This is a genomic window from Pseudomonas oryzae, assembly GCF_900104805.1.
Classification (GTDB): domain Bacteria; phylum Pseudomonadota; class Gammaproteobacteria; order Pseudomonadales; family Pseudomonadaceae; genus Geopseudomonas; species Geopseudomonas oryzae.
Window position 1 is genome coordinate 1,601,295 of the sequence record NZ_LT629751.1, and the last position, 230,686, is coordinate 1,831,980.

Consider the following 230,686-nt stretch of genomic DNA (forward strand, 5'->3'; position numbering starts at 1 on the left):
CAACTGGCCGGCCAGGGCAACACCATCGGGCAGGGCATCGCCCAGACGGGCCAGGGCGAAGTCGCGTAGCCTCAGGCGCAGCTGCGGCTCGGGCTGCAGGCGCTGGGCCTCGGCGCACAGGCGGGCCTGCTCGGATTGCCAGCAGTGCGCGCCGAGGGTCAGGCGGCCGGCGGCGCTGCGCTCGATGCTGGCCGGCTGCTGCAGCCGCCAGGCCATGCCGGCCACGGCCAGATCGCCGCGCGCCAGGCTGCCGCGCCAGTCCGCGCCGCGCAGCCCGCCGGCCAGCGCCAGCTCGACGCGCAGGGGCTCGCCGCTCAACCCGAGAGCGAGCTGATGGCGTGCCAGGGTGCCGCTGCCGTTGACCTCGAGCTGGCCGTAGGCGGTATTCCCGCTGCGCAGACCGCTGGCGGAGATGCGCAACTCGCCGCGCTGGCCGGCATCCACGCCGGCCTCGACGCGCAGGGCGGCCAGCGCCTGCTCGCCATAGCCGATGCGCTGACCGCTGAGCGCCAGGCTGCCCTGCGGCGCCTGCACGCTGCCGGCCAGCCGGAGGTTGCCCTCCAGCTGGCCGCGCAGATCGGGCCAGAGCTGGTCGAGCCGCGTCAGGGCCAGCTGCGCGCGCGCGGCCAGTCGTCCATTCCATTCGCCTTCGCCGTCGATACGGTTGTCGCCCAGACGCAGCGCCAGCTCCGGCAGTTGCCAGTGCGCACCGTCCGCGAGCACGCGCCCCTTGAGCGTCAGCGGCTGGCGCCGCAGCTGTCCGCCGAGGTTCCAGTCGGCATTCAGGTGCAGACCATCCGCCTTCACCTCGCCCTGGCTGGCCAGCTCGCCACCGATGCGCCCGGGCAGGTCCTTGTGCCAGTAGCCCGGATCGAGTTCGCTCAGGCGCAGTTGCGCCTGCCAGGCCAGCGCCTCGGCGAACTGCAGCGCCAGCGCGCCTTCGCCGCGGCCCTGGCCGGCGTCGAGACGCAGCTCGGACAGGCGCAGGCTGCCGTGATCGCCCTGCAGCGGCGTGCGCAGGCGCAGCGGGCCGGCCGGCCCCTGCAGGCGCAGATCGATATCGCCCCGGTAGCGCCCGTCGGCGTACTGCAGCGCGGCCTGCAACTGCTGCAGCCCCAGCGTCACGTCGGGCTGCGGATACAGCTGCTGCCAGTCGAAGGCGCTGCCCTGCAGCGCGAGGTCGGCGGCGAAGGCTTCGTCCCAGGCGAGGTCGCCGGCAAGCGTCAGCTGCTCGCCGCGAACATCGGTCAGGCGCAGCGTCTCGACCCGCGCGCGGGTGGTCTCGACCCGTCCCCGCAGCTCGACGGCCACCGGCTGCCCGGCACCGGCCAGCTGCGCCCGAGCGCTGATCGCGCTGCCCGCGCGCAGGCTGCCGCTGGCCTCGAGGGTCAGACTGCGGAACACCAGGCTGGCCGGCAGACTGGCGAGCGCCTGGAAGTCATCGGCCTGCAGCGTCAGCTGCAGCGGCAGCTCCTCGGCCAGCGGACTCAGCCAGCCGCTCAGACGCCCCGGCAGATAGCCCTGGCTGAGCACCTCGACCCCGAGACGCCCCAGCAGCGGACCGTCCAGGGTCAGCTCGAGCTGCCAGGGGCGGCCATCCACCTCCGGCAGCTGCAGACCGGCACGCGCCTGCAGGGGCCAGTCGCCATGCGGCTGCAGGCGCAGCTCGCTGACGCTCAGACGCACGCCGGGGCGTTGCAGGTCGACGGCGCCGAGCTGCAGGCCCTGGCGGTCGAGGCTGGCCGACAGCGCCAGCTCGTGCAGCTGCTCGACACCGTTGACCACCAGGCTGCCCAGTTGCAGACGGGCGACGCGCACGGCCAGCGGCAGACGGATGTCCGGCAGCGCCAGCGGGGTGGCAGCGGCCGGCGGCTCGCCGGGCGGCAGGTCGAGCTGCAGACGCGCGGCGCCCAGCTCGTCCAGACACAGCGCCCCCTCGCGCAGGCAGGCCAGGCGGTTGACCACCCGCACCTGCTCGACCTGCACGCGGTTGGCGCCGGACTGCCAACGCAGGCTGGCGGCCGTCCAGTCGCCGAACAGCCGCCCGCGGAAGTCCTCGACCGTCAGCCCGGGTACGCGGGCGAGCAGCCAGCGGCTGCCTGGCTCGCTGGCCGGCAGAGCGAGCACGGCGAGCACGGCGAGCAGCGCCAGAAGCAGCGCCAGCAGGCCGTAACGCAGCCCGCGCCTCACAGCTCGGGCCCCATGGAGAAGTGGATGCGAAAGCCCGAGCCTTCGTCCTGGTCGAGGGCGTGGGCGAGATCGAGGCGGATCGGGCCGACCGGGGACACCCAGCGCACGCCGATGCCGACGCCGGTCTTGAGCGGGTCGCTGAAGCCGTCGATGGCGTTGCCGTGGTCGACGAAGGTGGCCAGGCGCCAGCGCTCGAGCAGCGGGTACTGGTACTCCAGGCTGCCGATCACCAGGTAGCGGCCACCGACCCGATCGCCCTCGCTGTCGCGCGGCGACAGGGTCTGGTAGTCGTAGCCGCGCACGCTCTGGTCGCCACCGGCGAAGAAACGCAGCGACGGCGGAATCAGCTCGAAGGCGTTGGTGGCGATGCCGCCGAGCTGCACCCGGCTGAGCACGCGGTGGCCGGCGCCCAGGGTGATCAGGCCCTTGGCCTGCAGGTTGAGGTGCAACAGGTCGGCGTCCGACAGCAGGGTCCGATGGGCACCGGTGAGGTCCAGCTGCAGGCGGTAGCCGCGACTGGGATCGACCTTGTTGTCGCTGTGCAGGCGGCTGAAGGCGATGCCCGGCAGCAGCAGGTTACTCTGCCCCTCGTCGTCGCCGGTGCGGAAGTTCTCCTGCTCCCAGCGCAGCGACAGGGTGCGCTGCCATTCGTTCTCCGGCTGGTGCTGCCACTGGGTGCCGAGGGTGAAGCGCTCGCTCTCGGTGTCCACCAGGTCTTCCATCTGGTAGCCGGTGGTGAAGCGCAGGCTCTCGGTGAGCGGCGGATCGAGGGGAATCTCGTACCAGGTGCCGAGGTTCTGCCGCGGGCTGGAGAACTCGAAGTCGGCCCCCAGGCGATGCCCCTGGTCGCCGCGCCAGTGGCGGGTCCAGGTTCCGCGCAGGCGCGGCCCGACGTCGGTGGAATAGCCCAGGCCCGCGGCCAGGGTGCGCGGCTGGCGCGCCTGCAGCTGGACCTGCACCGGGATGACCTGGCCCTGCGCATGCTCAGGCGCGGCGTCGATGCGCACGTCGCTGAAGTAGTTGGTGGAGACCAGCGCGCGGTTGAGCTCGCCGAGACGGTCGGAGTCGTAACCCTCGCCGGCCTGGAACGGCACCAGACGCTGTAGCAACCGGTCGTCGAACGGCGTGTCGCCGCTGAAGCTGATGGCGCCGAAGCGATAGCGCGGCCCGCTGCGATAGACCAGGCGGATATCGGCGACGCCGGCCTGGGGGTCGACCGACAGGCTCTGCTCGACGAACTGGCCCTCGAAGAAGCCATAGCGCAGCGCCTGGTTGCGGATCAGCCGCTTGGCGTCCTCGTAGGCGCCGTGGTTGAGCACTGCACCGGGACGCAGCAGCGGGCTGTCGGGCTGGCGGAAATTCTTCAGCCGGGTCACCTCGCCCTCCACGCGGACCTCCACGTTGCGCAGGCGTACCGGCTCGCCCTGCTCGATGTGCAGGCGCAGCACGGCCGTGTCGCCCTCCTCGACCACTTCGCTGCGGATCCGCCCGTGGTAGTAGCCCAGCGCCTGCAGTGCCTGGACCGCCGAACGCTCGGCGGAACGCGCGAAGCGCCGCAGCGCGGCGGCATCCCGACCGTTCAGCGTGCCGATGTGGGCCTCGACGTTCTCGCGCAGGGCCTTCTGCCTGGGGCTGAGCAGCACCTCTAGCTCCGCCTCGGCCGCCGCGGCAGTGCCGGCGACCAAGGCCAGCAGCAGGGCTGACGCGGGTATGAACATCCTCTTCATGCGACCGATCGTAGCACGGCCTGCGCGGCGTGCCCGAGTCGCGTCACAGGCGGCGGATTCCCGCCATGCCCGCGAGCGGCGATGGCGAGAATCCGCCACCCGCTTGTGATCCCCATCACCTTTCCCCCCTCGCCCGGGCCTCGGCAGGCCGTCTGGCACAGCTATTGCGATCACGGCGGCCGCCCCGAAGGGCACCAACCAGAACAACAGGGAAACCACCATGCTCAAGACAATCCTAGCCGCGTGCCTCTCCATGGGACTACTCCTGCCAGCCAGCGCCTCCCGGGCGGCCGATCAGGAACCCATCCTCATCCGCTTCTCCCACGTGGTCGCCGACGAAACCCCCAAGGGCCACGGCGCCCTGCTGTTCAAGCAGCTCGCCGAACAACGCCTGCCCGGCCGGGTGAAAGTGGAGGTGCACGGCAACTCCTCGCTGTTGGGCGACGCCGAGGAGCTGGCCGCCCTGCAGCGCGGCGAGGTGCAGCTGCTCGCGCCGTCGCTGGCCAAGTTCCAGCAGTACACACCCAAGCTGCAGGTGTTCGACCTGCCGTTCCTGTTCGACGACCATGATGCGGTGGCGCGCTTCCAGCAGAAGCCCACCGGCCGCGACCTGCTGATGTCGATGCACGAGCACAACATCGTCGGCCTCGCCTACTGGCACAACGGCATGAAGCAGCTGTCGGCCACCCGGCCGCTGCGGCTGCCGCAGGACGCCAGGGGCCTCGGCTTCCGCATCCAGCCGTCGCAGGTGCTGGAAGCGCAGTTCGCCGCGCTGCAGGCGCGCAGCGTCAAGCTGCCGTTCGCCGAGGTCGCCGGCGCGCTGAAGAACGGCCAGGTGCAGGGGGCGGAGAACCCCTGGTCGAACATCTACAGCCAGCAGCTGCACAGCGTGCAGCCCTACATCAGCGAGACCAACCACGGCGTGCTGGACTACATGCTGGTCAGCAACGCGCGCTTCTGGTACGGCATTCCCCACGAGATCCGCAGCGAACTGGAAGCCATCATCGACGAAGTGACCCTTGCGGTGAACCGCGAGGCGGCGCGCCTGAACGCCGAGCACCGCCAGCGCATCGCCGCCGCCGGCACCAGCCAGATCATCGCCCTCAGCGACGCCGAGCGCAGCGCCTGGCGCGCCGCCATGCAGCCGGTGTGGCAGCGCTACGAGGACGAGATCGGCCCGGTGGTGATGCGCGCCGCCAAGGCGGCCAACCGCTCGCTGTGACCGCGGCGCCCCGGCCAGACCGGGGCGCCCCGCACGTTCGCAATCCCCCGCTGGCTGCTACAGCCGGCTCACCGACTCGCCGAGCCGGTCGATCAGCTCCTGCACGCCGCCGAGCGCGGCGCGCTCCTCTTCGAGGACGATCTCGAACGCGCGTTTCTTCAGCGCGGTGACGTCGAAGCCCGCGCGCAGCGCGACCGGAACCGTGCTGATCAGGATGTCGAACAGGCGGTCCACCGCGTGCAGCCGCCCCCACAGGTAGTCGTTCTCGCGGATCGAGCGGCCGAGAAAACCGCCGAAGCTGGCGAAGGAACTGCCCAGTAGCACCTCCTTGCGCTCGTCGAAGGCGATGCTGCGGGCATCTTCCGGGCTGATGCGGTCGACCAGGATCTCCTCGATGGTCTCGGCCTCCCGCGACAGGACGGTGGCGGTCGGACGCAGGATCATGTCCCAGAAGAAGTAGCCGAGATACGCGGTGAGGATCGCGATGCGGCTGGCCTGCCTCAGCTTCATGAACTGCGGCGAGGCCAGCACGGCGTCGGAACTGTCGATATGCCGGGCGAGGTCGTACTCCTCGGCCAGACGCTCGATCAGCCGGGACAGCTCGGCGCAGGCCAGCGGATCGCCCTGGATCAGCTCGGGCGAGTACTGCCGCCGGGCCTCGTCCTGGCGGAAGATCGCCCGGCAGGCGCTCACCGCCTGGTGGCTGAGGAAGTCCGGATCGTCGCAGAAGGCCAGGTCGCTCAAGCACTTGTGGATCTTCATCTTCAGCAGATCCAGGGTTTCCGACTCGGCCTCCGCGTTGGCGTCCTCGGCTACCCGGGCGTACAGGTCGTTGATTTCGTGCAGCACGAAGTTCAGCCGCCGGCGCTTGTAGATCACCCCGAAATCGGTGACCACCCGGGAGAACAGCGGCAGATCCTCGTTCCTGTAGGCGTTCTCGGGGATCCGGTAGGTGGCGCTGATGACGCCCATCTGCCGCGCCCAGGCCTCGATCATCTCCTGCACGCGCCGCGCTTCGGGTGAATCGGGAGTGTACTGGCAGGCCCAGCAGATGACCTGCACGATGAAGTCCAGCGCCTCGAAGGCAAGCGAGCGCATCCAGGTGTCATAGGCGATGAACAGCCCGGGGACCGGGCGGAAGCCGATCATCCGCCAGTGCTGCAGGTCATCCCGGGTGAAGCTGCCACTCAGACGCCCCTGGGTCTGCTCCTCGAGGTGCTCGACGACCTGCGGGCGCGCGCTGAGGATCGCCTCTTTCAGCCGGCGGGCCTGTACGTTGTGCCGGCTGAGCATGGCCAGCTCGTTGTACACCGGATCCTGCCGGGGCAGGTCGGTCAGCGCCCCGCGCAGGGTGGCGAAGAAGCCGGGCACCCCGGAGCCGGCCGCTCTGCGCCGGCCCTTCGGCCGCGGATCGACGTACACCAGGCGGCGATCCACCTCGCGGAAGGCCGCATGCACCCGGATCGCCTCGACGCAGGCCATGATCGGCTTGTTGTCGAGGATGCTGCCGTCCACCAGCACCGCGTCCTCGGGATTCTCGCCACGCTCGCGGTAGTGGCGGAAATTCTTCTCGAGGAACTGCGAGCGCGCCGGCCAGGGCAGGTGCCGGGCGGCGAGCAGATCGTCCATCTCGCGGATCCGCGCCGGCGGGAACGCCCCCGGATAGGAGGCCGAGGCCCTGGCGGCGAAGGCCAGCGAGGGGAAGTTGTCGGCAGTGAACTCGCTGAGCAGATGCCCGGTCCGTCGATGCTCGAGGCCGAAGCGCAGCAGATGGCGGTGCTCGCGCTCGTGGGCCACCGGCGGGTCATGGATGAAGATGGGCCGCTCCAGGCCGTGGAAGTCGGTCGCCGTCAGCAGCAGATCGAGCCTGCCGCCCTTGGGCAGCAGCGACTCCCACTTCGCGGTGGAGACGTCCATCGCCCGCAGACCGTCGAGGATCAGGCCAGCCAGGCGGGCGCCGTCGAGTGGCGGCTTGAACCAGCGCGAGCGCAGGAACACCGAGATGCGCTTGGCGATGTCGGGGTTGCTGGCGCCGGGCAGCAGCCCCTCGCGGCCGAGCCGGCGCATCAGCGGACGCATCAGCGGCCAGACGTACCACTTGCTCCACAACCGCGCCCGGGCTTCCGGCGCCAGCAGGCCGAGCATGTCGGCCTGTTCCAGCCACAGGTCGGTGATCGGCTTGAGCGAGCGGTCGTGCGCCAGTGCCGCGGCCAGGCTCACGCCGTTGATCGCCCCGGCCGATGAGCCGGCGATCACGTCGACGATGACCCGCAGCGCCACGTCCTTGCCGAGGATCTGCAGGAACTGGAGATACACATCGCCGGTCGAGCGCTCCGGCTCGTCGGGATAGCGCTGGTGAAAACCGGCAGCATCGCCGCCGGCGGGCGCATGATGCAGCTTGGAGGCGCGCACCAGGTTGAGGATCTCGCGGTTGATGCCATGCTGGTACACCGCCAGCGAGACGCCACCGAACAGCACGAGGGCCAGCCGCAGTTCTTTCTCTTTCATGCTCGAGCACCGGGTGAAGCGTGCGCCGCAGGGCGCCGGAAACCAGCACTGCCAATCGAACCCACCCACAACCAGCGCACCCGGAACCCGGCCCCGGCGCGCAGCGGCGCCACGGGCTACAGCCGCCCGACCACCTCGCCGATGCGGTCGACCAGGCCCCGCACCAGCCCCAGGCGTTGCCGCTCCTCCTCCAGCACCCGCTCGAAGGCACGCTTCTTCAGCGCATCGACCGCCAGGTTGGCGCGCAGGTTGGCCGGCACCGTGCTCAGCAGGATGTCGAACAGGCGGTCCACCGCGTGCAGGCGCCCCCACAGGTAGTCGTTCTCGCGCACCGCGCGGCCGAGGAAGCCGCCGAAGCCGGCGAAGGAGCTGCCGAGCAGCACCGGCTTGCCGTCGTCGAGCACGATGCTGCTGGCGTCCTCCGGACTGATGCGGTCGACCAGGATCTCCTCGATCGGCCCGGCCTCCAGCGCCAGCGCGCTGGCCGTCGGGCGCAGGATGATGTCCCAGAAGAAATAGCCCAGGTAGCCGGTGAGGATGGCGATGCGGCTCGCCTCCGGCAGGTTCTGCACCAGCGGCGAAGCCAGCACCGCGTCGACGTTGTCGACCGTGCGCGCCATGTCGCACTCCTGGGCCAGACGCTCGACCAGGCGGGAGACCTCGGCGCAGGCCTCGGGATCGGTCGCCATGGTCTCTGCCGTGAGCGCCGCCCCCTCGCCCTCCTCGGCCATGAACAGCTCGCGGCAGGCGCTCACCGCGTGGCGACTGAGGAAGTCGAGGTCATCGTAGACCGCCAGCTCGCCGACGCACTTGTGGATCTTGATCTTCAGCAGGTCGAGCGCCTCGGAGGCGGCCTCGGCGCCCTTGCCGCTGCTCAGGTCGGGATACAGGTCGTTGATCTCGTGGAGGACGAAGTTCAGCCGGCGCCTTTTGTAGATCAGCCCGAAGTCGAGGATCATCCGCGCGAACAGCGGCAGGTCGAGGTTGCTGTAGAGCTTTTCGGGCATCTTGTAGGACTCGGCGATGATGCCCTGCTGGCCGGCCCAGGCCTCGATCACCTCCTGCACCCGACGCGCCTGCGGCGAATCGGCGGTGTACTGGCAGGCCGTGGCGATCAGGCGGCCGACGAAATCCAGCGCCTCGAAGATCAGCGCACGCATCCAGGCGTCGTAGACGATCGCCGTGCCCGACAGCAGGGTGATCGAGAGCAGCCGCCAGTGGCGCAGATCGTCGACGCTGAAGCCGCTGGTGAGCTTGCCGGCGGTTTCCTGCTCGATCAGCCGGGCGATCTGCGGCCGGGCATGCAGGATCGCTGCCTTGAGCCGGCGGGCCTGCACGTTGTAGCGGCTGATCGTCGCCAGTTCGTTGTACACCGGGTCCTGGCGCGGCAGGTCGCTGAGGGCGCCGCGCAGGGTGGCGAAGAAACCGGGCACCCCCGCCCCCGGCAGCCGCCGGGTGCCTTTCGGATGCGGGTCGATGTACACCAGGCGACGGTCCACCTCGCGCAGCGCGCCGTGGGTGTGGATCGCCTCGACGCAGGCCATGATCGGCTTGTTGTCGAGCACGCTGCCGTCGACCAGCACCGCGTCCTCGGGGTTCTCGCCGCGTTCCTGATAGTCGCGGAAGTTGTTCGCCACGAAGCGCGAGCGCGCCGGCCAGGGCATGTGCCGCTCGGCCAGTAGGTCGTCCAGCTCGCGCAGCTGGGCGGGCGGAAACGCCCCGGGATAGGACGCCGAGGCCCGTCCGGCGAAGGCCAGCGAGGGAAAGCTGTCGGCGTCGAAGTCGCTGAGCAGGTGGCCGGTCTTGCGGTGCTCGAGGGCGAAGCGCAGCAGGTGGCGGTGTTCGCGCTCGTAGGCCACCGGCGGGTCGTGGATGAAGATCGGCCGCTCCAGGCCGCGGAAGTCGGTTACCGTGACCAGCAGGTCGAGCCGCTCGCCCTTGGGCAGCAGCGACTCCCAGGTGGTGGTCGCGCTGTTCATCGCCGTCAGGCCGTCGAGCATCACCGTGCTCAGCCGGCGCCCGTCGAGCGGCGGCTTGAACCAGCGCGAGCGCAGGAACACCGAGATACGCTTGGCCATCTCTGCGTCGGCCTGCCCCGGCAGCAGGCCCTCGCGGCCGAGGCGGGCCAGCAGCGGGCGCAGCAGCGGCCAGAAATACCACTTGCTCCACATCCGCGCCCTGGCCTCCGGGGCCAGCAGGCCGAGCATGTCGGCCTGCTCCAGCCACATGCTGGTGATCGGCATCAGCGAGCGGTCATGGGCCAGGGCGGCGGACAGGGTGATGCCGTTGATGCCGCCGGCCGAGGAGCCGGCGATGACGTCGACGATCACCCGCAGGGCGATGTCCTTGCCGAGGATCTCGAGGAATTCGCGGTAGATGTCGCCGGTGGAGCGCTCCGGCTCGTCGGGGTAATGGTCGTGGAAACTGCGCGCGGCGGCGTCCGCCTCCTCGCCGTCGCGCGCACCGTGATAGAGCTTGGAGGCGCGCACCAGGTTGAGGATTTCCCGGTTGATGCCGTGCTGGTACACCGCGAGGGACACCCCGCCGAAGAACACCAGCGCCAGGCGGAGTTCTTTCTCTTTCATGGTCGCTCCGTTGCGGACGCGGCGCCCTTGCAAGTCATCGCCGGGGCGGCAGCCAGACACCACCTCCGCCATCAAAGCTAGCGCAGAAAGCACGCGACTGCCGAAGCGTCTTCAGTTCGACATGACCCGCTCCTGAACAGGCCCGGCGCGGCCGGGAGCAGCTGAGCCTCCTTCCGCACGCACCAACCGGCAGTTCAAGGCATCGATGACTGCCCTGTTTTCAAGGCTGGTCCAGCACTTCCCGCCAGGCAGATTCCAGGGCATCGAAGACCGCTTCGGGCACCTGGTACTGGTATTGCTTGCGGCGGTTCAGCGAGAGCTTGCCGTTCTGGTCAAGGCAGAACATCACCAGCCGCGACAGGACGCTGTTGGGAATGTCGAACTGCTGATCGATACGCCGGTATATGGCGTCGTAGCGGTTGAGAAACAGGGTTTCTTCCTTGAGGTGGCGTTCGAGTGCCTGCTCGGTGGCGCGCAGCATGAATTCGGCGCAGGCAGTGCCATCCCAGTAGCGGTACAACGCGGGGTGGCCGGTGAAATCGAAGGCGAACTGGCCCTCGTCGATGAAGGTCACCTCCCAGAAACGCCGTGCCGGTTCGGAAAAGCCCTGCAGGGTAGCCAGGTAATCGGCCTCGTTCTGGCGCAGCACCACGGATACCGGCAGCAGCAGGCCGTGCTTGAGCGCACCGCGCTGGCAGAGCACCTGATGGAACAGGAAGCGTGACAGGCGGCCGTTGCCATCCATGAAGGGATGGATGAAGACGAAACCGAAGGACACAACGCTGGCCAGCAGCAGTGGATCGAGATCCTCTGGCGGTTGATTGGCCAGTTGCATCAGTTGCACCATCAGTTCGCGCCCCAGTTCAGGCGCTGGCGGCACATAGGTGACGCCGAGCGCACCGCGCAGGCCGTTGCTCAGGTAATTCTGTTCGTGGCGGAAGGCCGCCGCGAGGGCATAGACGTTGCTGATCACCGCATTCTGCAGCTCGACCAGGTACTCCTCGTCCAGCGAACGGGGCTGGTGAGCCTGCTTCAGCAGGTTGACGAAGCGGCTGGCCTTGTCCTCGCTGGGGCTTTCTTTTTCGATGGCGTAGGAGTCACGGGTTTCGTGCAGGTACGCCCAGGCCAAGGCACGGCTCAGGATGTCGCGAGGCAGCGATTCGCTGAATTCGGTTGCCTGCTGCAGCAGGTTGCGGTCGAGCAGTGCCTGCAACTCGTCGGTGCGGCGCAGGGTGATGCAGTAGTCGAGGTTGCCGATGCCGTTGAACAGCACCCGCCAGCGGCTGTTCTTTTCTCCAGCGGCGGTGATGTACTGGGCGGGGTCGAACAGTGGCACATAGGCGGTACGCAGGCTGTCGCTGTGGCGCTGGATGCATTGGCCGGTGAAGTGCTCCCACAGGTAGCAGGCCTTGCGCAGGTACTGGCTTGAGGGACTGGCGTCGATGGCCGCGCGGATCACCGGCTCGGCAATCAGCGGCAGGGCCTGGGCCAGGATCGCCAGGTCGATGCCCTCGTGCTTGAGGGCGAACAGCAGGTGCCCGAGAAGGTCGTCGGCCGCAGGTGCCATGCTGGCCGGAATGGCCATGGTCTGGCCGATCACTTCCTTGCGGGTGACCGTGCGGATCTCGGCCAGGCGCACGGGCGCAAGCGCCCTGACTGTCGGCTCCTGAAGCAAGCGGCTGTAACCGACGGGTTGCATGGTTCAGTTCCCTCTTGAATGCCGGCCAGCACAGCGGATTTTTTGTGCCTCGCCAGGATTTTTTGTGCTGAACGGCAGTTTTATCATTTTTTTTGCGCGGAAGTCGCCGTTCAGCGGGGCCGGATGCATTTCCCCTGCTAGTCAGTCACGCCCTGCTCCGCCGCGACGCCCTGCCAGCCACCACCCAGCGCGGCGATCAGCTGCACGCTGGCGGTCAGCCGGCTGCCGAGCAGGGTCAGGTGGCTGCGCTCGTTGGACAGCGCCGCGGTCTGCACGCTGACCACGCTGTTGTAGTCGATGGTGCCGGCCTTGTACTGGTTCTCTATCAGACGCAGCGACTCGCGGGCGGCGTCCAGCGCCTCCTGCTGCACGCCGCTCTCCTCCTCCAGCACGCGCAGCTGCACCAGGTAGTCCTCCACCTCGCGGAAGCTGTCCAACACGGTCTGCCGGTAGGCGGCGACGGTCTGGTCGTAGCGCGCCTCGGCCTGGTCGACCTGCGAGCGGATCAGTCCGGCGTCGAACAGGGTCATGGCGAACTCCGGGCCGATCGACCAGAAGCGGTTGGGCGTGTTGATCCACTGGCCGAAGGTGTCGCCGCGATAACCGCCGGCGGCGCTCAGATTCAGGCTGGGGAACCAGGCGGCCCGAGCCACGCCGATCTCGGCGTTGGCGCTCATCACCGCGCGCTCGGCGCTGGCCACGTCCGGACGCCGCTCGAGCAGCACCGAGGGCACGCTGACCGGCACCTCGGGCAGCGACGGCACACCGTCCACCGCGGCCAGCTCGAACTCGGCGGGCGGCACGCCGACCAGCACGGCGATGGCGTGCTCGAGCTGGGCGCGCTGGTACCTGAGGTCGATGGCCTGCGCCTCGGTGCTCTTGAGCTGGGTGCGCGCCTGGGTGACGTCGGACTTGGGCACGATGCCGGCCTGGTACTGGTTCTCGGTGAGTTTGAGCGAGCGGGCGTAGGCAGCCACCGTGGCGTCCAGCAGGCGCTGCTGCTCGTCGAGCACGCGCAATTGCAGGTAGTTCTGCGCCAGCTCGGACTGCAGGCTCAGGCGTACCGCGGCGAGATCGGCGGCGCTGGCCGACAGGCTGGCGTTGTCCGCTTCCAGCTGGCGGCGCAGCTTGCCCCACAGGTCGAGCTCCCAGTTGACGCCGAAGGTCAGGTCGTAGCTCTTGGAAATCCCGCCACCGCTGACGCCGCTGGTCACCGTCGAGCCGTCGGCCAGGCGCACCGTGCTCTGCCCGGTGCCCTGTCCGGAGCGGGTCTTGCTGGCGTTGCCGCTCAGCGACGGGAAGAACGAGGCGCGGGTGCCGCGCACCAGCGCCTGGGCCTCGCGGTACTGCGCCAGCGACTGCGCCAGGCTCTGGTTGGACTGCTGCAGACGCTGCTGCAGCGCGTTGAGGGTGGCGTCGCCGTACAGCTCCCACCAGGCGCCGCGCGCCAGGGCGTCGGCCGGCTCGGCGGCCTTCCAGCCTGCGGCCTGCTTGAACGCCGCCGGGGTGTTCAGCTCGGGACGCTGGTAGTCCGGGCCGATGGCGCAACCGCTCATGGCGAGCGCCAGCAGCAACGTAGGGGCGAATTTGTTCGCCTTGATCCGGCGGGCGAATGAATTCGCCCCAACAGGGGTGGCAAATCTGTAGACGGGGACGGTCATAACGGAGCTTCCAATGCGGCATCGCTGCGCACGCCGCGCCAGCGGTTGACGCGGTGGCGCAGGCGGTCGAGGTACAGGTAGACCACCGGGGTGGTGTAGAGGGTGAGCAGTTGGCTGAGGATCAGCCCGCCGACGATGGTCAGGCCCAGCGGCTGGCGCATCTCCGCGCCCTCGGCGGCGCCGAGCAGCAGCGGCAGCGCGCCGAGGATGGCCGCCAGGGTGGTCATCACGATCGGCCGGAAGCGCAGCAGGCAGGCGCGGCGGATCGACTCCTGCGGGCTGAGCCGCTCGCTGCGCTCCAGCTGCAGGGCCTGGTCGATCATCAGGATGGCGTTCTTCTTCACCACGCCGATCAGCAGGAACAGGCCGAGCAGCGAGATCAGGCTGAACTGCCCGCCGGTGAGCTGGATCGCCAGCAGCGCGCCGACCCCGGCCGACGGCAGGGTGGAGAGAATGGTCAGCGGGTGGATGTAGCTCTCGTAGAGGATGCCGAGGACGATGTACACCAGCAGCAGCGCGCCGAGGATCATCAAGGGCTGCGACTGCTGGCTCTGCTGGAAGGCGCCGCCGGTGCCGCCCATCTTGCCCTGCACCTCGGTGGGCAGGCCGATGCGCGCCACCGCCTGGTCGATGGCGGTGCTGGCCTGCTCGAGGCTCACGCCCTCGGCCAGGGAAAAGTTGATGCTCTCGGCGGCGAAGGCACCGTCGTGCTGCACGCGGTCCTCCTCCAGGCTGCGCTCCCAGCGGGCGAAGCTCGACAGCGGCACCAGCTGGCCATCGCTTCCGACCAGGCGCACCTGGTCGAGCACCTCGGGGTGCTGGGCGTACTGCGGGTCGATCTCCATCACCACGCTGTACTGGTTGAGGCTCTCGTAGATGGTCGACACCTGGCGCTGGCTGAAGGCGTTGTTGAGCAGCGCGGTGACCATGCTCATGTCCACGCCGAGGCGCTTGGCGGCGTCGCGGTCGACCACCAGGGTGATCTGCTGGGCGCCCTCGCCTTCGTTGGCGTCGATGTCGGTCAGCTCCGGCAGGGTCTTCAGCGCGTCGCGCACCTTCGGCATCCAGGTGCGCAGGTCGTCCAGCTCGCTGGCCAGCAGCACGTACTCGTTCTCCGAGCTGCCGCCCTCGCGGGCGCCGAAGCGCAGGTCCTGGTCGGGCATCAGGAACAGCTGGGCGCCGGGCACCCTGGGCAGGCTGCGGCGCAGGCGCTCGGCCACCTGCTGGGCGCTGACGCCGCGCTCGGCCATGGGCTTGAGGCGCACGATCATGAAGGCGTTGTTGATCCCGCCGTCGCCGCCGATGAAGCCGGCCACGCTCTCCACCGCCGGGTCCCTGAGCACCGCGCGGCGGAAGACCTCCATCTTCGGCTGCATGACCTGGAACGACAGGCCGTCGTCGCCGCGCACCATGCCGATCAGTTGGCCGGTGTCCTGCTGCGGCATGAAGGTCTTCGGCACGCTGACGAACAGCCAGACGTTGAGGGCGATGGTCGCCAGCAGGCTGAGCAGGGTCAGCAGCGAATGGCGCAGCGCCCACTCCAGGCTGGTGCGGTAGAACGCCAGCACCCCTTCCTGCACCCGGTGGCCCAGGCGCTGCAGGCGGTTGGGCGCGCGCTCGCGATTCTCGGCGCGCAGCCAGCGCGCGCAGAGCATCGGCGTCAGGGTCAGCGACACCAACAGGGAGATGACGATGGCCACCGTCAGGGTGATGGAGAACTCGCGGAACAGCCGCTCGACGATGCCGCCCATGAACAGGATGGAGAGGAAAACCGCCACCAGCGACACGTTCATCGACAGCAGGGTGAAGCCGACCTCGCGCGAGCCCTTGAGCGCGGCGGCCAGCGGCTTCTCGCCGGCCTCGATGTGACGGGAGATGTTCTCCAGCACCACGATGGCGTCGTCGACCACCAGGCCGGTGGCGATGATCAGCGCCATCAGCGACAGGTTGTTCAGCGAGAAGCCCAAGAGGTGCATGGCGGCGAAGCTGCCGACCAGCGACACCGGCACCGCCAGCGCCGGGATCAGCGCGGCGCGCCAGTGGCCGAGGAAGGCCAGCACCACCAGGATCACCAGGCCGACGGCGATCAGCAGGGTGCGCTCGGCCTCGTGCAGGGTGGCGCGGATGGTCGGCGAGCGATCCATCGCCACCGCCAGTTCGGCGCTGCCCGGCAGCACCGCGCGCAGCGCCGGCAGTTCGGCGCGGATGCCCTCGATGGTCTCGATGATGTTGGCGCCGGCCTGGCGGTTGACCACCAGCAGCACCGCCTGCTCGTCGTTGTAGAAGCCGCTGTTGTAGCGGTTCTCCACGCTGTCGCGCACCGTGGCCACGTCGCCCAGGCGGATCGCCGCGCCGTCCTGGTGGCGGATGATCAGCGGCAGGTAATCGGCGGCCTTGTCCAGCTGGTCGTTGCTGGCCAGCTGCCAGTGGCGCGCGCCGGCTTCCAGCGCGCCCTTGGGACCGCGCACGTTGGCGTCGCTGATGGTCTGGCGCACGTCGTCGAGGGCCAGGCCGTACTGTTCGAGCAGGCGCGGCTGCAGTTCAACGCGCACCGCCGGCAGCGAGCTGCCGCCGATCTGCACCTCGCCGACGCCCGGCACCTGGGACAGCTTCTGGGCGATGATGGTCGAGGCGAAGTCGTACAGCGCGCCCTTCTCCAACACGTCGGAGGTCAGCGACAGCAGCATGATCGGCGCCTGCGACGGGTTGACCTTGCGGTAGGTGGGCATGCTGCGCATGGCGCTGGGCAGCAGGTTGCGCGCCGCATTGATCGCCGCCTGCACCTCGCGGGCGGCGGCGTTGATGTCGCGGCCCAGCTCGAACTGCAGGATGATCCGCGTCGAGCCCTGGCTGCTGCGGCTGGTCATCTGGCTGATGCCGGCGATGGTGCCGAGCGAGCGTTCCAGCGGCGTGGCCACGCTGGAGGCCATCACCTGCGGGCTGGCGCCGGGCAGGCTGGCCTGCACGGTGATCACCGGGAAGTCCATCTGCGGCAGCGGCGACACCGGCAGCAGGCCGAAGCTCAGCGCCCCGGCCAGCAGGATCGCCAGACTCAGCAGCAGGGTGGCGACCGGGCGGAGGATGAAGGGGGCCGACAAATTCATGCCTGACTCCCGCAGGGTGCGCCGTGCGCACCATCAAGATCACCCCGTTGCGCCGCTCCGGCTGCGGCCGCCATGCGCAGCGCTGCGCTGCCGCGGGTGCGCATGGCGCACCCTACGATCAGGCGTTCCGCCCCCAGGTCGCCATGATGCGCACGGCGCACCCTGCAGGCGTGCAATAGCGTAGGGTGCGCCATGCGCACCAGCATTCCCCCCTTCATACCGCCACCCCCGCCGCACTACGCCCGGCAAAGCGCCGGCTCAGGCGGTCGAACCACAGGTAGATCACCGGGGTGGTGAACAGGGTCAGCACCTGGCTGACCAGCAGGCCACCGACCATCACCAGGCCCAGCGGCTGGCGCAGCTCGGCGCCGGAGCCCGAGGCCAGCATCAGCGGGATGGCGCCGAACAGCGCGGCCAGGGTGGTCATCAGGATCGGCCGGAAGCGCAGCAGCGCCGCCTGGTGGATCGCCGCCTGCGGGTCCATGCCCTGGTGGCGCTCGGCCTCGAGGGCGAAGTCGATCATCATGATCGCGTTCTTCTTGACGATGCCGATCAACAGGATGATGCCGATCACCGCGATCAGCCCCAGGTCGTTGCCGGAGACGAGCAGCGCCAGCAGCGCTCCGACGCCGGCCGAGGGCAGCGTGGAGAGGATGGTGATCGGGTGGATGTAGCTCTCGTAGAGCACGCCGAGCACGATGTACATGGTGACGATGGCGGCGAGGATCAGCCACAGGGTGCTGGACAGCGAGGCGCGGAACGCCTCGGCGGCGCCCTGGAAGCGGCTCTGCACGCCTTGCGGCAGACCGATCTCGGCCTTGACCTGCTCGATGCGCGCCACCGCCTCGCCCAGCGCCACCCCCGGCGCCAGGTTGAATGACACGGTCACTGCCGGGAACTGACCGATGCGGTTGACCTGCAGCGCGGTGGCGCGCTCCTCGACGCGCACCAGGCTGGCCAGCGGCACCTGCACGCCATCGGTGCCGGCCACGTGGATCTCGCGCAGCGCATCCAGCCCGCGGTCGCGGGCGCCCTGGCTTTCCAGCACCACACGGTACTGGCTGGTCTGGGTGAAGATGGTGGAGATCTGCCGCTGGCCGAAGGCGTCGTACAGCGCGCTGTCGATGGCGCTCATGGTCACGCCGAGGCGCCCGGCCAGGTCGCGGTCGACCTGCAGATAGGCCTGCAGGCCGCGGGTCTGCAGGTCGCTGGTCACGTCGGCAAGCTCGGCCAGCGGTTCCAGCGCCTCGACCAGGCGTGGCGTCCACTCCTCGAGCAGCGCGGCGTCCGGCGACTCCAGGCTGAACTGGTACTGGGTGCGGCTGACGCGGTCCTCGATGGTCAGCTCCTGCAACGGCTGCAGGAACAGCTCGATGCCCGGCACCTGCGCCAGCGCGGGGCGCAAGCGCTCGATCACCTCGGCGGCGGTGAGGTCGCGCTCACCGTGCGGCACCAGGTTGATCTGCATGCGTCCGCTGTTGAGGGTGGCGTTGTCGCCGTCGACGCCGATGTAGGAGGACAGGCTGGCCACCGCCGGATCGCGCAGGATCACCTCGGCCAGGCGCTGCTGGCGCTCGCTCATGGCCTTGAAGGAAATGCTCTGCGGCGCCTGGCTGATGCCCTGGATGGCACCGACGTCCTGCACCGGGAAAAAGCCTTTGGGAACAGCCTGATACAAGACAATGGTGAGACCCAGAGTGAGCACGGCGACCAGCAGGGTGGCGCCCTGGTGGCGCAGCACCCAGGTCAGGCCGGCGTCGTAGCGGGCGATCAGCCAGTCGATCCAGGCGCCGCTGGCCCGGTAGAAGCGGCCCTGCTCGCCCTCGGGCTGATGCCTGAGCAGGCGCGCGCACATCATCGGCGTCAGGGTCAGCGACACCACCAGCGAGATGAGGATGGCCACCGCCAGGGTGATGGCGAACTCGCGGAACAGTCGGCCGACCACATCGGCCATGAACAGCAGCGGGATCAGCACGGCGATCAGCGAGAAGGTCAGCGACACCAGGGTGAAGCCGATCTGCTTCGCCCCCTTGAGCGCGGCGTTGAGCGGCGTCTCGCCCTCTTCCAGGTGACGGGCGATGTTCTCCAGCATGACGATGGCGTCGTCGACCACGAAGCCGGTGGCGATGGTCAGCGCCATCAGGGTCAGGTTGTTGATCGAGAAGCCGGCCAAGTACATCACCGCGAAGGTGCCGATCAAGGACAGCGGCACGGCGATCGACGGGATCACCGTGGCGGCCAGGCGCCGCAGGAACAGGAAGGTCACCAGCACCACCAGGCACACGGCGAGCAGCAGCTCGAACTGCACGTCGCGCACCGCGGCGCGGATGGTCTGGGTGCGGTCGCTGAGCACCGCCACCTCGACCCCGGCCGGCAGGCTGGCGCTGATCTGCGGCAGCAGCGCCTGGATGCGGTCGACCACCTCGATGACGTTGGCGCCCGGCTGGCGCTGCACGTTGACCAGCACCGCGGCGTTCTGGTCGGCCCACGCGGCCAGGCGCTCGTTCTCGGCGCCGTCGACCACCTCGGCGATGTCGCCCAGGCGCAGGGTGGCGCCGGCGCTGTAGGTCAGCACCAGGTCGCGGTACTCGGCGGCGGACTTCAGCTGGTCGTTGGCGTCCAGCTGGGAAACGCGGGTCGGGCCGTCGAAGTTGCCCTTGGGCTGGTTGACGTTGGCGGCGTTGATCAGGCTGCGCACGTCGGACAGGTTGAGGCCGTAGGCGGCCAGCGCCTGCGGGTTGACGCGGATGCGCACCGCCGGTCGCTGGCCGCCGGCGAGGCTGACCAGGCCGACGCCGCTGATCTGCGCCAGTTTCTGCGCCATGCGGGTGTCGACCAGGTCGTTGACCTCGGGCAGCGGCAGGCTCCGGGAGGTGATCGCCAGGGTCAGCACCGGGGTGTCGGCCGGATTGACCTTGTTGTACACGGGCGGTGCCGGCAGGTCATTGGGCAGCAGGTTGTTGGCCGCGTTGATCGCCGCCTGCACCTCCTGCTCGGCGACGTCCAGCTCGACGTCGAGGCCGAAGCGCAGGGTGATCACCGAGGCGCCGCCCGAGCTGGTCGAGGACATCTGCTTGAGCCCCGGCATCTGGCCGAACTGGCGCTCCAGCGGCGCGGTCACCGCGCTGCCCATCACCTCAGGGCTGGCGCCGGGGTACAGGGTCAGCACGCGGATGGTCGGATAGTCGACCTGCGGCAGCGCCGCCACCGGCAGCAGGCGGTAGGCGATCAGCCCGGCGAGGAAGATCGCCACCATCAGCAGGGTGGTGGCCACCGGGCGCAGGATGAACGGGCGCGACAGGCTCATGCGGTAGGCTTCCGTGCCGGCGCGCCGTCGGCCGGCAGCGGCCGCTCGCCCTGCGGGTTGCTGCCCGGCTCGGCCTTGCCCGGCGCCACCGGCGGCGTGGCCTCCTTGGAAGCGCCCTCCACCACCTCGACCGTGCTGCCCTCGCGCAGGCGGTCGGTGCCTTCCAGCACCACCTTCTCGCCGGCGGCCAGGCCCGCGCCGATCAGGCTCTGCTCGCCATTGCTGGCGGCGACCGTGACCGGGCGCATCTTCACCTTGTTCTCGGCATCCACCACGTAGACGAAGGTGCCCGCCGAGCCGAACTGCACCGCCGCCGCCGGCAGCAGCAGCGCGTCGCGGCGGGTCTCCAGCAGCAGGCGCACGTTGACGAACTGGTTGGGGAACAGGCGCTCGTCGCCGTTCTCGAAGCGCGCCTTGAGCTTGACGGTGCCGGTGGCGGTGTCGATCTGGTTGTCCAGGCTGGCCAGCACGCCCTCGGCCAGACGCTGGCGCTCGCCGCGGTCCCAGGCATCGACCTTGAGCGGCTCGCCGGCGCGGTGGCGGGCCAGCAGCGCCGGCAGCTCGGCCTCGGGCAAAGTGAAGCTGACGGTGATCGGCGCAGTCTGGGTGATGGTCACCAGCGGCGTGGCATTGCCGGAGGTGACCAGGTTGCCGACGTCCACCTGGCGCAGGCCGAGGCGGCCGGCGATCGGCGCCCTGACCTCGGTGAATTCGAGGTTCAGGCGCGCCTCGGCGACCGCCGCCTGCAGGCTCTGCAGGCTGCCGCGCAGCTGCTCGACCGTGGCCTGCTGGCTGTCCAGCGTTTGCCTGGCGATGGAGTCCTCGGCGTACAGGCCCTGGTAGCGCGCCAGATCCAGCTCGGCGTTCTTCAGCTCGGCGCGGCGCTCGGCGAGGTCGCCCTCGGCCTTGTCCAGCGCCGCGCGGTACGGACGTGGGTCGATCTGCACCAGCACCTGGCCGGCCTTGACCTGCTGGCCTTCCTCGAACAGCACCTTGACCAGCTGGCCGTCGACGCGCGGCAGCACGTTGACCGTGTTGTAGGCGGTGACGGTGCCGAGGGCCTTGAGTTCCACCGGGAATGCGCCGAGTTGCGCCTCGGCCAGGCGCACCGGCACCGTGCCGCCGGCCATGTCGCGGAAGCGCGGCCGTCCCGGCGGCGCGCTCAGGCTGCCGCCGCCCCCGGGTCCGCGGGCACCTCCCGGTTGCGCCCCCTGCTCGTCAGCCGGCCACAGCCACCAGGCCAGCGCGGCGGCCAGCAGCACTACTGTCCCGCCGGCCAGCCAGCGGTTACGGGAAGAACGGGTTGGGAGATTGATTTCGGACATGGTGCAGGTCACTTTCCTTGGGAGCCTGAACGATAAGGCTTCTCAGTTGTAGCGCAAAGGTTCTTTACCAGCACTTTACCTGTCGGCGCTAAATGGCTGACAGATTTGCACTTGATGGTGCGCGCGGCGTGCGCCGCACGGCGGCAGCTCGGCCCCATGCGTCCGCTCGGGCAACACAGTCTATTGCCAAGCCCCGGCCCGCTCCCCACACTGGAAGCATGCCTCGCTCTCCTGCTCCACCGTCCGAGGCCGCCCGGTTGTTGGCGCTGGTCGATCAGTTGATCCAGGAAGTACAGCCCGGCACACCGCTGCGCGCCACGCTAGACAGCGTGCTCGATCGCGATCTGGGCCTCGACAGTCTGGCCCGGGTCGAGTTGCTGGCCCGCGTCGAGGCCGAGTACGGCCTGCGTCTGCCCAGCGCCACCCTGACCACGGCGCTCACCCCGCGCCAACTGCTCGCCGCCCTGGCCAGCGCCGGGCTGCCCCCCGCCCCCGCCGCGACGCCGCAGCGCCGAGAATCCGCCCCGCAGCGCTCGGCAGGCCAGCCCGACACCCAGGCGACGCTGCTCGAGGTGCTGCACTGGCATGTCGCCCGCCACCCCGAGCGTCCGCAGGTGATCTTCTACCGCGACGAGCAGCACAGCGAGACCCTGACCTACGCCCAACTCGCCGAGGCCGCCGGGCGCATCGCCGCCGCGCTGCTGGCCGGCGGCCTGCAGCCGGGGCAGTGCGTGGCGCTGATGCTGCCGTCCGGCCTGGACTTCTTCCGCTGCTTCTTCGGCATCCTCTACGCCGGCGGCGTCCCGGTGCCGATGTACCCGCCGGCGCGCCCGGCGCAGCTCGAGGACCACCTGCGCCGCCAGGCCGGCATCCTGCGCAACTGCCAGGCGCCGCTGCTGATCACCTCCGAGCTGGTGCGTCCGCTGGCCCGCCTGCTCACCGGCCTGGCCCCGGAGCTCAGGCACGTGCTGCTGCCGGAGCAGCTGCAGCACGCCACGCCGCAGGCGCCGCATGCGGCCGGAAGCGACGACCTGGCGCTGATCCAGTACACCTCGGGTTCGACCGGCGACCCCAAGGGCGTCGCCCTCAGCCACCACAACGTGCTCGCCAACATCCGCGCCTGGGGTGGCGCGGTGGCGCTGTCCTCGACCGACGTCTGCGTCAGCTGGCTGCCGCTGTATCACGACATGGGCCTGATCGTCGCCTGGCTGGGCAGCCTGTATCACGCCTGCCCGCTGGTGCTGCTCTCGCCGCTGGACTTCCTGGCCCGCCCGGAGAGCTGGCTGTGGGCGATCCACCGCCATCGCGGCACGGTCGCGGCGGCGCCCAACTTCGCCTACGACCTCTGCGTGCGCCGCCTCGCAGACCGCGAGCTGAGCGGCCTGGACCTGTCGTCCTGGCGGCTGGCGGCCAACGGCGCCGAACCGATCAGCCCGGACACCTTCGAGCGCTTCGCCGCCTGCTTCGCCCGCTACGGCCTGCGCCGCGAGATCCTCACCCCGGCCTACGGCCTGGCCGAAGCCACCGTGGGCCTGGCCGTGCCGCCGCCGGGGCGCGGGGTGCAGGTCGACCGGGTGGCCCGCGAGCCGTTCATGACCCGTGGTCTGGCCGAGCCGGCGGCCGACGATGGCCAGGCGCTGCGCTTCGTCTCCTGCGGGCCGCCGCTGCCCGGTCACGCGCTGCGTGTGGTCGACGACGCCGGCCAGCCGCTGGCCGAGCGCCGGGTCGGCCATCTGGAATTTCGCGGCCCCTCGGCCACGCGCGGCTACTACCACAACCCGGCGGCCACCGCCGAGCTGATGCACGGCGACTGGCTGAAGACCGGCGACTATGCCTACCTGGCCAACGGCGAGGTACACATCACCGGGCGCAGCAAGGACCTGATCATCCGTGGCGGGCGCAACTTCTATCCCTACGACCTGGAACAGGCGGTGGGCGAGCTGCCCGGGGTGCGCCGCGGCTGCGTGGCGGTGTTCGGCATCGCCGCCACGGCGAGCGCGGGCGAACGGCTGGTGGTGGTCGCCGAGACCCGCGAGCGCGAGGCCGGTGCCCGCGCGGCGCTGGAGCGGCGCATCGTCGCCCTGGCCGCCGACCAGCTCGGACTGCCGCCGGACGAGGTGGTGCTGGCGCCGCCGCACAGCGTGCTGAAGACCTCCAGCGGCAAGATCCGCCGCGCGGCGATCCGCGAGGTGTTCGAGCGCGGCGAACTCGGCGCCTCGGCGCAGGCGCCCTGGCTGCAACTGCTGCACCTGGCCGGCGCCAGCCTGCGCGGGCGCCTGGGCAACGCCGGCGCGGCACTGCGCGCCTGGCTCTACGGCGCCTGGGCCTGGAGCTGCTTCGCCGCGCTGGCGCCGCTGGCGGTGCTGGCCGTGCTCCTGCTGCCGAACCTGCGCCAGCGCTGGGCGGCCAACCGCCTGTTGCTGCGCCTGCTGGCGACGCTCTGCGCCTGCCCGCTGCGGGTCGCCGGGCTGGAGCACCTGCCCCGGCAACCCTGCGTGCTGGTGGCCAACCACGCCAGCTATGTCGACGCCCTGCTGCTGACCGCCGCCCTGCCGCAGCCGGTCGGTTTCGTCGCCAAGGCCGAACTGGCGCAGCGACCACTGCTGCGCCGGCTGCTCCTGCGCATGGGCGCCCACTTCGTCGAGCGCAACGACGCGCGGCAGGGCGTCGAGGACGTGCAGACCCTGGCCACCCGGGCCAGCGACGAGTCGGCGCTGCTGTTCTTCGCCGAAGGCACCTTCGGCGCGCAGCCGGGGCTGCGGCCGTTCCGCCTCGGCGCCTTCCTGATCGCCGTGCAGCAGGGCCTGCCGCTGGTGCCGGTGGCGCTGGCCGGCAGTCGCCGGGTGTTGCCGGACGGCTCCTGGCGGCCCCGTCGTGGCCCGCTGGCGGTGACCGTCTGCCCGCCGCTCGCCCCCGAGGGCGCGGACTGGCATGCCGCACTCGCCCTGCGCGAGCGGGCCAGACGCGCAATACTCGCCCACTGCGGCGAGGCGGACCTGGCCGGCGACACGCACGGCTGAGCGGCGCGCTTCGCCCGACTCAGCCGTCGCTCTGGCTCCTGCCTGCCGATCGGCACGGCTCACACAGCATGAAGCCCGCGACTGCGGGCCTCATGCACACACACCGACGGCACGGCTCAGGCCGGCCGTTCCCTCCTACGGCAGCGCATAGACGGGCACCAGCAGCCTGACCATGTCACCGGGGGCGCCGAAGTACTTGGTGTACAGCCGCTCGTATTCGGGCGAGCGGTACATCTCGCTGATCACAGTATCCACCAGCAGGCGGAAGTCCTCGTCGCCACGAACGAGCGCCATGGAAACCGGCGCGATGTCGAAGATGCGTTCCAGCACCCGCATGTCGCCGGCGGCATGGTGCGCCTCCAGGTAGTTCTGCAGCAGCATGCGTTCGGAGAAGAAGGCGCTCGCCTTGCCCTCGGCGACCATCTGCACGCCCTCCTCGTGGCTGTCGACGGTGACCAGCGTGGCGATCACTCCGAGCTTGCGCATCTTGTCGTGCAGCCAGTCCTTGGTGATCCCCCCCTTCATGGCGGCGAAGGTGTGGCTGGCCAGCCCCTGGTTGATGGTGGCGCGCCAGGTCGGCCCGCTATGGACGGCCTCGCCGTTGAGCACGTTGATCAGCGACGGCGCGGCATCCTTGCGCACCAGCACCGAGAGGCCGGCGGTGTAGACCGGCCGCGAGAAGCTCACCGACTTGCGCCGCTCCAGGGTTTCCGGCATCGGGCTGCAGAACAGGTCGATCTCGCCGCCGTTGATGGCCTCGATCACCTTGCCGATGCCCAGGGCCTTGTAGTTGGCCTGCATGTCGGTGAGCCCCAGGCCGGTCTTCACCCGCTCGGCGATCATCTGGCAGATCTCGATGGCGTAGCCGCTGGGCTTTCCCGCCTCTTCGCTGCTGAATGGCGCCAGATCGGGCAGGTAGCCCATGTTCAAGGTGTTGCTGGCGCGCACGCGCTCGAGCGTGTCGGCACCGGCGAGCAGCGGCAGCAGCGCGAACAGACCGGCGAGCAGCAGACTGACGGGTTTGTTTGGCTTCATGTTCATATCCTGGTCCCTACATTCGGAGGTCATGGCAATCCCGGAATCGACGCTCAGGTCCTGGTGGCCATGGCGGCCGGGCGCACTTCGACGAAGTTCTTGGCGATGAAGCCGTAGAGCAGGTAACCGATGGCCAGCACGATGGTGGCGCCGAACACCGCGTCCTTGCCGGAGGCGTAGATCGCATAGTACGAGTAGGCCATCGCGATCAGCAGGGCGAACACGTTGCGGCTGTACACGGCGCCACTGACGTTGGACTTGTGCATGATCACCAGCAGGCCGGTGAGCGCGGTCACGTAGGGAATCAGGTTGGTCACCGCCGCCAGGCTGACCAGCTTGCCGAACTGCTCGCTGGCGTTGGGCGAGATGGTCGACAGCGCCATCAGGGTCTGGATCACGCCGCAGACAATCATGCCGACGATCGGCGCATCGGCCGCGGTGACCCGGGAGAACAGCTTGGGGAACATGCCCTGGTCGGCGGTCATCTTGGCGGTCTGCGCCAGGGTGAACTGCCAGCCGAGCAGCGAGCCGACGCAGGCCATCACCGCCAGCACCATGATGATGTTGCCGACCAGCGGGTTGAACATCTGCGCATAGACGTAAGCGAACGGCGCCGAGGAGTTGGCCAGCTCGGCGTTGGGCACGATGCCCTGGATCACCGTGGTCGACAGTACATAGACCACCGCGGCGCCCAGGGTGCCGAACAGGCAGGCCAGCGGCACGTTGCGCTTGGGATTCTCCACCGCATCGGAGCTCTGCGCCGCCGATTCCATGCCGAGGAAGGCCCACAGGGTCAGCGGAATGCTCTGGGTGATGGCGTCGCCGACGGCGATGCCGTTGGGGTTCCAGGCGGCGGCGAATACCTCCGGCTTGAACCAGAACCAGCCGATCACGCTGAGCCCGGCCACCGGGATGATCACCCCCCACACGGTGATGGTGCCGATCTTGCCGGTGATGCTCGGCCCGCCGAAGTTGGCGAAGGTGGTGATCCACAGCAGGGCGATGGTGCCGATGCACAGCGGGATGGCGCCGCTGCCCAGCCAGGGGATGAACGAGGTCAGGTAGCCGACCGCGGAAATGCCGATGGCCACGTTGCCGATCGCCAGCGACAGGAAATAGAGGAACGAGCAGAGGAAGAACTCCGACTTGCCGTGCGCCTCCTCGCTGTAGGCCGACATGCCGCCCGACTTGTTGCAGTAGATGCCGCACTGTGCGAAGCAGAAGGCGATGGCCATCGAGCCGACCGCGGTGATGATCCACGACAGCAGCGAAACGGCACCCAGCTGCGCCATGTTCGCCGGCAGCATGATGATGCCCGAGCCCATCATGTTGACCGCCACCAGGGTGGTGAGGCCGACCAGGCCCATTTTCTTGCTTGACTCAGCCATACAAGACTCCTTGCGCTGTAGTGCGACGCCACCCGTTGCCCGGCGACCTCAACCGCGCCGCCGGCCGGGTCTGCTCAGGTGTTACTGCTTGACCACATAGATCATGTAGACCGGATGCCCCTGGGCGTCGCGATGGATCTCGACGCCGTGGTTGTCGTGCTCGAAACCGGGGAAATGCCCGTCGAAGGCTTCCATCGCCAGCAGGTAGTCGATGATCGCGCGCTTGTCGGCGCCGGCCTTTTCGCCCGGCATCATCAGCGGGATGCCCGGCGGGTACGGCACCAGCTGCACGGCGACGGTACGGTCCTGCATGTCGCGCACCGGGATCTGCTCGACCTCGCCACGCACCAGGCGCGCATAGGTTTCGCGCGGCGATGACACCGGATCGGGCAGCAGGGTGAAGGCGGCATCCATGTTGTGCAGCATCCCGGTGGCGAGCATGTCCTGATGCATGGCCTCGGCCAGGTCGCGCAGGCCCATGCCGGCGTAGCGCGCGGGATGGTCGCTCGCCAGGTCGGGAAGTACCTGATCCAGCGGGGTGTTGGCGTCGTAGTGGCGCTTGAACTCCAGCAGACCGGCGACCAGCGAACCCCACTTGCCGCGGGTCACGCCGACGCTGAACAGCAGCAGGAGCGAGTACGGCTCGGTCTTCTCCACCACGATGCCGCGACTGGACAGGAAGCACGACACCAGCGGCCCGGGAATGCCGCTGCCCTCCATCTGCCCCTCGAGGGTCATCCCCGGGGTCAGCACGGTCACCTTGATCGGATCGAGCATGCAGTAGTCGGCGCCGAGGTCGCCGAAGCCGTGCCAGGTGGCGCCGGGCCTGAGCACCCAGGCATCGCCATGACGCAGGCGCTGCGGGTCGATGTCGCCGAACGGCACACCGTCCACCACGTCGGGCTGCCACACGCCGAACCACCAGTCCTGCGCCTCGCGCATGCGTATCTCGTTGCCCAGGCGCACCATCGCCTGGCGGAAGGCGATGGCTTCGCCGATCGAGTCTTCGGTGAGGTACTCGCCGGCATCGTCCATCATCTTCGCCGAAACGTCGATGGAGGCGATGATGCTGTACTGCGGCGAGGTCGAGGTGTGCATCATGAACGCCTCGTTGAACAGCGCCGGCCTGACCGGCACCTTGCCCGAGCGGATGTGGATCATCGACGCCTGCGACAGCGCGGCGAGCAGCTTGTGGGTCGAGTGGGTCACGGTCACCGTGGCGTCGTCGGCGTGCCGCTCGCCGCGGTGCATGCCGTAGCGGCCCTCGTACAGCGAGTTGAAACGCGCATAGGCGTACCAGGCCTCGTCGTAGTGGATGCGGTCGACACTGCGGCTCAGCTCGCGGGTGGTGGTCTGCACGTTGTAGCAGAGGCCGTCGTAGGTCGAGTTGGTCAGCACCGCCAGCACCGGGCGGGCCTTTTTGTCGCGCGCCAGCGGACTCTCGGCGAGCTTCTGCGCCACCGCCTCGGGGGTCAGCTCGCCCTGCGGCACCGGGCCGATCAGCCCGCGCGCGTTGCGCCGCGGGCGCAGGTACAGCGGCACCGCGCCGGACTGGTTCAGCGCGTAGTTCAGCGACTTGTGGCAGTTGCGGTCGACCAGCACGGCGTCGCCATCGGTGACCGCCGAGTGCAGGATGATCTGGTTGCTGGCCGAGCTGCCGCCGACCGAGAAGAAGGTGTAGTCGGCGCCGAACACCCGCGCGGCATTGCGCTCGGCCGCCGCCACCGGCCCGGAGTGGTCGTTCAGCGAGCCCAGCTCGCCGACCGACACGCTGAGGTCGGAGCGCAACATCTGCTCGCCGTAGAAGTCGAGGAAGCTGCGCCCTACCGCGGTCTTCATGAAGGCTGTGCCACCGGTGTGGCCCGGGGTGTGCCAGGAGTATTCGCAGGTGTCGGCGAAGTTGACCAGCGCGCCGAAGAATGGCGGCAGGATGGTGTCGAGGTAGCGCCTGGCGGCTGCGGCGATGCGTCCGGCGATGAACTCGGGGCTGTCTTCCGGCAGCCAGATGAAACCGTCGATCTCCTCGATGAACGCCAGCGGCACCTGGCCATGGTGCGCCTTGCTCATGCCGAGCATGATCGGCAACTGCGCGGTGCGCCGACGCATCAGGCGGATCACCTGCTGCGCCTTGTCGAGGTTCTGCTCGCACGACGCCCAGCCGAGGATCACGCAGCTGTAGGCCGGCTGGGCGCTGAAGGCGACTTCCGCGTCCTCCAGCGACCCCACCAGTTCGACACCGAGATCGTGGGCCCGCAGGGCCTGGCCGACCGCCCGGGCGCTTCGCGCCAGGAGGCCGTCGGCTTCCTGGCCATGGTTGCCGACTACGACCAGCACCGGGAAGCGCTGAGCCAGCGACGGGGGCAGCGGCGTTTGCGAATGACTCATTGCAGAGCTCCTTGTTGAAGACTGGCGGCAACTTTCCTTTCGGGGCACTACCGTCGCGAGGGCAGCACTCGGCTCGCCTCGGGCCTGTCTGCAGCTCCCCACGTCCGTTCCCCGTGCGCAAATACGGGCGTGACCCTGGAGTGGCGACAGACAGGCAAGGACGGGGGAGACGACAAGAAGCAACTGATGACAGCGCTCAACTTCCGAGCCCGGCAATTCCAGCGTAGTAGCCGCCGGAACGCCGGCAAGAGGCGCGATTACGTCAATCTAACATCATTGATTTTTGTCAATTGACGACATCCGATTAGCAACGACGATTATCTGGCGCAGGCTTCGCCCGGATAACGCTGGCCAACCGGGCATGCCCGCCAGTCCGGACCTACTCTTGGTGTTGGCTTTCAACAAGCGATCCCGTCGAGCAGTCCCCAGTCATCAGCAAGGACGACCCACCATGCCCGTGCCACCAGTGCCCGAGAGCCCTGCAAGCCCGACCAGAACCTCCGCCTGGCTGCGCTGGCTGCCGGGGCTGCTGATGCTCAGGCAATACCAGCGCGAGTGGTTGCCCAAGGATCTGGCGGCCGGCCTGGTGCTGACCTCGATGCTGGTGCCGGTCGGCATCGCCTACGCCGAAGCCTCGGGGGTGCCGGGCATCTACGGCCTGTACGCCACCATCGTGCCGCTGCTGGCCTATGCGCTGTTCGGCCCCAGCCGCATCCTGGTGCTCGGCCCGGACTCCTCGCTGGCCGCGCCGATCCTCGCCGTGGTGCTGCCGCTCTCCGGCGGCGATCCGCTGCGCGCCATCACCCTGGCGAGCATGATGGCGGTGGTGTCCGGCGTGGTGTGCATCGTCGTCGGCCTGCTGCGCCTGGGCTTCATCACCGAGCTGCTGTCCAAGCCGATCCGCTACGGCTACATGAACGGCATCGCCCTGGTCGTGCTGATCGCCCAGACGCCCAAGCTGTTCGGCATCTCCATCGACGGCGAAGGCCCCCTGCTCGACCTCTGGCACCTGGTCGAGGCCATCGCCGCCGGCCAGGCCAACTGGTACAGCTTCGCCGTCGGCGGCGGCAGCCTGGCGCTGATCCTGCTGCTCAAGCCGTTCAAGCAGTTGCCGGGCATTCTCATCGTGGTGATCCTCGCCACCGTACTGGTCGGCCTGCTCGACCTCGACGCCCACGGCGTCAAGGTGCTGGGCGACCTGCCCCAAGGCCTGCCCGGCTTCGTCCTGCCCTGGCTCAGCGGCGTGGACATCGCCACCGTGGTGCTCGGCGGCTGCGCCGTGGCCATCGTCTCCTTCGCCGACACCAGCGTGCTGTCGCGCACCTACGCCGCGCGCACCCGCACCCAGGTCGACCCCAACCAGGAGATGGTCGGCCTCGGCGCCGCCAACCTGGCGGCCGGGCTGTTCCAGGGCTTCCCGATCAGCAGCAGCTCCTCGCGCACGCCGGTCGCCGAAGCCGCCGGCTCGCAGACCCAGCTGACCGGGGTGGTCGGCGCCCTGGCGGTAGCGGCGCTGCTGCTGGTCGCCCCGCAGCTGATGCGCTACCTGCCGAGCAGCGCACTGGCTGCCGTGGTGATCGCCGCGGTACTCGGCCTGTTCGAGTTCGCCGACCTCAAGCGCATCTTCCGCATCCAGCGCTGGGAGTTCTGGCTGTCGATGGCCTGCTTCGCCGGAGTCGCCGTGTTCGGGGCCATCCCCGGCATCTGCCTGGCCGTGGCCATCGCCGTGCTGGAGTACCTGTGGGACGGCTGGCGCCCGCACTTCGCCATTCTCGGCCGGGTCACCGGCATACGCGGCTATCACGACGTCAAGCGCTATCCGCATGCCCGCCGGGTACCGGGCCTGGTGCTGTTCCGCTGGGACGCACCGCTGTTCTTCGCCAATGCCGAGCTGTTCCGCGAATGCCTGATGGAGGCCATCGCGGAGTCGCCCACCGCGGTGCGCCGGGTGGTGGTGACCGCCGAGCCGGTCACCAGTATCGACGTCACCTCCGCCGACATGCTCGCCGAGCTGTGCCAGACCCTGCGCGAGCGCGGCGTCGAGCTGCATTTCGCGGAGATGAAGGACCCGGTCAAGGACAAGTTCAAGCGCTTCGGGCTGCTGGAAGTGTTCGGCGACAACGTCTTCCAGCCCACCGTGGGCGCCGGCGTGGACGACTACCTGGCCGATCACGGAGTGGACTGGACGCCATGAGCACGACCATTGCCCCGGCGGCTGCCCGCAGACCGCTCCGGCTCACCGGCGGCCGCCTGCAAGGCCGCCGGCAATTTCTACACTGAGTCAACAGCATTCACGCAAGGAGTTCCCGATGGCCAAGATCAAACTCGGCGTTCATTCCGAAGCCGGCAAGCTGCACAAGGTGATGGTCTGCTCGCCGGGCCTGGCGCACCTGCGCCTGACCCCGGGCAACTGCGACGAACTGCTGTTCGACGACGTGATCTGGGTGTCCCAGGCCAAGCGCGATCACTTCGACTTCGTCGCCAAGATGCAGGACCGCGGCGTCGAGGTGGTGGAGATGCACAAGCTGCTGGCCGAAACCCTGCACAATCCGGAGGCCATGAGCTGGATCCTCGACCGCAAGCTGTCGGCCAACCAGGTCGGCGTCGGTTTCGGCGACGAGATGCGCAGCTGGCTGGAGGGCCTGGAAGCGCGCCAGCTGGCCGACTTCCTGATCGGCGGGGTGGCGGCCGCCGACCTGCAGAAGGGCCTCGGCGACAGCAGCGCGGTGAAGATGCTCTGCGACTTCCTCGGCCACGCCAGCTTCATCCTGCCACCGCTGCCCAACACCCAGTTCACTCGCGACACCACCTGCTGGATCTACGGCGGGGTGACCCTCAACCCGATGTACTGGCCGGCGCGTCGCCAGGAAACCCTGTTGACCACGGCGATCTACAAGTTCCACCCGGACTTCGCCAATGCCGAGTTCGAGATCTGGTGGGGCAACCCGGACGAGGACCACGGCGCCGCCACGCTGGAAGGCGGCGACGTGATGCCGGTGGGAAATGGCGTGGTGCTGATCGGCATGGGCGAGCGCACCTCGCGCCAGGCCATCGGCCAGGTGGCCAGGGCGCTGTTCGCCAAGGGTGCCGCCCAGCGCGTGGTGGTCGCCGGCATGCCCAGGTCGCGCGCGGCCATGCACCTGGACACCGTGTTCACCTTCTGCGATCGCGACCTGGTCACCGTGTTCCCGGAAGTGGTCAACCAGATCGTGCCGTTCAGCATCCGTCCCGACGAGCGCAAGCCGGGCGGACTGGACGTGCGTCGCGAGGACAGGCACTTCATCCCGGTGGTCGCCGAGGCCCTCGGCCTCAAGCAGCTGCGCGTGGTCGAGACCGGCGGCGATGCCTACGAGGCCGAGCGCGAGCAGTGGGACGACGGCAACAACGTGGTCTGCCTGGCTCCCGGCGTGGTGGTCGGCTATGACCGCAACACCTACACCAACACCCTGCTGCGCAAGGCCGGGGTCGAGGTGGTGACCATCAGCGCCAGCGAGCTGGGCCGCGGCCGCGGCGGCGGGCACTGCATGACCTGCCCGATCATCCGCGACGCGGTGGACTACTGATGCGTGACTGCGGCGGCCCCGCCCGGCCGCCGCAGCCGTCCCTACCTGGCCCAGCTCCAGATCTCTCCAGAGGTGATCCGTCATGGCGTTCAACATGCACAACCGCAACCTGCTCAGCCTGATGCACCACAGCAGCCGCGAGCTGCGCTATCTGCTCGACCTGTCGCGCGACCTCAAGCGCGCCAAGTACACCGGCACCGAACAGCAGCACCTCAGGCGCAAGAACATCGCGCTGATCTTCGAGAAGACCTCCACCCGCACGCGCTGCGCCTTCGAGGTGGCCGCCTACGACCAGGGCGCCAACGTCACCTACATCGACCCGACTTCCTCGCAGATCGGCCACAAGGAGAGCATGAAGGACACCGCCCGCGTGCTCGGCCGCATGTACGACGCCATCGAGTATCGCGGCTTCAGGCAGGAGATCGTCGAGGAACTGGCGCAGTACGCCGGGGTGCCGGTGTTCAATGGCCTGACCGACGAATACCACCCGACGCAGATGCTCGCCGACGTGCTGACCATGCGCGAGCACAGCGACAAGCCGTTGCACGACATCAGCTACGCCTACCTGGGGGACGCACGCAACAACATGGGCAACTCGCTGTTGCTGATCGGCGCCAAGCTGGGCATGGACGTGCGCATCGCCGCGCCCAAGGCGCTGTGGCCGAGCGACGAGCACGTCGCCGCCTGCCGCCGGTTCGCCGAGGAAAGCGGCGCGCGCCTGTTGCTCACCGAGGATGCCCGGGAGGCGGTCAAGGGCGTCGATTTCGTGCACACCGACGTCTGGGTGTCGATGGGCGAGCCGGTGGAAGCCTGGGGCGAGCGCATCCAGCTGCTGCTGCCCTACCAGGTCAACATGGAGCTGATGAAGGCCAGCGGCAATCCGCGGGTCAAGTTCATGCACTGCCTGCCGGCCTTCCACAACAGCGAGACCAAGGTCGGCAAGCAGATCGCCGCCCAGTATCCGCACCTGGCCAATGGTATCGAGGTGACCGACGACGTCTTCGAGTCGCCGTACTGCATCGCCTTCGAGCAGGCGGAGAACCGCATGCACACCATCAAGGCGATCCTGGTCTCGACCCTGGCGGACGTCTGAAGGGAGAACGAGCATGCGACTAGTCATCGCCCTGGGCGGCAACGCCCTGCTGCGCCGTGGCGAGGCCATGACCGCGGAGAACCAGCGCGAGAACGTGCGCACCGCCTGCGAGCAGATCGCCAGGGTGGCCGCCGGCAACCAGCTGGTGATCGCCCACGGCAACGGCCCGCAGGTCGGCCTGCTGGCCCTGCAAGGCGCGGCCTACGATGCCGCCAATCCCTATCCGCTGGACGTGCTCGGCGCCGAGACCGAAGGCATGATCGGCTACATGATCGAGCAGGAGCTGGGCAACCTGCTGCCGGTCGAGGTGCCCTTCGCCACCCTCCTCACCCAGGTGGTGGTGGATGGCGCCGACCCGGCCTTCCAGAAGCCGACCAAGCCGATCGGCCCGGTCTACGCCAAGGACGAGGCCGAGCGCCTGGCCCGTGACAAGGGCTGGAGCATCGCTCCCGATGGCGACAGGTTCCGCCGCGTGGTGCCCAGCCCGCGCCCGCAACGGATCATCGAGATCCGCCCGATCCAGTGGCTGCTGGACAAGGGCTCGGTGGTGATCTGCGCCGGCGGCGGCGGCATCCCGACCATGTACCGGGACGGCAAGCTGCACGGCGTGGAGGCGGTGATCGACAAGGACCTCTGCTCGGCCCTGCTGGCCCGGCAGCTGGACTGCGACCTGCTGGTGATCGCCACCGACGTCGACGCGGCCTATCTCGACTGGGGCCAGCCGACGCAGAAGGCCATCGCAGCGGCCCACCCGGACGAGCTGGAACGCCTCGGCTTCGCCGCCGGCTCGATGGGGCCGAAGGTCCAGGCCGCCTGCGAGTTCGCCCGCCTCACCGGCCGGGTGGCGGTGATCGGCTCGCTGCCGGAGATCGAGGCGATCGTCCAGGGCACTGCGGGGACCCGCGTCAGCACGGAGCGGGCGGGCCTGACCTTGCGCTGAGCGTCAGAGCACGACAAGGGCCCGCGAGATCATCGCGGGCCCTTGTCTCGCCTACCGGCAGTGTCCGTGCCGCGGCTTCAGAAGCGCTCCTCGACCATCCTGAACGGGTAGGCCGCGCCCTGATGGGCGACCTTGCGCCTGGGCAGCTTGACCTTGTCTTCCTGGGTGATGTCCTTGTAGGGGACGTGCTGGAGCAGGTGGCTGATGATGTTCAGGCGCACCCGCCGCTTCTCCTCGGAACGGGCCACGTACCAGGGCGCCCAGGGTGTATCGGTGGCGGCGAACATCTCGTCGCGGGCGCGGGTGTAGTCGTCCCAGCGGGTGAACGACTTGAGGTCCATGGGCGACAGCTTCCAGATCTTGCGCCCGTCGTTGATGCGGTCGGCGAGCCGGCGCTCCTGCTCCTCGGCGCTCACCTCCAGCCAGTACTTGATGAGGATGATCCCGGACTCGATCATCATCTTCTCGAACAGCGGCACGATGTTGAGGAAGCGCTCGGCCTGCTCCTCGCTGCAGAAGCCCATCACCCGCTCGACGCCGGCGCGGTTGTACCAGCTGCGATCGAAGATCACCACTTCGCCCGCCGCCGGCATGTGGGCCAGGTAACGCTGCCCGTACATCTGGGTCTTCTCCCGGTCGCTGGGCGCCGGCAACGCCACCACGCGGAACACCCGCGGGCTGACCCGCTCGGTGATCGCCTTGATCGTCCCGCCCTTGCCTGCGCCATCGCGCCCCTCGAACACCACGCAGACCTTGAGGCCCTTGGCCACCACCCACTGCTGCAGCTTGACCAGCTCGACGTGCAGCTTGCGCAGCTCTTCCTCGTACTCTTTGCGCCCCAGTTTTTCCTTGTCGACCGCAACTGCAGCCGCATCCTTCTTCTTGCCTTTGGCCATGCTCTATGCCCCCGAAACCAGACCTCACCTCATAAACGCTAGCCGATGTGGCGACGGCTGCACGCGCAAAGCAGGCCATTGCGCGGACAGCTGCGACGAGGCGCCGATCACGCATCGGTCGGCGGCGGGAGCCGATGGGCCGGGGCAACCCATCGGGAGCGGGGCAGATCGAGACTCGGCGCGCGCCGGGGCATCCTCCGGCGCGGCGGCGAGCCCGATCAGGTCACAGGTTGCTGGTTTCCGGCGCGCGGCCGCCCAGCGCGGCGATCGCCGCCTCGTAATCCGGCTCGTCGGCGACTTCGGCGACCAGTTCGGCGTGCAGGACCTTGTCGTGCTCGTCGAGCACCACCACGGCACGGGCGGCCAGGCCGACCAGCGGGCCTTCGGCGATGGCCACGCCGTAATCCTCGAGGAATTCGCGGCCGCGCAGCATGGACAGGTTGATCACGTTGTCCAGACCTTCGGTGGCGCAGAAGCGCTTCTGGGCGAACGGCAGGTCGGCGGAGATGCACAGCACCACGGTGTTGTCCAGGTTGCCCGCCTCGTAGTTGAACTTGCGGACCGAGGTGGCGCAGGTGGGCGTGTCGACGCTCGGGAAGATGTTCAGCACCTTACGCTTGCCGACGAAGTCGGCCAGGGTGTGGTCGGACAGATCGCTGCCCACCAGGCGGAAGGCCGGAGCCTGGCTGCCAACCTGCGGCAGGTTGCCATCGACACGCACGGGGTTGCCCTTCAGGGTAACTTGACTCATCAAATATCTCCTTTTTTATCAAACGCTTGGGCGCAATATCTGCAGCATTGCGCGAGCTCATGATGCCGCGCGACTGCCGCCACAGACCTCCGCTTGAAGCCTAGCATGGGCTGCCGCCGGCAAATCCACGTACTTTGCGCTGTTACTCCGCGCGCCGTGATCGGCTAGCATCTTCGGCCTACGCTCCAGTCACGGAACCCCCGCCTCATGAAACTTGTTTCCTTCAATATCAATGGATTGCGCGCACGACCTCATCAACTGGCTGAGCTTATCGAGCGCCACCAGCCGGACGTGATCGGCCTGCAGGAAACCAAGGTGGCCGACGAGCAGTTCCCCCGCGCCGAAGTCGAGGCGCTCGGCTACCACGTCGAATTTCACGGCCAGAAGGGTCACTACGGTGTCGCCCTGCTGTCGCGCCAGGTGCCGCAGAACCTGGTCAAGGGCTTCCCCTGGGACGGCGAGGATTCGCAGCGCCGCTTCATCGGCGCCACCTTCAGCGATGCACAGGGCCAGCCGGTGCACGTGTTCAACGGCTACTTCCCGCAGGGCGAGAGCCGCAGCCACGCGGTCAAGTTCCCCGCCAAGACGCAGTTCTACGCCGATCTGCAACGCCTGCTCGAGGAGCAGTTCAGCCCCGAACAGGCCCTGGTGGTGATGGGCGACTTCAACATCTCGCCGCAAGACATTGATATCGGTATCGGTGCGGAGAACGCGAAGCGCTGGCTGCGCAGCGGCAAGTGCAGCTTCCTGCCCGAGGAGCGCGAGTGGATGGCGCGCCTGCATGCCTGGGGCCTGGTCGACAGCTACCGCGAACTGCATCCGCAGGTCTGCGATCGTTTCAGCTGGTTCGACTACCGCAGTCGCGGCTTCGAGGACGCCCCCAAGCGGGGGCTGCGCATCGACCTGATCCTCGCCTCCACGGGACTCAGGCCGCGCCTGCTGGCCGCCGGCATCGACTACGACGTGCGCGCCATGGACAAGCCTTCGGACCACGCACCGGTGTGGGTGGAGCTGGCGTGAACCAGCTCACACTCATCGGCCGGCCATGTAACAGGATCGTCATCGTACTGACTTAATCTGCGCGGCATCCCAAACCTGACGAACAAGGTTCCCTGCCGCCATGCTGCGCCTCTCCCAGCCCTTCTCCGCCCGCCTGCTGCTCGGCGGGCTTCTGGCCCTGAGCACTCCCATCACCGGCTTCGCCGCCCTGCCGCTGCCGTCCAGCGGCCTGCCGGCCCTGCACATCCAGGGCTCCAACACCATCGGCGCCAAGCTGGGCCCGGCGCTGGTCAGCGGCCTGCTGGAGAAGGAAGGCTTCAGCAACGTGCGCGTGCAGGAAAGCGGTATCAACGAGCAGCGCGTCATCGGCCAGGATGCCCAGGGCCGCCTGGTCAACATCGAAGTGGCCGCCCATGGCTCCGGTACCGGCTTCACCGCGCTCGGCCAGAACGCTGCCGAACTGGCCGCCTCGTCCCGCCCGATCAAGGACAGCGAGGCTGCCAGCCTCGCCACCCTGGGCGACCTGAAGAGCCCCGAGAGCGAGCAGGTGATCGCCATCGACGGCCTGGCGGTGATCCTCCACCCCTCCAACCCCGTGCAGTCCCTGTCGGTCGAGCAGCTGGCCAGGGTGTTCGCCGGCGAGGTGAAGACCTGGGAAGAGCTCGGCGGTCGCGGCGGCGCCATTCGCCTGTACGCCCGTGACGACAACTCCGGCACCTTCGACACCTTCAAGGAACTGGTGCTGAGCAGCCACGGCAAGACGCTCGCCACCGGCGCCCAGCGCTTCGAGTCGAGCAACCAGCTGTCCGACTCGGTGAGCCAGGACCCGCAGGGCATCGGCTTCATCGGCCTGCCCTACATCCGCAAGGCCAAACCCCTGGCGATCAGCGCCGGCGACTCGCAGCCGATGCTGCCGAGCACCGAGCTGGTGGCCACCGAGGACTACCCGCTGTCGCGGCGCCTGTTCTTCTACATGAAGCCCGCCGAGAGCAATCCCTGGGCCCAGGCCCTGGTGCGCTTCGTCCACAGCCCGAGCGGCCAGGAAATCGTCGCCAGGAGCGGCTTCATCTCCCAGACCGTCAAGGCCATGCAGGTCGCGGCGAACGGTGACATGCCGCCGGCCTACCACGAACTGGCCAGCCATGCGCAGCGCCTGGCGGTCAACTTCCGCTTCGCCGAGGGTAGTGCCGAACTGGACAGCAAGGCCCTGCGCGACGTGCGCCGGGTGGTCAGCTACCTGAAGGACAACAACAAGATGATGAGCCAGGTGGTGCTGGTCGGCTTCGGCGACCCGCGCAACAACGACCGCGACCGCACCGAGCTGCTGTCCAAGCTGCGCGCCATGGCGGTGCAGCGCGAACTGGTCAAGTCGGGCGTGCTGCTGCGCAGCATCACCGGCCTGGGCGACGCCATGCCGGTCGCCTCGAACGACAGCGAGGCCGGGCGCAAGAAGAACCGCCGCGTCGAGGTGTGGGTCTACTGATCCCGCCGTATCCCCCGCCCCTTGCCTGGCGCTCGGCCGGGCAAGGGGCTTCACGCCTTCGGCCCCGCCCCGACTCACCGCCCCGCCCGCCTGACGCAGCCACGCGCCGCCCCCGTCGTCCGCCGGCGCAGGCAAAGCCCGACGCTTCGGTTACACTGCGCGCCCCGCAATCACCCGAGGAGTCTGCCGATGGCCATCGCCATGGCTCGTCACATTCTGGTCAAGACGATCGGCGAAGCCGAACAGCTCAAGCAGCGCCTGGCCAAGGGCGAGGACTTCGCCACCCTGGCCCGTCGCCACTCGCTCTGCCCCTCGCGCAAGCGCGGTGGCGATCTGGGCGAGATCCGCCCGGGACAGGTGGTCAAGCCGTTCGAGAACGTGGTTTTCCGCAAGCCGCTGCACCAGGTACAGGGCCCGCTGCGCACTCAGTTCGGCTGGCATCTGGTGCTGGTGTACTTCCGCAGCTGACATGAAAATGCCAGCCGACCCGCGTCGGCTCCGGCATCCGTCCTGCCTGGCGCCGCAGCGTGGCGGCGCCGGGAGCGTCAGACCAGCGGCTGCTCCTCTTCCTCTTCCATGGTCGGCTCGAGACTCCAGGTCGAGGTGTCGTCCGGCTTGGCCTGGCTGCCCTCGCCATCGCGATGCAGCTTGAGCTTGAGGCGCACGTTGTTCGCCGAGTCGGCGTTCTTCACCGCCTCTTCCTCGCTGATCGCGCCTTCATGCACCAGGTCGATCAGCGCCTGGTCGAAGGTCTGCATGCCCAGCGGCCGCGACTTCTCCATGACCTCCTTGATCAGGTTGAAATCGCCGCGCTTGACCAGGTCGCGGATGGTCGCGGTGCCCAGCAGGATCTCCACCGCGGCGCGGCGCTTGCCGTCGACGGTCTTGATCAGGCGCTGGGAGACGAACGCCTTGATGTTGTTGCCCAGGTCGTTGAGCAGCTGCGGCCGGCGCTCTTCCGGGAAGAAGTTGATGATGCGGTCCAGCGCCTGGTTGGCGTTGTTGGCGTGCAGGGTGGAGATCGCCAGGTGGCCGGTCTCGGAGAAGGCCAGGGCGTGCTCCATGGTCTCGCGGTCGCGGATCTCGCCGATCAGGATCACGTCCGGCGCCTGACGCAGGGTGTTCTTCAGCGCGGCCTGGAAGCTGCGGGTGTCCACCCCCACCTCGCGCTGGTTGATGATCGACTTCTTGTGCTTGTGCACGTACTCCACCGGGTCTTCGATGGTGATGATGTGCCCGCTGTGGTTGCGGTTGCGGTGGTCGATCAGCGCGGCCAGCGAGGTGGACTTGCCCGATCCGGTACCACCGACAAACAGCACCAGGCCGCGCTTTTCCAGAATCACGTCGAGCAGCACCGGCGGCAGCTTGAGGTCCTCGAAGCGCGGGATGTCCAGCTTGATGTTGCGCGCGACGATCGACACCTCGTTGCGCTGCTTGAAGATGTTGACGCGGAAGCGACCGATGTTGGGCAGCGAGATGGCCAGGTTCATCTCCAGCTCGCGCTCGAAGTCGGCCCGCTGCTCGGGGTCCATCAGCTCGGCGGCGATCTTCGCCACGTCGCCGGGGGCCAGCACGTCCTTGTTCAGGGCGCGCAGCACGCCATTGAATTTCGCACAGGGCGGCGCACCGGTGGAAAGGTAGAGGTCCGATCCATCCTGGCTGGCCAGGATGCGCAGCATTGCTGTGATGTCCATGAGATAACCGCCGTAACCGATTGATCTGAAAACGCCATCATGATGCACCATTCATGCCTGCTGGCCCACAGCCCGCGTCAGGACTGAGAAATCGCCCATGCTTTGCCCCTCGCGGAGTGACGCAAAACGCCACATTTCTCCCTTTTTGGTACCAATCGGGCATTCCAGTCGCCCCTGCGCGAGGCCCACGCGCGCCACGCCGTGCTGCCACGTAGCCGATCGATGCAGGGCGCTGACCCAGGTCAATACCCACACAGGCTGTGTGCCTGTATGAGTCTCTTCGCGCCGCGAGGGCGTACCACAACTAGAAACCGATCAGCTGAAGGGACTGAATATGCAATCACTCAGGCACGCCACTGCCATCGAAATTGCCAAAGAGCTGGATCAGACCAAGCGAAAATGGAACCGCATCACCCAGATCTTCCAGGAGAACGTCGAGCGCTGGCAGCAGATGGCGCCCCAGCATTTCGCCGGCATCCTGGCTCTCGCCCCAGGCAAGCCCGGCGAAACCCGCCTGTGTGCCACCAGCCTGGGCAAGGATTTCGTCATCGAACTCGCTCCGACCATCCGCAACGACGAGCTGTTCGGCAAGGTGACCGCAAGGGTCAGCGAATACCCGGGCAAGCGCGCCGTCCAGGCCTGCGAGCTGCTGATCAACACCGACGGCCAGATACTCAGCCCCCAGGGGGAAAAGCTGATCGACATGTACGAGAGCGACTCTCCCGGCTACCGGCTGCTCGCCGAGATTCTCTATAAGGTGATCGCCGTCTGAAGCCAGACGCCCCGTCGGCCTCGCCGTGCAGGCCGGCGGTAGCGTTCTCTCCTGCCGCTCCTCCCGGCGAGGCGCCGGTCGGCCCATGGCCACGCCTCGCCGTTTTCCCGCACCGACCGACAAGTCCTCGAAACAGCCCGCCGCCGGCCCGTACATCTCCTGCTGCCATCGCGCCTAAGCTCCGCGCTGCATATCGGCCCGCGTACAACTGCGCAGGCAGCTGTGCGACAATACGCGGCCCAGTCAGGCCATGCCCCTTGCCGACACCATCCCGACCGACGATCGCCGGCAGATGCTGTTGTCGACCCAGGCGAGACGGATCGGCTCGAGCAGCGATTGGCTCGAGCGGTACAAGCTGGAAACGTCGCCTGACAACTCACCCGAAACAGGCCGAAGTGGTACCAAGTTGGTATGCCTCCATACCACCAAGCCCTGAAACCCGCGAGATAGAGCCTCTTGATTTCCACCGCCAACATCACCATGCAGTTCGGCGCCAAGCCGCTGTTCGAGAACGTTTCCGTCAAGTTCGGCAACGGCAACCGCTACGGCCTGATCGGCGCCAACGGCTGCGGCAAGTCGACCTTCATGAAGATCCTCGGTGGCGACCTCGAGCCCTCCGCCGGCCAGGTGATGCTCGAACCCAACGTGCGCCTCGGCAAGCTGCGCCAGGACCAGTTCGCCTACGAAGACTGCTCGGTGATCGACACGGTGATCATGGGCCACGAGGAGCTGTGGCAGGTGAAGGCCGAGCGCGACCGCATCTACAGCCTGCCGGAGATGACCGAAGACGACGGCATGAAGGTCGCCGACCTCGAGGTGCAGTTCGCCGAGATGGACGGCTACACCGCCGAGTCGCGCGCCGGCGAGCTGCTGCTCGGCGTGGGCATCCCGCTGGACCAGCACTTCGGCCCGATGAGCGCGGTGGCGCCCGGCTGGAAGCTGCGCGTGCTGCTGGCCCAGGCGCTGTTCTCCAACCCGGACGTGCTGCTGCTCGACGAACCGACCAACCACCTGGACATCAACACCATCCGCTGGCTGGAGTCGGTGCTCACGGCGCGCAACAGCACCATGATCATCATTTCCCACGACCGTCACTTCCTCAACAGCGTGTGCACGCACATGGCTGACCTGGACTACGGCGAGCTGCGCCTGTTCCCGGGCAACTACGACGAGTACATGACCGCGGCGACCCAGGCCCGCGAGCGCCTGCTGGCCGACAACGCCAAGAAGAAGGCGCAGATCGCCGAGCTGCAGACCTTCGTCAGCCGCTTCTCGGCCAACGCCTCCAAGGCCAAGCAGGCCACCAGCCGCGCCAAGCAGATCGACAAGATCCAGCTGGAAGAGGTCAAGCCGTCCAGCCGCGTCAGCCCGTTCATCCGCTTCGAGCAGACCAAGAAGCTGCACCGCCAGGCGGTGACCCTGGAGAACGTCAGCCAGGGCTTCGACGGCGCGGCGCTGTTCAAGAACCTGTCCATGCAGATCGAGGCCGGCGAGCGCGTGGCCATCATCGGCCCCAACGGCATCGGCAAGACCACCCTGCTGCGCACCCTGGTCGGCGAGATGGCGCCGATGAGCGGCGAGGTGAAGTGGACCGAGAGTGCCGACGTCGGCTATTTCGCCCAGGACCACGCCGACGACTTCGCCGACGATGTCACCCTGTTCGACTGGATGGCCCAGTGGACCCAGGGCGGTGAGCAGCTGGTGCGCGGCACCCTCGGCCGCATGCTGTTTTCCAACGACGAGATCAAGAAGTCGGTGAAGGTGATTTCCGGTGGCGAGCAGGGCCGCATGCTGTTCGGCAAGCTGATCCTGAAGAAGCCCAACGTGCTGGTGATGGACGAACCGACCAACCACCTGGACATGGAGTCGATCGAGGCGCTCAACCTGGCGCTGGAGAACTACCCGGGCACGCTGATCTTCGTCAGCCACGACCGCGAGTTCGTCTCCTCGCTGGCCACCCGCATCATCGAACTGTCCGAGAACGGCGTGACCGACTTCAGCGGCACCTACGACGACTACCTGCGCAGCCAGGGCGTCGCCGCTTAAGGGGCCGAACGCCTGGTGCGCGTGGCGCACCCTACGCGGCGAGCCTGAGCTCCTCGTAGGGTGCGCCCATGCGCACCAGCAGCTCCTAGAAGGTCGCCAAGGCCTCCGGCAGCAATCGCCGGATGACAAACCCACCCAGCAGCAGCCAGTCGCCCCAGAACGCCTGGTGCAGCCCGACGATCCCCCAGAACACCGCCTGATACGAGACCTTGCGCGTCTTGTGCCTGAACACCTGCTGCGCCAGCAACGCGCCAGGCCAGCCGCCGAACAGCTCGGCGCCATGCAGGATCCTTTCCGGAACGCGCCAGCGCCCTTTGCGGGCACTGCGCTTGTCATGCCAGTAGAGAGCGATGGCCAGCAGACTGGCCGCGGCATAGGCCAGCAGCGCCCAGGGCATGCCCTGCTGGAGCAGCCGCAGTGCACCGACCAGCGGCAAAGCGAGCGGCACACCGCACAACAGCGCAGTCGGCCATCCGCTACGCCCTGATGTCGGAGCGGCAGCCATCAGCCCTGCGCCGTGCTCCAGTCGATCATGCCCATCTGCCAGGTGGCGAGAATCAGCAGACCGAAACCGATGCGGTACCAGGCGAACACCGCATAGCTGTGGGTGGCGATGAACTTGAGCAGCGCGCGCACGGCGAGCATCGCGAAGATGAACGAGGTGACGAAGCCCAGGGCGAACACCGGCACGTCGGCGCCATTCTCGAACAACGCGCGATGCTTGTAGCCGGAGTAGACCGCCGCGCCGACCATGGTCGGCATGGCGAGGAAGAAGGAGAACTCGGTGGCCGCCTTGCGCGACAGGCCGAAGATCAGGCCGCCGATGATGGTCGACGCAGAGCGCGAGGTGCCGGGAATCATCGCCAGGCACTGCGCGCAGCCGATCTTCAGCGCATGCTTCCAGCTCATGTCGTCCACCGCCTGTACCTCGATGGTGTGCTGGCGCTGCTCGGCCCACAGCATGACCAGACCACCGATCACCAGGGCGCTGGCCACGGTGATCGGGTTGAACAGCCAGTGCTCGATCAGGTCGGCGAAGGCCACGCCGAGAATCACCGCCGGAAAGAAGGCGACCAGCAGATTGACGGTGAAGCGCTGCGCCTGGCGCTCGCGCGGCAGACCGAGGATCACCCCGAACACCCGTTGGCGAAACTCCCAGACCACGGCGAGGATGGCACCGAGCTGGATGATGATGTTGAACGCCTTGGCGCGATCGCCACCGAAGCCGATCAGGTCGGCGACGATGATCTGGTGGCCGGTGCTGGAAATCGGCAGGAACTCGGTCAGCCCCTCGACGATGCCCAGAATCAGCGCCTGAATGGCGGTCCAGAACTCCATGCAATAACTCCCGTCACGCGCCTCTTGCGCGTCTTTTTCCGTTTGAACAAGTGTCTCCGCGCACCAGAGACCTGTGCGCCAGACAGCCGGGCGGCATCCTACCAGAGCCGGCCAGTCCGCTGCAGGTCCCGCCCGGGCGCGTCTTGATCAGAGTCAGCGACGGACACTCTCGTTCCCCTGGCTGCGCAAAGGAACGACTTTGATCGCAAATCTGGCGTCAATGACTGGTGGAGTGTCATTTTGATTGCGCATACTGCACCCCGTCGTCGCGCCGAGCCGATATGCACCGCAACAGACGACGCCCTCCCCATCGCCCAGCTGTAACGAGTGCACGCATGAGCTTCCAGGAAGTCGACCTGACCCCCAAAGCGAACCCCGACCTGATCTGGGATCTGGATCAACTGGAAAAGCGGGATCTGGCGGAGCGTTTCATCCGCCTGTTCGAAAATCGCCTGTGCGTCTACTCGGAATCGGTGAGCCAGCTGTACACCAACTACGGCCTGCACTTCCCCAGCGAGATCGGCCGCAAGATGGTGGTGCTGCCCAACCCCTACGCCTTCCACGACACCCTCAACCACATCTCGCCCCTGTCGGTGCGCAAGACCGGCCTGTGCGTCCTGCCGGGACAGTTCCAGAACCACAAGGGGCTGCTGCTGGCGCGCCTGGGAGCCAAGGGCGAGATGCTCCAGGCGCGTCCGTTCAAGAGCGCCCTGGCGCAGATCATCAGCAAGCTGAAGGAAAGCGGCGACGTGTTCCTGCCGGTGCTGGTCAAGGGCGACCTGCGCGAGTTCGACCAGCGCATGCCCTACCTGCACCTGCACCGCCTGCAGCTGAGCCAGCTGCCGCACCTGTCCGCCTTCGAGCGCAACGACCTGCAGCAGACGGTCACCCGCAAGCTGCTGATGCTGTACCGCCAGGCCGACCAGCTGACCTGCTGACCTGCTGAGCACCTGCTCGCGTGATCGCGAGCAGGCTTCGGGCCAACTCAGCCGGCCAGCACCCCGGCCCAGGCGACCAGCAGGCTGACCACCACCACTGCGGTCAGCGGCTTGCGCAGGGGCCGATACCAGATCGGCGCCAGACCCAGACGCACCGCGCGCAGATCGGCCAAGTACAGGCCGATGAAGGCCAGCACGAATACCGGGATGGACAACGCCGCCGGCAGACCGAAGGACACGGCCGCCCAGCCGAGCAGCGGCGGAATCACCGACAGACCCAGCTGCATCTGCGCGCGCAGGTCATCCTGCTCGCCGCGCATCGCCAGGCCCCAGTGGATCGCGCCCATGAACGCCAGAATCACCGCCGCATAGTCGAGCAGCGCATCGAGCACCAGCGGCCGCCAGCCGATGGGCGTGATCCAGATGCCCAGCGCGCCACTGATGAACGGAATCAGACCGGCCAGGCCGAGCAGCCAGGCCAGGTGCGGCGGGTTGGTGGCCGTGAACGGGTGCATGGAGTCGCTCCTTGATGCCAGATAGAAAAATGGCGAACCCGGGGGTTCGCCATCGGTACCGCTACTGAACCAGAAGCCTGCGGCAAAGGCCAGCGCCAGAGCGGCCGACCTGCCGTCGCGGCTCAGTAGTAGGCGTTTTCCTTGTTGCTGTGGTCGGTCACGTCACGCACGCCCTTCAGCTCGGGGATACGCTCCATCAGGGTCTTCTCGACGCCGTCCTTGAGGGTCATGTCGACCATGCCGCAGCCCTGGCAGCCGCCGCCGAAACGCAGGATGGCGACACCCTCGTCGTCGATGTCGACCAGCGAAACCATGCCGCCGTGACTGGCCAGCCCCGGGTTGATCTCGGTCTGCAGGTAGTAGTTGATGCGCTCGGGCAGCGGGCTGTCCTCGTTGACCATCGGCACCTTGGCGTTCGGCGCCTTGATGGTCAGCTGACCGCCCATGCGGTCGGTGGCGTAGTCGACCACGGCGTCCTCGAGGAACGGTACGCTGACCGCATCCAGCCAGGCGGTGAAATCCTTGAGCGCCAGAGCGGTGTCCTCGGGCTTCTGCTCGTGCGGCTTGCAGTAGGCGATGCAGGTCTCGGCGTACTGGGTGCCCGGCTGGGTGATGAACACGCGGATGCCGATGCCCGGGGTATTCTGCTTCTCCAGCAGCTCGGCCAGGTAGGCCTGGGCGGATTCGGTGAAGGTGATGGCGCTCATGGGAACTCCTTGCAGGTATGCGCGCAGTGTACGCGATGCGGCGGCCGGGATAAAGTCCTAGCGTTTTGGTAGGAATAGATCATTGATCGCATGATCTATCGCCGCCCGGCGCTCAGAGGTTCATGTAGCGGTTCATGTCCAGCACCCCCGCCTCCACCGGCTCGTGCTCGCGGATATGCTCGCTCAGGTCATGGAACAGGTCCCAGAAACGCGGATCGCTGCGCCGCACGCCCCAGCGCCGCACGAGCAGCTCGAAGTCCGCTGCGCCGCGCGCCTGCTGCATGGAAGCGACGAAGGCGTTCACCTCGCCCTCGCGCAGGCTGAACAGGAAGTTCGGATAGCTGCTCAGCACTTCCGGATACAGGGTCAGGGTGTCCTTCTCCGCCTGGTAGCGCAGCGACTCGCCAATCATGAATGCCACGTTGCTGTGCGCGCGATTACGCAGCAGGCTGTAGACCTCGCGCCCGCCGCCATCCAGTTCGACGCGCAGCAGGGTCGCCTCGGGCAGGAAGGCAATGGCCGGCAGCTGCGCCAGCGGTCGGGCCGCCAGTCGGCTCAGGCTCCGGTCGATCCGCTGCACGGCAGGGCTTGCCTTGGCTCGATAGCAGCGCCCGTCGCTGCAGCGATTGAGCGGATCGGGGCGCGCATTGAGGGTGCCGTAACGCTCCAGCAGGCGCATGGCGAATACGCCCTTCGGATCGCCAGGCGGCAGGACCAGACCACTGGGCGTCTGAGCGTCGATGCGCTCGTAGTTCAGCCACAGCTTGAGCAGACCGCTGTTCTGGTACCAGTCGTGGAGGATCGCCTGGCGCGCATCGGCGGGCATCAGGCGCAGGAAGTTCTGCTCGGCGCCGTTGCGGATCAGGTCGAAGTACAGGCGGGTCTGCGCCTGATGGGAGACGTTGCCGAACACGTCGAAGTTGACCACCAGCTGGTAATAGGTGCGCTCGAGCAGCGGGAAGTCCAGCCACCAGAGGGTCTGCGGCACCGCGCCGACCAGCCCCTTGCGTACCGAGGCGCTGTCGTGCTGACGGAACACGGTCAGCAGCGCATTGTCGTTGCCGGCCCAGATATGCGACCAGCTCGGGTAGGGCGCATGCGAATAGGCCTCGCGGCGTGCCGCCTCGTAGTCGCCCAGCTTGCTGCGATAGCGGTGCCAGACCAGCGGCAGGCGGGCCAGGTCATCCTCCTGACCGGGCAGCGCCAGCAGCGGGGTGACCCGTGCGCGGTACTCGTCATCCAGCAGGTAGAGATCGTGGGACGGGTCCTGGAACAGCGTCCAGAACTGGTCGCGGATCACGTCGGTGGCGATCTGCCCGCGGCACACCGGACCGCGGATGAAGGTGCGCACGAAGTATTCGGCGTCGTCCAGCATGAACTGGTAACGGGCGCGGGCCGGGATGGCGGCGAAGGTCTCGAACGGATTGGCGCGGCGCTGCGGGCCGTAACCGGGCACCGCCCGCACCACCCAGTCGCCAGTGAAGAACAGCTCCTCGATGCGCTTGAGCTTGCGCGCGCCCAGAGCATAGGTGATGTGCGTCTTGTGCACGATCACGCCCTGGATCGGCCGTAGCCGGTAATGAAAGGAGGTGCCGGGGTCGTCGTTGGGTCGGCGGGTGGCGATCACGTCCACCGGCTGGCCACTGGGCGTGCGCGAGCGCACCAGCTCGAAGAAGTGCCCGCTCGTCCCCTTGTCGAAATACAGGTGGGCGAGGAACAGGTGCTCGTACAGCCAGCGCGCCACCAGCTGCTCGCGGGCGCCGGGGCGGTTGAGCAGCGCCTCCCATTCCTCGATCTGCGCCGCCTCGGAAGCATTGGCGGTCAGCGGCTCGCCATCCAGGGCCGCGCCCTCGGCCAGCCACTGGCGCAGGGTGACGTACTCGGTATCAGTGAGTCCGCTGACCGCGAAGGGCATGCCCAGCGCGGGATTCTTGCGGGCGAACTCGTCGAACTGGTCGGGGCGCGGGCACTGGTTCTCGCGGCGGATGCTGATGTCCAGATCGTCGGGCAGCCTGGCGCCGGGCAAGGGCGAATGGCTACGCCCCAGCTCCAGCATGCGCGCCACCAGCGCCGCATCGCCTCCGCCGAGCACCGAATGGAAGCCGCGCGCGCGCCAGCCCGCCTCGCTCTGCGCATCGACAAACAGCCGGGTAGTGGCCTGCGCCTCGGTGCGCGTGCCGTTGTAGACGGCAATCGACGAAGCACCACGCTGGATGCCGGCAGCGCTGCCGAGGTTGAGCTGGCAGGGCGCGTCGTAGCAGGCATGGCAGGCCACGCACTTCTGGGTGAGGATCGGCTGCACGTCGCGGGAGAAGGACACCGGCGCGGCTGACAGCGGCAGACTGCACAGCAGGCCGGCCAGCAGCAGGAAAAGGATGGGCATGGAGCTGTCCGTGGCGGGTATCGGGGGATTCTAGCCGTTTGCCTGCCCTACCGGTGTGCACGCTCGGTAGAAGATCGCTGCGCGAGTCTTCTACCCTACCCGGCTGGCGCTCACGAGCCGTAGGGTCGGCAACTCGCGCAGCGATTGCCTACCAGTCCAGCAGCACCAGGTAACATGAACGAAATTCATGCCCATCCCCTCCCCGCTCCAGAACCATGCAGCTTTGCTATCATGCCCGCCTTCATGATCCACCCTCTCCAGGTAGTCCCCATGTCCGACCGCGCCGCCCGCCTCCAGGCCCTCCAGCAAGCCCTCAAGGAACGCATCCTGATCCTCGACGGCGGCATGGGCACCATGATCCAGAGCTACAAGCTGGAGGAGTCCGACTACCGTGGCGAGCGCTTCGCCGACTGGCCGCAGGACGTCAAGGGCAACAACGACCTGCTGCTGTTGACCAAGCCCAACGTCATCGCCGAGATCGAGCGCGCCTACCTGGACGCCGGCGCCGACATCCTCGAGACCAACACCTTCAACGCCACGCGCATCTCCATGGCCGACTACGGCATGGAGGAGCTGGTCTACGAGCTGAACGTCGCCGGCGCGCGCCTGGCCCGCCAGGTATGCGATGCCAAGACCGCCGAGACCCCGGACAAGCCGCGCTTCGTCGCCGGCGTGATCGGCCCGACCAGCCGCACCTGCTCGATCTCCCCGGACGTCAACAACCCCGGCTACCGCAACGTCACCTTCGACGAACTGGTGGAGAACTACACCGAGGCCACTCGCGGCCTGATCGAGGGCGGCGCCGACCTGATCCTGATCGAGACCATCTTCGACACCCTCAACGCCAAGGCGGCGATCTTCGCCGTGCAGCAGGTGTTCGAGGAGGACGGCATCGAATTGCCGATCATGATCTCCGGCACCATCACCGACGCCTCCGGCCGCACCCTGTCCGGGCAGACCACCGAGGCGTTCTGGAACTCGGTGCGCCACGCCCAGCCGATCTCCGTGGGCCTCAACTGCGCCCTCGGCGCCAAGGACCTGCGCCCGTACCTGGAAGAGCTGGCCACCAAGGCCGAGACCCACGTCTCCGCCCACCCCAACGCCGGCCTGCCCAACGCCTTCGGCGAGTACGACGAGACCCCGGCGGAGATGGCCGCGGTGGTCGAGGAATTCGCCGCCTCGGGCTTCCTCAACATCGTCGGCGGCTGCTGCGGCACCACCCCGCCGCACATCCGGGCCATCGCCGAGGCGGTCGCCAAGTACCCGCCGCGCGCCATCCCGGAGATTCCCAAGGCCTGCCGCCTGTCCGGCCTCGAGCCGTTCACCATCGACCGCAACTCGCTGTTCGTCAACGTCGGTGAGCGCACCAACATCACCGGTTCGGCCAAGTTCGCCCGCCTGATCCGCGAGGAGAACTACGCCGAGGCGCTGGACGTCGCCCGCCAGCAGGTGGAAGCCGGCGCCCAGGTGATCGACATCAACATGGACGAGGGCATGCTGGATTCGAAGGCGGCCATGGTCACCTTCCTCAACCTGATCGCCTCCGAGCCGGACATCTCCCGCGTGCCGATCATGATCGACTCCTCCAAGTGGGAGGTGATCGAGGCGGGCCTCAAGTGCATCCAGGGCAAGGGCATCGTCAACTCGATCTCCATGAAGGAAGGCGTCGAGCAGTTCAAGCACCACGCCCACCTGTGCAAGCGCTACGGCGCCGCGGTGGTGGTGATGGCCTTCGACGAGGTCGGCCAGGCCGACACCGCCGCACGCAAGAAGGAAATCTGCCAGCGCAGCTACGACATCCTGGTCAACGAGGTCGGCTTCCCCCCGGAAGACATCATCTTCGACCCGAACATCTTCGCCGTGGCCACCGGCATCGAGGAGCACAACAACTACGCGGTCGACTTCATCGAGGCCTGCGCCTACATCCGCGACCAGCTGCCCTACGCATTGTCCTCCGGCGGCGTGTCCAACGTGTCCTTCTCGTTCCGCGGCAACAACCCGGTGCGCGAGGCGATCCACTCGGTATTCCTCTACCACGCGATCAAGAACGGCCTGACCATGGGCATCGTCAACGCCGGCCAGCTGGAGATCTACGACGAGATCCCCGCCGAGCTGCGCGACAAGGTCGAGGACGTGGTGCTCAACCGCCACGAAGGCAGCACCGAGGCACTCCTGGCCATCGCCGACCAGTACAAGGGCGACGGCTCGGTCAAGGAAGCCGAGACCGAGGAATGGCGCAGCTACGACGTCAACAAGCGTCTGGAGCACGCGCTGGTCAAGGGCATCACCACCTTCATCGTCGAGGACACCGAGGAAGCCCGCCAGCAGTGCGCCCGCCCCATCGAGGTCATCGAAGGCCCGCTGATGGCCGGCATGAACGTGGTCGGCGACCTGTTCGGCGCCGGCAAGATGTTCCTGCCCCAGGTGGTCAAGTCCGCGCGGGTGATGAAGCAGGCGGTGGCCCACCTGATCCCCTTCATCGAGGCCGAGAAGGGCGACAAGCCGGAGGCCAAGGGCAAGATCCTGATGGCCACGGTCAAGGGCGACGTCCACGACATCGGCAAGAACATCGTCGGCGTGGTGCTCGGCTGCAACGGCTACGACATCGTCGACCTGGGCGTCATGGTGCCGGCGGAGAAGATCCTGCAGACCGCCATCGCCGAGAAGTGCGACATCATCGGCCTGTCCGGGCTGATCACCCCGTCGCTGGACGAGATGGTCCACGTCGCCAAGGAGATGCAGCGCCAGGGCTTCAGCCTGCCGCTGATGATCGGCGGCGCCACCACTTCCAAGGCGCACACCGCGGTGAAGATCGAGCCGCAGTACCGCAACGATGCGGTGGTCTACGTCACCGACGCCTCGCGCGCGGTCGGCGTGGCCACCACCCTGCTGTCGAAGGAACTGAAGAGCGACTACGTCGCCAAACTGCGCGAGGAATACGCCGAGGTCCGCGAGCGCACCGCCAACCGCAGTGCGCGCATCGAGCGCCTGAGCTACGAGGCCGCGCTGGCCAACCGCCCGCAGTTCGACTGGGCCGGCTACCAGCCGCCGGTGCCCTCCTTCACCGGCGTCAAGGTGCTGGAGGACATCGACCTCGAGGTGCTCAGCCAGTACATCGACTGGACGCCGTTCTTCATCTCCTGGGACCTGGCCGGCAAGTTCCCGCGCATCCTGACCGACGAGGTGGTCGGCCAGGCCGCCACCAGCCTGTACAACGACGCCCAGGCCATGCTCAGGAAGCTGATCGACGAGAAGCTGATCAAGGCCCGCGCCGTGCTGGGCTTCTGGCCGGCCAACCAGGTCGCCGGCGACGACCTGGTGGTCTACGGCGACCACGGCGAGAAACTGGCCACCCTGCACCACCTGCGCCAGCAGACCATCAAGCCGGACGGCAAGCCCAACCTGTCGCTGGCCGACTTCGTCGCGCCGAAGGACTCCGGAGTCACCGACTACGTGGGCGGCTTCATCGTCACCGCCGGCATCGGCGCCGAAGAGCTGGCCAAGGCATACGAGGCCAAGGGCGACGACTACAACAGCATCATGGTCAAGGCGCTGGCCGACCGCCTCGCCGAAGCCTGCGCCGAGTGGCTGCACGAGCAGGTGCGCAAGGACTACTGGGGCTACGCCCGGGACGAGGCCCTCGACAACGAGGCGCTGATCAAGGAGAAGTACCAGGGCATCCGCCCGGCCCCCGGCTACCCGGCCTGCCCGGACCACACCGAGAAGGGCACCCTGTTCGCCCTGCTCGACCCGCAGGCCGAGACCGGCAAGCCGGGCCAGAGCGGCGTGTTCCTCACCGAGCACTTCGCCATGTTCCCCGCCGCCGCCGTCTCCGGCTGGTACTTCGCCCACCCGCAGGCGCAGTACTTCGCGGTCGGCAAGGTCGACAAGGACCAGGTGGAGAGCTACACCCAGCGCAAGGGCCAGGAGCTGGCCGTGACCGAACGCTGGCTGGCGCCGAATCTGGGTTACGACGCCTGAGCCAGCGCCAGGCCCCTGTCCGCCTCTGACAGGGGCGTGGCCCGATGGCGATCGACCGGGCAATACCCCTCTTCAAGGATCCGCCATGGCCCGCAGCATCTTCGTTTCCTACAACTTCCACGACCGGGAGCTGGCTCGCGCGCTGCCCAGCGAACAGAAGAATTTTCTGCGCCTGGTCTGCGGCAAGTTCGTGTTCGTCACCGAGGAGCTCGCCCAGCTCGGCGACACGGCCATCGACGAGCAGTTGGGACGCATGATGGAAAGCTGCGATGCGGCAATCATCCTGATCGGCGACAACAGTCCGCTGATCGAGCGCGAGGTCGAACTGGCCGTCGCCAGGGGCCTGCCGATCCTGGGCGTGCGCCTCAAGGACAGCCTCGCCACGGTCCCGGCCCGCCTGCGCTACTGGAAGCGCTACCGGGAGACCGACCTGCGCCCCGGCCCGCTCGATGAAGAGCTCAACGTACTGGCCAAAAGGCTGTGATGCTTGCGCCCGGTTTGCAAATGATCCGGCTCGGCTACCGCTCCCGGCGCGACCGCTGAGCTGGAACCGCTTTGAACCGGACGGGCTGGAGACACCGGGATCAGTCGCCCCGGCAGCCGATCACTGCGTTTTCTTGACCCGCCGGATCCTGATCGAATAATCCAGCTTCGGCTTGCGCGTCACGCTGATCGGCCGGCGGGTCACGGTGTCGAGGGTGATGTTCCAGAAGCCGCTGCTCGGCACGCGGATCTTCGCCGGGAAACGGTCGAAGTGACCGCCGATGTAGTTGTGCCGGGCGCCATTCTTGAAGGCACGGAAGTTGGCGTCGTTCATCAGGCGGATGTTGCAGGGCTGCGAGCTTTCGATGATGACCAGATCGTCCTCGTTGAGCTGCTCGCGTTGGTGAATGAATTTCATCGGTGATTCCAGAGCACGTTGCAAGGCGCGGAACATAGCACGAAGCCGCAGCGCACGTGGTGCCGGCACGGCTAAACTCGCTGCCCTATTCCCCGGACTCTCAGCGCGATGAACCTCAAGCACCTGTTCAAGCTGACCGTATGGCTGGCCGCCCTGTGGCTGGCGTGGATCGTGCTGTCTCCGTCGCCCCAGACTCCCCGGGTGAGCGGCGATCTGACCGGTGGCGGTCTGCGGATCGGCAATCACCGCCTGCAGGCCCTGCAACCCTTCCAGCTGGAAGAGGCCGTGGTGCTAGGGCGTGAAGACTATCGCTTCGACCGCGGCGCGCAGCTTTCGCCCACCGATCTGGCCCTGGGCTGGGGGCCGATGGCCGACCCGGCCATCTCCAGCCGGATCGATATCCGCCAGAGCAACAGATGGTATTACTGGCGGACCGACGACTTCCCCATTCCACGCCGGGAAATCGAAACACATAGCGCCAACATGCACATGATTCCGGGCAACGCCGAAGTGGCATCGGTCCTCGGCAGTCTGCAAGCGGGGGCGCGCATCCGCCTCTCTGGCCAACTAATCCGCGTCGAGGGCGATGACGGCTTCCGCTGGGTCAGCTCGCTGAGCCGGGAAGACACCGGCAACGGTGCCTGCGAGCTGGTCTGGGTCGAGGAGTTGGCCGTGCTGCCGTGAGATGACCGACAAAAAAACGGCCATTACCAGCCAGGGGCAGCCTGGTAATGACCTGCAAGTCTCTCAGCAAGGCCTCGCTGGCCTTGGCACACACGTTACCGGGAAGGCGCAGGACGAAAAATGCCGGCTCAGGAGATGGTTTTTTCCGTACCGGGTAACAATCGGCCCGCTACACCGGCCGGAGAAACAAAAAGCCCCGCACGGGGCGGGGCCAAAGGGGAAACTCTCAGTGCAGTCAGGTTATGCGAACGACTGTGAAGAATTCGTCAGATCCGTGTCGTCGAAATGCAAAAATTCGACTGCTCGGCCAACGGCGACGGCGCCGGATACCCGTATCGACCGGCGGAACGGCATAACCCGCTTGCCCTTGCCCGCCTCGCCGGCGTTAAGCTGCCAACCCCGGCGATAACCGCCAGCCAGCCCAGAGGAGAGCGCCATGCTCAAAGGCAGTTGCCTGTGCAATTCGGTCCAGTACGAAATCCGCGGCGAACTCGGTCCCATCGTCATGTGCCACTGCTCGCGCTGCCGCAAGGCCAACGGCTCGGCGTTCGCCACCAACGCCTCGGTGAACACCAGCGAGTTCCATATCCTCAAGGGGCAGGAGGCGCTGGCCGAACACCAGTCCTCGCCGGGCGTGTTCCGCGTGTTCTGCGGCCAGTGCGGCTCGCCACTGTACAGCCGCCGTCCGGGGCAGCCTGAGCTGCTGCGCCTGCGCATAGGCACCCTGGACACGCCCATCGACGGCAAGCCGACCGCCCATATCTTCGTCGGCTCCAAGGCCGAATGGTGCGAGATCCACGACGACCTGCCGCAGTACGCCGAGCGCCCCTGAAGCGGACCAGCCGCCACCGAGGTCGTAGCCGACCGGCACCATGGTACAGGCGACAGTCGCGCGCGCAGGCCACAGGATCGCGGCATCCATCCGTCGAAGGTGCCCGATCATGCTCCGCCAACCCGGCCGCTCCGTCCTGTGCCGTGCCCTCCCGCTGCTGCTGGTCTGTACCGGCGCCCTCGCGGTCGACGACCAGCAGCGCGTCGCCCGCGAAATGATCCAGGCGCTGGACGCCTACGCGGTGTACAAGATGGGACAGTTCGACGAGGCCTACACCCGCTTCCGCAGCCTGGCCGAGGCCGGCAATCGCCAGGGCATGCTCAACCTGGCCAACATGCTGGCCGCCGGCCAGGGTGTCGAGCGCAACCCCGGCGAGGCGCTGGCCTGGTATCGACGCGCGGCCGAAGCCGGCGACCCCATCGGCATGTACGAAGTCGGCAAGGCCTACGACCTCGGCCTGGGCGTGCCCGCCAGCCGCGACCAGGCTCTGGAGTGGTATCGCCGGGCGGCCGAGAACGACAGCGCCGACGCCCAGTGGGCGCTGGGCAAACACCTCCATGACAGCGGCGAGACCATGGCCGGCCTGCAGTGGATCCGCACGGCCGCGAGCGAGGGCGAGCATCCCGGCGCCCGCCAGTTCCTCGCCAGCCTGGCAGGCGAGCAGAGGATCACCAGCCAGCCGGAGCCGGCCGACCGCCAGGCTGTCCTGGCGACGCTGGCCGCCGCGGACGCCGCCGTCCAGCGTCGCGACGGCCAGGCCGTGGTCGCGGCCATCGACGCGCAGGCGCGCATCAGCGTGCGCCTGCCGGACAGCCCGGTCTGGACCGGCATGAGCCGTGACCAGCTGGCTGCCTTGTGGCAGGCCACCTTCGATCGGGTCGACGGCTACCGTTACGCGCGCGCCAGCACCGAACTGCTGGCTGCCGAGGGCGGCGTGCTGGCCTTCTCGCTGATCCACGAAACGCTGGAGAAGGACGGCGAGAGCGAGGCGCTGGAACTCCACGAAACCGCGCAGTTGCAGGTCGCCGACGGCCAGGCGGTGATCCGCTCGTTGCGCCTGGACATCCGCCGCAGCGAGGAATGAAGGAGTAAACTCTGCAGCCTGAACCGCCAAGGAGGCTGCATGAAGCTCTATCTGTACGATCACTGCCCGTTCTGCGTGCGTGCCGAGATGGTCGCCCACTACAAGCAGGTAGCGGTCGAGCAGGTCTACCTGCTCAACGACGACGAGGCGAGCTGCTTCGCGCTGATCGGCGCCAAGCAGGTGCCGATCCTGCAGTTCGACGACGGCCGCGCCATGGGCGAGAGCCTGGATATCGCCCGCAAGCTGGACGAGCTGGGCGATCCGGCGCGGCTGATCCGCCCGCACGGCGACTATCTGCCGCTCCAGGAGCACATGAACCAGGTGCGCCTGGCGATCTGGTGCCTGCTGTTCCCGCGCGACATCGCCATCGGCGCCCCCGAGTTCGCCACCCAGGCGGCCCGCGACTACTTCCAGGCCAAGAAGGAGCAGATCATCCAGCGCCCGTTCGCCCAGGCCCTGGCGGAAACCGCCGAGCACAAGGCGACCGTCGAGGCGATGCTCGCCACGCTGCCGCCGCTCGATCCGCCGAGCGCCCACGGCGACACCCTGGGCTGGGACGACGTGCTGCTCTACCCCGGCCTGCGCAACCTCAGCATGGTCAAGGACCTCGCCTTCCCGCCGGCGGTGCGCGCCTACGTCAAGGAGGTTGCCCGCCTGACCGCGACCGCCACCTACTTCGAGCGGGCAGTGTGAACGTGCCGATCTTCCTCGCCCGCGCCAAGCTGGCCGCCGCTATCCTGCTGCCCGCCTGGCTGCTGATCACCCTGCTGCTCAAGCTGTGGCATCCGGTGATCGCCGGCCGGCCGGAATGGCAGGTGGCGGCGATCATCGTGCCGCAGATGATCGTCGGCATGGTGTTCGTCATCATCCCGATCACCCAGGGCATCCTGATCCGTCTGGCCGCGCGCAGGCAGGGCCTCGGGACACACGACGCCGATTGACCCACCGCGCCTTGCGACGACCGATACATGCACACCCTCGAACGACTGCGCCGCGGTGAGCTGGCCGGCGCCAGCCGCCTGGATCTCGCCGCCGGCCTGAGCGAACTCCCCAGCGAGATCTTCGCCCTCGCCGACAGCCTGGAGGTGCTCAACCTCACCGGCAACCGCCTGCGCGAGCTGCCGGCCGAACTGCCGCGCCTGCGCAAGCTGCGCATCCTGTTCTGCTCGGATAACGACTTCACCGCCCTGCCGGAGATGCTCGGCGAATGTCCGCAGCTGGAGATGATCGGCTTCAAGTCCTGCCGGATCCGCCATCTGCCGGCCAGCGCCCTGCCGCCACGACTGCGCTGGCTGATCCTCACCGACAACCAGCTCGACAGCCTGCCCACCGAACTGGGGAGCTGCAGCCGGATGCAGAAGCTCGCGCTGGCCGGCAACCGCCTGCGCACACTGCCGGCCAGCATGGCCGACCTGCATCGCCTGGAGCTGCTGCGCATCGCCGCCAACCGCCTGGACACCCTGCCCGACTGGCTGACCGAGCTGCCGCGCCTGGCCTGGCTGGCCTTCGCCGGCAACCCGTGCAGCGACGCCGGCGAGGCGCAGGCGCTTGACCGCCACGCGCTGCCGGCGATTGCCCGCGAGCAGATCCGCCTCGGTCCGGTGCTCGGCCAGGGCGCCTCCGGCATCATCCACCGCGCCGAATGGCAGCGGCCGGGACAGCCTGCCCAGGCGATGGCCGCCAAGCTGTTCAAGGGCGAAGTGACCAGCGACGGCCTGCCGCGCAGCGAGATGGCCACCTGTCTCGCCGCCGGCCGCCATCCCAACCTGATCGGCGTCGCCGGCCCATTGGACACGGCGGCGAATGCCACGCCCGGCCTGCTCATGGAGCTGATCGATCCCGACTTCCGCCCGCTGGCCGGCCCGCCTTCGCTGGCCAGCTGCACCCGCGACTGCTATGCGCCCGGGCGACGCTTCGGCGTCGACGAGGCGCTGCGCATCGCCTGCGGCGTGGCCTCGGCGGTGGCACACCTGCACCAGCGCGGCATCCTGCACGGCGACTTGTATGCCCACAACCTGCTGGTCAACGCGGACGGCGACAGCCTGCTCGGCGACTTCGGCGCCGCCTCCTTCCTGCCTGCGCAGGCTGGGGCGCTGCGACGCATCGAGGTACGCGCCTTTGGCTACCTGCTGGAAGAGCTGCTGGAGCGCTGCCCGGCGACCGACCAGCCGGAGCGCCTGCGACGACTGACCGGGTTGCGCGACCAGTGCCTCGCCGACAGGGTGCTGGAGCGGCCCGACTTCCCCAGCCTGCAGGCCGAGCTGGCTGCCTTCTGAACCCACTGCAAGGAGCGGAGAAAAGGATGTCCATGCTCGACCGCTATCCGGAGCAGAGCGCCGCCCGCCGAGGCTATGCGCTGGTCGGCGTACTGTTCGCTCTCTTCGCTCTGGCCATGGCCTGGTTCGAGTCCACCATTGGCGCGGCCGTAGGGCTGGCGGGCGCCGCGCTGCTGATCGGGCCGGCGTTGTGTTGCGGCCGCGTGGCCTTCGCCCGCTACGAGAAGTGGCTGTCCCGGATCGCGCCGTTCGGCAATCTGTAGCGACAGAGCGGCCTGGCTCAGGACTCGCGGAACAGCCGTTCCACATCCTCGCGCCGGCACAGTTCGGTACCGGGACGCATGATGGTCGCGCAGCCGGCGGCGATGCCGTAGCGCACCGCGCTGTGCAGGCCCTCGCCGTTGGCCAGGGCGAGGACGATGGCGCCGACCATACTGTCGCCGGCACCGACGGCGCTGAGTACCGGCACGTTGCAGGCGCGGAAGCGCTGCACGCCGGCCTGGCTGCCGAGCACCGCGCCCTCGCCGCCGAGGGACAGCACGACGATCTCCGCCACGCCGCGCTCGATCAGGTCGCGCACCGCGGCTTCCTGCCCCGCCTCGTCGGCGATGGCGTGGCCGGCGATGCTGGCCAGTTCGCTGAGGCTCGGCTTCATCAGGTAGATGCCGCCACGCGCTGCGGCGTACTTGAGCGCCTCGCCCGAGCAGTCCAGCACCAGGCGCGCGCCGATGCGTTGCGCCAGCGCCACCACCTCGTCGAAGAAGCTCACCGTCACCCCGGGCGGGAAGCTGCCGCTGAGCACCAGATAGCCGGGCAACGGCTGCAGGCTGGCGATGGCGTCCAGGCAGGCGCGCTGCTCGAGCGCCGAGAGGGTCGGCCCGGGCAGGACGAAGCGGTACTGCAGGCCGGTCTCGCCCTCGTCGACGGTGAAGCTCTCGCGGGTGTCGCCGGTGATCGGCACGCGCCGCTGCGGCAGGCCCAGTTCATCCAGGGTGCGCACCAGCATGTCGCCGAACGGGCCGCCGGCCGGATACACGGCCACCACCTGCCCGCCCAGGGTGGCCACCACCCGCGCCACATTGATGCCGCCGCCGCCCGGATCATGCCGCGGCAGGCTGCAGCGCAGCTTGCTGGTCGGCGCGACGCGCGCGGTGCTGGTCGACAGGTCCATTGCCGGATTCATGGTCAGGGTGGCGATCAGGGTCATCGGTGTTCCAGTTGCCGGAGCGGCCAGGCCGCAAGGAAGGTTCAGCCAAGTTTGGTCCGCCGACCACGGCCAGGGCAATCGCCACGTCACCACCCGCCAGGTCCAAGGCAGACGGGTCTCTGCGGTGGCGACAGAGGTCGCGTCAAAAATTGGACAGTTCACGCAAAGCGACCACACTTGAAGTCGGTTATCTGCTTGTTTTTGCATGCCTTGACGTGAGCCGGCAGCAGCGGCCCCGTGCAAGCATGCATGCCCGACCATCCGGCAGCCCAGACCAGGTAACCCGACTGCAGCGCCGCAGAGCCCTCGCAGTCCGAAGCGAAGGAACAGCATCCTGGCGGGGGCCCCATGAGGAAAAAGTCACTCGGCTTTGTCGCGGCGACCTTTCTGGTGCTGCTGGGGCTGGCCATCGTCCTTGTCGGCGCCTGGGGGACGCTGGCCCTCAGTTACAGGGGGCCGCAGGATGCCACCCTGCGCAACGCCTTGGTCATCGCCTTCGCCATCGCATCGCTCGCCGCCCTCATCGCCCTGGCCATGCCGACCTGGCGCTGGCGCGCGCTGGGCAGCTACCTCGTCCTGTTCGTCGTCATGCTGGTCTGGTGGGAAACGATAGAGCCGTCCAACCAGCGGGTCTGGCAACGCGACGTGGCCGCCCTGCCCTACGCGACCATCAATGGCGACCTGGTCACGGTGCACAACATCCGCAACTTCGCCTACCGCAGCGAGACCGACTACACCCCGGCCTGGTACGCCAAGCGTTTCGACCTGCGCAAGCTGCAGGGCGTCGACCTGGTCGCCGTCTACTGGATGGGTCCGGCCATCGCCCACGTCTTCCTCAGCTTCGACTTCGGCGACAACGACCACCTAGCCATCTCCATCGAGACGCGCAAGGAAATGGGCGAAGACTACTCCACCCTCAAGGGCTTCTTCCGCGAGTACGAGCTCTACTACGTGGTCGCCGACGAGCGCGACGTGATCCGCCTGCGCACCAACTACCGCCACGCCCCGCCGGAGCAGGTCTATATCTACCGCCTGCAGGGCGACCTCGAGAATGCCCGGCGCCTGTTCCTCGAATACCTCAAGCGCATCAACGGGCTCCGCGAGCACCCGGAGTTCTACAACACCCTGACCACCAACTGCACCACCACGATCTGGATGAATACCCGGGTCAACCCGAGCCATCTGCCCTTCGACTGGAAGATCCTCGCCAGCGGCTACCTGCCGGAATACCTCTACGAGCAGGGCCGCCTGGCCAGCCATGGCCTGCCATTCGCCGAATTGCAGCGGCGCGTGCACGTCAACGCGCGCGCCCAGGCCGCCGATGCCGCCGCGGACTTTTCCCGGCGCATCCGGCAGCAGGAAACGCCGTGGCCGAGCGAGGCATCCGGCAACCAGCAGGCCGGCTCGCCCTGAGGGTAAGTGCCCCCGCAGACCGACGCAACGCAAGGGAGAATAAAGGATGCAAATGCGTGATCGGATCAGCCTCATCGCCCTGGGCATGGCGCTGATCGCCGCGCCAGTCGCGCTGGCCGCAGTGGCCGACCCAGCCCCGTCCGCGAACGGCCTCAAGCGGCCGAAGATCTGCCTGGTGCTCTCCGGCGGCGGCGCGCGCGGCGCGGCGCACGTCGGCGTGATCAAGGTGCTCGAGGAATACCGCGTGCCGGTCGACTGCATCGCCGGCACCAGCATGGGCGCGCTGGTCGGCGCTGCCTACTCGACCGGCACCTCCACAGCGGAGATGGACACCATCCTCAAGACCATCTCCACCGAGCTGCTGTTCAAGGAGGACCCGCCGCGCCAGGAGCGCTCGATGCGGCGCAAGGAGGACGACTACAGCATCCTGTTCACCCCCGAGGTCGGCCTGGAGAACGGTCAGGTCAAGTTCGGCAAGGGCATCGTCACCGGCGTGCAACTGGAAACCGTGCTGCGCCGGCTGTCCAAGGCCAAGGGGCACTACCAGTTCGACCGGCTGCCGATTCCCTACCGGGCCGTGGCCACCGACCTGGTGACCGGCAAGGCGGTGGTGTTCAACCAGGGCGAACTGGCCAACGTGATGCGCGCCAGCATGTCGGTGCCCGGCGCAGTGGCGCCGGCGGAGTTCGACGGCATGATCCTGGTCGACGGCATGTTGACCAGCAACCTGCCGGTGCAGACGGCGCGCGAGGAGATGGGCGCCGACATCATCATCGCCGTGAACGTGGGCACCCCGCTGCTCAAGCGCGAGGAGCTGAGCGGCATCTTCGGCGTGTCCAACCAGATGCTCAGCATACTCACCGAGCAGAACGTGCAGGCCTCGCTGGCCACCCTGACGCCCAGGGACATCCTCATCTCCCCGGATCTGGGCGACTTCTCCACCGGCGACTTCGACCATCTGGAGAAGATCGCGCCGATCGGCGAGGCGGCGGCGCGCCAGGTCGCCGACCGCCTGGCCGGGCTGTCCCTGCCGCCCGCCGAGTACGCTGCGCTGCGCCAGGGCCAGACGATCGCGGTGGTTCCCGACCTGCGGCCGGTCGACGAGGTACGCTTCGACAACCTCAGGCGCGTCAATCCGAAGACCGCCCAGGCAGCCATGGACACCCGGCCGGGCGAGAAGATCGACCAGGACACCCTCGACAGCGACATGCGCCGGATCTACGGCACCGGCGACTTCGAACACGTCAACTACCGCTTCGTCGAGGAGCCCGGCAAGCGCATCCTCGCCGTGGATGCCGTGGAGAAGACCTGGGGCCCCAACTACGTGCGTTTCGGCCTCGGCCTGTCCAGCGACTTCAGTGGCGACGCCTTCTTCAACATCCTCGGCAGCTACCGCAAGACCTGGCTGAACGACCGCGGCGCCGAGTGGCGCACCGACGTGCAGCTCGGCCACACCAGCGGCCTGTACACCGAGTTCTATCAGCCGTTCAAGGCCGACAGTCCCTTCTTCGTCGCCCCCCATGCCGCCATCGAGCGGCGCACCACCGACCTCTACCGCGACGACGATCGCGTGGCCAGCTACGAGATGACCTCCATGCTCGGCGGCGTGGATGTGGGCAGCCAGTTCAGCCGCTACGGCGAATTCCGCCTCGGCGCGGTCGGCGGGCGCCTCAAGCCGCAACTGGATACCGGCCCGGAAAGCCTCTCGCCTGGCGAATCGCGCATCACCCAGGGGGCCTTGCGTGCCCAGCTCAAGCTCGACCAGCTCGACAGCGTGCACTTCCCCCGCTCGGGCTGGCGCGCCGGCGCCTTCGTCTTCGACTCCCAGGACTCGCTCGGCGCCGATGACGACTACACCAGGTGGGACGCCGACGCCAATGCGGTCTACTCGTTCGGCAACCACACCCTGAACTTCGCCGTGAAGGTCGGCGACAAGGCCGGCAGCAGTCCCTTGCCGCGCTACGACCAGTTCCAGTGGGGCGGCTTCCTGACCGGCTCGGGCTACGCCACCGGCCAGTTGCTCGGCGAGCAACTGAAGTTCGGCCGGCTCATGTACTACCACCGCATCCTCGAGGGCAGCATCTTCGAAGGCGCCTACAGCGGCTTTTCCCTCGAAGCCAGCCAGATCGGCAACCCGCTGGTACCCGGCAACACCGAGGACTGGCTGAAATCCGCCAGCGTCTTCATCGCCGCCGACAGCCCGCTCGGCCCGGTCTATCTGGGCTATGGCCGGGCCGAGGACGGTAACGACAGCTTCTATTTCTATCTGGGCAAACCCTTCTAGGGCCGACAAGTCTTACCGGCAGCGCCCCGCCCGAGGCGCCGCCGATGCAAGGGGGCATCATGGCAGGCAAGAAAAGCTCATCCGGCAAGACCCGCAAGCACCATGCAGATCATCTCAGCGAGCCGGTACCGGTGTTCCACTCCCGCGAGGAGTGCATCGCCGCCGGCCGCGCCCTGCGCGAGAAGCTCCCGCGCGCCGAGCATGCCGCCTGGAAACCGCCGGCCAAGGGCCGCGACCCCATCGCCATCCTCGAGAAATCCAACAAGGATCGCCTGCAGGAGCTGGTGCCGATCCGCTACGGACGCATGCTGCGCAGCCCCTTCACCTTCCTGCGCGGCTCGGCCGGCCTGATGGCCCACGATCTGGCCACCACCCCCAGCACCGGCATCTACGTGCAAGCCTGCGGCGACTGCCACCTGCTCAACTTCGGCTTCTTCGCCACGCCGGAGCGCAATCTGGTGTTCGACATCAACGACTTCGACGAGAGCCTGCCGGCGCCCTGGGAATGGGACGTCAAGCGCCTGGCCGCCAGCTTCGTGGTCGCCGGTCGCGACAATCGCCAGTCGGATGGCGAGGCCCGCGATGCCGCGTTGGAGTGCGTGCGCGCCTACCGGGAAAACCTGCGCGAATACTCGAAGATGAGCCCGCTGGAGGTGTGGTACTCGCGCCTGGATATGGACACCCTCATCGAGATGGCCCCCGACGACAAGGCCCGCAAGCTGCGCCAGCAGCTGGCCGACAAGGCCCATGAGCGGGTCGACGAAAACATCTTCCCCAAGATCGTCACCCAGGTGGCCGGCCTGCACCGTCTGCAAGACCAGCCACCGATCCTCTTCCACGTGCATGAAAAGGACTTCGAGGAGCGCGTGCAGAGTGCGCTCAGCGACTACCGGCTGTCGCTGCCGGATGAACGCCGTACCCTGCTCGACCGTTATCGCCTGCACGACTTCGCCATGAAGGTGGTCGGCATCGGCAGCGTCGGCACCCGCTGCTTCGTCGGCCTGTTCTTCTCCGCGGAGAACCATCCCCTGCTGCTGCAGTTCAAGGAAGCCTGCCCCTCGGTGCTCGAACCCTATGCCGGCAAGAGCCGCTACCAGCATCAGGGCCAGCGCGTGGTGAACGGCCAGCGGCTCCTGCAGTCGTCGAGCGACATCTTCCTCGGCTGGGCACACGGCAGGAAGGGGCACGACTTCTACGTACGCCAGCTGCGCGACATGAAGTTCTCCCTGCCGGTCGAGGGACTCACCGGAGTGCAGCTCAAACGCTACGCCGAGGTGTGCGGTCTGACCCTGGCCCGCGCCCATGCCAAGGCCGGGGACGCCGCCACCATCAGCGGCTACCTGGGCAAGGCGGACAACTTCGACGAAGCCATCGGCGACTTCGCCGTGGCCTATGCGGACCAGACGGAGCAGGATCACGCCGCCCTGGTGGAGGCGGTCGGCTCGGGACGGCTGGAAGCACTGGTCGAGGACTAGGGGCCTGTACGAAAAGTCAGCCGAGCAAAGGTCAGACACTCTTCGTACAGAGCCTAGACCCGCGGTGCTCCCTGCCGGCCAGCGGCCCGGCAGGGAGCACCGCTCTGGCGCGACGCGGGCAGCGATGCCCCGCTCAACGCGCCAGCCAGAACAGCCCGATCACGTACAGCGCCGACACGCCTAGCTGCACCAGGGTGATCGGCACTCCGAAGCGCGAGAAGCGCACGAAACTGATCTTCTCGCCCTGCGCGGCGCAGATGCCGACGGTGACGATGTTCGACGATGCGCCGATCAGCGTGGCGTTGCCGCCGAGGGTGGCGCCGAACATCAGGGCGATGAACACCGGCAGGCTGGCAGCCGGCCAGTCGGTGAAGCCCGCCCCCAGGGCGATCTCCGGCACCACCTCGGCGGCCACCAGATAGCCCTTGGTCATCACCAGCGCGGCGGCCACCACCGGAATGTTGGCGAGCAGGCTGGACAACAGGCCGATGCCGGCCAGCAGCGCCAGCGCCACCAGCGCGAACTGCGTGCCGAACCACTCGTGCAGCTTGAGCGCCAGGCCCTGCAGCAGCCCGGTCTGGGTGAACGCCTGGACCAGGCAGAAGATCGCGCCGAGGAACACCAGGGTCTTCCAGTCGATGTCACGCAGCACCGCCTCGACCGGCTCGACCTGCACCGCATAGACGATCAGCAGCGCCAGTCCGGCGGCGATGATCGCCACCGAGGGCGGCACGATGCGCACCGGCAACTGCTCGCCGAACAGGAACAGCAGCACCATCAGGGCCAACACGGCCAGCGCCAGCAAGGCGAACCAGGGCCGTTGCAGCGGTATCGCCGGCGCCGGTGGCGGCAGCTCGATGCGCGCCTGCCAGACCGCGGGCATCAGCAGCGGCAGCAGCGGAATGACCACCAGCACGGCCAGCAGGCCGGCGAGGCTGACCGTGCGCAGGTACTGGACGAAGCTCATACCGATCGAACTGCCGACCAGGAAGGTCGCCGGATCGCCCACCAGGGTCAGCATGCCGGCGGCGTTGCTGACGATGGCCGTCACCACCATGGGGCCGACGAAATCCACCTTCAGCGCGCGGGCGACGCCGATGATCACCGGGGCAAGCAGGATCACCGTGGTGGCGTTGGGCAGGAAGGCGCAGACCGGCGCGACCAGCAGCACCAGCAGGATCAGGAAGCGCCGGCCGCTGCCGCCGGTGGCGCGCAGATACAAACCGCCGACCCGCTCGAACAGCCCGGTGCTGGCCAGCACGCGCGCCACCACCATGCCGCCGAACAGCAACGAGAGCGGCCCGCCCGCCATGCGCAGAGCCGCGATCAGGTCGTTGTCGGTGAGGATGCCGGCCGCCAGCAGCACCCCTACGCCCAGCAGCGCCGCGACCGCCATGTCGATCACGTCGAAGGCGATCGCCAGAATGACCGCCGAGAACACCGCCAGGGTCAGATAGATCTGCAGATCGGTCATCAGCGCGCACTCCTGTCAGTCGATCGGCGGGGCGTACATCAGCCCGCCGTCGCTCCATAGCCGATTCAGCCCGCGCTCGATGTGCAGCGGGCTGGCCGCACCGAGATTGCGCTCGTACAGCTCGCCATAGTTGCCCACGGCGCGCACTGCCCGTATCGCCCAATCGGGCTGCGCACCCATGGCCTGCGCCAGCCGGACGTCCTGCCCGTTCAGCAGGCTCCCGGTCGGGCCACCGAACTCGCGGACCTTGCTTTCGACATTGGCCTGGGTCAGGCCATGCTCCTCGGCCAGCACCAGGACATACAGCACCCAGCGCACCAGGCGGGTCCATTGCGGATCATCGCCCCGCACCACCGGGCCCAGCGGTTCCTTGGAAATGCGCTCCGGCAGGATGACGAAGTCCTGCGCACCTCCCGGAGCGCGCAGACGCATGGCGGCCAGTTGCGCGGCATCCGCGGTCCAGGCCTGGCAGCGCCCGGCGTAGAAGGCCTCCGCCACGGCGAGCGACGAGTCGATCACCAGCGGTTGCCAGGCCAGGCCATGGATACGGGCGTAGTCGGCCAGATTGCCTTCATGGGTGGTGCCCTTGACCACACAGACGCTGGCCTCGCGCAGGTCGGCCAGCCGGCCGATGCCGGAGGACCTGGCCACCATGAACGCCTGGCCGTCGTAGAACAGCACGGCGGGGAACTGCACCTGCAGCAGCGCCTCGCGGGTCAGCGTCCAGCTGGTGTTGCGTGCCAGCAGGTCGATCCGCCGTGCCATCAGCGCGGGAAAGCGGGTGGAGGCCCGCAGCGGCACGAACGCCACCTTCTCGGCATCCCCCAGCAGCGCCGCGGCCACCGCGCGGCAGAAATCCGCGTCGATGCCACGCCAGCGGCCCGCGGCATCCTGCTCGGAAAAGCCGGGGATGCCCTCGCTCACGCCACAGCGCAGCTCGCCCCGCGCCCTGATACCATCCATGACTTCGTCGGCCTGGGCGGGCGCGCCCAGCCAGGCGGAACACAACAGAGGAATCCCCAGCAGGAGATGCCATCTCAGCGACATACGACCTCCTCGCCAGACACTCACTGGTCGTCGGACGGTGACCAGCCTCCGCCCAGTGCCCGGTACAGGGTCACCACCGCGCCCAACTGCTGCCGACGGGTCTGCGACTCGAGCAGCTCCGCCTGGAACAGGCTGCGTTCCGAATCGAGCACCTCGAGGTAGCTCACCAGGCCGCCGTCGTAGCGCGCGCGCGACAGGCGCGCCGCGGTGCGCGCGGCCTCCAGCTGGCGCTGCCGGGCGATGTGCTCGGCCTGCGAGGTGCGCAGGGCGGTCAGCGAGTCGTCCACGTCACGCAGACCGTCGAGCACCGCCTGCTCATACCGCAGCCGAGCCTGCTCGGCGCGCTGGCGCTGCGCTTCTTCGATCGACTTGAGCTGCCCGGCGTTGAAGATCGGCGCAAAGATGTTGCCGAGGACGCTCCAGTTCTCGCTGTCGCCTTCGACCAGATCGCTCAGATCGCGGCTGGCGTAGCCGAAGCTCGCCGTCAGCGAGAGCGACGGCAGGCGCTGGGCCCGGGCCACGCCGATGCGGGCCGTCTCGGCGGCCAGCTGCTGCTCGGCGGCCAGGATGTCCGGTCGCCGCTCCAGCAAGGTCAGCGGCAGGCCGGCCGGCACCTCGACCGGCATGTGCTGCTGCGCCAGTTCGGCACCGCGCTCGATGTCCCGCGGGCGCGAGCCGACCAGCACGCTCAGCGCGTTCTCGGTCTGGCGCACCGCACGCTCGAAGGCGGCCACCGAAGCCTGGGCGTCGGCAGCCTCGATCTCGGCCTGGTTGACGTCGAGCTCCGGCACCGTGCCCTTGGCATAGCGGGCCTTGATGATGGCCAGGGCGTCCTCGCGCGACTTCTGCGTGCGCACCGAGATGCGCAGGCGGTCGTCGAGGTCGAGCAACTGGAAGTAGGTATTGGCCACCGTGGAGATCAGCGAGATGGTCACATTGCGCGCACTGGACTCGGTGCCGAGCAGCTCCGCCCGTGCCGCCTCGGTGGAGCGGCGCAGCTTGCCCCACAGGTCCACTTCGAAGGAGGCAGCACCGTTGAAGAAGTAGCTGCTCTCGGTCTCGGCGGTCGGCAGGATGTTGCGACTCTGCGACGAGCGTCCGGCCCCGACCTCGGCATCGAGGAACGGGTACTGGTTGGCCCGCTCGATGCGCAGGAGCGCCGCCGCCTCCTCGATGCGCGCCACGGCCACGCCGAGGTCGCGGTTGTTGGCCAGCGCTTCGCGGATCAGCGCATCGAGCCGGTCGTCGGCGAACAGCTCCCACCAGTCGAGATTGGCGAACGACGCATCGGTCGGCGCCGGCTCCTTCCAGGTCGCCGGCAGGTCGAGCGGCGGGCGCTGGTAATCCGGGCCGACCATGCAACCTGTGGCAAGCAGCAGCCCGCTCAACAGCATGGCCGCTGCCAGCGGCCTTCTGGCGAATCCCTTCATGGCCTGGCCTCCTCGCTGCTGGCGCCTGCAGCCGCTTTTTTCTTCTTGCCGCCCAGATACTTCTCGACGATCACGAACAGCCCCGGCACCAGCACCACGCCGACCAGGGTGGCGGTCAGCATGCCGGCGAACGAGGTCATGCCCATGATCTTGCGCGCCTCGGCGCCGGCGCCGCTGGCGAGAATCAGCGGGATCACCCCGAGGATGAAGGCGAACGAGGTCATCAGGATCGGCCGGAAGCGCAGGCGCGCCGCGGCCAGCGCCGCCTCCACCGGCCCCTTGCCCTTCTCGATCTCGGTGCGGGCGAACTCGACGATCAGGATGGCGTTCTTCGCCGCCAGGCCGATCAGCATCACCAGGCCGATCTGCGCGAACACGTTGTTCTCGTAGCTGGGGCTGAAGTGCCGCGCCAGCCACAGGCCGAACATCGCGCCGCAGATGGCGATGGGCGTGCCGAACAGCACGCCGAAGGGCAGCGACCAGCTCTCGTACTGCGCGGCGAGGATCAGGAACACGAACACCAGCGCCATGACGAACACCATGCTGCCCGAGCCCTCGGCGGCCTTTTCCTGGTAGGACATGGCGTTCCAGGCGTAGGACATGTCGCTGGGCAGCACCTGCGCCGACACCTCCTCCAGCGCCTTGAGCGCCTGCGCCGAGCTGTAACCCGGCGCCGGGCGGCCGGTGACCTCGGCGGCGCGGAACATGTTGAAGCGGTAGGTGAACTCGGGGCCGTTGGTGGACTCGTCGGTGAGCAGGGTGTTCATCGGCACCATCTCGCCGTTGTTGTTGCGCACGTAGAACAGCGAGGCGTCGGCGAGGTCCTTGCGGTAGTCGGTTTCCGCTTGTACGTAGACCTTGTACAGCCGGCCGAAGCGGTTGAAGTCGTTGACGTAGGCGCCGCCGAGAAAGGCGCCGAGGGTCTGGTTGACGTCCGCCGGTTCGACGCCGAGCTTCATGGTCTTCTGCGTGTCCACGTCCAGGTAGATCTGCGGCACCGTGGCCCGGTAGGTGGTGTACAGACCGGTCAGCTCGGGGCGCTTGGCGGCGGCCTCCATGAACGCCTGGGTCTGCTCGGCCAGGTAGTCCGGGCTGTTGCCGACGCGGTCCTGCAGCATCATCGAGAAGCCGGAGCCGGTTCCCAGGCCGGGAATGGCCGGCGGGCCGAAGGCGATGGCGATCCCTTCGTTGATCGACGCCAGCTTGCCATTGAGGCGCTGGGCGACACGGTTGGCCACGTCCTCGGCCGCCGGGCGCTCCTTCCACTCCTTGAGCTGGATGAAGAAGAAGGCGTTGTTGGTCGACGAGGCGCCGGACAGGAAGCTGTAGCCGGTCACCGTGGTGTACGACTCGATGGCCGGCTCGGCGGCGAGGATCGCCTCGACCTTGGCGGCGGCGGCGTGGGTGCGCTCCAGCGAGGCGGCGTCGGGCAGCTGCAGGTTGGCCATCAGGTAGGCCTGGTCCTCCTCGGGCACGAAGCCGCCGGGGACGGTGCGGAACAGCCACACCAGCGCCAGCACCAGCACGCCGAGCACCGCCAGCGCGCGCAGCGGGCGATGGGTGAAGCGGCTGGTCAGGCCGATGTACCTGTTGGTCACCGCGTCGAGCACGCGGTTGAAGCCGGCGAAGAAGCGTCCCAGCCAGCCCTGGCTGCCATGCCCGTGCGGCTGCAGGAGGGTGCTCGACAGCGCCGGACTGAGCGACAGCGCGACGATCGCCGAGATGCACACCGAGATGGCGATGGTGATGGCGAACTGCTGGTAGAGCCGCCCGGTGATCCCCGACATGGCGGCCACCGGCACGAACACCGCGGTGAGCGACAGCGCGGTGGCGATCACCGGGCCGCTGACCTCCTTCATCGTCTCGATGGTCGCCTCGCGGCGCGGCATGCCGCGCTCCATCTTCTCCGACACCCCCTCCACCACCACGATGGCGTCGTCCACCACGATGCCGATGGCCAGCACCAGGCCGAGCAGCGAGAAGGTGTTGATCGAGAAGCCGAGCAGCGGGAACACCGCGAAGGTGCCGACCAGCGCCACCGGTACCGCCAGGGTCGGGATCAGGGTGGCGCGGAAGTTCTGCAGGAAGATGAACACCACCAGGGTGACGATGACCGTGGCCTCGAACAGGGTATGCACGATCTCCTCGATACCCGCCGACACCGGCTTGGTGGTATCCAGCGAGATCACGTACTCGATGTCCTGCGGGAAGCGCTCCTTCATCCGCTCCATGGCGGCGCGGATCTTGTCCGCCACCTCCAGGCCGTTGGCGTCGGGCAACTGGTAGACCGCCAGCACGGCGGCCGGTTTGGAGCCGAAGGCACCGATCTGGTTGTAGGTCTCGGCGCCCAGTTCGATGCGCGCCACGTCGCGCAGCAGCACCTGCGAGCCGTCCGGGTTGGAGCGCACCACCACCTGGCCGAACTGCTCGGGGGTCTCCAGGCGGCCGCGGGTCTGCACCGCGTAGGCGAACTCGGTGCCCGGCGCGGCCGGCGGCCCGCCGAGCTTGCCGGCCGGGGTCAGCACGTTCTGCTGCTGCACGGCGGTGACGATGTCCGGCACGGTCAGCCCCAGCCGGCTGAGCTGGTCGGGCTTGATCCAGATGCGCATGGCGTAGTCGGCGCCACCGAAGATGGTGACCTGGCCGACGCCCTGGATGCGGGCGATCTCGTCGAGGACGTTGATCGACATGTAGTTGGTGAGGAAGTCGGCGTTGTAGCTCTCGCCCGGCGAACGCAGGGTCACCAGCATCAGCGGGAAGGCCAGCGCCTTCTTGACCTTGACGCCCCTGCGCTTGACGTCCTCGGGCAGTTGCGCGGAGCCCTCGGAGACGCGGTTCTGCACCAGCACGTTGGAGATGTCGAGATCCGAGCCGACCTCGAAGGCCACCGACAGGGTCATCTGTCCGTTGCCGGCGTTGGTCGACTTCATGTACAGCATGTTCTCGACGCCGTTGACCTTCTGCTCCAGCGGCGTGGCCACCGACTGTTCGACGTTGACCGCGTTGGCGCCGTCGTAGGTGGTCTCCACCTTGATCTCGGGCGGGGTGATGTCGGGATACTGGGCAACCGGCAGACGCCCCATGGCCACCAGACCGACGATAAGGATGATGATCGAGATCACCATCGCGAAGATGGGCCGGCGAACGAAGAACTCACCCATTTTTGCTGCCTCCGGCCACCGGCGGCAGCTCGCTGGCGTCGGCCGGGCGCGGCTTGACGGTCATCCCCGGGCGCATGCGCAACAGTCCGCCCACCGCGACCCGCTCGCCCGCCTGCAGACCGGACTGGATCACCCAGTCGCTGCCCAGGCGCTGGCCCACCTGGACCTGGCGCACTTCCACGGTGTCGTCCGCCTTGATGACGAACACCCGATGCACCGACTGCAGTTCGCTGACCGCGCGCTGGGGCAGCAGGATAGCGCCCCTGATCTCGTCGGCGTCGAAGCGGATGCGCGCGAACATGCCCGGACGCAGCAGCCCCTGCGGGTTGGGAAACTCGGCCTCGATGGTCAGCGCGCCGGTGGTGGGGTCGATGTTGCGGTCGACCTTGGTCGGCACGCCGCGCTGCTCGTACAGGCTGCCATCGGCGAGGATCAGCGACAGCGGCCGCTCCATCCCCTCGATGCCGCCCTGGGCGGGGCTGGCCTGCTGGCGGTCGCCCAGGCGCCGCGCAGCGTCGAGATAGCCGCGCTCGGTGATCGACACCCGCACGGCGATGGGGTCGGTGCGCGAGATCACGTTGAGCAGCCCGCCATTGTTGCGCTGGCTGACGAAGTCGCCCACCTCGGCCTCGGACAGGCCGATCAGGCCGCGCTCGGGCGCATGAATCTTGGTGTAGCCCAGCTCGATCTGCGCCAGCTCGACCTGCGCCCTGGCCGCGTCCACGTAGCTCTTGGCCGCCTCGTAGTTGGCCACCGCGGCGTCCAGGTCCAGCTTGCTGACCGCATTGATCTCGGCCAGCGGCCGGATGCGGTCGAGATCCGCCTTGGTCTTCACCAGGCTGGTGCGCGCCTGCGCCAGTACTGCCTGGGCCTGGGCAACCTTGGCCTGGAACGGCTGCGGATCGATGGTGTAGAGCAGCGCGCCCTTGTCGACGAAGGTGCCTTCCTTGAAGTGGATACCGTCGAGGAAGCCGTCGACCCGCGCGCGGATGGTCACGTCGGTGGAGCCGATGGTCTCGCCGATCACATCCAGGGGAATGCGCACATCCCGGGTGGCGACGGTGACAACCGGCACCTCCATCACGTTCGCCGGGGGTGGCGTCTTGCTTTCGCAACCGGCAAGCAGTACCAGGATCATGCCGAGCATCAGGAGTGGGTGCTTTGTCTTTGCCATGATGTATTCCGTTAACGGTCGGCTCCGACACGCACTTCCCAAGCAAGTCCGCCCTGATGTGCGTGCAAGTCGAGTTTCAAATCAACTCCAGTGATCTCTTGCGCAACGGGACGAATGCGATCGCACGGCAACGACACTGGCAGGTGCAGCGCAGGTGCGAAGAAGTTGTCAGTGCCCGGTGCTGTCCCTGACCCCAGAGCCCCCCCCTGATCGAATGAACATGCGCCAGATCGCGTATGTCGGGCTCGGCATCGAATGCCACTTGCGGTTGTCGAACACACTTGGCCGGTGCCAGAGTCAGTATGGCCGACGGCTGGCACTTGGCCAGCACGCCACTCCAGACCTTTTCGTCCCCTCACCCGCCTGTGGTGCGTGCCCTCGCGCACCTCGTTCCTGCCTCCCGCACTCCGACGGGATGTCGGAGTGCGTCGGGCGCGCCTAGAACCTCTCGATATCGCGCACGATGCCGTCGATCACGCCCTTGAGGGTATTCAGGGTGACCTGCTCCTCGCGGTTCTCCAGCTCCTTGCCGTAGCCCTTGCGCACCACCTGCATGACCGGCTTGCCGGTGCTGGCATCCAGCAACTCGGCCTCGATGAACAGTTCGGTGGTGCGGTCGCGCGCGCCGGACGCGGTCGTGGCGGCGGCCGTGACCAGAGCGATCGGGATGATTTCATAGGGCTTGAGCCCTTCGGCCTTGGTGTCCACACCGGTAATGGCCGAGCGCAGGATCAGTACACGCTCGCCCTGCAGGGCAGCGAGGTCGGCCGGCCCGTGCACAACGAAGCGCTTGGAAAAGGCGGAGGTCACCTGCTGGGCGGTATAGGCACGCAGTTGCTCCAGCGCCGGGGCGTTGATCTGCTCGGATGGACTCGGCGCCGGATAGAAGTCGATCGACTGCACGACCAGATGGTTGTAGCTGTCGAGATTGAAGCCCGGAGCCATCCAGCGCATCACCGGCTGGCCGGTGGGCGACTTGGCCTCCCGCAGCTGCGAGTAGCTGGACAGGAACCCGGAGTACTCATCCGGCTGGGTAACTTTCGATGCGCAGCCGCCAAGCACTAAGGCGGCCAACAACAACCCGGTAACGGCATGGCTGGAACGCTTCATGGAGTTGCCCCCCTGGGCAGATTAATCAGTCGATGAGTCCGGTAATTGAACTGCTTGGCACATGGGTGCACGGCATGAGTGGCCTGCCGGAAAACGGATGTGATCACGACGTTCTGCCTGCCCGGCGAACACCTCGGTTCTCCTGACGAAGGTATAGCCGAGGTTCCGGACGCGAACATGCCGACGCATACTCTGCAGATACGGGCAGAGGACGAAGTGCGTTCGGTGGTGCTGGCTCTGGCCATCCCGCCGCAATGCGGAAAGACCCCGAGCAGGGAGAAAGAGCCCGCCATGCGCATATCGACATCCATGAACGAAGCACCCGTTGCGACACACGGCCCCGCTGGCGCCCTTCCCCGCGCCAGATCCAGAACAGTGGACGCAACAAGCGGAAGACACCAACAATTTGACATATACGGTTACAGGTCTAGCCCGCACGAAAAACACTGTCAAATCTTCGACTTCGCATCCTGCGGCGAGCGGAGCGCGACTTGCGCCGGCGGGCTTCCTGCCCGGCAGCCAGAGCTTGCGCCGACTCCCGGCTTGACGCCGCCAGCCTTGAGCACAGACTGAATCATTGGAGAGCGCCGGAGATGACTCGCGGCGTCCACACAAGCGAGAGGTTGAATGATGAAAGAGCTACTGCTTGCAGCCTTGTGCGCCATCGTCCTGACGGGCTGCGCCAATGAATACCTGATCGTCACCAACGACGGCAGCGTGATCAGCACCGTCGAGGAGCCGGAGTACGACGAGGACAGCGGCATGCTGAAATTCGAGGATGACGATGGCCGCGAACAACAGATTCCCAAGGAAAGCGTGAAGTCGATCATCGAGCGCTGATGACGACCGCAAGGGGCGCATGGCGGGCATAAAAAAGCCACTACCGGCCTAAGGGCAGCCCGGTAATGGCTTGGAAGTCTCTCGGCAGGCCTCTGCAGGCCAGGTCGGCAAAGGTACAGGGATACCGCCTGGCGAAACATGCCCGATGCGGTGAGAGTTCCTTGCCGATTGCGCAACAATCGCCGCAGAAACAAAAAGCCCCGCTCGATCGCGGGGCAAAGGGCAAGCTCTCAGTGGTGAGCAGATTACGACCGGGCTGGTGAAGATTTCGTCATCGACCGGTGGTGAAACCGAGAGCCTGCCCTTGACCGGGCAACGGTCGTCAGTCGCGCGCTTCCTGGAACAGGGCCTTGAGGAAGCCGATCATCATCAGCAGCATCAGCGCCATGAACGGCAGGCCCATGGCCACCGCACCGGCTTGGATACCCTGCAACGCCTTGTTGCCACCGACTACGAACAGGCTGATGGTCACGATCGCGATCATCCCCAGCCACAGCACTCGCTGGGCGCGGTGGGTATTCGGGTCGCCACCGGCGGCCAGGTTGTCCACCACCAGCGCCCCAGAGTCGGCTCCATACGCCCGCGGCACACTCAGGACCTCATTTCTGATGCACCACCTGTGGTTTTGTGGACTTCACGCAGCCGTAACGCACCTCTTTTGACGGCGGATATCCATAAAACGAGTTGTAGCACTTGCTGAAGTGACTGGGCGAAACAAAGCCGCAGGCAACCGCCACATCGACTATCGGCAGATCCGAATGCTGCAGTAGACGGCGACTTTCGGTAATGCGCAACTCGAGGTAGTAGCGCACCGGGGTGGTGCCGAGCTGCTCGCGGAATAGCCGTTCGAGCTGCCGCTTGGAGCGGCCGACATAGCTGGACAGCTGCTCCTGGCTCAGCGGCTCCTCGATGTTGGCGCTCATCAGATTGAGCGTCTCACGCAGGGGCTCGCTCATCTTCTCGTGCAGCGCCGGACGGGCACGCCGATAGCGCGACTCCTCGAAGGCCAGGATATCGACCACCGCATCGACCAGGCCGCGCCCATGCAGCTTGTTGATCCACTCCAGGATCATGTTGAACGCCCCGGTCGGACTCGCCGCCGTCAGGCGATTGCGGTCGACCATGTAACTCTCGCTGGTGACCTGGCTGTCCTTGGCGATCTCGGCCAGCGCGACCCGGTTTTCCGGATGCACGGCGCAGCGGTAGCCATCGAGCAGACCCGCCTGGCCGAGGAACCAGGCGCCATTCCACAGTCCCGACAGCGCGACGCCGCGGCCATCCGCCACCTGCAGCAGGTGCGTCAGCTCCGGCACGGCGCGCAACGGCGTGCGCAATCCGCCACACACCACCAGCAGGTCCAGGCCCTGCAGATCGCGGCTGGCGAGCGCCGCGTTCGGACAGATGACCAGCCCCAGGTCGCTGGTGACCGGCTCGCCGTTCAGGCTGAAGGTCTTCGTCGAAAAGGCTTCCGCCCTGATCAGATTGGCGGTGACCAGGGTATCCAGGGCCTGGGTGAACGCCGGCAAAGAGAAATGCTCGAGCAGAAGAAAGCCTACCCGAGCCTGCCGTAGCGCCTCGCCCTTCTGCTCGCCAACGAAGCGGAGGTTCTGCCCCTGCATGGCGTCGCTGAAATGCCTTCTGTTTGTCATTCTATGGCCCTTCTGCTCTTTTTTACCTGCCACATTGCTGTGGTGCATCCCCTGCAGACGCACTGACCGCATGGGCAGTCTGAATCGGACTATGCTCGCTACGAATCTGCGGATAGTCGGACATCCGGTCAAGACGGCAAGGGCCGCTTGAGCCCAGCGACATGCGAGCCAAGGCTTGAAATATGGGGTGTCGCAGTTCGCAACATGGAACCTGCTCTCTGACAGTCATAAGGCCGGCAGGTGATCTTTGTCGGATCAGGACCAAATATTCTGGAAGGAGCCCTGGCTCTGCAGCCCCTTGCGAGGCGAGCATCCCGGGGAAGACGAGCCACCGCCAACACACGGCGGCCGGAGCGGGAAGTGCCCGCCTGAACGGTCCGCGACGCGGTCCGTGAATGTATGGTGCCCCGAGCCGGACTCGAACCGGCAAGCCAAAAGGCGGTCGATTTTAAGTCGACGGTGTTTACCATTTCACCATCGGGGCTTTTGCAAATAACAGGCTACAGCCTTTATCAGTGGCACTCGATACATCCCGGCGAGTGCCCCCAGACCGGCTGTCGGTGCTACGGTGACTGAAACTCGGAAACTCCGGGCTTCCGGCGTCCAACGACTTCGCCATCCGGCGGCAGCACCGATGCGCCCTGTTTGCACACGGGGCGGACTATATACATTCGCTCGCCCTTACTGCAAGTTTGCGGAAATCTATCCCGCAAAGAAAAAGCCCTGTAGATCAAGGATCTACAGGGCTTTTTATAGTGGAGGCCGAGGTCGGAATCGAACCGGCGTACACGGATTTGCAATCCGCTGCATGACCACTCTGCCACCCGGCCTCAAATGAATATCAAACTTCGACATTCATCAGTAAAACTTGGAGCGGGAAACGAGACTCGAACTCGCGACCCCGACCTTGGCAAGGTCGTGCTCTACCAACTGAGCTATTCCCGCGTCGTGGTGACGGGCGCCATTCTATACCAACCCGAACCACTGTCAACCCTTTGATTCAAAAAAGTTATTTTCCGTTTGCACCACTACTGAGGTGCGGCCAGGCAGCACGCAGATATTGCACCATGGACCACAGGGTCAGTACGGCGGCAATGATCAGCAGCGAATAGCCCAACCCCACCCACATATCCAGACGCGGCGGATTGCCGAGCAGGATGATCAGCGATGCCATCTGCGCCGTGGTCTTCCATTTACCCAGGTTGGATACCGCGACCTGGGCGCGCGCACCCAGTTCGGCCATCCATTCGCGCAGCGCGGAAACCACGATCTCGCGGCCGATGATGATCGCCGCCGGCAGGGTCAGCCAGAGATTGGCATGCTCCTCCACGAGCAACACCAGGGCTACGGCCACCATCAGCTTGTCGGCCACCGGATCGAGGAACGCGCCGAATGGAGTGCTCTGCCCCAGGCGACGCGCGAGGTAGCCGTCCAGCCAGTCGGTGACGCTGGCCAGGGCGAACACGCCGCTGGCAGCCCAGTAGCTCCAACTGAACGGCATGTAGAACAGCCCGATGAACACCGGGATGAGCAGCACGCGCAGGATGGTCAGCAGATTTGGGATATTCATCAGGACCCTTGAGATTCAAAGAGTTGCGCCATTCTACTCACTGTGCAGAACGGCATAAATCGACTCCGCGAGCTTTTTGCTGATCCCCGGAGCCTTGGCGATTTCCTCGGTGCTCGCCCGCGTCAGCTCCTGCAGGCCGCCGAAATGCTTGAGAAGTTCGCGACGGCGCTTGGGGCCGACGCCTGGCACATCCTCAAGACTCGAGGTGCTGCGTGCCTTGCCTCGCCGCGCGCGGTGGCCGGTGATCGCGAAGCGGTGCGCCTCGTCACGGATCTGCTGGATCAGGTGCAGAGCCGGAGAATTGCCCGGCAGGGTGAACTCATGCTCGGCATCGTTGAGATAGAGAGTCTCAAGGCCCGGCTTGCGCGTCACGCCCTTGGCCACGCCGAGCAGGATCAGGTCGACCACCGCCAGTTCCTGCAACACCTCGCGCGCCATGTTCAGCTGGCCCTTGCCGCCATCCACCAGGAGGATGTCGGGCATCTTGCCCTCGCCTTCCTTGAGCCGGCGGAAACGTCGGGTCAGCGCCTGGTGCATGGCCGCATAGTCGTCGCCAGCGCCGACGCCCTCGATGTTGAAGCGCCTATAGTCGGACTTCAGCGGCCCCTCCGGGCCGAACACCACACAGGATGCGACAGTCGCCTCGCCGCTGGAGTGGCTGATGTCGAAGCACTCCAGGCGCTGCGGCGGCTCGTCCATGCCCAACGCCTCGCCCAGCGCCTCCATGCGCGCAGCCACATGCTGCCGATTGGCCAGCCGAGCGGCCAGCGCCTGCTCGGCGTTGGTCAGCGCCAACTGCTGCCAGCGCGCCCGTGTGCCGCGCACGCGATGGCTGATCGCCAGTTCACGCCCGCGCACCGTGGCGATCGCCTCGGCCAAAGCAGGGAAGTCCTCGTGAACACAGTTGACGATCAGCTCGTCCGGCAGATCGCGCTCGCTGCCACCGAGGTAGTACTGCGCGAGGAAGGCGGCCAGCACGCCGGCCGCCTCCTCCTCGATGGCCACCTGGGGGAAGAAGTTCTTGCTACCCAGCACGCGCCCGCCACGCACACTGATCAGGTTGACGCAGGCCCCGCCGGGACTGACCACCGCTGCCACCACGTCCACGTCGCCGGTGCCGCCCTCCATGCTCTGCTGGTCCTGAACGCGGCGCAGCAGGGCAATCTGGTCACGCAGTTCGGCGGCGCGCTCGAAGTCCAGTGCGCCCGCGGCCTTCTCCATGGCCGCGGTCAGCTCGGTGGCGAGCTGGTTGCTGCGCCCCTCGAGAAACATGGCGGAGTGGCGCACATCCTCGGCGTACTCCTCGGTGCTGACCAGGCCGACGCAGGGGCCCTTGCAGCGCTTGATCTGGTACTGCAGGCAGGGCCGGGTGCGGTTTCTGAAATAGCTGTCCTCGCACTGGCGGACCTGGAAGGTCTTCTGCAGCAGGTTGAGGCTCTCGCGAATCGCCAGGGCGCTGGGATAGGGGCCGAAGTAGCGGCCCTTCTGCTTCTTCGCGCCGCGATGGATGCCGAGGCGCGGATACTCGTCCTCGCTGGAGAGGAACACGTAGGGATAGGACTTGTCGTCGCGCAGGAGGATGTTGTACGGCGGCCGCCACTCCTTGATCAGCGTCTGCTCCAGCAGCAGCGCCTCGGTCTCGTTGGCGGTGATGGTGGTCTCGATCTGCGCGATGCGCGCCACCAGGGCCGCAGTCTTCGGCGCCAGACCGCTCTTGCGGAAGTAGCTGGACAGGCGCTTCTTCAGGCTATTGGCCTTGCCGACGTAGAGCAGCCGCCCTTCTGCGTCGAACATGCGGTAGACGCCGGGGTGGGTGCTGCAGGCAGCCAGGAAGCCGCTGCTGTCGAACTCGACGGCCATCTCAGCTGTCGACATCGACCATGCCATGGCGCACGGCCAGCATGGCCAGCTCGACATCGCTGGTGATTTCGAGCTTCTCGAAGATGCGGTAGCGGTAGGTGTTGACCGTCTTCGGCGACAGGCACAGCTTGTCGGAAATCGCCTGCACCTTCTGGCACTCGGCGATCATCAGCGCGATCTGCATCTCGCGCTCGGAAAGCTGCTCGAAAGGCGAAGTCTCGCCCTGCGGCTGGAACGACTTGAGCGCCAGTTGCTGGGCGATATCGGCACTGATGTAGCGCTGGCCGTTGAACACCTGGCGGATCGCCTTGATCATCTCTTCGAGCGCCGCGCCCTTGGTCAGATACCCCGATGCACCGGCCTGCAGCAGGCGCGAGGGAAACGGCTCCTCGTCACAGGCGGTGACGGCGATCACCTTGACCGCAGGATGACTGCGATTGATCTTGCGCGTGGCCTCCAGGCCGCCGATGCCGGGCATCTTGACATCCATAAGCACCAGGTCAGGCTTGAGTTCGCGAACGCGCAGCAGGGCTTCCTCGCCCGACCCTGCCTCCCCCACCACGCTCAGGCCGGGAACATCGGCCAGCATACGGCGAATGCCGGTGCGCACCAGATCATGATCATCCACAACCAGTACGTTGATCACGCAATACCTCGATAGCGCCAGATCGGCCCCATGAAAAGCCTAGAAATATTTGCCTGCGACCTTAACAAATGCGCCTATCAAAGGACAGCCGCAAGCCGCTGCTGGCCGCGAACCCAGTGTCCGTCCGCATGAATCGCTGCACGCCGCCGATGCCTTTCAATCTGGACTCCACCCCACCTTTGACCAGGGTAAAACCGCACACAAGGCTGTATCCTGCGAACTTCATCACATAAAATAAACAAAATAACGACGTCAAAAACACCGAATCCTCCGCCTGCCAACGTGCGCCAGCGAGCACCCTCGCGAACCTAGACACACCGTTCACCACGGAGGCGCAGCCATGCGCATCAACACCAGCAGCAAGCTGATCACCCTTGCGATCACCACCCTGGCGCTCGCCTCGCTGGGCTCGACGCTGCTGCACGCCAGTCTGACCTGGGAGCGGGAACAGGCATCCAGCCTGCTGAGCGAGACCCTGGACACCACCCAGCGTCTCGCCAGGGGCAGCGACTTCCTGACCGACGCGGTACGCGCCTACGCCGCCACCGGCGACGAGGCATTCCGCAGGCAGTTCGACAGCGAACTGGAGACCTTTCGTGAACGGGAACAGGCCGTCGCGCATCTGCGCACGCTGAGCGTATCGCGGGAGGAGCTGGAACTGGTCGACAGAGCCAAACGCGCCTCCGACGACTTGTTGACGATCGAGTATCAGGCCTTCACCCGCATGGCCAAGGGAGAGCGGGAACAGGCCCTCGCCATGGTCTACAGCAACGAGTACGGCCAGGCCAAGCAGACCATCGCCAGCCTGATCGACCAGGCGCGCCAACTCACCCAGGCACGCCTGCAGGAACGCATCACCCGCTTGGACACTCTGGGCAAACTGGTCGACATCGGCACCGTCACGCTGCTGACCCTGAACCTGTTGGGCGTGCTGGCAGCCCTGCAGCTGTTCTATCGCCGCCGCCTGATCCGGCCGATCACCTCGATGACCGGCAAGATCCAGCGCATGCTGGCGGGCGAAGGCGAGCGGCTACGCTTCGACGAGGGCGCCCCCGGCTCGGAAATAGCCGATCTGGCACTGGCGCTCGAGGAGTCGCGCAAGGCCGATCTGGTGATCCGCGAGCAGGCGACGCAGCTGGCCCGGCGAACTGAAGAGCTCTGCGCCGCCAAGGAGCATATCCGTCAGCGCGAAGCCTGGTATCGCAGCATCATCGAGTCGGCCCCCGACGGCATCCTGATTGCCGACCACGACCAGGTGATTCGCCTGGCCAACCCGAGGACCGAGCAGCTGTTCGGCTACGACTGCGGCGAGCTGACCGGCCAACCGCTGCTGGCACTCGCCCCGCCCGACTCACGCGCTGCCTATGCCGAGCTGAGCGATCAGGCACTGAGCATGAAGGCCGGCCACCTGTCCCTGCAGCTGAACGGCGCGCGCAAGGACGGCTCGAAGTTCCCCATCGAGGCCACGCTGGCCCGCCTTCCCGACCAGGGCGACGAAGCAAGCAGTCTGTGCGTGATCATTCGCGACGTCAGCGAACGCCGCCGGGAAGAGGCCGCCATGCGCGAGGCGCGCGCCCAGGCCGAGCAGGCCGAGCGAGCCAAGTCGGACTTCCTCGCCAACATGAGCCATGAGATCCGCACCCCGCTCAACACCATCCTCGGCATGAGCCACCTGGCCGCCAAGGCCAGTCAGGACAGCCTGCAGGCCGAACAGCTGCGCCAGATCCAGAGCGCTGGCGATCGCCTCCTGGCGCTGGTGGACGACATTCTCGATCTGTCGCGCATCGAGCGCGGCGAGCTGAAGCTGCAGCTCGCCAGTTTCAGCCCGCACGACCTGCTCGATCGCATCGCCCGTCGCTTCACCCCCATGGCCAAGGCCAAGGGCCTGCGCCTGACCTGCACACTGGCCGGCGACCTGCCACCCGGCCTGCTGGGCGATACACAGCGCATCGAGCAGATCCTCGCCCAATATGTCGACAACGCCATCAAGTTCACCGCCACTGGCGAGATCGAGATCAGCCTGCGCGGCAAACCCTGCGCAGATGGCCGGATCGAACTCAACGCCTTCGTCCGCGATACCGGCATCGGCCTCGGCGAAGACCAGCAGCAGGCCGTATTCGACACCTTCTACCAGGCCGACTCCTCGACTACCCGTCAGTACGGTGGCACCGGCCTGGGTCTGGCCATCGCCAGGCAACTCGCCGCCCTCATGGACGGCAGCGTCGGCGTCGAAAGCCAACCAGGTCAGGGCAGCACATTCTGGCTCAGCGTACCGCTGGCCATCGCTCGCCACGAACTGCCGCAGATCCTGCCCAACCTGCAACTGGCCGGCTATCGGGTGCTGCTGGTGGAGGATCACGAGGTCAACCAGCGCCTGGTGCGCAAACTGCTGGAACACGTCGGCATCCGGGCGACAGTGGCCGGCAACGGCCGGATTGCCGTCGACATGGTTCGCGAGGAGGAGTTCGACCTGGTGCTGATGGACATGCAGATGCCTGTCCTCGACGGCATCGGAGCGACCCGGGAGATTCGCGCCCTGGGACCACGCGGCAGCATGCCCATAGTGGCGATCAGCGCCAGCGCCATGCCCGAGGACCGCCAGCGCAGCCACGAGGCCGGCATGGACGCCTTCCTCGCCAAGCCGATCAAGGTGGAAGAACTCTACGCCACCCTGCGCCGCCTGCTTCAGCCGCAGACGACCATCACCGCCAACCTTCCGGCGCCGGAGCCGACACCAGCCGCCATGGAGCTGCCACACATCGAGGGTCTGGATACCCACGAGGGGCTGCGGCGGGTCATGGGCGACCGCCACCTCTATCAGGAGCTGTTGCGCGGCCTGGTCGAGCGCGAGCGGGACACCCCCGAAAAGATCCGCCAGGCCCTGGCTGCCGGCGACAACGCCACTGCGCAGCTCCTGGCGCACACCCTCAAGGGCCTTGCCGGCAGCATCGGCGCCGCCGCCGTGATGGCCGACGCCAGCGAGCTGGAGCAGGCATTGCGCGACGACGCCGAAAGCGCCGCGATCGCGCAGGCACTCAGCCGCCTGGAGCGACGACTAACCCCACTGCTGGCCAAGCTGGCAAACTATCTGGGGACGCCGTGCGCACGAAGCGTGAGCGAGATCGATGCCGGACAGCTGTCCCGCATCTGCGCAAAACTGACCCGGCTGCTCGAAGAGGATGACGCCGAGGCAGCCACCTGGTTCAACCAGAATGCCGCCCAGCTCAGACACGCCTTCCCCGACGGCTATCACCGCCTCGAAAGCGCGATTCGCACCTTCGAATTCGACAAGGCCCTGCCAGCGCTGAAACAACTGCTGATGACGCAGCCCCTGAACACAGACAGATCGCCCACGGTGTGACCATGGATACCCCCAACAAGCCGACGATCCTGGTCGTCGACGACAACCCGAACAACCTGGTACTGATCAGCAGCCTGCTCAGGAACGACTATCGGGTCAAGGTGGCCAACAGCGGCGAGGCAGCCCTGCGCATCGCCGGCTCTGCGGAGCAGCCCGATCTGATCCTGCTCGACATCATGATGCCGGAGATGGACGGCTACGAGGTCTGCCAACGCCTCAAGGCCGATGCGCAGCTGTGCGACATCCCGGTGATCTTCCTGACCGCGCGCACCAGCGTGGACGACGAGGAGCACGGCCTGCACCTCGGCGCGGTCGACTACATCACCAAGCCGATCAGCCCGCCGGTCATGCTCGCCCGGGTGCAGACCCAACTCAAGCTCAAGGCCTCGGCCGACTTCCTGCGCAACAAGAGCGAGTTCCTCGAGCGCGAAGTGCAGAAGCGCGTGCGCGAAGTGCTCGAAGTGCAGGACATCACCATCGAGATGATGGCCTCCCTCGCCGAAACCCGCGACAACGAAACCGGCAACCACATCCGCCGCACCCAGAACTACGTGCGCGCTCTGGCTCGCCACCTGCAGAAGCACCCGCGCTTCGCCGGTTTCCTGAGCGACGCCAACATCCAGCTGCTGTTCAAGACCGCGCCGATGCACGACATCGGCAAGATCGGCATCCCTGACAGCATCCTGCTCAAGCCCGGCCGGCTCGACGCGCAGGAGTTCCATGTCATGCAGAGCCACGCCAGCCTGGGCGGCGAAGCCATCGCCCGCGCCGAGCGCCTGGCCGGCCGCGAAGTGCCCTTCCTGCGCATCGCCCGCGAGATCGCCCAGAGCCACCACGAGAAGTGGGACGGCACCGGCTACCCCCAGGGGCTGGGCGGCGACGACATCCCGATCTCCGCCCGCCTGATGGCGCTGGCCGATGTCTATGACGCCCTGATCAGCAGCCGTGTCTACAAGACCGCAATGAGCCACGACGAGGCGGTGAAGATCATCTGTGCCGGCAAGGGCAGCCACTTCGACCCGGACATGGTCGATGCCTTCCTCGAACTGCAGGACGTGTTCCGCGCCATCGCCGAACGCTACGCCGACAATACCGAAAGCCCCCACAACAGCCCCGTGGAGGCGTGAGCGTGCCGGAATCGACTCTCATCCACGAGGCCGCCAGCCCTGCGGAGCCCGACAAGCAGCGTGCGCCGCTCATGCAGACCGCGATCGGACTGGCCGAAGGCAAGCTGGCCTATGCGCTCATCCTCGGCCTCGCCCTGACCCTGATCCTTGCCCTGTGGGCCGGGGTGACGCTGAAGATCCTGGCCGAGAAGGAAAACACCGAGCAGACCCTCAAGCGCGACACCCTCAACCTGGCGCGGGCCTTCGAGGCCCACGCGGTGCGCACCATCACCGGCGCGGACCAGTCGCTGCGCTTCCTGCAGCAGCAGTACGAGCTGCACGGGCGGCAGATCGACATCCGCGCCTTCGTCCGCGACGGGCTGATCATCAGCACCATCTTCAACCAGCTGGGCATCATCGACGAGAACGGCACCTACATCCTGTCCAACCTGCCCAACCACCAGCCCATCGACCTGTCCGACCGCGAGCACTTCCGCGTACACCGTGATCGTGTCAGCGACGAACTGTGGGTGAGCAAGCCGGTACTCGGTCGCGCCACCGGCAAGTGGTCGATCCAGATGACCCGACGCATCGACAAGCCGGACGGCAGCTTCGGTGGCGTGGCGGTGATCTCCATCGACCCGTTCTACTTCACCAGCCTGTACAACGACATGGACATCGGCCGGGATGGCATCATCACCGTGGTCGGCCTCGACGGCATCGTGCGCGCCCGGCGCACCAGCAATGACGCCCCGCTCAACGCCTACGTCGGCCGCGATATCTCGGGCTCGCCACTGATGAAGATGATGGAGCAGCAGGACCAGGGACACATCATCTATCCCAGCCACATCGACGGCATCGAACGCATCTACAGCTTTCGCAAGGTCGAGGGGCTGCCCCTGGCAGTGGTGGTCGGCGTCGGTCGCGAGGAGGCCATGGCCCCCTACATGCAGCGACGCAACGAGTACGTGCTGTTCGCCGGGGTGATGTCGGCCGTCGTCCTGCTGTTCGGGCTGCTCTCGGCGTTCCTGCTGCGCCGCCAGCGGGGCATTTCCGAGCGCCTGCGCATCAGCCGCGCCAAGGCCGAGTCGGCCAACCGCCTGAAATCCGAATTTCTCGCCTCGATCTCCCACGAGCTGCGCACCCCGCTCAACGGCATCATCGGCTACGCGCAGTTCCTCAAGGAAATGGGCGGAGACGCCACCGCCCGCGAGTTCGGTGGCATCATCCACGGCAGCAGCCGCCACCTGCTCGCACTGGTCAACGATATCCTCGACCAGGCCAGCATCGAGGCCGGGCGCATGCAGCTGCATGACACCTCGTTCAGCCTGTCCGACCTGGTGCGGAGCGCCCTCGACATGCACCGCTCCTTCGCCGAGGGCAGAGGTCTGGACCTCGGCGTCGACTGCCAGGCCGGCCTGCCGACCAGCATCCGCTGCGACCGCACCCGCCTGCTGCAGATACTCAGCAATCTGTTGCACAATGCCATCAAGTTCACCGAGCATGGCCAGGTCCGACTCAAGGTCTTCAGCGCCCAGCGCGACCTGTGCTTCGCCGTCGAGGACACCGGCCCCGGCATTCCCGCCGAACAGCAGATGCTCATCTTCGAGCGCTTCCGCCAGGCCGACACCTTCGTCACCCGCAAGCACGAGGGCTCCGGCCTGGGACTTGCGCTGTCCCGCGACCTGGCCACCATGATGGGCGGCTGCATCACCCTGCAATCGGCCCCAGGCCAGGGCAGCACCTTCACCCTGCGCCTGCCCCTGCAGCTTATGGAGGAGCCATGAAAGTCCTGCTGGTCGACGACACCGAGTTCAATCGCACCCTGCCCCGGGTGCTGCTGGAACGCTACGGCTGCAGCGTGGTCGAGTGCGCCAGCGGCGCCGAGGCCTTGCGCCTGGCCGGCAGTGACAGGTTCGACTGCATCCTGCTCGACGTCATGATGCCGGGCCTCTCCGGCCTGGAGGTGTGCCAGCGACTGCGCCGCGACCCGGCCCTGAGCGGCACACGCATCATCGCCTACACCGCCCACGCCCTGCCGGCGGAAACCGAGGAGATCATGGCCGCCGGTTTCGACGACATACTGATCAAGCCGATCGATATCCACATCCTGCTGAAGAAGCTGGGTGTTACCAGCGCATGATGCCCAGCCTCTGCGCGGCAATACTTCCGACAGCCGGCCAAGTACCGCCCTGTGGCGCTGGTATATTTGCATCCGTTCGCAACCATGCCGCGTGCACAACCCAGGCATACGACTTGCAATCGAATTAAGACGACAACGGATACGGCAGGGAGCAAGCCACATGGATGTACCACAACTGACCGACATCGACTTCGATGCGGCCATGAGCCTTGATCAGCTCAAGAAACTCGATCACGACGAACGCTTCAACTTCGGTCGCCGGGTGATGCTGCTGGCGCTGGGCAAGAGCAAGGCGGAACTGGTCGCCACGGTCAGCGCACTTGGCGACGAACCCTATTCGGCCTGGCTCGACCATATCGAAACCCTGCAGCAGGATCTCAGGCATCTGCTGGAGCTGTCCGAAGTCGCACATGCGCGCCTGATCGTCGCCGGTCAGGCGCTGGCCGAGCGCGACGCCTCGCACTGACGGCGGTCTACCGCGGGAATCTCTGGACTCCAGAAACGACAAAGCCCCGAAGATCGGGGCTTTGTCTTAGCATGATATGGCGGAGGCGTAGAGATTCGAACTCTAGGACAGTTGCCCGTCGGCGGTTTTCAAGACCGCTGCCTTAAACCACTCGGCCACACCTCCACAACGGGCGGCAATACTACCGGATAGAAACAGACTGTCAAACTCTAGTTGTCTGACCGTCATCGTGGCTTTGCTATGCTGGCGCCTGTCCGCGATGAACGAGACTATCCAGGAGGAACCTGAAGATGCGCGAACAACCCTATGCCCTGCAAAGCACGCAGGTCGCCCAGCTCGAGACCAGCAAGGTCCTGCGCAACACCTACGCCCTGCTGGCGATGACCCTGGGCTTCAGCGGTCTGGTCGCCTTTGCCGCACAGCAGGCCCACGTGCCGCACCCGGGCATCCTGATCACCCTGGTCGGCTTCTACGGCCTGTTCTTCCTCACCGTGAAGCTGCGCAACTCCGGCTGGGGCCTGCTCAGCACCTTCGCCCTGACCGGCTTCATGGGCTACACCCTCGGCCCGATCCTCGACCGCTACCTGGGCATGGCCAACGGTGCCGACGTGATCGTCAGCGCCTTCACCATGACCGCCATCGTGTTCGGCGGCCTGTCGGCCTACGTGCTGACCACCCGCAAGGACATGAGCTTCCTGTCGGGCTTCATCACCGTGGGCTTCTTCGTCCTGCTCGGCGCCATGCTGGCCGCCTGGCTGTTCGAGATCAGCGGCCTGCAACTGGCGATCAGCGCCGGCTTCGTGCTGTTCTCCTCGGCGGCGATCCTCTACCAGACCAGCGAGATCATCCACGGCGGCGAGAACAACTACATCATGGCGACCATCAGCCTGTACGTGTCGATCTACAACCTGTTCATCAGCCTGCTGCAGATCTTCGGCATCATGGGCAGCGACGACTGATCCCCCCAGCCGCGCCCTCTGGAGCCCGCCACTTTGGCGGGCTCTTTCGTTTGCGTTTATCATGGGCGGCATTGTTGCCAGGCCGCTCCAGATGAAATTCGCCATCGCCCTGTTCGCCCCGCCCCATGCTCCGTCCAGCCGCCGCGCCCTGCGTTTCGCCGAGGCGGTTCTGGCTGGCGGCCACGAGATCGTTCGCCTGTTCTTCTATCAGGATGCCGTACACCTGGCCTCCTCGCTGCCGGTCAGCGCCCAGGACGAGCTGGATCTGCCGGCGGCCTGGCGCACCTTCGTGACCGAGCACCAACTGGATGCGGTGGTGTGCATCGCCGCCGCCCTGCGCCGCGGTGTGCTGAACGCGGAAGAGGCGCAGCGCTACGGTCGCACCAGCCACAACCTGGAGGCGCCTTGGGAGCTGTCCGGCCTTGGCCAGCTGCACGAGGCGGCACAGGACGCCGACCGCCTGATCTGCTTCGGAGGCGACTGAGATGGCCAAATCGCTGCTGCTGATCTGCCGCCGCTCGCCGTGGAGCGGCCCGGCCGCGCGCGAGGCGCTGGACATCGCCCTCGCCGGAGGAGCCTTCGACCTGCCGATCAGCCTGCTGTTTCTCGACGACGGCGTGTTCCAGCTGCACGCCGGCCAGAAGCCGAAAGCCATCGAGCAGAAGGACCTGACCGCCAACCTGCAGGCATTGCCGCTGTTCGGCGTCGAGGCGCTGTACGTGGCCGCCAGCGATCTGCAACGCCGCGGCCTGAGCGCCCGCCAGTTGGCCCTGCCGGTCACCGAACTGCCCGACGCCGAACTGTCCGCCCTGCTCGACCAACACGAACTGGTGATCACCCTCTGATGGCCACCCTGCACCTGCTTTCCCGTTCGCCGTTCGCCGACGCCAGCGGCGCCAGCTGCCTGCGCCTGCTCGGCCCGCACGACGGCCTGCTGCTCTGCGGCGATGCCGTACATGCCCTGCAACCCGGCTCGCAGCCGTTCGAGATACTGCGCCAGCTACCGGCCGACAGGCCGCTGTTCGCCCTCGCCGAGGACCTCGAGGCGCGCGGCATCCCGGTACCCGACTTCGCCCAGGCGGTCGACTATCCCGGCTTCGTCGAGCTGACCCTGCGTTTCGAGCGGACCAACAGCTGGCTATGAACATGCTCCACGTACAAGGCAGGGACATCACCCTGGACAAGGACGGCTACCTGGTCGAACTGGGCGACTGGTCACCAGAAGTCGCCGAAGCGCTGGCCGCCCGCGAGGACATCGTGCTGGGCGACGCACACTGGGAAATCCTCGAGCTGCTGCGGCGCTTCTATGCCGAGTTCCAGCTGTCTCCGGCCACCCGCCCGCTGATCCGCTACACCGCGCAGCAGCTCGGCCCGGAGAAGGGCAACAGCCTGCACCTCAACCAACTGTTCCATGGCACCCCCGCCAAACTGGCCGCCAAGCTGGCCGGACTGCCCAAACCGACCAACTGCATATGACGACCCCGACCCTGGTGACTCCCGCTGAACACCCCTTCGCCCAGTTCGTGCGCATCCTCGGCAAAGGCAAGCGCGGCGCGCGCAGCCTGACCCGCGAGGAAGCCCGCGAGGCCATGGGCATGCTGCTCGACGGCAAGGTCGAGGAGGTCCAGCTCGGCGCCTTCCTCATGCTGCTGCGGCACAAGGAGGAGAGCGCCGAGGAGATCGCCGGCTTCACCGAAGCGGTGCGCGAACGCCTCAACGTGCCGCCGACCGTGGTCGATCTGGACTGGCCGAGCTATGCCGGCAAGAAGCGCCACCTGCCCTGGTATCTGCTGGCGGCCAAGGCTCTGGCCGCCGGCGGTGTGCGCATCGTGATGCACGGCGGCGGCGCGCATACCGCCGGGCGCCTGTACAGCGAGCAGTTGCTCGACCTGCTGGAGATTCCCTGCTGCGCCAGCTGGAACGATGTGGTCCACGCGCTGGATGACCGGCACCTCGCCTTCATCCCGCTGGGCGCCTGGATGCCGCGCCTGCAGCACATGATCGACCTGCGCAACACCCTCGGCCTGCGCTCGCCGATCCACTCGCTGGCCCGCGTGCTCAACCCGCTGGGCGCGCGCTGCGTGCTGCAGAGCATCTTCCACCCCGGCTACCAGGCGATCCACCGCGACGCCAGCGTGCTGCTCGGTGACCATGCCATCGTCATCAAGGGCGATGGCGGCGAGATCGAGGTCAATCCCGACGTCGACACCCACCTGTTCGGCGCCACCGCCGGCCAGCCGTGGGACGAGGAGTGGCCGGCGCTGTCGGCCCAGCGCCACGTCAAGCCGGCCGAACTCGACCCGGCGCAGCTGCTCGCCTTCTGGCGCGGCGAGCGCGAGGACGCCTACGGTCGCCTCGCCGTGCTCGCCACCATGGCCCTGGCCCTGCGTGGCCTGGGGCTCGACCGCGAAGCGGCCTTCGCCCGCGCTGCCCAACTCTGGGAGCGCCGACTGGGATGAACGGGCCGGCGGGCCAGCAATGCGCCGCGCCCGCCCCGTCTCCTGCGTGATCGACCTGCATGACCCTGTCCATCAATTCGCTACACCTGCGCGACTGGCGCCAAGCGTTCGACTCCGGCGACTTCCGGCGCGGCGCCGTCTACACGGAAGAAGGCCGCTCCCGTATCGAGCGCATCGACGACCGTCTGCTGCTCGCCGAGTGTCTGGGCAGCAGCGCGAAGCGCTACCGCCAGCGCATCCAGCTGATCGACCGCGGCGACCACTGGGACGTCGACGGCCGCTGCAGCTGTCCGGTCGGCTACAACTGCAAGCACGTGGTCGCCGCCCTGCTGACCCTTGAACAGCTGCAGCAGCAGGGCCAGCCGGTGCCCGGCAGCAGCCCGCTGCCGCCACCCGAGATCATCGACCTGCCCGCCCAGCCGCCGCAGCCGCGTCTGCTGCTGGGCAGCCACATGCGCGTGCACTACGACGCGCGCAAGGGGCGGATGATCGAGCAGACCCAGCACCGCGCGGCGTTGTCGTTCGACTATCACGGCCACGTCACCTTCGGCCGCGTCCCGCCCCGCGAGTGGCTGGTCCGGCTCGACGAGCGCCGCCAGCTGCGCATCGCCCGCCATCACGAGGCCGAGGCGGCACTGCGCCAGCGCCTGGTCGAGTTCGGCTTCGTCATCGCCCTGCGCCGCAGCGAAGCCCTGTCGGAGAGCGACGGCGAGCTGTACGAGCTGCCGGACGATGCCGCCTGGCTGCATTTCGTCCGCGAACAGCTGCCCCGGCTGCGCGAACAGGGCTGGCAGATCCGCATGCAGCCGGACTTCCAGTTCAACCTGGCGAGCCTCGGCGAATGGCACGTGGGCATCCAGGAGTCGGAGGAAGGCGACTGGTTCGACCTGGAAATGGGCATCGAGGTGGACGGTCAGCAGGTCAGCCTGCTGCCGATCCTCCTGCACGCCATCCGCCACTCGCCCTGGCTGCTGACCGGCGAGTCGCTGGCCCGCCGCAGCGACGACGAGGAGCTGCTGGTGCCGCTGCCGCGCAGCTACGGCGGGCGTCGCGTGGCGCTGCCGTTCGGCCGCCTCAAGCCGCTGCTGGCCAGCCTGGGTGAGCTGTATTTCCGCGCCGAGCAGGACGAGGACTCGGCCTGGAGCGAACGTCTGCGCCTGGGCCGCGCCGATGCCGCCCGCCTGGCCGCCTTGGAGCAGGTGCCCGCCCTGCACTGGTTGGGCGGCGAACGCCTGCGCCAGTTCGCCCGCCGCCTGCAGGAGCTGCCGCAGCAACCGGTGGCCACCCCGGTCGGCTTGCGCGCCGAACTGCGCGACTACCAGCAGCACAGCCTGGCCTGGCTGCAGGCACTGCGCGAACTCGAGGTCGGCGGCATCCTCGCTGACGACATGGGCCTGGGCAAGACGCTGCAGACCCTGGCGCACATCCTCGCCGAGAAGGAAGCCGGACGGCTGACCAGCCCGGCGCTGATCGTCATGCCCACCAGCCTGATCCCCAACTGGCAGGACGAGGCGGCCCGCTTCGCCCCCGAGCTGCGCGTGCTGGCCCTGCACGGCGCCCGGCGCAAGGGCCTGTTCGAGCAGATCGACCAGCACGACCTGGTGCTGACCACCTACGCCCTGCTGCCGCGCGACCTCAAGCAGTTCAATGGCCGCCACTGGCACCTGCTGATCCTCGACGAGGCGCAGAACATCAAGAATCCGCGCAGCCGCGCCGCCCAGGCGGCCGGCCAGCTCAGCGCCAGCCAGCGCCTGTGCCTGACCGGCACACCGCTGGAGAACCACCTCGGCGAGCTGTGGTCGCTGTTCAATTTCCTGATGCCGGGCTGGCTGGGCGACAACAAGGCGTTCACCCGCGTTTATCGCACGCCGATCGAGAAGCACGGCGATGCCCTGCGCCTCGCCCACCTGGTCGCGCGGGTCCGGCCCTTCCTGCTGCGCCGTACCAAGGAGCAGGTCGCGCGCGAGCTGCCGCCGAAGACCGAGATCACCCAGCGCATCGAACTGAGCGACGTACAGCGCGACCGCTACGAGACCCTGCGCCTGGCCATGGACCGGAAGGTGCGCGCCGAGATCCAGCGCCTCGGCCTCGGCCGCAGCCAACTGGTGATCCTCGAGGCGCTGCTGCGCCTGCGCCAGGCCTGCTGCGACCTGCGCCTGCTGGGTGACGAGGGCGCCGAACACACCAGCGCCGACTCCGGCAAGCTCACCGCCCTGCTGGAAATGCTCGAGGAACTGATCGCCGAGGGCCGCCGCGTGCTGCTGTTCTCGCAGTTCACCAGCATGCTCGGCCTGATCGAGCAGGAGCTGAAGGCACGCCGGATCGCCTACGCCAAGCTGACCGGCGCCACCCAGGACCGCCGCGCACCGGTGGAAGCCTTCCAGGGCGGCAAGGTGCCGGTGTTCCTGATCAGCCTCAAGGCCGGCGGCGCCGGCCTCAACCTGACCGCCGCCGACACCGTGATCCACTTCGACCCCTGGTGGAACCCGGCCGCCGAAGCCCAGGCCAGCGACCGCGCCTACCGTATCGGCCAGGACAAACCGGTGTTCGTCTACCGCCTGATCGCCCGCGGCAGCGTCGAGGAGAAGATCCAGCAGCTGCAGGAAAGCAAGGCCAGCCTGGCACGCAGCGTGCTGGAGGGCGGCGGCCAGGGCGAGTGGACGCTGAGCGAGGCGGATCTCGACGCCCTGCTCGCGCCGCTGGCCTGACGCACCCGCGGTGCTGTTCTCCGACCCGCGGCAGGCACCGGCGCAGAGCATCGCCTGCGAACGGCGCGACTATCCGGAATGGCACCGCGGGCGGCCGCGCTACGCCGTCTGGACGGTGCCGGTCGACTGCCCGCGAGTACTCGCTCGCCTTCAGCGCGCCCAGCAGCACCTGGGCGCCTGGCTGCACGTGGGCTACCGGCGCCAGGCGCACATCACCCTGTTCGTCTGCGGCTTTCCGGCCGAGCAGCCGCACTTCGACGACGATTTCCCCGGCGAGCGCCTCGCCGCGCAGCTCACTGCCCTCGACACCCTGGACGCCAACCGGTTCGAGCTGCAGATCGGTGGACTGGACAGCTACGCCAGCGCTCCTTTCCTGACCGTCGCCGATCCACAAGGCCGGCTGGCGCAACTGCGCACGGCGCTGGCCACACACAGCACGGAAATCCGCCAGGCACCCTATCACCCGCACCTGACGGTCGGCCTGTACGCCCGCACCCTGCCGCGGCAGACCTTGCGACAACGACTGGGCGAATTCAGCGACAGCGCGCCTCTGACCCTGACCGTGCGGGAACTGCACTACAGCACCTACGCCGCCGCCGAGCTGTTCGGCACGCTGCGCTGCGAGCGGCGCGTGGTGCTGAGCGCCACTATTCCCTGATCACGTAGCCGTAGGCACGCTTGCGCCCGTCGGCCTCGCGCTGCAGGTAGACGCCCTGGATTTCAGGCTCGAAACCGGGCAGTTCGTTGACGCCCTGCTCCAGGGCGAGGAAGTAGCTGAGCGCCGCACCGCCCCATACCTCGCCGGGCACCACGCAGAGCACCCCCGGCGGATAGGGCAAGGCACCTTCGGCAGCGATGCGCCCGTCGATCTCGGCCAGCGGCACCAGCTCCACCTGGTTGCGCAGCAGATGCTGGTTGGCCTCCCAGGGCGTCATCGCCTGGCGGGGGAAGTGCTCCTTGCGGAACATCCGCTTCTGCAGCTGGTTCATCCCGTGCTGGCGGTAGAAGTCGTGCATCTCCTGGCACAGGCGGCGCAGGGTATAACCCGCGTACTTCTCGTGGCCGGCATGGATCGCCGGCAGCACCTCGGCCAGCGGCGTGTCGTTGTCCAGATGGCGCTCGAACTGCGCCAGATGGGCCACCAGATGCTGCAACTTGGCGAAGTTGTCCGACGGGGTGAGCAGGAACAGGATCGAGTTGAGGTCAGCCTTCTCCGGGACTATGCCGTTGGAGCGCAGATAGTGGGCGAGCACCGCGGCCGGCACGCCGAACGAGGCGTAGCCGCCAGTGGCCGGATCGATGCCCGGGGTGGTCAGCAGCATCTTGCACGGGTCGACGTAGTACTGGTCCCTGGCGTAGCCGGCGAAGTCGTGCCAGGCGTCCTCCGGGCGGAATTTGAAGAAGCGCAGGTCGTCGATGATCATCTCGGTGTCGTGCTCGGCCCACGGCCGGCCGTCGACCAGCGCCGGGATGAACGGCTTGATGTACTTGCAGGTGCGCAGCATCAGCTTGCGCGCGTCCACACCGTTCCTGATGCACTCGCGCCACAGGTTGCGCCCGGCCAGGCCAGCGTGCATCTGCGCGTTGACGTCGAGGGCAGCGAAGATCGGGTAAAACGGGCTGGTCGAGGCATGCATCATGTAGGCGTTGTTCAGCCGCTTGTGGTTGCAGTAGCGCGGCTGACCCTTGATGTGGCGGTCCTTCTTGTGGATCTGCGACGACTGCGAGAAACCCGCCTGCTGCTTGTGCACCGACTGGGTGACGAACAGCCCCGGATCGTCCGGCCCCAGCTCGAGCAGCAGCGGCGAGCTGTCATGCATCATCGGGATGAACTGCTCGTAGCCGACCCAGGCCGAGTCGAACAGGATGTAGTCGCACAGCCTGCCGATACGCTGCACCACCTGGCGGGCGTCGTAGATGGTCCCGTCGTAGGTGCCGAGCTGGATCACCGCCAGTCGGAACGGCCGCTCCAGTTGCGCCCGCGCCGGATCGACCTCGGCGATCGCCGCACGGATGTAGTGCTCGTCGAAGCAGTGCGCATCGATGCCGCCGATGAAGCCGTAGGCGTTGCGCGCCGTCTCCAGGTACACCGGCCGGGCGCCGCAGAGGATCAGCGCTCCGAGATGGATGGACTTGTGGTTGTTGCGGTCGAACAACACCAGGTCGTCCTTGGCCAGCAACGCGCTGGTCACCACCTTGTTCGAGGTCGAGGTGCCGTTGAGCACGAAGTAGGTCTTGTCGGCGTTGTAGATGCGCGCGGCGTTCATCTGCGCATCGCGGGCCGGCCCCTCGTGGATCAGCAGGTCGCCGAGCTTGACGTCGGCATTGCACAGGTCGGCGCGGAACACGTTCTCGCCGAAGAACTCGAAGAACGCCCGCCCCAGCGGGTGGCCGCGAAAGAACTGCCCACCCTGGTGGCCGGGGCAGTCGAAGGCCACGTTGCCGGTCTTGACGTACTCCTTGAGCGCCTTGAAGAAAGGCGGGTAGAGCTTCTGCGCGTAGGTTTCGCCGGCCTTGGCGATGCGCTGGCCGTTGAAGTGGCGCTCGCCCTTGCCCACCTGCAGCGTGCCGGCGATGCGCGAGAGGATGTCCTCCGGCACCACCTCGCCCGGCCGCAGGGCGACGAACAGCGGGATCGGGAAGCCGGTATGGCTGATCCGGGCCAGCACCTCGCGCGCCTCGTCCGCCGGCGCCACCACTGCGCCCACATTGGTGAAGTCGGTGGTGGCCAGGTCGATCTTCTCGTAGTCGAGGATGAAGCTGTCGAACAGCGACGGCGGGCAGGCAAGCTTGAAGGTGCTCATGGTGGTCTCCATGCCGACGGCGGGGCTTTCCTGAATCTAGCCAGCGGCGGCGGCTTTGCCAGCCACTGGAGCCGGTGATGGACGCTGCAAGGCAGCGGATCACGCGCCGGCGGCCCTGCCCCCCCGGCCTGATTAACCGCATCATGGGGAGGTGCGACTCGTCTACTCCAGCTCTCCAATTCATTATGTTCAATAGCGTAAATCATAATGCGACACCCCGGTGCGGCCACGCGCCATTCGCCCCGTCGCGGCGGCCGACCGTATAATCCGTCCGTCAATTTCGCAGCCGGCCGGAGGGAATCGCCGCCGTCATGCCGATCAAGTACGCCCGCCGTCTCACCGACCGCCGTCGCTCGCGACAGAGCAACCGCCAGCTCGGCCTGTGCCTGGCCTTCATCGCCGGGGCGGCGAACGCCGGCGGCTTTCTCGCCGTGCAGCAGTACACCTCGCACATGACCGGCATCGTCTCCTCGATGGCCGACAACCTGGTGCTGGGCAAGACCGACCTGGTGCTGGGCGGCCTCGGCGGCCTGCTGTCGTTCATCGGCGGCGCCATCACCTCCACCCTGCTGATCAACTTCTCGCGCCGGCGCCGCCTGCACGGCCAGTTCGCCCTGCCGCTGCTGCTCGAGGCCGCCCTGCTGCTGTGCTTCGGCGTGCTCGGCGCATGGCTGATGGCGATTCCGGGCTTCTTCGTGCCGCTCACGGTGATGCTGCTGTGCTTCATCATGGGGCTGCAGAACGCCATCATCACCAAGCTCTCCAATGCGGAGATCCGCACCACCCACGTCACCGGGATGGTCACCGACATCGGCATCGAGCTGGGCAAGGCGCTCTATGTCAACCGCCACGCGCGCCCCGATCAGCTCCCGGTACGCGCCAATCGCGAGCGCCTGCGCATCAATGCGCTGCTGGTCGGCTGCTTCTTCGTCGGCGGGGTGAGCGGTGCCTTCGGTTTCCACCACTTCGGCTTTCTCGCCACCGTGCCGCTGGCGGCGCTGCTGCTGACCCTGGCGCTGGTGCCGGTGCTGGACGACCTGCGCCTGGCCTGGCAACTGTGGCGCCGCCGCCACTGAGGCGGCGCAACGCCGCGCCGGCGTGCTCCGCGTAGTCCGCCTGGGCGATAGGCAATGCACGGCCGGTCTGATAGATAGAGGGAGCGCCCTCGCAAACGGATGGACGAGATGAATCAACGCAAATGGATCACCCGCAGCCTCCTCCTCGCCGCGCTGGCCGGCGCCGGCTGGCTGGTCTGGCAGGGGCTGCAGCCCAAGGGTCTCGGCGATGGCTTCGTCAGCGGCAACGGGCGCATCGAGGCGACCGAGATCGACGTGGCCACCAAGCTGGCCGGGCGCATCGCCGCCATCGAGGTCGACGAGGGCACCTTCGTGCAGCCCGGCCAGGTGCTGGCGCGCATGGATACCACGGTGCTGCAGGCGCAGCTCAGCCAGGCCGAGGCCCAGGTACGCCAGGCGCAGAACGCCATCCACACCGCCCACGCGCTGGTCGCCCAGCGGGCAAGCGAGAAGGCCACCGCCGAAGCGGTGGTGCTGCAGCGCCAGGCCGAGCTGACCGCCGCGCAGAAGCGCCACCAGCGCACCGAGGCGCTGGTCAAGCGCAACGCCATGGCGCTGCAGCAGCTCGACGACGACCTCGCCGCCCTGCAGAGCGCCCAGGCCGCGCTGGCCGCGGCGCGCGCCCAGGTGCTCTCCGACCAGGCCGCCATCGAGGCCGCGCGCTCCCAGGTGATCGAGGCCGAATCCGCCGTCGAGGCGGCCAGGGCCACGGTGACCCGCCTGCAGGCCGACATCGACGACAGCGCGCTGAAGACCGACCGTGTCGCCCGCGTGCAGTACCGCGTAGCGCAGTCCGGCGAGGTGCTCGGCGCCGGCGGCAAGGTACTCAATCTGGTCGATCTGGCCGACGTGTACATGACCTTCTTCCTGCCCGAACGCCAGGCCGGCCTGGTGGCCATCGGCAGCGAAGTGCGCGTGGTGCTGGACGCCGCTCCAGAGTTCGTGATCCCGGCCCGGGTCAGCTACGTCGCCAGCGTCGCCCAGTTCACCCCCAAGACGGTGGAAACCGCCAGCGAACGGGAGAAGATGATGTTCCGCGTCAAGGCGCGCATCGACCCGGCGTTGCTGCGCAAGCATCAGGAGCAGGTGAAGACCGGCCTGCCCGGGGTCGCCTGGCTCAAGCTGGATGAGACGCTCGAGTGGCCGGCGCAGCTGCAGGTCAAGGTTGCGCCGTGAGCGACATGCCACGGACGGTCGCCCGGCTGCAGCAGGCCGGCCTCACCTACGGTCGTACCCACGCGCTGGACGACGTCAGCCTGGAGATACCGGCGCAGCGCATGGTCGGCCTGATCGGCCCGGACGGCGTCGGCAAGTCCAGCCTGCTGGCGCTGGTCGCCGGCGCCCGGCAGATCCAGCGAGGCACCATCGAGGTGCTCGGCGGCGACATGGCCGACAAGGACCACCGCCGCGCGGTCTGCCCGCGCATCGCCTACATGCCCCAGGGGCTGGGCAAGAATCTCTACCCGACGCTGACGGTGTTCGAGAACCTCGAATTCTTCGCCCGCCTGTTCGGCCAGGCCCGCGCGGAGCGGCGCTGGCGCATCGACGAACTGACCCACAGCACCGGCCTGCACCCGTTCCTCGAGCGCCCGGCCGGCAAGCTGTCCGGCGGCATGAAGCAGAAGCTCGGCCTGTGCTGCGCGCTGATCCACGACCCTGACCTGCTGATCCTCGACGAACCGACCACCGGCGTCGATCCGCTGTCGCGCAACCAGTTCTGGGAGCTGATCGAGCGCATCCGCGCCGGCCGCCCACAGATGAGCGTGCTGGTGGCCACCGCCTACATGGACGAGGCGCAACGCTTCGACCATCTGGTGGCGATGGACGCCGGCCGGGTGCTGGCCACCGGCACGCCGGCCGAGCTGCTCGCCCGCACCCACAGCACCAGCCTGGAGGAGGCCTTCATCCGCCTGCTGCCGGAAGAACGGCGCCAGCATCACCAGGCACTGGTGATCCCGCCGCGCCAGGCCAGCGACAGCATCGCCATCGAGGCGCACGGCCTGACCATGCGCTTCGGCGACTTCGTGGCGGTCGACCGGGTGAACTTCCGCATCGAGCGCGGGGAGATCTTCGGCTTTCTCGGCTCCAACGGCTGCGGCAAGACCACCACCATGAAGATGCTCACCGGCCTGCTGCCGGCCAGCGCGGGCGAAGCCCTGCTGTTTGGCAAGCCGGTGGACCCGCACGACCTGCAGACCCGCCAGCGGGTCGGCTACATGTCGCAGGCCTTCTCGCTGTACAGCGAACTGAGCGTGCTGCAGAACCTCGAACTGCACGCACGGCTGTTCCACATTCCGTCGGAGCGCCGCGCCGCGCGCATCCGCGAGATGCTCGAGCGCTTCGAACTCGCCGACGAGGTGGACAGCCTGCCCGACAACCTGCCGCTCGGCGTGCGCCAGCGCCTGTCGCTGGCGGTGGCGGTGATCCACCAGCCGGAGATCCTGATCCTCGACGAACCCACCTCCGGGGTCGATCCGATCGCCCGCGACGGCTTCTGGGAGCTGCTGATCCAACTGTCGCGCGAGGAAGGGGTGACCATCTTCATCTCCACCCATTTCATGAACGAGGCGCTGCGCTGCGACCGCATCTCGCTGATGCACGCGGGCAAGGTGCTGGACAGCGACACGCCGCAGGCGCTGATGGCCAGGCGCGGCCTGCCGACCCTGGAGGCGACCTTCATCGCCTACCTGGAGGATGCCCTGGCCGGTGACGCGGACACCCGGGAGGCCAGCCATGCCGCTGCTGCCGCCGCCCGCCCGGCACCGAGCCGGCTCGCCGGCAGCGCCGAACAGCACGCGCGCTTCAGCCTGCGCCGCCTGCTCAGCTACAGCCGCCGCGAGGCCATCGAGCTGCGCCGCGACCCGGTGCGCGCCCTGCTGGCGATGCTCGGTACCGTGCTGCTGATGTTCATCATGGGCTACGGCGTCAGCTTCGACGTGGAGAATCTGAGCTACGCGGTGCTCGATCGCGACCAGACCACCACCAGCCAGAGCTACCTGCTGAACATCGCCGGCTCGCGCTACTTCATCGAGAAGGCGCCGCTACACAGTCACGCCGAGCTCGACCGGCGCCTACGCAGCGGCGAGATCAGCCTGGCCATCGAGATCCCGCCCGGCTTCGGTCGCGACCTCAAGCGCGGCGACCGTCCGCAGGTGGCGTTCTGGATCGACGGCGCCATGCCGGTGCGCGCCGACACCATCAAGGGCTACGTGCAGGGCCTGCACGCCAGCTACCTGCAGGAGCTGGCCCGCGAGGCCGGGGTCGACGCGACCCAGCCGGCCGAGGTGGCCATCCGCTACCGCTACAATCCCGACGTGCAGAGCCTGCCGGCCATGGTGCCGGCGATGATCCCGATCCTGCTGATGATGATCCCGGCGATGCTCACCGCCCTCGGCGTGGTGCGCGAGAAGGAGCTGGGCTCGATCACCAACTTCTACGTCACGCCGACCACCCGCCTGGAGTTCCTCCTCGGCAAGCAGCTGCCCTACGTCGGCCTCGCGATGATCAACTTCTTCACCATGGTGCTGCTGGCCGTCTACGTCATGGGCATCCCGCTCAAGGGCAGCCTGCTGACCCTGAGCCTCGGCGCCCTGCTCTACATCATCTGCTCCACCGGCCTGGGCCTCTTGATGTCGTCGATCCTGCACAGCCAGATCGCGGCGATCTTCGGCACCGCCATCGCCACCCTGCTGCCGGCGATCCAGTTCTCCGGACTGACCCACCCGGTGTCGGCGCTGGAGGGCGCCAGCGCCTTCATCGGCCAGCTGTACCCGACCAGCCACTTCCTGATCATCAGCCGCGGGGTGTTCTCCAAGGCGCTCGACCTGGGCGAGCTGCTGCCCTACTTCCTCCCCCTGCTGCTGGCCATCCCGGTGCTGACCCTGGCCAGCGTTGCCGGCCTGCGCAAGCAGGAGAAGTGACATGCGCGCCCTGTCCAACATCCTCCAGCTCGGCCTCAAGGAACTGCGCAGCCTGTATCGCGACCCGGCGCTGGTGGTGCTGATCGTCTACTCGTTCACCCTGGCGATCTACTCCAGCGCCACCGCCATTCCCGAGGCGCCGCACCGCGCCACCATCGCGGTGGTCGACGAGGACCGCTCGCCGGTCTCGCAGCGCATCCTCAACGCCTTCCAGCTGCCCTACTTCGTGCCGCCGGTATACATCGACCACGCGCAGATGGACGGCGGCATGGACGACGGTCGCTACACCTTCACCCTCGACATCCCCCCCGGCTTCCAGGAAGACCTGCTCGCCGGGCGCCAGCCGGCCATCCAGCTCAACGTCGACGCCACCCAGGTCAGCCAGGCATTCACCGGTGCCGGGCACATCCAGCAGATCATCGCCGCCGAGGTGGCCGAGTTCGTCCAGCGCTACCGCAGCGCCGAAGCGCTGCCGGTGGAGGCGGTGGTGCGCACCGCCTTCAACCCCAACCTGACCCGCGCCTGGTTCGGCGCGGTCAACGAGGTGGTCAACCAGATCACCATGCTGGCGATGATCCTCACCGGCGCCGCGCTGATCCGCGAACGCGAGCACGGCACCATCGAGCACCTGCTGGTGATGCCGGTGACCCCGGTCGAGATCATGCTCGGCAAGGTCTGGGCGATGGGCCTGGTGGTGCTCGCCGCCGCGGCCTTCTCGCTGGCCTTCGTGGTGCGCGGCTGGCTGGACATCCCGCTGCAGGGCTCGCTGGCGCTGTTCATCGGCGGCGCCGCGCTGCACCTGTTCGCCACCACCTCGATGGGCATCTTCTTCGGCACCGTGGCACGCTCGATGCCGCAACTGGGCCTGTTGACCATCCTGGTGATGATTCCGCTGCACATCCTCTCCGGCGGCGTCACCCCGCGCGAGAGCATGCCCGAACTGGTCCAGCAGGTGATGCTGGTCGCCCCCACCACCCATTTCGTCCAGCTCGCCCAGGCCATCCTGTTCCGCAGCGCCGGCGCCGACATCGTCTGGCCGCAGCTGCTGGCCCTGGCGACCATCGGTGCGGCCTTCTTCGCCGCGGCCCTCGGCCGCCTGCGCAAGTCGCTGCAGTGATGGATACTTGGCACATCAGGTCATGAGGAAGCACACCTTGAAACGGACTCCCGGCCTCGCCCGCCGACTGGCGCTGGCCATCGCCCTCGCCGCCTGCCCCGCCCTCCTTCCGGCGGCCGAGCAGCCCGCGCCATCGACCCGCGTCGACCTGTTCGGCGTCTACCTCGAAGCCATGCGCAACAATGCCGACCTCGCCGCGGCCCGCGCCGACTACGAGGCGCGCAAGGAAGCGGTGCCGCAGGCCCGCTCCGCCCTGCTGCCGCAGCTCAACGGCGGCGCCAACCTCGCCGACAGCCGCACCCAGCTCGACCAGCCGGCCCTCGACCTCGAACGCAGCGGCCTGCTCTACCAGGCCAGCCTGAGCCAGGCGCTGATCCGCGCCGACCGCTGGTTCCAGCTGCAGGCCGCCAAGGCGGTGAGCTCCCAGGCCGCGCTGGAGCTGTCGGCGGTGGAGCAGAACCTGATCCTGCAGAGCGCCGAGGCCTACTTCGGCGTGCTGCGCGCCCAGGACACCCTGGCCGCGACCCGCGCCGAGGAAGCCGCCTTCCAGCGTCAGTACGAGCAGGCCAGCGCACGCTTCGAGGTGGGCCTGTCCGACCGTACCGAGGTACTGGAGACCCAGGCCGGACGCGACACCGCGCGCGCCAACCGGCTGATCGCCGAACGCCGGGTGGAGGACGCCTTCCAGGCGCTGACCACCCTCACCGACCGCCAGTACCGCTTCGTCGAGGGCATCCGCCACGAGCTGCCGATCAACCCGCCGGCGCCCAACGAGCCGGACAGCTGGGTCGACACCGCCATGCAGCGCAACATCCTGCTGCAGGCCAGCGCCTATGCGGTGAGCGGCGCCGAGCAGACCCTGCGCCAGCGCAAGGCCGGCCATGCGCCGACCCTCGACCTGGTGGCGCAGTACCAGAAGGGCGACAACGACAGCCTGGGCTTCACTAACAGCGGCCTGGGCGTCGGGCCGAGCTACAGCGGCGACGCCGAGCAGCAGAGCATCGGCCTGCAGCTGAACATCCCGCTGTTCAGCGGCGGCCTGACCAGCTCCCAGGTGCGCGAGGCCTACCAGCGCCTCAGCCAGAGCGAACAGCTGCGCGAGAGCCTGCGCCGCCAGGTGGTGCAGAACACCCGCGACTCCCACCGCGCGGTGAACAGCGCGGTGTCCCAGGTCGAGGCGCGCAAGCAGGCGATCGTCTCCAGCAGCAGCGCGCTGGAGGCCACCCAGCTCGGCTACGAGGTGGGCACGCGCAACGTCGTCGACGTGCTGGACGCCCAGCGCCAGCTTTACAGCGCCGTGCGCCTGTACAACGAGGCGCGCTACGGCTACCTCCTCGAGCAGCTGCGCCTCAAGCAGGCGGCCGGCATCCTCAGCCCGGACGACCTGCAGGAGCTGTCGCCCTGGCTCAAGCCCGACTACGACCCGGATCGCGACTTCCTGCCGCCGATGGACAGCGGAGCAAGCGACGGACAGCCCGGGAGCGCCACGCAAGGCTGACTATACTGGCCGGGTACTGGAGCTGGCCGCGAGGATACCGCCATGACCACCCTCTCCCACGCCCACTGCGACGCCTGCCGCGCCGACGCGCCGCAGGTGACGGAGGCCGAACTGGCCGAACTGATCCACGAGATTCCCGACTGGAACATCGAGGTGCGCGATGGCGTGATGCAGCTGGAGAAGGTGTTCACCTTCCCCGACTTCCAGCGCGCACTGAACTTCACCAACGCGGTCGGCGCCATCGCCGAGATGGAGGGCCACCACCCGGCGCTGCTCACCGAGTGGGGCAAGGTCACGGTGACCTGGTGGACGCACAAGATCGGCGGCCTGCACCGCAACGACTTCATCATGGCGGCGCGCACCGACCAGGTGGCGCAGCACAGCGAGAACCACCACCCCTGATACGACGAGGCCGCCCTGCGGCGGCCCCTCGAACAACTCAGCGCAGCGGCGTCGCGGCCGCCCGGCCGGCCAGCGACTGCTTGAGCCGGTAGCACAGGGCGATCACCACCAGCCACAGCGGAATGGCGTACACCGACAGGCGAATGCCCTCGATCTGCCACATCACCACCAGGATCAGCCCCAGGAAGGCCAGGCACAGGTAGTTGCCCAGCGGATGCCACAGCGCCTTGAACGCCGGCTGCACGCCTTCGCGCACCTTGGCGGCGCGGAACTTCAGGTGGGTCAGGCTGATCATAGCCCAGTTGATCACCAGCGCCGCCACCGTCAGCGCCATCAGCAGTTCCAGCGCCCCGGTCGGCAGCAGGTAGTTGACCAGCACGCACAGCAGGGTGATCAGCGCCGACACGCCGATGGCCAGCACCGGTACGCCGCGCCGGTTCAGGCGCATGAACTGCCGCGGCGCATCGCCCTGCTCGGCCAGGCCGTAGAGCATGCGGCTGTTGCAGTAGACGCCGCTGTTGTACACCGACAGCGCGGCGGTCAGCACCACGAAGTTGAGCACGTGGGCCGCGGCATCGCTGCCGATCAGCGCGAAGATCTTCACGAACGGGCTGCCGCTGTAGGGGTCACCGGCGCTGCTGATGCTCTCCAGCAGCGCGTCCCACGGGTACAGGCTGAGCAGCACCGCCAGCGCGCCGACGTAGAAGATCAGGATGCGGTAGACCACCTGGTTGATCGCCTTGGGGATCACCTTCTTCGGCTCGGCCGCCTCGGCGGCGGTGATGCCGACCAGCTCCAGGCCGCCGAAGGCGAACATGATGAAGGCCAGCGACATCACCAGCCCCTCGAAGCCGTTGGGGAAGAAACCGCCGTGCGCCCACAGGTTGCTGACCGCCGCCTGCTCGCCGCCACTGTCGGTGGCCAGCAGGTAGATGCCGAGGATGATCATGCCGACGATGGCCGCCACCTTGACGATGGCGAACCAGAACTCGGCCTCGCCGAACATCTTCACGTTGGTCAGGTTGATCGCGTTGATCAGCACGAAGAACACCGCCGCCGTCGCCCAGGTCGGCACCTCCGGCCACCAGAACTGGATGTACTTGCCGACCGCGGTCAGCTCGGACATGCCCACCAGGATGTACAGCACCCAGTAGTTCCAGCCGGACAGGAAGCCGGCGAAGCTGCTCCAGTAGTTGTGCGCGAAATGGCTGAACGAGCCGGCCACCGGCTCCTCGACGATCATCTCGCCGAGCTGGCGCATGATCAGGAAGGCGATCAGCCCGGCGATGGCATAGCCGAGGATCATCGACGGCCCGGCCTTCTGCAGCACCCCGGCCGAGCCGAGGAACAGGCCGGTGCCGATGGCGCCGCCGAGCGCGATCAGCTGGATGTGGCGGTTTTTCAGGCTGCGCTGCAGTTCGCCCTGATGTGGAGTTGCGTGGGTCATCGATCACCTTCTGACCGGAGTGGCACCGCCGCGGTCGTGGCGCAGCGGCTCATGGAAAGCGGCCGACCCGGTTGGGCACGGCGCGGGCCGCGGATTGTACAACGGTAGCTGCGCGCAGGCCTGACTGCCGGGCGTTCTGCGTTACACTGCCGGCGTCTTCGTCCCGGATTTCCCCCTTCATGCCCGATCGCCAGCGCCTGTATCAGATCCTCTTCCTCGGCCTGCCGATCATCGGTGGCATGCTCAGCCAGAGTCTGATCAACCTGGTCGACGCGGCCATGGTCGGGCACCTGGGGGAAAAGGCGCTGGCCGGGGTGGGCCTGGGCAGCTACGCCAACTTCGTCGCGGTGTCGCTGATCATGGGCCTCGGTTCGGCGGTGCAGGCGCTGGTCGCGCGGCGGCGCGGCGAGGGCCGGCTGCTGGAGGAAGCGACGCCGCTCAACGCCGGCCTGGCAATGGCCCTGCTGGTCGGCCTGCCGCTCGGCCTCGCCTGCTGGCTGCTCGCGCCGCAGATCATCGACCTGCTGACCCAGGACCCGGAGGTCGCCGGCATCGCCCGCGAGTACTTCCAGTGGCGGGTGCTGGCGGTCGCCGCGGTGGGCCTGAACTTCTCGTTCCGCGGCTTCTGGAACGGCAGCCACCGCTCGGGCATGTACCTGCGCATCCTGCTCGGCATGCACCTGTTCAACGCCGCGCTGAGCTACTGCCTGATCCACGGCCTGCTCGGCCTGCCGCGCATGGGCGCGGAAGGCTCGGGGCTGGGCACCTGCATCGCCCTCTACCTCGGCTCGCTGGTCTACCTGGTGCAGACCTGGCGGGTGGCGCGCAACGGCGGCTTCCTGCGCGGGCGGCCGCAGGCCATCGAGTTCCGCGTGCTGCTGCGCCTGGCGCTGCCCAACTCGCTGCAGCAGTTCCTGTTCGCCACCGGCATCACCCTGCTGTTCTGGATCATCGCGCAGATCGGCAGCGCCGAGCTGGCGGTGGCCCATGTGCTGATCAACCTGACCCTGCTGCTGATCCTGCCGGCCATCGGCCTGGGCATGGCAGCCACCACCCTGGTCAGCCACAGCCTCGGCGAGGGTGACGTGGAGGCCGCGCACCGCTGGGGCTGGGAGGTGGTGCGCATCGCCGCCCTGGGCCTGACGCTGCTCGGCATTCCCTTCTGGCTGTTCCCCGAGGCGATCCTCGGCCTGTTCGTCAACGATCCGCGGCTGATCGAGCTGGGTACCTGGCCGCTGCGCCTGACCGGCCTGTGCATGGTGCTGGACTGCGCCTCGCTGGTGCTGACCCAGGCGCTGCTCGGTGCCGGCGCCAGCCGCACGGTGATGGCGGTGAGCCTGGGCAACCAGTGGCTGTTGTTCCTGCCGCTGGCCTACCTGATCGGTCCGGTGCTCGGCTACGGTCTGCTGGCGATCTGGGCGCTGTACATGCTGCAGCGCGGCTTCGCCTCGCTGCTGTTCGCCGTCATGTGGCAGAAGCGCGACTGGGCGCGCATCGAGTTGTAACTTGCGCAGCGGCGCAACGCCGGCAAAGCTTGCAGGAGCAATCGCAGTGGAGCCAGCCATGAACGACGAGCGCAAACCCCATGACGAGCCGGGCGAGCCCCCCCTCACCCTGCGCGAGATGCTGCAGAGCGTGCTGGCCGCCGCCTTCGGCGTGCAGAGCAACAAGAACCGCATGCGCGACTTCGGCCGCGGCAAGCCCAGCCACTTCATCATCCTCGGCCTGCTGTTCACCGGCCTGTTCGTGCTGGTGCTGTTCGCCGTGGTGCGCCTGGTGCTCGGTCTCAGCGGCGTCGCGTAACGCTGCTCAGTGCCCGGCGACCCAGAAGATCGCCGTCGCCACCACGATGCAGATCAGGCTCAGCGCCGCCCAGGCATCCACACGGCTGTCCGCCACCGCCACCATCACCCTGCTTTCCCGCTCCCGTTCGTCCCGCTGCATGACCGTTCCTCCGGGTTGTGTCTGTACTCAGTCAAGCCAGCCCACCACCAAAGTTCAAGGCGCCACGCCCGTCGGTTGCCGCCGTTGGCGGCTATTAAAGTGTTAAGATTTGCAGCCTGTTTCGTACGAATGAATCAGCGCCTTCGCCCCATGCGCCACCTACCCGTGTTCCGGTTCGACCTGCGGCGCCTGATCCTGCTGCTGACGGTCGCCACCGCGCTGCTCACCCTGGCCAACACCTTCCACGCCAGCTACCAGGTGCAGCGCAGCCTGCTGATCGGGCAGACCCTGGAAGCCAACCGGGTGTACGCCAGCAAGCTGGCGGAAAGCACCGAAGTGCTGCTCGCGGTGACCCACCAGCAACTGGCCTGGAGCGCCACACAGCTCGCCGCCGAACTCGATCAGCCGCAGCGTGCGGCAGCGGAGGCCGAACGCCTGAAGCAGCAGTCGGAGATCTTCAACTCGGTGTATGTCGTCAATGCCGAGCGCAAGGTCCTGGCCATCGCCCCGGCAGCGCTGAATAGCACCGACAGCATCCTCAGCACCGCCGGCGCCATCGAGGCCGTCGACAAGCGCCAGCCGCTGGTCAGCCAGCCATATATTTCCGTCACCGGGCACCTGGAGGTGATGATCGCCCACCCGATCTTCGCCGCGGACGGCCGCTATCTCGGTTATGTCGGCGGCAGCATCCACCTACGCGAACAGAACATCCTCAACCACCTGCTCGGCGAACACTTCTATCGCGACGGCTCCTACATCTATGTGGTCGACCGCGCAGGACGGCTGCTCTACCACCCCGATAGCGAGCGCCTCGGCAACCTGATCGACGACAACCCGGCGGTCGACGCTTTGATCGACGGGCAGAGCGGCAGCCGGCGGCTGACCAACTCGCTGGGCATCGACATGCTCGCCGGCTACGCGCCGATCGCCTCCATCGGCTGGGGCGTGGTCGCCCAGAGCCCCACGCTCGGCACCCTGAAGCAACTGGATGGCCTGATGCTCGGCATCCTGCAGCACGCGCTACCCCTCTCGCTGCTCAGTCTGCTGGCCATCTGGTGGCTGTCGCGGCTGATCTCCCAGCCGCTCTGGCAGATGGCCAGCAAGGTGCGCGCCATGGACTCGCAGGCCACCGCGGCGCAGATCGGCACCGTCAGGACCTGGTATTTCGAGGCCGCCGAGCTCAAGCGCGCCCTGCTCGCCGGGCTCGCGCGGCTCGACCGCAAGATCGACCGGCTCAGCCTTGCCAGCATGACCGACCCGCTCACCGGGCTGTACAACCGCCGCGGCCTGCAGCTCACCCTCGAGCAGTGGCAGGCCTGCGGGCAGCCGTTCGCGGTCATCGCCCTGGATATCGACCACTTCAAGCAGGTCAACGACACCCACGGTCATGCCAAGGGCGATCTGGTGCTGCAACAGCTGGCGGGGCTGATGCGCGAGAATTCGCGCGAGCTCGACGTGCTCTGCCGCATCGGCGGCGAGGAGTTCGTCATGCTGCTGCCGGGCACCGCCCTGGACGCCGCCGCGCGGGTGGCCGAACGCCTGCGCCTGTGCATGACCGACTGCGCCGAGCTGGACTGCGGCTCGATCACCCTGTCCCTCGGCGTGGCCCACTGGCCGGACAGCAGCACCGACATCGACCAGGTGCTGGCGATGGCCGACCAGGCGCTGTACGACGCCAAGCGCCGCGGGCGCAATCTGGTCGTGCATGCCGAACCGGGTGCGCAGCAGACCGCCACAGACTGATCGAGCCGGCGGTCGTTATCTATTCCGGTTATGTACATATAGTTATTCTTCACTTTCTTGCATAAATGCGAGCTGCTATCGTGCCCGCCACTCCACCGGAGTGCGTCGCCGTGCGCGTCGCAGACGCACCACGCAGACCGGCAGCCCCGCACCGGCCCGGTTCGCTGACAGCCTGAGAGCAGAGAATTACATGTACGTATACGACGAGTACGATCAGAGGATCATCGAGGAGCGCGTCGCGCAGTTCCGCGATCAAACCCGCCGCTTCCTGACCGGCGAGCTGAGCGAAGAGGAATTCCGCCCGCTGCGTCTGCAGAACGGTCTGTATGTGCAGCGCCACGCGCCCATGCTGCGCGTCTGCGTGCCCTACGGCCTGCTGTCCGCGCCGCAGCTGCGCATGCTGGCCAAGCTGGCCCGCGACTACGACAAGAACTACGCCCACATCAGCACCCGTCAGAACGTCCAGTACAACTGGCCGAAGCTGGAAGACGTGCCGGACATGCTCGCCGAGCTGGCCAGCGTGCAGATGCACGCCATCCAGACCAGCGGCAACTGCATCCGCAACGTCACCACCGACCAGTTCGCCGGCGTCGCCCCCGACGAGGTGATCGACCCGCGTCCGTGGTGCGAGATCATCCGCCAGTGGGCCACCTTCCACCCGGAATTCGCCCACCTGCCGCGCAAGTTCAAGATCGCGGTGAACGGCTCGGCGGCCGACCGCGCAGCCATCGAGGTGCACGACATCGGCCTGGAGCCGGTGCACAACGCCGCCGGCGAGCTGGGCTTCCGCGTGCTGGTCGGCGGCGGCCTGGGCCGTACCCCGATCGTCGGCAGCTTCATCAACGAATTCCTGCCCTGGCAGCACCTGCTGACCTACCTGGAAGCCATCCTGCGCGTGTACAACCGTTACGGTCGCCGTGACAACAAGTACAAGGCGCGGATCAAGATCCTGGTCAAGGCGCTGACCCCGGAAGTGTTCGCCGAGCGCGTCGCCGCCGAGTGGGCACACCTCAAGGACGGCCCGGCCACCCTGACCCAGGCAGAACTCGACCGCGTCGCCCAGCACTTCGTCGACCCGGCCTACCAGGCCCTGCAGGACCAGAGCGCCGCCCTCGCCGCCCTGGACGCTGAGCACCCGGGCTTCGCCCGCTGGCGTTCGCGCAACGTGGCCGGCCACAAGAAGCCAGGCTACGCCGCCGTGACCCTGTCGCTCAAGCCGACCGGTATCGCCCCCGGCGACGTCACCGACAAGCAGTTCGACGCCATCGCCGACCTGGCCGAGCGCTACAGCTTCGGCGAGGCGCGCACCAGCCACGAGCAGAACATCATCCTCGCCGACGTCGAGCAGTCCCAGCTGTTCGCCCTGTGGGGCGAGCTGCGCGAACTGGGCCTGGCCACGCCGAACATCGGCCTGCTGACCGACATCATCTGCTGCCCGGGCGGCGACTTCTGCTCGCTGGCCAACGCCAAGTCGATCCCGATCGCCGAAGCCATCCAGCGCCGTTTCGACGACCTCGACTACGTGTTCGACCTCGGCGAGATCGACCTGAACATCTCCGGCTGCATGAACGCCTGTGGTCACCACCACATCGGCAACATCGGCATCCTCGGCGTCGACAAGAAGGGCGAGGAGTTCTACCAGGTGTCGCTGGGCGGCGAAGCCGGCCGCAACGCCAGCCTCGGCCAGATCCTCGGCCCGTCCTTCGCCCAGGACGACATGGCCGACGTGATCGCCAAGATCATCGAGGTGTACGTCGGTCAGCGCAACGAGGAAGAGCGCTTCATCGATACCTTCCGCCGTATCGGCATCGATCCCTTCAAGGAACGCGTCTATGCAAAGAATCATTAAGAACGGCGAAGTCATCGACGAGCGCTGGCACCTGCTGCCGGCCGACGCCACCCTCGACGGCATCTCCAACAGCGACGACCTGATCGTGCCGCTGGGCCTGTGGCTGGAGTCCAGCCACGCCCTCAAGGTGCGCGACGGCGGCCTGGGCGTGTGGCTGCAGAGCCACGAGCAGATCGAGGAGATCGTCGACGACCTGAAATACTTCAAGGTCATCGCCCTCGACTTCCCGGTGTTCACCGACGGCCGCCACTTCTCCAGCGCCCGCCTGCTGCGCGAGCGCTACGGCTATCAGGGCGAGATCCGCGCCATCGGCGACGTGCTGCGCGACCAGATCTTCTTCATGCACCGCTGCGGCTTCGATGCCTTCGCCGTGCGCCCGGATCGCGACCCGGAAGACGCCCTCAAGGGCCTGTCGGACTTCTCGGTGACCTACCAGACCGGTGTCGACCAGCCGCAACCGCTGTTCCGCCGCCGCTGAGTTTCGACCTCGCTGTCAGCAAAAAGCCCCGCAATGCGGGGCTTTTTGCTGTGTGCGGCTGGTGAATGGCCGTAGGGTGCGCCTCAGTCGATGCGCACCAGCATGCGCCCGACCATGCGCCCGGCCAGCATGCGCCTGATCTCCTCGGGCAGCTCGTCGAGGCTGACCTCATGGCAGACCAGCTCCAGGTTGTCGAGCTTCCAGGGGCCGGCCAGTTTCTCCCACATCGCCGCCTTCACCGCGCGCGGCAGCTCCACCGAGTCGACCCCCAGCAGGTTGACCCCGCGCAGGATGAACGGCAGCACCGAGGCGCGACTCATCGCCGCGCTGGCGGTCAGCCCGCAGCAGGTGACGCTGGCACCGTACTGCAACGACTTCACCACGTTGAACAGGATGTCGCCACCGACGGTATCCACCGCCCCGGCCCAGCGCATGCGCAGCAGCGGCTTGTCGGCGCCGTCGCGCAGCAGGGTGCGGTCGATGATCTGCTGGGCACCCAGCCGGTTGAGGAACTCGGCCTGCTCCAGCTTGCCGGTGGACGCGGCCACCGTGTAGCCGAGCCGGGTCAGCAGCAGCACGGCGATGCTGCCCACGCCGCCGCAGGCGCCGGTGACCAGCACCGGCCCGGCCTCGCCGTCGAGGCCGACGTGCTGCAGCTTCTCGATGCACAGCCCGGCGGTCAGCCCGGCGGTGCCGAGCAGCATGGAGTCGCGCAGGGAGAGGCCGGCCGGGCAGCGCACCACCCAGGCCGCCGGCACGCGGATGTACTGGGCGAAGCCGCCGGCCGTGTTGGCGCCCAGGTCGTAGCCGGTGACTATCACCTCATCGCCCGGCTGGAACTCACCGGTCGCGCACTCCACCACCTCGCCGGCGGCGTCGATGCCGGGCGTGTGCGGATACTCCCGGGTCACCTTGCGATTGCCGCTCGCCGACAGCGCATCCTTGTAGTTGAGCGAGGAATAGCGCACGCGTATCAGCACCTCGCCCGGCGGCAGGTCGTCCAGCTCGCGCTGCACCACCGCCTGGTCGAATATCCCCGGGGCACTCTCGGTGACCCACAGGGCCTTGAAACTTGTCATCCTGCTCTCCTCGGCAGTCCGTCGATGGGTGGCCGCCAGCGGCGGCAGCGGACTGCTACTGCCAGAAACGGGGTTGTGACAGCCGGCTCCACCAGCGCAGCAGCACGCCGTCGAGGACCTGGGCGGTCGCCAGGCCGACACGTTCCTGCAGGCTCTTCTTCTCGTGGTAGCGCAACTGGAAAAGCTCGGCGTGCTGGGCACGCTCGGCCAGGTATTCGTCGCTGGTCTTCAGTTCGTCGACCAGCTGCTTGCCCAGCGCCGCCTGGCCGAGCCAGACCTCGCCGGTGGCGATCTCGTCGATGGCCAACTGCGGCCGGTAGCGGGCGACGAAGTTCTTGAACAGCTCGTGGGTGGTCTCCAGGTCCTCCTGGAACTTCTCGCGGCCCTTGTCGGTGTTCTCGCCGAACACGGTCAGGGTGCGCTTGTACTCGCCGGCGGTGAGCACCTCGAAGTCGATGGCGTGCTTCTTCAGCAGGCGATGGAAGTTGGGCAGCTGCGCCACCACCCCGATCGAGCCGAGGATGGCGAAGGGCGCGGCGAGGATTTTCTCGCCGATGCAGGCCATCATGTAGCCGCCGCTGGCCGCCACCTTGTCCACGCACACGGTGAGCGGCACGCCGGCCTGACGGATGCGCGCCAGCTGCGAGGAAGCCAGGCCGTAGCTGTGCACCATGCCGCCGCCGCTTTCCAGGCGCACGACCACCTCGTCCTGCGGCGTGGCCAGGCTCAGCAGCGCGGTGACCTCGTGGCGCAGGTGCTCGCCGGCCGAGGCCTTGATGTCGCCGTCGAAATCCAGCACGTAGACGCGCGGCTTGTGCGCGCCGGACTTCTTCTCGGCCTTCTCCGTCTTGCTCTCTTCCTTGCGCAGGGCCTTGAGCTGCTCCTTGTCGAGCACGCTGTCCTGCAGACGCTCGCGCAGGGCCTTGTAGAAATCGTTGAGCTTGTGCACCTCGAGGTGCCCGCCGGAACGCCGGTCGCGGGACCGCAGTACAGCCACGGCGGCCAGCACGACGAGGATGGCCGCCAGCACGGTCACCGTCCTGGCGAGAAAGCCGGCATAGTCGGCAAGAAATTCCACGTTTGCTCCTTAGCGACAGGTCATCTGTGCGACGAGGTCAATGGCAAAGCATACCGGTGCAGCCCGGTGGCGGCCACCCGCAAGGTGGCCCGACGACCATCAGGATGGTCATACCAATGGCCGGATCTCCCGCCGTTGACAGCCCGCGGGCGACCACCCTACCCTCGCCGAGGGGCGGTCGACTGCCGGACCGCGCCAACCAGACCAAAAAGGACCCGTACATGAGCAGTGTCGCCCAAGTCATCGAAACCATGCAGAGCCGCTTCAACGCCAGCGCCGCCTCCGGTCTGGATCTGGTGTTCCAGTTCCAGATCGAGGACGCCGAAAACTACTACCTGGCGATCAACAACGGCACCTGCGCACTGCACCCGGGCGATGCCGATGAGCCCAACGTGACCCTGATCATGAACAGCGCCACCCTCAAGGGCATCCTCAAGGGCGAGATCAGCGGCATGGAGGCCTTCCTCGGCGGCAAGCTGCGCACCGAAGGCGACATGATGCTGGCCCTCAAGCTGGGCGAACTGTTCCCGTCCTGATCCCGGACGCGGGCAGAAAAAAGCCGGAGCCCATGCTCCGGCTTTTTCATTTGCGCCGCGGCGTCACAGCACCATCGCCGCCAGCCAGCCGAAGGCCAGCAGCGGCAGGTTGTAGTGCAGGAAGGTCGGCACCACGCTGTCCCAGATGTGGTTGTGCTGGCCGTCGACGTTGAGGCCGGAGGTCGGGCCGAGGGTCGAGTCGGAGGCCGGCGAGCCGGCGTCGCCCAGCGCACCGGCGGTGCCCACCAGGCTGACGATGGCCAGCGGGCTGAAGCCCAGCTCCACACCCAGCGGCACGAAGATCGCCGCGATGATCGGCACGGTGGAGAACGACGAGCCGATGCCCATGGTCACCAGCAGGCCGACCAGCAGCATCAGCAGCGCGCCGAGCGCCTTGCTGTTGCCGATCGCCCCGGCGGCGGCGTCCACCAGCGCCTTGACGTGGCCGGTCTCGCGCATCACCTCGGCGAAGCCGGCGGCGGCGATCATGATGAAGCCGATCATCGCCATCATCTTCATGCCCTCGGTGAACAGGCCGTCGGCCTCGCGCCAGCGCACCACCCCGGAGGCGGAGAACACCACGAAGCCGGCCAGCGCGCCGATGATCATCGAGTCCAGCCACAGCTGCACGGCGAAGGCCACCGCCACCGCCACGCCGGCGACCAGCAGGGTGCGCGGGCTGTAGCGGCGCTCCACCTGCTCCACCTGCTCGATCGCCGCCAGGTCGTACTGGCGCGGCTTGCGGTAGCTGACGAAGGCCAGCAGCAGGCCGCACAGCATGCCCAGCGCCGGGATCGCCATGGCCTGGGTGACACTGATGCCAGCCACGTCGACGCCGCTGCGGCTGACGTTGGCCAGCAGGATGTCGTTGAGGAAGATGCCGCCGAAGCCCACCGGCAGGAACATGTACGGGGTGATCAGGCCGAAGGTCAGCACGCAGGCGATCAGTCGGCGGTCGAGCTGCAGGCGGCTCATCACGTAAAGCAGCGGCGGCACCAGCAGCGGGATGAAGGCGATGTGGATCGGCAGGATGTTCTGCGACGCCACCGCCACCAGCAGCAGCAGGCCGAGCACCAGCCATTTCACCGCGGCACCGCCATTGGCCTCCTGGCGGCCGACCAGATGCAGCGCCCGGTCCGCCAGGGCGTGGGCCATGCCGGAACGGGCGATGGCCACCGCGAAAGCACCGAGCAGCGCGTAGGACAGGGCCACGGTGGCGCCGCCACCCAGCCCCTTGTTGAAGGCCGCCAGGGTGCCCTCGATGCCGAGACCGCCGGCCATGCCTCCGGCCAGGGCGCCGAGGATCAGGGCGACCACCACATGCACGCGGGCCAGGCTGAGTACCAGCATCAGGCCGACGGCGATGAGTACCGCGTTCATATCTTCACTCCAGATTTCGGGATCGCCCGCGGGCGAAAGGCCGGCACTCTGCCCAAAGGCCGCCTTCCTGTCAAAAGCGCTGGCCAGACGGCTCCGGCCGCAGCGCCATGAATGACCGACGCAAGCCACGGGGTAGGTCCGCGCGGTCCACACTGCAGCCCTGAGGCATGGCCTTCATACTTTATAATTATTAATTCTATGCATAGAACCAAAAAGCGCAGTAGGCTTGAACCACAGAATACCCCCAAGGGTATACAGACAACCACGGAGGAAGCCCCATGAACGCCCACGTCGAAGCCTTCTTCGATCCCGCCACCTACACCTACAGCTACGTGGTGAGCGACCCGACCAGCCGCCAGTGCGCGCTGATCGACCCCGTTCTGGACTACGACCCCGCCGCCGGGCGCACCTCGCACAAGAGCGCCGACCGCATGATCGCCTACGTGCGCGAGCACGGCCTGAGCGTGCAGTGGATCCTCGAGACCCACGTGCACGCCGACCACCTGAGCGCCGGCCACTACCTCAAGGAACAGCTCGGCGGCCAACTGGGCATCGGCGACCGCATCACCGTGATCCAGCAGACCTTCGGCAAGCTGTTCAACGCCGGGGCCGAGTTCGCCACCGACGGCCGCCAGTTCGACCACCAGTTCCACGACGACGAGGAGTTCCGCGTCGGCACCATCAAGGCCCGCGCCATCCACACCCCCGGCCACACCCCGGCGTGCATGACCTACCTGATCGGCGACGCCGCCTTCGTCGGCGACACCCTGTTCATGCCCGACTACGGCACCGCGCGCTGTGACTTCCCCGGCGGCGACGCACGCGCCCTGTACCGTTCGATCCACACCAAGCTGTTCAGCCTGGCGGACGCGACCCGCGTGTTCATGTGCCACGACTACAAGGCGCCGGGGCGCGACGAATACCTCTACGAAACGACCATCGGCGCTGAACGTGAGCACAACGTGCACATCCACGAGGGGGTCGGCGAAGAGGACTTCGTCGCCATGCGCCAGGCCCGCGACGCCACCCTCGGCATGCCGGCGCTGATCCTGCCCTCGGTGCAGATCAACATGCGCGCCGGCGAGCTGCCGCCGGCCGAGAGCAACGGCAGCCGCTACCTGAAGATCCCGCTCGACGTGCTCTGACGCCGCCCCGCACTCCAACGCAGAATGGAGAACGACAAGATGCAACCGATCAAGCGCCTGACCCCGTTCATCGCCGTGGCTGGCCAGCTCGAACCTGCCGACATGGGAGCCCTGGCCGCCAGCGGCTACCGCTGCGTGATCAACAACCGTCCGGACGACGAGGGCGAAGGCCAGCCCTCCAGCGCCACGCTGCGCACCGCGGCCGAGGCCTCCGGCCTGGAGTACCACCACCTGCCGGTGGTCTCCGGCCAGATCACCGACGAGGACGTCAGCGCCTTCCGCGAGCTGCTCGACCAGGTCAGGGGACCGGTGCTGGCCTTCTGCCGCACCGGCACCCGCTCGACCACCCTGTGGGCGCTGGCCGAGGCCCATCACCTGCATCCCGAGGCCCTGCTGGCCACCGCGAAGGAGGCCGGCTACGAGCTGGCCGCCCTGCAGCCGCGCCTCAAGCAGCGCTGGCAGACCCTGCCCAACCGGCCGCAGCCGGCGGCCGCCTACGCGCACACGCCGCGCTACGACGTACTGGTGATCGGCGGCGGCGCGGCCGGCTGCGCGGTCACCGCCAGCCTGCTCAAGCGCGACGCCGGCCTGCGCATCGCCATCGTCGAACCGCGCGACCAGCACTACTACCAGCCGGGCTGGACCCTGGTCGGTGCCGGGGTGTTCGACCGCGCGCGCACCGAGCGCGACATGGCCCGCTGCATCCCCGCCAAGGCGCAGTGGATCCGCGCCGCCGCGACGGCCTTCGAGCCGGAGCAGCAGCAGGTGGTGCTGGAGGACGGCAGCCGCCTCGGCTACCGGGCGCTGATCGTCTGCCCGGGGCTGAGCCTCAACTGGGATGCCATCGAGGGCGCCCGCGAGACCCTCGGCCGCAACGGCGTCTCCAGCAACTACGTGTTCGAACTGGCGCCCTACACCTGGCAGCAGGTGCAGGCCCTGCGCGGCGGCCGCGCACTGTTCACCCAGCCGCCGATGCCGATCAAGTGCGCCGGCGCACCGCAGAAGGCCATGTACCTGTCCTGCGACCACTGGCTGAAACAGGGCGTGCTGGGCAACATCCAGGTCGACTTCTGCTCGGCCGGCGCGGTGCTGTTCGGCGTCGCCGACTTCGTGCCGCCGCTGATGCAGTACGTCGAGCGCTACGGCGCCCACCTCCACTTCAACGAGACGCTGGTCAAGGTCGACGGCGAGGCGCACAAGGCCTGGTTCAAGGTCGCTGGCAGCGACGGCAGCAGCAGCCTGGTCGAGCGCGAGTTCGACTTCCTGCACATGGTGCCGCCGCAGCGCGCCCCGGAATTCATCCGCCAGAGCCCGCTGGCCAACGCCGATGGCTGGGTCGAGGCCGACCACGAGACCCTGCGCCATCCGCGCTACGGCAACATCTTCAGCCTCGGCGACGTGTGCGCCGCGCCCAATGCCAAGACCGCCGCGGCGGTGCGCAAGCAGGCGCCGGTGGTGGCCGAGAACGTCCACGGCGTGCTCGCCGGACGCGGTCCGCGGGCGATCTACGACGGCTACGGCTCCTGCCCGCTGACCGTCGAGCGCGGCAAGGTGATCCTCGCCGAGTTCGGCTACGGCGGCAAACTGCTGCCCAGCTTCCCTCTCGACCCGCGGGTACCGCGCCGCCTGGCCTGGGACCTGAAGACCAAGTGGATGCCCAGCATCTACTTCGACCTGATGCTCAAGGGCCACGAGTGGCTGGCCGAGCCGAAGCACCTGGACTTCGAACCACGCCCGGTGGAATCGCCCGCCGCCTGCGACTTTACCCAGGAGAAGAAGTGATGAACGAGCGGCTCGCCCGCTTCCTGCCGTGCCTGGAGTGGGCACGGCACTACGACCGCGAGGCAGCGGGCAAGGATGCCCTGGCCGCGCTGATCGTCACCCTGATGCTGATCCCGCAGAGCCTGGCCTACGCCATGCTCGCCGGGCTGCCGCCGGTCAACGGCCTGTACGCCAGCATCCTGCCACTGGTGGCCTACGCCCTGTTCGGCACCAGTCGTACCCTGGCGGTCGGCCCGGTGGCGGTGGTCTCGCTGATGACCGCCGCCGCGCTCGGCCCTCTGTTCGCCACGGGCAGCGCCGAATACGCCGGCGCCACCCTGCTGCTGGCCCTGCTCTCCGGTGTCCTGCTGCTGGCAATGGCGCTGCTGCGCCTGGGTTTTCTCGCCAACTTCCTCAGCCACCCGGTGATCTCCGGCTTCATCAGCGCCTCGGGCCTGCTCATCGCCCTCGGCCAGCTCAAGCACATCCTCGGCATCAGGATCGAGGGCGAAACCGCGCCGCAACTGCTTCACGGCCTGTATGGCGGCCTGCCCGCCACCCACCTGCCGACCCTGGCGATCGGCGGCGTGAGCGTGGTGTTCCTGTTCCTGGTGCGTAGCAGGCTCAGCGGCTGGCTGCAGGCCGCCGGCTTCACCCCACGCCTGGCCGGCCATCTGGCCAAGACCGGCCCGGTGGTCGCCCTGCTGGCCTCGGTACTGGTGGTCAGTCTGTTCGATCTGGCCAGCGCCGGCGTGCGCGTGGTCGGCGCCGTGCCCACCGGCCTGCCGGCGTTCAACCTGCCGCCGCTGGACCTGGCACTGGCACGTCAGCTGCTGCCGGCGGCGCTGCTGATCAGCCTGGTCGGCTTCGTCGAGTCGGTGTCGGTGGCGCAGACCCTGGCCGCCCAGCGCCGCCAGCGCATCGAGCCCAACCAGGAGCTGGTCGCCCTCGGCAGCGCCAACGTCGCCGCGGCGCTGAGCGGCGGCTTCCCGGTCACCGGCGGCTTCGCCCGCTCGGTGGTCAACTTCGACGCCGGCGCGCAGACCCCACTGGCCGGCGCGCTGACCGCCGTCGGCATCGCCGTCACCGTGCTGTTCTTCACTCCGCTGTTCCACAACCTGCCGCAGGCGGTGCTGGCCGCCACCATCATCGTCGCGGTACTCAGCCTGGTCGATCTCGGCGCGCTCCGGCGCACCTGGCGCTACTCGCGGCAGGACGCCGCCGCCATGGCCGCCACCATGCTCGGCGTGCTACTGATCGGCGTCGAGGCCGGCATCCTGCTCGGCGTCGGCCTGTCGCTGCTGCTGTTCCTCTGGCGCACCAGCAAGCCGCACATCGCCGTGGTCGGCCAGTTGCCGGGCAGCGAGCACTTCCGCAACGTCGAGCGCTTCGCCGTGGTGGAAAGCCCGCGGGTGCTGTCGGTGCGCGTCGACGAGAGCCTGTACTTCCCCAACGCGCGCTACCTGGAAGACCGCATCGCCGCGCTGGTCGCCCGCCATCCGCAGGTCGAGCACCTGGTGCTGATGTGCCCGGGGGTCAACCTGATCGACGCCAGCGCCCTGGAAAGCCTCAAGGCGATCAGCGTGCGCCTGCACGCCGCCGGCATCCAGCTGCACCTCTCCGAGGTCAAGGGCCCGGTGATGGACCGTCTCAAGCAGTCCGACTTCCTCGACCACTTCGGCGGCCGGGTGTTCATCAGCCAGTTCGAGGCGCTCGCCGAACTCGACCCGCAGACCACCCTGCAGGCCATCGCCCTGCGCCGCAACGGACTCCATGCCATTCCCACTCCACGACAGGAAAGCGACAGTGAAAAGCGCCCATGACCTGGTGGCCGAAGCCAAGGCCCGCATCCGTGAGATCGACCTCGACGCCGCCGACGCGGCGATCCGCGACGCCGACCTGCTGCTCGACGTGCGCGAGGCCGACGAATACCACGCCGGCCATGTTCCCGGCGCGGTGAACATTCCGCGCGGCCTGCTGGAGTTCAAGTTCAGCGCCACCCCGGAACTGTCATCCCGCGATCTGAAGATCGTGCTGTACTGCAAGACGAGCGGTCGCGCCGCGCTGGCCGCCTGCGCCCTGCACGACATGGGCTACCTGGACGTGCAGTCGATCGCCGGCGGCTTCGATGCCTGGAGCGCGGCCGGCAAGGCGGTGGTGACACCGAGCCTGCCGGCCTTCGAGTGACGGCGCTCGCCGGCACCCATGGATTCATCTCACCAAGGAGGCAATACCCATGCAGAAGAACGTTGGCGGCATCGACAAGATCGCCCGCATCCTGGTCGGCATCGCGCTGATCGTCTGGGCCATCGCCGGCGGCCCGGTCTGGGCCTGGATCGGCATCCTGCCGCTGGCCACCGGCCTGCTCGGCTGGTGCCCGGCCTACACTCTGCTCGGCATCAAGACCTGCCCGCTGAAGAAGTAGGCAGCCTGCACTGAGCCCTGCGGCCCCGGGATGACCGGCCGTCGGCGCTGCCCGTGCTACCAGGGGCGGCATGGGCGGTCGATGCCCGGCACTCGTCCTCGACCTGAACATCCGCGGTCAGGTCGTCGGCGCAGCGCCGATGGCCACCCTCGGCAGCCAATGGCTTGCGGAGCGGCTGAAGCCGACCCGCGTGGCGGAGAGCCGGGCCTCGACCGGCCATGCGGCGGTTGCAGGGGTGCGTGCGGCGCGGATGGTCTATGGTTGCACAAGAAAACAGGCGACAGATCCCGCGAGGAGCCCTCCCATGAAAGAGCGACTGGTGGAGCTGATTACCCTGATCAGTTCCGGATCCATGCGTGACGAAGACATCCAGCGCATTGCCGACGAAGCAGCCCGGGCCTATGCCGACCCACAGGCCTTCCTCGCGGCCAATCCGGGCATCGACCATGAGCCCGGCAGCCCGGTCCCGCTCGGCGAATCGGTACTGATCGACGGCCTGCCCGACGGCGTGCTGTTGCAGGCCAAGGGCGCCGACGAGCTGCTCCGGCAGATAACCGCCACCTTCGGCGCCGAGTCCGCCCTGCACCTCAAGGCCGACGAACTGGCCGGCGCCGAGTTGCTCGACGCACTGAAGCGCATCCAGATGGAGCTCAGCAGCCTGAATCCGGACGCCGGCGGCTACGAGCTGCTCGACTTCAGCGAGCCGCTGGAAACCGAGCTGCAGATGGTCCTGATCTATACCCGCGACCTGCCGCGGGTGATGGAGCTGACGATGGACCTCGGCATCTACGCGGCGCCGGCCTACGAGAGCCGCCTGACCGAACTGGGCGACGGCGAGGACGGCTGAGCCTTCACCCTCTCCGCCGGAGAGACTGTGCACCCTTGCCACCCGCCGCGGCGGGTGGCAGGGACAGTGCTCAGTAGAGGTAGTCGTTCTCGGTGGTCCGCTCACGGAACTCGCCGTAGTGCACCGCATCGCTGAACAGCAGCTCGCCGCTGATCTCGCCGGGCAGTACGTCCGCCGGGCAGAAGCCGTCGTTGCACGCCACGTCCACCACCCAGCAGCCGCGCATGAAGGTCACCTTGTAACCGTCCCGTTGCAGCGCAGCCTCGGCGCGCTCCAACGCCTCGCGCAGGTCGTTGGCGCCGACGTAGACGTTGACATGCGCCCCCAGAAAATCCCCCGCCGGAGACGGCCCGACCTCGGCGCCGACACAGAACAGATGGTTCTTCATTTGCACTCTCCTTCTGGCTCTCGGATTGACTTCACCTGTCGCCAGCCGGGGCCTTGCACCGCCGGCCGCAAAGAACTCAACGCAAGCATGGCACAGGTACAGGCTGCTGGTACGAAGTGCAAACCGATGCGGTGTTGCAAGCCACGACAGCCCCGGCAGGCCAGGTCGCTTCAACCACCCAGCGGCCGCAGTCCACGCGCGTAGTAGAACAGGAACAGATTCTGCAGCAGTTCCTTGAGCACCGACGGCTCGCTGCTGCTCAGGCTGGCCAGGTCCAGATCGCCCTGCTCCTGCAATTCGGCGATGGCCTGTGGGTCGAACTGGGCGCAGACCCGGCCGCTGTCGCGGTCGAGAATGCGCAGCCAGGGTTGCGGGCGGTCCAGCCAGGCATCGATCAGAAAGGTCATGGCAGCACTCCTGTGAGGAAACCTCAAATGAGATTAATTCCTATCTAAAGATTAGCCAAGTCCCTTGCATCCGCCGTTACAAAAAACGCCCGCCCCGGTCTGGCCGGAGCGGGCGCTCTGGGGTGCCTGGCGATCAGCCCTGACGGATCAGGTGGTCGAAGGCGGAGAGCGCGGCCTTGGCCCCCTCGCCGACGGCGATGACGATCTGCTTGTACGGCACGGTGGTCACGTCGCCGGCGGCGAACACGCCGGGCACGCTGGTCTGGCCCTTGGCGTCGACCACGATCTCGCCGAAGCGGGAGAGCTCCAGGGTGCCCTTCAGCCAGTCGCTGTTGGGCAGCAGGCCGATCTGCACGAAGATGCCTTCCAGCGCGACCTCGTGTACCGCGTCGTTGTGGCGGTCCTTGTAGACCAGCCCGGTGACCTTCTGGCCGTCGCCCTGCACCTCGGTGGTCTGCGCCATGGTGATCACGGTGACGTTGGCCAGGCTGCGCAGCTTGTTCTGCAGCACCGCGTCGGCGCGCAGCTGCTCGCCGAACTCCAGCAGGGTGACGTGGGCGACGATGCCGGCCAGGTCGATGGCCGCCTCGACGCCGGAGTTGCCGCCGCCGATCACCGCCACGCGCTTGCCCTTGAACAGCGGGCCGTCGCAGTGCGGGCAGTAGGCCACGCCGCGGCCTCGGTACTCCTGCTCGCCCGGCACGTTCATCTCGCGCCAGCGCGCGCCGGTGGCGAGGATCACGGTCCTGGCTTTCAGCTCGCCGCCGTTGTCGAACTGCACGGTGTGCAGGCCGTCGCCGGTTTCGGCCGGGATCAGCTTGCTGGCGCGCTGCAGGTTGATGATGTCGACCTCGTACTGGCGCACGTGCTCTTCCAGCGCGCGGGCCAGTTTCGGGCCTTCGGTTTCCGGCACCGAGATGAAGTTCTCGATGGCCATGGTGTCCAGCACCTGGCCACCGAAGCGCTCGGCGGCGACGCCGGTGCGGATGCCCTTGCGCGCGGCGTAGATGGCCGCCGAAGCGCCGGCCGGGCCGCCGCCGACCACCAGCACGTCGAAGGCGGTCCTGGCGTTGAGCTTCTCGGCGTCGCGGGCGCCGGCGCCGGTGTCCAGCTTGGCGAGGATCTCCTCGACGCCCATGCGGCCGGCGCCGAAGGATTCGCCGTTGAGGTAGACGCTCGGCACCGCCATGATCTGGCGCTGGTTCACCTCGTCCTGGAACAGCGCGCCGTCGATGGCCACGTGCTTGATGCGCGGGTTGAGCACCGCCATCAGGTTGAGCGCCTGCACCACGTCCGGGCAGTTGTGGCAGGACAGCGAGTAGTAGGTTTCGAACTGGTAGTCGCCGTCGAGCGCCTTGATCTGCGCGATCTGCTCGTCGGAAATCTTCGGCGGATGGCCGCCGACCTGCAGCAGGGCCAGCACCAGCGAGGTGAACTCGTGGCCCAGCGGGATGCCGGCGAAGCGCGGGCCGATCTCCTGGCCGTCGCGGCGGAAGCCGAACGAAGGCTTGCGTGCGTCCTGGCCTGCGGTGTTCAGGGCGATCTTGTCGCTCAGGCCGTTGATGTCCTCGAGCAGGGCGAGCAGCTCGCGGGACGTCTCACCGTCGTCCAGGGACGCGACGATCTCGAACGGCTGGGTGACCTTTTCGAGGTAGGCCTTCAACTGGGCTTTCAGGTTGGCGTCGAGCATGCTGGCAATATTCCTCTGCAAATCGGGGTTGATCTGTTTCAGATTAGGGGAGATGCCTGCCGTTGGGGTTGCCCGCGATCAGTGTTCAGGGTTGCCGAACGGTACTGTCGGGCTGGCTTGGCTGGCGGCTTGGCAAACATCCTACGACCGTCTGTCCGTCAATCCCATTTGATTGATTCAAGCCGTTCGATTGAACATTCCTATTGAAGCGCCGCCCGCCCGAGAAGCGCGTAACCGAGCAGCATGAGCAGCCAGCCGCCCAGCGGGTGGAACACCGTGCGCCACAACCGGCTGTACGGATCGAAGCCGACGCCGTGGATGAAGCCGCTGGAAATGCCCCACATCACCAGCATCAGCAGGCCGTGGCTGTAGCGGCCCTCGGCGTCGAGCATGGCGGCGGGATGGATCAGCAGCACCAGCGCCAGCGGCGCGGCGAGCAGCAGGGAGACCGCGCGGCTGCTGCCGCGCTGCAGCCAGGGACGGGGCTCAGCGGTCACCCGCATCGCCCTCGTCGAGGTCCTGGGTGGTTTCCAGCCACAGTGCGTTGACGATGCCGAAGCTGCAGGCCAGCAGCACGCCGAGAATCCAGGCGAAGTACCACATCTGTCGTTCTCCTTGGCCCGGGTGGGCACTGATCGAGTAGGGTGCGCTGCGCGCACCGGGAAACCGCCGAGCCCCATGGTGCGCATGGCGCACCCTACAGGCTCAGTACAACCCGTGCGGGTTGCTCTCGATGGTCTGGTCGGTCAGCCGGCCCCACATGCGGGTGTAGCACCACAGGGTGTAGAGCAGGATCAGCGGCACGAAGATGCCCGCCACCACCAGCATGATGCCCAGGGTCTTGTGGCTGGACACCGCGTCCCACACGGTCAGGCTCGACGCCGGGTCGAGACTCGACGGAAAGACGAAGGGGAACAGCGCAAAGCCCGCGGTGCAGAGGGTGCCGACGATGGCCAGGCTGCTGCCGAGGAAGGCCACGCCGCCGCGGTTGAACAGCGCACCGAGCAGCGCCAGCACGCCGCCGGCCAGGCCCGCCAGCGGGGCGAATCGGGTCAGCGGGTACTGCGCGTAGTTGGCCAGCCAGCCGCTGTTGTCCAGGCTCACCTGCTTGTGCAGCGGGTTGAGCGCCGCGCCAAGATCACCGAAGCCGCCGACCAGACTGAAGCCCTGGATGCCCAGCACCAGCCAGGTGCCGGCGGCGGCGAAGCTCAGCAGGTACGCCAGCGCGCACAGCTGGGTGGCCTGGCGCGAGCGCTGGTGCAGGTCGGCGTCGGTGCGCAGCATCAGCCAGGCGCCGCCGTGGGCGCACAGCATGCTCAGGCTGACCACTCCGGCGAGCAGGGCGAACGGGTGCAGCAGGGCGAAGAACGAACCCTCGTAGGTCGAGCGCATCAGCTCGTCGAGGCGGAACGGCAGGCCGAGGAACAGGTTGCCGAAGGCCACGCCGAACAGCAGCGCAGGCAGAGCGCCACCGACGAACAGCGCCCAGTCCCAGGCGCCGCGCCATTTCCGGTTCTCCAGCTTGCTGCGATAGTCGAAGCCGACCGGGCGGCAGAACAGCGCGAACAGCACCAGCAGCATCGCCCAGTACAGCCCGGAGAAGGCCACCGCGTAGACCATCGGCCAGGCGGCGAACAGCGCGCCGCCGGCGGTGATGAACCACACCTGGTTGCCGTCCCAGTGCGGGGCGATGGTGTTGATCGCCACCCGGCGCTCGTTGTCGGTCTTGCCGACGAAGGGCATCAGCGCCATGGCGCCCATGTCGAAGCCGTCGGTGAGGGCGAAGCCGATCAGCAGCACGCCGATCAGCACCCACCAGATGAGTTTCAGGGTTTCGTAATCGAACATGGCGATCTCTCCTCAGGCCCTGGCCGCTGGCGCGCCGGCCAGGCGCTCGAAGTGGTAGCGTCCGGTGTGCAGGCTGGACGGGCCGAGACGGGCGAACTTGATCATCAGGTACATCTCCACCACCAGCAGCAGGCTGTAGAAGGCGATCAGCGCGATCAGCGAGCCCCAGACGTCGCCGGCGCTCAGGCTGGAGGCCGACAGGTGGGTCGGCAGCACCTCGCCGATCGACCACGGCTGGCGACCGTGCTCGGCCACGTACCAGCCGGTCTGCGCCGCGATCCACGGCAGCGGCAGGCTGAGCAGCGCCCACTTGAGCAGCCAGGGCTTGCTCTCCTCGTTCTTCTTCGCCGAGGCCCAGAAGGCGCAGGCGAACAGCGCCAGCATCAGGAAGCCCGAGGCGACCATGGCGCGGAAGCTCCAGAACAGGCTGAACACGTGGGGAATGGTGTCCCTGGCGGCCAGCCGGATCTGCTCCTCGCTGGCATCGACCACGTTCGGCGTGTACTTCTTCAGCAGCAGGCCGTAGCCCAGATCGTGCTTGACCGCTTCGAAGGCAGCTATGGTTTCCGCGCTCTGGTCGCCGCCGCGCAGCCGTTCGAGCAGCGCGTAAGCGCCCATGCCGTTGCGGATGCGCAGCTCGTGCTCGGCGATCAGGTCCTTGATGCCCTTGACCTCCTCGTCCAGCGAGCGGGTGGCGATCAGGCCGAGCACCCAGGGAATCTTCACCGCGTAGTCGGTGCGCATCTCCTCCTGGTTGGGCAGACCGAACAGGGTGAAGCCGGCCGGCGCCGGGTGGGTCTCCCACTCGGACTCGATGGCGGCGAGCTTGGTCTTCTGCACGTCGCCGATCTCGTAGCCGGATTCGTCGCCGAGGACGATCACCGAGAGGATCGAGGCCAGACCGAAGGCCGAGGCGATGGCGAACGAGCGGCGGGCGAAGCCCAGATCGCGCTTCTTCAGCAGGTACCAGCTGGAGATCGCCAGCACGAAGATCGCCCCGGTGACGTAGCCGGCCGCCACGGTGTGCACGAACTTGACCTGCGCCACCGGGTTGAAGATCAGCGCGGCGAAATCGACCAGCTCCATGCGCATGGTCTGGTAGTTGAACTCGGCGCCGACCGGGTTCTGCATCCAGCCGTTGGCGATCAGGATCCACAGCGCCGACAGGTTGGAGCCCAGCGCCACCAGCCAGGTGACCACCAGGTGCTGCACCTTCGACAGGCGGTCCCAGCCGAAGAAGAACAGGCCGATGAAGGTGGATTCGAGGAAGAACGCCATCAGCCCCTCGATGGCCAGCGGCGCGCCGAAGATGTCGCCGACGTAGTGGCTGTAGTAGGCCCAGTTGGTGCCGAACTGGAACTCCATGGTCAGCCCGGTGGTGACGCCGAGGGCAAAGTTGATGCCGAACAGCTTGCCCCAGAACTTGACCATGTCCTGGTACACCTGCTTGCCGGTCATCACGTAGACCGACTCCATGATCGCCAGCAGGAAGGCCAGCCCGAGCGTCAGCGGCACGAACAGGAAGTGGTACATCGCGGTCATGGCGAATTGCAGACGCGACAGGTCGACGACGGCTTCCGAGATCATCTCGGCTCCTCCTCGTTCAGGGATGCGGGTGATGCGGGTGCGGTTTGCGGGGTGCCGAGCAGACGCTCGCTGACCCGGGCGCTGCCGTTTTCCGGCACCGTGGGCTCGGTGAACCAGACCGCCTTGATGGTCAGCAGGATGGCCAGCTTGACCAGCAGGATGATGCCGATCTCGCGCACCAGCGGGATGCGCCAGGGCGACTGCGGGGGGACTTGCGGCATGACGACAGCTCCTCAGCCGGCGGACGCCAATCCGGAGGTCCGGCGATCCGGCGATCCGGCGGCGACCAGTAATCCACTCTAGTCGCTGTGCGGAACACCGCTGGCGTGCGGGCTGCAGCCATCATACTCCCCCAGGTATGACGAAAGACCGAGCGAGACACTTGGTCGCAGCAGGGAGCGCAAGGCCTGCGTAGGGGCGAATTCATTCGCCAGCGTGGCCCCGGTCAGGCGAATGAATTCGCCCCTACAGGATCACGCGAGCGCGCGACGCGGCAGGCGCAGCCGCGCGCACAGCCCGCCGAGCGTGGCGCTGTCCTCCAGGCTCAGGCTGCCGCCGCAGGCCTGGGCGATGTCGCGGACGATGGCCAGGCCGAGGCCGTGGCCGGCCACCTGCTCGTCGAGGCGATTGCCTCGGGCGATCACCGCGTCGCGCTGCTCCGGGGCGATGCCCGGCCCATCGTCCTCGACGCACAGCCAGTAGCCTTCAGCATCCGCACCCGCGCTGACCTGCACGGCGCTGTCGGCCCACTTGCAGGCGTTGTCCAGCAGGTTGCCGAGCGCCTCCAGCAGATCCTCGCGGTCCCAGGGCAGGCGCAGTCCCTCCGGCGCCTGCCAGTCGATGTCGACGTGCGGGTGGATCTGCCGGAGGGTCGCGCACAGCGCCGGCAGCTCGACGCCGCAGTCGAAGTGCGCGCCGGGCAGCGCCTCGCCGGCCAGACGCGCGCGGCCCAGCTCGCGGGCCAGGCGCTGCTCGATCTGCTCCAGCTGCTCGCGCAGGGTGGCGCGCAGTTCCGGCTGGCCACGCAGCTCCTCGCGATTGGCCAGGCTGACCAGCACCGCCAGCGGCGTCTTCAGCGCGTGGCCGAGGTTGCCGAGGGCGTGGCGCGAGCGCTTGAGGGTCTCCTCGGTATGGTGCAGCAGGTGGTTGATCTGCCCGACCAGCGGCTCCAGCTCGGCCGGCACGCGGCTGTCCAGCGCGCCGAGGCGGCCGGCCTGCAGCTCGGCGATCTGCGCGCGCACCCGCTCCAGCGGCGCCAGCGCGCGGCGCATGGTCAGCCACTGCAGCAGCAGCGCCAGCAGCAGGCCGCCGACACCGAGGCCGAGGCCCAGCCAGCGGATGCGCGCCAGGCTCGCCAGCACCGGGCTGTAGTCCTGCGCCACGCTGATGGAGAAGTGCTGCCCGAAACGGCGGAAGTCGCCACGGTAGACCAGCAGGCGCTGACCCTCGATGCCGTCCACCAGTTCGGGCGCCAGGCCCTTGCGCGGCGGCCGCGGCAGCTCGCTGTCCCACAGCGAGCGCGAACGCCAGACATTCTCGGCGAAGTCGATGCGGAAATAGCGCCCCGAGAAGGTGCGCTGGTAGGCCGGGTGCAGGCGCCGCTCGTCCAGCTGCACGCCCTCCTCGCCGCGCACCAGGGCGATCAGCAGGGTCTCCGCCTCGTCCTGCAGGTTGCTCTCGTGGTAGCGGCGCAGGCCGCTGTCGAGCAGCCACAGGCTGCCCTGCAGCAGGGCGAGCACGACCACCACCAGGGTGGCAGCGAGGCCGAGGCCGAGACGGCTCTGGATCGACCTCACCCGCCCTGCTCCGCGTCGCCGGCGTAGCGGTAGCCCTGGCCACGGCGCGTCTCGATCACGCCGCGGCCGAGCTTGCGGCGCAGGTGGTTGACGTGCACCTCGATGACGTTGGACTCGCGTTCGCTCTCGCCGTCGTAGAGGTGCTCGGTGAGCTGGGTCTTGGAGAGGATCTGCCCCGGATGCAGCATGAAGTAGCGCAGCAGGCGGAATTCGGCGCCGCTCAGGGCGATCTCCTCGTCACCGCGGCGCACGCACTGGCGCGCCTCGTCGAGGGCGAGGCCGGCGGCCTTCAGTTCGCTCTGGTTGGCCACGCCGTGGGCGCGGCGCAGCAGCGCCTGGATGCGCAGGGCCAGCTCCTCGGGATGGAAGGGCTTGCTCAGGTAGTCGTCGGCGCCGGCCTTGAGCCCATCGATGCGCTCGGCCCAACTGCCGCGCGCGGTGAGGATCAGCACCGGGGTGGCCAGACCGTCGGCGCGCCAGCGGCGCAATACGTCGAGCCCCGGCATGCCAGGCAGGCCGAGGTCGAGGACCACCAGGTCGTAGGGTTCGGTGGCGCCCTGCACCAGGGCGTCGCGGCCGTCGGCCAGCCAGTCCACGGCGTAGCCCTGGCGGCCGAGATCGGCGAGCAGTTCGTCGGCGAGCGCGACGTTGTCTTCCACCAGCAGCAGGCGCATCAGTCGTCCTCCTCGTCCTTGAGGATGCGGCCGGTCACCGCATCCAGCTCCAGTTCGCGCACCTGCCCACCGTCGGTGAGCAGCTCGACCTCGTAGACGTAGCGGTCGTCCTCCTCCTCCAGCTCGGCCTCCAGCAGGCGCGCGCCGGGGTAGCGCTGCATGGCCTGCTGCAGCAACTGCTGCAGCGGCTGGATCACGCCCTCCTGGCGCAGGCGCAGGGCCTCGTCCTGGTCGAGATCGCGGGCCTGTGCCGAGGCGATCAGGCACAGGGTCAATCCGGCGATGAAGGGCGTGGTCTTGATCATCAGTCGTCCTGGTGGTCCTTGAGGATCTGGGCATTGGTGGCATCCAGCTCCAGATCCCACTGCACGCCCTGGGCGTCACGCAGTTCGACCTGGTAGACGTAGCGGCCGTATTCCTCTTCCAGCTCGGTTTCCTCGACGGTGGAACCCGGGTGCTTGGCGATGGCCGCGGCGTTGAGCTTGTCGAAGGACATGATGGTACCCGCATCGCGCAGTTTCAGCGCCTCGTCCGGGCCGAGATCACGTGCCTGGGCAACGCCGGCGGTGGCGGCGATCAGGGCGGTGGCAAGCAGGGCGGTCAGTTTTTTCATCTTCGATCTCCTGGGGAGTGAGTGGCTTTCGATGGGCTCACTCTAGCCCTCGGCGATTAATTGAAACTGAATAGCCGCCGACACCCGGCGCACGGCGATCTGTAGGGGCGAATTCATTCGCCAACAGGCCGTGCACAGGCGAATGAATTCGCCCCTACAGCGCTGGAGATCCGCGCCCCATCATCAGCTCGAGGTTGTCCGCCGCCATCTCGCGCAGGAAGTCCCAGCACACGCGCATGCGCGCCAGGTCCTTGTTCTCCGCCGGCATCAGCATCCAGAAGGTGCGCACGAACTCGATGTCGCCGGCCAGCACCTCGACCAGCTCCGGCTCGCGGCGCGCGCTGAAGCTCGGCAGGATCGCCAGCCCGGCGCCGGCCAGCACGGCGTTCTGCTGGGCGAGGATGCTGGTACTGCGCAGGGCGACCTGGCCGGGACGGCCGATCTCGTCCAGGTAGTAGAGTTCCTTGCTGTACAGCAGGTCCTCGATGTAGCTGACGAAGCGATGCTTGCGCAGGTCCTCGCGGCGGCGGATCGGCGCATGCCGGGCCAGGTAGTCGCGCGAGCCGTACAGGCGCAGCACGTAGTCGGTGAGGCGGGTGATGATGTACGGGCCGCGCTGCGGGCGCTCCAGGGTGATGACGATGTCCGCCTCGTGGCGCGCAAGGTGCACGGTGCGCGGTACCGCCAGGAGGTCGATGCCCAGGTGCGGATAGCGCTGGCCGAGGCCGGCCAGTTGCCCGGCCAGCAGGGCGACGCCGTAGCCCTCGGTGGCGCCGATGCGCACCGAGCCGGACAGGGTGTCCGGGCCGCCCTCCCCCGGCTGCTCGATGGCCAGGAAGGCGCTCTCCATCGCCTCGGCCTGCGCCAGCAGGCGGCGTCCGGCCTCGGCCAGCGTGTAGCCGGCGCCGCCGCGGATGAACAGCGGCTGGCCGAACTGCTTCTCCAGCGCCTGCACCCGCCGCGCCACCGTGGTGTGGTCGACGCCCAGGCGCCGCGCCGCCGCGGTCAGCGTGCCGGCGCGCGACAGTTCGAGGAAATAGCGCAGGTTGTCCCAGTCCATCGCAGGCTCCGGCAGGGGTGAACGCCGCTTCCCTCCGCAGGAATCGGCGTGCTGGCGATGCTCCCGGATCAGGAAAGATCGCCGGCATCGCCGCCACATTTCCGTTTACGGAAAGAGCAATTCGCCACATTGTGCAGATTTGCAGAGCAACTGTGCAAATCGCCCGGCTATGCCCGGCAATTTTCCACTGCTAGCTTGATTCCCAGAGCCAGCATCACCGGCCACAACAACTACAAAGCCTTCGAGGCGAGGTGAACATGACCGCTACCCGCTCCATCCCCACCGTCAAGCTGCTGATCAATGGCGAGTTCGTCGAATCGCAAACCACCGAGTGGCGCGACGTCGTCAACCCGGCCACCCAGGAAGTGCTGGCCCGCGTCCCCTTCGCCACCCAGGACGAGATGAACGCCGCCGTGGCCAGCGCCAAGGAAGCCTTCAAGACCTGGCGCAAGACCCCGATCGGCGCCCGCGCACGCATCTTGCTCAAGTACCAGCAGCTGATCCGCGAGAACATGAAGGAGCTGGCGGCGATCCTCACCGCCGAACAGGGCAAGACCCTGCCGGACGCCGAGGGCGACGTGTTCCGCGGCCTGGAGGTGGTCGAGCACGCCGCCAACATCGGCTCCCTGCAACTCGGCGAGCTGGCCAACAACGTCGCCGGCGGCGTCGACACCTACACCCTCAACCAGCCGCTGGGCGTATGCGCCGGCATCACTCCGTTCAACTTCCCGGCGATGATCCCGCTGTGGATGTTCCCGATGGCCATCGCCACCGGCAACACCTTCGTCCTCAAGCCCTCCGAGCAGGACCCGATGGTCACCATGCGCCTGGCCGAACTGGCGCTGCAGGCCGGCATCCCGGCCGGCGTGCTCAACGTCATCCACGGCGGCGCCGACGCGGTGAACCTGCTGTGCGACCACCCGGACATCAAGGCGGTGTCCTTCGTCGGCTCGACCAAGGTCGGCACCCACGTCTACAACCGCGCCTCGCTCAGCGGCAAGCGCGCGCAGTGCATGATGGGCGCCAAGAACCACGCCATCGTCCTGCCCGACGCCCACAAGCAGCAGACCCTGGCCAACCTGGTCGGCGCCTGCTTCGGCGCGGCCGGCCAGCGCTGCATGGCGCTGTCGGTGGTGATCCTGGTCGGCGAGGCGCAGGCCTGGCTGCCGGAGCTGGTCGAGAAGGTCAAGACCCTCAAGGTCAGCGGCGGCACCGAGCCGGGCACCGACGTCGGCCCGGTGATCTCGCGCGCCGCCCTGGAACGCATCAGCGGCCTGATCGCCCGCGGCGTCGAGGAAGGCGCCGAGCTGCTGCTCGACGGCCGCAACCCGCAGGTACCGGGCTACGCCGACGGCAACTTCGTCGCCCCGACGGTGTTCTCCGGCGTCACCCCCGAGATGACCATCTACCGGGAAGAGATCTTCGGCCCGGTGCTCTGCGTGATGCAGGCGGCGACCATGGACGAGGCCATCGCCATCATCAACGCCAACCCCAACGGCAACGGCACCGCCATCTTCACCCGCTCCGGCGCCGCCGCCCGCCACTTCCAAGAAGAGATCGACGTCGGCCAGGTCGGCATCAACGTGCCGATCCCGGTGCCGGTGCCGCTGTTCTCCTTCACCGGCTCGCGCGGCTCCAAGCTCGGCGACCTCGGCCCCTACGGCAAGCAGGTGGTGCAGTTCTACACCCAGACCAAGACCGTCACCGCGCGCTGGTTCGACGAGGATGAAGTCGGCCACGTCAACACCACCATCACCCTGAAGTGAGCCGCGACGGCCGGCGCCGCGTGCGCCGGCCGTCCCGCCAGAACGACAAGAAGAGGACTCACCATGCATATCGGCTTTCTCGGACTCGGCCACATGGGCGCCCCGATGGCGCGCAACCTGCTCAAGGCCGGCCACCAACTGACCGTCTTCGACCCGGTGCCGGCATCCGTCGCATCGCTGGTCGAGGCCGGCGCCCAGGCCGCCGACTCGGCGGGCGGCGTGGCCCGCGCGGACGTCGAGCTGATCGTCACCATGCTGCCGGCGGCGGCCCACGTGAAGGCGGTCTACCTCGGCGACGACGACCTGCTCGCCAACGTGCGCCCCGGCGTGCTGCTGATCGACTCCTCGACCATCGACCCGCACAGCGCCCGCGAAGTGGCCGCCGCCGCGGAGCAGCACGGCAACCCGATGCTCGACGCGCCGGTCTCCGGTGGCACCGGCGGCGCCGCGGCCGGCACCCTGACCTTCATGGTCGGCGGCAGCGATGCCGACTTCGACCGCGCCCGGGCGGTGCTCGCGGCGATGGGCAAGAACATCGTCCACTGCGGCGGCCACGGCAACGGCCAGGCGGCCAAGGTGGCCAACAATCTGCTGCTGGGCATCTCGATGATCGGCGTATCCGAGGCGATGAGCCTCGGCGTGGCCCTCGGCGTCGATCCCAAGGTGCTGGCCGGCATCATCAACACCTCCAGCGGTCGCTGCTGGAGTTCGGACACCTACAACCCCTTCCCCGGCGTGATGGACAACGTGCCGGCCTCGCGCGGCTACGAAGGCGGCTTCGGCACCGACCTGATGCTCAAGGACCTCGGCCTGGCCAGCGAGGCGGCCAAACAGGTGCGCCAGCCGGTGCTGCTCGGCGCCCTCGCCCAGCAGCTCTACCAGGCCTTCAGCGCCCAGGGCAACGGCCAGCTGGACTTCTCGGCGATCATCAACCTGTACCGCAAGGACGCCTGAGCATGAGCGAAGCCCCCGTGCTGGCCGCGGTGCGCAACCGCATCGGCCACCTGACCCTCAACCGCCCGGCCGGCCTCAACGCCGTCAACCTGGAGATGGTGCGCCTGCTGCACCGTCAGTTGCAGGAGTGGGCGGACGATCCGCAGATCCTCGCCGTGGTGCTGCGCGCCAGCGGCGAGAAGGCCTTCTGCGCCGGCGGCGACATCCGCGCCCTGTACGACAGCTTCCGGGCCGGCGACGACCAGTGGCAGCGCTTCTTCGAGGAGGAATACGCCCTCGACCAGTACATCCACGCCTACCGCAAGCCGATCCTCGCCCTGATGGACGGCTTCGTGCTCGGCGGCGGCATGGGCCTGGTGCAGGGCGCAGCGCTGCGGGTGATCACCGAGCGGACCCGGATGGGCATGCCGGAAACCGCCATCGGCTACTTCCCCGACGTCGGCGCCAGCCATTTCCTCTCCCGCCTGCCCGGCGAGCTGGGCACCTATCTCGGCGTCACCGGCGTGCAGATCCGCGCCGCCGACGCCCTCTACGCCGGCCTGGCCGACTGGTGCCTGCCCAGCGAGCAACTCGCCGAACTGGACCGCTGCCTCGACAACCTGAGCTGGACGGTGCACCCGCAGGAGGCCCTGCGCACCCTGCTCGCCACCCTCGCCTCGCGCAAACTGCCCGGCGCCGAACTCAAGGCCCTGCACCCGGCCATCGAGCAGCACTTCGCCCTGGACAGCGTGGCGACGATCCGCGCCTCGCTGCAGGGCGAGACGCGCGCCGAGTTCCAGCACTGGGCCGAGGAAACCGTCAAGCTGCTGGACGGCCGCTCGCCGCTGGCCATGGAAGTCACCCGCAAACTGCTGCGCCGCGGCCGCGAACTGTCGCTGGCCGAGTGCTTCGCCCTCGAACTGCACCTGGACCGCCAGTGGTTCGAGCGCGGCGAGATCATGGAAGGCGTGCGCGCGCTGATCGTCGACAAGGACAAGAACCCGCGCTGGAACCCGCCCAGCCTCGCTGGCGTGAGCATGGAGCGGGTAGCCAGCTTCTTCCCGAGCAGCCAGACTGCCGGCAGGGCCCGCCAGGCAGTCTGAACGCCCGGCGAGTAGACAAGAACAAGAGAGAACGCCGATGAACGACCTGGAATTCACCGAAGAACAACGCATGATCCGCGACATGGCCCGCGAATTCGCCCAGCGCGAAATCGCTCCGCACGCCGCCGCGTGGGAAAAAGCCTGCTGGATCGACGACCGCCTGGTCGCCCAGATGGGCGAGCTGGGCCTGCTCGGCATGGTGGTGCCCGAGGAATGGGGCGGCAGCTACATCGACTACGTGGCCTACGCCCTGGCCGTGGAGGAAATCTCCGCCGGCGACGGCGCCCTCGGCGCGCTGATGAGCGTGCACAACTCGGTGGGCTGCGGCCCGCTGCTCAACTACGGCAGCCAGGCGCAGAAGGAAGCCTGGCTGCCCGCTCTGGCCAGCGGCCAGGCCATCGGCTGCTTCTGCCTGACCGAGCCGCAGGCCGGCTCCGAGGCGCACAACCTGCGCACCCGCGCCGAACTGAAGGACGGCCAGTGGGTGCTCAACGGCGCCAAGCAGTTCGTCAGCAACGGCAAGCGCGCCAAACTGGCCATCGTCTTCGCCGTCACCGACCCGGAGCTGGGCAAGAAGGGCCTGTCGGCCTTCCTGGTGCCCACCGACACCCCCGGCTTCGTGGTCGAGCGCGCCGAACACAAGATGGGCCTGCGCGCCTCCGACACCTGCGCCATCGCCCTCGACGACTGCCGCATCCCGCAGGAGAACCTGCTCGGCGAGCGCGGCAAGGGCCTGGCCATCGCCCTGTCCAACCTGGAAGGCGGGCGCATCGGCATCGCCGCCCAGGCCCTCGGCATCGCCCGCGCCGCCTTCGAGGCCGCCCTGCGCTACGCCCGCGAGCGCGTGCAGTTCGGCAAGCCGATCATCGAACACCAGAGCATCGCCAACCTGCTGGCCGACATGCACACCCGCATCAACGCCGCCCGCCTGCTCACCCACCACGCCGCCCGCCTGCGCAGCGCCGGCCTGCCCTGCCTGTCCGAAGCCTCCCAGGCCAAGCTGTTCGCCTCGGAAATGGCCGAACAGGTCTGCTCCAGCGCCATCCAGATCCACGGCGGCTACGGCTACCTGGAGGACTACCCGGTCGAGCGCTACTACCGCGATGCAAGGATCACGCAGATTTATGAAGGGACCAGCGAGATTCAGCGGATGCTGATTGCGCGGGAGTTGGGGAATTACGGAGTTTAGTTTGAGCTCTAAGGTTTTCCAGACGCCTTTCAAAAAACAGTTCTGAGCTATTATCGGCAAATTTTGACCACTGTAACTATTACAGCGTTTGCCATTATAAAACTCGCTCTCAATCACGTCCGCTCGGTCATTTTCCTGCGCGGACGTGGACTTTCCGTCTGTCCCCACGCCTAAGCAAGCTAGAGGAACCACTCGACGAAAACGCAGGGCTCGCAATTGCCGCTTCTGCTGATAAATCCTACCGAGCACTTGGTGCGGAGAAGTGCTTTCATACCTCATCCATGATGGCGAACACTGCGAACCTGTAGCGATCCAACCTAGTAACCCCTTGATCAAATTGCAGATTTCTACAGGCCTGATAAGATCCATAGGTTAATCAACCTAGGAGGGACCCATGAAAAAAGCAGTACTAGCCGTAATCTTTGGCGCAATTGCAGCCTCGGGCTGCACCGTTCGCGTAGCTGACATGACCGTCGGCAGCACCAAAAACTACAACCTCAACTCTGCTCAATTTGTAAAAGGCCCGCGCGTTGTGGGGGAGGACAAGTACCCTGTCATCCTCTTCCCACTGGGCATCCCTAACATGAAGACGGCCATGGACAAGGCCATCGAAAAAGACAAGTGCGCTGTCGGTCTGAGCGATGTCGTCATCAGTCAGCTTAACCACTCGTTCATCGTCGGCTCGATCGGCGCTCGAGTGGAAGGGAACCTCATCATCGACGCCAGTCAGCCGGGTTGTGGAAGTCACTTCCGCGGTTGAACCACAGGAGAGCACGTAGGGTAGACAACGGCGCTGCCTTATCTACCGATGTCAGCGGTGGGTAATCGCTACGCGAGTTACCCACCCTACTCCTCCCCATACCCCTGCAAATCCAGCCCCTCGCGCAGATACTCCGCCAGAAACGGATGGGCAATCAGGTAGTCGGCGGTGCGCGGGTTCCACTGTTCGGTGGCCTGCTTGAGCAGGTCATCCCACTCCTCCAGGGTGCCGTCGCCGCGGCCCAGCCACATCAGTGCCACCACTTCCTGCTGCTGGTCTGGCTCCAGGTCGTCGATGATCGACTCGAACTCGGCGTAGTACTCGTCACCGGCGTGGTCGGCCAGCGCCTGCAGGGCCCAGTCGTCGCTCGGGCTGTTGGGTTCCTGGGGGATGACCACCTGCTCCTTGGCGTGGAAGGTGCGGGCCAGGTCCATGAGCCGGGCAACGGTTTCCGGATTGACGGTGATCATGCTGGCGCTCCTCTTGGCGGGCCCGAAAGGCAAGTATGGGCCGATTTGCGCAAGTTGCCGGCTACGCCCGTCGCGATCGCCAGGCCGCCGCTCAGGCGCGACTGCGGGACAGGCTAGCCTGGAGCATCGCCGCGACGACCAGCAGGCCGCCGAGCCAGGCTGCAGGGGTCAGCACCTCGCCCAACCAGAGCACGGCGAACAGCGCGCCGAACAGCGGCTCGCTGCCCATCAGCAGGCTGACCCGGCTCGGGCTGCTGCGGCCGAGCGCCCAGTTCTGCACGAAGAAGGCGAACAGGGTGGCGAACAACACCAGGTAGAGGGTGCCGGTCCAGAACGCCGGCGCCGTCGGCAACGGCGGCAGGCCGCCGGGCTGCAGCAGACCGAGGAACAGGCAGCCGCAGCCGACCACCCCGCTCTGCACGGCGGTCAGCGCCAGCACGGGCACCTCGCGGCCGCTGCTGAGCCGCCGAGTCAGGCAGACCAGCACGGCGCGCAGCAGGGCTGCCGCCAGCATCAGGCCGTCGCCGAGGTTGAAGTTCGTATCGACGCCGCCACTGAGCAGCCAGGTACCGAGCAGCGACAGAACCACCGCCGGCCACAGGCGGGCATCCGGGCGCTGGCCGAGAAGCAGCCACTCGACGAAGGGCGTCAGCACCACGCACAGGCTGATCAGGAAGGCCGCGTTACTGGCGCTGGTATGCACCAGCCCGTAGGTTTCGCAGAGGAAGATGGCCAGCAGCACCAGCCCCAGCGGCAGCCCGGGCCGCCACGCGGCGCGGCCGGCGCCGCGCAGTTGCGGGGCCAGCAGCAGGAAGGTGATACAGAAGCGCGCGGCGAGAAAGCCCAGCACCGGGTAGAACACCAGCGCCTGCTTGGCGACACCGTAACTGGTGCCCCAGACCATGGCCACCATCAGCAGGAGCAGGTCGCTGCCGGGCAGCAGGCGTACGGGCAACGGGCGGCTGAGGGTGTGCATGGCAGGCTCCGGCATTCGGGTGGGCTGGACCGCATTGTTCATTGCCGCGTCTGCCGCGATAATCCAGTGCAAATACACAACACTTGTTCGCCATGAACACGAATCAGAGCAACCAGTTGCTGCCGCTGATGGCCAGCTTCGTCCGCGTGGTGGAAAGCGGCAGCTTCTCCGCCGCGGCCCGCCTGCAGGGCGGCAGCCCGTCGGCGCTGAGCCGGCAGATCGCCCAGCTGGAGCAGGCGCTCGGCCTGCGCCTGCTGGAGCGCACCACCCGCCGCCTGCAGCTGAGCGCCGCCGGGGCGGAGGTGTTCGAGCGCTGCCGGGAGATGCTGGTCGCCGCCGAGGCGGCGGTGGCGGTCGGCGAGCGGCTGATGAGCCATCCGCGCGGCCAGGTGCGCCTGTCGGTGCCCAAGGCGTTCGGCAAGTATCTGGTGGCGCCGCTGCTGGCCGACTTCCTCGCCCGCCATCCCGAGGTAGATGTCAGTCTCAACCTCAGCGACCGCACCCCGGACCTGATCGCAGAGGGCTTCGACCTGATCGTCTGCATCACCGACCAGCCGCCGCCGAACCTCGCCGGCCGGCCGCTGTGCCAGGTGCTGCAGCTGCTCTGCGCCAGCCCGGAGTATCTGGCCGAGCATGGCGAACCGCAGCATCCGGACGAGCTGGTGCGCCACCGGTGCCTGTACCTGGACGAGCGCCCAGACGACCATCGCTGGCACTTCGCCCGTGCCGGCGAGCAGTGCGTGGTGGCGGTGCGCGGCCGGCTGGCGAGCAACCACAGCGAGGTGCGCCTGAACGGCGCGCTGAATCACCTCGGCATCGCCTGCCTGCCGCAGTTCACCGCCGCCCAGGCGCTGGCCGACGGTCGCCTGCGGCAGGTGCTGGCGGACTGGCGCTATACCGGCTCCTACCAGGGCACCGCCTGGGTGCTCTATCCGCCCAACCGCCACCTGCCACCGAAGCTGCGGGTGCTGATCGACTTTCTCGCCGAGCGGCTGGCCGACCCCGGGGCGGCGCGCCAGCGACGATAATCAAGCGCAGCGACGAGCTGCGCCACGCCCCGACGAGGATGCCCATGACGAACCATGCCGACGCGCCAGGCAGTGGATGCCCGACGACAGGGCCGCCGCCCACCCTGCTGTTCGGCGCCTTCGACCGGCACAACTTCGGCGACCTGCTGTTCCCGCACATCGCCGCTGCGCTGCTGCCGGGGCGCGTGCTGCGCTTCGCCGGGCTGGCCGCCCGCGACCTGCGGCCGTGGGGCGGGCACAAGGTCGAGGCGCTGGCGGCGCTGGCTCGGGAGTTCGCCGGCCGGCCGGTCGACCTGCTGCACGTCGGCGGCGAGCTGCTGACCTGCGATGCCTGGGAGGCGGCGGTGATGCTGCTGCCGGCGGGCCAGGTGCCAGCCACGCTGGCGCGCCTCGACCATCTGCCGGCCGAGCGCCTGGCCTGGGCGCGGGAGCAGCTCGGCATCCCCGACCGGGCGCCCTACGTGGCGGGGCGCGCGCTGTTCCCGCAGGCGCGCCTGCTGTTCGCCGCGGTGGGCGGCATGGATCTGGACACGCGCGCTGCGGCATTGCGCGCCGAGGTGCTGGCCAAGCTGCACGCGGCGGACGCGCTGAGCGTGCGCGACCGCCGCACCCAGGCGCTGCTGCAGGAGGCCGGCATCGCCGCGCCACTGCTGCCCGACCCGGCGGTGCTGGTGCGCGTGCTGTTCGGCCCACGCATCGACCGACACGCCGCGCAGGGCGAGATCGCCGAACTGCGGCGCGCCTTCCCGCACGGCTATCTGGCCGTGCAGTTCAGCGCCGAGTTCGGCGACGACGCCAGCCTGACCACCATCGCCGCGCAGCTCGACCGCGTCGCCCGGACCCACGGCCTGGGAATAGTCTTCTTCCGCGCCGGTGCCGCGCCCTGGCACGACGACCTGGACGGTTACCGGCGCACGGCGGCGCGGATGCGCGCGCCGGCGCGCATCGTCAGCACGCTGGATATCTGGGACATCTGCGCGCTGCTCGCCCGCAGCCGCGGCTTTCTCGGCAGCAGCCTGCACGGGCGGATCGTCGCCATGGCCTACGCCCTGCCGCGCCTCAACCTGCAGCGTGGCGCGCCCGGCAAACCAGCGGCCTATGCCGCCACCTGGGAGCCCGCCGCTCTGCCGGTCAGCGTTGCGCTGGCGGGGATCGCCGAGGGCGTGACTGCCGCGCTGGCAGCCGATCCCGCTCAACTGCTTCGGCTGGCCGACGAGCTGGCCGCGCGCTACCGGGCGGGTTTCGCGCCGCTATGCGAGCGGCTGGGCTGAGGTGGAAGCCAGGTCAGCGGATCGCCAGCAGGCTGGCTCCTGCACGGCGGCGCTGCCGGCGCGGCGCGTGCGGACTACCCTTTGACGGGGTGGCAGATGCGCGGGGTGCGGCATGGATCGGCAATCGGGCAAGACGGCCTTCGTGCTGGCCGGCGGCGGCAGTCTCGGCGCCGTGCAGGTGGGCATGCTCAAGGCGCTGCTGGCCGAGGGGGTGGCCGCCGACCTGGTGGTCGGCTCCTCGGTGGGCGCGATCAACGCCGCCTACTTCGCCGCCGCGCCCGATCGCGAGGGCATCGCGCGGCTGGAGCGCATCTGGCTGGAGCTGCGGCGCAACGACATCTTTCCCCTCACGCTGGCCGATACCCTGCTGGGCCTGCTCGGTCGCCGCGACTACCTGGTGCCGGCCGGCCCGCTGCGCCGGCTGATCGAATCGTGCCTGCCCTATCGCCTGCTGGAGGAAGCCGCGCTGCCCTGCCACGTGGTCGCTACCGACGTGCTGACCGGCAAGGAGGTGATCCTCTCCCGTGGCGAGGCGCTGCCCGCGCTGCTGGCCAGCGCGGCGATTCCGGCGGTGTACCCGACGGTGAGCATCGACGGGCTGCCGCTGATGGACGGCGGCATCGCCAGCAACACGCCGATTTCCGCCGCGCTGACGCTGGGCGCCAGCCGCGTGCTGGTGCTGCCGACCGGCACGCCCTGCGCGCTGAAGACGCCGCCGCACGGGGCGCTGGCGACAGCGCTGCACGCCATCAATCTGCTGTCCATGCGCCAGCTGGTCGCCGATGTCGACCGCTTCGCCAGCCGCTGCGAGCTGATTGTCCTGCCGCCGCTGTGCCCGCAGGCGGTCAACGCCTACGACTTCTCGCACAGCGCCGAGCTGATCGAGCGCGCCGAACGGGCCGCCCGCCGCTGGCTGCAGGATGGCATGCAGCGCCTGCAGGACAAGGCCCCGCACGCGCTGCTGGTCCCTCACCGTCACTGAGCGTACAGCTCGCGCCCGCTGCCCCACGCCGCCCGTTCGAGACCTGTGCCGCGGCAACCTGTAACCATCGACTTCCTGTTTCCGTGTATCTGTACCCATCGAATCCTCCCGCCTAGGATGGGCGGCAGAATCCAGTCCGCCAGAGAGATCGCGATGCGCCAGATACCGTTCAAGCAAGTCGACGTGTTCACCAAGACCCCGTTCCAGGGCAATCCGGTTGCCGTGGTGCTGCAGGCCGAGGGCCTCTCCGGCGAGGACATGCAGCGGATCGCCCGCTGGACCAACCTGTCGGAAACCACCTTCGTGCTGCCGGCCAGCAGCGCCGATGCCGACTACCGGGTGCGCATCTTCACCCCCGCCTCCGAACTGCCGTTCGCCGGCCACCCCACCATCGGCACCGCCCACGCGCTGCTGGAGGCCGGGGTGATCGCCCCGCGCGACGGCCGGCTGGTGCAGGAGTGCGCGGCCGGGCTGATCGGCCTGGAAGTGTGCGAGGACGGCGACGGCGAACGCTGGATCACCTTCGACCTGCCGCAGCCGGCGATCACGCCGCTGGACGCAACCGAGATCGACGAGCTGGAGGCCATCCTCGGCTGCGCCGTGTCCCGCGCGGCCCAGCCACGACTGATCGACGTCGGCGCGCGCTGGATCGTCGCCCAGCTGGCCAGCGCCGAAGCGGTGCTGGCCTGCCAGCCGGACATGGCGCGCATGAAGCGGATCGAGCAGGAGCCACAGGAAACCGGGGTGACCATCTTCGGCGAGCACGCGCCGGGCGCGCCGGCGCGCATCGAGGTGCGCTCCTTCGCCCCGGCGTGTGGCATCGAGGAGGACCCGGTGTGCGGCAGCGGCAACGGCTGCGTGGCCGCCTTCATCCGCGCCAGCGAGCAGACCGCGCGCTTCGGCAGCCAGTACCTCGCCACCCAGGGCACCGCCATCGGCCGCGCCGGGCTGCTGCGCATCGCCATCGACGCCGAGCGCATCCGGGTCGGCGGCATGGCGGTGACCTGCGTCGACGGGCAGCTGCGCACCGCATAGGCGGGACATCCCGGCCCGGCCGGCAGCGCCATCTGCCGGCCCGTGCCTGCAGCCTGGCGATGAGACGCTAGCCTTGGAGTGACGCTGCAATCACTGCCGAGGTGAGAAATGCCCCAAGCCGCTGCACACCGGCTGATGCTGGCCCTGGGCTCCGCGCTGCTGCTGACGGCCTGTGCCGGTGGCACGGGCGTGAAATACCCCACGCTGGACGGTGCCAGGCCGCTGGTGATCGGCCATCGCGGCGCCGCCGGCTACCTGCCGGACCACACGCTGGAGGGTTACCGCAAGGCCATCGCGCTGGGCGCCGACTTCATCGAGCCCGACCTGGTGGCCACCCGCGATGGCGTGCTGGTGGCGCGCCACGAGCCGAACATCACCGCCACCACCGACGTGAAGGATCACCCCGAGTTCGCCAGCCGCAAGACGCGGCGCACGATCGATGGGGTCGAGGAGGAAGGCTGGTTCGTCAGCGACTTCACCCTCGCCGAACTGAGAACCCTGGGCGCCATCCAGCCGTTCCCCGAGCGCGATCAGTCCTACAACGGCAAGTTCCCGATTCCCACCCTCGAGGAAGTGCTCGACCTCGCCCGCAGCGAGAGTGCACGCCTGGGGCGCAGCATCGGCGTGTATGCCGAAACCAAGCATCCCACGTGGCACGCCCGCCAGGGCCTCGGGCTGGAGGATCGCCTGCTCGCCATCCTGGCCCGCTACGGCTACACCCGACGGGATTCGCCGGTGATCCTGCAGTCGTTCGAGGTGGCCAACCTCAAGTACCTGCGCGGCAAGACGCAGTTGCGTCTGGTGCAACTGGTCGACGCCAGCGACATCGGCGCCGATGGCGGCATCCAGCTGGTCGCGCCCTTCGACAAGCCCTACGACTTCGCCGTGGCCGGCGATCCGCGCACCTTCGCCGATCTGCTGACCCTCGAGGGCCTCGCGGAGATCGCGACCTACGCCGACGGCATCGGCCCGTGGAAGCCATACCTGATTCCTTCAAGGCTGCTGGACGACGACCGCGACGGCCAGCCGGACGACCGCAACGGCGACGGCCAGCTCGACGAGCGCGACCGGGTGCTGATGGCGCCCACCGCGGTGGTCGGCAACGCCCACGCCGCCGGGCTGTTCGTGCATCCCTACACCTTCCGCAGCGAGGCCAGGCGCCTGGCGTCGGACTTCCGAGGCGATCCCCTGGCCGAATACCGGCTGTTCTACGCGCTGGGGGTGGACGGGGTGTTCAGCGAGTTCGCCGACCAGGCGACGGCGGCGCGGGACCATTGAGGCATCCCGCCGGCACCGCGCGCGGTCGCGCGGCGAGGACTGTCTCGGCAGGTCAGCCCGCCTGCCGGCATCCGGACGACCGGATACCGGCAGGCGCCGGGCTCATTCCGCCTTGCGCGGGGCTGCGGCCTGGGCCAGCGAACCACCCGCCGGCCCGTCGACCACGCCGGCGCTGTTGTCCTGCAGGCTCCGGGTGGCCACCTGCAGGAAGGCCTGCAACTGCGGCATGAGCTGGCCGATGGCCTGCTCGTCGCGCACAGGGTCGACGCCGGCCCGCTCGTGCAGGCGGTAGTCGTAGAGCTTGGGCGCGCCGCCCTGCGGCAGCACCAGCAGGCGACTGCCCGAGACCAGCGCCACGGTCTGGTCGCTGCCGGACGGCTTGACCACGCCGAAGCCCTGGTCCGCCGCGTCGAGGCTGAGCAGGTCGCGGCCCCAGCACTGGTGCTGCACCGCGCCGCCGAGGCGGCCCATGATGGTCGGCACCACGTCCAGCTGGGTGCCGGCGATGTCGTTGCGCGCGCCGAACTTGTCCTGCACCCCCGGGCCGATCAGCAGCAGCGGCACGTGGAAGCGGTACAGGTCGATGTCGCTGAGCTGCTCGGGGGCACCGAAGCCGTGGTCGCCGACGATGACGAACAGGGTGTCCTTGAAGTACGGCTCCTGACGGGCCTTGTCGAAGAACTGCCCCAGCGCCCAGTCGGAGTAGCGCATGGCGGTCAGGTGCTCGTCGAGCGCGCCGAAGCCGCTCACCTTCTCCACCGGCAGCTGCTCGGGCAGCGCGTAGGGGGTGTGGTTGGAGAGGGTCTGCAGCAGCGCGTAGAACGGCCGCTCGCGGTCCTGCTTGGCCAGCTCCTCGGCGCCACGGTCGAACATGTCCTGGTCGGACACGCCCCAGGTCGGGTCGGAGAACACCGGGTTCTCGTAGTCGTTGCGGCCGATGAAGCGGGTCATGCCCTGGTTGCCGAAGAATCCCTGCTGGTTGTCCCAGCCGAAATCGCCGTTGTAGACGTACAGGTTGTCGAAGCCGCGCTGGCCGAGCAGCTGCGGCAGGCCGGAGAAGCGGTGGGTGCCTTCCGGCTGCTGCATCAGGTATTCGAAGCCCGGCAGGTTGGGGAAGCAGGCCATGGTGGCGAACATGCCCTGGTGGGTGTGGGTGCCGTTGGAGAAGTAGCGGGTGAACAGCAGCCCTTCCTTGCTCAGGCGGTCGAAGTTGGGGGTGATGTTGCCCTCACCGCCCAGCGCGCCGACGTAGTGGCCGGCGAAGCTCTCCATGAGGATCACCACCACGTTGCGGATCGGCAGGGTGCCCTGCTCGCTCGGCGCCATCACCCGGCGCACCGCCGCGCGGTCGGCGTCGACCAGCCGCTCGTGCGGGGTCAGCAGCATGTCGCGCACCCGTTGCTCGGCCTCGGCCGGCGGCAGGCTGGCCTTCCACACGTTGTCGCGGTGATCGGACCAGCGTCCCTTGGCGGCGTCGACCAGCGACAGGACGCCGTTGTAGCCGAGCTGGTTGGCGAACACCGAGTCGGTGGTGCTGGCGTCGCCCCAGCGCAGCGGCGGACCCTGGCGCAGGGTACCGCGGGCGGCGACCACCGCCACCAGCAGGCACAGCACGAAGGCGCCGAGCCGCCAGTGCCAGCGCACGTCCCGCGCGCGCTCGATGCGCGGCAGGCACCAGCGGTGCAGGCGCTGGAACGCCTTGAACAGCAGCCAGCTGGCCAGCGCCCAGGCCAGCAGGTAACGACCCACCGGGAAGCCGTACCAGAGCATGCTCAGCACCGTCTTCGGGTCTTCGCCGAGGTACTGGAACACCAGGGCATTCAGGCGCTGGTGGAACTCGCGGTAGAAGTCCAGCTCGAGCACACCGAGGAACAGCGTGAGGCTGGCGAACAGGCTCAGCCAGGCCAGTTGCCAGCGCCGCGCGCCGATCAGCAGCTGGCTGGGGATCGCCAGCAAGAGCGGCGCGATCCCGAACACTACCACGCGCAGGTCGAAACGCAGGCCATTGCCGAAGGCCTCGACGAAGTTACCCAGCGGCGTGCTGCCGATCAGGTCGCGGTTGTAGACCAGCAGGGCCGCGCGCAGCACGGCATAGAGGAGCAGCAGCAACAGACCGCTGAGGGCGGTGAAGGCCAGGTGCTCGCGCAGGCCGGGACGGGGCGCGGCGAAGGAGGATGACGATGGACGCATGGATCAACTTCCGGAGGAGATACGTTGCAGCTGCAGCACGCGGTTGCGGCCCTGCTCGGCGAGCAGGTAGTGGCCGGGGGCGGTTTCCAGCAGGGTCTGCGCCGAGCGCAGGTGGGACAGCACGGTATGCAACCGGCCGTCGCGGTCGAGCAGCAGCAGGCGCGCCAGGTGCGTGGCATCCTCGCTGACCCACAGGCCGTCGGCGTTGCACAGCAGGAAGCCGGGCTGGTTGAACTCGCCGGGCAGCGTCGGATCGCTGCCATCGGCGCTCAGCTGGCGCACCCGATTCTTGGCCTTCTCGGTATAGAACAGGCGTCCATCGGGACAGACGGCGACCCCCTCGGCCTCGTCCAGGTGGCGACGCAGCACCTCGACTTCATCGCGCTCGGAATCGTAGCGCAGCAGGTTGCCGTCGCCGTGGCGGTCCTCGATGGCGTACAGGTACTGGCCGTCGCTGGCCAGGCCCTCGACATTCACCGCAGAAAACAGCGCGCGGGTCCCCTCGGCGGTGCGCCAGAGCACCGGCTGTTCGCCCTGTTCCTGACTGAACACCACGCCGCCGCGGAAGGCCAGCATGCCGTCGGGCTTGGACAACCCGGCCTGTACCTCGCCGAGCTGCCCGTCCGCCGCCAGGCGCAGCAGGCCACCCTGGCCGGCGTTGCGCTCCTGGCTGAGCAACAGGGCGCCCTCGGCATCCAGGGCCAGCGCGCTGACCTTGTCGACGGCATCGAGATAGACCGCCGCAGACCAGCCGTCCTCGGCCTGCACCGGATAGAAGTGCCGCCAGCCGGCCTGCGCCATGCCCAGCAACAGCATCAGGGCCGCGCCGGCCAGCAGCTGCCAGACATGCAGTCGTCGACGCGACGGCCAGCCGGTGAACTGCGCCCGCAAGGAGGGGAAGACGGCGAGAGTTGTTGGCATGTCGTTGGTCTGCTTCACAAAATCCGCAGACCTTAGACAGCCCCCCATCAAGCCGGCATCAAGCCAAGGTGAAAAATTCGTAAGTTGCGCGACGGGTGGTGGCCAGCGCCTACAGCCAGTCCAGCCGCTTGAAGTTGGCATAGAGCCCGCCGCAGCCGAGCACGATCACCCCGAGCACGCCGAAGTAGCCGTACTGCCAGGTCAGCTCGGGCATGTGCTCGAAGTTCATCCCGTAGATGCCGGCCAGCGCGGTCGGGAAGGCGAGGATCGCCGCCCAGGCGGCGAACTTGCGCTGCACAACGCTCTGCCGCGAGGCTTCCAGAAGCAGGCCGAGCTCGATGGCATGATCGGCCATCTCGCGCTGGCCGTTGAGGTCTTCCTGCAGGCGGGCGACGTGGATGGCGATGTCGCGGAAGTACGGGCGCATCGGCTTGTCGATGAACGGGAAATCGAGCTGCTGCAGCTCGCGGCAGATCTCCGCCAGGGGCGCGATCTGCCGGCGCAGGCGCAGCAGGTCGCGGCGCAGATCGGCGATGTGCTCGATGTCTTCGGGCGTCAGCGAGCGGCTGAGCACGGTCTGCTCGAGATCCTCCAGCTCCTCGAAGATGCTGTCGAGCAGCGGCCGGTAGTTCTCGATGACGAAGCCGAGCAGCGCGTACAGCACGTAATCCTCGCCCTGCTCGAGCAGCAGCGGGCGCGCCTCGCAGCGTTGGCGCACGGTGGAGTACGGCGCCGAGTCGCCGTAGCGGGCGCTGATCACGTAGCCCTTGCCGGCGAACAGCTGGGTCTCGACGAAGGTCAGTTGCCCACCCACGCGGATCGGCGAGTAGACCACCATGAACAGCGCATCGCCGAAGGTTTCCAGCTTGGGCCGCGTGTGCCGGGCGATGGCGTCCTCCATGGCCAGTTCGTGCAGGTTGAACTGCTGCTGAAGAGCGTGCAGCAGCTCGCGGTCCGGGTCGCGCAGGCCGATCCACACCATGTGCCCGGGCTTCGCGGCCCACTGGCTGCCTTCCCCGATGTCGATATCGGCGACCTTGCGTCCCCGGTGATAGGCAGCGGCGGCAACGACCTGGCCCATGGATGTACCTCGCGCGGAAATGGGAAGCGCAGCTTAACGCGCCCTGCGCCGCCGGGGCCAATGCCCGGCCCGGATTCGCTTGCGCCGGGCAGCGCTGCGCAGGGGGGCCGCCGGGATGGTGCCAGCGGCGTCGATGTCCACCCGCACCGCGACCGGGGAAATCAGTACCAAGGCAGCAGGCGACCCCACCCTATCGCCCGATTGCTGCTCGGTCAGCCGGGCGCAATGATCGAGAGTCCCTCGCGCACACTGCAACTCAGGACTCATCCATGCATTCGTTATCCCTGCGCGGGACAGGTGCGCTCGTCGCGCGCCTGCGCCGCTCGTTACTGCTGCCCCTGCTCAGCGCCCTGCTGTTCATGGCCGCGCCCGCGGCCCTGGCCCACGGCGTGGCCGAGGGCGACAAGGGCTTCATCCAGGAAAGCTCGGGGGTGATGCTGCTGCCGTTCGTCTACCTGGGCGCCAAGCACATGATCACCGGCTACGATCACCTGCTGTTCCTCTTCGGGGTGATCTTCTTCCTCTACCGCCTCAGGGACGTCGGCCTCTACGTCACGCTGTTCGCGGTCGGCCACTCGGTCACCCTGCTGCTCGGCGTACTGCTGGAGATCAGCGTCAGCGCCTACCTGGTCGACGCCATCATCGGCTTCTCGGTGGTGTACAAGGCGCTCGACAACCTGGGCGCCTTCCAGCGCTGGTTCGGCTGCCAGCCGGATACCCGCGCGGCCACCCTGGTGTTCGGCCTGATCCACGGCTTCGGCCTGGCCACCAAGATCCTCGACTACCAGATCGCCGCCGATGGCCTGATCGCCAACCTGATCGCCTTCAACGTCGGCGTCGAGATCGGCCAGTTGCTGGCCCTCGGCGCCATCCTGATCGCCATGGGCTACTGGCGGCGCAGCGCCGGTTTCTGGCGCCACGCCTACACCGCCAACGTCGCCATGCTGAGCGCCGGTTTCCTGCTGATGGGTTACCAGCTCACCGGTCTGATCGTGTCCCAGTAAGGAATTCTCGTCATGTACAACAAGCGTCCCGATCTCAATGAGCTGCCGAGCAGCGCCCAGCTGCTGCGCTCCACCGTCCTCGCCCTGATCGCCGCCGGCGCCCTGCTGGTGACCGTGGTGATGCCGGCGGAATACGCCATCGACCCGACCGGCGTCGGCCGCCTGCTGGGGATGACCCAGATGGGCGAGCTGAAGGCCACCCTGGCCGCGGAGGCCACCGCCGAGGAACCCGCCGCCGAGCCGCAGCCCGCGGTGGCGGCAGCCCTGTCGGCCCCCGCTGCTGCCCCGGCCGCTCCGGCCGAGCCGCAGGCACCGCAGATCGCTGCACAGAAGCACGAGGTGAACCTCATCCTGAAGCCCAACCAGGCCACCGAGATCAAGCTGGAGATGAAGCAGGGCGCCGAGGCGCGCTTCCACTGGACGGCCAATGGCGGCCTGCTCAACTACGACACCCACGGCGACCCGTACAAGGCGCCCAAGGGCTTCTACCATGGCTATGGCAAGGGCAAGCAGACGCCCGAGCAGCAGGGCGTGCTGGTCGCCGCCTTCGACGGCAAGCACGGCTGGTTCTGGCGCAACCGCAGCAACCAGACGGTGAAGCTGACCCTGCGCACCGAGGGTGACTACATCACCATCGAGCAGGTGCTCTGAGAGCCCGGCCGCCCGGCGCTGCTGCCGCGCCCGGGTTTCTGGCCGACCCTGCTGGCCGGCGTGCTCCTCACCGTCGTGTGCCTCGGCCTGTTCGCCGTCGCCGGGCGCCATCTCGGCATCGAGTTGCCATGATCCGGGAGCAGTGGCGGAATATCCGGCAACAGGGCGAAAAACAGTCGATTTGACGTCATCCGGGCCGATTCATACGATGATGGCCCTTTGATCACAAGAGGAGCATCCGGGTCCGCCCGGCTTTCCATGGACACTCCGAGTCGTCGAGACTTTCCTGCTTCGCCCGCGCCCGACGGCGCGCGCCCCCCTGCCGCCAGCGGCGGACCCGCGTCGGCGATGCCAGCCACCCTGCCCGTCACCACTGCGCAAGCGCGAGGCCGCCGATGGAAATCCTGATCCTGATCGGCCTCATCGTGCTCAACGGCGTATTCGCCATGTCGGAGATCGCCCTGGTCACCGCGCGCAAGGCACGCCTGATGAAGCTGGCCGCCGAGGGCGACAGCGCCGCAGCCACCGCCCTCAAGCTGGGCGAGGATCCGACCAAGTTCCTCTCGACCATCCAGATCGGCATCACCTCGATCAGCATCCTCAACGGTATCGTCGGCGAGGCGGTGCTGGCCGCGCCGCTGTCGCAGTGGCTGCAGTCCCTCGGTGCGCCGGAAAGAACCGCGAGCATCGGCGCCACGGCGGCGGTGGTCGTGGTGATCACCTACGTCTCCATCGTGATCGGCGAGCTGGTGCCCAAGCGCCTCGGCCAGATCAGCCCCGAGCCCATCGCGCGCCTGGTCGCCCGCCCCATGCAGGCGCTGGCGCTGCTCACCCGGCCCTTCGTGATGCTGCTGTCGGTGTCCACCCACGCGCTGCTGCGCCTGATGGGCGTGCGGCAGACCGGCCAGGCCATCGTCACCGAAGAGGAGATCCATGCCCTGCTGGAAGAAGGCTCCGAAGCCGGCGTCATCGAGCAGCACCAGCACGAGATGGTGCGCAACGTGTTCCGCCTCGACGACCGCCAGCTCGGCTCACTGATGATCCCCCGCTCGGACATCGTCTGCATCGACATCCGCCGCTCCGCCGAGGAGAACCTGCAGATCCTCATCGAGTCGGAGCACTCGCGTTTCCCGGTGTGCGACGGCAGCCTCGACAAGCTGCTCGGCGTCATCCACGCCAAGCAGGCGCTGGCCTGCGTCGCCAAGGGGCAGACGCCGGACTTCTCGACCAACCTGCAGCCCTGCGTGTACGTGCCGGAGACGCTGACCGGCATGGAGCTGCTCGAGGAGTTCCGCGCCAACGACATGCAGATGGCCTTCGTCATCGACGAGTACGGCGAGATCGAAGGCATAGTGACCCTGCAGGACGTGCTCGAGGCGGTGACCGGCGAGTTCACCCCGCGCAATGCCGAGGATGCCTGGGCGGTGCAGCGCGAGGACGGCTCCTGGCTGCTGGACGGCGCCATTCCGATTCCGGAGATGAAGGATCGCCTGGAGCTGAAGAACGTCCCCGAGGAGGACAAGGGCCGCTACCACACCATCAGCGGGATGATCATGCTGCTCCTCGGCCGCGTGCCCTCCACCGGCAGCTACACGGACTGGGGCGGCTGGCGCTTCGAGGTGGTGGACATGGACGGCAAGCGCATCGACAAGGTGCTTGCCACGCCGATTCCGGTCGAGGCAGGCGACGCCGGCGCGCCCGTGGAATAGCCTCCCACCGACCTTTCCGGCAGCGCACGAGCGGATGGCGGGCCCCGGTCCGGCGAACACCGGGCCGGAGCAGCAGCGACTACTTGCCGCTGGTCAGCGTCGTGTAGCTGGTGATCAGGTTGCGATAGTCGGGGATGTGGTTGGAGAACAGCGTGCCCAGCCCCTCGATGTCGTTGCGCCAGTCGCGGTGCAGCTCGCAGGCCACCGCGAACCAGGTCATCAGCTGCGCGCCGGCGGCCGTCATGCGCTGCCAGGCGCTATCGCGGGTGAGCGCATTGAAGGTGCCGGAGGCGTCGGTGACCACGAACACCTCGAAGCCCTCCTCGATGGCCGACAGCGCCGGAAAGGCCACGCACACCTCGGTGACCACCCCGGCGATGAGCAACTGCTTCCTGCCGGTGGCCTTCACCGCGTCGACGAAGTCCGCGTTGTCCCAGGCGTTGATCTGCCCCGGGCGGGCGATGTAGGGCGCGTCGGGGAACTGCGCCTTGAGTTCGGGCACCAGCGGGCCGTTGGGACCGTTCTCGAAGCTGGTGGTGAGGATGGTAGGCAGCTTGAAGTACTGGGCCAGATCGCCGAGGGCCAGCACGTTGTTCTTGAAGCGGTCCGGGTCGATGTCGCGTACCAGCGACAGCAGGCCGGCCTGGTGGTCGACCAGCAGGACGGCAGCCTGGTCCTTGTCGAGCCGCGTGTAGGGAGTAGCCATGGCGTTCCTCCTCGGGTGAAGCGTAAGTGGTGCCGGGCGCGAAGGGCGCGGCGAGCCGTTGCGAACCCTTCCCAGTCTGGTCCGTCACGGGCGACCGACCGGCGAAAACCGACGAACTGCAACACCCTCCGTCCGGCGACAGCGGCCGCCGCCCGCTCATCCCGGGTCAGCCACGTCCCCGCGACAAAACCTCGCAGCGAACTAAGCTCAATGGCGTCACGACCGCAAGGCCGTCTCTGCATCCCCCCTCTCAGCCAGACACCATGAGGTGATGTGTAATGAGCACGCTGAAAGGTTCGAAGACCGAACAAAACCTGAAGGACGCCTTCGCCGGCGAGTCCATGGCCAACCGCCGCTACCTGTACTTCGCCGCCAAGGCCGACGTGGAAGGCTACAACGACGTCTCCACGGTGTTCCGCTCCACCGCCGAAGGCGAGACCGGCCACGCCCACGGCCACCTGGAATACCTGGAGCAGTGCGGCGACCCGGCCACCGGCCTGCCGTTCGGCGGCACCGGCCTCAACCTGAAGAGCGCCATCGCCGGCGAGACCCACGAGTACACCGACATGTACCCGGGCATGGCCAAGGTGGCCCGCGAGGAAGGCTTCGACGAGGTCGCCGACTGGTTCGAGACCCTGGCCAAGGCCGAGCGCTCGCACGCCAACCGCTTCCAGAAGGCCCTCGACGAACTGGGCTGATGCCCCGGCCGGGCGGCCCGCCGCGGGCCGCTGCGGCTTCCCTGCCCCGTCAGCGCAGCCCGGGAGGCAACATGGCCGAGCCCATCGACAGCAGCCGCGAAGGCAACCTCGAAGCCCCGACCCGTCATCCGCTGGGCCAGGACCAGCCGGAGTTCTGGGACCGCGCGGCACTGGAGGCCGAGCAGGAACGGGTGTTCCAGATCTGTCACGGCTGCCGCCGCTGCGTCAGCCTGTGCCACGCCTTCCCCACCCTGTTCGATCTGGTCGACGCCTCGCCGACCCTGGAGGTCGACGGCGTGGCCAAGGCCGACTACGCCAAGGTCACCGACCAGTGCTACCTGTGCGACCTCTGCTACCAGACCAAGTGCCCGTACACCCCGCCGCATCCGTGGAACGTCGACTTCCCGCACCTGATGCTGCGCGCCAAGGCGGTGCGCTTCCGCGAGCGCGGCGCGCCGCTGTCGGCGAAGATCCTCGCCAGCACCCGCGAGGTCGGCCGCCTGGTCTCCAACCCCGGCGTGGCTCAGGTGGTCAACGCCGCCAACCGCAACCCCAAGGCACGCAAGCTGCTGGAGCGCAGCCTGGCCGTGCATGCCGAGGCGCGGGTGCCGACCTACCACACGCCCACCGCGCGCCAGCGCCTCAAGCACCTGCGTGGCGGCGGCCTGGCCTGGCCCGCCGGCCGCACGCGCGGCCAGCTCGCCATCTTCGCCACCTGCTACTGCGATCACTCGGCGCCCGGCGTGGTCGAGGACCTCGCCGCCATCCTCGCCCACAACGCCATCCCCGCCCGCCTGGTGGAGCGGGAAAGCTGCTGCGGCATGCCGCGCCTGGAGCTGGGCGACCTCGACACCGTGCGCAGGTACAAGGAAGCCAACATCCCGCAGCTGGCGCAGATGGTTCGCGACGGCTGGGACCTCACCGCCGCGGTGCCCTCCTGCGTGCTGATGTTCAAGCAGGAACTGCCGCTGATGTTCCCCGACGATCCCGAGGTGGCGCTGGTGCGCGACGCCTTCTTCGATCCCTTCGAGTACCTGATGGAGCGCCACCGCGCCGGCCTGCTCGACACCGACTTCAAGCAGCCGCTGGGCAAGGTGGTCTGGCACGTCGCCTGCCACCAGCGCGTGCAGAAGATCGGCCCGAAGACCCGCGAGATCCTCCAGCTGGTGCAGGGCACCGAGATCGTCACCGTCGAGCGCTGCTCCGGCCACGACGGCACCTACGGCGTGAAACGCGACACCTACGCGCTGTCGCGCAAGCTGGCCAAGCCGGTGGAGCGCCGCGTCGCCGACGCCGCTGCCGAGCACTTCACCAGCGACTGCCCGATGGCCGGTGAGCACATCGCCCACGGCCTGAACGACAAGCCCGCCGCAGAGCATCCCCTGAGCCTGCTGCGCAAGGCCTATGGCATATGACGGACGAGCCGACGCCCATGAAAGCACTTGCCCACGCAGACCTGCTCAGCCTGGAAAACTACGCCCGCGAGCGCGCCGAGTTCCGCGCCCGGGTGATGGCACACAAGAAGGCGCGCACCCTGCATGTCGGCGCGCACCTGACGCTGCTCTTCGAGGATCGCCTGACCATCCAGTACCAGGTGCAGGAGATCCTGCGCATCGAGCGGATCTTCGAGGCCGAGCGCATCCAGGACGAACTGGACGCCTACAACCCGCTGATCCCCGACGGCGACAACCTCAAGGCCACCCTGATGATCGAGTTCGCCGACGTCGAGCAGCGCCGCCGCGAGCTGGCGCGCCTGCGCGGCCTGGAACACGCCATCGAGCTGCGCGTGGCGGGCTGCCCGCCGGTGCTGGCCGTCGCCGACGAGGACCTGCCGCGCAGCAACGAGGAGAAGACCTCCGCCGTGCACTTCCTGCGCTTCCCGCTCACCCCGACGCACATCGCCGCGTGGAATGCCGGCGCGCCGGTGCGCGTCGCCTGCACCCTGGCGGCCATGCCGGTCGAGGCGACGCTGAGCGGCGAGCAGCGCTGCGCGCTGGCGGCGGATTTCGCCTGAGGGCACGGCCGGGAAGCCCCCGGCCAGCCCACCAACAACTGTACACCCATACAGATAAAACTTGCCTGCCCGGCGCTTTCTGCCCATCCTGTGTGCCATCGACACCCGGATCGCGGCAAGCATGCAGCTCTACCTCTGCGAAAAACCCTCCCAGGCCAAGGACATCGCCAAGGTGCTCGGCGCCAGCCGGCGCGGCGAGGGCTGCTGGCTGGGCAACGGGGTGACGGTGACCTGGTGCATCGGCCACCTGCTGGAGACCGCGCCGCCGGACGCCTACGACGAACGCTACAAGCGCTGGAACCTGGCCGACCTGCCCATCGTCCCGGATAAATGGAAGATGCTGGTCAAGAGCAAGACCGCCAGCCAGTTCAAGGCGGTCAAGCGCCTGCTCGGCGAGTGCGCGGAACTGGTCATCGCCACCGACGCCGACCGCGAGGGCGAGATGATTGCCCGCGAACTGGTCGAACACTGCCGCTATCGTGGGCCGATCCAGCGTCTGTGGCTGTCGGCACTGGACGACGCTTCGATCCGCAAGGCGCTGCGCGCGCTCAAGCCGGGCAGCGAGACCTTCAACCTCTACCACGCCGCACTCGGCCGCTCGCGCGCCGACTGGCTGATCGGCATGAACATGAGCCGGCTGTTCACCCTGCTCGGCCGCCAGTCCGGCTACCAGGGCGTGCTCTCGGTCGGCCGCGTGCAGACGCCGACCCTGCGTCTGGTGGTGGATCGCGACCGTGCCATCGCCGCCTTCGTGCCGGTGCCCTACTGGGCCATCGACGTGCAATTGCTCGCTGACGGCATCCCGTTCACCGCGCAGTGGCGCGCGCCGGAAAACGCTTGCGACGACCAGGGCCGCTGCCTCAAGCCGGAGCTGGCGCGCGAGGCGGCGGAGGCCATGCGCCGCGCCGGCAGCGCGCGGTTGGTCGAGCTGAAGACCGAGCGCATGCGCGAGGCCGCGCCGCTGCCGTTCGATCTCGGCACCCTGCAGGAAGTCTGCTCGAAGAAGCTCGGCCTCGGCGCCCAGGAAACCCTCGACATCGCCCAGGCGCTGTACGAGACGCACAAGGTCATCACCTATCCGCGCAGCGACTGCGGCTATCTGCCGCTCAGCCAGCACGCCGAGGCATCGGCGATCCTCGCCGCCCTGGCCGCCGCCGATCCGGCGCTGGCCACGCTTGCCCCGCACCTCGACGCGCAGCGCCGCTCGCGGGCGTGGAACGACGCCAAGGTCGGCGCCCACCACGGCATCATCCCCACCGCCGCCGCGCAGGCCTCCACCCGCCTGGCCGGCAAGGAACGCGCGGTGTTCGCCCTGATCCGAGCGCGCTATCTCGCGCAGTTCCTGGCCAACCACGAGTACGACCGCACCCAGGCCGACTTCGACTGCGCCGGCCACGCCCTGCGCGCGGTGGGCAAGCGCATCGTCGAGCCGGGCTGGCGGCGCGCCCTGCCCGAGGCGCTGACCCCGGCGAAGGGCCGCGAGGCGCCCGAACCGCAGGCCCTGCCGGCACTGCGCGAGGGCCAGGACTGCGCGGTGCGCGAGGTGACGCTCAAGGACCTGCAGACCCAGCCGCCCAAGCCGTTCACCGAGGGCGACCTGATCAAGGCGATGAAGAACGTCGCCAAGCTGGTCGACGACCCGCGCCTGAAGCAGAAGCTCAAGGACACCACCGGCATCGGCACCGAGGCGACCCGCGCCGGGATTATCCAGGGCCTGCTCGATCGCGGCTACCTGACCAAGCAGGGCAAGGCGCTGGCCGCCACCCCGGCGGCGTTCAGCCTGATCGACGCGGTGCCCAGGCCGATCGCCGACCCCGGCACCACGGCGATCTGGGAACAGGCGCTGGACATGGTGCAGAGCGGCGAGATGCCGCTGGAGGAGTTCGTCGCCAAGCAGTCGGCGTGGATGAGCAAGCTGGTGGAACGCTGCGCCGGCCTGCGCCTGACCATCAGCGGCCCACCGGCCGGCGCCACGCGCGGCAAGCCGGCCTGGAAGGGCAAGCGCAAGGGCGGGACGCGCAAGGGTGCGCCGAGAAAGGCCGGAGGCAAGTCGGTCGGACGCCCGGCTCCGTCCTGACCTCGTGCCGCCGCTCTCGCCCAGGCCGCAACCCGTCTACCGCGGGCTTTTCGGCCCCGCACCCATCTGCGAAGATGCCCGCTTTTTTCGGCGATTACCCGGCAACCTGGGCGGATCCTGACATTCACACTGGATCTGCCATGCCGCCGGCGTCGGCAGCAGAACTTACCGGGGCCGAAGTTGCCCAAAAGATATGCAGCGCCAGCTAGCATATCTTCATGAAAATCTGATGGCGTGAAGGTTTCCCCGTGAGCATCATCCTGCGCAGCCTGCAGCACCCCCGCGCCTCGCTCGTCGTCCTGGCCGGCCTGCTCCTGGCGTTACCCCTCGGCATCCGCCTGACCCTGGGCTGGTCCGACCCTCTCGGCTATCTGTCCGACCTGGCCATCGGCACCCTGCTGATCGTCCTGCTCTACCGCCGCCCCTGGTGGCTGGCCCTGCCCGTGCTGCTGGCCTGGAGCCTGCTGAGCGTGGCGGCCGTCGAACTGGTCAGCGCGGTCGGTCGGCTGCCCAACCCGGCAGACCTGCAATACCTGTTCGATCCGCAATTCGTGGAAAACTCCACTTCCGGCAGCACCGCGCATCCCTGGATCGCCGCGAGCCTGTTCGGCGGCCTGGCGCTCTGGCTGCTCGGCCAGTGGCTGGGCCGTGCGCAATCCGCCGTCCGCCTGCCTCGGCATGCCTGGCTGGCGCCGCTGGCGCTGCTGCTGGCGCACGGCGGCATCCAGCAGTTGCGCCCCAGCGCGGCGGACCAGTGGCAGTTGTTCAACCTTCCCCACCAGTTGCTGGCCACCGTCATCGGCAGCGGGCAGACGAAGGTGAATGAGTGGCTGGAAGGTGACGTCGCCGATGCGCCCCCGCAGATGGCCGGGCTCAACCGCCTCGACCTCAAGGGCAAGAAGCTGCTGAACGCCCCGGGACGCGCCCGCAACGTGCTGATCGTCACCCTCGAGGGCATTCCGGGGGCCTACATCGCGACCAACCGCGCGGCCCTGAACAGCAGCTACCGGGAAAACCTGATGCCCAAGCTGAGCGCCTGGGCCGAGCGGGGCATGAACACGCCGGACTACGTGCTGCACAGCCACCAGACCATTCGCGGCCTGTACGCGATGCTCTGCGGCGACTACGACAAGCTCGACAGCGGCACGCCCAAGGGCCTCGAGATGCTGACGCAGAACCAGCGCAACCTGGCCTGCCTGCCGGCCCAGTTGCAGCATCGCGGCTTCGCCACCCACTACCTGCAGGGCGCCGGCCTCCGGTTCATGGCCAAGGACCGGATCATGCCGCACATCGGCTTTGTGGCCACCCGGGGCGTGGAGTGGTTCAAGAAGCCCTCCCATCTGAATTTCCCGTGGGGCAAGGACGACCGGTCGTTCTTCGAAGGCGCACTGGACTACGTCGCCCAGCTGCGCCGCAGCCAGCAGCCGTGGATGCTCACCCTGCTGACGGTCGGCACCCACCAGCCCTACTCCGCACCGGCCGCATACCTGAAGCGCCACAAGACGGCCAAGCAGGCCGCCGTGGCCTACCTGGACGATGCGCTGGACGACTTCCTGGCCGGCCTGGAGCGCCAGGGCGTGCTGAAGGACACCCTGGTCGTCATCACCTCGGACGAATCCCACGGCATCGACGGCGTGCGCCTCGCCTCGGCCTGGGGCTTCAACCTGGTGCTGGCTCCGGAGCAGAAGCAGCTGCCGCGGATCAAGTCCGGGGTCTACGGACACGTCGACCTCAGCGTATCGGTGCTCGACTATTTCGGCTTCCCTGCCCCCAGGGCCCTCAGCGGCCGATCGCTGTTCCGCGACTACCGTCAGGGCCGCGAGATCATGTCGTACACCAATGGCCTGCTGCGCTATCACGATGGCAAGGGCACCCTGACCGAGTGCGACTTCCAGCAGCTCTGCCGGGATTACGCCAGCACCGGTTTCATCGCCGAGCAGGCGCCCCTGCTCGGCCAGTATGACGGTCGGCGCGCCCGCCAGGTCGCCGCGCGGGCCACAGAGCTCGATCGCTCGCTGCTGCGTAGCTCGCTGAACCAGCTCTACCAGTTCGGCAGCCCGGCCAGCATCCGGCTCAAGGCGAAGATCAAGGACGACTGGGCGGACAACCTGATCGGCGCCCAGTATCTGGAGCTGCCCAAGGGTTCGCAGACCCGGGTGCGCCTGACCGTGCGCTCGACCGACCCGAAGCAGAAGGCCTACATCCTGCTCAAGGCCAAGGAATTCGAGCGGGACGTGCCGCTGGACATCCCGGCCAGGATGCTGGTTACCCCGGAAAAGCCCTTGCAGATGGACTTCACCTTCCACAACCCCGAGTCGCGCAAGGCGTTCTCCTTCCACCTGCTCGGCTACGGACGAGGCGCCATCGAGGTCAGCGACTTCAGCGTGATCACCGAGCCGGTGGAACAGACGGAGGTCGTGGAAGAGCCGCAAGTCCTGGAGGACGGCGACAGCGCCCAGTCGAGCTAGTGGCCTGTCCGTCCGGCTCAGTTGGTCGATTGCGGCGCCCATGACCCCGCGCCTGCGTTGCCGCCTGGGGAGGTCGAGCACGCCCCTCTGCCGCCCGGCGCGCAGGAGGGCTGCCGGCCGCTGATCTAACCTGATGCAAGGCCCACCCGCCCGGCAGGCCGGACCTCTTCCACAGGCAGGCGGACATGACGAAACGACAGATCGCGGTGATCGGCCTCGGCCGGCTCGGGCGCCGCTGCGCCGAACTGCTGCTCAGCGATTCCGGCCTGGCGCTCGCCGGCGTGGTGCGGCGCAACCCGGCGCCGCTCGACTGGCCGGGCGACATCCCGGTGGTCGGTCACATCAGCGAGCTGCGCGGGGTCGATGCCGTGCTGGTCTGCGTGCCGGTCGATGCGGTCCTCGGCCAGGCGCGTGAACTGCTGCAGCACCAGCTGCCACTGGTCGAATGCGCCCGCCTGCACGGCGCGGCCTTCGTCGCGCACAAGGCGGAGCTGCAGCGCATGGCCCACCTGTACCGGGCCACCGCGGTGCTTGGCGCGGGCTGCGATCCGGGCCTGCTGTCCCTGCTGCGCAGCCAGTTCGCCCTGCCGCTCCCCCACGGCCGTACCCAGGCCAGCCTGCACACCGCAAGCAGCCTGCACCACAGCCTGGCCGCCGAGGGTGTCGAGGGCGTGCGCACGGCGCTGGCCACCGAGCTGAAGACGGCCGACGGCCGCGTGCAGCGCTACGTCTACGTGGAGCTGGAACCCGGCGCCGACCGCCTGGCCGTCGAGGACGCCATCCTCGGTGACCCGCTGTATCTCGACGAGGAAACCCTGGTGTTCCCGGTGGCCAGCGTCGCCGACCTGGAGGAAACCGACCGCGGCCTGCTGCTGGAGCGCCATGCGGCGGCGAGCAATGGCAGCCACGCCGCCATGCTGCTGGAAGCGCGCTTCAACGAGATCGAGCTGGCCGCACGCATGATGCTGGCCGGCGCGCGGGCGCTGCCGCTGCTGCAACGCGGCGCCTGGTCGCTGCTCGACATCCCGCCGCTGCTGCTGTGGGGGAATCAGGGCGCGGCGGCGGAGCTGGAATGGATGTAGCCCCGCTCAGTTCCAGCCCTCCAGGCGCATGGTCGCGCGCACCAGGCGCTGCTCCTCCTGCTCGATCTCGCGCAGGTTGTCGCGGATGCTCTCGATGTGTTCGCGGGCGGCGCGCTGCGCCTGGCTCGGCTGGCGCTCGCAGATGGCGTGGAACAGCCGCGCATGCTGGCGGTCGATCTGCCGCTTCTGCACCGGCCGGTGGTAGAGGTTGTTCACCGAGGCGAACACGGTGCTCAGCATCAGTTCGCTGAGCGACTGCAGGGTGTGCACCAGCACCGGATTGTGCGAGGCCTCGCTGATCGCCCGGTGGAAGGCGTGGTCGCGGCGGGCGTGCTCGCGCGGGTCGACGGGCGTGGGCTCGTCGTGCACGGCGGACATTTCCTCGTAGCGCCGCCGCAGCAGGATCAGGTCGGCCTCGGTGGCGCGCAGCGCCGCCAGGCGCGCCGACTCACCCTCCAGCAGCGCGCGCACCTCGAGCAGGTCGTAGAGGGTGCGCGGCTGCGAGCTGAACAGGTGCATCAGCGGCGAGGCGTCGCTGCCGCGGTTGAGGTCGGCGACGAACGAGCCGCGGCCCTGCTCGGTATCGATGATCCCGCGCCCGCGCAGCACCCGCAGCCCCTCGCGCAGCGCCGAACGCGAACAGCCGAGCTTCTCCACCAGGCGCCGCTCGGACGGCAGCGCCTGGCCCTTCTTCAGCACGCCATCGACGATCAGCCGCTCGATGCGCTCGGCAACCTGGTCGGCCACCCGCTGCCCCCTGTCACCGCCACCACCCGCCATGCCCGCCATGCCCGCCATGCCCGCCATGCCCGCCTCCCGCCAGAACTGGTCCGACCAGTTGCTTCAGTGCAGCCAATCTAGGCGCACCGACCGGCCCAGGCAAGGCATACAGCGGGATTCTGACGAAAGTATTAGGCGCAAAACTGGTCGGACCAGTCCATCGACAACTGGACGCCGCGGCAACCCTGGCCGAATCTTCACCCGCCGTGGTTCCTCGCATCCGCCCTGCCAGCATCGCCTGGCGGCAGCCGAACCGGCGGGCACGACAACTACAAGAAATCAGCCGTGTGAGCCCCCATGAACATTCTCTACGACGAACGCCTGGACGGCGCCCTGCCCCGGGTGGACAAGGCGGCCCTGCTCGCCGAGCTGCGCCAGAGCCTGCCCGACCTGGAAATCCTCCACGAGCCGGAAGACCTGCGCCCCTACGAGTGCGACGGCCTCTCCGCCTACCGCACCGCGCCGATGCTGGTGGTGCTGCCGCGGACCGTCGAGCAGGTCGAGACCCTGCTGCTGCTCTGCCACCAACGCGGCGTGCCGGTGGTGCCGCGCGGCGCCGGCACCGGGCTGTCCGGCGGCGCGCTGCCGCTGGAACAGGGCGTGCTGCTGGTGATGGCGCGCTTCAACCGCATCCTCGAGGTCAACCCGCAGGGCCGCTATGCCCGCGTGCAGCCGGGCGTGCGCAACCTGGCGATCTCCCAGGCCGCCGCGCCGCACGAGCTGTACTACGCGCCCGACCCCTCCTCGCAGATCGCCTGCTCGATCGGCGGCAACGTCGCCGAGAACGCCGGCGGCGTGCACTGCCTGAAGTACGGCCTGACCGTGCACAACCTGCTCAAGGTCGAGATCCTCACCATGCGCGGCGAGCGCCTGACCCTCGGCTCCGACGCCCTCGACAGCCCCGGCTTCGACCTGCTGGCGCTGTTCACCGGCTCCGAGGGCATGCTCGGCGTGGTCACCGAGATCACCGTCAAGCTGCTGCCCAAGCCGCAGGTGGCGCGCGTGCTGCTGGCCAGCTTCGACTCGGTGGAGAAGGCCGGCCGGGCGGTCGGCGACATCATCGCCGCCGGCATCATCCCCGGCGGCCTGGAGATGATGGACAACCTGTCGATCCGCGCGGTCGAGGACTTCATCCACGCCGGCTACCCGGTGGACGCCGCCGCCATCCTGCTCTGCGAGCTGGACGGCGTGGAGGCCGACGTGCAGGACGACTGCCAGCGCGTCGAGCAGGTGCTGAAGGCCGCCGGCGCCACCGAGGTGCGCCTGGCGCGCAACGAGGCCGAGCGCGTCAAGTTCTGGGCCGGGCGCAAGAACGCCTTCCCGGCGGTCGGGCGCATCTCGCCGGACTACTACTGCATGGACGGCACCATCCCGCGCCGCGAGCTGCCGCGCGTGCTGCAGGGCATCGCCGACCTCTCCGAGCAGTACGGCCTGCGCGTGGCCAACGTGTTCCACGCCGGCGACGGCAACATGCACCCGCTGATCCTGTTCGATGCCAACCAGCCCGGCGAGCTGGAGCGCGCAGAGGAGCTGGGCGGCAAGATCCTCGAACTGTGCGTCGCGGTCGGCGGCAGCATCACCGGCGAGCACGGCGTCGGCCGCGAAAAGATCAACCAGATGTGCGCCCAGTTCAACGCCGACGAGCTGACCACCTTCCACGCGGTGAAGGCGGCCTTCGACCCCAGCGGCCTGCTCAATCCCGGCAAGAACATCCCGACCCTGCACCGCTGCGCCGAGTTCGGCGCCATGCACGTGCACCACGGCAAGCTGCCCTTCCCCGAACTGGAGCGTTTCTGATGCTGCACGACTACGACGCCAGCGCGGCGCTGCTGGCCCAGGTCAACCACGCCCTGGAAACGGGCACGCCGCTGCGCATCCGCGGCGGCGACAGCAAGGCCTTCCTCGGCCGCCCGGTGGCCGGCGAGGAACTGGACACCCGCGACCACCGCGGCATCGTCAGCTACGACCCGACCGAGCTGGTGCTGACCGCCCGTGCCGGCACGCCGCTGCAGGAGATCGAGGCGGCGCTGGAAGCGGCCGGGCAGATGCTGCCCTGCGAGCCGCCGCACCTGGGCATCGGCGCCACCCTCGGCGGCATGGTCGCCGCCGGCCTGTCCGGCCCGCGCCGCCCGTGGGCCGGCTCGGTGCGCGACTACGTGCTCGGCACGCGGATCATCACCGGCCACGGCAAGCACCTGCGCTTCGGCGGCGAGGTGATGAAGAACGTCGCCGGCTACGACCTGTCGCGCCTGATGGCCGGCAGCCTGGGCTGCCTGGGGCTGATCACCGAGGTGTCGCTCAAGGTGCTGCCCAAGCCGCGCCAGTGCCTCAGCCTGCGCCTGGAGATGGGCGTCGAGCAGGCGCTGGGCAAGTTCGCCGAGTGGGGCCAGCAGCCGCTGCCGATCAGCGCGGCCAGCCACGACGGCCGCGCCCTGCACCTGCGCCTGGAAGGCGGCGAAGGTTCGGTGCAGGCCTGCCGCCGCGACCTCGGCGGCGAGGAGATCGACAGCGGCTACTGGCTGGCGCTGCGCGAGCAGCGCCTGGCCTTCTTCGAGGGCGAGACGCCGCTGTGGCGTCTGTCGCTGCCGAACAACACCGGCGTGCTGGCGCTGCCGGGCGCGCAGCTGATCGACTGGGGCGGCGCGCAGCGCTGGCTGAAGTCCGGCGTCGACGCCGAGCAGATCCGCGCCGCGGCCGCCGCCGTGGGCGGCCACGCCACCCGCTGCAGCGCCGGCGACGACGCCCTCACCGCGCTGCCGGCGGCGCTGCTGCGCTACCACCGGAGCCTGAAGCAGCAACTCGACCCCAAGGGCATCTTCAACCCGGGCCGGATGTACGCGGAGGTCTGAGAGCGAGCCATGCAAACCAATCTGAGCCAACAAGCCAAGCTGCTGCCGCGCGCCGAAGAGGCCGAACGCATCCTGCGCTCCTGCGTGCACTGCGGCTTCTGCACCGCGACCTGCCCGACCTACCAGCTGCTCGGCGACGAGCTGGACGGCCCGCGCGGGCGCATCTACCTGATCAAGCAGGTGCTCGAAGGCCACGCGGTCAGCGCCAAGACCCAGCTGCACCTCGACCGCTGCCTGTCCTGCCGCAACTGCGAAACCACCTGCCCCTCCGGCGTGGACTACCACAACCTGCTGGACATCGGCCGCGCGGTGGTCGAGGCCAAAGTGCCGCGCCCGCTCGGCGAGCGCGTGCTGCGCGAGGCGCTGCGCACCGTGGTGCCGCGCCCGGCGCTGTTCAAGGCGCTGACCCAGGCCGGCCAGGCCTTCCGCCCGCTGCTGCCGCAGGCCCTGCAGGCCAAGCTGCCGCGCGAGATCCGTCCGGCCGGCAGCCGCCCGCAGGCGCGCCACGCCCGCCGCGTGCTGATGCTCGAAGGCTGCGCGCAGCCGGCGCTGTCGCCCAACACCAACGCCGCCGCCGCGCGGGTGCTGGACCGCCTGGGCATCAGCGTGGTGCCCGCCGCCGAGGCCGGCTGCTGCGGCGCGGTGGACTACCACCTCAACGCCCAGGAGCAGGGCTTGCAACGCGCGCGGCGCAACATCGACGCCTGGTGGCCGGCGATCGAGGCCGGCGCCGAGGCCATCGTGCAGACCGCCAGCGGCTGCGGCGCCTTCGTCAAGGACTACGGCCATATGCTCGCCGGCGATCCGGCCTACGCCGCCAAGGCCGCGCGGGTCAGCGCCCTGGCCCGCGACCTGGTGGAGGTGCTGCGCGACGAGCCGCTGGAGCCGCTCGGCAAGGGCAGCGGGCAACGCCTGGCCTTCCACTGCCCGTGCACCCTGCAGCACGCGCAGAAGCTCGGCGGCGCGGTCGAGGCGATCCTCGGCCGCCTCGGCTTCGACCTCGCCAGCGTGCCGGACAGCCACCTGTGCTGCGGCTCGGCCGGCACCTACTCGCTGACCCAGCCGGAGCTGTCGCGCCAGCTGCGCGACAACAGGCTCGACGCCCTGGAGAGCGGCAAACCCGCGGTGATCGTCACCGCCAACATCGGCTGCCAGACCCACCTCGACAGCGCCGGGCGCACCCCGGTGCGCCACTGGATCGAACTGGTCGACGAAGCCCTGCGCTGACCGCCCCCGGACAACAAGAGAGAACACCATGCAAAGCAAAGCCGTACTCGGCCAACAGGAAGTGGCGCGCATCCTCGAGCGCGCCCGTGAGGAAGCCCAGCGCAACAAGTGGGCGGTCGCCATCGCCGTGGTCGACGACGGCGGCCATCCGCTGGGCCTCGCGCGCCTCGACGGCTGCGCGCCGATCGGCGCCTACATCGCCCAGGAGAAGGCGCGCAGCGCCGCCCTCGGCCGCCGCGAAACCAAGGGCTACGAGGAGATGGTCAACGGCGGCCGCACCGCCTTCGTCAGCGCGCCGCTGCTGACCTCGCTGGAAGGCGGCGTGCCGGTGCTGGTCGACGGCCAGGTGGTCGGCGCGGTGGGCGTCTCCGGCGTCAAGGCCGAGCAGGACGCCCAGGTGGCCAAGGCCGGCGTCGCCGGGCTGCTCTGGGCACAGCCCGTCTGACCCGCCCCACGGAACATATCAGCAGAGGAGAAACGACATGACCGAGCGCGTGCAGCGCCTGCGCCTGCAGGTGGCCAGCCAGTACCAGAACTTCATCGAGCAGGAGGTGCTGCCGGGCACCGGCATCGCCGCCGAGGCCTTCTGGGCCGGCTTCGACAGCCTGGTCCACGACCTCGTCCCGGTGAACCGCGCCCTGCTCGCCGAGCGCGACCGCCTGCAGGCCGAGCTGGATGCCTGGCACCAGGCCAATCCCGGGCCGATCGCCGACATGGCCGCCTACCGCGCCTTCCTCGAGGGCATCGGCTACCTGCTGGCGCAGCCCGCCGAGGTGCGGATCGACACCGCCAACGTCGACCGCGAGATCGCCGTGCAGGCCGGCCCGCAGCTGGTGGTGCCGGTGATGAACGCGCGCTACGCGCTGAACGCCGCCAACGCGCGCTGGGGCTCGCTGTACGACGCCCTGTACGGCACCGACGCCATCGCCGAGGACGCTGGCGCCGAGAAAGGCAGCGCCTACAACCCGGTGCGCGGCGCGCGGGTGATCGCCTTCGCCCGCGCCTTCCTCGACCAGGCCGCGCCGCTGGCCGGCGCCAGCCATGCCGAGGCCACGGCCTACGCGGTCGACTGCGGCGCGCTGCAGGTCTGCCTCAAGGACGGCAGCACCACCATCCTGGCCCGGCCGGAGCAGTTGGTCGGCTACCAGGGCGAAGCCGCCGCGCCCAGCGCCGTGCTGCTGCAGAACCACGGCCTGCACATCGAGATTCAGATCGACCGCGCCAGCCTGATCGGCAAGGACGACGCCGCCGGGGTCAAGGACCTGCTGCTGGAGGCCGCGCTGACCACCATCATGGACTGCGAGGACTCGGTCGCCGCGGTCGACGCCGACGACAAGCTGCTGGTCTACCGCAACTGGCTGGGCCTGATGAAGGGCGACCTCAGCGAAACCCTGGACAAGGGCGGCAAGCGCATCGTCCGCACCCTGAATGCCGATCGCGAGTACCGGGCCGCCGCCGGCGGCACCCTGCGCCTGCACGGCCGCTCGCTGCTGTTCGTGCGCAACGTCGGCCACCTGATGAGCAACCCGACCATCCTCGACGGCGAGGGCCGCGAGATTCCCGAGGGCATCCTCGATGCGGTGACCACCAGCCTGATCGCCCTGCACGACCTGGAGCGCAAGGGCAACTCGCGCAGCGGCAGCGTCTACATCGTCAAGCCGAAGATGCACGGCCCGGTCGAGGTGGCCTTCGCCGACCAGCTGTTCGCCCGCGTCGAGGACCTGCTCGGCCTGCCGCGCCACACCCTGAAGATGGGCATCATGGACGAGGAGCGGCGCACCAGCATCAACCTCAAGGCGTGCATCGCCGCCGCCGGCTCGCGGGTCGCGTTCATCAACACCGGCTTCCTCGACCGCACCGGCGACGAGATGCACAGCGCCATGCAGGCCGGCGCCATGCTGCGCAAGGGCGACATGAAGTCGACCGCCTGGATCCAGGCCTACGAGCGCAACAACGTGCTGGTCGGCCTGAGCTGCGGCCTGCGCGGCCGCGCGCAGATCGGCAAGGGCATGTGGGCGATGCCGGACCTGATGGCCGCCATGCTCGAGCAGAAGATCGCCCACCCCAGGGCCGGCGCCAACACCGCCTGGGTGCCCTCGCCCACCGCCGCCACCCTGCACGCCCTGCACTACCACCAGGTCGACGTGCCGGCGGTGCAGGCCGAGCTGGAGCGCATCGACCTGGCCGCCGAGCGCGACGCGCTGCTCGATGGCCTGCTCAGCGTGCCGGTCAGCGCCAGCCGCGACTGGAGCGCCGCGCAGATCCGGGAGGAAGTCGACAACAACTGCCAGGGCATCCTCGGCTACGTGGTGCGCTGGGTCGAACAGGGCGTCGGCTGCTCCAAGGTGCCGGACATCCACGACGTCGCGCTGATGGAGGACCGCGCCACCCTGCGCATCTCCAGCCAGCACCTGGCCAACTGGCTGCACCACGGCGTGGTCGACGCCGCGCAGGTGCGCGAGAGCCTCGAGCGCATGGCCCGGGTGGTCGACGCCCAGAACGCCGGCGATCCGGCCTACCGGCCGATGGCGCCGGACTTCGAGCGTTCGCACGCCTTCCGCGCCGCCTGCGACCTGGTGTTCAGGGGCCTCGAGCAGCCCAGCGGCTACACCGAGCCGCTGCTGCACGCCTGGCGCCTGCGCTTCAAGCAGGAGGGCTGAGCCGACCAGCGAATCACCGGCTCCGCGCACGGAGCAACCGAGCAGGAGCGCCGGCACGCCTGACGAGCTGCCGGCGCTCAGGGCCTTGCCGGCCCAGATGCAGGCTCCGGGAACCTCCCGGAGCCAGTTGGCCTACAAAAACAATCAGGAAACCAACCCATGAGTCAAACACTGCTCTCCATACTGGCCTTCGTGCCGCTGGTACTGGCGGGCGTACTGCTGATCGGCTTCCGCTGGCCAGCCAAGTACGCCATGCCGCTGGTGTTCGTCATTACCGCCGTCATCGGTCTCACCGCCTGGGACATGACCTTCAACCGGGTCGTCGCCTCCACGCTGCAGGGCCTGATCCTCACCGCCGCGATCCTCTGGATCATCTTCGGCGCCATCCTGCTGCTCAACACCCTCAAGCACTCCGGGGGGATCAGCGCGATCCGCCGCGGCTTCGCCAACATCAGCCCCGACCGCCGGGTGCAGGCGCTGATCGTCGCCTGGCTGTTCGGCTGCTTCATCGAGGGCGCCTCCGGCTTCGGCACCCCCGCCGCGGTGGCCGCGCCGCTGCTGGTGGCGCTCGGCTTCCCGGCGATGGCCGCGGTGGTGCTGGGCATGATGGTGCAGTCCACCCCGGTGTCGTTCGGCGCGGTCGGCACGCCGATCCTGGTCGGCGTCGGCGCCGGCCTGGACAAGACCGGGATCGGCGCCCAGCTGGTCGCCAACGGCAGCAGCTGGGAGGTGTTCTTCCACCTGATCTTCTCCCGCGTGGCCATCACCCATGGCCTGATCGGCCTGCTGATGCCGCTGATCATGGTCACCATCATGACCCGCTTCTTCGGCAAGAACCGCAGCTGGAAGGAAGGCCTGGAGATCGCCCCCTTCGCCATCTTCACCGCGCTGTGCTTCTCGCTGCCGTACATGGCCGCCGGGGTGTTCCTCGGTCCGGAGTTCCCGTCGATCATCGGCGCGCTGGTCGGCATGGCCATCGTCGTCCCCGCCGCCAAGGCCGGCTTCCTGCTGCCCAAGCAGAGCTGGGACTTCGCTCCGGCCAAGGAGTGGCCGGTGGAGTGGATGGGTTCGATCGAGATGAAGCTCGACCAGGTCGCCGGCAAGACGCCGATCTCGGTGGCCATGGCCTGGGCGCCCTACCTGCTGCTGGCGGGGCTGCTGGTACTGTCGCGGGCCTTCCCCGAGGTCAAGGCGGCGCTGATGTCGGTGAGCTTCGGCTGGAAGGACATCCTCGGCGAGACCGGCATCAACGGCAGCCTGGAGCCGCTGTACCTGCCGGGCGGCATCCTCTGCTTCGTGGTGCTGATGACCTTCATCTTCCACCGCATGCGCTTCAGCGAGCTGACCGCCGCCATCGGCGAATCCAGCCGCACCCTGCTCGGCGCCGGCTTCGTGCTGATCTTCACCATCCCGATGGTGCGCATCCTGATCAACTCGGGGGTCAACGGTGCCGAACTGGTGTCCATGCCGGTGGCCATGGCCAAGCTGGTGGCCGACAGCGTCGGCGGCATCTATCCGCTCTTCGCCCCGGCGGTGGGCGGCCTGGGCGCCTTCATCGCCGGCTCCAACACGGTGTCGAACCTGATGCTGTCGCAGTTCCAGCTCAACGCCGCGGGCCTGATCGGGGTCTCCGGGGCGATGATGGTGGCGCTGCAGTCGGTGGGCGCCGCGGCCGGCAACATGATCGCCATCCACAACGTGGTGGCGGCCTCGGCCACCGTCGGCCTGCTCGGTCGCGAGGGCGTCACCCTGCGCAAGACCATCCTGCCGACCCTCTACTACCTCACCGTGGCGGGCATCTTCGGCCTGATCGCCATGTACGTGATGGGCATCGGCGACCCGCTGCTGCACGCCCAGTGAGCCACCGCCCGTGACTGCCCCGGCGGTCACGGGCAACCCTCGAATTCGCCCGGCCGGCCGAGCCTCCTCGTGCCTGCGCCGACGGCCCCCCAGCGGCCGGTCGGGCGAACCCAATCCCCCTCTCTGCAGCGACCTGGCGCCCGCGCCGGCCGCTGCATTCCCGGCAACAGCCTGCACCTGAAGCGGGCGGGAGCCGCGCTCCCGTCCGGACCAGTCGATGAGCAAGTGCCCAAGGAGGCCGCTGTGACTACCGAATTCAAGCAAGCAGCACTGGACTACCACGAGTTCCCGACCCCCGGAAAGATCGGTACGGCCCTGCGCAAGCCGGCCGAAACCGCCGCCGACCTGGCCCTGGCCTACAGCCCGGGCGTCGCCGAGCCGGTACGCGAGATCGCCAGGGACCCGCAGAACGCCTACCGCTATACCGGCAAGGGCAACCTGGTCGCGGTGATCAGCAACGGCAGCGCGATCCTCGGCCTCGGCGATCTCGGCCCGCTGGCCAGCAAGCCGGTGATGGAAGGCAAGGCGCTGCTGTTCAAGCGCTTCGCCGGCGTCGACGCCATCGACATCTAGGTCAAGGCGGAAAGCAGCCAGGCCTTCATCGACACCGTGGCGCGCATCGCCGACACCTTCGGCGGCATCAACCTGGAGGACATCAAGGCGCCCGACTGCTTCGAGATCGAGCAGGTGCTGAGCGAGCAGTGCGACATTCCGGTGTTCCACGACGACCAGCACGGCACGGCCATCGTCACCGCCGCAGCCATGCTCAATGCGCTGGAGATCCAGGGCAAGCCGCTCGCCACGGCGAAGATCGTCTGCCTCGGCGCCGGCGCGGCGGCCACCGCCTGCATGCGCCTGCTGGTCAGCCTGGGTGCGCCGAAGAGCAATCTGTTCATGATCGACCGCCAGGGCGTGATCCATTCCGGCCGCGACGACCTCAACCGCTTCAAGCGCGAGTTCTGCAACGACAGCGGCGCGCGCACCCTGAAGGAGGCGATGGAGGGCGCCGACGTGTTCCTCGGCCTGTCCGGCGCCAGCCTGCTGGGCGCCGAGGAGCTGCTGAGCATGGCGGCCAACCCGGTGGTGATGGCCTGCTCCAACCCCGATCCGGAGATCCGCCCGGAGCTGGCCCGCGCCACCCGCGACGACCTGGTGATGGCCACCGGCCGCTCCGACTACCCCAACCAGGTGAACAACGTGCTCGGCTTCCCGTTCATCTTCCGCGGCGCCCTCGACGTGCGCGCCCGCACGGTCAACGAGGCGATGAAGATCGCCGCCGTGGAAGCGCTGCGCCAGCTGGCCAGGCAGCCGGTGCCGGACGAGGTGCTGGCGGCCTACGGGCTGGACAGCCTGGCGTTCGGCCGCGACTACATCCTGCCCAAGCCGATGGACGCGCGCCTGCTCGGCGCGGTTTCCGCCGCGGTGGCGCAGGCCGCCATCGACTCCGGCGTGGCCCGCCTGCCCTACCCGGCGCACTATCCGCGCTGAGCCCGAACGCAGCGGGCTGGCATTGCAGGCCCGCTGCAACCGCATGCGCATGGAGCGGCAGCCGGCAACAGCGGTCGCTCAGGCGCATGCCGGCGCCTTCATGCCGGGCGCACCCCGCGCTCGCCCGGCGCCTCCTCCCGTGCCGATCCCCGCCCCCTGGTTTACAGCCCCTCCCAGTACCCCGGCGCGCCGTACAGCTCGCGCAGGTAGTCGATGAAGAAGCGCACCTTGGCCGGCAGGTAGCGCTGCTGCGGGTAGACCGCCTGGATGTCGTAGTCCGCCAGGGCGAAGTCGTCGAGCACGGTCACCAGCTCGCCGCGGCGCAGTTCGCCCTGGATCTCCCAGGTCGAGCGCCAGCCCAGCCCGACGCCCTGGCGCACCCAGGAGAACAGCAGCTCGCCGTCGTTGCAGGCCAGGTTGCCGGCGACCTTCACCGCCAGTTGCCGGCCGTCGCGCTGGAAGGTCCAGCCGCGCTGCTGGCCGCCCTGCAGGGTGAAGGCCAGGCAGTTGTGCGCGGCCAGGTCCTCGGGGGTCTGCGGCTTGCCGTGGCGGGCGAAGTACTCCGGGGTGCCGCACACCACCCGGCGGTTGGGGAACAGCTTGACCGCCACGTAGTTGGGGTCGCGCACCTCGCCGATGCGGATGCCCAGGTCGTAGCCCTCGCCGACCAGGTCGACCACGCTGTCGGTCAGGTTGAACGCCAGCTTGAGGTTGGGAAAGCGCTGCTGGAAACCGAGCGCGTGCGGCGCCACGTGCAGGCGGCCGAAGCCGGCCGGCGCCGATACCGCCAGCTGGCCCTTGACCATCGAGCTGCTGCTGCCGATCTCCGCCTCCAGCTCGTCGAACTCGCGCAGCAGCACCCGCGCACGCTCGAGGTACTGCTCGCCCAGCTCGGTCAGGCGCAGGCCGCGGGTGGAGCGGTGCATCAGGCGCACGCCCAGGCGCCGCTCCAGGGCGTCCAGGCGGCGGCCGAGGATGGCCGGGGTGACGCCCTCGCTGAGGGCGGCGGCGGCGAAGCTGCCCTTCTGGGCGACCTGGACGAAGCTGTGCAGTTCGGTATAGCGCGACATTCGATACTCCTGGTATCGACAGAAACCGATTTGGTGATCTTCCAGCCAGGCAGAGCCTACTCCAGACTCGGGTCCACAACAAAAAATATCGACTCGCCCGAAGGAGGAGTCCGTCATGGCCAGAATGAGAGCAATCGAGGCCGCCGTGCTGGTGATGCGCCGCGAAGGGGTCGACACCGCCTTCGGCGTGCCCGGCGCCGCGATCAACCCGCTGTACGCCGCCCTGCGCAAACTCGGCGGCATCGACCACGTGCTGGCCCGCCACGTCGAGGGCGCCTCGCACATGGCCGAGGGCTACACCCGCACCAAGGCTGGCAACATCGGCGTGTGCATCGGCACCTCCGGCCCGGCCGGCACCGACATGGTCACCGGCCTGTACTCGGCCTCGGCCGACTCCATCCCGATCCTCTGCATCACCGGCCAGGCGCCGCGCGCCCGCCTGCACAAGGAGGACTTCCAGGCGGTCGACATCACCAGCATCGTCAAGCCGGTGACCAAGTGGGCGACCACCGTGCTGGAGCCAGGCCAGCTGCCCTACGCCTTCCAGCGCGCCTTCCAGGAGATGCGCAGCGGCCGCCCCGGCCCGGTGCTGATCGACCTGCCGTTCGACGTGCAGATGGCCGAGATCGAGTTCGACATCGACGCCTACCAGCCGCTGCCGGTGCAGAAGCCGCGCGCCAGCCGCCTGCAGGCGGAGAAGGTGCTGGCCATGCTGGACAGCGCCGCGCGCCCGCTGATCGTCGCCGGCGGCGGCATCATCAACGCCGACGCCTCGGACAAGCTGGTCGAGTTCGCCGAGCTGACCGGCATCCCGGTGATCCCGACCCTGATGGGCTGGGGCAGCATTCCCGACGACCACCGCCTGATGGCCGGCATGTGCGGCCTGCAGACCTCGCACCGCTACGGCAACGCCAACCTGCTGGACTCCGACCTGGTGCTCGGCATCGGCAACCGCTGGGCCAACCGCCACACCGGCTCGGTCGAGGTCTACACCGAGGGCCGCCGCTTCATCCACGTCGACATCGAGCCGACCCAGATCGGCCGGGTGTTCACCCCCGACCTCGGCATCGTCTCCGACGCCGGCGCGGCGCTGGAGGTGTTCCTCGAGGTAGCCCGCGAGTGGCAGGCCGCCGGCCGCCTGCAGCACCGCAGCGCCTGGAGCGAGGTGTGCCGCGAGCGCAAGCGCAGCCTGCAGCGCAAGACCCACTTCGACGCGGTGCCGGTCAAGCCGCAGCGGGTGTACGAGGAGATGAACGAGTTCTTCGGCAAGGACACCTGCTACGTCAGCACCATCGGCCTGTCGCAGATCGCCGGCGCGCAGTTACTCCACGTCTACAAGCCGCGCCACTGGATCAACTGCGGCCAGGCCGGCCCGCTGGGCTGGACCATCCCGGCGGCGCTCGGCGTGGTCAAGGCCGACCCGAGCCGCCCGGTGGTGGCGCTGTCGGGGGACTACGACTTCCAGTTCATGATCGAGGAGCTGGCGGTGGGCGCGCAGTTCCGCCTGCCCTACATCCACGTGCTGGTGAACAACTCCTACCTCGGCCTGATCCGCCAGTCGCAGCGCGCCTTCGACATGGACTACTGCGTGCAGCTGGCCTTCGACAACCTCAACGCGCCGGAGCTGGACGGCTATGGCGTCGACCACGTCGCGGTGGTCGAGGGCCTGGGCTGCAAGGCGATCCGCGTGCGAGATCCGAACGAGCTGCACGGCGCCTTCGCCCGCGCCCGCCAGCTGATGGCGGAGCACCGCGTGCCAGTGGTGGTCGAGGTGATCCTCGAACGGGTCACCAACATCGCCATGGGCGCCGAGATCAACGCCATCAACGAATTCGAGGCGCTGGCGCTGAGCCGCGCCGACGCACCGACGGCGGCCCTGCCGCTCGACTGATCCGGCTTAACACCGGCCGCGTAGGGTGCGCCGCGCGCACCAGAGTGCCTACCGCGTACCTCTCGGTGCGCACGGCGCACCCTACGACCACGCTCCCGCTTGCGGGCAGAGATGACTGATACAAAAGGAGCACCGCATGCCCCGTTTTGCCGCCAACCTGTCGATGCTGTTCACCGAAGTGGACTTCCTCGACCGCTTCGCCGCCGCCGCCGAAGCCGGCTTCACCGGCGTCGAGTACCTGTTCCCCTACGACTACCCGGCCGAGGAGCTCAAGGCGCGCCTGGACGCCCACGGCCTGAGCCAGGTGCTGTTCAACCTGCCGGCCGGCGACTGGGCCGGCGGCGAGCGCGGCATCGCCTGCCACCCGCAGCGCGTCGAGGAGTTCCGTGCCGGCGTGGAGCAGGCCATCGCCTACGCCAGGGTACTCGGCAACACCCAGGTCAACTGCCTGGCCGGCGTGCGCCCGGCCGGCTACGACGACGCCACCGTCGAGCAGACCCTGGTCGCCAACCTCAGGTACGCCGCCGCGCGGCTGGGCGAGGCCGGTATCACCCTGGTGATGGAAGCGATCAACACCCGCGACATCCCCGGCTTCTACCTGCACAACACCCGCCAGGCGCTGGCCATCCGCGAGCAGGTCGGCAGTGACAACCTGCTGCTGCAGTACGACATCTACCACATGCAGGTCATGGAAGGAGACCTGGCGCGCACCCTCGAAACCAACCTCGCGGCGATCCACCACGTGCAGCTGGCCGACAACCCCGGCCGCCACGAGCCGGGCAGCGGCGAGATCAACTACCGCTTCCTGTTCGCGCACCTGGAGCGCATCGGCTACCAGGGCTGGATCGGCTGCGAATACAAGCCCCTCACCACCACCGCCGCCGGCCTCGGCTGGCTGGCTCCTTTTCACAAGAGCATCCACAACGCCATCTGAGGAGAGCGTCTCATGGCCAAGATCGGATTCATCGGCACCGGCATCATGGGCAAGCCCATGGCGCACAACCTGCAGCAGGCCGGCCACACCCTGTTCTTCTCCGAGCACCACGACAAGGCGCCGGCCGAGCTGCTCGGCGAGCGCGGCATCGCCCTGGCCAACCCGCGCGAGGTGGCCCAGGAGGCCGAGTTCGTCATCGTCATGGTGCCCGACACCCCGCAGGTCGAGGACGTGCTGTTCCGCGCCGACGGCGTGGCCGCGGGCGTCGGCGCCGGCAAGCTGGTGATCGACATGAGCTCGATCTCGCCGACCGCCACCAAGAACTTCGCCGCGCGGATCGCGGCCAGCGGCGCCGAGTACCTGGACGCCCCGGTATCCGGCGGCGAGGTCGGCGCCAAGGCCGCCACCCTGAGCATCATGGTCGGCGGCAGCGAGGCGGCGTTCGAGCGCGCCCTGCCGCTGTTCCAGGCGCTGGGCAGGAACATCACCCGCGTCGGCGACAACGGTGCCGGGCAGACCGCCAAGGTGGCCAACCAGATCATCGTCGCCCTGAACATCCAGGCGGTGGCCGAGGCGCTGCTGTTCGCCGCGCGCAACGGCGCCGACCCGGCCCGGGTGCGCGAGGCGCTGATGGGCGGCTTCGCCGGCTCGAAGATCCTCGAGGTGCACGGCGAGCGGATGATCAAGGGCAGCTTCGCTCCGGGTTTCCGCATCCGCCTGCACCAGAAGGACCTCAACCTGGCGCTGGCCGGCGCCCGCGAGCTGGGCCTCAACCTGCCCAACACCGCCATCGCCCAGCAGGTGTTCAGCACCTGCGCCGCGCTCGGCGGCGGCGACTGGGACCACTCGGCGCTGATCAAGGGCCTGGAGCACATGGCCAACTTCTCGATCCGCGAGACTTAAGCCAGCGGTGCGCGCGGCCTAGGCGGCCCCACGCACCGAATCCATGCACACAGCATGGAACTCTTTCGACCTGCCGGGCAGAAGGATTCACGGCCCGACTGCCGGGCCGGTCGATCCCAGTCCACAGCCGCTGGCCAGCGGCGGCTGCGGACTGGGATCATCGACCCGACCACACGCATTCACCGCTGGAGCCTGCCATGCCCATCGATCCGCAACGCCTGCTGCGCGAGCTGTTCGCCAGCGCCATCGCCGCCGCCCACCCGCGCCAGGTGCTGGCCGACCACCTGCCCACCGACCGCAGCGGCCGGGTCATCGTCATCGGCGCCGGCAAGGCCGCCGCGGCCATGGCCGAGGTCATCGAGCGGGAGTGGCAGGGCGAGATTTCCGGCCTGGTGGTGACCCGCTACGGCCACGGTGCCGACTGCCGCCGGATTGAGGTGGTGGAAGCCGCCCACCCGGTGCCGGACGACGCCGGCGAGCGGGTCGCCCGCCGCGTACTGGAGCTGGTCGGCGGCCTCGGCGAGGACGACCGGGTGATCTTCCTGCTCTCCGGCGGCGGCTCCTCGCTGCTGGCCCTGCCGGCCGAGGGCATCAGCCTCCGGGACAAGCAGGCGATCAACCAGGCGCTGCTCCGCTGCGGCGCGCACATCGGCGAGATCAACTGCGTGCGCAAGCACCTCTCGGCGATCAAGGGCGGCCGCCTGGCCCGGGCCTGCTGGCCGGCCAGCGTATACACCTACGCGATTTCCGACGTGCCCGGCGACGAGGCCACGGTGATCGCCTCCGGCCCGACGGTGGCCGACCCGACCACCTCGGCGCAGGCGCTGGCGATCCTCGCCCGCTACCACATCGAGGTGCCGGCCCACGTGCGCGCCTGGCTGGAGGACCCGCGCTCGGAAACCCTCAAGCCCGGCGATCCACATCTGGCCCGCAGCCACTTCCGCCTGATCGCCACGCCGCAGCAGTCGCTGGAGGCCGCCGCCGCGCTGGCCCGTGCCGCCGGCGTCGCCCCGCTGATCCTCGGCGACCTGGAGGGCGAGTCGCGCGAGGTGGCCAAGGTGCACGCCGGCATCGCCCGGCAGATCGTCCTGCACGGCCAGCCGCTTAAGCCGCCCTGCGTGATCCTCTCCGGCGGCGAGACCACCGTCACCGTGCGCGGCAGCGGCCGCGGCGGGCGCAACGCCGAGTTCCTCCTCAGCCTCACCGACAGCCTCGCCGGCCTGCCCGGCGTCTACGCGCTGGCCGGCGACACCGACGGCATCGACGGCTCGGAGGACAACGCCGGCGCCATCATGACCCCGCACAGCCACGCCCGCGCCACGGCCCTGGGCCTGTCCAGCAGCGACGCGCTGCACGACAACGACGGCCACGGCTACTTCGCCGCGCTCGGCGACCTGATCGTCACCGGGCCGACGCGCACCAACGTCAACGACTTCCGCGCCATCCTCATCCTGGGAAACAGTGACCATGACGCCTGACAAGCAAGTGAAGATCCTCGCCACCCTCGGCCCGGCGACCCGCAGCAGCGACGACGTGCGCCGGCTGGTCGAGGCCGGCGTCAACCTGTTCCGCCTCAACTTCAGCCATGGCGAGCACGCCGACCACGCCCTGCGCTACCAGTGGATACGCGAGGTGGAGCGCGAGCTGAACCAGTCGCTCGGCGTGCTGATGGACCTGCAGGGGCCCAAGCTGCGCGTCGGCCGCTTCGCCGCCGGCAAGGTCGGGCTGCTGCGCGGCCAGGCCCTGCGCCTCGACCTCGACGCCACCCCGGGCGATGCGACGCGGGTCAACCTGCCCCACCCGGAGATCATCGCCGCGCTGCAGCCGGGCATGAGCCTGCTGCTCGACGACGGCCGCCTGCGCCTCAAGGTGACCGCCTGTCACGCCGACGCGGTGGACACCGAGGTGGTCGCCGGCGGCGAGCTGTCCGACCGCAAGGGCGTCAACGTGCCGGAGGCGGTGCTGCAGCTCAGCCCGCTGACCGCCAAGGACCGCCGCGACCTGGCCTTCGGCCTGGAACTGGGCGTCGACTGGGTGGCGCTGTCCTTCGTCCAGCGCCCGGAGGACATCGTCGAGGCCCGCGAACTGATCGGGGGCCGCGCGGCGCTGATGGCGAAGATCGAGAAGCCCTCGGCGGTACAGCAACTGGAGGCGATCGCCCGCCTGTGCGACGCCATCATGGTGGCGCGCGGCGACCTCGGCGTGGAGGTGCCGGCCGAGCACGTGCCGCGCATCCAGAAGGACATCATCCGCACCTGCCGCCAGCTCGGCCGGCCGGTGGTGGTGGCCACGCAGATGCTCGAATCGATGCGCTTCTCCCCGGCGCCGACCCGCGCCGAGGTGACCGACGTGGCCAACGCGGTGGCCGAGGGCGCCGATGCGCTGATGCTCTCGGCGGAGACCGCCTCGGGCGACTACCCGCTGGAGGCCGTGCAGATGATGAGCAAGATCATCCGCCAGGTGGAGAGCGGCGCCGACCTGCAGAGCCAGCTGGACGTCGGCCGCCCGCAAGCCGAGGCCACGGTGTCGGACGCGATCAGCGCCGCGATCCGCCGCATCAGCGCCGTCCTGCCGGTCGCCGTGCTGGTCAACTACAGCGAATCCGGCGCCTCCAGCCTGCGCGCCGCCCGCGAGCGCCCCGCCGCACCGATCCTCAGCCTGACGCCGAACCTCGCCACCGCGCGGCGCCTGAGCGTCGCCTGGGGCGTCTGTTCGCGGCTGCACCCGCGGTCGAGGAATTGACCGGCGCCGCCCTGGAAGCGGCGCGCGCCCAAGGCATGGCCAGGAGCGGCGATACCGTGGTGATCACCGCCGGCTTCCCCATCGGCCAGCCGGGCAGCACCAACATGCTGCGCATCGAGCAACTGGGCTGAGGCAGCGAAGGCAGGGCGAGCGGCGCAACGCCGGGACGAGCGAGCAGGGGCACCAGCCCGAGCACACGGCGCCGCATCAGCGGCAGCGGCAAAAAAAACCGGCGCCCATGACGGGCGCCGGCCAGAGGGAGCAGGAATGGACCGGGCCATGCAGCGGGCCCGATCCGTCCGGAGATCACGCCAGATCGAAGCGATCGGCGTTCATCACCTTGGTCCAGGCGGCGACGAAGTCCTTGACGAACTTCTCCCGGTTGTCGTCCTGGGCGTACACCTCGGCGTAGGCACGCAGCACCGAGTTGGAGCCGAACACCAGGTCCACGCGGGTCGCGGTCCACTTGACCTGATCGGTCTTGCGGTCGCGGATCTCGTAGAGGTTGTTGCCGGCCGGTTTCCAGGTGTTGCCCATGTCGGTCAGATTGACGAAGAAGTCGTTGCTCAGCACGCCGACGCGGTCGGTGAACACGCCATGCCGGCTGCCGCCGTGGTTGGTGCCCAGCACGCGCATGCCGCCGACCAGCACGGTCATCTCCGGCGCGGTCAGGCCCATCAGCTGGGTGCGGTCGAGCATCAGCTCCTCGGGACTGACGGCATAGTCCTTCTTCAGCCAGTTGCGGTAAGCGTCGTGCAGCGGCTCCAGCACGGCGAAGGAGTCCACGTCGGTCTGCGCCTGGCTGGCATCGCCACGCCCCGGAGCGAACGGCACGCTGACCTCGACCCCGGCCGCCTTGGCCGCCTGCTCGACGCCCAGGTTGCCGCCCATCACGATCACGTCGGCCACGCTGGCGCCGGTTTCCGCGGCGATCTTCTCGTACACCGCGAGCACCTTGGCCAGCCGCGCCGGCTCGTTGCCCTCCCAGTCCTTCTGCGGGGCCAAGCGGATGCGCGCGCCGTTGGCGCCGCCGCGATTGTCCGAGCCGCGGAAGGTGCGCGCGCTGTCCCAGGCGGTGCAGACCAGCTCGCTGACCGACAGGCCGCTGGCGGCGATCTTCGCCTTGACCGCGGCGACGTCGTAGTCGCTGCGACCGGCCGGCACCGGGTCCTGCCAGATCAGGTCTTCGGCCGGCACTTCCGGGCCGAGGTAGCGGACCTTCGGCCCCATGTCGCGGTGGGTCAGCTTGAACCAGGCGCGGGCGAAGGCATCCTCGAAGGCGGCGGGGTCCTTGTGGAAGCGCTCGGCGATCTTGCGGTACTCCGGGTCCATCTTCATCGCCATGTCGGCATCGGTCATCATCGGCTTGTGGCGGATGCTCGGATCCTCCACGTCGACCGGCATGTCCTCTTCCTTGATGTCGACCGGCTCCCACTGCCAGGCGCCGGCCGGACTCTTCTTCAGCTCCCACTCGTGGTTGAGCAGCATGTCGAAGTAGCCGTTGTCCCAGCGGGTCGGATGGGTGGTCCAGGCGCCTTCCAGGCCGCTGGTCACGGTGTCGCGACCGACGCCGCGCCGGGTCTTGTTGTTCCAGCCCAGGCCCTGCTCCTCGACGTCAGCCCCCTCGGGCTCCGGGCCGAGCAGCGCGGCGTCGCCGTTGCCGTGCGCCTTGCCCACGGTATGGCCGCCGGCGGTCAGCGCCACGGTTTCCTCGTCGTTCATGGCCATGCGCGCGAAGGTCTCGCGCACGTCGCGGGCGGTCTTCAGCGGGTCGGGCTGGCCGTCGACGCCCTGCGGGTTGACGTAGATCAGGCCCATCATCACCGCGGCCAGCGGGTTCTCCAGCTCACGCTCGCCGGAGTAGCGGCTGTTGGGGTTGTTGGTGGGCGCCAGCCACTCCTTCTCCGAGCCCCAGTAGATGTCCTTCTCCGGATGCCAGATGTCCGCGCGACCGTAGCCGAAGCCGAAGGTCTTGAAGCCCATCGACTCGTAGGCAACGTTGCCGGCCAGCACGATCAGGTCGGCCCAGCTGATCTTGTTGCCGTATTTGCGCTTGATCGGCCACAGCAGGCGGCGGGCCTTGTCGAGGTTGGCGTTGTCCGGCCAGGAGTTCAGCGGCGCGAAGCGCTGGTTGCCGGTGCCGGCGCCGCCACGGCCGTCGGCCACCCGGTAGGAACCGGCGGCGTGCCAGGCCATGCGGATCATCAGGCCGCCGTAGTGGCCCCAGTCGGCCGGCCACCAGTCCTGGCTGTCGGTCATCAGCGCGGTGAGGTCGCGCTTGAGCGCGGCGAAGTCGAGCTTCTTCACTTCCTCGCGGTAGTCGAAGCCGCCCAGCGGATTGGTCTTGCTGTCGTGCTGGTGGAGGATGTCGAGGTTGAGGGCGTTCGGCCACCAGCTGGTGTTGGTACTGGCGCTGGCGGTATTGGCGCCATGCATCACCGGACACTTGCCGCCAGTCTTCATGCTGTTTCCACTCATGCTCATCTCCTTTGGTTTGCAGTGGGGCGGGTTGAACCGGCCGTGGGATCGGCAGGCAGTGCCTCCGTCCGGCCAGCCTGCCGGTCCCGCCAGGGACCAGGCAGTCAAACCCGAAGTTTCATCCTCAGTCGGCGCGTGGCCGGCCATGTATCCAGCTTGGCGCCCTGCCTTCCGTCGATCCAATAGGTTTTGGGAATGGGCTTGATAGTAGTCCGAGATTCCCCGAATGGCCGCCAGCGAAGTCTTTCAGCAAGTGTCGGCGGCGTGGCAGAGCGCCGGTGTTGCCCGCTAACGCATGGGGACTGGCCGCGCGCGATTACCTTTACGTAAACTGAGATCCCCGACGCCAGCCTCCCCCGGCCGCTGGCGACCTTCGCCCCCCGCGCCAGAGCATGGCCACCGGGCGACCGCCCAACCACCCGCTACCGGCCCGGCCGACGCTGCCGTGACCGACCGTCAACGAGGAAAGCCCATGCAGCTTGCCGTTACCTCACAGGATCTGTGGATCGAGACACCCGCCGGACGGATCTTCGTGCGCCACTGGACGCCGCTCGGCGCCGACCCTGCGGCGCCGCACGCACCGGTCGTGCTGTTCCACGACTCGCTCGGCTGCGTGGAACTGTGGCGGGATTTCCCGCAGCGGCTGGCCGCGACGACCGGGCGCGAGGTCATCGCCTACGACCGCCTCGGCTTCGGTCGTTCCGACCCGCACCCCGGCGACTGGTCGAACCGCTTCATCCGCGACGAGGCGGAGCGCTACTTCCCGCAGCTCCTGGAGGCACTCGACATCGGCCCGTTCGTCGCGCTCGGCCACAGCGTCGGCGGCATCATGGCGGCCACCAGCGCCGCCCGTCATCCGCAGCGCTGCCAGGCGCTGATCACCCTGTCCGCCCTGGCCTTCGTCGAGGAGCGCACGCGCCAGGGCATCCGCTTCGCCAAGCAGGAGTTCGCCAAGCCGGGCCAGCTCGAGCGACTGCAGAAATACCACGGCGAGCAGGCGAACTGGGTGCTCGCCGCCTGGACGGAAACCTGGCTGGCGGACTCGTTCGCCGACTGGACCCTGGAAAGCCACGCGCCATCCCTCGCCTGTCCGCATCTGGTGATTCATGGCAAGCAGGACGAGTACGGCTCACTGCTGCACCCCGAGCGCCTGGCCAGGCTGACCGACGCCGGCAGCGAGTCGCTGATCCTCGACCAGTGCAGCCATTTCCCCCATCGGGAAGAGCCGGAGCGGGTGCTCGACGCCGTCGGTCGCTTCCTCGCCAGGCATGCCGGGGCGCACTGAGCCGCCCTGCCCCGGCGCCTATTCCACCTCGCCGCACAGCTCCGCCGCCTGCAGCAGCGCGGCGGTCAGGCCGTGACGCTGCCATTCCGGCAGGGCGGCGAAGGCGCGCTTGAAGGCCGGCGGCAGCAGCGAAGGCGCCGCCTGCAGCAATGCCTGCCCGGCCTCGCTGAGCAGCAGGCACTGGCGTCGGCGGTCCACCGGGTCGCGCTGGCGCAGCAGCAGGCCGCGCTCCTCGAGGCGGTCGAGCATCCCCGACAGGGTCGCCGGGCTGAGACTGACCCGCCCGCTCAGGGCGCTGGCGGTCAGCCGCGGCTCGGCGGCCAGCACCTGGAGGATCAGCAACTGCATGGGCGTGAGTCCGCCGAAGCGGGCCAGACGCTTGGCGTGCACCTCGCCGGCCTGCTGCAAACGCCGCAGGGCGCGGAACAGAGCCGGTTCGAAGGCATCCGCCGTCGACGAATCAGTTTCAGTTGGAAGTATTTTTTCTGACATTCGCCAGCATTTCCCACACATAAAGGTTTGACATCAAAGCATTATTTTGTTTCGGTGTAAAAAGGCTCGTCACCGCGCGAGCCACTCCCCAACGGCAACACCGGTAAGGAACCATGTGCGGAATCGCTGGAGAACTACGTTTCGATCGACAACCGGCCGACCTGGCCACCATCCACAGAATCACCCACCACATGGCCGCGCGCGGCCCCGATGCGTGCGGCTTCCATAGTCAGGGCCCGCTGGCCCTCGGCCATCGCCGGCTGAAGATCATGGACCTGGCGCCGGCCTCCGGCCAGCCCATGGTCGACCATCAGCTGGGCCTGGCGCTGGTGTTCAACGGCGCCATCTACAACTACCCCGAACTGCGTGCCGAGCTGCAGGAGCTGGGCTACCGCTTCCACTCCGACGGCGACACCGAGGTGCTGCTCAAGGGCTATCACGCCTGGGGCGAGGCGCTGCTGCCGAAACTCAACGGCATGTTCGCCTTCGCCATCTGGGAGCGCGACCGCGAGCGCCTGTTCCTCGCCCGCGACCGCCTCGGCGTCAAACCGCTGTACCTGAGCCAGGACGGCACGCGCCTGCGCTTCGCCTCGACCCTGCCGGCGCTGCTGGCCGGCGGCGACGTCGACACCCGCCTCGATCCGGTGGCGCTCAACCACTACCTCAACTTCCACGCCGTGGTGCCGGCGCCGCGCACCCTGCTGCGCGGCGTGGAGAAACTGCCGCCGGCCAGCTGGCTGCGCCTGGACGCCGCCGGCAACCGCGAGCAGCAGTGCTGGTGGCAGCTGGAGTTCGGCCCGCAGCGCGACGAGATCCCCCTCGAGCTGCCGGACTGGCGCGACCGCGTGCTGGACGAGCTGCGCAGGGCGGTGCACGTCCGCCAACGCGCCGCGGTGGACGTCGGCGTGCTGCTCTCCGGCGGTGTCGACTCCAGCCTGCTGGTCGGCCTGCTGCGCGAGGCCGGGGTGGACGGGCTGTCGACCTTCTCCATCGGCTTCGCGGACGCCGGCGACGAGCGCGGCGACGAGTTCCACTACTCCGACCTGATCGCCCGCCACTACGGCACCCGTCACCATCAGCTGCGCATCGGCGAGGCGGAGATCCTCGCGCAGTTGCCGGCCGCCTTCCGCGCCATGAGCGAGCCGATGGTCAGCCACGACTGCATCGCCTTCTACCTGCTCGGCCGCGAGGTCAGTCGCCACTGCAAGGTGGTGCAGTGCGGCCAGGGCGCCGACGAGCTGTTCGCCGGCTACCACTGGTATGCGCAGGTGGACGGCCAGGCCGACGCCTTCCCCGCCTACCGCGCGGCCTTCTTCGACTGCGAGCATGCCGAGCTGCTGGCGACCCTGCGGCCCAAGTGGCAGGGCGAGGACTGGGCCGGCGAGTTCGTCCGCGAGCACTTCGCCATGCCCGGCGCGGCCGCCCCGGTGGACAAGGCGCTGCGCCTGGACACCACGGTGATGCTGGTCGACGACCCGGTCAAGCGGGTCGACAACATGACCATGGCCTGGGGCCTGGAGGCGCGCACGCCGTTTCTCGACTACCGCCTGGTCGAGCTGGCCGCGCGCATTCCGCCGCGCTTCAAGCTCGGCGACGGCGGCAAGCAGGTGCTCAAGGAGGCCGCCCGCCTGGTCATTCCCCACGCGGTGATCGACCGCCCCAAGGGCTACTTCCCGGTGCCCGGCCTCAAGCATCTGCAGGGCGCCACCCTCGACTGGGTGCGCGAGCTGCTGCTCGACCCGTCCCAGGATCGCGGCCTGTTCGAGCCGGCCATGCTCGACCGCCTGCTCGGCCGGCCCTCGGCCAACCTCACGCCGCTGCGCGGTTCCAGACTCTGGCAACTCGCCGCACTGCACCTCTGGCTCAGCGAACAGGGCCTGTAAGGCCCGCCAACAACAACAGGAGCTGATCATGCGCACCATCGCCTACAGCCAACGCCTGCAACGTCTGCAGGCCCCTTCCTACCAGCGCCTGCAGGCGCAACTGGCGCGAGAGCACAGCGACAGCACGCCGGCCCGCAGCCTGCACTGCGGCTGGGGACGGCTGCTGATCGGCCACACCTACGTCGACGCCGCCGCGCTGGCCGCAGATCTGCAGGAAGAGCAGCCCGGCGAGCGCGATATCGCCCTGTACGTCTCGGCGCCCCACCAGGTGCTGGCCCAGGCGCCGCAGCAACTGTTCCTCGACCCGTCCGACACCCTGCGCCTGCGCTTCACCGACTACCGTCCGGCACGCCAGAGCTTCCGCGGCTTCGGCATCCGCCCGGTGCACGGTGCCGAGGACTGGCAGGCGGTCAACACCCTGTACCGCCAGCGCGGCATGTTGCCGGTCGACACCACGCGGATGACCCCGCGCGAGGCCGGCGGCCCCTGCTACTGGCTGGCCGAGGAGCAGAGCAGCGGGCGGATCCTCGGCGCGGCGATGGGCCTCGATCACCAGAAGTCCTTCGCCGACCCGGAAGGCGGCAGCAGCCTGTGGTGCCTGGCGGTGGCGCCGGACTGCCCGCTGCCGGGGGTGGGCGAGGCGCTGGTGCGCCATCTGGTCGAGTACTTCATGGGCCGCGGCCTCGCCCATCTCGACCTCTCGGTGCTGCACGACAACCACCAGGCCAAGGCGCTGTACGCCAAGCTCGGCTTCCGCGACCTGCCGACCTTCGCCATCAAGCGTCGCAACGGCATCAACCAGGCGCTGTTCCTCGGTCCCGGGCCGGCCGCCGACCTCAACCCCTACGCCCGCATCATCGTCGACGAGGCCCAGCGCCGCGGCATCGAAGTGCAGGTGGACGACGCCGAGGGCGCCGTGTTCACCCTCACCCAGGGCGGCCGGCGCGTCCGCTGTCGCGAGTCGCTGTCGGACCTGACCAGCGCGCTGAGCATGACCCTGTGCCAGGACAAGCACCTGACCCACCGCGCCTTCGCCCGCGCCGGGCTGCACCAGCCGGCCCAGCGTCTGGCCGGAAGCCGCGAGGAGAATGAGGCCTTTCTCGCCGAGCATGGCCGCCTGGTGGTCAAGCCGGTCAACGGCGAACAGGGCCAGGGCGTGGCCGTCGACCTGCGCACGGCGGAGGCACTGGAGCAGGCCATCGAGCAGGCCCGCCGCTTCGATGCGCGGGTGCTGCTGGAGAGCTACCACCCCGGGCAGGATCTGCGCATCGTGGTGATCGGTTTCGAGGTGGTGGCCGCCGCCATCCGTCACCCGGCCACGGTGGTCGGCGACGGCATGCACAGCATCGGCGCGCTGATCGAGGCGCAGAGCCGCCGGCGCCAGGCCGCAACCGGCGGCGAGAGCCGCATCCCGCTGGACGCGGAAACCGAGCGCACCCTGCGCGACGCCGGCTACGACCTGGCCAGCGTGCTGCCGGCCGGCGAGCGCCTGGCCGTGCGCAAGACCGCCAACCTGCACACCGGCGGCACCCTGGAGGACGTCACCGCGCGCCTGCATCCGGCGCTCGCCGCAGCCGCCGTGCAGGCGGCGCGCGCCCTCGACATCCCGGTGGTCGGCCTCGACCTGCTGGTCGAGGCGGCCGACCTGCCGGACTACGTGCTGATCGAGGCCAACGAGCGCGTCGGCCTGGCCAACCACGAACCCCAGCCGACCGCCGAGCGCTTCATCGACCTGCTGTTCCCGCTCAGTCGCGTGCATCCCTGAGGAGTGACCATGCCCCTGGCCGATCCCGATCTCGACTACCTGCGCCGCGTGCTGCTGGAGATGCTCGCCATCCCCAGCCCGACCGGCTTCACCGACACCATCGTGCGCTACGTCGCCGAGCGGCTGGACGAGCTCGGCGTTCCCTACGAACTGACCCGCCGCGGCACCATCCGCGCCACCCTCAAGGGCCGCCGCGCCAGCCCCGACCGCGCGGTGTCGGCGCACCTCGACACCATCGGCGCCAGCGTCCGCGAGATCAAGGACAACGGCCGCCTGGCCCTGGCGGCGGTGGGCTGCTGGTCGAGCCGCTTCGCCGAGGGCAGCCGGGTCAGCCTGTTCACCGACAACGGCGTGCTGCGCGGCAGCGTGCTGCCACTGCTGGCCTCGGGGCACGCCTTCAACACCGCCGTCGACCAGCTGCCGATCAGCTGGGACAACCTCGAACTGCGCCTGGACAGCTGGTGCAACAGCCGCGCCGAGGCCGAACTGCTCGGCATCGGCATCGGCGACTTCGTCGCCTTCGACCCGTTGCCGGAGTTCACCGAAAGCGGCCACATCAGCTCGCGCCATCTCGACGACAAGGCCGGCGTCGCCGCCCTGCTCTGCGCGCTCAAGCAGATCGCCGACTCCGGGCTGACGCCGGAGATCGACTGCCACCCGCTGTTCACCATCACCGAGGAGATCGGCTCCGGCGCGGCGGCGGCGCTGCCCTGGGACGTCAGCGAGTTCGTCGGCATCGACATCGCGCCGGTGGCCCCCGGCCAGCAGTCCAGCGAGCATTGCGTCAGCGTGGCGATGCAGGACTCCGGCGGCCCCTACGACTATCACCTGTCGCGCCACCTGCTGCGCCTGGCCAGCGAACAGCAGATCCCGGTGCGCCGCGACCTGTTCCGCTACTACCACAGCGACGCGCAGTCGGCGATCACCGCCGGGTACGACATCCGCACCGCGCTGCTGGCCTTCGGCTGCGACGCCACCCACGGCTACGAGCGCACGCACATCGACAGCCTGCTCGGCCTGGCCCGTCTGCTCGGTGCCTACATGCTCAGCCCGCCGGTGTTCGCCAGCGATGCGCAGCCGGCCAACCCGCAGTCGCTGGAGCGTTTCAGCCACCAGCTGGAGTGCGACGCGCAGATGGCCTGCGAAACCCAGCTGCCCAGCATCGCCAGCCTGCTCGAGGTGGGCGGCGACTCCACCGCGCCACCGGCGACCACGGGGACCACCGGCAAGAAGCCTTGATGTGGCCCGCCCCGGCGCGCCCGGCGGCCCGTGCCCGTGCGCTACCCGGCCGCACGTTGCCTGGCGGATCTCTGACTAAGCTGCTTGAGGAGTGCGCAAGAGCCGCGCACAGGAATCTCAAGGAGAACCCGATGTCCGTGATTCGCAAGCTTCCCCTGCTGGTCGGGATCGCCCTGCTCGGCGCCTGCGCCAGCCAACCCGACGACCAGCAACTGACCGGCACGGTCAGCCACAGCGCTGGCGCGGTCCAAGGCGTACCCGGCGGGATCATCGTCGATGAGGAGAGAGTCGAGGCGACGGTGATCGCTCTCGATCCCGCCGCGCGCACCTTCACCCTGCAGGACAAGGCCGGCAACCGGCGCACCGTCAAGGCGCCGCCGACGATGCGCAACTACTCGGAACTGGAGGTCGGCGACAAGGTGACGTCCACCCTCAGGGTGGAACGCGCCATCTACCTGCGCGAAAAGGGCGAGGCTTCCCGGGAAGGCGCCGCCATGGTGCTGACCCCGCCGGCCGGCAGCAAGCCGGGACTGCTGATCGCCAGCACCCAGGAGATAGTCGCCGTGGTCCAGGCTATCGACGCTGCCGCGCATACCGCCACCCTGCGCTTCCCCGACGGCACCAGCCGCACCTATCCGGTGCGTCCCGACGTCGAGGTCAAGCCCGAGTACCTCAACCAGCAGGTGGTGATTCGCGTCGACTCGCAGCTGGCGGTGGAGGTGAAAGCGGCGCAGTAGGTGACACTGGCGCAGCGGGCCGGACACCTCCCGGCGGCAGCGCCGGGCAACGCCGTTCGCCGGCGCCAAGCACCGCGCCCGAGCGGCAGACGAACGCCAGAAAGCACAAAGGGGAGCCCATGGGCTCCCCTTCCAATCGGTCGTGCTCTGTTCTTGTTGTGCTGTCGGGCCTTTTGTTGTTTTTGGCGGCCCGCCCGAACCAGTGGTTCGGTGCCGGTCCCAGGTCGGGACCTGAAGAGCAAGCATATTCTTTTGGATGCTGATATTGCCGCTACCCTTGCGGGTTCAACCGGTGTTGGCCGCTGCCTGCAGGCAGTTTTATCGTTCTCGGTCCGGTCGAGGGAGAATCCAGTCGGGCAACTCCTCTCCAAAAGAATCGGTTTGCTGCGCCTCCACCCTGTTGTTCTTGTTGTTATGGAGTCGATACGTCTTGTTTTTGTTGTGTTGTTGTGCCGAAGATAATGCAGGCAGCGTGCCAACTTTTTAAATTCCTTTATTTTCAATGGTTTACATAAAAACCCGATTGCTGACGAGGCCAGCAAGGGGCATTTCCGTTACCACCCGCCCCAGATCGCCGTTACGCCGAAAGACCCGGTAACAACTGCGGGCATGTCCCGGTAACCGGGCTGTAACACCATCATGCCGCGCCCGCTGGCCCCTCCCACAGCGGCGTATCCGCCGCCAGCCGCACCGAGGCGCGCGCCTCCCCCGGGGTACGCGACAGCCGTGGCGCCGGCGCCACCTGCAATCGACCGTCGACCTCCCGGTACACCCCGCGCGCCTGCAGGTGCGGGTGCTGCGGCGCCTCATCAAGCGTGAGCACCGGCGCGAAGCAGGCATCGGTGCCTTCCAGCAGCGCGCACCACTCGTCCCGCGTGCGGCGGGCGAACAGCGCGGCCAAGCACTCGCCCTGCGCCGCCCACGCGACCGGATCGTCGCAGCCGGCGTAGAGCTGCTCGGGCGCGTCGATGCGCTCCAGCAGCTCGCGCAGGAACTGCGGCTCCAGCGCGCCGACGGCGATCTCGCCGCCGTCGGCGCAGCGGTAGCAGCGGTAGTGCGGCGCGGCGCCGCCGAGCAGGTTGCGCTCGCGCTGCATCGACAGGCTGCCGCCGGCGAAGAAGCTCATCAGCGAGGACACCCCGTCGACGATGGCGGCGTCGACCACCTGGCCCTGCCCGGAGCGCTCGCGCTCCCACAGCGCGGTCATGATGCCGAAGGCGAGGAACAGCGAGCCACCGCCGAAGTCGCCGACCAGGTTGAGCGGCGGGATCGCCGTGCCCGCGCGCCCGCCGATGGCCGCCAGCGCGCCGGTGAGGGCGATGTAGTTGATGTCGTGGCCGGCGGCGCGGGCCTGCGGGCCGTCCTGGCCCCAGCCGGTCATCCGCCCGTAGACCAGCCGCGGATTGAGTTCGCGCAGCTCGTCCGGCCCCAGCCCCAGGCGCTCCATCACCCCGGGACGGAAACCCTCGATCAGCACGTCGGCTTTTTCGGCCAGTTCGAGACAGCGCGCCCGCCCGGCCGCGCTACGGATGTCCAGCTCCAGCACCTGGCGGCCACGGTCGGCCACCGGGTTGGGCCAGCCGTTGCCGCCGGCGCGCTCGATGCGCACCACGTCGGCGCCCATGTCGGCGAGCAGCATGGCGCAGTGCGGGCCGGGGCCGATGCCGGCGAACTCCAGTACGCGCAGGCCGGCCAGCGGCCCCTGGCGGTCGCTCGTCATCCCTGCGCCTCCAGCCGCAACTCGGCGACCAGATAGTCGCGGTAGCGCTCGCGCAGCACCTTCTTGTCGATCTTCCCGGTGGCGGTCAGCGGCACGCGGTCGATGACCACCGCGTCGGGCATCCACCAGCGGACGATGTGCGGCTCCAGGTGGGCGAGCACGCGCTTGACGCAGACCTCGGCGTCCTCGTGCGGCTCGATCACCAGCAGCGGGCGCTCCTCCCACTTGGGGTGGAACACGCCGACCACAGCGGCGATCTTCACCCCCGGACAGGCCACCGCGACGTTCTCGATGTCGATCGAGCTGACCCACTCGCCGCCGGACTTGATCACGTCCTTGCTGCGGTCGGTGATGCGCATGAAGCCGTCGCCGTCGAGGGTGGCGATGTCGCCGGTGTCGAACCAGCCGTCGGCGTCCAGCGCGCTCTTCTCGCTGCGGAAGTAGCGCTCGACGGTCCACGGCCCGCGCACCAGCAGCTTGCCCGGGGTCATGCCGTCGCGCGGCAGCTCGCTGCCCTCCTCGTCGACGATCTTCAGCTCGATGCCGAACTGCAGGCGCCCCTGGCGGGTCCAGATCACCTCGTCGGTGGCCGCCTGGCCGCGCGCGGTGAGCTTGGGCGTCGGCGTCGAGATCACCCCGAGCGGGCTGGTCTCGGTCATCCCCCACAGCTGGCGAATGGTCACCCCGTACTTGCCCTGGAACTTCTCGGCCATCGCCCGCGGCACCGCCGAGCCGCCGATCACCAGGCGCTCGAGCGTGCCGGCGTCCTCGCCGCTGCGCTCCAGGTGGTCGAGGTACATGGTCCAGATGGTCGGCACGCCACCGGAGAAGGTCACGCCTTCGTTCCGGATCAGCTCCTGCAGGCTGCGGCCGTCCATCTTGTCGCAGGGCAGCACGAACTTGCAGCCGTTGATCGCCGCAGCGAACGGCAGGCCCCAGGCGGTGCCGTGGTACAGCGAAGAACAGGGCATCACGCAGTCGAAGGCCGACAGGCCGAAGGCGCCGCTGAGGCCGGCGGCCAGCGCGTGCAGCACCACCGAACGGTGGCTGTACAGCACGCCCTTGGGATCGCCGGTGGTGCCCGAGGTGTAGCAGAGCACCGCGCCGGCGTTCTCGTCGAAGCTCGGCCAGGCGATCGGCTGCTCCGCGGCGATCAGCGCCTCGTAGCTGGGCGCCTGGACTTCCGGGCAGTCGCGATCCGACAACACGATGAAATGGCGGATGTGCGGCAACAGCGGGCGCAGGCGAACGACCAGCGGCGCGAAGCTGCGGTCGAACAGCAGCACGCTGCTCTCGGCGTGGTTGAGGGTGAAGGCGATCTGCTCGTCGGACAGTCGCGGGTTGGCGGTGTGCAGCACCGCACCGATGCCCGGTACGGCGAAGAACAGCTCGTAGTGGCGATGGGTGTTCCAGGCCAGCGAGGACACCCGGTCGCCGGCGCGAACCCCCAGGCGCTGCAGCAAGGAGGCCGCCTGCCCGGCGCGTTGCGCCAGGCCACGATAGTCGTAGCGCCACAGCGGCTCGTCGACCAGCCGCGAGACGATCTCGGTATCGCCATGGGCGCTGGCGGCGTGGGTGAGGATGCCGCTGATCAAGAGCGGCGCCTTCTGCATCAGACCTTCGAGCATTTCGACTTCCTCTTTCTTGTTGTTGTTTTCAACGGATAGCAGCGGCCGGTTCCCTGGCCGCAGGGCAATCGCATGAAGCCAATTTCCCGGTCCGCAGGGGCGAATTCATTCGCCAAAGCACCCCGCCAAGGCGAATGAATTCGCCCCTACAACGGATTGGAGGCTATTCATGCAATTGCCCGGTTCCCTGGCCGCAGGGCGCAGGCACGGCTCAGCGATGGGTGAAGTTCGGCGCGCGCTTCTCGACGAAGGCCGCCATGCCCTCCTTCTGGTCGGCGGTGGCGAACACCGAGTGGAACACCCGCCGCTCGAAGCGCACGCCCTCGCTGAGGCTGGTCTCGTCGACGCGGTTGATGCACTCCTTGATCAGCATCGCCGCGGTCAGCGACTTGCCGGCGATGGCGTGGGCCGCCTCGAGGGTCTTCTCCAGCAGGCTGTCGGCCGGGAACACCCGCGCCACCAGCCCGGCGACCTCGGCCTCGGCGGCGTCCATCATGCGCCCGGTCAGGCACATCTCCATGGCCTTGGCGCGGCCGATGGCGCGGGTCAGGCGCTGGGTGCCACCGATGCCCGGCAGCACGCCGAGGGTGATCTCCGGCAGGCCGAAGCGCGCGCTGTCGGCGGCGTAGATGAAGTCGCACATCAGCGCCAGCTCGCAGCCGCCGCCCAGCGCGTAGCCGGACACCGCGGCGATGACCGGCTTGCGCCGCGCGGCGATGCGGTCGGCTTGCGCGAAGTGGTCGTCGTGGTAGATCTGCGGATAGGTCATGTCCGCCAGTTCCTTGATGTCCGCACCGGCGGCGAAGGCCTTGCTGGAGCCGGTGAGGACGATGCAGCCGATCTGCGGGTCGGCCTCCAGGCGGTCGAGCGCCTGGTTGAGCTCGCCGACCAGTTGGGAGTTGAGCGCATTGAGCGCCTGGGGACGGTTGAGGGTGATCAGCGCGACGCGCTCGCGGATCTCCACCAGCAGGGTTTCGTAGTTCATCGGACTCTCCTTGTATTCAGTCCAGCAGCTCGACGGCCATCGCCGTGGCCTCGCCGCCGCCGATGCAGATCGCCGCCACGCCGCGGCGCAGGCCATGGCTGCGCAGCGCTGCCAGCAGGGTCACCAGGATGCGCGCGCCGGAGGCGCCGATCGGATGGCCGAGGGCGCAGGCACCGCCGTGCACGTTGACCCTGGCGTGGTCGAGGCCCAGCTCGCGCATGGCGACCATGGCCACCACGGCGAAGGCCTCGTTGATCTCGAACAGGTCGACCTGATCGAGGCTCCAGCCGGTGCGCTGCAGCAGGTTGCGGATCGCGCCGATGGGCGCGGTGGGGAACAGGTTGGGCGCATCGGCGAAGGCGGCATGGCCGCGGATCGCCGCCAGCGGGCGCAGGCCGCGGCGCTCGGCGTCAGACTGGCGCATCAGCACCAATGCGGCGGCGCCGTCGGAGATCGAACTGGAGTTGGCCGCGGTCACCGTGCCGCCGTCGCGGAACGCCGGGCGCAGGGTCGGGATCTTCTCCGGGCTGGCCTTGGGCGGCTGCTCGTCGCTCTCGACCCGGCGCTGCTCGCGGCCTTGGGGCGCCGTCAGCGGCACGATCTCCGCGGCGAAGCGACCGCTCGCCATGGCGTCGCGGGCGCGCTGCAGCGAGGCCAGCGCGTAGGCGTCCTGCTCCTCGCGGCTGAAACCGTGCTGCTGCGCGCAATCCTCGGCGAAGGTCCCCATCAGGCGGCCCTTGTCGTAGGCGTCCTCCAGGCCGTCGAGGAACATGTGGTCGAGCACCTTGCCGTGGCCCATGCGGTAGCCGGCGCGGGCCTTGTCGAGCAGGTAGGGGGCGTTGGACATGCTTTCCATGCCGCCGGCGACGACGATCTCGGCACTGCCGGCGCGCAGCAGGTCGTGGCCGAGGATGGCCGCCTGCATGCCCGAGCCGCACATCTTGTTGAGGGTGGTGCACACCGTGGAACGCGACAACCCGGCGCCCAGCGCCGCCTGACGCGCCGGCGCCTGGCCGAGGCCGGCGGGCAGCACACAGCCCATCAGCACCTCCTGCACCGCCTCAGGCGGCAGGCCGCTGCGCTCGACCGCGGCGCGGATGGCGGCGGCGCCCAGTTCGGGGGCGGTCAGGTTCCGGAGGTCGCCCTGGAAACCGCCCATCGGGGTGCGCGCGCTGCCGACGATGACGATCGGATCTTCGTGGCTCATGGGGTGTTCTCCTGTCACTTGGCGGCCATACGCAGGGCGCCGTCGAGGCGGATCACCTCGCCGTTGAGCATGCTGTTCTCGACGATGTGGCGGACCAGCGCGGCGTACTCCTCGGGCTTGCCGAGGCGCGGCGGGAACGGCACGCCCGCGGCCAGCGAGGCGCGCACCTCGTCACTCATGCCGGCCATCATCGGTGTCTCGAAGATGCCGGGGGCGATGGTCATCACGCGGATGCCGTGGCGCGCCAGCTCGCGGGCGGCCGGCAGGGTCAGGCTGGCCACCCCGCCCTTGGAGGCGGCGTAGGCGGCCTGGCCGATCTGCCCGTCGAAGGCGGCGATGGAGGCGGTGTTGACGATCACCCCGCGCTCGCCACCCTCGTCCGGGGTGCCCTCGGCCATCGCCTCGGCGGCCAGGCGCAGCATGTTGAAGGTGCCGATCAGGTTGATGGTGACGATGCGGCTGAAGCTCTCCAGCGCGTGCGGCCCGTTGCGGCCGAGCACCTTCTCGCCGCCGACCACGCCGGCGCAGTTGACCAGCCCGTGCAGCGCGCCGAAGGTCTCGCGGGCGGCGGCCACGGCATTGCGGGCGGCGGCCTCGTCGGTGATGTCGGCGACCAGGCCGCGGGCATTGGCGCCCAGTTCGGCGGCGCGCGCCTCGACGGCGGCGGCGACGTCGACCAGCAGCACCCGGGCGCCGGCCTCGACCAGCGCCCGTGCGGTGGCCGCACCGAGTCCGGAGGCGGCGCCGGTGACCAGGAAAACCTTGTTGGGGATGCGCATGAGTTGTCTCTCTTGTTCTGGCGACACGCGGGCAGCCGGGGGCCGGCGCACGGGCGGCGCAACTACTTGATCGGGATTGGCGGGAAGGTGTCGGGCGGCTAGCCCGCGGGGGGATGCACGACAGGGAAGCAGGGCGGCATGGCGGTTTCCTTATCTTGTTCTAGTTCGGAAGCACGACAGGCGTGATGGCTTCATATTGGTCAGCGGGCCACGGGCCGGCAATGGCCGTTCCTGTCAATCTGCGTGACCGTTTTGGCCAATGCCGGGGGCGAGGATCAGGGTGCGGTAGTGGCCGGGATTGGTGCCGGTCCACTTGCGGAAGGCCTTGTAGAAGGCGCTGACGTCGGCGAAGCCGAGGCGCTCGGCGATGGCGCCGAAGCTGACCTGCGGATCGGCCAGCCAGGCGGTGGCGCGCTCCTGGCGCACGGCGTCCTTGATCGCCTGGTAGGACTGGCCGACCTCGGCCAGCCGCCGGCGCAGGGTCGAGGGTGACATGCACAGCACCTGGGCCAGCTCGTCGCCGGTCGGCCAGCGCTCGCCCGGCAGGCTGCGCAGGTGGGCCTTGATGCGGTGCGCCAGGCTGCCGGTGTCGCGGTACTTGACCAGGATGTTCGACGGCGCGCGGGCGAGGAACTCGTTGAGCTCCGCCTCGCTGCGCCGCACCGGCAGATCGAGCACCTCGGCGGCGAAGATGATCCGGTTCGACGGGCGGGCGAAGCGCAGGTTGTCGGAGAACATCACCCGGTAGTCGCCGATGTACTCCGGCTCGGCGCCGCGCAGCTCCACCGCCAGCAACGGGAAACGCCGACCCACCAGCCAGCAGGCCAGGCCGTGCAGCAGCAGCCAGAAGGTGAAGCAGGCGAAGGGCCGCAGCGGCTCGCCCGTGCGCTCGTGCAGCACCACCTCGGCCAGGCTCTGGCTGCGGGCGAGGGTCGGGCGGAAGTTCTCGAAGGTCAGGGCGAAGAAGTCCAGCGCGGTGTGCAGCGCCTCCTCGAGGGTCGCCTGGTTGCGGCAGGTGCGGCACAGGAAGGCGAAGCTGCCCCAGCGCATGCGCCGCGGGTCCATGGCGAAGAACTCGTCGTCGTAGCGGCGCGCCAGATGCAGCCACAGGCGGCTGTAGTCGCGCACCTCGACCCGCGCGGCGGGATCGGCGAGCAGTGCCGGCTCCAGGCCCACCTCGCGCAGCAGCTCGGCGACCGGCTCGCCGCGCTCGGCGAAACCGCGCAGGGCCTCCTCGACCAGACGGATGGAGATGCTGTCCTTGACTACCGGTGCTGCGCGCTGGATCACGGGGTCCGCTTCCCTGATGAATGGACGGACACCTTAGGCCAAGCCGGCCCCGCCGCGCCAGAACGGGTACACATGTAGGGTGGACAACGGCGCAGCCTTGTCCACCATGCAGCGCCCCGCTGGCGGAATCGCTGCGCTCCACCCCACATCGCTGACGGCGCCCCCTCAGCGGAACGGCGCAGGGTGTGCCACGCGCACCGCGAGCAAGCCGTCGCAGCAATGGGTGCGCACGGAGCACCCTACCCCGGCTGGCCATCCAGCCGCGGCCGGCACAGCATCGGCCCGTAGTGCCAGACGAACAGGGCGAAGGCCGCTACCCAGGCCGCGCCGGCCAGATGCAGGCTGCCGAGCGGGAAGAACGGCGGCAGCAGCACCCGCGCCGCGGCGCCGAGGTTGACCAGCGCGAAGGCCCAGGCCATCGTCTTGGGCGGCTGCAGCGGCCGGCCGGTGTGGCCGAGGCTGACCCGCGCGACCATGGCGAGGATCAGCCCGCCCATGCCGCCGACGCCGAGGGCGTGCAGCGCCAGGCTGGAGCCGGCCAGCACGCCGAAGTGCCACAGCGCCTGCCCCGCCAGCGCCACCACCAGCCAAGCATAGGCCAGGTGCAGCGACCACAGCAGCGGCACCCGCCACAGGCCCACGTCGTGCCAGCGCGCCAGACGCACGCCGTGCAGCAGAGCCACCAGGGCGAACAGCGCGCCGAGCCAGGCCTGTGCCTGCAGGGCCGGCCCCAGGGCGGTGAGCACGACGAGCAGCACCAGGCCGCCCTGGGCGCTCCATTCCAGCCAGGGCAGCGCCGGCACCTGCGCCGTGCGGCCAAGACCGCGCTGGGTGAAGAACGGGATCACCCGCCCGCCGATCAGGCCCATCATCACCGCCACCAGCCACAACGCGGCGATCACGCCCTGGCGCTGCCAGGCGTCGTTGGACTGGGCGAGGCCGGCGAGCACCAGCAGGTCGGCGAGGGTCAGCAGCGTCAGCACGCCGACGATGGGGTAGTTGCGCACCTGGCGCACGGCCAGCAGCATGCGGCCGAGCACCACCGCAACGGCAGGCAGGAAGGCCAGCTCCAGCGGGATCAGCAGCCACAGCGGCGCGCCCAGCAGCCAGGCCAGCCGCGCGGCCAGCCACAGCCCGGCCAGCGCGACGAGCGGCCGACCGGAGAGACCGGGGCGGCCGGTCCAGTTCTGCGCGGCGGTGAGCAGGAAGCCGGCGATGATCGCCGCGCCGAAGCCGAACACCATCTCGTGGCGATGCCAGGCCAGCGCGCCGCCGGCCGGCTGCCAGGCAGGCCACCAGCCGGCCAGCACACCGAGCCAAAGGGGAATGGCCAGCGCGGCGAAGGCCGTGCCGGCGAGGAAGAAGGGACGAAAACCGAGGCGCCACAGCGGCGCGATCTGCAACAGGGCCTTGCGGTCGACCAATTGCATGGGAATTCCTTAACGGTGATGGTGCGCACGCCCCTGCGGCAGCACCGGGGTGGACGCTCCGCGCTTCTGATGGCAACGCGGAGCACCAGCCTGTAGGGGCGAATTCATTCGCCAGCAGACCTCGCAAAGGCGAATGAATTCGCCCCTACGTCGCAGCAATGGCGTACCGCCTGCGGCGGGTACGCCCTAGCTGCTCAGCCTAGCTCAAGCCTCCAGCGCCGCCGCCGGGCCGAAGAACTCGTAGCGGCACTGCGCCTGCGGCACGCCCAGCTCGGCGAGCTGCTTCTTCACCTGGGCCATGAACGGCTTCGGGCCGAGGAAGTAGGCGTCCAGGTCGCGCTGCTCCGGCAGCCAGTCGTTGAGCAGCGCGGCGCTGCTGAAGCCCTCGGCGTCGGCCACATCGCCCTCGCGCGGCTCGCTATAGCAGTAGAAGCGCTTGAGCTGCGGGTGCTGCGCGCTCTTCTCGTCCAGCCACTCGCGGAAGGCGTGCACGCCGCCGTGGCGGGCGAAGTGGATGAAACGCACCTCGCGGCCGGTCTGCAGCGCCTGCTCGAGCATGGCCACCGCCGGGGTGATGCCGACGCCGGCGGTGATCAGCGCCAGCGGCTTGTCGCTATCCTCGAGGACGAAGTCGCCGGCCGGCGGGAAGACTTCCAGCTCGGCGCCGACCTGCACCTGGTCGTGCAGGTAGTTGGAGATGCGGCCGCCCTCCTCGCGCTTGACGCTGATGCGCAGCTCGCGGCCGTTCGGCGCGGCGGACAGCGAGTAGTTGCGGCGCATCTCCTCGCCGTCGATGACGAAGCGCAGGCCCAGGTACTGGCCCGGCACGAACTCCGGCACCGCGCCGCCGTCCACCGGCTGCAGGTAGAAGGAGGTGATCTCCTCGCTCTCGGCCTCCTTGCGCGCCACGCGGAACTGCCGCGAGCCGCGCCAGCCGCCTTCCTTGGCCTCGTTGGCGGCGTACACCGCTTCCTCGGCGCCGATCAGGATGTCGGCCAGTTGCTGGTAGGCCGCGCCCCAGGCTTCCAGCACCTCGTCGGTGGCGATCTCCTCGCCGAGCACCTCGCGGATGGCGCGCAGCAGGCAGGAGCCGACGATCGGGTAGTGTTCCGGCAGGATCTGCAGCGACACGTGCTTGTGCACGATCTGGCCGACCAGCGGGCCCAGCTCCTGCAGGCGGTCGATGTGGCGGGCGTACATCAGCACGCTGTTGGCCAGCGCGCGCGGCTGGTCGCCGCTGGCCTGGTGGGCCTGGTTGAACAGCACCTTCACCTGCGGGTATTCGCCGAGCATGATCTTGTAGAAATGCTTGGTCAGGGTTTCGCCGCCGGTTTCCAGCAGCGGGACGGTGGCCTTGATGATGGCGGTTTGTTGAGCGGACAGCATGGACGACTCCTGAATGGGACCAAGTGGAACAGGCGGCCATCGACAGGCCACCCGCACGCAAGCACAATGGACATATCAGGTTTCGTGCCAGAATTTTTATTCAATAAAATCAATGACTTGAAATTATCGCGAGTCATCACGACAACAACCGAAAGCTGTCAACCCGACAACACGCTATCGAAATGACTACGCACCCGCTGCTCAATGCCCTGATCCCGCTGGTCGCCGACCTGTCCCGCGACCTGCCGGAAGCGGAACGCTACCGCCGCCTGCTCGGCGCCCTGCGCGCGCTGATGCCTGCCGACGCCGCCGCGCTGCTGCGCCTGGACGGCGACACCCTGGTGCCGCTGGCGGTCGACGGCCTGAGCGCCGACACCCTCGGCCGGCGTTTCCGGGTCGACGAGCACCCGCGCTTCGCCAGCCTCCTGGCCCATCGCGGCATGACCCGCTTCGCCGCCGACTGCGCCCTGCCCGATCCCTACGACGGCCTGGTCGAGGGCCTGCACGGCCATCTGGAAGTGCATGACTGCATGGGCTGCCCGCTGTACGTCGACGAGCAGCCGTGGGGCCTGTTGACCCTCGACTCGCTCGACCCGAAGCGCTTCGAGCATATCGACCTCGACAACCTCGAGGCCTTCGCCAGCCTGGCCGCCGCCACGGTGCGCGCCGCCGAGCGCATCGACGCCCTGACCCGCCGCGCCGAGCACGACGAGCAACTGGTCGAGGCCTACCGCGAGGCCGCCGGGCGCCGCGAACTGATCGGCCAGAGCCGCGAGCACCAGCGCCTGCTCGAGGAGATCGCCCTGGTCGCCGGCAGCGACCTCAGCGTGCTGATCAGCGGCGAGACCGGCGTCGGCAAGGAGCTGGTCGCCCAGGCCATCCATGGCGCCTCGCCGCGCGCGCGCCAGCCCTTGATCAGCCTCAACTGCGCGGCTCTGCCGGATACCCTGGTGGAGAGCGAGCTGTTCGGCCACGTGCGCGGCGCCTTCTCCGGCGCGGTGAGCGAGCGCCACGGCAAGTTCGAACTGGCCGACGGCGGCACGCTGTTCCTCGACGAGGTCGGCGAGCTGCCGCTGGCGGTGCAGGCCAAGCTGCTGCGCGTGCTGCAGAGCGGCCAGCTGCAGCGGGTCGGCTCCGACCGCGAGCACCGCGTCGACGTGCGGGTAATCGCCGCCACCAACCGCGACCTCGCCGAGGAAGTGCGCGCCGGGCGCTTCCGCGCCGACCTCTACCACCGCCTGAGCGTCTACCCGCTGCCGGTGCCGCCGCTGCGCGAACGCGGGCGCGACGTGCTGCTGCTGGCCGGCTACTTTCTCGAGGAGAACCGCGCCCGCCTCGGCCTGCGCAGCCTGCGCCTGACCGGCGAGGCGCAGGCCGCCCTGCTCGCCTACGACTGGCCGGGCAACGTGCGCGAGCTGGAGCACCTGATCGGCCGCGCCGCGCTCAAGGCGATGGCCGCCGGCGAGCGGAGCGAGCGCAAGCGCATCCTCAGCATCGGCGCCGAACTGCTCGGCCTGCCGGCGAGCGCCCCGGCCAGCCCGGTCAGCGCCGCCGCCGAGATCAGCCTGGCCGCGCCCGGCGGCAACCTGCGCGAAGCCACCGAGCAGCTCCAGCGTCAGCTGATCGTCGCCGCCCTGGAGCGCCATCAGCACAACTGGGCCGCCGCCGCCCGCGAGCTGGGCCTGGACCGCGCCAACCTGCACCGGCTGGCCAAGCGGCTGGGGCTGCGCTAGCTGACGACAGGGCCCCGCCCGAACGCTCCGCGTCCCATGCGGCCGAGGAAATGACGCGGGGCGTCAAGGGCCGCACCGCCGGGGCAGCATCAGCGGCGACGTGCCCACGTTGCACCACGCTGCGCCCTCACGCGGGGAAAGGCATGCGGCCGTTTCCCACCCTACGGGGCCGAGCGCCCGACGACCGCCCCTCCGCTCGATAACCGCACACTTTGTTGACCCGTCCGCCACGCTCCGCAACGGTGCGTGGCGCACCGTCAGCGCGCAGCGATCACCCCGGCAAAGCCTTGAAAATCGCGCCCTTGCGGCGCCTTGTCGCAGCTTAACGCGAGCTTCCACCGCCTCTCGTCGCCCTCTGCGCGCCTTGCCATTGGCAATTCGGCCGTATTGACTGAATTAACCAGTTAGTACATTTTCTCGTCACTGCCGGCACACGTCCGGAGACAAGAACAACAACGGAGAGCGCGTGCATGTCGCACCTTGTCCTCGTCCTCAACGGTCCCAACCTGAACATGCTGGGCACCCGCGAACCCGCCACCTACGGGCACGAAACCCTCGCCGACGTCGAAGCCCTGTGCCAGCGCACTGCCGCCGAACACGGCCTGGAAGTCGAGTTCCGCCAGACCAACCACGAAGGCCAGTTGCTCGACTGGATCCACCAGGCACGCGGCCGCTGCGCCGGCATCCTGATCAATCCCGGCGCCTGGACGCACACCTCGGTGGCGATCCGCGACGCCCTGGTCGCCGCCGAACTGCCGGTGATCGAGGTGCACCTGTCCAACGTGCACAAGCGCGAGGAGTTCCGTCATCACTCCTTCGTCTCCGGCGTTGCGCTCGGCGTGCTGTGCGGCTTCGGCACCCACGGCTACCGCCTGGGCCTGACCCACTTCGCCCACCTGCTCAACGGTTGAGAGCCATCATGACCCAGACTTCCAGCATCCTCGCCGGCCTGATCGGCGCCGGCATCCAGGCCTCGCGCACCCCGGCCATGCACGAGCACGAGGGCGACGCCCAGGGCATCCGCTACCTGTACCGGCTGATCGACCTCGACCAGCTCGGCGTAACCAGCGCCGCCCTGCCCGAGCTGCTCGACGCCGCCCAGCGCCTGAGCTTCACCGGCCTGAACATCACCTTCCCGTGCAAGCAGGCGATCATCCCGCTGCTCGACGAACTGTCGCCGGAAGCGCGCGGTATCGGCGCGGTAAACACCGTGGTGTTCGCGGACGGCAAGCGCGTCGGCCACAACACCGACTGCCTGGGCTTCGCCGAGGGCTTCCGTCGCGGCCTGCCGGGCGTGGCCCGCGAGCGCGTGGTGCAGATGGGCGCCGGCGGCGCCGGCGCCGCGGTGGCGCATGCCCTGCTGCAGGAAGGCGTGCGCCAGCTGACCATCTTCGACGTCGAGCCGGCGCGCGCCGCCGAGCTGGCCACCAGCCTCAACGGCAGCTTCGGCGCCGGCCGCGCCCAGGCCGGCGGCGAACTGCCGGCGGCGATGGCCGAGGCCCAGGGCCTGGTCAACACCACGCCGGTGGGCATGGCCAAGCTGCCGGGCATGCCGCTGCCGGCCGAGCTGCTGCACGCCGACCTGTGGGTGGCGGAGATCATCTACTTCCCGCTGGAAACCGAGCTGCTGCGCGCCGCGCGCGCCCTCGGCTGCCAGACCCTCGACGGCAGCAAGATGGCGGTGTTCCAGGCGGTCAAGGCGTTCGAGCTGTTCACCGGCCGCGCGGCCGATGCCGAGCGGATGCTGGCCCACTTCGCCAGCATGAGCTGAAGTACCCGACAGTGGCCGCTGCGGCGGCCACGCCAACCGCGGCTCGTTCGTCATGGCAGGGAGGGCCATGCAGACAGCCCCGGACAACCCGACGAGGTCAATCATGAAAAAAATAGCCGACCTTTACTTCCGCCTGCTCAAGCTGCTCATCGTGCTGTGCATGCTCGGCATGGTGGTGCTGGTCTTCGGCAACGTGGTCTTGCGTTATGCCTTCAACTCCGGGATCAGCGTCTCGGAAGAACTCTCCCGCTGGTTCTTCGTCTGGATGGTGTTCCTCGGCGCCCTGGTCGCGCTCAGGGAGCGCGCCCACATCGGTCTGGACAGCCTGGTCAAGCGCCTGCCACCGCTCGGCAAGCGCTTCTGCCTGGTGGTCGGCCACCTGCTGATGCTGTTCGTCACCTGGCTGTTCCTCAGCGGCAGCTGGCAGCAGGCGCAGATCAATCTCGACGTGGTCGCCCCGGCCTCCGGCCTGTCGATGGCCTGGTTCTACGGCGTCGGCGTGGTGTTCGGCGTCAGCGCCGGGCTGATCCTGCTCCACGAACTGTACCTCGCCCTCTCCTGCCGCCTGTCCGACGCCGAGCTGGTGATGGTCAAGGGCAACGAGGCCGCCGAGGAAATCGAACACATCCAGCACCAGCAAGCCGCCGCCGGGAGGAACGCCTGATGACCCTGACCATCTTCCTCGGTACCCTGCTGGGCGGCATGGCGCTGGGCATTCCGATCGCCTTCGCCCTGCTGCTGGTCGCCGTCGCGCTGATGCTGCACCTCGACCTGTTCGACGCGCAGATCATCGCCCAGAACCTGCTCAACGGCGCCGACAGCTTCCCGCTGATGGCCGTGCCGTTCTTCATGCTGGCCGGCGAGATCATGAACGCCGGCGGTCTGTCGCGGCGCATCGTCAACATCGCCATGGCCCTGGTCGGCCACAAGCGCGGCGGCCTCGGCTACGTGGCGATCATCGCCTCCTGCCTGCTCGCCTCGCTGTCCGGCTCGGCGGTAGCCGACGCCGCGGCGCTGGCCGCGCTGCTGGTGCCGATGATGGTGCAGGCCGGGCACAGCCGCGAGCGCTCGGCCGGCCTGATCGCCGCCGGCGGCATCATCGCGCCGATCATCCCGCCGAGCATCGGCTTCATCATCTTCGGCGTCGCCTCCGGGGTGTCGATCTCCAAGCTGTTCATGGCCGGCATCGTGCCGGGGATCATGCTCGGCGCCGCGCTGGCCATCGCCTGGTGGTTCGTCGCCCGCAAGGAAAGCGCCGAGATGCCGCCCAAGCGCTCGCGCCAGGAAGTGCTGCGCGCGCTGCTCGACGGCAGCTGGGCGCTGGGCCTGCCGGTGATCATCATCGTCGGCCTCAAGCTGGGCATCTTCACCCCGACCGAAGCCGCGGTGGTCGCCGCCGTGTATGCGCTGTTCGTCGCCGTGGTGATCTACCGCGAACTCAAGCTCAGCCAGCTCTACGAGGTGATCCTCGCCGCCGCCAAGACCACCTCGGTGGTGATGTTCCTGGTCGCCGCGGCCATGGTTTCCGCCTGGCTGGTCAACATCGCCGACCTGCCCGGCCAGCTGGCCGAGTTGCTCGAGCCGTTCATGGACAACCCGACCTTGCTGCTGCTGGTGATCATGCTGCTGATCGTGCTGGTCGGCACGGTGATGGACATGGCGCCGACCATCCTGATCCTCACCCCGGTGCTGATGCCGGCGGTGGTCCAGGCCGGCATCGACCCGGTGTACTTCGGCGTGCTGTTCCTGATCAACACCTCGATCGGCCTGATCACCCCGCCGGTGGGCACCGTGCTCAACGTGGTGTGCGGCGTGTCGAAGCTGAAGATGGAAGAGATCGTCCGCGGCGTCGGCCCGTTCCTGATCGCCCAGCTGCTGGTGCTGGTCCTGCTGGTGCTGTTCCCGCAACTGGTGCTCGTCCCCATGAAGTTCCTCGCCGGCTGACCGGCCCCTTGCCTGCTCCATCCAACAACAATGAAAGGTAGAGAAACATGTCCAAGCTGCTGAAAACCCTGCTCGCCACTGCCTGCACTGCCGGCGTGCTGTTCGCCGGTAGCGCCAGCGCCGAGATCAAGGAGCGCACCCTGCGCTTCGCCTTCCAGAACGTCAAGGAACACCCGCAGGGTCAGGGCGCGCAGAAATTCGCCGACCTGGTCAGCGAGAAGTCCGGCGGCAAGATCAAGGTGCGCCTGTTCCCGGGCGGCACCCTGGGCGGCGACCTGCAGACCGTCTCCGCGCTGCAGGGCGGCACCCTCGACCTGACCGTGCTCAACTCGGGCATCCTCGCCGCCCAGGTGCCGGAATTCGCCATGCTCGACTTCCCCTACCTGTTCAACGACACCCGCGAAGCCCACGCGGTGATCGACGGCGAGGTCGGCCAGCAGCTGCACGCACGCCTGGAGAGCAAGGGCCTGATCGGTCTGGGCTACTGGGACCTCGGTTTCCGCAACCTGACCAACAGCAAGCGCCCGGTGACCAAACCCGAGGACATGGAAGGCCTGAAGGTGCGGGTGATCCAGTCGCCGATCTACCTGGAGACCTTCAAGGCGCTCGGCGCCAACCCGGTGCCGATGCCCTTCCCCGAGGTCTACACCGCGCTGGAGCAGCACACCGTGGACGGCCAGGAGAACCCCTACACGGTGATCCTCGGCAACAAGTTCCACGAGGTGCAGAAGTACCTGTCGGCCACCAGCCACATCTACAACCCGCAGTCGTTCGTCATCGGCCAGAAGACCTGGCAGAAGCTCGGCAGCGACGAGCAGGCGCTGATCCGCGCAGCCGCCGTCGAGGCGCAGGCCTTCCAGCGCGAGATCACCGCCAAGGCGCAGACCGAGGCGCTGGACAAGCTCAAGCAGGACGGCATCGCCGCCAACGAGATCGCCCCGGCCGAGATCGACCGCTTCCGCGACAAGGTCAAGCCGGTGGTCGAGCAGTTCTCCAAGGACCTCGACCCGGCGCTGGTCAAGGCCATGTACGAGTCGATCGACAAGGTGCGCGCCGGCCAGTAAGCCACGCCCGCACTGCCGCTGGACGGAACGCCCGCTGGAGACAGCGGGCGTTTATCGTTCCGGGCGCAGCCCGGGCGGGCGATCGGGGGCTCAGCGCCGGTCGAGGTACTGGAACAGCTCCTCCTCCTGCTCGAAGTGCAGGCGCACCAGGGTGTCCAGGCGGATCAGCAGGATCTGCACCTCGTCGGCCGGCACCGCGGCCGGATCGGCGAGCAGGTCGTCGCGCATGCGCGCCAGCAGGTGGATCGCCCGGAAGATCTCGCGATGCCCGCGGCTCAGTGCCGACAGCGGGTCCTCGCCGGCCAGGCGCGCCGACAGCCACGGGTAGAGCTGGCGCTCGTCGTCGTGCTCGTGCTCGACCAGCAGCACCTGCAGGTCGTCGACCAGCGCCACCAGCGCCTGGCGGGCCGCCGCCGGCGGCAGCCGGGCGAACTCGCCGGCCAGCTGCTGCAGGCGATCCAGCAGGCGCGCCAGCTGGGCATGCTCGTCCTGCAGACGGTCGACCTGCTCGCCACTGAGCCACTGCGCCGCCGGACGGCGCGGGCCGAGCGCGCGCAGCGCGTAGAGGATCACCGCCACGTCGATCAGCTCCTGCACCACCGCGCCGGCCAGCGCCGGCAGGTAGCCGAAGGCGGCGACCAGCATGGCCAGCAGCGACAGCCCCATGCCGGCCAGCACGCTCCGGCGGGCGATCGCGCGGGTCTGGCGGGCGATCTCCAGCGCCTCGACCAGACGATCCAGGCGGTCGACCAGCAGCACCACCCCCGCCGCCTCCGCCGAGGCGGTGGCGCCGGCCGCGCCCATCGCCACGCCGACGTCGGCCGCCGCCAGCGCCGGCGCGTCGTTGATGCCGTCGCCGACCATCAGGGTCGGCCCCGCGCGGCGCCCGTCCTGCACCGCGCGCACCTTGTCCGCCGGCGCCAGACCGGCGCGCAGCTCGTCGATGCCGGCGGCCAGGGCGATCATCTCGGCGGTTTCCAGGCGGTCGCCGGTGAGCATGACGATGCGCCGGATGCCGGCGGCGCGCAGGCGCCTGACCACTCGCGGCGTTTCCCGGCGCACACTGTCGGCGAACAGCAGGGCGCCGACCAGCGCGCCGTCGACCTGCACGAAGCTGCCGCCGCAGGCGGCATAGTCCATCCGCCGCAGGATGCTGGCCGCCCAGTGGCTGTCGGGCTGCTCGGTCTGGGCGAACGAAAGGGTGCCGAGCCGGACCCGGTGCCCGCCGACCAGACCGCAGAGGCCGGCCCCGGCACTCTCCTCCACCGCCTGCGGCGCCTGCAGCGGCAGCTGTTGCCGCTGGGCGGCGCGGACGATGGCCTGGGAGATCGGATGCACCGAGGCCTGCGCCAGGGACGCCGCCCAGCCGAGCACCCGCTGCGGATCGCCCTCGCCCCTGACCTCCACCGACTGCAGCCGGGCCTGGCCGCTGGTCAGGGTGCCGGTCTTGTCGAGAAACAGTTGCTGCACCCCGGCCAGCGCCTCCAGGGTGGCGCCGTCCTTGATCAGGATGCCGCGCCGCGCGGCCCGCGAGATGCCGCCCATGATGGCGATCGGCACGGCGAGGATCAGCGGACAGGGGGTGGCCACCACCAGCACCGCCAGCGCACGCAACGGGTCGCCGCTGAGCCACCAGGCCAGCGCCGCCAGCGCCAGGCTCAGCGGGATGAAGAACAGCGCATAGCGGTCGGCCAGGCGCACGAAGGGCGCGCGCGAGCGCCGCGCCGCCTCGGCCAGGCGCACCACCCCGGCATAGGTGCTCTGCGCGGCCGTCTGCGTGGCCTGCAGCTGGAACGGCTCGCCGATGTTGACCACGCCGCTGGCCAGCAGGCTGTCGCGCCGACGGGTCACCGGCAACGATTCGCCGGTCAGCGCCGATTCGTCGAGGCTGGCGGTGGGGCTGAGCAGCCGGCCGTCGACCGGCACCACCTCGCCCAGCCGCACCAGCAGTACCTGGCCGACCCGCACCTGCTCGACCGGCAGCCGGCGCAGGTCGCCGCCCTCGTCCAGCCAGGCCTCGCGCGGCGCACGGTCGATCAGCGCGCGCAGCTCATGCTCGGCGCGCCGGTTGGTGAGGAACTCCAGGGTGCGCCCGCTGGCCAGCATCAGCGCCACCACGGCGGCAACCAGCCACTGCTCGAACGCCAGAGCGGCAGCGATGGCCAGCAGGGCGAGCAGATCGACGCCCGTCTCGCCGCGCAGCAGGCGGCGGACGATCTCGACGCCCAGCACCAGCGCCATCAGCAGGCTGCCCGCCGCCCAGCTCGCCGCCGCCAGCCCGGCGGCGCCCCACCAGTGGGCCAGTCCACCCGCCAGCAACGCCAGGCTGGTCAGCAGCAACAGCGCCGGATCGCGCCAGCGCAGCACTCGCTCCCAGGTTCCCTGCTCCACGCTCGTCTCCCGCGCCTCACGGCTGCACACACATCCAGCTTAAGCCCCGATTAAGCCGCGCCGCGCCGGCCTTCAGGCTGAATTCAGCCTGGTTGCTTACTGTAGCCGCATCGAATCCGCAGGAGCCCTCCCCATGCACAAGAAGCTCGTCACCCTGGCCCTGGCCGGCGCCACCGCCGCCCCGCTGCTGGCCCACGCCCAGCCGCAGCCGCTGACCCTCGACGTCAGCCTCAAGGAATACCGCGGCAAGGGCGCCTACCTGGCCATCTACCTGACCGACGCCGACGGCCAGTACCAGAAGACCCTGTGGGTCGCCGGCAAGAAGGCCAAGTACTACCGCCACCTGCGCGACTGGACCCGTGGCGGCGGCGCGCAGCGTACCGAGTTCGACGGACTGACCGGCGCCAGCGTCGGCAGCGGCGACAACCTGACGGTGGAGGTCGAACTGGAGCAGGCCCTGCTCGATGCCGGTTACCAGATCCGCATCGACAGCGCGGTCGAGGACAAGCGCGACAACAGCGCCGAAGTCCGCCTGCCGCTGACCCGCGAGCCGGGCGCAGCCAGCGGCAGCGGCTATGTCGACCGCGTCAGCTACCGCTTCTGATCCCCCACGAGAGCCGTCCATGAATCGTCGCCTGCACCTGCTGACCAGCCTCCTGCTCAGCGCCCTGCTGCTGGTTTCCGCCGCCACCGGCCTGCTGCTCTCGGGCGCCAGCCTGAGCGAACAGCTCGGCCAGCTGGGCGCCCCCGGCGACAGCGTGGCCGTGGTCGCCGAGCGCGTCAGCCAGCACCTGCCCAATGTCGAGCGCCTGGAGCGCAGCGCCAACGGCACCCTGCTCGCCACCCTCGGCGGCGATGTCGCGGAGCCGGTCCACGTGGTCGACCCGGCGACCGGCGCGGACCTCGGTCCCTACGCCCCCTCGGCCAGCCTCGAATGGCTGCGCGACCTGCACCGCGAGCTGCTGCTCGGCTCCACCGGGCGCTGGCTGAGCGGCCTTTCGGCGCTGGCCCTGGCGCTGCTGGCCATCAGCGGCGCCGTCCTGCTGGCCCGCCGGCTGGGCGGCTGGCGGCGCCTGCTGACGCCGATCCGCGCCGGCCAGGGCCTGCTGCACTGGCACACCGTGGTCGCCCGCTGGGCCCTGCCGGGTCTGGCCGTGCTCGCCCTCAGCGGCCTGTACCTGTCGGCGACCAGCCTCGGCCTGCTCGGCGACGGCTCCGACAACGAGCCGGCCTGGCCCGAGGGCATCCAGGCCGCCCCGCAGCAGCCGGTCGGCACGCTCGCGGCGCTGCGCCAGGTCGATCTGCCCGAGCTGCGCGAGCTGGAATTCCCCAGCGCCGCCGACGACAGCCATTACTTCAGCCTGCGCACCGCCAGCGGCAGCGGCTTCGTCAACGCCGCCAGCGGCCAGTGGATCAGCTTCCAGCGCAACGGCACGGCGCAGAACCTCTACGAGACCGCCTACGCCCTGCACACCGGCGAGGGCATGCCGCTGTGGTCGATGGCGCTGGCCGGCCTAGCGCTGTCCACCCTGTTCCTCGGCGGCAGCGGCCTGCTCGGCTGGTGGCAGCGGCGCGGCCGCACCGGTGAGCAGGACGCCGGCGCTGCGGCCGACGAGGCCGAGGCGGTGATCCTGGTCGGCAGCCAGGGCGGCTCGACCTGGGCCTACGCCCGCCAGCTGCAGGCACAACTGCAGGGCGCCGGCTGGCCGGTGCACGTGGCCGCCATGAACGCCGTACAGGACGACTACCCGCAGGCGCGCTGCCTGCTGCTGCTCGCCGCCACCTACGGCGACGGCCAGGCGCCGGACAATGCCGGGCAGTTCCTCGACCGCCTGGCCACGGCCCGCTGGCCCGAGCGCGGCCTGCCGGTGGCGGTGCTCGGCTTCGGCGACCGCCAGTTCCCGCGCTTCTGCGCCTATGCCGAAGCGCTCGAGCAGGCCCTGCAGCAACGCGGTTGCCAGCCGCTGCTGGCGCTGCAGCGCGTCGACCGCCAGGCCAGCGGCGAGCTGAACGCCTGGGCCGGGCAGCTCGGCGAACGCCTCGGCGTCCCGCTGCGCCTGCAGTCGGCGCTGCTGCCGACCCACGAGGTGCGCCTGACCCTGCAACAGCGCCAGTGCTACAGCGAGCGCGGCGGCCAGCCGGCGGCGGTGCTGCGCTTCGCCGTGGCCCCCGGCAGCAGCGACTTCGCCCCCGGCGACCTGCTGGCCATCCGGCCGCAAGAGGACGCCGCACCGCGCCTGTACTCCATCGCCAGCGCCGCCGACGACGGCTTCGTCGAGATCTGCGTGCGCCGCCATCCGCAGGGGCTCTGCTCCAGCTACCTGCACGGCCTGCAACCGGGCACCACGCTCGCGGCGAGCATCCAGGCGCATCCGGACTTCCGCCCGCAGGCCGGCGCGCAGCCGGTGCTGCTGATCGGCGCCGGGGTGGGCGTGGCGCCGCTGATCGGCTTCGTGCGCAAGAACGAATCCCGCCGCCCCATCCAGCTCTACTGGGGCGGCCGCCACGCCAGCGACCCGCTGTATGGCGAGGAACTCCAGCAGTGCCTGGCGGACGGTCGCCTGCAGAACCTGCAGCGCGCCTTCTCCGAGGGGCCGACGCCGGCCTACGTGCAGGACCGCCTGCACGAGGATGGCGCCAGCGTGCGCGCCCTGTTGCAACAGGGCGCCCAGGTGCTGGTCTGCGGCTCGGGGGAGATGGCCACCGGCGTGCGCGCCGTGCTGGAAAGCCTGCTCGCCGAGATGGGCAGCAACCTCGATCAACTCAAGGCACAGGGGCGCTTCCGTGAAGACGTTTACTGAGGGCGCACCGCTGCAGCGCTACAGCCTCGGCGGGCCGACCATGGGCAGCCGCTTCAGCGCGGTGTTCTACGCCGCCGCCGGGCTCGACAGCCAGGCCATCCAGGCCGAACTGCAGGCGGCGGTCGAGCGGGTCGATGGGCAGATGTCGACCTGGCAGCCGGATTCCACCCTGATGCGCCTGAACCGCGCGCCGCTCGGCGAGTGGTTCGACCTGCCGGACGAGCTGTACCAGGTGCTGCTCGCCGGCCTGCACGTCGGCAACCTGTCGCACGGCGCCTTCGACATCGCCCTCGGCGCCCAGGTCGGCGCCTGGGGCTTCGGCCCGGCGCAGGCTGACCCGGCCGACAAGGCGCACTGCCCGGCCGCCACCGCACTGACCCTCGACCCGGCACGCCGCGCGGTGCGCAAGGAGGCCGCGGTCAGCCTCGACCTCAACGCCATCGCCAAGGGCTTCGGCGTCGACGAACTGGCCCGCTGCCTGGAGCGCCAGGGCATCCAGCGCTATCTGGTGGGCATCGACGGCGAGCTGCGTGCCCGCGGCGAGAAACCCGACGGCCCCTGGCGCGTCGCCCTGGAGAAGCCTGCCTACGGCAGCCGCGAGCTGTTCGCCAGCCTGGAACTAGCCGACACCGCCATCGCCACCTCCGGCGACTACCGCCACTGGCGCGAGCGCGACGGCCAACGCTATTCGCATACCCTCGACCCGCGCAGCGGCGCGCCGCTGCACAACGGCATCGCCTCGGTCAGCGTGCTGACCGGCAGCTGCCTGTACGCCGACGCCTGGGCCACCGCGCTGATGGTGCTGGGCGTCGAACGCGGCTCCCGCCTCGCCCGCGAGCAGGGCCTGGGCGCGGTGTTCCTGCTGCGCGACGGGGAAGAGATTCGCGAGGTCACGGTGGGGCTCTGAACCGGCGTCCCGTCCAGGCAGGACAATCGCATGTACCAGCCTGTAGGGGCGAATTCATTCGCCTTGCGGGGAGTTTTGGCGAATGAATTCGCCCCTACAGTGGAATCATCGGGCTCGGGAGCCATTCATGCGATTGCCCTGCCTGGGCAGATGCCAGCCGTTGCCGATTTCGCGTGTTAGCCTTCCCCTCTCTCCAGGATGACACCGCTCGGAACCCAGCATGCAACCACTCACCAACCACACCTGCCCGCTCTGCGGCGGCGCCAACCAATGTGCCCCGGCCGCGGCCGGCACCTTCGATGTCGAGTGCTGGTGCACCACCGCCGCCATCAGCCCGCAAGCCCTGGCCCGCGTGCCGGCCGAGCTGGTCGGCAAGGCCTGCCTGTGCCCGCGCTGCGCGGCCGCGGTCGAACAGGAGCCAGCGGCTCAGGCCAACCCCGACGCCTGAAGCCGGCGAGCCTCAGAACAGCTCCAGCTGTCCATCCACCAGGCGCCGGAAGTCGCTGTGCACGAAGGGCAGTATGGCGTCGGCCACCGGCTGCAGCTGGCGCGTCACGTAGTGGTCGTAGTCGATCGGCGCCTGGCGGGCTTCCAGTGGCTCGGGGCCGGCGGTGGTGATCACGTAGCTGATCCAGCCGCCGCGTTGGTACTGCAGCGGGCGACCGTGGCGGGCGTTGAACTCGTCGGCTTGGCGCGCCGCCTTCACATGGGGCGGCACATTGCGCTCGTAGTCGTCCAGTCGCCGGCGCAGGCGCTTGCGGTAGATCAGCAGCTCGTCCAGCTCGCCGGCCAGGGTGCGGCGCACGTAGTCGCGCACATAGTCCTCGAACGGCTGGCGGCCGAAGATGCGCCGGTAGAGCTCCTGCTGGAACTGCCGGGCCAGCGGCGACCAGTCGGTGCGCACCGTCTCCAGGCCCTTGAACACCATCTCCTCGCTGCCGTCGGCGCGCCGCACCAGGCCGGCATAGCGCTTCTTGCTGCCCTCCTCGGCGCCGCGAATGGTGGGCATCAGGAAGCGCCGGTAGTGGGTCTCGAACTGCAGTTCGAGGGCGCTGTCGAGGCCGAACTCGGCCGCCAGATGCTCGCGCCACCACTGGTTGACGTGCTGCACCAGCTCGCGGCCGATGCGGCTGGCGTCTTCCTCCTCCTGCGCGCGGCCGAGCCAGACGAAGGTGGAGTCGGTGTCGCCGTAGATCACCTGGTAGCCGCGCGCCTCGATCAGCTCGCGGGTGCGGCGCATGATCTCGTGGCCGCGCATGGTGATCGAGGACGCCAGGCGCGGATCGAAGAAGCGGCAGCCGCTCGAGCCGAGCACGCCGTAGAAGGCGTTCATGATGATCTTCAGCGCCTGCGCCAGCGGCTGGTTGCCGTCACGCTTGGCCGCGTCGCGGCCCTCCCAGACCCGCGCGACTATCGCCGGCAGGCAGTGCCGGCTGCGCGAGAAGCGCGCGCCGCGGAAACCCGGCACCGAGTGTTGGTCATCGGGCTGGCGCAGCCCTTCGATCAGGCCGACCGGATCGATCAGGAAGGTGCGGATGATCGACGGGTACAGGCTCTTGTAGTCCAGCACCAGCACCGACTCGTAGAGGCCCGGACGCGAATCCATGACGAAACCGCCGGGGCTGGCTTCCGGCAGGCGCTCGCCCTGATTGGGCGCGACGAAGCCCAGACGGTGCATCGGCGGCAGGTACAGGTGGGTGAAGGCCGCCACTGAGCCGCCGCAGCGGTCGGCGGCGAGGCCAGTGACCGTGGCCCGTTCGAGGAGGAACGACAGCAGCTCGGTCTTCGCGAAGATGCGCGTCACCAGCTCGCAGTCCTTGAGGTTGTAGCGCGCCAGCGCCGGCTTGTCCTCGGCGAAGCGGCGGTCGATCTCGGCCATGCGCTGGTAGGGGTTGTCGATGGCCTTGCCCTCGCCCAGCAGGGTCTGCGCCACGTTCTCCAGGCTGAACGAGGGGAAGTTCCAGGTCGCCGAGCGCAGCGCCTCGATGCCGTCGATGATCAGCCGCCCGGCGGCCTCGGCGAAGAAGTGGCCGTTGCGGCTGCCATGCTCGCGCCAGCCCATCTCGTCGCCGCCGCGCCCCAGACGCAGCAGCACCTTGAGGCGCTGGGCGTGCTCGCGCAGCACGCGCAGGTCGAACTGCACCAGGTTCCAGCCGATGATGGCGTCGGGATCGTGGCGCGCCAGCCAGGCGTTGAGCCGCTCCAGCAGCTCGGCGCGGCTGGCGCAGTACTCCAGCTCGAAGTCCAGCCCGCTTGCGTCGCCGTTGGCCGGGCCGAGCATGTACACCTGACGCTGGCCGCAGCCTTCCAGGCCGATGGAATACAGCTCACCGCGGCTGTTGGTCTCGATGTCGAGGGACACCAGGCGCAGGCGCGGCCGATAGTCCGGCGCCGGGCGCAGCTGGGCCTCCAGCAGCACGCCGCCCTCACCCGGCGTGCCGCCGAAGGACACCGGCGCGGTGATGAAGCGCTCCATCAGGAAACGCTCGGGCGGACGGATGTCGGCCTCGTAGACATCCACGCCGCCGGCACGTAGGGCCTTTTCCAGACGCAGCAGCTGCGCGTACTGCCGGCAGTAGAGGCCGAGCACCGGGCGGTGATGGAAGTCGCGCAGGCCGAGTTCGCGCAGCTCGGCATCCGCCTCGCCCTTGAGCAGCTGCTCGGCGCGCTGGCGCTGCGCGGCGGGCACGAAGGCCACCGCAGGCTGCACGGGCACCCGCACGCGGCGCGGGCCGGCGTCGGTCGCCAGCCAGAACTCGACCTCGCTGCCCGCCGGCGTGTCGCGCCAGTGCCGCGTCAGCACGAAACCCGTTTGCCACTCCACGCCGATGACCTTGAGAAAAACCTGACAGGGGGATTCTACGTGCTCGGCGGTGGGGCGGCGAACGAGCGCGGCTGCTGATGCCCGCAGTGGAGTCGGGTTCAAAGCAAACGTTCAGCGCACAAAAATATGCCGCCTTGACCGACGAACCTGGCCAAGACTCAATACAATCTGCGCCCGATTACCCTGGGCCATGAACATGGCTGCATCGAACAAGGAACTCGCCTCCATGGCATCCCCGGAAAAACAGCAAAAACGTCCCCAGCGGGCCAAAGCCAAGGCCAAGCAGAACCGTTCGGGCAAAGCCAAGGCCAATGTCGTACATCCGCTGCTGGCCAATCCGCTGGTCAACGAGCCATTCGATGATGTCGAAATCGACCTGAGCACCTTCGACTTCAAAGACATCGAGGAAAACGGTTTCGACCCGGCGCACTTCGACGACCTGTTCCAGGCGATGAAAGTCGGCGAAGGCATCAGCCTGCTTGCGATGTGCCTGGTGTTCCTGCAGTACCCGGTGCTGGAGCTGGTGGTCGCCGAGGAAGAGGAAGACGCTGCCATCGACTTCATGATGGGCCTGCTGATCGCCTATCGCGGGTTCTTCCACGATGAAGACGAAGACACGGCCGTGAATTGGATCAGCAGCGCCGCTTTCCAGGCTGCCTACAACGAAGCGTCGATGATCCTGCAGAAGAAGTACGCTCGCGGCACCTCAAGCGCCCGAGCCTAGCCGCGCGCCGATCAGCCGCTGCTGGCAAGTCCGTTCGGGCGAGAGGGGTCATTGCCCAAAAGCAGCTCTTTCAGGAGCTGCCTTTTTCAACAGAATCGGCCGATAGCCGCCGTACACGAACGACAGCTCCGGGGCGGAAGCCTCTTCCAGCCCCCGTAGCCCACACTTCAAGCCCTCACGTACCGCAACACCGCCTCGCAGATCATCTCCTTGTGCCGCGCGCGGGTTTCCGGCTCGCTGAAGTCGACCTGGTGGATGGTGGCGAAGGTGTAGCGGTTGGACACGCGGAAGAAGCAGAACGAGCTGATCAGGAGGTGCAGGTCGCGCGGCTCGATGCCCGGGCGGAACACCCCGGCGGCGACGCCGCGGTCGAGGATGCTCTCGATCTCGGCGAGGATCGACTTGTTGAGCGAGCGGATCACCTGCGACTCGGCCAGGTGGGCGCCGTGGTGGATGTTCTCGATGCTGACCAGGCGGATGAAGTCGACGTTGCCGTCGTGGTGCTCGAAGGTGAACTCGACCATGCGCCGCAGCGCCGCCTCCGGATCCAGCTGGTCGAGCTTGAGCGCCGCCTCGGTGGCACGGATGTCGCCGTAGAGCTTCTCCAGCACGGCCAGGTAGAGCTGCTCCTTGCTGTTGAAGTAGTAGTAGATCATCCGCTTGGAGACGTTGGTGCGCTCGGCGATGGCGTCCACCCGCGCGCCGCTCAGGCCATGCTCGGCGAATTCGGCGATGGCCGCCTCGAGGATGTCCTGGCGGGTCTTCTCCGGATTGTTCTTGCGCGGCTGACGCGCTTCGGTCGGCGCGACGAGGGGCTGGGGGATGGCTGACGACATGGCTGGCGAACTCGACGGGTAGGATCTCAGGCGATTATCGGTTGCCGCCCGGCGGGATGGAAGCCATGCCCTGCACAGGGGCATGGCCTCCCGCCATCACAGCTTGGGGCTGCGCCGCCCGCTGCGGGCCTGGGCCAGTGCGGCCAGGCGCACCGCGACGTTGGCCGCGCCGTAGGCGGCGTAGTCCTTGCGCTGCAGGATCTCGAAGAAGAAGCGCTCGGCGAACGGCTCGGTGTAGACGTGGAACAGCTCGCCGCCCTGGGCGTCGCGGTCGTAGAGGATGTTGAAGTAGGCCAGCTTGCTGAGGAAGTCGTCGTCGAAGTCGAAGCGCGCGGCGAGGTCGTCGTAGTAGTTCATCGGGATGTCCAGCAGCGGCACCCCGGCCTCCTTGGCGCGCTCGACGGCGACGAAGATGTCGTCGCATTCGAAGGCGATGTGGTGCACGCCGGAGCCGCGGTAGCTGGACAGCGAACGGGAGATCGCGGTGTTGCGGTTCTCCGAGATGTTCAGCGGCAGGCGCACGCTGCCGCAGCGGCTGCGGATGGCGCGGCTCTTGACCAGACCGTAGGGGTCGGGGAGCACCACCTCGTCGTCGGCCTCGAAGTCGAACAGGCTCTTGTAGAACAGCACCCAGGAATCCATGCCCTCGGCCGGCAGGGCCATGGCCACGTGGTCGATGCGCTTGAGCACGCCGGCGTCGCTGCCGTCCTTCAGGGCGAAGTCGGTGTCGTAGATGCTGTGACCCTCGGCGTCGCGGTCGGCCAGGTAGATCAGGCTGCCGTCCGGCGCGCGCACCGCGGGGATCTCGCGCTCGTTGGGGCCGATCAGGCTGCGGTAGGGCTGGCCGCCGAACTGGCTGGCGCGCTCCAGGGCCTGGTGGCTGTCGCGCACGCGCAGCGCGGTGGCGCACAGCGACGGGCCGTGGGCCTCGAAGAAGCTGTGGGCGAAGGAGTACGGCTCGGCATTGAGCACCAGGTTGATGTCGCCCTGGCGCAGCAGGCTGACGTTCTTCGAGCGATGGGTGCCGGCCTCGACGAAGCCCAGGCGGGTCAGCCACTGCGCCAGCTGGGCGCCGTGCTCGCCGTCGACGGCGAACTCGAGGAACTCGATGCCGTCGTAGCGGCTGGCCGGCGGCGGGGCGAACAGCACGCCCTCCTCGACCGGCTGATGCTGCTCTTCCAGCAGCAGGCGGGTCTTTTCCTCCAGGTAGAGCAGCGAGCGCAGGCCGTCCACCGCGGTGGCGCGCGGCGGCGCGGCGCGGAAGCCGTCGTTGAAGATCTCCAGCGACAGCGGGCCGCGATAGCCGCTCCTGAGGATGGGCGCGAGAAAGCCCGGCAGGTCGAAGTCGCCCTGCCCCGGGAAGCAGCGGAAATGCCGGCTCCACTCCAGCACGTCCATGTTGAGGATGGGCGCGTCGGCCATCTGCACGAAGAAGATCTTGTCGCCGGGGATCTCGGCGATGGCACTGGGGTCGCCCTTCAGCGACAAGGTGTGAAAGCTGTCGAGCAGCACGCCGAGGTTCGGGTGGTCGGCGGCGCGGACGATGTCCCACACCTGCTGCCAGGTGTTGACGTGGCGGCCCCAGGCCAGCGCCTCGTAGCCGATACGCAGACCGCGGGCGCCGGCGCGCTCGGCGAGCAGGCGCAGGTCGTCGACGAGGATCTGCCGCTCGCCCAGGGAGTCGGCGGCGACGTTGCTGCACACCAGCACCAGGTCGGTGCCCAGCTCCTGCATCAGGTCGAACTTGCGCTCGGCGCGGTCGAGATTGCGCGCCAGGCGGTCGCGGCGCACGCCCTCGAAGTCGCGGAACGGCTGGAACAGGGTGATCGCCAGGCCCAAGTCGGCCGCCAGCTTGCGCACCTCGCGCGGGCTGCCGCCGTAGTAGAGCAGGTCGTTCTCGAAGATCTCCACGCCGTCGAAGCCGGCGGCGGCGATGGCCTCGAGCTTTTCCGGCAGGGTTCCGCTGAGCGAGACGGTGGCGATGGAGCGATGCATGGGGCCTCCTGGGGCAGACGAGGCGTCGCTCGGGGCAGGCAGCAGGAGCGACGGTTCAGGCAGTGAATCGAGTATCGGCCAGCCCTCCCCCTGGGACAACAAAAATGTACTAACCAGTTAGTATTGTGTTCGCTGATCGCACAAATCGACCTTGGGCCGATTGACCATGCCCATGCGCAGTCGCCACCATCTGCTCACGAGATGGCCGCACACCCCTGTCGCCCGCCATTTCCTGATCCGACAACAACAGCAACAACAACGGAATCGCCCCAATGCCCGTGCCTCCATCGCATCAGCCGGTCCGCCCGCGGATCGCGCCAGCCAGCCCCCCAGCTCCACCCGGCGTGACCACCCGCACGCACCAGTAATTTCCGGCCTCAGGCCCAACCAACAGCCCCGCCGACACGCCGCCGATGCAGCGGCCGGGGACTCTCACGCTCGAAATCGGGAGTACAACAACAATGACTTCTCGCACCTCTCTCTCGCTCGCCATCGCCGCCGTCAGCGCCCTGGGCGCCTCGGCGCTGTCGCTGCCGGCCATGGCCGCCGGCTTCGTCGAGGACAGCAAGGCCACGCTGAACCTGCGCAACTACTACATCAACCGCGATTTCCGCCACGCCGACAGCAACGCGCAGAGCCGTGCCGAGGAATGGACGCAGAGCTTCATCCTCAACGTGCAGTCCGGCTACAACCCGGGTCCGGTCGGCTTCGGCGTCGACGCACTCGGTCTGTACTCGGTCAAGCTCGACGGCGGCGAAGGCACCCGCGGCACCCAGCTGCTGCCGATCCACGACGACGGCAAACCGGCCGACGATTTCGGCCGCCTGGCGGTGGCCGGCAAGGTGAAGTTCTCCAACACCGAGCTGAAGGTCGGCGAGATGATGCCGGTGCTGCCGATCCTGCGCGCCGACGACGGCCGCTCGCTGCCGCAGACCTTCCAGGGCGGCATGCTGACCTCGAAGGAGATCGCCGGCCTCACCGTGCACGGCGGCCAGTTCCGCCAGAACAGTCCGCGCAACGACGCCAGCCTGGAAGACATGTTCATGCAGGGCCGGCCGGCCATCACTTCCGACCGCTTCAACTACGCCGGCGGCGAATACCGCTTCAACCAGGACCGCACCCTGGTCGGCGCCTGGTATTCCGAGCTGCAGGACATCTACAACCAGCAGTACTTCAACCTGGTGCACAGCCAGCCGCTCGGCGACTGGACCCTGGGCGCCAACCTCGGCTACTTCATCGGCGGCGAGGACGGCAGCGAGAAGGCCGGCGAACTGGACAACAAGACCGCCTCCGGCCTGTTCTCCGCCAAGTACAAGGCGCACACCTTCTACGTCGGCCTGCAGAAGGTCAGCGGCGACAACGGCTGGATGCGCGTCAACGGCACCAGCGGCGGCACCCTGGCCAACGACAGCCTCAACGCCAGCTTCGACAATGCCGACGAGCGCTCCTGGCAGCTGCGCTACGACTACGACTTCGCCGCCCTCGGCGTGCCGGGGATGACCAGCATGGTGCGCTATATCAAGGGCGACGACGTGGACGTCAGCGCCGCCATCGACGACGGCAAGGAGTGGATCCGCGACGTCGAACTGGCCTATACCGTGCAGAGCGGCCCGTTCAAGGCCCTCAACGTCAAGTGGCGCACCTCGAGCATCCGCAAGGACTGGGTGAGCAACGGCACCGACTTCGACGAGCACCGCATCATCATCAACTACCCGCTCAACCTGCTCTGACCCGTACTCTCCCGGCCGGTGGCAGCGCCGGCCATGCTCCTGGGGTATGACCCTTCGCCCGTCCATGTGACGGGCTTTTTTCGTCTGCGGCTTGGGCATCGGCGCGGCAAGCCCTGCGGGTCAGCTGTTGCCCTGCCGGCCGGGATAACGGAGCGTGCCGACGACGATGTGCGGGCTGCTGCCGGGCTCGCCCCACCAGGCTTCGACCTCCGGCAGCAGTGCCAGCAAGGCACGGACCGCCTCGGCGGGGGACGGCGCCGCGCGGCCCCGGAGGCGCGCCAGCAGCCCCGGGCGCTGGCCGAAGGTCCGCACCGGAAAGGGCCACAGGGTACGACTCGGCGACAGCGTACCGACGAGCAGCGTGCCACCCCGCCGTTCCAGCTCCGCCAGACCGACGGGCGGCTCGATGAACAGCTGCACGCCGAACCCGGCGCTGCGCCTGCGGTTGAACAGGATCGCGATGGTCTCCCGGCCGTGCGCGGCCTCGCGCCGGAATTCGTAGCAGACGTTGTGGCGATCGAACGGGATGCCGGGCGCACGGTAACCGGCGGCCACCAGCGCGGGCGTCAGCACCGCGGTCAGCTCGGCGCAGAGTTGCTGGAAGGGACTGGGCATGTCCTTAGTCCTGGCGTGTCGGGTGGCCGAGCGCAGGGCCCTGGTGCAGGCGCCGGGTTCGGCATCCTAGCCGGCCGGCCTGGCTGCTGGCGCATAGGGCTCGACCTTGTCCTGCTCGGCCGGATCGTTGCGCGCCACCACGGCCCGGGCCGGTTCGCTGGCACTGAGATTGATCGCCTCATGGGGCACGCCGGGCGGAACGAACAGGAACTCCCCCGCCTCGCTGACGACCTCGTTCTCCAGCGCCGCGCCCCAGCGGGTGAGGACGCGCCCCTCGAGCACGTAGATGCCCGTCTCGTAGCCGATGTGCAGGTGGGGTTCGGCGCGCCCGCCCGGTGGAATGACCACCAGGTGCATGGACAACCCCTGCGCGCCGACCGTCTGCCCCGAGATGCCGACGAAATAGGGCAGACGCTGGCGGGTCATCACCTCGGCATCGGGGCGCACACCCTGCACCTTGCGCTCATCGGCGGCCATGGCGGTTTCCTCCTCGTCCGGCAAGCGGTCACACCGGACAACTATAGCGGGAGCCGCCGCGCTACTGCGCCGAGGTCCCGCCATCCACCGGGATCAGCGCTCCGGTGATGAAGCTGGCCTGCGGCGAGGCGACGAAGGCGACCACCCGGGCGATCTCCTCGGGCCGCGCGGCGCGGCCGAGGGGGATGCCGGCGCCGACCGTGCGCAGCATGGCGTCGCGCGCAACCCCCGCGTATTCGCTGGCCAGCATCGCAGTGTCGGTATCGCCGGGACAGATGGCGTTGACCCGGACACCGGCGGCGGCGTACTCCAGCGCCAGGCAGCGGGTCAGTTGAGCCAGGCCGGCCTTGGCCACGCAGTAGGCCACGGCGTCGCGGGCGCCCATCAGCGCCCAGTCGGAAGCGATGTTGACGATCGCCCCGCCGCCATGGGCGAGCATGACCGGCAGGACCTCCCGGCACAGGCGGAAGGCGGCCGACAGGTTGACGTCGATGACGCGGTCCCACTGTTCGTCGGTGCAGTCCAGCGCCGCGCCGCGCACGATGATCCCGGCGTTGTTGACCAGCACGTCGATGCGTCCGAAGCGATCCAGCGCGGCCTCGACGATCCGGTACGGCGCGTGTCGGTCGGCCACGTCGGCGGCGACGCAACAGGCCTCGCCGCCGGACTGACGCAAGGTCGCCTCCAGCTCGGCGCCGCCAGCGGCATCGCGGTCGACCAGCACCAGCCTGCCGCCCTGGCTGGCCAGCTCCTCGGCAATCGCGCGGCCGATGCCGGAAACCGCGCCAGTGACCATGCAGACCTTGTCGTGGAAAGGTTTCGTGCTCATCGTGCTACCCACCTTGTCAGGATTCACCTGCAGCCCAGACCGACCACCGCCGGGCCACACCCGGCGGGGTCTCGAGTGCGCCAGCGGCATCCGGCGCGCGGGCTGACCATCAAAGGGTAGTTGCTGCGCAGCGACCGATCAGCCCCGCGCCTCGAAGGCCCGGAGGGTTAGCAGCGCGATGGCGGCGTCATGGGCCGTTTCGCTGCGGATCCGGATGGCCATGCTGCTTCCCGCAAGGACGCACGGCATTGTTGGTAAATTGATCACACCTGCCTTCGTTCCACCCGGGAATCACGCCATGCCGCACCGCTCCCCGCCTCCCTTCACCCCCGACCTGTTCGCAGAAGCGCCCGCCGAGTTGCCCCACGAGGAGCGCCTGGGCGCGCAGGCGCTGCTGCTGCGCGGCTTCGCCCTGCCCTGCGTCGACGAACTGTTGCCGGCGCTGGCGAAGGTCGAGGCGGTGGCGCCGTTCCGCATCATGCTCACCCCCGGCGGCCAGGCGATGTCGGTGGCGCTGACCAACTGCGGCGAGCTGGGCTGGATCAGCGACCGCCGCGGCTATCGCTACAGCCCGCTCGATCCGCTGAGCGGCCAGCCATGGCCGGCGCTGCCGCAGGCATTCCTCCGCCTGGCGCGGGAGGCGGCGACGGCCGCTGGATTCGCCGACTTCACCCCGGACGCCTGCCTGGTCAACCGCTATCTGCCGGGCACGCGCATGAGCCTGCATCAGGACCGCGACGAGCGCAGTTTCGCGCACCCCATCGTCTCGGTGTCGCTGGGCATCCCGGCGGTGTTCCTGTTCGGCGGCCAGGCGCGGCGCGACCCGGCGCAGCGGGTGCCGCTGCTGCATGGCGATGTGGTGGTGTGGGGCGGCGCGGATCGCCTGCGCTTTCACGGCATCTTGCCGATCAAGGAAGCGGTGCACCCGCTGCTCGGTGCGCAGCGGATCAACTTCACCCTGCGCAAGGCCGGGTGAATCAAAGCCAGGAGCCTGCTCACGATCTCGCGAGCCAGAGCCAGGCAAGGCCTCGGCGGCCCCGCGAAACCGATTTCAACGCAGCATGGCCGACGCGCAGCAGATTGTGGGCAGGCTCTCAGCGCGAGGTGAGGCCCATCAGCTGGCCGATCCTGTCGAGCAGGCGCATGCTCGGCAGGCAGGCGGCGAAGGAGGATTCGGGCGTGCGCCCTTCGCGGATGGCGGCGAGGAACTCGGCGTCCTGGCGGGCGAAGCTGCTACCCTCGGGCACCGGCTGGATGATGCCCTCGTGGTCCTTCAGCTCGTCGCGGTAGGCGTGCAGGGTCGCCTCCTCGCCGATGTAGCGGTAGTGGCCTCCGAACGGGCCGCGATTGTTGAACGACAGCACCAGGCTGGCCATCACCCCGCAGCGCGAGCGCAGGCCGATGTTCATGTCCATCGGGATGCCCAGCTCGGGATGGCGCGGGCCGGCGCTGCCCCACACGTCCAGCTCGAAGTCGTCGAGCAGCCAGGCGAACAGGTCGACGCTGTGGCAGGCGTGGTGCCAGAGCAGGCAGTCGGTCCAGCTGCGCGGCTGGCCGAACATGTTGCGGTTGTCGCGGCGCAGGAAGTACGTCTCGGCCACCAGATGCTGCAGGTGGAATTCTCCGGCGACGATGCGCCGCTTCAGCTCCACGTGCGGCGCGCTGAAGCGGCGGGTGTGGGCGACCATGCACACCTTGTCGCTCGCCTCGGCTTCAGCGCCAAGGCGCTCGGCGTCGGCGAGGTTCAGGCTCATGGGGATTTCGGCCAGCAGGTGCTTGCCGGCGGCGATGGCCGCGCTGGCCTGCGCGGCATGCAGCGGACTGGGGCTGGCGAGGATCACCGCATCGATATCGTCGCGCGCCAGACAGGCGGCATAGTCGAGCGAATGCTCCGGGATCGCCCACTGCGCGGCGAAGGCGGCGGTATCGGCGGCCACCCCACCGGCGACGCAGACCACCTCGGCGCCCGGCATCTCCCGCAAGGCGGTCATGTGGATACCGGCGATGGCGCCCTCGCCGGCGAGCAGGATGCGGATCGGCTGGTCGTGCATGGGGATCTCCGCAATCAGGCGTGGCGGCGGCTCTGCAGCCAGGCGCTGCCCAGGCCGCTGAGGGCGATCACGCCCATGCCCAGCAGCGCGCCGGCGTCCGGTGCGTGGTCGAACAGCAGGAAGCCGTAGAGCACGGCGAAGAAGATCTGCAGGTAGCTGAACGGCGCCAGCAGCACCGGGGAGCTGTACTGGAAGGCCACGGTCAGCAGCATGTGCCCGGTCACCGCAATCACCCCGAGGGAGAGCATGCCCAGCAGGTGCGGCCACTCCGGCAGGCCGCTCCAGAACAGCGGCAGCAGCAGGGTCAGGCAGGTGGCGCCGACCAGCCCGGTGACCAGGTTGGTGGTGGCGGCGCTGTCGCGGGTGCCGATGCGCCGGGTGAGCAGCTGGAACAGCGCGTAGCTGCAGGCTGAGCCCACCGGCAGCAGCATGGCCGGGGTCAGCAGGCCGCCGCCGGGACGCACGATGATCAGCACGCCGGCGAAGCCGACCGCCACCAGCAGCCACTGGGCCAGGCTGGCGCGCTCGCCGAGCATGGGGATGGCCAGCAGGATCACCAGCAGCGGGGTGAGGAAATGCACCGCGGTCGCCTCGCCGATCGGCAGGTAGCGCAGGGCGAACAGGAAGAACAGGCTGATCGACAGCAGCGACATGCCACGCAGCACCTGCAGGCCCGGGCAGTTGACCCGGAGCACGCGCAGGCCGTGGCGCGGCAGCTGCCAGGCGGCGAGCAGGCAGGTCTGCGCCAGGTAACGCACCCAGAGGATCATCAGCACGCTGTTGAAGGTGGTGAGGTATTTCGACAGGCTGTCCAGCGAGGCGAAGGCGAGCACCGCCACGCAGGTCAGCAGGATGCCCTTGAGCGGGCGGGACATGGTCATCCGGAAAGGGTGTTCCTGGTCAGATAGGCAGGGAGTGCGGGGCCGGGCGGGCGTAAGGGACAGGCGCAGTGGCAATGTTAACTTATTAACCATACCGTGCACCCGACCGCCTGGTCGATCCCTGCAGGGGCGAATTCATTCGCCTCCGCCGGGGTATTTTGGCGAATGAATTCGCCCCTACAGGCCCGCCAGCGCAGCCATCACTCCAGCGATTCGACGCCCAGCTCGTTCCACACTTCCTCGGCCAGGTGGAAGGTCGCGTTAGCCGCGGGGATGCCGCAGTAGATGGCGCTCTGCAGCAGCACTTCCTTGATCTCGTCGCGGGTCACGCCGTTGTTGCGCGCGGCGCGCAGGTGCAGCTTCAGCTCGCCCTCGCGGTTCATGCCGATCAGCATGGCGATGGTGATCAGGCTGCGGGTGTGGCGCGGCAGGCCCGGGCGGGTCCAGATGTCGCCCCAGGCGTGGCGGGTGATCATTTCCTGGAACTCGCCGTTGAACTCGGTAATGTTCTTCAGGCTGCGGTCGACGTGGGCGTCGCCGAGCACCGCGCGGCGCACCTGCATGCCGGCTTCGTAACGTTGTTTCTCGTCCATTGCTGGCTCCGTGAGAGGCTCGGCCGGCTCGCCCACGGGCGGCAGGCCTGATGATTATGGTGGCGAACCGGTGCGCGCGGCGCCCCCCACGGGAGCCTGGCGATGCTCTGCGTAGGGTGCGCCATGCGCACCAGGCATGCCGCGCGTTACTTCCTGAGGAACGCCAGCACCGCCTGGGTGAAGGCGTCGCCGGCCTCGACGTTGGACAGGTGCGCGGCGTGGAACTCGACCAGTTCGGCGCCCTGGATGCGCTCCTGCATGAAGCGGCCGTGCTCGGGGGTGGTCACCGCATCATGGCTGCCGCAGACGATCAGGGTCGGCGCAGTGATCGAAGCGATCTGCTCGCGGTAGTCGGCGTCGCGCACCGCGGCGCAGTTGGCGGCGTAGCCCTGCGGCGAGGTCTGCGCCAGCATGCCGACGATCGGCTCGGCCTTGGCCGGCTGGGCGGCGGCGAATTCGGCGGTGAACCAGCGGGCAATGGAGGCGTCGCGCAGGTCACGCATGGCCTGCTGACCGCCGGCCAGCACGGTATCGATGCGGGTGTTCCACACCTCGTCAGTGCCGATCTTGGCGGCGGTGTTGCACAGCACCAGCTTGTCCAGGCGCGCGCCGGCGTTGATGCCCAGCCACTGGCCGATCAGGCCGCCCATCGACAGGCCGCAGAAGGAGAAGCGCTGGATGTCCAGCGCATCGAGCAGGGCCAGCACGTCGCGGCCGAGCTGTTCGATGTTGTACGGGCCCTCGGTCACCAGCGAGGCGCCGTGGCCGCGGGTGTCGAAGCGCAGCACGCGGAACTGCTCGGCGAACGCCGGGATCTGCGCGTCCCACATGTGCAGGTCGGTGCCCAGCGAGTTGGACAGCACCAGCACCGGCGCGCCGGCCGGGCCGTCCAGTTGATAGTTCAGGGCGCCATCGGCGAGTTGCACGGTCGGCATGGAAGACTCCTTAACGGTGGGTGGCGCGGTGTTCGGCCACGGCACGGGCGACCCAGCTCTGCGCCAGGCCGAGGTAATGGGACGGATCGAGCAGGCGATCCAGTTCGGCGGCGGACAGCTCGGCGGCGACTTCGGCGTTGCCGCCGAGCACGGCGCGCAGGTGGCGACCGTCGTTGACCGCCTGACGGCAGCACTGCTCGACCAGATGGTGGGCGCGCTCGCGGCCGATGCGCTGGGCCAGGGCGATGCTCACCGCCTCGGCCAGCACCAGGCCACGGGTCAGGTCGAGGTTGTCGCGCATGCGCGCGGCGTCCACTTCCAGACCGGGCAGCAGCAGGCGGGCCTGTTGCAGCGCGCCGGACAGCAGGCAGCACAGCTCGGGCAGGGTTTCCCACTCGGCATGCCAGAGGCCGAGGCTGCGCTCGTGCTCCTGCGGCATGGCCGCCAGCATGGTGGCCACCAGCCCCGGCGCGCGGGTGGCGGCGCCGATCAGCACGGCGGCGCCGACCGGGTTGCGCTTGTGCGGCATGGTCGAGGAACCGCCCTTGCCCGGCGCGGACGGCTCGAACGCCTCGCCGACGTCGGTCTGCATCAGCAGGGACAGGTCGCGGCCGAGCTTGCCGAGGGTGCCGGCGAGCAGGCCGAGCCAGCCGGCGAACTCGACCAGGCGGTCGCGCTGGGTGTGCCAGGGCTGCTCGGGCAGGGTCAGCTCCAGTTCGCGGGCCAGCGCCTCGGACACCGGCAGGGCCTGCTCGCCCAGCGCCGCCAGGGTGCCGGCGGCGCCGCCGAACTGCAGGACCAGCAGGCGCGGTTTCAATTCGGCCAGGCGCTGGCGCTGGCGGGTGAGCGCGCCGAGCAGGCCGGCCAGCTTCATGCCGAGGGTCACCGGGGTGGCGTGCTGCAGCCAGGTGCGCCCGGCCAGCGGGGTGGCGGCGTGGCGCTCGGCCTGGGCGGCGAGGTCGTCGGCCAGTTGCGCCAGCTCGCTTTCGAAGATGGCGAGGGCGGCGCGCAGTTGCAGCACCAGGCCGCTGTCCATGGCGTCCTGGCTGGTGGCGCCGAGGTGCACGTAGCGCTCGGCCTCGGCGTCGACGGCGGCGATCTGCCGGCCGAGGGCCTTGACCAGCGGGATCGCCGAGTTGCCGGCCGTGGCGATGGCGGTGGCCAGCGCCGGCACGTCGTAGAGCTCGGCGCGGCAGGCGCCGGCGATGGGCGCCACGGCGGCGGCCGGAATCAACCCGACCGCCGCTTCGGCACGCGCCAGCGCGGCCTCGAAGTCGAGCATGCCCTGCAACCGGCCCTGGTCGCAGAACACCGCACGCATCGGCGCGCTGGTGAAGTAGGCATCGAACAGTTGGTTGCTCAAGACGGTGTCATCCTGTGAGCGATGGGATAAGAGCAAGGTTGGCAGCGCGGCGCGGCGGGGTCCAGCGCAGCCGCAGGGTGGGAAACTGCCGAAGGCAGTTCCCACCATTGGCGCGGGGTGTGGTGGAAGATCGCTGAGCGAGTCTTCCACCCTACGGCACGCCCCTGCTCCGAGTCAGAGCGCAGGGTGGACAACGGCGCAGCCTTGTCCACTCTACGCCACGGCTCGATCCGCTATAGGGGCGAATTTATTCGCCCCTACAGACGTTTGCCACCCTACTCCGCTTTGACCGTTACACGCGCTCGATGGCCAGCGCCAGGCCCTGCCCGACGCCGATGCACATGGTGGCCAGGCCCAGCTTGCCGCCGGACTTCTCCAGCTGGTGCAGGGCGGTCAGCACCAGGCGCGCGCCGCTCATGCCCAGCGGGTGGCCGAGGGCGATGGCGCCGCCGTTGGGGTTGACCCGCGCGTCGTCGTCGGCAATGCCCAGCTCGCGCATGCAGGCCAGGCCCTGGGCGGCGAAGGCTTCGTTCAGCTCGATCACGTCGAAGTCGGCGACCGCCAGGTTCAGGCGCTCGCACAGCTTGCGCACCGCCGGCACCGGACCGATGCCCATGATGCGCGGCTCGACGCCGGCGGCGGCCATGCCGAGCACCTTGGCGCGCGGCTTGAGGCCGTACTTGGCCACCGCCTCGGCGGAGGCCAGGATCATCGCCGCGGCGCCGTCATTGATGCCCGAGGCGTTGCCGGCGGTGACAGTCTTGCCCTCGCCGTTGACCGGCTTGAGCTTGGCCAGCGCTTCGGGCGTGGTGTCCGGGCGCGGATGCTCGTCGGTATCGACGACGGTGTCGCCCTTCCTGCCCTTGATCACCACCGGGACGATTTCCTCGGCGTAGTAGCCCTCGGCCTGGGCGCGGCCGGCGCGCTGCTGGCTGCGCAGGGCGAAGGCGTCCTGG

Annotated in this window: 186 protein-coding genes, 4 tRNA genes and 2 pseudogenes (2 of these 192 only partly in view); 105 read left to right on the forward strand and 87 right to left on the reverse strand. The window is 68.5% G+C overall.

Annotated features, from left to right (window positions below; translation table 11 throughout):
* Both BLT78_RS07240 and BLT78_RS07245 read right to left on the reverse strand, forming a co-directional pair.
* A protein-coding gene (locus tag BLT78_RS07240) for a translocation/assembly module TamB domain-containing protein (protein WP_090348329.1) crosses the window boundary here: on the reverse strand, positions 1–2,190 show its 5' portion. 1,488 nt of this gene lie to the left of the window's left edge; only the first 2,190 of its 3,678 coding nucleotides appear in the window; its start codon is at positions 2,188–2,190; the stop codon falls past the left edge of the window.
* Positions 2,187–3,908, reverse strand: a complete 1,722-nt coding sequence (locus BLT78_RS07245; protein WP_090348330.1) for an autotransporter assembly complex protein TamA — start codon at positions 3,906–3,908, stop codon at positions 2,187–2,189. The genes BLT78_RS07240 and BLT78_RS07245 overlap by 4 nt, the downstream gene beginning before the upstream one ends.
* A 229-nt stretch (positions 3,909–4,137) precedes the next feature.
* Between BLT78_RS07245 and BLT78_RS07250 the strand changes: the two genes are divergently transcribed.
* Complete coding sequence (locus BLT78_RS07250; protein ID WP_090348331.1) at positions 4,138–5,139, forward strand: DctP family TRAP transporter solute-binding subunit; 1,002 nt, start codon at positions 4,138–4,140, stop codon at positions 5,137–5,139.
* 57 nt (positions 5,140–5,196) lie between these two features.
* Here BLT78_RS07250 and BLT78_RS07255 read toward each other — a convergent pair whose 3' ends face one another.
* The 7 genes from BLT78_RS07255 to BLT78_RS07285 form a co-directional block, all read right to left on the reverse strand.
* Positions 5,197–7,647: a patatin-like protein gene (locus BLT78_RS07255; RefSeq protein ID WP_090348332.1), complete on the reverse strand. Its 2,451-nt coding sequence runs from the start codon at positions 7,645–7,647 to the stop codon at positions 5,197–5,199.
* Positions 7,648–7,763: 116 nt separating this feature from the next.
* Entirely contained in the window at positions 7,764–10,232 is a 2,469-nt protein-coding gene (locus BLT78_RS07260) for a patatin-like protein (protein WP_090348333.1), read from the reverse strand.
* 220 nt (positions 10,233–10,452) lie between these two features.
* Complete coding sequence (locus tag BLT78_RS07265) at positions 10,453–11,931, reverse strand: Fic family protein (protein ID WP_090348334.1); 1,479 nt, start codon at positions 11,929–11,931, stop codon at positions 10,453–10,455.
* Between the two features lie 137 nt (positions 11,932–12,068).
* Positions 12,069–13,592, reverse strand: a complete 1,524-nt coding sequence (locus BLT78_RS07270) for an efflux transporter outer membrane subunit (RefSeq protein WP_090348335.1) — start codon at positions 13,590–13,592, stop codon at positions 12,069–12,071.
* Positions 13,589–16,696, reverse strand: a complete 3,108-nt coding sequence (locus BLT78_RS07275) for an efflux RND transporter permease subunit (RefSeq protein ID WP_090348336.1) — start codon at positions 16,694–16,696, stop codon at positions 13,589–13,591. The genes BLT78_RS07270 and BLT78_RS07275 overlap by 4 nt, the downstream gene beginning before the upstream one ends.
* 214 nt (positions 16,697–16,910) lie before the next feature.
* Positions 16,911–20,003 (reverse strand): MdtB/MuxB family multidrug efflux RND transporter permease subunit, encoded by a 3,093-nt coding sequence (locus BLT78_RS07280; protein ID WP_090348337.1) that lies wholly within the window; start codon positions 20,001–20,003, stop codon positions 16,911–16,913.
* The gene (locus BLT78_RS07285; RefSeq protein ID WP_090348338.1) at positions 20,000–21,328 is read right to left on the reverse strand and encodes an MdtA/MuxA family multidrug efflux RND transporter periplasmic adaptor subunit; all 1,329 of its coding nucleotides are present in this window, start codon (positions 21,326–21,328) and stop codon (positions 20,000–20,002) included. Before BLT78_RS07285 ends, BLT78_RS07280 begins: the two co-directional genes overlap by 4 nt.
* A 260-nt stretch (positions 21,329–21,588) precedes the next feature.
* Between BLT78_RS07285 and BLT78_RS07290 the strand changes: the two genes are divergently transcribed.
* A complete protein-coding gene (locus BLT78_RS07290) occupies positions 21,589–24,348 on the forward strand; it encodes an AMP-binding protein (protein ID WP_231975747.1) in 2,760 nt (919 codons plus the stop codon).
* A 135-nt stretch (positions 24,349–24,483) separates the two neighbouring features.
* Here the strand turns inward: BLT78_RS07290 and BLT78_RS07295 are convergent, their stop codons facing one another.
* The 3 genes from BLT78_RS07295 to BLT78_RS07305 form a co-directional block, all read right to left on the reverse strand.
* Positions 24,484–25,389 (reverse strand): amino acid ABC transporter substrate-binding protein, encoded by a 906-nt coding sequence (locus BLT78_RS07295; protein WP_090348340.1) that lies wholly within the window; start codon positions 25,387–25,389, stop codon positions 24,484–24,486.
* Positions 25,390–25,436: 47 nt separating this feature from the next.
* Positions 25,437–26,771: a putrescine-ornithine antiporter gene (gene potE, locus BLT78_RS07300; protein WP_090348341.1), complete on the reverse strand. Its 1,335-nt coding sequence runs from the start codon at positions 26,769–26,771 to the stop codon at positions 25,437–25,439.
* Between the two features lie 81 nt (positions 26,772–26,852).
* Positions 26,853–29,156 (reverse strand): Orn/Lys/Arg family decarboxylase, encoded by a 2,304-nt coding sequence (locus tag BLT78_RS07305; RefSeq protein ID WP_090348342.1) that lies wholly within the window; start codon positions 29,154–29,156, stop codon positions 26,853–26,855.
* Between the two features lie 451 nt (positions 29,157–29,607).
* Between BLT78_RS07305 and BLT78_RS07310 the strand changes: the two genes are divergently transcribed.
* From BLT78_RS07310 to arcC, 4 genes are all read left to right on the forward strand, one after another.
* Positions 29,608–31,350, forward strand: coding sequence for a SulP family inorganic anion transporter (locus BLT78_RS07310; protein ID WP_090348343.1), 1,743 nt, complete (start codon positions 29,608–29,610; stop codon positions 31,348–31,350).
* Positions 31,351–31,465: 115 nt separating this feature from the next.
* Positions 31,466–32,719, forward strand: a complete 1,254-nt coding sequence (gene arcA, locus BLT78_RS07315) for an arginine deiminase (RefSeq protein WP_090348344.1) — start codon at positions 31,466–31,468, stop codon at positions 32,717–32,719.
* 82 nt (positions 32,720–32,801) lie between these two features.
* Positions 32,802–33,812, forward strand: coding sequence for an ornithine carbamoyltransferase (locus tag BLT78_RS07320; RefSeq protein WP_090348345.1), 1,011 nt, complete (start codon positions 32,802–32,804; stop codon positions 33,810–33,812).
* A 13-nt stretch (positions 33,813–33,825) separates the two neighbouring features.
* Entirely contained in the window at positions 33,826–34,752 is a 927-nt protein-coding gene (gene arcC / locus BLT78_RS07325; RefSeq protein WP_090348346.1) for a carbamate kinase, read from the forward strand.
* A 77-nt stretch (positions 34,753–34,829) separates the two neighbouring features.
* Here the strand turns inward: arcC and ppk2 are convergent, their stop codons facing one another.
* Both ppk2 and tpx read right to left on the reverse strand, forming a co-directional pair.
* Positions 34,830–35,648: a polyphosphate kinase 2 gene (gene ppk2 / locus BLT78_RS07330; RefSeq protein ID WP_090348347.1), complete on the reverse strand. Its 819-nt coding sequence runs from the start codon at positions 35,646–35,648 to the stop codon at positions 34,830–34,832.
* 223 nt (positions 35,649–35,871) lie between these two features.
* Positions 35,872–36,399 (reverse strand): thiol peroxidase, encoded by a 528-nt coding sequence (gene tpx, locus BLT78_RS07335; protein ID WP_090348348.1) that lies wholly within the window; start codon positions 36,397–36,399, stop codon positions 35,872–35,874.
* 207 nt (positions 36,400–36,606) lie between these two features.
* Here tpx and xthA point away from each other — a divergent pair, with 207 nt between their 5' ends.
* The 3 genes from xthA to BLT78_RS07350 all read left to right on the forward strand — a co-directional run bounded on the left by xthA (position 36,607) and on the right by BLT78_RS07350 (position 39,349).
* The gene (gene xthA / locus BLT78_RS07340) at positions 36,607–37,419 is read left to right on the forward strand and encodes an exodeoxyribonuclease III (RefSeq protein WP_090348349.1); all 813 of its coding nucleotides are present in this window, start codon (positions 36,607–36,609) and stop codon (positions 37,417–37,419) included.
* Positions 37,420–37,519: 100 nt separating this feature from the next.
* Positions 37,520–38,881, forward strand: coding sequence for a substrate-binding domain-containing protein (locus BLT78_RS07345; RefSeq protein WP_090348350.1), 1,362 nt, complete (start codon positions 37,520–37,522; stop codon positions 38,879–38,881).
* A gap of 189 nt (positions 38,882–39,070) precedes the next feature.
* The gene (locus BLT78_RS07350) at positions 39,071–39,349 is read left to right on the forward strand and encodes a peptidylprolyl isomerase (RefSeq protein ID WP_090348351.1); all 279 of its coding nucleotides are present in this window, start codon (positions 39,071–39,073) and stop codon (positions 39,347–39,349) included.
* A 77-nt stretch (positions 39,350–39,426) separates the two neighbouring features.
* On the opposite strand, the gene BLT78_RS07355 is transcribed toward BLT78_RS07350, so the two are convergent.
* Positions 39,427–40,575: a PilT/PilU family type 4a pilus ATPase gene (locus BLT78_RS07355; RefSeq protein WP_090348352.1), complete on the reverse strand. Its 1,149-nt coding sequence runs from the start codon at positions 40,573–40,575 to the stop codon at positions 39,427–39,429.
* A 334-nt stretch (positions 40,576–40,909) separates the two neighbouring features.
* On the opposite strand from BLT78_RS07355, the gene BLT78_RS07360 reads away from it, so the two are divergent.
* Complete coding sequence (locus tag BLT78_RS07360; protein WP_090348353.1) at positions 40,910–41,347, forward strand: hypothetical protein; 438 nt, start codon at positions 40,910–40,912, stop codon at positions 41,345–41,347.
* A gap of 456 nt (positions 41,348–41,803) precedes the next feature.
* Complete coding sequence (locus BLT78_RS07365; protein ID WP_090348354.1) at positions 41,804–43,393, forward strand: ABC-F family ATPase; 1,590 nt, start codon at positions 41,804–41,806, stop codon at positions 43,391–43,393.
* An 85-nt stretch (positions 43,394–43,478) separates the two neighbouring features.
* Here BLT78_RS07365 and BLT78_RS07370 read toward each other — a convergent pair whose 3' ends face one another.
* Positions 43,479–43,898, reverse strand: coding sequence for a DUF1294 domain-containing protein (locus BLT78_RS07370; RefSeq protein WP_090348355.1), 420 nt, complete (start codon positions 43,896–43,898; stop codon positions 43,479–43,481).
* The gene (locus BLT78_RS07375) at positions 43,898–44,731 is read right to left on the reverse strand and encodes an undecaprenyl-diphosphate phosphatase (RefSeq protein WP_090348356.1); all 834 of its coding nucleotides are present in this window, start codon (positions 44,729–44,731) and stop codon (positions 43,898–43,900) included. Before BLT78_RS07375 ends, BLT78_RS07370 begins: the two co-directional genes overlap by 1 nt.
* 335 nt (positions 44,732–45,066) lie before the next feature.
* Here BLT78_RS07375 and BLT78_RS07380 point away from each other — a divergent pair, with 335 nt between their 5' ends.
* A complete protein-coding gene (locus tag BLT78_RS07380; RefSeq protein ID WP_090348357.1) occupies positions 45,067–45,669 on the forward strand; it encodes a hypothetical protein in 603 nt (200 codons plus the stop codon).
* A gap of 47 nt (positions 45,670–45,716) precedes the next feature.
* Here BLT78_RS07380 and BLT78_RS07385 read toward each other — a convergent pair whose 3' ends face one another.
* From BLT78_RS07385 to BLT78_RS07395, 3 genes are all read right to left on the reverse strand, one after another.
* A complete protein-coding gene (locus BLT78_RS07385; protein WP_090348358.1) occupies positions 45,717–46,184 on the reverse strand; it encodes a DUF3429 domain-containing protein in 468 nt (155 codons plus the stop codon).
* A 122-nt stretch (positions 46,185–46,306) separates the two neighbouring features.
* Positions 46,307–46,891 (reverse strand): Fe-S biogenesis protein NfuA, encoded by a 585-nt coding sequence (gene nfuA / locus BLT78_RS07390; RefSeq protein ID WP_090348359.1) that lies wholly within the window; start codon positions 46,889–46,891, stop codon positions 46,307–46,309.
* 112 nt (positions 46,892–47,003) lie between these two features.
* Positions 47,004–49,274 carry a fatty acid cis/trans isomerase gene (locus BLT78_RS07395; RefSeq protein WP_090348360.1) on the reverse strand — a complete coding sequence of 757 codons (2,271 nt, stop codon included), beginning with the start codon at positions 49,272–49,274 and terminating at the stop codon, positions 47,004–47,006.
* 243 nt (positions 49,275–49,517) lie between these two features.
* Here BLT78_RS07395 and metH point away from each other — a divergent pair, with 243 nt between their 5' ends.
* Complete coding sequence (gene metH / locus BLT78_RS07400; RefSeq protein ID WP_172830771.1) at positions 49,518–53,255, forward strand: methionine synthase; 3,738 nt, start codon at positions 49,518–49,520, stop codon at positions 53,253–53,255.
* An 85-nt stretch (positions 53,256–53,340) separates the two neighbouring features.
* A complete protein-coding gene (locus BLT78_RS07405; RefSeq protein WP_090348362.1) occupies positions 53,341–53,739 on the forward strand; it encodes a TIR domain-containing protein in 399 nt (132 codons plus the stop codon).
* Positions 53,740–53,859: 120 nt separating this feature from the next.
* Here BLT78_RS07405 and BLT78_RS07410 read toward each other — a convergent pair whose 3' ends face one another.
* The gene (locus BLT78_RS07410; protein ID WP_090348363.1) at positions 53,860–54,156 is read right to left on the reverse strand and encodes a DUF1883 domain-containing protein; all 297 of its coding nucleotides are present in this window, start codon (positions 54,154–54,156) and stop codon (positions 53,860–53,862) included.
* 108 nt (positions 54,157–54,264) lie between these two features.
* Between BLT78_RS07410 and BLT78_RS07415 the strand changes: the two genes are divergently transcribed.
* The 7 genes from BLT78_RS07415 to BLT78_RS07445 all read left to right on the forward strand — a co-directional run bounded on the left by BLT78_RS07415 (position 54,265) and on the right by BLT78_RS07445 (position 59,295).
* Entirely contained in the window at positions 54,265–54,840 is a 576-nt protein-coding gene (locus tag BLT78_RS07415) for a hypothetical protein (RefSeq protein WP_090348364.1), read from the forward strand.
* A gap of 436 nt (positions 54,841–55,276) precedes the next feature.
* Positions 55,277–55,672, forward strand: a complete 396-nt coding sequence (locus BLT78_RS07420; protein WP_090348365.1) for a GFA family protein — start codon at positions 55,277–55,279, stop codon at positions 55,670–55,672.
* A gap of 109 nt (positions 55,673–55,781) precedes the next feature.
* Complete coding sequence (locus tag BLT78_RS07425) at positions 55,782–56,756, forward strand: tetratricopeptide repeat protein (protein ID WP_157719504.1); 975 nt, start codon at positions 55,782–55,784, stop codon at positions 56,754–56,756.
* 39 nt (positions 56,757–56,795) lie between these two features.
* A complete protein-coding gene (gene grxB, locus BLT78_RS07430; protein ID WP_090348367.1) occupies positions 56,796–57,449 on the forward strand; it encodes a glutaredoxin 2 in 654 nt (217 codons plus the stop codon).
* Entirely contained in the window at positions 57,446–57,697 is a 252-nt protein-coding gene (locus tag BLT78_RS07435) for a hypothetical protein (RefSeq protein ID WP_090348368.1), read from the forward strand. The genes grxB and BLT78_RS07435 overlap by 4 nt, the downstream gene beginning before the upstream one ends.
* A gap of 27 nt (positions 57,698–57,724) precedes the next feature.
* Complete coding sequence (locus BLT78_RS07440) at positions 57,725–59,032, forward strand: leucine-rich repeat-containing protein kinase family protein (RefSeq protein ID WP_090348369.1); 1,308 nt, start codon at positions 57,725–57,727, stop codon at positions 59,030–59,032.
* Positions 59,033–59,058: 26 nt separating this feature from the next.
* The gene (locus BLT78_RS07445) at positions 59,059–59,295 is read left to right on the forward strand and encodes a hypothetical protein (RefSeq protein WP_090348370.1); all 237 of its coding nucleotides are present in this window, start codon (positions 59,059–59,061) and stop codon (positions 59,293–59,295) included.
* A 17-nt stretch (positions 59,296–59,312) separates the two neighbouring features.
* Here the strand turns inward: BLT78_RS07445 and BLT78_RS07450 are convergent, their stop codons facing one another.
* Positions 59,313–60,239, reverse strand: a complete 927-nt coding sequence (locus BLT78_RS07450) for a 1-phosphofructokinase family hexose kinase (protein ID WP_090348371.1) — start codon at positions 60,237–60,239, stop codon at positions 59,313–59,315.
* Positions 60,240–60,587: 348 nt separating this feature from the next.
* Between BLT78_RS07450 and BLT78_RS07455 the strand changes: the two genes are divergently transcribed.
* From BLT78_RS07455 to BLT78_RS07465, 3 genes are read left to right on the forward strand one after another with little or no spacing between them, the layout of a single operon-like run.
* Positions 60,588–61,652 (forward strand): Lnb N-terminal periplasmic domain-containing protein, encoded by a 1,065-nt coding sequence (locus BLT78_RS07455; RefSeq protein WP_090348372.1) that lies wholly within the window; start codon positions 60,588–60,590, stop codon positions 61,650–61,652.
* 46 nt (positions 61,653–61,698) lie between these two features.
* Positions 61,699–63,936: a patatin-like phospholipase family protein gene (locus BLT78_RS07460; protein ID WP_197673153.1), complete on the forward strand. Its 2,238-nt coding sequence runs from the start codon at positions 61,699–61,701 to the stop codon at positions 63,934–63,936.
* 59 nt (positions 63,937–63,995) lie between these two features.
* Entirely contained in the window at positions 63,996–65,411 is a 1,416-nt protein-coding gene (locus BLT78_RS07465) for a DUF2252 domain-containing protein (protein WP_090352192.1), read from the forward strand.
* Between the two features lie 133 nt (positions 65,412–65,544).
* On the opposite strand, the gene BLT78_RS07470 is transcribed toward BLT78_RS07465, so the two are convergent.
* The 6 genes from BLT78_RS07470 to BLT78_RS07495 form a co-directional block, all read right to left on the reverse strand.
* Complete coding sequence (locus BLT78_RS07470) at positions 65,545–66,885, reverse strand: ArsB/NhaD family transporter (RefSeq protein ID WP_090348374.1); 1,341 nt, start codon at positions 66,883–66,885, stop codon at positions 65,545–65,547.
* A 15-nt stretch (positions 66,886–66,900) separates the two neighbouring features.
* Positions 66,901–67,932, reverse strand: coding sequence for an amino acid ABC transporter substrate-binding protein (locus BLT78_RS07475; protein WP_090348375.1), 1,032 nt, complete (start codon positions 67,930–67,932; stop codon positions 66,901–66,903).
* 20 nt (positions 67,933–67,952) lie between these two features.
* A complete protein-coding gene (locus BLT78_RS07480; RefSeq protein ID WP_090348376.1) occupies positions 67,953–69,362 on the reverse strand; it encodes an efflux transporter outer membrane subunit in 1,410 nt (469 codons plus the stop codon).
* The gene (locus BLT78_RS07485) at positions 69,359–72,523 is read right to left on the reverse strand and encodes an efflux RND transporter permease subunit (protein ID WP_090348377.1); all 3,165 of its coding nucleotides are present in this window, start codon (positions 72,521–72,523) and stop codon (positions 69,359–69,361) included. The genes BLT78_RS07480 and BLT78_RS07485 overlap by 4 nt, the downstream gene beginning before the upstream one ends.
* Complete coding sequence (locus BLT78_RS07490) at positions 72,516–73,697, reverse strand: efflux RND transporter periplasmic adaptor subunit (protein WP_090348378.1); 1,182 nt, start codon at positions 73,695–73,697, stop codon at positions 72,516–72,518. The genes BLT78_RS07485 and BLT78_RS07490 overlap by 8 nt, the downstream gene beginning before the upstream one ends.
* A 438-nt stretch (positions 73,698–74,135) precedes the next feature.
* On the reverse strand, positions 74,136–74,807 hold the full coding sequence (locus tag BLT78_RS07495) for a DUF3313 domain-containing protein (RefSeq protein WP_090348379.1): 672 nt from the start codon (positions 74,805–74,807) through the stop codon (positions 74,136–74,138).
* Between the two features lie 627 nt (positions 74,808–75,434).
* On the opposite strand from BLT78_RS07495, the gene BLT78_RS07500 reads away from it, so the two are divergent.
* Positions 75,435–75,647: a YgdI/YgdR family lipoprotein gene (locus tag BLT78_RS07500; RefSeq protein WP_231975749.1), complete on the forward strand. Its 213-nt coding sequence runs from the start codon at positions 75,435–75,437 to the stop codon at positions 75,645–75,647.
* Between the two features lie 322 nt (positions 75,648–75,969).
* Here BLT78_RS07500 and BLT78_RS07505 read toward each other — a convergent pair whose 3' ends face one another.
* The 8 genes from BLT78_RS07505 to gacA form a co-directional block, all read right to left on the reverse strand.
* Positions 75,970–76,236, reverse strand: coding sequence for a BCCT family transporter (locus BLT78_RS07505; protein WP_269458073.1), 267 nt, complete (start codon positions 76,234–76,236; stop codon positions 75,970–75,972).
* 10 nt (positions 76,237–76,246) lie between these two features.
* A complete protein-coding gene (locus BLT78_RS07510; RefSeq protein WP_090348381.1) occupies positions 76,247–77,296 on the reverse strand; it encodes a GlxA family transcriptional regulator in 1,050 nt (349 codons plus the stop codon).
* A gap of 400 nt (positions 77,297–77,696) precedes the next feature.
* Positions 77,697–77,780 (reverse strand) — tRNA-Leu (locus BLT78_RS07515).
* Between the two features lie 272 nt (positions 77,781–78,052).
* Positions 78,053–78,126: transfer RNA gene (locus tag BLT78_RS07520), tRNA-Cys, on the reverse strand.
* 39 nt (positions 78,127–78,165) lie between these two features.
* Positions 78,166–78,241, reverse strand: a tRNA-Gly gene (locus tag BLT78_RS07525).
* A gap of 64 nt (positions 78,242–78,305) precedes the next feature.
* Complete coding sequence (gene pgsA / locus BLT78_RS07530) at positions 78,306–78,866, reverse strand: CDP-diacylglycerol--glycerol-3-phosphate 3-phosphatidyltransferase (protein WP_090348382.1); 561 nt, start codon at positions 78,864–78,866, stop codon at positions 78,306–78,308.
* Positions 78,867–78,899: 33 nt separating this feature from the next.
* Complete coding sequence (gene uvrC, locus BLT78_RS07535; protein ID WP_090348383.1) at positions 78,900–80,726, reverse strand: excinuclease ABC subunit UvrC; 1,827 nt, start codon at positions 80,724–80,726, stop codon at positions 78,900–78,902.
* A gap of 1 nt (position 80,727) precedes the next feature.
* Positions 80,728–81,372, reverse strand: coding sequence for a response regulator transcription factor GacA (gene gacA, locus BLT78_RS07540; protein ID WP_090348384.1), 645 nt, complete (start codon positions 81,370–81,372; stop codon positions 80,728–80,730).
* Positions 81,373–81,712: 340 nt separating this feature from the next.
* Here gacA and BLT78_RS07550 point away from each other — a divergent pair, with 340 nt between their 5' ends.
* From BLT78_RS07550 to BLT78_RS07570, 5 genes are all read left to right on the forward strand, one after another.
* Positions 81,713–84,733, forward strand: a complete 3,021-nt coding sequence (locus BLT78_RS07550) for a PAS domain-containing hybrid sensor histidine kinase/response regulator (protein WP_090348386.1) — start codon at positions 81,713–81,715, stop codon at positions 84,731–84,733.
* Between the two features lie 2 nt (positions 84,734–84,735).
* Positions 84,736–85,860 carry a response regulator gene (locus BLT78_RS07555; protein ID WP_090348387.1) on the forward strand — a complete coding sequence of 375 codons (1,125 nt, stop codon included), beginning with the start codon at positions 84,736–84,738 and terminating at the stop codon, positions 85,858–85,860.
* A 2-nt stretch (positions 85,861–85,862) separates the two neighbouring features.
* Positions 85,863–87,626 (forward strand): sensor histidine kinase, encoded by a 1,764-nt coding sequence (locus tag BLT78_RS07560; RefSeq protein WP_197673154.1) that lies wholly within the window; start codon positions 85,863–85,865, stop codon positions 87,624–87,626.
* The gene (locus BLT78_RS07565) at positions 87,623–87,982 is read left to right on the forward strand and encodes a response regulator (RefSeq protein WP_090348388.1); all 360 of its coding nucleotides are present in this window, start codon (positions 87,623–87,625) and stop codon (positions 87,980–87,982) included. The genes BLT78_RS07560 and BLT78_RS07565 overlap by 4 nt, the downstream gene beginning before the upstream one ends.
* Before the next feature lie 160 nt (positions 87,983–88,142).
* Positions 88,143–88,448, forward strand: a complete 306-nt coding sequence (locus BLT78_RS07570) for a hypothetical protein (RefSeq protein WP_090348389.1) — start codon at positions 88,143–88,145, stop codon at positions 88,446–88,448.
* Between the two features lie 77 nt (positions 88,449–88,525).
* Here the strand turns inward: BLT78_RS07570 and BLT78_RS07575 are convergent.
* Positions 88,526–88,613, reverse strand: a tRNA-Ser gene (locus BLT78_RS07575).
* Between the two features lie 125 nt (positions 88,614–88,738).
* On the opposite strand from BLT78_RS07575, the gene BLT78_RS07580 reads away from it, so the two are divergent.
* From BLT78_RS07580 to BLT78_RS07615, 8 genes are all read left to right on the forward strand, one after another.
* The gene (locus BLT78_RS07580; protein ID WP_090348390.1) at positions 88,739–89,407 is read left to right on the forward strand and encodes a Bax inhibitor-1/YccA family protein; all 669 of its coding nucleotides are present in this window, start codon (positions 88,739–88,741) and stop codon (positions 89,405–89,407) included.
* A 91-nt stretch (positions 89,408–89,498) separates the two neighbouring features.
* Complete coding sequence (tusD, locus tag BLT78_RS07585; protein WP_090348391.1) at positions 89,499–89,891, forward strand: sulfurtransferase complex subunit TusD; 393 nt, start codon at positions 89,499–89,501, stop codon at positions 89,889–89,891.
* 1 nt (position 89,892) lies between these two features.
* Positions 89,893–90,252 carry a sulfurtransferase complex subunit TusC gene (gene tusC, locus BLT78_RS07590; protein WP_090348392.1) on the forward strand — a complete coding sequence of 120 codons (360 nt, stop codon included), beginning with the start codon at positions 89,893–89,895 and terminating at the stop codon, positions 90,250–90,252.
* Entirely contained in the window at positions 90,252–90,551 is a 300-nt protein-coding gene (tusB, locus tag BLT78_RS07595) for a sulfurtransferase complex subunit TusB (protein WP_090348393.1), read from the forward strand. The genes tusC and tusB overlap by 1 nt, the downstream gene beginning before the upstream one ends.
* Positions 90,548–90,883, forward strand: a complete 336-nt coding sequence (locus tag BLT78_RS07600) for a TusE/DsrC/DsvC family sulfur relay protein (protein WP_090348394.1) — start codon at positions 90,548–90,550, stop codon at positions 90,881–90,883. The genes tusB and BLT78_RS07600 overlap by 4 nt, the downstream gene beginning before the upstream one ends.
* Positions 90,880–91,866: a glycosyl transferase family protein gene (locus tag BLT78_RS07605; RefSeq protein ID WP_090348395.1), complete on the forward strand. Its 987-nt coding sequence runs from the start codon at positions 90,880–90,882 to the stop codon at positions 91,864–91,866. Before BLT78_RS07600 ends, BLT78_RS07605 begins: the two co-directional genes overlap by 4 nt.
* 59 nt (positions 91,867–91,925) lie before the next feature.
* Positions 91,926–94,574 (forward strand): DEAD/DEAH box helicase, encoded by a 2,649-nt coding sequence (locus BLT78_RS07610; RefSeq protein WP_090348396.1) that lies wholly within the window; start codon positions 91,926–91,928, stop codon positions 94,572–94,574.
* 10 nt (positions 94,575–94,584) lie between these two features.
* Positions 94,585–95,232: a 2'-5' RNA ligase family protein gene (locus BLT78_RS07615; protein ID WP_157719505.1), complete on the forward strand. Its 648-nt coding sequence runs from the start codon at positions 94,585–94,587 to the stop codon at positions 95,230–95,232.
* Here the strand turns inward: BLT78_RS07615 and speC are convergent.
* A complete protein-coding gene (gene speC / locus BLT78_RS07620; RefSeq protein WP_090352197.1) occupies positions 95,222–97,378 on the reverse strand; it encodes an ornithine decarboxylase in 2,157 nt (718 codons plus the stop codon). The genes BLT78_RS07615 and speC overlap by 11 nt on opposite strands.
* Positions 97,379–97,689: 311 nt before the next feature.
* Here speC and BLT78_RS07625 point away from each other — a divergent pair, with 311 nt between their 5' ends.
* From BLT78_RS07625 to BLT78_RS07650, 6 genes are all read left to right on the forward strand, one after another.
* On the forward strand, positions 97,690–98,454 hold the full coding sequence (locus BLT78_RS07625; RefSeq protein WP_090348398.1) for a YoaK family protein: 765 nt from the start codon (positions 97,690–97,692) through the stop codon (positions 98,452–98,454).
* Positions 98,455–98,562: 108 nt separating this feature from the next.
* Positions 98,563–99,630: an HlyD family secretion protein gene (locus tag BLT78_RS07630; protein WP_090352198.1), complete on the forward strand. Its 1,068-nt coding sequence runs from the start codon at positions 98,563–98,565 to the stop codon at positions 99,628–99,630.
* A 5-nt stretch (positions 99,631–99,635) separates the two neighbouring features.
* Positions 99,636–102,374, forward strand: a complete 2,739-nt coding sequence (gene rbbA, locus BLT78_RS07635; protein WP_090352200.1) for a ribosome-associated ATPase/putative transporter RbbA — start codon at positions 99,636–99,638, stop codon at positions 102,372–102,374.
* A 1-nt stretch (position 102,375) separates the two neighbouring features.
* Positions 102,376–103,491, forward strand: a complete 1,116-nt coding sequence (locus BLT78_RS07640; protein ID WP_090348399.1) for an ABC transporter permease — start codon at positions 102,376–102,378, stop codon at positions 103,489–103,491.
* 37 nt (positions 103,492–103,528) lie between these two features.
* Positions 103,529–104,989 carry a TolC family outer membrane protein gene (locus BLT78_RS07645; protein ID WP_231975752.1) on the forward strand — a complete coding sequence of 487 codons (1,461 nt, stop codon included), beginning with the start codon at positions 103,529–103,531 and terminating at the stop codon, positions 104,987–104,989.
* 42 nt (positions 104,990–105,031) lie between these two features.
* Positions 105,032–105,391, forward strand: a complete 360-nt coding sequence (locus BLT78_RS07650; RefSeq protein ID WP_090348401.1) for a 4a-hydroxytetrahydrobiopterin dehydratase — start codon at positions 105,032–105,034, stop codon at positions 105,389–105,391.
* A 37-nt stretch (positions 105,392–105,428) separates the two neighbouring features.
* Here BLT78_RS07650 and BLT78_RS07655 read toward each other — a convergent pair whose 3' ends face one another.
* A complete protein-coding gene (locus tag BLT78_RS07655; protein WP_090348402.1) occupies positions 105,429–106,838 on the reverse strand; it encodes an amino acid permease in 1,410 nt (469 codons plus the stop codon).
* 179 nt (positions 106,839–107,017) lie between these two features.
* Here BLT78_RS07655 and BLT78_RS07660 point away from each other — a divergent pair, with 179 nt between their 5' ends.
* The gene (locus BLT78_RS07660; protein WP_090348403.1) at positions 107,018–108,343 is read left to right on the forward strand and encodes an MATE family efflux transporter; all 1,326 of its coding nucleotides are present in this window, start codon (positions 107,018–107,020) and stop codon (positions 108,341–108,343) included.
* Positions 108,344–108,401: 58 nt separating this feature from the next.
* Complete coding sequence (locus tag BLT78_RS07665) at positions 108,402–108,641, forward strand: DUF2970 domain-containing protein (protein WP_090348404.1); 240 nt, start codon at positions 108,402–108,404, stop codon at positions 108,639–108,641.
* Between the two features lie 6 nt (positions 108,642–108,647).
* Here the strand turns inward: BLT78_RS07665 and BLT78_RS21810 are convergent, their stop codons facing one another.
* Entirely contained in the window at positions 108,648–108,782 is a 135-nt protein-coding gene (locus BLT78_RS21810) for a hypothetical protein (protein ID WP_269458082.1), read from the reverse strand.
* A gap of 150 nt (positions 108,783–108,932) precedes the next feature.
* On the opposite strand from BLT78_RS21810, the gene BLT78_RS07670 reads away from it, so the two are divergent.
* The 3 genes from BLT78_RS07670 (at position 108,933) to BLT78_RS07680 (ending at position 112,852) form a co-directional block, all read left to right on the forward strand.
* Positions 108,933–110,525 carry a GGDEF domain-containing protein gene (locus BLT78_RS07670; RefSeq protein ID WP_172830772.1) on the forward strand — a complete coding sequence of 531 codons (1,593 nt, stop codon included), beginning with the start codon at positions 108,933–108,935 and terminating at the stop codon, positions 110,523–110,525.
* Positions 110,526–110,715: 190 nt separating this feature from the next.
* Positions 110,716–112,374, forward strand: a complete 1,659-nt coding sequence (locus BLT78_RS07675; RefSeq protein ID WP_090348405.1) for a nitrite/sulfite reductase — start codon at positions 110,716–110,718, stop codon at positions 112,372–112,374.
* On the forward strand, positions 112,358–112,852 hold the full coding sequence (locus BLT78_RS07680; RefSeq protein ID WP_090348406.1) for a DUF934 domain-containing protein: 495 nt from the start codon (positions 112,358–112,360) through the stop codon (positions 112,850–112,852). Before BLT78_RS07675 ends, BLT78_RS07680 begins: the two co-directional genes overlap by 17 nt.
* Positions 112,853–112,935: 83 nt before the next feature.
* On the opposite strand, the gene BLT78_RS07685 is transcribed toward BLT78_RS07680, so the two are convergent.
* Entirely contained in the window at positions 112,936–113,931 is a 996-nt protein-coding gene (locus BLT78_RS07685) for a YhdH/YhfP family quinone oxidoreductase (RefSeq protein WP_090348407.1), read from the reverse strand.
* Between the two features lie 55 nt (positions 113,932–113,986).
* Positions 113,987–115,009 carry a protease SohB gene (gene sohB / locus BLT78_RS07690; protein WP_090348408.1) on the reverse strand — a complete coding sequence of 341 codons (1,023 nt, stop codon included), beginning with the start codon at positions 115,007–115,009 and terminating at the stop codon, positions 113,987–113,989.
* Positions 115,010–115,230: 221 nt separating this feature from the next.
* On the opposite strand from sohB, the gene BLT78_RS07695 reads away from it, so the two are divergent.
* Complete coding sequence (locus BLT78_RS07695; protein WP_090348409.1) at positions 115,231–115,545, forward strand: SCP2 sterol-binding domain-containing protein; 315 nt, start codon at positions 115,231–115,233, stop codon at positions 115,543–115,545.
* A 63-nt stretch (positions 115,546–115,608) separates the two neighbouring features.
* On the opposite strand, the gene BLT78_RS07700 is transcribed toward BLT78_RS07695, so the two are convergent.
* The gene (locus BLT78_RS07700; protein WP_090348410.1) at positions 115,609–116,925 is read right to left on the reverse strand and encodes a Na+/H+ antiporter family protein; all 1,317 of its coding nucleotides are present in this window, start codon (positions 116,923–116,925) and stop codon (positions 115,609–115,611) included.
* Positions 116,926–117,203: 278 nt separating this feature from the next.
* Between BLT78_RS07700 and BLT78_RS07705 the strand changes: the two genes are divergently transcribed.
* The 6 genes from BLT78_RS07705 (at position 117,204) to BLT78_RS07730 (ending at position 123,103) form a co-directional block, all read left to right on the forward strand.
* Positions 117,204–118,070 (forward strand): MBL fold metallo-hydrolase, encoded by an 867-nt coding sequence (locus tag BLT78_RS07705; RefSeq protein ID WP_090348411.1) that lies wholly within the window; start codon positions 117,204–117,206, stop codon positions 118,068–118,070.
* Between the two features lie 39 nt (positions 118,071–118,109).
* Positions 118,110–119,852, forward strand: coding sequence for a bifunctional protein tyrosine phosphatase family protein/NAD(P)/FAD-dependent oxidoreductase (locus tag BLT78_RS07710; RefSeq protein ID WP_090348412.1), 1,743 nt, complete (start codon positions 118,110–118,112; stop codon positions 119,850–119,852).
* Positions 119,852–121,654, forward strand: coding sequence for a SulP family inorganic anion transporter (locus BLT78_RS07715; protein ID WP_090348413.1), 1,803 nt, complete (start codon positions 119,852–119,854; stop codon positions 121,652–121,654). Before BLT78_RS07710 ends, BLT78_RS07715 begins: the two co-directional genes overlap by 1 nt.
* Positions 121,638–122,018, forward strand: coding sequence for a rhodanese-like domain-containing protein (locus BLT78_RS07720; RefSeq protein ID WP_090348414.1), 381 nt, complete (start codon positions 121,638–121,640; stop codon positions 122,016–122,018). Before BLT78_RS07715 ends, BLT78_RS07720 begins: the two co-directional genes overlap by 17 nt.
* Before the next feature lie 49 nt (positions 122,019–122,067).
* Positions 122,068–122,256, forward strand: a complete 189-nt coding sequence (locus BLT78_RS07725) for a YgaP family membrane protein (protein ID WP_090348415.1) — start codon at positions 122,068–122,070, stop codon at positions 122,254–122,256.
* 304 nt (positions 122,257–122,560) lie between these two features.
* Positions 122,561–123,103, forward strand: coding sequence for a hypothetical protein (locus BLT78_RS07730; RefSeq protein ID WP_090348416.1), 543 nt, complete (start codon positions 122,561–122,563; stop codon positions 123,101–123,103).
* A 70-nt stretch (positions 123,104–123,173) separates the two neighbouring features.
* Here the strand turns inward: BLT78_RS07730 and BLT78_RS07735 are convergent, their stop codons facing one another.
* The 13 genes from BLT78_RS07735 to BLT78_RS07795 all read right to left on the reverse strand — a co-directional run bounded on the left by BLT78_RS07735 (position 123,174) and on the right by BLT78_RS07795 (position 133,166).
* Positions 123,174–123,491 (reverse strand): hypothetical protein, encoded by a 318-nt coding sequence (locus tag BLT78_RS07735; protein WP_090348417.1) that lies wholly within the window; start codon positions 123,489–123,491, stop codon positions 123,174–123,176.
* 170 nt (positions 123,492–123,661) lie between these two features.
* Positions 123,662–123,898 (reverse strand): hypothetical protein, encoded by a 237-nt coding sequence (locus BLT78_RS07740; protein WP_090348418.1) that lies wholly within the window; start codon positions 123,896–123,898, stop codon positions 123,662–123,664.
* Positions 123,899–124,031: 133 nt separating this feature from the next.
* Positions 124,032–125,588 carry an alkyl hydroperoxide reductase subunit F gene (ahpF, locus tag BLT78_RS07745; RefSeq protein ID WP_090348419.1) on the reverse strand — a complete coding sequence of 519 codons (1,557 nt, stop codon included), beginning with the start codon at positions 125,586–125,588 and terminating at the stop codon, positions 124,032–124,034.
* A 200-nt stretch (positions 125,589–125,788) separates the two neighbouring features.
* Positions 125,789–126,091: a cyd operon YbgE family protein gene (locus BLT78_RS07750; protein WP_090348420.1), complete on the reverse strand. Its 303-nt coding sequence runs from the start codon at positions 126,089–126,091 to the stop codon at positions 125,789–125,791.
* The gene (cydX, locus tag BLT78_RS07755; protein WP_090348421.1) at positions 126,075–126,191 is read right to left on the reverse strand and encodes a cytochrome bd-I oxidase subunit CydX; all 117 of its coding nucleotides are present in this window, start codon (positions 126,189–126,191) and stop codon (positions 126,075–126,077) included. Before cydX ends, BLT78_RS07750 begins: the two co-directional genes overlap by 17 nt.
* A 102-nt stretch (positions 126,192–126,293) precedes the next feature.
* Positions 126,294–127,436, reverse strand: coding sequence for a cytochrome d ubiquinol oxidase subunit II (gene cydB, locus BLT78_RS07760; protein WP_090348422.1), 1,143 nt, complete (start codon positions 127,434–127,436; stop codon positions 126,294–126,296).
* A gap of 12 nt (positions 127,437–127,448) precedes the next feature.
* Positions 127,449–129,023 (reverse strand): cytochrome ubiquinol oxidase subunit I, encoded by a 1,575-nt coding sequence (locus BLT78_RS07765; RefSeq protein WP_090348423.1) that lies wholly within the window; start codon positions 129,021–129,023, stop codon positions 127,449–127,451.
* Complete coding sequence (cydP, locus tag BLT78_RS07770) at positions 129,020–129,244, reverse strand: cytochrome oxidase putative small subunit CydP (protein WP_090348424.1); 225 nt, start codon at positions 129,242–129,244, stop codon at positions 129,020–129,022. Before cydP ends, BLT78_RS07765 begins: the two co-directional genes overlap by 4 nt.
* A gap of 252 nt (positions 129,245–129,496) precedes the next feature.
* Positions 129,497–130,819: an ATP-binding protein gene (locus BLT78_RS07775; protein WP_090348425.1), complete on the reverse strand. Its 1,323-nt coding sequence runs from the start codon at positions 130,817–130,819 to the stop codon at positions 129,497–129,499.
* A complete protein-coding gene (locus BLT78_RS07780) occupies positions 130,816–131,493 on the reverse strand; it encodes a response regulator transcription factor (protein WP_090348426.1) in 678 nt (225 codons plus the stop codon). The genes BLT78_RS07775 and BLT78_RS07780 overlap by 4 nt, the downstream gene beginning before the upstream one ends.
* The gene (locus BLT78_RS07785; protein ID WP_090348427.1) at positions 131,493–131,798 is read right to left on the reverse strand and encodes a PepSY domain-containing protein; all 306 of its coding nucleotides are present in this window, start codon (positions 131,796–131,798) and stop codon (positions 131,493–131,495) included. The genes BLT78_RS07780 and BLT78_RS07785 overlap by 1 nt, the downstream gene beginning before the upstream one ends.
* On the reverse strand, positions 131,798–132,106 hold the full coding sequence (locus tag BLT78_RS07790; protein WP_090348428.1) for a PepSY domain-containing protein: 309 nt from the start codon (positions 132,104–132,106) through the stop codon (positions 131,798–131,800). The genes BLT78_RS07785 and BLT78_RS07790 overlap by 1 nt, the downstream gene beginning before the upstream one ends.
* Before the next feature lie 154 nt (positions 132,107–132,260).
* Positions 132,261–133,166 (reverse strand): LysR family transcriptional regulator, encoded by a 906-nt coding sequence (locus BLT78_RS07795; RefSeq protein ID WP_090348429.1) that lies wholly within the window; start codon positions 133,164–133,166, stop codon positions 132,261–132,263.
* A 257-nt stretch (positions 133,167–133,423) separates the two neighbouring features.
* Here BLT78_RS07795 and BLT78_RS07800 point away from each other — a divergent pair, with 257 nt between their 5' ends.
* From BLT78_RS07800 to BLT78_RS07820, 5 genes are all read left to right on the forward strand, one after another.
* Positions 133,424–134,932, forward strand: coding sequence for a CoA-acylating methylmalonate-semialdehyde dehydrogenase (locus tag BLT78_RS07800; RefSeq protein ID WP_090348430.1), 1,509 nt, complete (start codon positions 133,424–133,426; stop codon positions 134,930–134,932).
* A gap of 63 nt (positions 134,933–134,995) precedes the next feature.
* On the forward strand, positions 134,996–135,886 hold the full coding sequence (gene mmsB / locus BLT78_RS07805) for a 3-hydroxyisobutyrate dehydrogenase (RefSeq protein ID WP_090348431.1): 891 nt from the start codon (positions 134,996–134,998) through the stop codon (positions 135,884–135,886).
* Positions 135,887–135,888: 2 nt separating this feature from the next.
* A complete protein-coding gene (locus BLT78_RS07810) occupies positions 135,889–136,968 on the forward strand; it encodes an enoyl-CoA hydratase/isomerase family protein (RefSeq protein ID WP_090348432.1) in 1,080 nt (359 codons plus the stop codon).
* A gap of 37 nt (positions 136,969–137,005) precedes the next feature.
* Positions 137,006–138,157, forward strand: a complete 1,152-nt coding sequence (locus BLT78_RS07815; RefSeq protein ID WP_090348433.1) for an acyl-CoA dehydrogenase family protein — start codon at positions 137,006–137,008, stop codon at positions 138,155–138,157.
* 394 nt (positions 138,158–138,551) lie between these two features.
* Entirely contained in the window at positions 138,552–138,917 is a 366-nt protein-coding gene (locus BLT78_RS07820) for a hypothetical protein (RefSeq protein ID WP_090348434.1), read from the forward strand.
* An 86-nt stretch (positions 138,918–139,003) separates the two neighbouring features.
* Here the strand turns inward: BLT78_RS07820 and BLT78_RS07825 are convergent, their stop codons facing one another.
* Together BLT78_RS07825 and BLT78_RS07830 are read right to left on the reverse strand one after the other, a co-directional pair.
* Positions 139,004–139,387 (reverse strand): DUF3775 domain-containing protein, encoded by a 384-nt coding sequence (locus tag BLT78_RS07825; RefSeq protein ID WP_090348435.1) that lies wholly within the window; start codon positions 139,385–139,387, stop codon positions 139,004–139,006.
* A 91-nt stretch (positions 139,388–139,478) separates the two neighbouring features.
* Positions 139,479–140,363, reverse strand: a complete 885-nt coding sequence (locus BLT78_RS07830; protein WP_197673155.1) for a DMT family transporter — start codon at positions 140,361–140,363, stop codon at positions 139,479–139,481.
* A 92-nt stretch (positions 140,364–140,455) separates the two neighbouring features.
* Here BLT78_RS07830 and BLT78_RS07835 point away from each other — a divergent pair, with 92 nt between their 5' ends.
* The 5 genes from BLT78_RS07835 (at position 140,456) to BLT78_RS07855 (ending at position 145,957) form a co-directional block, all read left to right on the forward strand.
* Positions 140,456–141,391: a LysR family transcriptional regulator gene (locus BLT78_RS07835; RefSeq protein WP_090348437.1), complete on the forward strand. Its 936-nt coding sequence runs from the start codon at positions 140,456–140,458 to the stop codon at positions 141,389–141,391.
* Between the two features lie 44 nt (positions 141,392–141,435).
* On the forward strand, positions 141,436–142,662 hold the full coding sequence (locus BLT78_RS07840) for a polysaccharide pyruvyl transferase family protein (RefSeq protein ID WP_090348438.1): 1,227 nt from the start codon (positions 141,436–141,438) through the stop codon (positions 142,660–142,662).
* Positions 142,663–142,774: 112 nt separating this feature from the next.
* The gene (locus BLT78_RS07845) at positions 142,775–143,644 is read left to right on the forward strand and encodes a patatin-like phospholipase family protein (RefSeq protein WP_090348439.1); all 870 of its coding nucleotides are present in this window, start codon (positions 142,775–142,777) and stop codon (positions 143,642–143,644) included.
* 153 nt (positions 143,645–143,797) lie between these two features.
* Positions 143,798–144,679 carry a PhzF family phenazine biosynthesis protein gene (locus tag BLT78_RS07850; protein WP_090348440.1) on the forward strand — a complete coding sequence of 294 codons (882 nt, stop codon included), beginning with the start codon at positions 143,798–143,800 and terminating at the stop codon, positions 144,677–144,679.
* 108 nt (positions 144,680–144,787) lie between these two features.
* The gene (locus BLT78_RS07855) at positions 144,788–145,957 is read left to right on the forward strand and encodes a glycerophosphodiester phosphodiesterase (RefSeq protein WP_090348441.1); all 1,170 of its coding nucleotides are present in this window, start codon (positions 144,788–144,790) and stop codon (positions 145,955–145,957) included.
* 102 nt (positions 145,958–146,059) lie between these two features.
* On the opposite strand, the gene BLT78_RS07860 is transcribed toward BLT78_RS07855, so the two are convergent.
* The 3 genes from BLT78_RS07860 to BLT78_RS07870 form a co-directional block, all read right to left on the reverse strand.
* The gene (locus tag BLT78_RS07860) at positions 146,060–148,147 is read right to left on the reverse strand and encodes an LTA synthase family protein (RefSeq protein ID WP_090348442.1); all 2,088 of its coding nucleotides are present in this window, start codon (positions 148,145–148,147) and stop codon (positions 146,060–146,062) included.
* Positions 148,148–148,150: 3 nt separating this feature from the next.
* Positions 148,151–149,068: a hypothetical protein gene (locus tag BLT78_RS07865; RefSeq protein WP_157719506.1), complete on the reverse strand. Its 918-nt coding sequence runs from the start codon at positions 149,066–149,068 to the stop codon at positions 148,151–148,153.
* A gap of 109 nt (positions 149,069–149,177) precedes the next feature.
* Entirely contained in the window at positions 149,178–150,149 is a 972-nt protein-coding gene (locus BLT78_RS07870; protein WP_090348443.1) for a magnesium and cobalt transport protein CorA, read from the reverse strand.
* A gap of 269 nt (positions 150,150–150,418) precedes the next feature.
* On the opposite strand from BLT78_RS07870, the gene BLT78_RS07880 reads away from it, so the two are divergent.
* The 3 genes from BLT78_RS07880 to BLT78_RS07890 all read left to right on the forward strand — a co-directional run bounded on the left by BLT78_RS07880 (position 150,419) and on the right by BLT78_RS07890 (position 153,513).
* Positions 150,419–151,153 carry a HupE/UreJ family protein gene (locus BLT78_RS07880; RefSeq protein ID WP_090348445.1) on the forward strand — a complete coding sequence of 245 codons (735 nt, stop codon included), beginning with the start codon at positions 150,419–150,421 and terminating at the stop codon, positions 151,151–151,153.
* 12 nt (positions 151,154–151,165) lie between these two features.
* Positions 151,166–151,804 (forward strand): transmembrane anchor protein, encoded by a 639-nt coding sequence (locus BLT78_RS07885; protein ID WP_090348446.1) that lies wholly within the window; start codon positions 151,166–151,168, stop codon positions 151,802–151,804.
* Positions 151,805–152,199: 395 nt separating this feature from the next.
* A complete protein-coding gene (locus BLT78_RS07890) occupies positions 152,200–153,513 on the forward strand; it encodes a hemolysin family protein (RefSeq protein WP_090348447.1) in 1,314 nt (437 codons plus the stop codon).
* A 79-nt stretch (positions 153,514–153,592) separates the two neighbouring features.
* On the opposite strand, the gene ycaC is transcribed toward BLT78_RS07890, so the two are convergent.
* Complete coding sequence (ycaC, locus tag BLT78_RS07895) at positions 153,593–154,219, reverse strand: isochorismate family cysteine hydrolase YcaC (RefSeq protein WP_090348448.1); 627 nt, start codon at positions 154,217–154,219, stop codon at positions 153,593–153,595.
* Positions 154,220–154,497: 278 nt separating this feature from the next.
* On the opposite strand from ycaC, the gene BLT78_RS07900 reads away from it, so the two are divergent.
* The 6 genes from BLT78_RS07900 (at position 154,498) to BLT78_RS07925 (ending at position 162,558) form a co-directional block, all read left to right on the forward strand.
* The gene (locus BLT78_RS07900) at positions 154,498–154,917 is read left to right on the forward strand and encodes a rubrerythrin family protein (protein ID WP_090348449.1); all 420 of its coding nucleotides are present in this window, start codon (positions 154,498–154,500) and stop codon (positions 154,915–154,917) included.
* Between the two features lie 71 nt (positions 154,918–154,988).
* A complete protein-coding gene (locus BLT78_RS07905) occupies positions 154,989–156,332 on the forward strand; it encodes a heterodisulfide reductase-related iron-sulfur binding cluster (protein WP_090348450.1) in 1,344 nt (447 codons plus the stop codon).
* Between the two features lie 17 nt (positions 156,333–156,349).
* Positions 156,350–156,931 carry a DUF3501 family protein gene (locus tag BLT78_RS07910; protein WP_090348451.1) on the forward strand — a complete coding sequence of 194 codons (582 nt, stop codon included), beginning with the start codon at positions 156,350–156,352 and terminating at the stop codon, positions 156,929–156,931.
* Between the two features lie 121 nt (positions 156,932–157,052).
* The gene (locus BLT78_RS07915; RefSeq protein ID WP_090348452.1) at positions 157,053–159,008 is read left to right on the forward strand and encodes a DNA topoisomerase III; all 1,956 of its coding nucleotides are present in this window, start codon (positions 157,053–157,055) and stop codon (positions 159,006–159,008) included.
* Positions 159,009–159,256: 248 nt separating this feature from the next.
* The gene (locus BLT78_RS07920; protein WP_172830773.1) at positions 159,257–161,476 is read left to right on the forward strand and encodes an LTA synthase family protein; all 2,220 of its coding nucleotides are present in this window, start codon (positions 159,257–159,259) and stop codon (positions 161,474–161,476) included.
* A 185-nt stretch (positions 161,477–161,661) separates the two neighbouring features.
* Positions 161,662–162,558 carry a Rossmann-fold NAD(P)-binding domain-containing protein gene (locus BLT78_RS07925; RefSeq protein WP_090348453.1) on the forward strand — a complete coding sequence of 299 codons (897 nt, stop codon included), beginning with the start codon at positions 161,662–161,664 and terminating at the stop codon, positions 162,556–162,558.
* Positions 162,559–162,564: 6 nt separating this feature from the next.
* Here BLT78_RS07925 and glcC read toward each other — a convergent pair whose 3' ends face one another.
* Complete coding sequence (gene glcC, locus BLT78_RS07930; RefSeq protein WP_231975793.1) at positions 162,565–163,338, reverse strand: transcriptional regulator GlcC; 774 nt, start codon at positions 163,336–163,338, stop codon at positions 162,565–162,567.
* Positions 163,339–163,635: 297 nt separating this feature from the next.
* Here glcC and glcD point away from each other — a divergent pair, with 297 nt between their 5' ends.
* The 7 genes and pseudogenes from glcD to BLT78_RS07965 all read left to right on the forward strand — a co-directional run bounded on the left by glcD (position 163,636) and on the right by BLT78_RS07965 (position 173,422).
* Positions 163,636–165,135: a glycolate oxidase subunit GlcD gene (glcD, locus tag BLT78_RS07935; protein WP_090348454.1), complete on the forward strand. Its 1,500-nt coding sequence runs from the start codon at positions 163,636–163,638 to the stop codon at positions 165,133–165,135.
* The gene (gene glcE / locus BLT78_RS07940; RefSeq protein ID WP_090348455.1) at positions 165,135–166,187 is read left to right on the forward strand and encodes a glycolate oxidase subunit GlcE; all 1,053 of its coding nucleotides are present in this window, start codon (positions 165,135–165,137) and stop codon (positions 166,185–166,187) included. The genes glcD and glcE overlap by 1 nt, the downstream gene beginning before the upstream one ends.
* A gap of 9 nt (positions 166,188–166,196) precedes the next feature.
* Positions 166,197–167,414: a glycolate oxidase subunit GlcF gene (gene glcF, locus BLT78_RS07945; RefSeq protein ID WP_090348456.1), complete on the forward strand. Its 1,218-nt coding sequence runs from the start codon at positions 166,197–166,199 to the stop codon at positions 167,412–167,414.
* A 28-nt stretch (positions 167,415–167,442) separates the two neighbouring features.
* On the forward strand, positions 167,443–167,859 hold the full coding sequence (locus tag BLT78_RS07950) for a heme-binding protein (protein WP_090348457.1): 417 nt from the start codon (positions 167,443–167,445) through the stop codon (positions 167,857–167,859).
* A 37-nt stretch (positions 167,860–167,896) separates the two neighbouring features.
* Positions 167,897–170,074 carry a malate synthase G gene (locus tag BLT78_RS07955; protein ID WP_090348458.1) on the forward strand — a complete coding sequence of 726 codons (2,178 nt, stop codon included), beginning with the start codon at positions 167,897–167,899 and terminating at the stop codon, positions 170,072–170,074.
* Between the two features lie 159 nt (positions 170,075–170,233).
* On the forward strand, positions 170,234–171,934 hold the full coding sequence (locus BLT78_RS07960) for an L-lactate permease (RefSeq protein WP_090348459.1): 1,701 nt from the start codon (positions 170,234–170,236) through the stop codon (positions 171,932–171,934).
* Positions 171,935–172,177: 243 nt separating this feature from the next.
* Positions 172,178–173,422, forward strand: a pseudogene (locus BLT78_RS07965) (malic enzyme-like NAD(P)-binding protein).
* 161 nt (positions 173,423–173,583) lie between these two features.
* Here the strand turns inward: BLT78_RS07965 and BLT78_RS07970 are convergent.
* A complete protein-coding gene (locus tag BLT78_RS07970; protein WP_090348460.1) occupies positions 173,584–174,492 on the reverse strand; it encodes a LysR family transcriptional regulator in 909 nt (302 codons plus the stop codon).
* Between the two features lie 115 nt (positions 174,493–174,607).
* On the opposite strand from BLT78_RS07970, the gene gcl reads away from it, so the two are divergent.
* From gcl to pyk, 5 genes and pseudogenes are all read left to right on the forward strand, one after another.
* Complete coding sequence (gene gcl, locus BLT78_RS07975; RefSeq protein ID WP_090348461.1) at positions 174,608–176,383, forward strand: glyoxylate carboligase; 1,776 nt, start codon at positions 174,608–174,610, stop codon at positions 176,381–176,383.
* Positions 176,384–176,519: 136 nt separating this feature from the next.
* Positions 176,520–177,317, forward strand: coding sequence for a hydroxypyruvate isomerase (hyi, locus tag BLT78_RS07980; RefSeq protein WP_090348462.1), 798 nt, complete (start codon positions 176,520–176,522; stop codon positions 177,315–177,317).
* Positions 177,318–177,329: 12 nt separating this feature from the next.
* Positions 177,330–178,220 carry a 2-hydroxy-3-oxopropionate reductase gene (locus BLT78_RS07985; RefSeq protein ID WP_090348463.1) on the forward strand — a complete coding sequence of 297 codons (891 nt, stop codon included), beginning with the start codon at positions 177,330–177,332 and terminating at the stop codon, positions 178,218–178,220.
* Between the two features lie 197 nt (positions 178,221–178,417).
* The gene (locus BLT78_RS07990; protein ID WP_090348464.1) at positions 178,418–179,698 is read left to right on the forward strand and encodes a glycerate kinase type-2 family protein; all 1,281 of its coding nucleotides are present in this window, start codon (positions 178,418–178,420) and stop codon (positions 179,696–179,698) included.
* Positions 179,688–181,093: pseudogene (gene pyk, locus BLT78_RS07995) on the forward strand (pyruvate kinase). The gene BLT78_RS07990 and the pseudogene pyk overlap by 11 nt, the downstream one beginning before the upstream one ends.
* Before the next feature lie 175 nt (positions 181,094–181,268).
* Here the strand turns inward: pyk and katG are convergent.
* Positions 181,269–183,440: a catalase/peroxidase HPI gene (katG, locus tag BLT78_RS08000; RefSeq protein WP_090348465.1), complete on the reverse strand. Its 2,172-nt coding sequence runs from the start codon at positions 183,438–183,440 to the stop codon at positions 181,269–181,271.
* A gap of 472 nt (positions 183,441–183,912) precedes the next feature.
* Between katG and BLT78_RS08005 the strand changes: the two genes are divergently transcribed.
* Positions 183,913–184,725: an alpha/beta fold hydrolase gene (locus tag BLT78_RS08005; RefSeq protein ID WP_090348466.1), complete on the forward strand. Its 813-nt coding sequence runs from the start codon at positions 183,913–183,915 to the stop codon at positions 184,723–184,725.
* 18 nt (positions 184,726–184,743) lie between these two features.
* Here the strand turns inward: BLT78_RS08005 and BLT78_RS08010 are convergent, their stop codons facing one another.
* On the reverse strand, positions 184,744–185,217 hold the full coding sequence (locus BLT78_RS08010; protein ID WP_090348467.1) for a MarR family winged helix-turn-helix transcriptional regulator: 474 nt from the start codon (positions 185,215–185,217) through the stop codon (positions 184,744–184,746).
* A gap of 113 nt (positions 185,218–185,330) precedes the next feature.
* On the opposite strand from BLT78_RS08010, the gene BLT78_RS08015 reads away from it, so the two are divergent.
* The 4 genes from BLT78_RS08015 to BLT78_RS08030 all read left to right on the forward strand — a co-directional run bounded on the left by BLT78_RS08015 (position 185,331) and on the right by BLT78_RS08030 (position 190,841).
* Positions 185,331–187,100 carry an N-acetylglutaminylglutamine amidotransferase gene (locus tag BLT78_RS08015; protein ID WP_090348468.1) on the forward strand — a complete coding sequence of 590 codons (1,770 nt, stop codon included), beginning with the start codon at positions 185,331–185,333 and terminating at the stop codon, positions 187,098–187,100.
* A 28-nt stretch (positions 187,101–187,128) separates the two neighbouring features.
* The gene (gene ngg / locus BLT78_RS08020) at positions 187,129–188,865 is read left to right on the forward strand and encodes an N-acetylglutaminylglutamine synthetase (protein ID WP_090348469.1); all 1,737 of its coding nucleotides are present in this window, start codon (positions 187,129–187,131) and stop codon (positions 188,863–188,865) included.
* 9 nt (positions 188,866–188,874) lie between these two features.
* Entirely contained in the window at positions 188,875–190,104 is a 1,230-nt protein-coding gene (locus BLT78_RS08025; RefSeq protein ID WP_090348470.1) for an osmoprotectant NAGGN system M42 family peptidase, read from the forward strand.
* A gap of 131 nt (positions 190,105–190,235) precedes the next feature.
* On the forward strand, positions 190,236–190,841 hold the full coding sequence (locus tag BLT78_RS08030; protein WP_090348471.1) for a hypothetical protein: 606 nt from the start codon (positions 190,236–190,238) through the stop codon (positions 190,839–190,841).
* A gap of 637 nt (positions 190,842–191,478) precedes the next feature.
* Here BLT78_RS08030 and BLT78_RS08035 read toward each other — a convergent pair.
* The 8 genes from BLT78_RS08035 to hmpA form a co-directional block, all read right to left on the reverse strand.
* Positions 191,479–192,561 carry a CaiB/BaiF CoA transferase family protein gene (locus BLT78_RS08035; protein WP_090348472.1) on the reverse strand — a complete coding sequence of 361 codons (1,083 nt, stop codon included), beginning with the start codon at positions 192,559–192,561 and terminating at the stop codon, positions 191,479–191,481.
* The gene (locus BLT78_RS08040) at positions 192,558–194,174 is read right to left on the reverse strand and encodes a long-chain fatty acid--CoA ligase (protein ID WP_090352208.1); all 1,617 of its coding nucleotides are present in this window, start codon (positions 194,172–194,174) and stop codon (positions 192,558–192,560) included. Before BLT78_RS08040 ends, BLT78_RS08035 begins: the two co-directional genes overlap by 4 nt.
* A 226-nt stretch (positions 194,175–194,400) precedes the next feature.
* On the reverse strand, positions 194,401–195,174 hold the full coding sequence (locus BLT78_RS08045) for an enoyl-CoA hydratase (protein WP_090348473.1): 774 nt from the start codon (positions 195,172–195,174) through the stop codon (positions 194,401–194,403).
* Positions 195,175–195,190: 16 nt separating this feature from the next.
* Positions 195,191–196,381: an acetyl-CoA C-acyltransferase gene (locus BLT78_RS08050; protein WP_090348474.1), complete on the reverse strand. Its 1,191-nt coding sequence runs from the start codon at positions 196,379–196,381 to the stop codon at positions 195,191–195,193.
* A 14-nt stretch (positions 196,382–196,395) separates the two neighbouring features.
* Positions 196,396–197,160, reverse strand: a complete 765-nt coding sequence (locus BLT78_RS08055; protein WP_090348475.1) for an SDR family NAD(P)-dependent oxidoreductase — start codon at positions 197,158–197,160, stop codon at positions 196,396–196,398.
* Positions 197,161–197,394: 234 nt separating this feature from the next.
* Entirely contained in the window at positions 197,395–198,450 is a 1,056-nt protein-coding gene (locus tag BLT78_RS08060) for an AraC family transcriptional regulator (protein ID WP_231975754.1), read from the reverse strand.
* A gap of 239 nt (positions 198,451–198,689) precedes the next feature.
* A complete protein-coding gene (locus BLT78_RS08065; protein ID WP_090348476.1) occupies positions 198,690–199,880 on the reverse strand; it encodes an NnrS family protein in 1,191 nt (396 codons plus the stop codon).
* A 204-nt stretch (positions 199,881–200,084) separates the two neighbouring features.
* Positions 200,085–201,266, reverse strand: a complete 1,182-nt coding sequence (hmpA, locus tag BLT78_RS08070; protein ID WP_090348477.1) for an NO-inducible flavohemoprotein — start codon at positions 201,264–201,266, stop codon at positions 200,085–200,087.
* 182 nt (positions 201,267–201,448) lie between these two features.
* On the opposite strand from hmpA, the gene norR reads away from it, so the two are divergent.
* From norR to BLT78_RS08100, 6 genes are all read left to right on the forward strand, one after another.
* On the forward strand, positions 201,449–202,999 hold the full coding sequence (norR, locus tag BLT78_RS08075; RefSeq protein ID WP_090348478.1) for a nitric oxide reductase transcriptional regulator NorR: 1,551 nt from the start codon (positions 201,449–201,451) through the stop codon (positions 202,997–202,999).
* A 470-nt stretch (positions 203,000–203,469) separates the two neighbouring features.
* The gene (gene aroQ, locus BLT78_RS08080; protein WP_090348479.1) at positions 203,470–203,910 is read left to right on the forward strand and encodes a type II 3-dehydroquinate dehydratase; all 441 of its coding nucleotides are present in this window, start codon (positions 203,470–203,472) and stop codon (positions 203,908–203,910) included.
* An 8-nt stretch (positions 203,911–203,918) separates the two neighbouring features.
* Entirely contained in the window at positions 203,919–204,770 is an 852-nt protein-coding gene (locus BLT78_RS08085; RefSeq protein WP_090348480.1) for a shikimate dehydrogenase, read from the forward strand.
* Positions 204,771–204,873: 103 nt separating this feature from the next.
* A complete protein-coding gene (locus BLT78_RS08090) occupies positions 204,874–205,434 on the forward strand; it encodes a TRAP transporter small permease (RefSeq protein ID WP_090348481.1) in 561 nt (186 codons plus the stop codon).
* Positions 205,434–206,714 carry a TRAP transporter large permease subunit gene (locus BLT78_RS08095; RefSeq protein ID WP_090348482.1) on the forward strand — a complete coding sequence of 427 codons (1,281 nt, stop codon included), beginning with the start codon at positions 205,434–205,436 and terminating at the stop codon, positions 206,712–206,714. The genes BLT78_RS08090 and BLT78_RS08095 overlap by 1 nt, the downstream gene beginning before the upstream one ends.
* 47 nt (positions 206,715–206,761) lie before the next feature.
* On the forward strand, positions 206,762–207,778 hold the full coding sequence (locus BLT78_RS08100) for a TRAP transporter substrate-binding protein (protein ID WP_090348483.1): 1,017 nt from the start codon (positions 206,762–206,764) through the stop codon (positions 207,776–207,778).
* 90 nt (positions 207,779–207,868) lie between these two features.
* On the opposite strand, the gene BLT78_RS08105 is transcribed toward BLT78_RS08100, so the two are convergent.
* Entirely contained in the window at positions 207,869–210,169 is a 2,301-nt protein-coding gene (locus BLT78_RS08105) for a heavy metal translocating P-type ATPase (RefSeq protein ID WP_231975756.1), read from the reverse strand.
* Between the two features lie 133 nt (positions 210,170–210,302).
* Between BLT78_RS08105 and BLT78_RS08110 the strand changes: the two genes are divergently transcribed.
* The 4 genes from BLT78_RS08110 (at position 210,303) to BLT78_RS08125 (ending at position 214,325) form a co-directional block, all read left to right on the forward strand.
* Positions 210,303–210,773 (forward strand): DUF2271 domain-containing protein, encoded by a 471-nt coding sequence (locus tag BLT78_RS08110; protein ID WP_090348484.1) that lies wholly within the window; start codon positions 210,303–210,305, stop codon positions 210,771–210,773.
* Between the two features lie 19 nt (positions 210,774–210,792).
* On the forward strand, positions 210,793–212,970 hold the full coding sequence (locus tag BLT78_RS08115; RefSeq protein WP_172830774.1) for a PepSY domain-containing protein: 2,178 nt from the start codon (positions 210,793–210,795) through the stop codon (positions 212,968–212,970).
* On the forward strand, positions 212,954–213,877 hold the full coding sequence (locus BLT78_RS08120; protein ID WP_090348486.1) for an FAD:protein FMN transferase: 924 nt from the start codon (positions 212,954–212,956) through the stop codon (positions 213,875–213,877). Before BLT78_RS08115 ends, BLT78_RS08120 begins: the two co-directional genes overlap by 17 nt.
* A 220-nt stretch (positions 213,878–214,097) precedes the next feature.
* Positions 214,098–214,325: a cysteine-rich CWC family protein gene (locus BLT78_RS08125; protein ID WP_090348487.1), complete on the forward strand. Its 228-nt coding sequence runs from the start codon at positions 214,098–214,100 to the stop codon at positions 214,323–214,325.
* 12 nt (positions 214,326–214,337) lie between these two features.
* On the opposite strand, the gene BLT78_RS08130 is transcribed toward BLT78_RS08125, so the two are convergent.
* Positions 214,338–216,701: a DNA polymerase II gene (locus BLT78_RS08130; RefSeq protein WP_090348488.1), complete on the reverse strand. Its 2,364-nt coding sequence runs from the start codon at positions 216,699–216,701 to the stop codon at positions 214,338–214,340.
* 226 nt (positions 216,702–216,927) lie between these two features.
* Here BLT78_RS08130 and BLT78_RS08135 point away from each other — a divergent pair, with 226 nt between their 5' ends.
* On the forward strand, positions 216,928–217,425 hold the full coding sequence (locus tag BLT78_RS08135; protein WP_090348489.1) for a hypothetical protein: 498 nt from the start codon (positions 216,928–216,930) through the stop codon (positions 217,423–217,425).
* A 167-nt stretch (positions 217,426–217,592) separates the two neighbouring features.
* Here the strand turns inward: BLT78_RS08135 and BLT78_RS08140 are convergent, their stop codons facing one another.
* Together BLT78_RS08140 and quiC are read right to left on the reverse strand one after the other, a co-directional pair.
* Complete coding sequence (locus BLT78_RS08140) at positions 217,593–218,261, reverse strand: TetR/AcrR family transcriptional regulator (protein ID WP_090348490.1); 669 nt, start codon at positions 218,259–218,261, stop codon at positions 217,593–217,595.
* Between the two features lie 96 nt (positions 218,262–218,357).
* Positions 218,358–220,256, reverse strand: coding sequence for a 3-dehydroshikimate dehydratase QuiC (gene quiC, locus BLT78_RS08145; protein ID WP_090348491.1), 1,899 nt, complete (start codon positions 220,254–220,256; stop codon positions 218,358–218,360).
* Positions 220,257–220,717: 461 nt separating this feature from the next.
* Here quiC and BLT78_RS08150 point away from each other — a divergent pair, with 461 nt between their 5' ends.
* On the forward strand, positions 220,718–221,986 hold the full coding sequence (locus tag BLT78_RS08150) for an OprD family porin (RefSeq protein WP_090348492.1): 1,269 nt from the start codon (positions 220,718–220,720) through the stop codon (positions 221,984–221,986).
* A gap of 120 nt (positions 221,987–222,106) precedes the next feature.
* On the opposite strand, the gene BLT78_RS08155 is transcribed toward BLT78_RS08150, so the two are convergent.
* The 3 genes from BLT78_RS08155 to BLT78_RS08165 form a co-directional block, all read right to left on the reverse strand.
* Positions 222,107–222,601, reverse strand: a complete 495-nt coding sequence (locus BLT78_RS08155) for a hypothetical protein (RefSeq protein WP_090348493.1) — start codon at positions 222,599–222,601, stop codon at positions 222,107–222,109.
* Positions 222,602–222,667: 66 nt separating this feature from the next.
* Positions 222,668–223,078 carry a cupin domain-containing protein gene (locus tag BLT78_RS08160; RefSeq protein WP_090348494.1) on the reverse strand — a complete coding sequence of 137 codons (411 nt, stop codon included), beginning with the start codon at positions 223,076–223,078 and terminating at the stop codon, positions 222,668–222,670.
* Between the two features lie 61 nt (positions 223,079–223,139).
* Positions 223,140–223,907, reverse strand: coding sequence for an SDR family NAD(P)-dependent oxidoreductase (locus BLT78_RS08165; RefSeq protein ID WP_090348495.1), 768 nt, complete (start codon positions 223,905–223,907; stop codon positions 223,140–223,142).
* A gap of 298 nt (positions 223,908–224,205) precedes the next feature.
* Between BLT78_RS08165 and alkB the strand changes: the two genes are divergently transcribed.
* Entirely contained in the window at positions 224,206–224,883 is a 678-nt protein-coding gene (alkB, locus tag BLT78_RS08170) for a DNA oxidative demethylase AlkB (RefSeq protein WP_090348496.1), read from the forward strand.
* A 118-nt stretch (positions 224,884–225,001) separates the two neighbouring features.
* Here the strand turns inward: alkB and BLT78_RS08175 are convergent, their stop codons facing one another.
* The 6 genes from BLT78_RS08175 to pcaF all read right to left on the reverse strand — a co-directional run.
* A complete protein-coding gene (locus BLT78_RS08175; RefSeq protein WP_090348497.1) occupies positions 225,002–225,958 on the reverse strand; it encodes a Gfo/Idh/MocA family oxidoreductase in 957 nt (318 codons plus the stop codon).
* 14 nt (positions 225,959–225,972) lie between these two features.
* Positions 225,973–226,839 (reverse strand): DMT family transporter, encoded by an 867-nt coding sequence (locus tag BLT78_RS08180; RefSeq protein WP_090348498.1) that lies wholly within the window; start codon positions 226,837–226,839, stop codon positions 225,973–225,975.
* Positions 226,840–227,039: 200 nt separating this feature from the next.
* The gene (pcaC, locus tag BLT78_RS08185; RefSeq protein WP_090348499.1) at positions 227,040–227,432 is read right to left on the reverse strand and encodes a 4-carboxymuconolactone decarboxylase; all 393 of its coding nucleotides are present in this window, start codon (positions 227,430–227,432) and stop codon (positions 227,040–227,042) included.
* A gap of 146 nt (positions 227,433–227,578) precedes the next feature.
* Entirely contained in the window at positions 227,579–228,367 is a 789-nt protein-coding gene (gene pcaD / locus BLT78_RS08190) for a 3-oxoadipate enol-lactonase (RefSeq protein ID WP_090348500.1), read from the reverse strand.
* A gap of 10 nt (positions 228,368–228,377) precedes the next feature.
* Complete coding sequence (locus BLT78_RS08195; protein ID WP_408003097.1) at positions 228,378–229,766, reverse strand: 3-carboxy-cis,cis-muconate cycloisomerase; 1,389 nt, start codon at positions 229,764–229,766, stop codon at positions 228,378–228,380.
* Positions 229,767–230,022: 256 nt separating this feature from the next.
* Positions 230,023–230,686: the 3' portion of a 3-oxoadipyl-CoA thiolase gene (gene pcaF, locus BLT78_RS08200; RefSeq protein ID WP_090348502.1), read on the reverse strand. It continues 542 nt past the right edge of the window; the window shows 664 of its 1,206 coding nt (coding positions 543–1,206); its start codon lies off the right edge, out of view — the gene reads right to left on this strand; its stop codon occupies positions 230,023–230,025.

Excerpts from the sequence above, each read along its gene's own strand:
- BLT78_RS07245 (WP_090348330.1), bottom strand. The coding sequence starts at position 3,908 with ATGTTCATACCCGCGTCAGCCCTGCTGCTGGCCTTGGTCGCCGGCACT.
- BLT78_RS07250 (WP_090348331.1), top strand. The coding sequence starts at position 4,138 with ATGCTCAAGACAATCCTAGCCGCGTGCCTCTCCATGGGACTACTCCTG.
- BLT78_RS07255 (WP_090348332.1), bottom strand. The coding sequence starts at position 7,647 with ATGAAAGAGAAAGAACTGCGGCTGGCCCTCGTGCTGTTCGGTGGCGTC.
- BLT78_RS07260 (WP_090348333.1), bottom strand. The coding sequence starts at position 10,232 with ATGAAAGAGAAAGAACTCCGCCTGGCGCTGGTGTTCTTCGGCGGGGTG.
- BLT78_RS07265 (WP_090348334.1), bottom strand. The coding sequence starts at position 11,931 with ATGCAACCCGTCGGTTACAGCCGCTTGCTTCAGGAGCCGACAGTCAGG.
- BLT78_RS07270 (WP_090348335.1), bottom strand. The coding sequence starts at position 13,592 with ATGACCGTCCCCGTCTACAGATTTGCCACCCCTGTTGGGGCGAATTCA.
- BLT78_RS07275 (WP_090348336.1), bottom strand. The coding sequence starts at position 16,696 with ATGAATTTGTCGGCCCCCTTCATCCTCCGCCCGGTCGCCACCCTGCTG.
- BLT78_RS07280 (WP_090348337.1), bottom strand. The coding sequence starts at position 20,003 with ATGAGCCTGTCGCGCCCGTTCATCCTGCGCCCGGTGGCCACCACCCTG.
- BLT78_RS07285 (WP_090348338.1), bottom strand. The coding sequence starts at position 21,328 with ATGTCCGAAATCAATCTCCCAACCCGTTCTTCCCGTAACCGCTGGCTG.
- BLT78_RS07295 (WP_090348340.1), bottom strand. The coding sequence starts at position 25,389 with ATGAACATGAAGCCAAACAAACCCGTCAGTCTGCTGCTCGCCGGTCTG.
- potE (WP_090348341.1), bottom strand. The coding sequence starts at position 26,771 with ATGGCTGAGTCAAGCAAGAAAATGGGCCTGGTCGGCCTCACCACCCTG.
- BLT78_RS07305 (WP_090348342.1), bottom strand. The coding sequence starts at position 29,156 with ATGAGTCATTCGCAAACGCCGCTGCCCCCGTCGCTGGCTCAGCGCTTC.
- BLT78_RS07310 (WP_090348343.1), top strand. The coding sequence starts at position 29,608 with ATGCCCGTGCCACCAGTGCCCGAGAGCCCTGCAAGCCCGACCAGAACC.
- arcA (WP_090348344.1), top strand. The coding sequence starts at position 31,466 with ATGGCCAAGATCAAACTCGGCGTTCATTCCGAAGCCGGCAAGCTGCAC.
- BLT78_RS07320 (WP_090348345.1), top strand. The coding sequence starts at position 32,802 with ATGGCGTTCAACATGCACAACCGCAACCTGCTCAGCCTGATGCACCAC.
- arcC (WP_090348346.1), top strand. The coding sequence starts at position 33,826 with ATGCGACTAGTCATCGCCCTGGGCGGCAACGCCCTGCTGCGCCGTGGC.
- ppk2 (WP_090348347.1), bottom strand. The coding sequence starts at position 35,648 with ATGGCCAAAGGCAAGAAGAAGGATGCGGCTGCAGTTGCGGTCGACAAG.
- tpx (WP_090348348.1), bottom strand. The coding sequence starts at position 36,399 with ATGAGTCAAGTTACCCTGAAGGGCAACCCCGTGCGTGTCGATGGCAAC.
- xthA (WP_090348349.1), top strand. The coding sequence starts at position 36,607 with ATGAAACTTGTTTCCTTCAATATCAATGGATTGCGCGCACGACCTCAT.
- BLT78_RS07345 (WP_090348350.1), top strand. The coding sequence starts at position 37,520 with ATGCTGCGCCTCTCCCAGCCCTTCTCCGCCCGCCTGCTGCTCGGCGGG.
- BLT78_RS07350 (WP_090348351.1), top strand. The coding sequence starts at position 39,071 with ATGGCCATCGCCATGGCTCGTCACATTCTGGTCAAGACGATCGGCGAA.
- BLT78_RS07355 (WP_090348352.1), bottom strand. The coding sequence starts at position 40,575 with ATGGACATCACAGCAATGCTGCGCATCCTGGCCAGCCAGGATGGATCG.
- BLT78_RS07360 (WP_090348353.1), top strand. The coding sequence starts at position 40,910 with ATGCAATCACTCAGGCACGCCACTGCCATCGAAATTGCCAAAGAGCTG.
- BLT78_RS07370 (WP_090348355.1), bottom strand. The coding sequence starts at position 43,898 with ATGGCTGCCGCTCCGACATCAGGGCGTAGCGGATGGCCGACTGCGCTG.
- BLT78_RS07375 (WP_090348356.1), bottom strand. The coding sequence starts at position 44,731 with ATGGAGTTCTGGACCGCCATTCAGGCGCTGATTCTGGGCATCGTCGAG.
- BLT78_RS07380 (WP_090348357.1), top strand. The coding sequence starts at position 45,067 with ATGAGCTTCCAGGAAGTCGACCTGACCCCCAAAGCGAACCCCGACCTG.
- BLT78_RS07385 (WP_090348358.1), bottom strand. The coding sequence starts at position 46,184 with ATGCACCCGTTCACGGCCACCAACCCGCCGCACCTGGCCTGGCTGCTC.
- nfuA (WP_090348359.1), bottom strand. The coding sequence starts at position 46,891 with ATGAGCGCCATCACCTTCACCGAATCCGCCCAGGCCTACCTGGCCGAG.
- BLT78_RS07395 (WP_090348360.1), bottom strand. The coding sequence starts at position 49,274 with ATGCCCATCCTTTTCCTGCTGCTGGCCGGCCTGCTGTGCAGTCTGCCG.
- metH (WP_172830771.1), top strand. The coding sequence starts at position 49,518 with ATGATCCACCCTCTCCAGGTAGTCCCCATGTCCGACCGCGCCGCCCGC.
- BLT78_RS07405 (WP_090348362.1), top strand. The coding sequence starts at position 53,341 with ATGGCCCGCAGCATCTTCGTTTCCTACAACTTCCACGACCGGGAGCTG.
- BLT78_RS07410 (WP_090348363.1), bottom strand. The coding sequence starts at position 54,156 with ATGAAATTCATTCACCAACGCGAGCAGCTCAACGAGGACGATCTGGTC.
- BLT78_RS07415 (WP_090348364.1), top strand. The coding sequence starts at position 54,265 with ATGAACCTCAAGCACCTGTTCAAGCTGACCGTATGGCTGGCCGCCCTG.
- BLT78_RS07420 (WP_090348365.1), top strand. The coding sequence starts at position 55,277 with ATGCTCAAAGGCAGTTGCCTGTGCAATTCGGTCCAGTACGAAATCCGC.
- BLT78_RS07425 (WP_157719504.1), top strand. The coding sequence starts at position 55,782 with ATGCTCCGCCAACCCGGCCGCTCCGTCCTGTGCCGTGCCCTCCCGCTG.
- grxB (WP_090348367.1), top strand. The coding sequence starts at position 56,796 with ATGAAGCTCTATCTGTACGATCACTGCCCGTTCTGCGTGCGTGCCGAG.
- BLT78_RS07440 (WP_090348369.1), top strand. The coding sequence starts at position 57,725 with ATGCACACCCTCGAACGACTGCGCCGCGGTGAGCTGGCCGGCGCCAGC.
- BLT78_RS07445 (WP_090348370.1), top strand. The coding sequence starts at position 59,059 with ATGTCCATGCTCGACCGCTATCCGGAGCAGAGCGCCGCCCGCCGAGGC.
- BLT78_RS07450 (WP_090348371.1), bottom strand. The coding sequence starts at position 60,239 with ATGACCCTGATCGCCACCCTGACCATGAATCCGGCAATGGACCTGTCG.
- BLT78_RS07455 (WP_090348372.1), top strand. The coding sequence starts at position 60,588 with ATGAGGAAAAAGTCACTCGGCTTTGTCGCGGCGACCTTTCTGGTGCTG.
- BLT78_RS07460 (WP_197673153.1), top strand. The coding sequence starts at position 61,699 with ATGCAAATGCGTGATCGGATCAGCCTCATCGCCCTGGGCATGGCGCTG.
- BLT78_RS07465 (WP_090352192.1), top strand. The coding sequence starts at position 63,996 with ATGGCAGGCAAGAAAAGCTCATCCGGCAAGACCCGCAAGCACCATGCA.
- BLT78_RS07470 (WP_090348374.1), bottom strand. The coding sequence starts at position 66,885 with ATGACCGATCTGCAGATCTATCTGACCCTGGCGGTGTTCTCGGCGGTC.
- BLT78_RS07475 (WP_090348375.1), bottom strand. The coding sequence starts at position 67,932 with ATGTCGCTGAGATGGCATCTCCTGCTGGGGATTCCTCTGTTGTGTTCC.
- BLT78_RS07480 (WP_090348376.1), bottom strand. The coding sequence starts at position 69,362 with ATGAAGGGATTCGCCAGAAGGCCGCTGGCAGCGGCCATGCTGTTGAGC.
- BLT78_RS07485 (WP_090348377.1), bottom strand. The coding sequence starts at position 72,523 with ATGGGTGAGTTCTTCGTTCGCCGGCCCATCTTCGCGATGGTGATCTCG.
- BLT78_RS07490 (WP_090348378.1), bottom strand. The coding sequence starts at position 73,697 with ATGGCAAAGACAAAGCACCCACTCCTGATGCTCGGCATGATCCTGGTA.
- BLT78_RS07495 (WP_090348379.1), bottom strand. The coding sequence starts at position 74,807 with ATGAAGCGTTCCAGCCATGCCGTTACCGGGTTGTTGTTGGCCGCCTTA.
- BLT78_RS07500 (WP_231975749.1), top strand. The coding sequence starts at position 75,435 with ATGATGAAAGAGCTACTGCTTGCAGCCTTGTGCGCCATCGTCCTGACG.
- BLT78_RS07510 (WP_090348381.1), bottom strand. The coding sequence starts at position 77,296 with ATGACAAACAGAAGGCATTTCAGCGACGCCATGCAGGGGCAGAACCTC.
- pgsA (WP_090348382.1), bottom strand. The coding sequence starts at position 78,866 with ATGAATATCCCAAATCTGCTGACCATCCTGCGCGTGCTGCTCATCCCG.
- uvrC (WP_090348383.1), bottom strand. The coding sequence starts at position 80,726 with ATGGCCGTCGAGTTCGACAGCAGCGGCTTCCTGGCTGCCTGCAGCACC.
- BLT78_RS07550 (WP_090348386.1), top strand. The coding sequence starts at position 81,713 with ATGCGCATCAACACCAGCAGCAAGCTGATCACCCTTGCGATCACCACC.
- BLT78_RS07555 (WP_090348387.1), top strand. The coding sequence starts at position 84,736 with ATGGATACCCCCAACAAGCCGACGATCCTGGTCGTCGACGACAACCCG.
- BLT78_RS07565 (WP_090348388.1), top strand. The coding sequence starts at position 87,623 with ATGAAAGTCCTGCTGGTCGACGACACCGAGTTCAATCGCACCCTGCCC.
- BLT78_RS07570 (WP_090348389.1), top strand. The coding sequence starts at position 88,143 with ATGGATGTACCACAACTGACCGACATCGACTTCGATGCGGCCATGAGC.
- BLT78_RS07580 (WP_090348390.1), top strand. The coding sequence starts at position 88,739 with ATGCGCGAACAACCCTATGCCCTGCAAAGCACGCAGGTCGCCCAGCTC.
- tusD (WP_090348391.1), top strand. The coding sequence starts at position 89,499 with ATGAAATTCGCCATCGCCCTGTTCGCCCCGCCCCATGCTCCGTCCAGC.
- tusC (WP_090348392.1), top strand. The coding sequence starts at position 89,893 with ATGGCCAAATCGCTGCTGCTGATCTGCCGCCGCTCGCCGTGGAGCGGC.
- tusB (WP_090348393.1), top strand. The coding sequence starts at position 90,252 with ATGGCCACCCTGCACCTGCTTTCCCGTTCGCCGTTCGCCGACGCCAGC.
- BLT78_RS07600 (WP_090348394.1), top strand. The coding sequence starts at position 90,548 with ATGAACATGCTCCACGTACAAGGCAGGGACATCACCCTGGACAAGGAC.
- BLT78_RS07605 (WP_090348395.1), top strand. The coding sequence starts at position 90,880 with ATGACGACCCCGACCCTGGTGACTCCCGCTGAACACCCCTTCGCCCAG.
- BLT78_RS07610 (WP_090348396.1), top strand. The coding sequence starts at position 91,926 with ATGACCCTGTCCATCAATTCGCTACACCTGCGCGACTGGCGCCAAGCG.
- speC (WP_090352197.1), bottom strand. The coding sequence starts at position 97,378 with ATGAGCACCTTCAAGCTTGCCTGCCCGCCGTCGCTGTTCGACAGCTTC.
- BLT78_RS07625 (WP_090348398.1), top strand. The coding sequence starts at position 97,690 with ATGCCGATCAAGTACGCCCGCCGTCTCACCGACCGCCGTCGCTCGCGA.
- BLT78_RS07630 (WP_090352198.1), top strand. The coding sequence starts at position 98,563 with ATGAATCAACGCAAATGGATCACCCGCAGCCTCCTCCTCGCCGCGCTG.
- rbbA (WP_090352200.1), top strand. The coding sequence starts at position 99,636 with ATGCCACGGACGGTCGCCCGGCTGCAGCAGGCCGGCCTCACCTACGGT.
- BLT78_RS07640 (WP_090348399.1), top strand. The coding sequence starts at position 102,376 with ATGCGCGCCCTGTCCAACATCCTCCAGCTCGGCCTCAAGGAACTGCGC.
- BLT78_RS07650 (WP_090348401.1), top strand. The coding sequence starts at position 105,032 with ATGACCACCCTCTCCCACGCCCACTGCGACGCCTGCCGCGCCGACGCG.
- BLT78_RS07655 (WP_090348402.1), bottom strand. The coding sequence starts at position 106,838 with ATGACCCACGCAACTCCACATCAGGGCGAACTGCAGCGCAGCCTGAAA.
- BLT78_RS07660 (WP_090348403.1), top strand. The coding sequence starts at position 107,018 with ATGCCCGATCGCCAGCGCCTGTATCAGATCCTCTTCCTCGGCCTGCCG.
- BLT78_RS07665 (WP_090348404.1), top strand. The coding sequence starts at position 108,402 with ATGAACGACGAGCGCAAACCCCATGACGAGCCGGGCGAGCCCCCCCTC.
- BLT78_RS21810 (WP_269458082.1), bottom strand. The coding sequence starts at position 108,782 with ATGCAGCGGGACGAACGGGAGCGGGAAAGCAGGGTGATGGTGGCGGTG.
- BLT78_RS07670 (WP_172830772.1), top strand. The coding sequence starts at position 108,933 with ATGCGCCACCTACCCGTGTTCCGGTTCGACCTGCGGCGCCTGATCCTG.
- BLT78_RS07675 (WP_090348405.1), top strand. The coding sequence starts at position 110,716 with ATGTACGTATACGACGAGTACGATCAGAGGATCATCGAGGAGCGCGTC.
- BLT78_RS07680 (WP_090348406.1), top strand. The coding sequence starts at position 112,358 with ATGCAAAGAATCATTAAGAACGGCGAAGTCATCGACGAGCGCTGGCAC.
- BLT78_RS07685 (WP_090348407.1), bottom strand. The coding sequence starts at position 113,931 with ATGACAAGTTTCAAGGCCCTGTGGGTCACCGAGAGTGCCCCGGGGATA.
- BLT78_RS07695 (WP_090348409.1), top strand. The coding sequence starts at position 115,231 with ATGAGCAGTGTCGCCCAAGTCATCGAAACCATGCAGAGCCGCTTCAAC.
- BLT78_RS07700 (WP_090348410.1), bottom strand. The coding sequence starts at position 116,925 with ATGAACGCGGTACTCATCGCCGTCGGCCTGATGCTGGTACTCAGCCTG.
- BLT78_RS07705 (WP_090348411.1), top strand. The coding sequence starts at position 117,204 with ATGAACGCCCACGTCGAAGCCTTCTTCGATCCCGCCACCTACACCTAC.
- BLT78_RS07710 (WP_090348412.1), top strand. The coding sequence starts at position 118,110 with ATGCAACCGATCAAGCGCCTGACCCCGTTCATCGCCGTGGCTGGCCAG.
- BLT78_RS07715 (WP_090348413.1), top strand. The coding sequence starts at position 119,852 with ATGAACGAGCGGCTCGCCCGCTTCCTGCCGTGCCTGGAGTGGGCACGG.
- BLT78_RS07725 (WP_090348415.1), top strand. The coding sequence starts at position 122,068 with ATGCAGAAGAACGTTGGCGGCATCGACAAGATCGCCCGCATCCTGGTC.
- BLT78_RS07730 (WP_090348416.1), top strand. The coding sequence starts at position 122,561 with ATGAAAGAGCGACTGGTGGAGCTGATTACCCTGATCAGTTCCGGATCC.
- BLT78_RS07735 (WP_090348417.1), bottom strand. The coding sequence starts at position 123,491 with ATGAAGAACCATCTGTTCTGTGTCGGCGCCGAGGTCGGGCCGTCTCCG.
- BLT78_RS07740 (WP_090348418.1), bottom strand. The coding sequence starts at position 123,898 with ATGACCTTTCTGATCGATGCCTGGCTGGACCGCCCGCAACCCTGGCTG.
- ahpF (WP_090348419.1), bottom strand. The coding sequence starts at position 125,588 with ATGCTCGACGCCAACCTGAAAGCCCAGTTGAAGGCCTACCTCGAAAAG.
- BLT78_RS07750 (WP_090348420.1), bottom strand. The coding sequence starts at position 126,091 with ATGCGGGTGACCGCTGAGCCCCGTCCCTGGCTGCAGCGCGGCAGCAGC.
- cydX (WP_090348421.1), bottom strand. The coding sequence starts at position 126,191 with ATGTGGTACTTCGCCTGGATTCTCGGCGTGCTGCTGGCCTGCAGCTTC.
- cydB (WP_090348422.1), bottom strand. The coding sequence starts at position 127,436 with ATGTTCGATTACGAAACCCTGAAACTCATCTGGTGGGTGCTGATCGGC.
- BLT78_RS07765 (WP_090348423.1), bottom strand. The coding sequence starts at position 129,023 with ATGATCTCGGAAGCCGTCGTCGACCTGTCGCGTCTGCAATTCGCCATG.
- cydP (WP_090348424.1), bottom strand. The coding sequence starts at position 129,244 with ATGCCGCAAGTCCCCCCGCAGTCGCCCTGGCGCATCCCGCTGGTGCGC.
- BLT78_RS07780 (WP_090348426.1), bottom strand. The coding sequence starts at position 131,493 with ATGCGCCTGCTGCTGGTGGAAGACAACGTCGCGCTCGCCGACGAACTG.
- BLT78_RS07785 (WP_090348427.1), bottom strand. The coding sequence starts at position 131,798 with ATGATCAAGACCACGCCCTTCATCGCCGGATTGACCCTGTGCCTGATC.
- BLT78_RS07790 (WP_090348428.1), bottom strand. The coding sequence starts at position 132,106 with ATGAAAAAACTGACCGCCCTGCTTGCCACCGCCCTGATCGCCGCCACC.
- BLT78_RS07795 (WP_090348429.1), bottom strand. The coding sequence starts at position 133,166 with ATGGACTGGGACAACCTGCGCTATTTCCTCGAACTGTCGCGCGCCGGC.
- BLT78_RS07800 (WP_090348430.1), top strand. The coding sequence starts at position 133,424 with ATGACCGCTACCCGCTCCATCCCCACCGTCAAGCTGCTGATCAATGGC.
- mmsB (WP_090348431.1), top strand. The coding sequence starts at position 134,996 with ATGCATATCGGCTTTCTCGGACTCGGCCACATGGGCGCCCCGATGGCG.
- BLT78_RS07810 (WP_090348432.1), top strand. The coding sequence starts at position 135,889 with ATGAGCGAAGCCCCCGTGCTGGCCGCGGTGCGCAACCGCATCGGCCAC.
- BLT78_RS07815 (WP_090348433.1), top strand. The coding sequence starts at position 137,006 with ATGAACGACCTGGAATTCACCGAAGAACAACGCATGATCCGCGACATG.
- BLT78_RS07820 (WP_090348434.1), top strand. The coding sequence starts at position 138,552 with ATGAAAAAAGCAGTACTAGCCGTAATCTTTGGCGCAATTGCAGCCTCG.
- BLT78_RS07825 (WP_090348435.1), bottom strand. The coding sequence starts at position 139,387 with ATGATCACCGTCAATCCGGAAACCGTTGCCCGGCTCATGGACCTGGCC.
- BLT78_RS07830 (WP_197673155.1), bottom strand. The coding sequence starts at position 140,363 with ATGCACACCCTCAGCCGCCCGTTGCCCGTACGCCTGCTGCCCGGCAGC.
- BLT78_RS07835 (WP_090348437.1), top strand. The coding sequence starts at position 140,456 with ATGAACACGAATCAGAGCAACCAGTTGCTGCCGCTGATGGCCAGCTTC.
- BLT78_RS07840 (WP_090348438.1), top strand. The coding sequence starts at position 141,436 with ATGACGAACCATGCCGACGCGCCAGGCAGTGGATGCCCGACGACAGGG.
- BLT78_RS07845 (WP_090348439.1), top strand. The coding sequence starts at position 142,775 with ATGGATCGGCAATCGGGCAAGACGGCCTTCGTGCTGGCCGGCGGCGGC.
- BLT78_RS07850 (WP_090348440.1), top strand. The coding sequence starts at position 143,798 with ATGCGCCAGATACCGTTCAAGCAAGTCGACGTGTTCACCAAGACCCCG.
- BLT78_RS07855 (WP_090348441.1), top strand. The coding sequence starts at position 144,788 with ATGCCCCAAGCCGCTGCACACCGGCTGATGCTGGCCCTGGGCTCCGCG.
- BLT78_RS07860 (WP_090348442.1), bottom strand. The coding sequence starts at position 148,147 with ATGCGTCCATCGTCATCCTCCTTCGCCGCGCCCCGTCCCGGCCTGCGC.
- BLT78_RS07865 (WP_157719506.1), bottom strand. The coding sequence starts at position 149,068 with ATGCCAACAACTCTCGCCGTCTTCCCCTCCTTGCGGGCGCAGTTCACC.
- BLT78_RS07870 (WP_090348443.1), bottom strand. The coding sequence starts at position 150,149 with ATGGGCCAGGTCGTTGCCGCCGCTGCCTATCACCGGGGACGCAAGGTC.
- BLT78_RS07880 (WP_090348445.1), top strand. The coding sequence starts at position 150,419 with ATGCATTCGTTATCCCTGCGCGGGACAGGTGCGCTCGTCGCGCGCCTG.
- BLT78_RS07885 (WP_090348446.1), top strand. The coding sequence starts at position 151,166 with ATGTACAACAAGCGTCCCGATCTCAATGAGCTGCCGAGCAGCGCCCAG.
- BLT78_RS07890 (WP_090348447.1), top strand. The coding sequence starts at position 152,200 with ATGGAAATCCTGATCCTGATCGGCCTCATCGTGCTCAACGGCGTATTC.
- ycaC (WP_090348448.1), bottom strand. The coding sequence starts at position 154,219 with ATGGCTACTCCCTACACGCGGCTCGACAAGGACCAGGCTGCCGTCCTG.
- BLT78_RS07900 (WP_090348449.1), top strand. The coding sequence starts at position 154,498 with ATGAGCACGCTGAAAGGTTCGAAGACCGAACAAAACCTGAAGGACGCC.
- BLT78_RS07905 (WP_090348450.1), top strand. The coding sequence starts at position 154,989 with ATGGCCGAGCCCATCGACAGCAGCCGCGAAGGCAACCTCGAAGCCCCG.
- BLT78_RS07910 (WP_090348451.1), top strand. The coding sequence starts at position 156,350 with ATGAAAGCACTTGCCCACGCAGACCTGCTCAGCCTGGAAAACTACGCC.
- BLT78_RS07915 (WP_090348452.1), top strand. The coding sequence starts at position 157,053 with ATGCAGCTCTACCTCTGCGAAAAACCCTCCCAGGCCAAGGACATCGCC.
- BLT78_RS07925 (WP_090348453.1), top strand. The coding sequence starts at position 161,662 with ATGACGAAACGACAGATCGCGGTGATCGGCCTCGGCCGGCTCGGGCGC.
- glcC (WP_231975793.1), bottom strand. The coding sequence starts at position 163,338 with ATGGCGGGTGGTGGCGGTGACAGGGGGCAGCGGGTGGCCGACCAGGTT.
- glcD (WP_090348454.1), top strand. The coding sequence starts at position 163,636 with ATGAACATTCTCTACGACGAACGCCTGGACGGCGCCCTGCCCCGGGTG.
- glcE (WP_090348455.1), top strand. The coding sequence starts at position 165,135 with ATGCTGCACGACTACGACGCCAGCGCGGCGCTGCTGGCCCAGGTCAAC.
- glcF (WP_090348456.1), top strand. The coding sequence starts at position 166,197 with ATGCAAACCAATCTGAGCCAACAAGCCAAGCTGCTGCCGCGCGCCGAA.
- BLT78_RS07950 (WP_090348457.1), top strand. The coding sequence starts at position 167,443 with ATGCAAAGCAAAGCCGTACTCGGCCAACAGGAAGTGGCGCGCATCCTC.
- BLT78_RS07955 (WP_090348458.1), top strand. The coding sequence starts at position 167,897 with ATGACCGAGCGCGTGCAGCGCCTGCGCCTGCAGGTGGCCAGCCAGTAC.
- BLT78_RS07960 (WP_090348459.1), top strand. The coding sequence starts at position 170,234 with ATGAGTCAAACACTGCTCTCCATACTGGCCTTCGTGCCGCTGGTACTG.
- BLT78_RS07970 (WP_090348460.1), bottom strand. The coding sequence starts at position 174,492 with ATGTCGCGCTATACCGAACTGCACAGCTTCGTCCAGGTCGCCCAGAAG.
- gcl (WP_090348461.1), top strand. The coding sequence starts at position 174,608 with ATGGCCAGAATGAGAGCAATCGAGGCCGCCGTGCTGGTGATGCGCCGC.
- hyi (WP_090348462.1), top strand. The coding sequence starts at position 176,520 with ATGCCCCGTTTTGCCGCCAACCTGTCGATGCTGTTCACCGAAGTGGAC.
- BLT78_RS07985 (WP_090348463.1), top strand. The coding sequence starts at position 177,330 with ATGGCCAAGATCGGATTCATCGGCACCGGCATCATGGGCAAGCCCATG.
- BLT78_RS07990 (WP_090348464.1), top strand. The coding sequence starts at position 178,418 with ATGCCCATCGATCCGCAACGCCTGCTGCGCGAGCTGTTCGCCAGCGCC.
- katG (WP_090348465.1), bottom strand. The coding sequence starts at position 183,440 with ATGAGTGGAAACAGCATGAAGACTGGCGGCAAGTGTCCGGTGATGCAT.
- BLT78_RS08005 (WP_090348466.1), top strand. The coding sequence starts at position 183,913 with ATGCAGCTTGCCGTTACCTCACAGGATCTGTGGATCGAGACACCCGCC.
- BLT78_RS08010 (WP_090348467.1), bottom strand. The coding sequence starts at position 185,217 with ATGTCAGAAAAAATACTTCCAACTGAAACTGATTCGTCGACGGCGGAT.
- BLT78_RS08015 (WP_090348468.1), top strand. The coding sequence starts at position 185,331 with ATGTGCGGAATCGCTGGAGAACTACGTTTCGATCGACAACCGGCCGAC.
- ngg (WP_090348469.1), top strand. The coding sequence starts at position 187,129 with ATGCGCACCATCGCCTACAGCCAACGCCTGCAACGTCTGCAGGCCCCT.
- BLT78_RS08025 (WP_090348470.1), top strand. The coding sequence starts at position 188,875 with ATGCCCCTGGCCGATCCCGATCTCGACTACCTGCGCCGCGTGCTGCTG.
- BLT78_RS08030 (WP_090348471.1), top strand. The coding sequence starts at position 190,236 with ATGTCCGTGATTCGCAAGCTTCCCCTGCTGGTCGGGATCGCCCTGCTC.
- BLT78_RS08035 (WP_090348472.1), bottom strand. The coding sequence starts at position 192,561 with ATGACGAGCGACCGCCAGGGGCCGCTGGCCGGCCTGCGCGTACTGGAG.
- BLT78_RS08040 (WP_090352208.1), bottom strand. The coding sequence starts at position 194,174 with ATGCAGAAGGCGCCGCTCTTGATCAGCGGCATCCTCACCCACGCCGCC.
- BLT78_RS08045 (WP_090348473.1), bottom strand. The coding sequence starts at position 195,174 with ATGAACTACGAAACCCTGCTGGTGGAGATCCGCGAGCGCGTCGCGCTG.
- BLT78_RS08050 (WP_090348474.1), bottom strand. The coding sequence starts at position 196,381 with ATGAGCCACGAAGATCCGATCGTCATCGTCGGCAGCGCGCGCACCCCG.
- BLT78_RS08055 (WP_090348475.1), bottom strand. The coding sequence starts at position 197,160 with ATGCGCATCCCCAACAAGGTTTTCCTGGTCACCGGCGCCGCCTCCGGA.
- BLT78_RS08065 (WP_090348476.1), bottom strand. The coding sequence starts at position 199,880 with ATGCAATTGGTCGACCGCAAGGCCCTGTTGCAGATCGCGCCGCTGTGG.
- hmpA (WP_090348477.1), bottom strand. The coding sequence starts at position 201,266 with ATGCTGTCCGCTCAACAAACCGCCATCATCAAGGCCACCGTCCCGCTG.
- norR (WP_090348478.1), top strand. The coding sequence starts at position 201,449 with ATGACTACGCACCCGCTGCTCAATGCCCTGATCCCGCTGGTCGCCGAC.
- aroQ (WP_090348479.1), top strand. The coding sequence starts at position 203,470 with ATGTCGCACCTTGTCCTCGTCCTCAACGGTCCCAACCTGAACATGCTG.
- BLT78_RS08085 (WP_090348480.1), top strand. The coding sequence starts at position 203,919 with ATGACCCAGACTTCCAGCATCCTCGCCGGCCTGATCGGCGCCGGCATC.
- BLT78_RS08090 (WP_090348481.1), top strand. The coding sequence starts at position 204,874 with ATGAAAAAAATAGCCGACCTTTACTTCCGCCTGCTCAAGCTGCTCATC.
- BLT78_RS08095 (WP_090348482.1), top strand. The coding sequence starts at position 205,434 with ATGACCCTGACCATCTTCCTCGGTACCCTGCTGGGCGGCATGGCGCTG.
- BLT78_RS08100 (WP_090348483.1), top strand. The coding sequence starts at position 206,762 with ATGTCCAAGCTGCTGAAAACCCTGCTCGCCACTGCCTGCACTGCCGGC.
- BLT78_RS08110 (WP_090348484.1), top strand. The coding sequence starts at position 210,303 with ATGCACAAGAAGCTCGTCACCCTGGCCCTGGCCGGCGCCACCGCCGCC.
- BLT78_RS08115 (WP_172830774.1), top strand. The coding sequence starts at position 210,793 with ATGAATCGTCGCCTGCACCTGCTGACCAGCCTCCTGCTCAGCGCCCTG.
- BLT78_RS08125 (WP_090348487.1), top strand. The coding sequence starts at position 214,098 with ATGCAACCACTCACCAACCACACCTGCCCGCTCTGCGGCGGCGCCAAC.
- BLT78_RS08135 (WP_090348489.1), top strand. The coding sequence starts at position 216,928 with ATGGCATCCCCGGAAAAACAGCAAAAACGTCCCCAGCGGGCCAAAGCC.
- BLT78_RS08140 (WP_090348490.1), bottom strand. The coding sequence starts at position 218,261 with ATGTCGTCAGCCATCCCCCAGCCCCTCGTCGCGCCGACCGAAGCGCGT.
- quiC (WP_090348491.1), bottom strand. The coding sequence starts at position 220,256 with ATGCATCGCTCCATCGCCACCGTCTCGCTCAGCGGAACCCTGCCGGAA.
- BLT78_RS08150 (WP_090348492.1), top strand. The coding sequence starts at position 220,718 with ATGACTTCTCGCACCTCTCTCTCGCTCGCCATCGCCGCCGTCAGCGCC.
- BLT78_RS08155 (WP_090348493.1), bottom strand. The coding sequence starts at position 222,601 with ATGCCCAGTCCCTTCCAGCAACTCTGCGCCGAGCTGACCGCGGTGCTG.
- BLT78_RS08160 (WP_090348494.1), bottom strand. The coding sequence starts at position 223,078 with ATGGCCGCCGATGAGCGCAAGGTGCAGGGTGTGCGCCCCGATGCCGAG.
- BLT78_RS08165 (WP_090348495.1), bottom strand. The coding sequence starts at position 223,907 with ATGAGCACGAAACCTTTCCACGACAAGGTCTGCATGGTCACTGGCGCG.
- alkB (WP_090348496.1), top strand. The coding sequence starts at position 224,206 with ATGCCGCACCGCTCCCCGCCTCCCTTCACCCCCGACCTGTTCGCAGAA.
- BLT78_RS08175 (WP_090348497.1), bottom strand. The coding sequence starts at position 225,958 with ATGCACGACCAGCCGATCCGCATCCTGCTCGCCGGCGAGGGCGCCATC.
- BLT78_RS08180 (WP_090348498.1), bottom strand. The coding sequence starts at position 226,839 with ATGACCATGTCCCGCCCGCTCAAGGGCATCCTGCTGACCTGCGTGGCG.
- pcaC (WP_090348499.1), bottom strand. The coding sequence starts at position 227,432 with ATGGACGAGAAACAACGTTACGAAGCCGGCATGCAGGTGCGCCGCGCG.
- pcaD (WP_090348500.1), bottom strand. The coding sequence starts at position 228,367 with ATGCCGACCGTGCAACTCGCCGATGGCGCCCTGAACTATCAACTGGAC.